This window comes from uncultured Roseovarius sp. (assembly GCF_963972555.1).
In the GTDB taxonomy this organism is placed as follows: Bacteria; Pseudomonadota; Alphaproteobacteria; order Rhodobacterales; family Rhodobacteraceae; genus Roseovarius; species Roseovarius mucosus.
This window is the reverse complement of record NZ_CAXAUM010000008.1, coordinates 1-181,483: the sequence shown is the minus strand read 5'-3', so window position 1 is coordinate 181,483 and position 181,483 is coordinate 1. Positions and strand designations below refer to the sequence as shown.

Here is a 181,483-nt window from a genome sequence, read left to right as displayed (position 1 = left end):
GATCGACCGTGGCAGTGACGGTGAAACTGTCGCCATCCACCTCGGTGATGAGAGATGCCACGTCGATGATGGTCGCCACATCCTCGTCGGTGGTGGCAGTATCATCCGCCGCCACCGGCGCATCGTCCACCGCGGTTACGGTCACTGCAAGCGCGCCGCTATCCGACAGCGCACCGGTGGTGTCGTCGATCACCGTGTAGGTGATCGCCGCCTCACCGTTGAAATTGGCCTCCGGGGTGAAGGTGATCTCGGTGCCCGAGACGCTTACCGTGCCCTGCGCCGGATCGACCGTGGCAGTGACGGTGAAACTGTCGCCATCCACCTCGGTGATGAGAGAGGCCACGTCGATGGTGGTCGCGGTATCCTCGTCGGTAACAGCGGATCCATCGGCCGCGACAGGCGCGTCGTCGACGGCGTTGACCGTCAGATCGAACGTATCGCTGGCGGTCAGACCCGCCGCATCCGTTGCGATCACCTCGACGCTGACGATACCATTGAAATCAAGCGGCGGCGTGCCACTGATCGTGTTTCCACTGATCGACAGCCACTCCGGCACTTCCGCCCCGAGGCTCAGCGTCAGCGTCGCATCATCGACATCCGTGAAGGTGCCCGAGGGAACCGTGATCGAGACCACATTGTCCTCATCCACCGACTGATCAGCGAGCGCGGCGGCCAGAACCGGCGCGTCGTTCACCGCGTCGACCGTGACGTTCACCGTCACTGTGTCGGTCAATTGGCCGCTGTCTGTGACCACCACGGTGAAGCTGTCGGCGCCGTTGAAATCGGCGTTCGGCGTATACTCGTAGGTGCCATTGGGGTTGACGATGACCGACCCGTTCGTGGGCGCGCCGCCGTCGGCAAGGGCGAAGGTGAGAGTGTCACCCGCATCCACATCCTCCGCCGTGACCGAACCGTTGAGGACCGTGTCCTCGTCGGTGGTCACATTGGCATCTTCCTGTGCGACCGGAGCCTCGTTCACATCCGTCACCGTCAGGGTGAAGGCCTGTGTCGCATTCGGGCCGCTGCCAAATTCGGCGTCGTTCACGTTGACGGTCACGTTATACGTGTTGTCGGCCCCGATATCCGCCGGCATCTCGAAATCGGGCGAGGTGCCGGTGTAGTGCAGTTCAAGCCCCGAGGTGCCATTGACCACAGCGAAGGCGCTTGCATCATCACCGCTCAGCGTCACGTCATTGGTGCCGAGCGCATCGTCGGTGATCGTGATATCCGCGACCTTGATCCCGGTCCCGATGGCGGTGTTCTCGGCCACGGTCGTCTGAGCATTGTCGAGGGCCACAGCCGTGGGCGCCTCGTTCACATCCGTAACCGTGACGGTCAGGGTCTGCGTTGTGGGCGTGGTAGAGCCATCATCGGCCTGAACCTCAACGGTATAGACATTGCTGCCCGCGACACTGCCCGGAGCCTCGAAATCTGGCGCGCTAACGAAGCGAAGCTGATTGCCAACGAGTTCAAACGCCCCGGCATCCGCGCCACCCGTAATCGTGAAGCTGATGTTTTCAGGTGCCGTATCCACATCCGTGGCCGCCAGTGTCACCACATCGGTGCTGTTCTCGGCGACGCTCTGCGATGCATCGATAGTGAAGACCGGCGCGTTGTCATCCGCATCTAGGATATTGATGGTGAAATCTTCCGTCGCGGTCGAACCGTCCTCGCTGGTCGCCTGCACGGTAATGGTGTGGCTGATCGCGGTCTCGAAATCGGGGCGTGCCGCCCCCGGAGCGGTCGAGAGACGCACTTCTCCCGTAGTCGCATTGATTTCAAAGATGCCACCGGCATCATTGGTCAGACTGTAGGTGACACCGTTCGTGGTCGCGTCTGCGTCGCTGGCCAGCGCGGTAATGCCCACCGACGTACCCGGCGCCGCATTTTCGGACACTTCGTTGTCACCGGTATTGGCATCGACCGGAACGGTTACGTCGACCTCGTCCACATCGTTGATCGTGATGGTGAAGGTCGAGGTGGTGCTCGCCGCGCCGTTTGCCGGCGTTGCCTGCACCTCGATGGTCAATGTCTCGTTTTCTTCACGGTCGATCGTGGCCCCCGAGGCGACCGACACGACGCCTGTGTTGGCGTCGATTTCGAAGGCGCTCTCGCCCGTGCCACCGACGATCGCGTAGGTGATCGCACCAGAGGTGACATCCGCATCGGTCGAACTGGCGGTGATGCCCACGGTGCCCGATGTGGCATTTTCATCCACATTGCCGCCTACGTCACCGTCCACATCCACCGGCGCGGTCGTCAGGTTGTCATCCACATCCGTGACGTTGATGGTGATCTCCTGCGTATCGGTGCCGCCATTGCCATCGTCCGCCGTCACGGTGAGGGTATGGGTCAGCGCCGTCTCGGCATCGAGCGACTGGCCCGCCACGAGAGAGATCTCTCCTGTGGAGGCGTTGATCTCGAACAGTCCCGCTTCGTTACCGCCGGTGATGCTGTAGGACAGAACATCGCTCAGGTCCGCATCCGTGGCAGAGGCCGTCGCGATGACGGTCACGTCGTCGAGGTCTTCGGCGACCGTCGCCGATGCCGCCGCCGAGGCCACCGGGCTGTCATTGGTGCCGGTGATCGTGATGGTGACGGTCTGCGTGTCAGTCGCGTTGGCCTCGCCCGACTGATCATCGGCGGTCAGCGTGTATGTGACCTGCAGCGTCTCGCCCACCGCGAGGAAGTCGAAGGACGCATCGCCCGCCGCACCCGAGGTGAAGATCCAGCTGAAATCGCTGCCCACGCCATCCGCGCCGAGCGTAACGCTGGACGAGCCCCCCGTGGTGACCCCGGCCCCTGCGGCCAGCGTCATCATGGATTGCAGATCGACGGTTTCGGGCACCGACACGCCGGGGCTGCCCCCGGTGACCACTGCCGCGGTGACCGAGACGGTCACGTCATCGCTGGTATCCACATCCGCAACCGACAGCGTGCCCGCGGTCGTGATCGTGGCGTCAACGGCCCCGTCGGCCGCTTCGGTTACCGCGCCGCTGTCGGCCAAACCGCCGCCAAGCGCCCCGGAAATCACTGGCGCATCATTGGTGCCAAGGATCGCGATCGAGACCTGCTGCGTCACCGATCCGCCATCGCCATCGCTGATCGAGATGTTGTAGAGCTGCGGGCTGGTCGAGAGCGCCTCGCCCTCAGCGAGGGACTCGAGTTCCGCATCGGGGATGACGAAGCTCCAGGTAAAGGTGCCCGCGTCCACCGTCTCGCCCGAGGGTGAGAAAGAGATGGTGCCGGCAAAGCCGGGCGCTGCCGCCACAAACCCGAAGGAGGGCGTGCCGGTGCTGTCCACATCCGCGAAGGAGATCGTACCGGACACGGTGACGGTGCCACCCTCGTCGGCCTCGGCCTTTTCTTTGGCGGTGACGTTGACCACACCTTCGGTCGCCCCAGGCACAGTGCCGGTGACGGTGGGGTCGTCATTCACCCCGTCGATGTTGATGGTGATATTGGTCTCGTCGAACGCGCCCTGCGGATCGGTCGCCCGAAGGGTGGTGGTGATGATCGGGTCCTCAATCGCCCGCAGGCTGTTGATGCCTGCATCGTCGGGCTCAAAGCTATAGGTGCCATTCGTCTGCACCGTCAGCGTACCAAGCGCGACACCATTGGTGGGAACGGTGGTGACAACGGTGCCGCTGTCACGATCCAGGTAGAAGGTCTGCGACGTTGCGCCTTCGCTCACCGTCTCGCCGGCGATGGTGTATTCCATCCCGTCCTCGTGGCCGGTATCGCGGTCTGCGGCGGACAGAGTCCCCCCTTGGGCGGCAAAATCATCGGCCGCGTCGGTATCGGTGATGCTGATTGCATCCACCGGTGCCAATTCGGGCGTATCGTTTGCCGGATCGATCGTCACGCTGATCGTCGCTGTATCGGTTCCTTCTTCGGAATCCGTCACCTCGACGGTGAAGTCCTCGTCGATGTTTTCGCCTTCCGGCAGGGCGTTGATGGCCTCCGCATCGGGGGTGAAGGTGTAAGAGCCGTCCGAGAGAACGCGCAAGGTGCCGTATGTGCCCGTGATTTCGGTGTAATCGCTCGGTCCGTCATTACCGCTCGTCACCCCGGCGCCGGTCACGACATAGGTGAAGCCAGCATTGTCGGCATCGACATCCGTCGCGGTCAAAGTTCCGTCGAGCGTGGCGGTCAGAGCGTCATCTGCGGCGGTCTCCGCCACCGTGCCGATATTGACATCGGCCAGAACCGGCGCGTCATTGATGCCTTCAACCGTGAGCGTGAGTTGACCGTTCGTATCGGACAGCGGCCCGCTGTCGGTTACGGTAAATGCCACCACAACGGAGACGGTGTCCGCCGCATCGAGCGGTTGGTAGAGCGCCGCATCGGTATCCAGCGTGAAGACGCCGTCCACGTAGCTGATGCCAGCCTCCGCCAGCGTCTGCGACACGCCGTTTACGGTCACGGCGGTAAAGCTCAGCGAGGAGGGGCTGATATCGCCATCCACATCGGTGGCGAAATCCGACAGGGACAGCTCGTCCGTGCCCGGCAGGCCTGACACGATCGTAAAGCTGAGAGGCGTGTTTTCCAGCACGTTCGGCGTGATCGTCGGCGTCTGCGCCACCGGCGCATCATTCACCGGGGTAACGGTGATGGTGACCGTATCGGTATCGTTCTGCGCGCCACCCGCGCCGGTGTTGCCACCGTCATCGGTGGTCATGGTCAGCGTGACATCGCCGTTGAGATCCTGCGCCGGGGTAAAGACCGGTGCAGTCATGCCGGCGAGATAGGCGTTGATATCCGCGAGGGTGCCCGAAAGCTGGACGGACTCCGAGTCCGATCCGGTCACGGTGACACCGCCCGCATCGCTTGCCGCGATGGTCCCGTCACCCTCACCCACCGACAGCGTCACGGTGATCGCGCCCGTGGCCGCATCCACATCCGCGACCGACAGGCCGGTCAGTGTGACCGAAGTATCCTCGTCCGTGGTGTAGCCTGTCGGCACCGAGTTCACCGGCGCGTCGTTGACGGCATCGACGGTGAAGGTCTGCGTTGTAGGAGTCTCATCGGTTCCGTCGCTCACGTGATAGCTGAGCGTCATCGTGCCGTTGAAATTTTCATCGGGCGTGATGGTGAATGTCCCGTCGAGATTGTCGGTCACGCTGCCATTGTCGGCACTGAGATTGGTGACGGAGAGCGCATCCTTCTCGACATCCGTGAACCCAGCCAGCAGGTCCGCCGCAGAGACGATATAGTCGGTGTCCTCAGTCCCGCTTACCAGCGTGGCCTGTGCGTCGGTCAGTTCCGGCGCGTCGTTGACGGCATCGACGGTGAAGGTCTGCGTTGCAGCTATCGCATCGGTACCATCGGTCACTTCATAGCTGAGCGTCATCGTGCCGTTGAAGTTGGCCTCGGGCGCGATGGTAAATGTCCCGTTGCCATTGTCGGTCACGGTGCCATTGTTGGCATTGAGATTGGTGACGGAGATTTCATCATTCTCGACATCCGTGAACCCGGCCAGCAGGTCCGCCGCAGAGACGATATAGTCGGTATCCTCCGTCCCGTTCGCCAGCGCGGCCTGTTCGCCGGTCAGCCTTGGCGCGTCGTTCACCGCTTCCAGCGTAAAGTTGCGCGTCAGCCCGGTCAGTTCTCCGCCGTTGCCGTCAACGACAGTGTAGGTCAGCGTGATCAGCCCGTTGAAGTCAGCCGCCGGCGTGACGGTGAAACCGCCCGCGCCATCGGCCGTGACCGTGGCGCCGTTGTCTGCCGTGATCGTGCCGACCGACAGGCTGTCGCCTTCCGCGTCGGAAATGCCGGACAGAAGGTCTGCCTCCGACACGGTGTAGAGCACATCCTCGGTGCCGTCGGCCAGAGCCGCATTGGGCGTGCCGCGCGGTGCGTCATTCACCCCGGTGAAGTTGATCGTGAAAGTGCCGCTGTCGGTCCCGCCGTTGCCGTCGGCCACCGTCACCGCGAAATCGAGCGATGTGTCAGCCGGCAGCGCCTCGATCGCCGCATCGTTTGCGACGAACCGATAAGCGCCGGTGGTCTCGTTCAGGAACAGGGTGCCGAGCGGGTCGGACACGCTGTGGGTGAAGCCGACTTCCATTGTCGCCACCTGCCCGGTGACCGAATAGGTCGCCGTTGCCCCGGTATCGGCGTCGGTCGAGGTGAAGCTGCCGGTCACGTCGGGGAAGATGTCGTCGCCCGCCGTATCCGTCACGCTGCCCGCGGTGATAGCTCCCAGAACAGGATCGTCATTCGCGCCCGCCAGCGTGATCGTCAGCGTCTTGGTGTCGGTGGCGGCGCTGCCATCCGTCACGGTCAGGTCGAAGGTGATGTCCTGCGAGGCGGTCAAGGCGTTGATCGCCGCCGCATCGGCCACGAAACGGTAGGCGCCGGTGGTCTCGTTCAGGAACAGCGTGCCGAACGAACCCGTCAGCTCGTGGGTAAAGCCGTCTTCCGTCGTCGCTGTCTGGCCGGCCACCGAATAGGTGGGCGCATCGCCGGTGTCCGCATCGTCGGAAACCAGAGTACCGGTGACGTCGGCGAAGGTATCATCCGCCGCCGTGTCGGTCAGCGTTGTCGCGTCGGGCTGGGTCAGGACCGGCGCATCATTCGTGCCGGTGATCGTAAAGGTGATATCCTGCGTTGCGGTGCCGCCTGTGTTCCCGTCATCCACCGTCACCGTGTAGGTGATGTCAAGCCTCTCGCCTGCGGCCAGGAAATCGAAATCGCCATCGGTGATCTGGTAGGTCCAGTTTGCGGTGTTGCCAACGGTGGAGGTGTCATTGGCGAGCCCAGCGGAGGCCACGTCAAAACTCAGCGTGCCGGTCGGGCCAGCATATTCGGCAACGGCTTCGCCGCCGCGGACCACGCCCGTCACTTCCGCCGTCACCGTATGGGTATCCGCCGTGCCGCTGCCATTGAGCGCAGCCATATCGGAGATGTCGACATCGTTAAACGTGATCGTCCCGGTCAGGGATTGGCTGTCGACCGAGCCGGTCTCGACCGTGCCCGCATCCTCGGTCAGCGTGGTGGCACCCGTGGTGCCGGTGATCACCGGCGCATCATTGGTGCCGGTGAAGGTCAGCACGATGTTGCGGCTTGTGGTCGCCGTGCCGTCCGAGATCGAGACCTGATATTCCTGGGTGAACGTCTCGCCCGCGGCCAGATTGTCGAGCACGGTGTCGTTGAGGTTGAAGTTGTAGAAAACCGACCCGGCATTGGCGGCATCGGTGCCTGTGGGCGCAAGGAAGCCCGCCGAGAAGGTGCCGACATAGGCCGAGAGCGGTGCTGCCCCCGCGCCCTCGCCCTGCACCGCCTGCGTGATGACCTGCAAGTTGGCGATATCGCCCGGATCGACGTCATTGAAGGTGATCGAGCCTGTGACGGTGTCGCGCGGGGCGTTATGGCCTGCGTCGGCCGCTGTCAGTTCGGTCACGTCCGCCACGAAATCCGCACCCTCGATGATATAGGGCGCGTCATTCGCGCCATTCACGCGGAAAGTGGTGGTCACCGTGTCAGTGGTCGTGGTGATCCCGTCCGGCGAGGTGGTGGTGACGGTATAAGTCAGTGCCACGTCAATGAATTGGCCATCGTCCAGCGCGTCGAATACGGCTGCGTTGCGGTCGAAGGTGACGGATTCCGCCCCGGGCGCGCCCAGAGTAAAGGCTGCCTCGGCATCCGCTGCGGTGAAGCCGGCGGGAATGTTGCCCGAGGCCAACACGCTCGTGGTGCCGGTGATCGTGCGGACATCGTTGGTGTCGAGTTCGGTGACGTTGGTCACCCAGATTTCAGCGGCGCTATCGGTGCCCTCGCCAAGCAGGTTGATGGTGACATTTGCCGTCGGCGTGGTCGCCTCTTGATCGAGAACGCGGGTCACCGGGTCGATCACAAGTGAGTCGCCTTCGACAAAGGCGTTCACTTCGTCCGCCACAACCGTCGGCGCATCATTGGTGCCGGTGATCGTGATCGTCACCTGCTGAACGGTGGAGACAGAGTTCTCGTCCGCGCCGGTGCCGTCAGACCCTTCGCCATCATTCACCGTCACGTCGTAGACAACGGTCAGCGTCTCGCCCGCGCCGAGGAAATCGGCAAGGGTGTCGGCGAGGGTGAACGTCCAGTCGACCTGGCGCGCGTCGGTGCCGTTGATCGTTGCCGAGAAGGCCTCGTCGAGCGCCGCCTCGAGCCCGGCGGGCAGCGGCGTGACGGAAGACGGAGTCCCCCCGTTGTCGGCCCCGTTCTCGTCGGTCCAGGTGATCGAGGCGCGGGTGGCGGAAACGGTATGCACATCCGAGGCGTCGGCATCGGCGATGCTGAGCGTACCGGAGGTTTCAAGATTGCCGCCCATAAGATCGGTTGACTCGGTCAGGCTTCCGGTGGCGCTGTCGGTGCCTTCCACAACGATTTCCGGCCGGTCATTGGTACCATTGACCGTGACGGTCACGGTTTCGGTGGCGGTCGCGTCGTCATCATCAGCGGTGACCGTGTAGGCGAGCACGATGCTCTCGCCCGCGCCGAGATAGTCGAAGGTCTCTGTGCCGCTGTCGAACGTCCACGTCGCCTGACCCGAGGCATTGCCCGTGCCAGTGGTCAGTGGGCTGCCGGCGGTGATGCTCAGCATGGTCTGCAACGCAAGGTCATTCGCATCGAAGTCGCCCAGCGTGCCGGTCGCCGCCACGCCCGTCACTGTCAGGCTCACCGAGTCATCCGCATCCACATCGGACAGAGTCAGCGTGCCGGTCGTGGTGAGGTTCGCCACGTCGGATTCCTGAACGGACTCCGCCTGGGAATCGCCGGTCTCGACCGTGATCACGGGCGCGTCGTTGGTGCCAGCGACATTGACGGTGACGTCGAGTTCCGAGTAGCCGCCCAACCCGTCGGCCACGCGTACGGTGAAGAAGTCGGTGACGCCTGCCCCTGCGGCGAGCGCCTGCGTGTCCGGGTCGGCGTCATTGAGAAGGTAGGACCAAGTGCCGTCATTGTTGAGTGTCAGGCTGCCATAGGTGCCCTCTGCCTCGGCGGCCGCGCCATTGGCGACGGAATGGGTGATGCCAGAGCCGTTTACCCCAGTGATCGACCAGATGACCGCGTCCGTACCGCCGGTATCGACGTCCGACGAGGTGAACGCGCCCGAGGCCGCGTTGTCGCCCACAACGCCCTCACCTGCTTCTTCCACGGCATTGTCTGGGATCACGTTTTCATCCACCGCGATCACCGGCGCGTCATTGGTACCGTTGATGGTGATCGTGACATCCTGTGTCGTGACAGCGTTTCGGCTGTCGGTCACCGTCACGGTGAAGGTTTCCTGAACGGATTCCGAGTCGTGTAGCGCCTGCACGTCCGGATCGGTGTTATCCAGCGTGAAGGTCCAGTTGCCGGAGGCATCGACGGCAAAGGTGCCGTAGGTACCCTCGATCGTCAGGGCATCGGTCTGCGACTGGCCGGCAGCGGTGTCGGCACCGGCACCCCATGTCAGGGCCGTGCCGCTGATGCCATCCTCGGCATCCACATCGTCGGCGCTGAGCGTGCCGGTGGCGGTGGTCGGCGGGGTGTTGATCGCGGCATTGCTGCCATCGACGCCCTCTTCCTCGACGCTGCCCGCATCCTGACCTTCGCCAACGGTGATCACGGGCGTATCATTGGCCCCGGTGATGTTGACGGTGAGGGTGGAGGTGGCGGTGTCGTCCGCATCCGCACCATTCGAGATCGTATAGTTGAAGGTTTCGGAGGCGGCCTCGCCCGCATTCAGCGCCTGCGTTGCCGCGCGTGTGTCATCGAGGACGTAGCGGTAGCTGCCATCGGCGCTGACAAAGAGCGTGCCATAGGTGCCGTCGATCTCGGCTTCGCTGCCGGTGCCACCATCGAATGTCAGTTCCGCCTGCGCATCTTCCCCGTGCGATCCGGCGACGACCGCCAGATTGGCCGCCTCGCCATCATCGGCATCGGTCCAGTTGCTGTCAGCGGAAAGATTGCCGGTCACCTCACCGGTGCCAGCCGTGCCGTTGTCCACGCCACCCGACTCGGCCACGCCGTTTGCCGTGCTGCTGGCCACAATCTCTGGCACGTCATTGCTGCCGGTGATGGTGATGGTCACGACCTGCGTGTCGGTGTTGTCCACCGTGGCGCTGGAGCTGTCCGTCGCCGTCAGCGTGTATTCCAGCACGAGGGTTTGCCCCTCGGGCAGGAAGTCGAAAGGCGAGCTTTCCGTGCTGCCCGCGCTGAACTGCCAGGTGAAATCCGAACCCGCAGTCGCATTCGCCGCCAGCGCTTCGCCAGCCACGACCTGCATCATCGCCAGAAGAGTGGCGTTGTCCGGGGGAGTACCGGTAAATGTGCTGGCACCCGCAACAGCCACCGACGTCACATCCACCGTCACCGTGTCGTTGGTGTCGGTATCCACCACGTTCAGCGTGCCCGAGGCGCTCAGGGATTGGTCGCTGGTGCCGTCGTCGACAACCTCGGTCAGCTCCGCCGCGACCGCCGCGCCGGAAATCACCGGGGCGTCGTTCGTGCCCTCGATGGTGACCGTGACCCTCTGGGTAAAGCTCAGGCCGCCGCCGGTTTCGGTAACCGTGACGTCATATTCCTGCACGATGCTTTCGCCAGCGGCCAACGCATCGACGATCGCCATCTGGGTCGTCTGCGTGCCTGCAGGCAACGGCGCGCCGATGGTGAAGCTCCAGCCCACCGTGCCATCGCCATCGCCTTGAATCGGATCGGAAAAACCGGCCTGGAAGAAGCCGAGGAAACTGCCATTGGTGCTGGAGATGTTATTGACGGTGACGGAATGGCTGTTGGCCACGTCGTCGTCATGCACGGTAAAGCTGCCGCTGGTCCCGAGGGGTGGGGTGTTTTCACCGACGACATTGTCGTCGCGCTCCATCACCTTGCCCGTGACCTCGTTGAGGCCACCGCCCAGTTCCGGCGCGTCGTTGAGATCGCTCAGATTGACGGTGATGGTCGACGGGGTGGTGTTGCCCGCATTGTCAGTGCCGATCACGTCGATGGTGATGGTGGGGTTTTCCTCGAAGTCGAAAAAGCCGCGCGCGGCCTCGGTGTCGATGATCCGGAGGGTGACACCGTCGCTTGCGATCTCGACCGCGTCATAGACTCCGCCGGTGCCGTTCAGCGCATAGGTGGTGCCATCCGCGCCCGACAGGCTGGCGAGCGTGATCAACGTGCCGGTGGTGGCCGCGTCCTGATCGGGGATCTCGGCAAGGGGCACGGACTGCGTCTGCGCGGCCGGTGCCTCGGTGTCGATGGTCACCAAAAGACCCGCCGAAAGCGGGCCGGGATTGCCCGCTACATCGATCGCGCGCGCGCCGATGGAGTGCACGCCGTCGCCAAGGGCGCTTGTCGTGATCTCGGCGATCCCGTCCGTTTCGGTGCCCGTCACGGTGTAGGTCGCAACCACGTTCTGGGGGCTTTCTGTCTCCATCAGCTCGACCGTATCGCCAACCGCTAAACCGGACACATTCACGGCGAAAGTCGGCGTTGTATCATTGGTCAGGTTGTCGGTATCGCTGGTTCCGCTGTCGGACGCGGCCAGAAGATCGGGGGTGCCGAGGCCGCTCGGGGGCATTGTGTCGATGGTCACTTCGAGAGCCGTTGAGAGCGCGCTGATATTGCCCGCCACGTCGACGCTGCGCGCGGCGATGGTGTGGGTGCCGGCACTCAGCCCGGCGGCTTCGATCAGGACGGTGCTGCCCACACCGAGTTCAAGTACGACACTGCCGACCACGGCATTTTCATTGCTTGTGTCGATCAACTGGACCGTATCGGTCAGGTTCATATTTGCAATAGACACCTCGAATGTCGGCGTCGCGTCATTGGTCACGTCGTCGGTCTGGCTGCTGCCGCTGTCGGAGGCCAAGACCAGATCTGGCGTACCGGGGGTGGTCGGGTTGGTCGTGTCCACGACGATGAGCAGGGTATCAGAGAGGGCACTGACATTGCCCGCAACATCCGTCGCCCGCGCCGCGATGGTATGCGCGCCCGGGATCAACGCGCTTGTCGTGATCTCGGCAATGCCGTCCGTCTCGGCGCCTGTCACGGTGTAGGTGGCAACCACGGTCACCGCACCGAATGTATCGACCAGTTCCACCGTATCGCCTGCGGCGAGGCCTGAAACATCCACGTTAAAGCTGGGCGTCGTGTCGTTGGTCTCGTTGTCGGTATCGCTGCTGCCGGTGTCGGAGACAGCCAAAAGATCCGGCGTGCCAAGCGTGTCCGGCGCGGTGGTGTCGAGGGTGATGTCGAGTGTGGTGGTGGCGAATTGAGAAACCAAAACGAATTCGACAGAATCTTCGATGAGACCCGTGAACCCCGTGATCTCGAGGTCGGCAACATTGTCCCCCGGCTGCACCGTGTAGGTGAACTCCAGTGTGTTGGTGAGAATTACTCCGGTGACGGAACTGGTTGTCCGTGCGGGATCCCCGGTTAATGTCAATGCGGCACCCGTTGCGTTCACCAGCTCGTCAAAGGTCACCGTGAAGGTGATGATATCCCCGGCTTTGAAAGGCGAGGCGGGCGAGAAGGTGGCGGATTGGAAGGTTGCGGGCATGGTGGTCTCCTGTGACGGGGCGGTCCGGGCTGGCGGACACTTTCAAGGGGATTAAAACGGGGAGGGTTCAAGGAATTAAAACGGGGAGGGCGCAAGCGGGACCGGGTCGCGCTTGCGCCGTGTGATCAGAATTTCATGAGAGCGCCACAGCGCGGAATGACCGGCCTCGCCGGTCGGGCGACCCTGACGGGCAAGCCAGGGTGAAACGGTTGAGTAATGGTCATGCTGTGGATCCTCGACTGATCAATCGTCATTCTTTGCCATCTGAGGCAGTGAAGTCTTGCTGGCTGTATGGGAAATCAGGCCTGATGCGCCCGAGGGCTGAATACGGTCTGACCATCGGAGCCTTTCGAATATATTGAGCGAAATTTTGTAAACTTAATTGGACACTCGATGCTTTTGAATAACTTTTGCAGCATTGCTTAGGGCCCTTCCTAAAGAGTAACGGTTCTAAAGATAGAAGGAACGATCGTTTTAAAACAAGACATTATCTTTCGATTTTCCCATCATTATCAACGAAATATTGCTTGCATTCTGAAATTGACTGAGGATTCTGCAACCCTGAGTTTTGTTAAAAATTAGTGCGCATCCTTAGGTGTAAATAGTTTACAACCATAGGTATAAGTTTCTGTAAATCAAAGTTGTCAGGCTTGTATCTGAGAGAGAAAGTCGGTGGATCTCCCCTGACTCGCTTGGTGCCGTGGCGCGTTTCTGAGGCTGGGGATATACCGTCAGCGCAGCATTCGCCCCATGGCAATGGCGTGACACCAAGAGCCGACCTGGCCTGCGGCCAACCCCTGGATTGCCAGAGGCTTTGCCAGATAATTCTGGAACCCCGGGTCGACGATATCTCCGCAGGCAATTTCACGGACGAGGCCATGCGCGACCCGGTCGCTCAGGCGGTTGATACGGTAGACCCGAGGCCATGGTCGCGGTGGGATGGTCTCGCTGTGGGCGGAATGAGATTCTGCCGCTTTCCCCTACTCAAGGCTGCTGGCGTTGGACCATGGTCTTTGACGCGATCACCGTCCTGCGGGAACGCATTGATGAAGACGGGCAGTTGTGCGTGCGTCACGGGGTTCAAACAGGAAACGCCGCCCTGTTGAGGCGGCGCTCTCTTGTTGCGCGTTTTTCGCGGCTCAGCCGCCAGTGGAGGACAGTTTCACCAAAATGCCTCTACTATACCTGTCATATCATCAGGCGCATTTGCTGTGACCGCAGCTTGCACAGGTCATGCAGCCCTCGATCATGCGCATGCCGTATTGGCCGCAGGCGGGACAGGCGGGGCTTTTGCGGGGGCTGTCCAGACCCGCGACCTGTGTCTGCGGGTCCTCCTTGAGGCCCATGCCCTCTCCTTCAAGAAAACCGATCTGCACCATATGCTGTTCCAGCACGCCGCCAATGGCCGCCAGAATGCTGGGCACATATTTGCCCTGCATCCACGCCCCGCCGCGCGGGTCGAACACCGCTTTCAGCTCTTCCACCACAAAGGATACATCCCCACCGCGCCGGAACACGGCCGAGATCATCCGGGTCAGCGCCACGGTCCAGGCATAATGCTCCATGTTCTTGGAGTTGATGAACACCTCGAAGGGCCGCCGATGGCCACCCAGCACGATATCATTGACGGTAACGTAGATCGCATGGTTGCTGTCGGGCCATTTCAGCTTGTAGGTGGCCCCCTCCAGTTCCTTGGGCCGGTCGAGCGGCTCGGACATATAGACCACCTCGCCGCCCGTGGCGGGCATATCGCCGCGCGTCTCGCCGGGGGCCTTGTCCGTGGTCTCGGAGACGCTGAGAACCGATCCCGTCACCTCGTTTGGCCGGTAGGTGGTGCACCCCTTGCAGCCCAGATCCCACGCTTGCAGATACACATCCTTGAACGCCTCAAAAGAAATATCCTCGGGGCAGTTGATGGTTTTCGAAATGCTGCTGTCCACCCATTTCTGGGCCGCGGCCTGCATCTTGACGTGATCCTCGGGCGGCAGGGTCTGGGCGTTGACGAAATGCGCGGGCAAAGGCGCATCGCCCATCGTGTCGCGCCACATCTGCACGGCGTAATCGACCACCTCTTCCTCGGTGCGGCTGCCGTCTTTTTGCAGCACCTTGCGGGTGTAGCTATAGGCAAAGACGGGCTCGATCCCGGAACTGACATTGCCGGCATAGAGGCTGATCGTGCCGGTGGGCGCGATGCTGGTCAGGAGTGCGTTGCGAATACCATGTTCGGCCACAGCGGCGCGCACATCCTCGTCCATCGCCTGCATCGTGCCAGAGGCGAGATAGGCATCACGGTCAAAAAGCGGAAAGGCACCCTTTTCCCGCGCCAGATCGACCGAGGCCAGATAGGCCGCCCGCGCAATGGCATGCAACCACGCCTCGGTCTGTTGCACCGCCTCGTCCGAACCATAGCGCAGCCCGACCATCAGAAGCGCATCGGCAAGGCCCGTCACCCCCAACCCGATCCGCCGCTTGGCCTGCGCCTCAGCGGCCTGGGCGGGCAAGGGAAAGCCGCTGACATCGACGACATTGTCCATCATCCGCACGGCCACGCGCACCAGATCGCTCAGCGCCGCCTCATCCACACGCGCATCCATGGCAAAGGGCTCTGCCACCAGCCGCGCAAGGTTGATCGACCCCAAGAGGCACGCACCATAGGGCGGCAAGGGCTGTTCGCCGCAAGGGTTGGTCGCCGCGATCGTTTCGCAATAGTTCAGGTTGTTGGCGGCGTTGATGCGGTCGATAAAGATCACGCCCGGCTCGGCGTAATCATAGGTGGCCTGCATGATCCGGTTCCACAGATCGCGCGCCTGCACGGTATGATAGACCTTGCCACCAAACTGAAGCTCCCACGGGCCATCGGCCTTGACCGCCTCCATGAAGGCATCGGTGATCAGTACCGACAGGTTGAACATGCGCAGCCGTGCCGGATCGGATTTCGCGGCGATGAACGCCTCGATGTCGGGGTGGTCACAGCGCATGGTCGCCATCATCGCGCCGCGCCTGCTGCCCGCCGACATGATGGTGCGGCACATCGCATCCCACACATCCATGAAGCTGAGCGGCCCGCTTGCATCCGCAGACACGCCCTTGACCTCGGCCCCCTTGGGCCGGATCGTGCTGAAATCATAGCCGATGCCGCCGCCCTGCTGCATGGTCAGCGCCGCCTCGCGCAGATTGTCGAATATGCCGCCCATATCGTCGGGGACCGTGCCCATCACGAAACAGTTGAACAGCGTCACCTTGCGCGCCGTGCCGGCACCCGCAGTAATGCGGCCAGCGGGCAGAAATTTGAAATCCTCAAGGGCCTGATAGAACCGCTCTTCCCAGACCTGCGGTTCATTTTCGACCACAGCCAAAGCACGGGCGATGCGCCGCCAGGTGTCTTCGACACTGGCGTCACCGCCATCGCCGTTTTTGAACCGGTATTTCATGTTCCAGATCTGTTCGGAAATAGGGGCGGCAAATCGGGTCACGGCGGTCTCCATTGGCGGGCAGAGAACCACAATAGCTTGAAGCTGCCAGTATTTCCACTACCCTATCTGCCCATACTGGAGATTCTTTGACGTGACCCTGCACCTGATCAAACTGAGCGTCGGCACCACCTCGGTCGAGGACCTGGAGGACTGGCACAAAGACCCCCGCGCCCAAGGGCCGGACGGGCTGCCGCGCCATGTCACCCGCATGTGGCCCAAGCGCGAAGCGGAATTGCTGGATGGCGGCTCGATCTACTGGGTGATCCAAGGGGTTGTGCAATGCCGTCAGCGCATCTTGCGACTGGACGAGGTGACGGGCAGCGACGGTATCCGCCGCTGCGCGATCGTGCTGGAGCCCGGGCTGGTCCGCACGACCACAGCCCAAAAGCGCCCCTTTCAGGGCTGGCGCTATCTGCCCGGAACGGATGCACCGCCAGACCTTGGCGCGGCGCGCGCCAAGGATGACACGCTGCCCCCCGCGCTTTCGGCGGCATTGGCAGACATCGGCGTCTTGTAACCGCACGCCTTTGACGCTCTTTCTCGGGCAATCTGCATGTAAGCCCCACCCTCTGAACATGCCGGTGTCACCCGCTCTTGTACCGGCGGGCTGACCCCAAGATCGGCGCTCGCTAAGGTTACCTGATTTTCAGTCCATTTTCCGTGGGCGCAGAGATGCTCTATCACGAAATCGACACCTTCAACGCGACCGCCACAGGCATCGGAGCCACCACCACTCAGGCCCGCGCCACGTTACGATCTACAAGGCGGAGTGCGACAAATAGGGCGGGTGCGTCCTTCAGTGTGCCCGCCCGCTTGGGAACAAGGGATGCGCCGAACTTTTCCCCAATGGGTTGCGCAAGACCCACATATTTTTGCAGAAATCCGCCGAATGGCTCTTTTATTCAGCATATCCTTGCCACTCAAGCGAGTGTGATGCCCCCGCGCGTGACGCGCCCTTGTAGCCATAGGAGTGTGACCCGATATGAGTTGGGACGGAACCAACCGTGTGCCTTCGGAGTTCTCCTCCCTGACCCGAGTGGCAAGACCAGAGTGAAAGGAAAACACGATGTTGAAAACAACCACAGCGCTGATGACCGCAACTGCCCTGATGACCGCCCCGGCCTTTGCTGGCAACGTGCAAGAGCCGACGCCTGAGCCTGTAATCGCAGCCCCGGCCGCGCCCCCAGCCCCGGTTGGCCCGACCTGGACCGGCTTTTACGCGGGTGGCCAGCTTGGGTATGGCGATGTCGACACGCAGGCCGCAGGGGTTGACGGGGATGGCCTGATCGGTGGTCTGATCGCCGGGTACGATTATGACTACGGCAACAACTGGGTCGTTGGCGTGGGCCTCGATTACGATCTCGCAGACATCGACCTAGGCGCGGCCGCGTCGCTGGAAGACGTGTTCCGGATCAAATCGCGCCTCGGCTACAAGATCGGCAATGGCCTGCTCTACGGCACCGGCGGCTATGCCTGGGCCGACACCGACAACCTTGGCGATGACAACGGCTATTTCGTTGGCGCGGGCTATGAACACATGATCACCCAGAACGTGTCTCTGGGCGGTGAGGTGCTCTATCACAAGTTCGACAATTTCGGCACGGCCGGGGTTGATGTGGATGCCACCACGGTTCAGGCGCGGGCGGCGTTCCGCTTCTGATCCTCAGAACAAAACGGGGCGGTCGTGATGGACCGCCCCGTTTTCATTCCAGATCCAGCCTTTGCTTGAGCACGCGCAGCGTGTCCCGATCCTCAGGCTCCATCGGGGCCACCCGCGACTTGAAGAGCGTCGCCTGTGACTTGAGGATCAGCCCATCATCCAGAACCTTGAGGTGATTGGCCCGCAGCGTATCGCCGGTCGAGGTGATGTCGGCAATGGCCTCGGCGGTCTCGTTCTTGACGGTGCCTTCGGTCGCGCCCTGACTATCCACCAGTTGATAATCCGCCACGCCATTCTCGCGCAGGAAATCCCGCACCAGACGGTGATATTTCGTGGCGATGCGCAAGCGGAACCCATGCTTGAGCCGAAACGCGGCGGCGGCGGCGTCAAGATCGTCAAGATGGCTCACATCCACCCAACAGCGCGGCACCGCCAGCACCAGATCGGCCTGACCAAAGCCCAGCTCCGCCAGCTCCGCCACCTGATTTTGCCACTGCCCCAGCTTTTCGCGGATCAGGTCGGTGCCCGTCACACCCAGATGGATGCGCCCGGCGGCCAGTTCGCGCGGGATTTCCCCGGCAGAGAGCAGGACCAGTTCGACATTCTCAATGCCCTGCACAAACCCCGCATACTCGCGCTCTGACCCCGAGCGCCCCAGCGTGATGCCGTGCCTGGCGAACCAGTCAAAGGTTTTCTCCATCAGCCGCCCCTTGGACGGCACCCCAAGTTTCAGGGTCATGTCGCACCCCCAAGGCCCAGCACCAGACCGGGCCGGATCACGCCCCCAACCGCCGGGATTTCGCGCCCGCGCCCCAACTGTCGGGTGAGCGCATCATAGCGGCCGCCCGTGGCAATGGGCGGCAGGTCCGGGCGGCTCTCGGCATAAAAGCCAAAGACAAAGCCATCGTAATATTCCATCTGCGTGCGCCCATAGCTCGCCTCGAAATCCAGCTTGGTGATGTCCAGTCCGCGCTCTGACATCGCCGTCAACCGCCGCGCCAGACGGTCCACCGCGCCATGAATGGCGGGCATGTCCACCGCAATATCGCGCAGCCGTTCCAGCGCGTTGTCGCTGGTTTCGCGCACCGCGAGGATGGCATCCAGCAACTGCACCTCAGAGGCGGAAATCGGCCCGGCCGCCGCATCCTCGCGCAGCGCCGTGATGCGGCCTGCAATCTCGTCCGGGCCGCGCAACCCGATCATCGGATCGACCCCCGCCATCGGGTCCGTCGCCGCCAGAAGGGTCGCCCGCGCCTCGGGCACCACCGCCCGCCCCGAATAGCGCTCCATCAGCGCCCGGAACCGCCGGGGCCGCCAGATATGCCGCCGGAGTGCCGCCTTGCGCCGCTCGGTCGTGCGCAGCCCCTCGACCGCCGCCATCAGGATGCCGATGTCGCCCGTCGCCGCGCGCAGACCAAGCGGTCGCAGGATATCGAAAAACATCGAGAACACCTCGGCGTCCGCTGCCTCGGGCGCGGCACGCTCGAAGATCTCGAACCCTACCTGCGTGTATTCATTGGCGCGGGCCGCATCCTCTTCCTGACGGCGAAACACCTCGCCGGAATAGGTATAGCGCGCGGGTTCCGCGCCATGCTCCATATGCATCTGCACCACCGGCACGGTGAAATCGGGGCGCAGCATCTGCTCGCCGCGCAGCGCGTCCGAGGTCACATAGGCCCGCGCGCGAATATCCTCGCCGTAAAGGTCCAAGAGCACCTCGGCGGGTTGCAAGACAGAGGTTTCCACCGGCAGCGCGCCCGCCCCCTCGAAGAGCGCGCGCAGGCGTGCGGCCTCGGCGCGGATCGCAGCACGTTCCGGCATCAGCTTTGCTCCGAGAGAATTTCGCGGACCTTTTCCACCAACCCGGCGCGCGGCACCTCATATTGGCTGGGGCGTTCCTTCCATTCCTCCACGGTCGCATTCTCGGCAATCTGCGCCCCAAGGATCAGGTCCTTGATCTGCACCACGCCTTTGGCGAATTCGTCACCGCCGGCGATGATCGCCACCGGAGAGCCGCGCCGGTCGGCATATTTCATCTGGTTGCCGAAATTCTTGGGGTTGCCGAGGTAGACCTCGGCGCGAATACCCGCTTGGCGCAACTCGCCAACCATCGCCTGATAATCCGCCATCCGCTCGCGATCCATCACGGTCACAACCACCGGGCCACGCTCTGCTCTGCTGATCTTGCCCTTGGCATGGAGCGCGGCAAGCAGGCGATCCACGCCGATGCTGACCCCCACCGCCGGCACCTGCTGCCCGGTGAAGCGCGCGACAAGGTCGTCGTAACGCCCCCCGCCCGCCACGCTGCCAAATTGGCGCGGGCAGCCTTTCTCGTCGAGAATTTCAAACGTCAGTTCCGCCTCGAAGACGGGGCCCGTGTAGTAGCCAAGGCCACGGACGACGGAAGGGTCGATGACGATGCGGTCGGGACCGTAACCTTGCGCGGCGAGGAGGCTGGCGATTTCCTCGAGTTCGTCGACGCCTTGCAAGCCCATCTCAGAGGCTCCAACCGCGACGCGCAGGTTGGCAAGAGTTTCAGCAGTATTGCCACCCTTTGAAGTTAGAAACGCCAACACGGGAGCCGCCTGATCTTCGTTCAGCCCTACGCCGTCGATATACGCCCCCGACACATCGAGCCGCCCCTTGCCCAGCAACTCACGCACGCCGCTCTCGCCCACCTTGTCGAATTTGTCGATGGTGCGCAGCACGGCGGCCTGTTGGTCTGGCTCAGTGACGCCCGTCGCCTCCAACACCCCATTCAGCACCTTCCGGTTATTCACCCGCACCACATAGTCGCCGCGTTCGATCCCGACCTCTTCCAGCGCATCGGCCAGCATCGCGCAAATCTCGGCATCCGCCGCCATGCTCGCCGTGCCCACCGTATCCGCATCGCATTGATAGAATTGGCGAAACCGCCCCGGTCCCGGCTTTTCATTGCGCCAGACCGGTCCCATCGCATAGCGGCGGTACGGCGTCGGTAAATCGTTGCGGTGCTGCGCATAGACGCGGGCCAGGGGCGCCGTCAGATCATAGCGCAGCGCCAGCCATTTCTCGTCCTCGTCCTGCCAGGCAAAGACCCCCTCGTTAGGCCGGTCGACATCGGGCAGGAACTTGCCCAAGGCCTCGACCGTCTCGACCGCGCTCGATTCCAGCGCGTCAAAGCCATAGCGATGATAGACCCCGGCAATCGCGTTCAGCATCACGGCGCGCGTCGTCACCTCTGCGCCGAAATAATCGCGGAACCCTTTGGGCGTTTCGGCCTTGGGGCGGGGCTCTTTCTTGGGCTTGGCCATGGAATGCGTCCTTGCGGCATCTGTCGTGGCGCGGTCTAGCCCAAGGGCCGCGTCGGGGCAAGGCGGCTGCGCGATTGACCAAAGGCGCTGTCGCGCGTAATCCGATACCATGACCGAAATAGAAGAAAAACTGGCCCACCTGATCCGCACGGTTGATGACCTGTCGGATGTGATCGCGCGCCAAGACCGCGAGCTTGACCGCCTGCGCGTCCGGGTCGAGATGCTGCTCGCGCGCGAAGCTGCCCGGCAGGGCGAGAGCGATGGCGGCGTGATCCTTGGCGACGAGCGCCCACCGCATTACTGACACGGGGTTACCTTACAACCAGAGGTCCCGGGTCAGGCCCGGGACAACTACGCAGAAGTCGTCAGATTTCTTCGACCATCACCACGCCGGTCAGGCTCTTGATCGCGCCCTTGATCTGCGGCGTCACGGGATATTCCGCGCCGCTGTCAATCTCGACCTCGCCGGGCAGGTCTGCGCCCATCAGGCAGAAATGGATCGGGCCGGGGCGCGCACCGCGCGCGGCTTGGCTGGCGCTTTGCAAGACCGCGGCGACCGATCCAATCGCCCCCGGCTGATCCACGAAAATCCGCAAGCCGACTGCACCCGCCCCGGCCACCATCCCGTCAATCGGCTGCACCGCGCGGCAGAGCAATTTCAACTGATCCGCCTCCAGCGTGGCCTCGGCGGTGATCACCACCTGCGCGCCGGTTTCCAGAAACTCGCGGCATTTCTCGAGCGTGTCCGAGAATATTGTCACCTCATAACCGCCGGTCGTATCGCTGAGCTGCGCAAAGGCAAAGCGGTTGCCGCGCGCCGATTTCCGCTCTTGCCGCCCGGCCACGACCCCGGCCATCTTGACCAGCGCCGGGCCGCGTTCGGCCTGCGCCGTCACCTCGTCCAGCGTTTTCACGTCCTGCCGCCGCAATACGGTCATGTAATCGTCAAGCGGATGACCCGAGAGATAGAACCCCACGGCCTTGAACTCTTCGGTCAACCGCTCGGCGGGCAGCCAATCGTTCACGGGCGCCAGGCGCGGTTCAGGCAGGTCATCGCCCGCCTCGCCAAAGAGCGAGACCTGGCTCGAATTCTTCTGCTCATGGATCGCCGCCGAATAGCTCATCAGCGCCTCGATGCTCTCGAACACGCGGCGGCGGTTGCGGTCGAGCGCATCAAACGCCCCGGCACGGGCCAGCATTTCAAGCGGGCGCTTACCCACCCGTTTCAGATCGACCCGCTGCGCCACATCGTAGAGCGTGGCAAAGGGCCGCTCGCCCCGCCCCGCCGTGATCAGCTTCATCGCCTCGACACCCACGTTCTTGAGCGCGCCCAGCGCGTAGTGCAGCACGCCATCCCGCACGTCGAACGTGGCCTCGGAGCGGTTGACGCAGGGCGCGGCCCAAGGCAAGCCCAGCCCCTTTTTCACCTCTTGGAAATAAACCGCCAGTTTGTCGGTCAGGTGAATATCGCAGTTCATCACCCCGGCCATAAACTCGACCGGGTGATTGGCCTTGAGCCAGGCGGTCTGATAGCTGACCACCGCATAGGCCGCCGCGTGGGATTTGTTGAAGCCGTAATTGGCGAATTTCTCGAGCAGGTCAAAGACCTCGCTGGCCTTTTTCTTGTCGACGCCATTCTCCATCGCGCCCTTTTCGAACTTGGGGCGTTCCTTGGCCATCTCTTCGGCGATCTTCTTGCCCATGGCGCGGCGCAAGAGGTCGGCACCGCCAAGGCTATAGCCCGCCATGACCTGCGCGATCTGCATCACCTGTTCCTGATAGACGATGATGCCTTGGGTCTCCTCGAGGATATGGTCAATCGAGGGATGGATGGACTCGAGCTCACGCAGACCGTTCTTTACCTCGCAATAGGTCGGGATATTCTCCATCGGACCGGGACGGTAGAGCGCCACAAGCGCCACGATGTCCTCGATGCAGGTCGGCTTCATCCGCTTGAGCGCATCCATCATGCCGCTGGATTCCACTTGGAACACGGCGACCGTCTTGGCACTGGCATAGAGCCGATAGGATTTCTCGTCATCGAGCGGGATTGCCCCGATGTCATATTCGAACCCCGCAGGGGGATCATAGAGCGCGGTGCCATCCGCCGCCACATTCAGCGGACGGCCCGTCTTGCGGATCATGTCCACCGCGTTCTGGATCACGGTCAGGGTCTTGAGGCCGAGAAAGTCGAACTTGACCAGCCCCGCCTGTTCCACCCATTTCATGTTGAACTGCGTGGCCGGCATATCCGAACGCGGGTCCTGATAGACCGGCACCAGCTCATCCAGAGGCCGGTCGCCAATCACCACACCGGCGGCATGGGTCGAGGCATTGCGCAACAGCCCCTCGACCTGCTGCGCATAGGTCAAGAGCCGGTCCACGACCTCTTCATTCTTGGCCTCTTCGCGCAGACGCGGCTCGTCGGCCAGCGCCTTTTCGATGCTCACCGGCTTGACGCCCTCGACCGGGATCATCTTGGACAGCCGGTCCACCTGCCCATAGGGCATTTGCAGCACGCGCCCGATGTCGCGCACGGCGGCCTTGGACAAGAGCGCGCCAAAGGTGATGATCTGCCCTACCCGGTCACGGCCATATTTCTCTTGCACATACTGGATCACCTCCTCGCGGCGATCCATGCAGAAGTCGATGTCAAAGTCGGGCATGCTGACCCGCTCCGGGTTCAGGAACCGCTCGAAAAGCAGGCTATACCGCAGCGGATCAAGATCGGTGATGGTCAGCGCATAGGCCACCAGGCTGCCTGCGCCAGACCCCCGTCCCGGCCCCACCGGGATCGCGTGATCCTTGGCCCATTTGATGAAATCGGCCACAATCAGGAAGTAACCTGGAAATCCCATGCCCTCGATTATGCCCAACTCGAATTCGAGCCGCTTTTCATAGTCTTCGACCGGGGCGGCATGGGGGATGACGGCCAAACGGGACTTGAGCCCCTCCCGCGCCTGACGGCGCAATTCCTCGACCTCGTCATCGGCGAATTTCGGCAGGATCGGATTGCGCTTGTAGGCCCCAAAGGCGCAGCGCCGCGCAATCTCGACCGTGTTTTCAAGCGCCTCCGGAAGATCGGCAAAGAGCGCTGCCATCTCGTCCTGGCTTTTGAAATAATGCTGCGGGGTCAGGCGGCGACGCGGCGCGCTCTGATCGACATAGGCGCCCTCGGCCACGCAGAGCATGGCATCATGCGCCTCATACATGTCCGACTTGGGGAAATAGACATCGTTGGTCGCCACCAAGGGCAGATCCATGGCATAGGCCATCTCGATCAGCCCACGCTCGGTCAGCCGTTCGACCTCGGGCGCGCCGCCCTCGCCGGGATGACGCTGCAACTCGACATAGAGCCGGCCGCCAAACGCCCCCGCGAGGCGCTGCATCAGCGCCTCTGCCGCCGGGCGCTGCCCGGCTTGCAAGAGGCGCCCGACCGGTCCATCAGGCCCCCCTGTCAGGCAGATCACCTCCTCGGCATGCTGCTCCAATTCGCTCAGCGTCACATGCGGCAGGCTGCCGTCGCCCCGCAAGTAGAGGCACGAGTTGAGCTTCATAAGGTTCTCATACCCCCGCTCGCTCTGCGCCAGAAGGACTATGGGCGCAGGCGGTTTAGCGCGTTCGCCGGGGGCGAGGCTGAGATAGGCCAGATCGACCTGACAGCCCATGATGGGCTGCACGCCAGCCCCCTGTGCGCTTACGGAAAATTCGAGGGCGGAGAACATGTTGTTGGTATCGGTCACGGCCACGGCGGGCATGTCGGCGGCCACGCAGAGACCCGGCAGCTTCTTGAGCCGCATCGCCCCTTCCAGCAGGGAATATTCGGTATGCACCCGCAGGTGAATGAATCGGGGATCAGTGCTCATGCATGCCACCCTAGCCCCGGCTGCGGGGGAACAAAAGACTTGCCAAACCGCCCGCCCCCGGCTTTCATCATCTCATGACAGGCAAAGCCCGCCGCCTTCTACGCCGCATCGAAGGTCAGGCAATCCGGGGCAGACATAGGTAACGCGGCGGGCATCGGCTCATGACCCTCACGTTTCTTCTGAATGGAGAGAGCGTGGCGCTTCGGGATGTGACCCCGACGACAACCCTGCTCGACTGGCTGCGCGAGACGCGCGGTCTCACCGGCACCAAGGAAGGCTGCAATGAAGGCGATTGCGGCGCCTGCACGGTGATCGTCAGTGACGAGACCGGCGCACGCCCGCTCAACGCCTGCATCCTGCTCTTGCCGCAACTCGCCGGGCGCGCGGTGCGCACGGTCGAAGGGGTCAGCGGCCCCGAGGGCCAGTTGCACCCGGTTCAGGAGGCGATGATCGCGCATCACGGCTCGCAATGCGGCTTCTGCACACCGGGGTTCATCACCGCGATGGCCTGCGCGCATCTCAATGGAGAGCGGGATCACGACCGGGTTCTGGCGGGCAATCTCTGCCGCTGCACGGGCTACGCCCCGATCCTGCGCGCTGCCCGCGCCGCCGAAACCGCCCCCATTCCCGCATGGATGACCCAAGATCGCACCTTCATCTGGCCGGAAATACCTTCGGGGGGGCCCGCAGGGCGGGGGGCAGACAGCCCCCCTTCCTCGCTTCACCCCCGATGCGCCGATGAGGCTGCGCGCCTCTATGCCGCCCACCCCGAGGCCACGCTGATCGCGGGGGCGACCGACGTGGGCCTCTGGATCACCAAGCAATTGCGCGATCTCGACCTTCCGATCTTTCTGGGGAACTGCGCCGATCTGCGCAAGATCGACATCTCGGATACGGAGATCCGCCTTGGCGCCGGGGTTACCATCGCGGCGCTGATGCAGGCGATTGCCCCCTTTCACCCCTCCTATGCCGCGATGCTGCGGCGCTATGGTTCGGAACAGGTGCGCGCGGCGGCCACACTTGGAGGCAATATCGCCAATGGCTCGCCCATCGGCGACAACGCCCCCGCGCTCATCGCCCTTGGGGCCACCCTGCATCTGCGCCACGGCGACACCCGCCGCCAGATGCCGCTCGAGACGTTCTTTCTCGACTACGGCCAGCAGGACCGTGCGCCGGGCGAGATGGTCGAGGCCATCACCCTGCCCCGCCAACCCGATCGCCTGCGCTGCTACAAGATATCGAAACGCTTTGATCAGGATATCTCGGCCCTTCTGGGCTGCTTCAACATCACCGTGAACGAAGGTCGGATCACCGCCGCGCGGATCGCCTTTGGCGGTATGGCGGGCATCCCGAAACGCGCGCAGGCGGTCGAAGCGGCGCTGGTCGGCCAGCCTTGGTCCGAGGCCACGATTGCCGCCAGCCGCGCGGCTTGGGCGCAGGATTTCGCGCCGCTCTCGGATATGCGCGCCTCTGCCGACTATCGCCTCGACGTGGCCCGCAACCTCTTGATGCGCTACTTTCTCGAGGATCAGGGCGTCGCCACTTCGGTTCTCGAGGTGGCACCATGACCGTCGCCCGCCCTCTGCCCCATGATGCCGCGCGTCTGCATGTGACGGGGACAGCGCGTTATGTCGACGATATTCCCAGCCCGCGCGGCACGCTGCATCTGACCTTTGGCCTCAGCACCATCGCGGCGGGGCGCGTGACCGAAATGGATCTTGCGCCGGTACGCCAATGCACGGGGGTCGTCGCCGTTCTGACTGCCGCTGACTTGCCGCATGGGGCCGATTGCTCGCCCTCAGCCCATGACGAGCCGCTCTTGTGCACCGGCGAGGTGCACTACCATGGCCAGCCGCTCTTTCTGGTGATCGCCACCAGTCACCTTGCCGCGCGCCGCGCCGCACGCCGGGGACAGGTCCGTTACGAAGAAACGACCCCCCTCCTGAGCATCGACGCGGCCCTTGCCGCCAATAGCCGCTTCGAGGAGGGGCCGCGCATCTGGCAAAGGGGCGACGCCGCCCGCGCCATCACCGACGCGGCCCACAAGATTGACGGCGTGATCGAGATGGGTGGCCAAGAGCATTTCTATCTGGAAGGTCAGGCGGCCCTTGCCCTGCCGCAAGAGGGGGGCGACATGGTGATCCACGCCTCGACCCAGCATCCGAGCGAAGTCCAGCACAAGGTGGCCGAGGCGCTCGGTCGCCCCATGCATGCGGTGCGGGTGGAAACCCGGCGCATGGGCGGCGGCTTTGGCGGCAAGGAAAGTCAGGCCAACGCCCCCGCCATCGCCTGCGCCGTCGCGGCGCGGCACACGGGCCAACCCTGCAAGCTGCGCTATGACCGCGACGATGACATGGTGATCACCGGCAAGCGCCATGATTTCCGCATCACCTATCGGGCCGGGTTTGACGACACCGGTCGACTGACCGGGGCGGAGTTCGTGCATTACGCGCGCTGTGGCTGGTCGCAAGACCTGTCGCTGCCGGTGGCCGACCGCGCCATGCTGCATGCCGACAATGCCTATCACCTGCCCGCCGTGCGGATCGAGAGCCATCGGTTGCGCACCAACACCGCCTCTGCCACCGCGTTCCGCGGCTTTGGCGGGCCGCAGGGCATGCTGGGCATCGAGCGGGTGATGGATCACGTGGCGCATCATTTGGGCCTTGATCCGGTGGCGGTGCGGCAGCGCAATTACTATGCCGCAGCCGTTGGAGGGGGGCTGTCTGCCCCCCGCGCTGCGCGCCCCCCCGAAGGTATTTCGGGCCAGATGAAACCGCAGATCACGCCCTATGGGCAGAAGGTCGAGGATTTCATCCTGCACGAGATGACCGAGCGGCTGTTGGACACCTCGGACTATGCCGCGCGGCGGGCTGCGGTGGCGGCGTGGAACGCTCAAAACCCCGTGCTCAAGAAGGGGCTCGCGCTGACGCCGGTCAAGTTCGGCATCTCCTTCACGCTCAGCCACCTCAACCAGGCCGGAGCCTTGGTCCATGTCTATCAGGATGGCTCGGTGCATCTCAATCATGGCGGCACCGAGATGGGGCAAGGCCTGTTTCAAAAGGTGGCGCAGGTGGCCGCCGCGCGCTTTGGCCTGCCGCTGGAGGCGATCAAGATCACCGCGACCGATACCGCCAAGGTGCCCAACACCTCGGCCACGGCGGCAAGTTCCGGCAGCGATCTCAATGGCATGGCGGTCAAGGCGGCCTGCGATACGATCCGCGACCGGATGGCCGCCTGTCTGGCAGAGCGTTATGGCGGTGCGCCAGACGCGGTGCAGTTCAGCGCGGACCATGTGCAGATCGGCACTCGGCGCCTGAGTTTTGCCGCAGCCGCCAAACTCTGCTACGAGCAGCGCATCAGCCTGTCCGCGACCGGGTTCTACAAGACGCCCGATCTGGCATGGGATCGGATCAAGGGGCAGGGTCGCCCCTTTTACTATTTCGCCTATGGTGCCGCCGTGACCGAAGTGGTGGTGGACGGGCTGAGCGGCGAGTACCGCATCCTGCGCGCCGATATCCTGCATGATTGCGGTTCCTCTCTCAATCCCGCGCTCGACATCGGGCAGATCGAGGGCGGCTATGTGCAGGGGGCAGGCTGGCTCACGGTCGAGGAACTGGTCTGGGATGCCGCCGGACGGCTCCGCACCCACGCCCCCTCGACCTACAAGATCCCCGCCTGTTCGGACCGGCCCGCGGTGTTCAACGTGGCGCTGTGGGAGGGAGAGAACCCGCGCCCGACGATCTACCGCTCCAAGGCCGTGGGCGAGCCGCCCTTCATGCTGGGGATTTCGGCCCTGATGGCACTCAGCGATGCGGTGGCGGCGTTTGGTCCGGGCTATCCGTCGCTCGATGCCCCTGCGACGCCGGAACGCGTGCTGAGCGCCATCGCGCGCCAGAGGGCGCATGCCGATGCGTGATTTTGACGATCTGCGCAGAGCCGTCGCACGCGAGGACGCGATTGCGCGGGTTGTCATCGCCTCGACCCGAGGCTCTACCCCGCGCGCTGCCGGGGCCGCCATGCTGGTGTGGCCCGATGGGCAATCGGGCAGCATCGGCGGTGGGCGGCTGGAACATGCGGCAGCAGGGGCCGCGCGCGCGCTTTTGGCCGAAGGCGCGCACGCCCGCGTGCTGCGCCAGGCGCTCGGCCCTGCCCTTGGGCAATGCTGTGGCGGGGCGGTGGTGCTGGTGATCGAGCGGTTCGACGAGCACCGGGTAGAAGAGGCAGCAGAGGCGCTCAAACACTCGGGTGCCTGGGCGCGGCGGATCGAACCCGGCGCAGGCGACACGCCCCCCACGACGCGGCACGGCGCGGGTGCAGGCATCACATGGCTGGACGGCTGGCTGATCGAGCGGTTGCCGCCCCGGCATCCGGTGATGATCCATGGCGCGGGCCATGTGGGCCGCGCCTTGGCAGACATGCTCGCCCCCTTGCCCGATCTGGCGGTGACGCTGGCGGATTCACGACCAGAGATGTTGCGCAACCTGCACGCGAGCATCATACCCGCAGATGATCCGCTGCATGCCCTCGGGCACGCGCCGGATACCGCCACGCATATCATCGTGACCCACGACCATGCGCTCGATCTCGAGCTGTGCCACCGGCTCTTGCACCGGTCTTTTGCAGGCGCGGGATTGATCGGCTCTGCCACCAAATGGGCGCGGTTTCGGCAGCGATTGGCGGCTCTCGGGCATTCCGACGCGCAGATTTCACGCATTTCCTGCCCTATTGGCGATCCGAACCTGGGCAAACACCCGCAAGCCATTGCGCTTGGCGTGGCGGCTGCGCTACTGAAAGAACCGGGCATCAGGGCCGCAGACCGAAGGAGAACCGCGTGACAGGCGATTTGCTGACCGTCTCGGGTCTGACCAAGGCCTACCCCGGGGTTGTCGCCAATGACGCCGTGTCCTTTGCCATCCGCGAGGGCGAGGTGCATGCCCTTCTGGGCGAGAATGGCGCCGGGAAATCCACCCTCGTCAAGATGATCTATGGTCTGGTCAAGCCCGACAGCGGCACCATGACACTGCGCGGGACGCCCTATGCCCCACACGACCCCCATGCCGCGCGCCTGGCCGGGGTCGCGATGGTGTTTCAGCATTTCTCGCTCTTCGATGCGATGAGCGTGGCAGAAAACGTGGCCCTCGGGATGGAGAAACCGCCAGCGCTGCGCGATCTCGCGGCCCGCATTCGCGATGTCTCGGAGACCTATGGCCTGCCGCTTGACCCCGATCGCACGGTTGGCGACCTCTCGGCAGGCGAACGCCAGCGGGTCGAGATCATCCGCTGTCTCTTGCAGGAACCGCGCCTCTTGATCATGGACGAGCCGACATCGGTGCTCACGCCGCAAGAGGTGGAAATCCTGTTTCAGACCCTGCGCAAGCTGACCGGCGAAGGCGTGGCGATCCTCTACATCTCGCACAAGCTAGAGGAAATACGGGCGCTCTGCGATCATGCCACCATTTTGCGGCAGGGCCGCAACGTGGGCACCTGCACCCCCCGCGAGACCTCGGCCCGCGCGATGGCCGAATTGATGGTGGGCTCCAGCTTTGCCGCGCCGGAGCGGGCCCGGGGTGGCAAGGGAGAAGTGCTGCTGGAGGTGTCTGGCCTGTCGGTGGCGGCACAGGGACAGTTCGGCACCGCGCTGCACGCGATTTCCTTTGCCGTGCAGGCCGGAGAGGTACTGGGCATCGGCGGGGTGGCGGGAAACGGACAGGATGAACTTTTGGCCGTGCTCTCGGGGGAAATGCCGGTGGCGGCAGAGACCCTGCGCCTGAAGGGTGCGACCATCGGCCAGCACGGCCCCAGCCAGCGCCGCGCCATGGGTCTGCTCACCGCGCCCGAGGAACGGCTGGGACATGCCGCAGCCCCGGACATGAGCCTGACGGAAAATGCGATCCTGACCGGCGCGGCGCGGGAAAACCTGGTCAACCGCGGCTTTCTCAAATGGGACGCAGCCGAGGCCTTTGCCCGCCGGATCATCACCGGCTTTGACGTGCGCACACCGGGCCCCGGCACCGCCGCGCGGGCGCTCTCGGGCGGCAATTTGCAAAAGTTCGTCATTGGCCGCGAAGTCCTGCAACGACCCGAGGTTCTGGTGGTCAATCAGCCCACCTGGGGCGTCGATGCCGCCGCCGCCGCCGCGATCCGGCAAGCCTTGCTCGATCTCGCCGCTGGGGGCGCGGCAGTCATCTGCATCAGTCAGGATCTGGATGAGTTGATCGAGATTTCCGACCGCTTCGGTGCGCTCAGCGAGGGGCGGCTCTCGGAGATACGGCCCACCCAAGGCCTGAGCGTCGAAGAGATCGGTTTGATGATGGGCGGCGCACATGGCATGGAGGTGGCGCATGTCTGACCCGTTGTTTTCGAGTATTTTTACCAAAAAGAAGCCTGGGCGCGTGCCATGCTGAAACTCGAGAAGCGCCCCCAACCCTCGCAACTCTGGACATGGGCCACGCCGGTTCTGGCGGTGCTGATCACCATGGTGGCGGGGGGTGCGCTCTTTGCCGCCCTGGGCCAGGACCCGGTCGCGGCGATCTCGACGATCTTCTGGCAGCCGCTTTTTGGCGAGTTCGCGTTTTATTACCGGCCCCAACTTCTGATCAAGGGCGCGCCTCTGGTGCTGATTGCCACTGGCCTCAGCCTCGGGTTTCGCGCCGGCATCTGGAACATCGGGGCCGAGGGGCAATATATCGTCGGCGCGCTTGCGGGTGCCGGGGTGGCGCTTGCCTTTTATCCGGCTGAAAGCGCGCTGATTTTTCCGCTGATGGTGCTGGCAGGCGCGTTGGGGGGCTGGGCCTGGGGCATGATCCCGGCGGTTCTCAAGCTGCGGTTCGGCACCAATGAAATCCTCGTGTCGCTGATGCTCGTCTATGTCGCCGAGCAATTGCTGGCGGCCATGGCGCTTGGCCTGATGAAAAACCCCGAGGGGCGCGGTTTTCCCGGCTCGCGCAACCTGCGCCAATATGACAGCGCCCATAACGCGGAGCTTATCACCGGCACCGGCATGCATTGGGGGGTGGTGGCGGCGCTGATCGCGGTCATTTTCGCCTATGTGCTGCTCAGCCGACACCTTCTTGGGTATCACATCCGGCTGGCCGGTCAGGCCCCACGCGCGGCGCGGTTCGCCGGGGTGCGCCCGGCGCGGCTCGTGCTCTTTTGTCTTGGCACCTCGGGTGCTCTGGCAGGTCTGGCCGGATTGTTCGAGGTAGCGGGGCCCGCAGGGCAGGTCAGCATTGATTTCAACGTGGGCTATGGGTTTACCGCGATCATCGTGGCCTTTCTGGGCCGGTTGCACCCGTTCGGCATCCTGCTTGCGGGGCTCTTGATGGCGCTCACCTATATCGGGGGCGAATTGGCGCAATCCAACATGGGCCTGCCCGCCGCCGCGATCCAGCTCTTTCAGGGGATGTTGTTGTTCTTTCTGCTGGCCGTTGACCTGCTGACGAATTACCGCATCCGGTTGGCGACAAAGGAGGTGGCGTGATGGTCCTCTCGTCGATTGATCCGGCGCTGCTTCTGGCCTCGCTCATCGTGGCCTCGACCCCCATCCTGCTGGCAGCCCTTGGCGAGCTGGTCGTCGAGCGGGCGGGGGTGCTCAACCTCGGGGTTGAGGGCATGATGATCACCGGCGCAATCTGCGGCTTTGCGATGGCCGTCAATACCGGATCGCCGTTCGTGGGCTTTGTCGCCGCCGCCGCCGGGGGGGGCATTCTGGCGCTGCTCTTCGCGCTCTTGACGCAACTGGCCCTTGCCAATCAGGTGGCCAGCGGTCTGGCGCTCACGCTGTTTGGCCTTGGCCTATCGTCCCTGCTGGGGCAGGGCTATGTCGGGATCAAGCCGCCGCCGACCACCCGGCTCGACCTGCCTGTCCTGAGCGATCTGCCCTTTGTCGGGCGTGTCCTCTTTTCCCATGATCTGATGGTTTATTTCGCCCTGGCACTTGTCGCTCTGGTCTGGGCGCTGTTGAAATATACCCGTGCCGGGTTGATCCTGCGCGCGGTGGGCGAAAACCACGAGGCCGCGCATGCACTTGGCTACAAGGTGGTGCGCATCCGCATTCTGACGATCCTCTTTGGCGGGGCCTGCGCGGGTCTGGGCGGGGCCTATCTCAGCCTCGTGCGCGTGCCGCAATGGACCGAAGGCATGACCTCGGGCGCAGGCTGGATCGCGCTGGCGCTCGTGGTCTTTGCCTCGTGGAAGGTGGGGCGCGTGCTGCTTGGCGCGTGGCTCTTTGGCGGGGTATCGGTGCTGCAACTCAACCTTCAGGCCGCGGGTGTCGCTATCCCAGTCGAATATCTTTCCATGTCGCCCTACTTGATCACCATCCTCGTGCTGGTCATCATGTCGGCGGACAAATCCCGCGCGCCCGGCTCGCTTGGCCGCATCTTTCACGCCTCACAATAAAAGCAAAACAGGGAGACCCCGAATGAAACTCACGCATCTATTGACCTCTGCCGCACTGGCGCTTGGTCTGGCAAGCGCCGCAGTGGCGCAGGACAGAACCAAGGTCGGCTTTATCTACGTGGGCCCCATCGGCGATGGTGGCTGGACCTATGAGCATGACAAGGGACGTCAGGCTGTCGAGGCGCAGTTTGGCGACGCCGTCGAAACCGTCTATCAAGAAAGCGTGCCAGAGGGTGCCGATGCCGAGCGCGCGATCACGCAGATGGCGCTCCAGGGCGCGGACCTGATCTTTACCACCTCCTTCGGCTTCATGGAGGCGACGCTGGCGGTGGCCGAGAAATTCCCGAACGTGAAATTCGAACACGCCACCGGCTACAAGACGCTGCCCAATGTCTCGACCTATTCCGCCCGCTTCTACGAGGGGCGCGCGGTGCAGGGCCATATCGCGGGCAAGATGACCAAATCGAACATCGTGGGCTACATCGCGTCTTATCCCATCCCCGAGGTCATTCGCGGCATCAATTCGGCCTATATCCACGCGAAAAAGGTCAACCCGGATGTCGAGTTCAAGATCATCTGGGCCTATACATGGTTTGATCCCGCGAAAGAGGCCGACGCCGCCACTGCATTGATCGAACAAGGTGCCGACGTGATCCTGCAGCACACTGACTCTACCGCGCCGCAGGCCGCCGCTGAAAAGGCCGGCAATGTCGTGACCTTCGGACAAGCCTCGGACATGGGCGAATACGCCCCCTTCCCGCGCGTGTCGTCGATCATCGACAACTGGGCGCCCTATTACATCGCCCGCACGCAGGCGGTGATTGACGGGACATGGGAGAGCACGCAGACATGGGATGGCATCGGGCCGGGCATGGTCGGCATTGGCGAGATTTCCGATGCGGTGCCTGCAGATGTCAAGGCAGAGGCACTGGCCCTCAAGGCCGCCATGGCCGAGGGCAGCTATCACCCCTTCACCGGCCCGCTGAAAAAGCAGGACGGGTCGGACTGGCTGGCCGAAGGCGAGGTCGCCGATGACGGCACGCTTTTGGGGATGAATTTCTATGTCGAGGGGCTGACAGGCGAGATTCCGAACTAACCGCCGGGACAGGTCTGGATAGGACAGCCGCCGGGATACCGGCGGCTGTTTGCGTTCATCGCGGGGGTCATTGGCGCGACATCGCCACCGGTCGGTTTCAGAACAGACGCGCGCGAGGCAGGCCATACTCTTTGGCGCATGGACCGCCAGGAGACAGACCATGAACAGCCCCGAAGCCCTGATTGATCTAGACCGCTACCCAGTTCACCAAATGGGGCTGGCGCGCGACGCGGTCCTTGCCCGTGTCCGGGCTGATCTTGGGCACGATGGCTGCGCGGTGCTCAAGGGGTTCCTCACCCCGGCCGGGGTGGAGATCCTGCGCGCGCAGGCAGAGGGCGTTGCGGACAAGGCGTTTCGATCCTTCAACCGCACCAACCCCTATTTCACCAAGGACGACCCGAGCCTGCCCGCCACCGATCCACGCCGGCGGTTCTTCGAACGCTCCAACAGCTTTATCCCGGCGGACAACTTTCCACCCGCAAGCCCGCTGCGCGCGCTCTATGAATATCCCGCCTTGACCACGTTCATTCAGGACTGTCTGGAGGAGGAAAAATTCTATCCCTATGCCGATCCGTTGGCCGATGTGATCGTGAATGCCGCCGATGAAGGCAACGGATTCCCGTGGCATTTCGACACCAACAATTTCACCGTCACCATCGCGCTTCAGAATGCCGATGAGGGAGGCGCGTTTGAATACGCGCCCAATATCCGTGCCGGGGGCGAGAATTTCGCCGAGGTGGAAAAGGTGCTGGATGGCACCTCGGACAAGGTCAGAACGCTTGTGCTGGAACCCGGCGATCTTCAGATTTTCCGGGGGCGCTATTCGCTCCACCGGGTCGCCCCCTTGCGCGGCGCGACCCCGCGTTACGTCGCCATCCTGTCGTATGTCGAAGAGCCGGGAATGGTGGGCACGCCCGAACGCTGTCAACAGCTTTACGGCCGCACCCTGCCAATCCATCACGAGCGTGCAGGTCTGCGGGCCGATGCCTATATCGACTAACCCTCGTTGGGATACCAGAAGAGCGCAGCCCAGATCACCATGCCGACATAGGCCAGACACATCACGATCAGCGCCGCCCAGGTAAAGATCACCAGCGCCGCCGCGACACAGGCAAAGGCCAGGAGGAAGAACTTGACGTTCTCGCGCGAGATGCGGGTTTTCTTGAACGACCAGACCGGCACCGGCGAAATCATCAAGAGACCGACACCGGCCATGTAGAGCCCGGTGAGGAACGCAGGCGGCGGGGACATATCGGGTAGCGCGAAGGTCACGAACATCGGCAGCATCGCCAGAAGCGCGCCTGCGGGCGAGGGCAATCCCTGGAAATAGGCCCCCGATCCGCCCTTGCCGCCCTCTTCGCGCGCGCTGACGTTGAACCGCGCCAGACGCATGACGCAGCACACGGCAAAGAAGAGCACCGCGATCCACCCCGCCTGCCGCGCATCCTGAAGGCCCCAGTAATAGATCACCAGCGGGGCCGCGACGCCGAAGTTGACGAAATCCGCCAGCGAATCAAGCTCGGCCCCCATGGCGCTCGAACTGCGCAAAAGCCGCGCCAGACGACCATCGAGACCGTCCAGAACCCCGGCAATGAGCAAGAGCTGCACCGCGCGCACATAGTCCCCCTGCACGCCGAGCCGGATTGCCGTCACCCCGGCACAGATCGCGGCAACCGTCAGCATGTTGGGCAAAAGCTGCGCCAGCGTCACCTCGCGGCGCGCGTGGGGCTCGGGGTCTGGCGTCATTGCTCCAACTCCGCGATCACGGTTTCCCCCGCCACCATGGTCTGACCCACGCGCACACTCGGAGCAACACCTTCGGGCAGATAGACATCGAGGCGAGAGCCAAAGCGAATGAGGCCAAACCGCTCTCCACGCCCAATGACCGCCCCCGGTTTCACGAAACAGACAATCCGCCGCGCCACCAATCCGGCGATCTGCACCACCGGCAAGAGCCGCCCATCGGCCATCTCGATCACCACGCCATTGCGCTCGTTATCCTCGCTGGCCTTGTCGAGAGAGGCGTTGAGGAATTTGCCGGGGCGATAGGCCACCGTCTTGATGGTGCCTGCGACCGGCGCGCGGTTCACATGGCAGTTGAATACGCTCATGAACACGCTGACGCGGGTGAGCGGCGTGTCCGGCAGGCCCAGTTCGGCAGGCGGCACCACCGGTTCGATCAGCGACACGATGCCGTCTGCGGGGCTGATGATCAGGCCGGGGCGCTCGGGGGTCACGCGCGCGGGGTCGCGAAAGAAATAGTAGCACCACACCGTGAGGCCCGCGCCGATCCAGCCCAGCACATCCCAGACCATGAAGAGCGCAAGCGTGACGAGCGCAAAGATCGCCACGAACTTGCGTCCCTCGGGGTGCATCGGCTTGATGAAGGTTTCATGCATTTTCATGCGCGTGCGCTCCTTGCGACGGGTTCGGGTTTGCTTCCGTTTCCCCCCGCCTAAGCTCATGGCTCTCAACTTTCAAGGTGACAGCTTTTCTTTGCAACATCCACATGGCAATCTCTGCGCCATGACCATGCAAATCACCTCCCCCGACGGAACCCCGGCCAGCCGCTTTGCCTTTGGCACCATGCAATTCGGCGATGCCGCAGACGAGACCGCCTCGCGCGCCATGTTCGACGCCTGCCTCGGCGCGGGCATCACCCATTTCGATACCGCGCATCTTTATACCGATGGCGCTTCGGAAACGCTCTTGGGGCGGTTCGCCGCCGCGCACCGCGACCGGCTGACCATTGCCACCAAAGCCGGGTATTCCGGCGGGGCGGGGCGCGAGAACATCCTCGCGCAGTTCGACATCTCTCGCCAGCGTCTGGGGATGGACAAGGTCGAGATTCTCTACCTCCACCGCTTTGATCCCGACACGCCGCTCGAGGAAACTCTGGAAACCTTCGCCGAGTTGCGCGCGCGCGGACAGATCAATCATGTCGGCCTGTCGAATTTCGCCGCGTGGCAGGTGATGAAGGCCGCCTGCATCGCCGCGCGCTTCGATCTGACCATTTCGATCCTGCAACCGATGTATAGCCTCGTGAAACGGCAGGCCGAAGTTGAAATCCTGCCGATGGCCGCCTCCGAAGGCATGGTGGTGGCGGGGTATTCGCCACTGGCCGGCGGGTTGCTCACGGGTAAGTACGCGCGCGGCGAAACCGGGCGGCTCACGGGCAATGAACGCTACGCCATCCGCTATGGTCAGGGCTGGATGCAAGAGGCGGCGCTTGCCCTTGTCGAGATTGCGCAAGAGTTGGGCACCGATCCTGCCACCCTCGCGGTGGCGTGGGCAGCGCAGCATCCGGCCAACCCCGTGCCGATCATTTCCGGCCGCTCTGCCGCGCAGATCGCGCCATCGCTGGCTGCCCTCGATTTCGAGATGGACGCGGCCCTTTATGCGCGGATTGCCGCCCTCAGCCCCGCACCGCCCCCCGCCACCGACCGCACCGAAGAGGCCTGAGCCGATGGCGCAACGCCCCCTGCCGCCAACCGCCTCGATCGCACACGCGGGCGACGGGGCCAAGCTGCACGCGCCCTCTGCCGAGCGCAACGCGGCGATCATCACCGAGGCTCTGGTCGGCATCGCGCCAGCGACAGGCCGCGCGCTCGAAATTGCCAGCGGCACGGGTCAGCATATCGTGGGCTTTGCGCGTGCGATGCCCGGCCTCGTCTGGCAACCGACAGAGGTTGATCCGACGCGGCGCGCCAGCATCGACGCTTGGGCGGCTGAGGCGGGATTGCCCAATCTGCGCGCGGCCATGCCCCTCAACGCGACACAAGCGGGTTGGGGCACAGAGGCGGGCGAGCGCGCCTTGATCGTGCTCATCAACCTCCTGCATCTCATTTCGACGCCAGAGGCACAAACGCTGGTGCAAGAGGTGGCCCGTGCCCTCGCCCCGGCGGGGCGCTTTGCGCTATACGGGCCGTTCCTGCGCGAGGGGCAGGCCACATCCGAGGGCGACGCCCGGTTCCACGCGAGCCTGATCGCGCAGGACCCCGCCATCGGCTACAAGGATCTGGAAGAGGTCCAGCATTGGCTGTGCGACGCGGGGCTCACCTTGATCGACACCCGCGCGATGCCCGCCAACAATGTCCTCTTGATTGCAGAGCGGCCCGCCTGATCTGGATCAAGGCCATGCGCGGCGCGGCATGGTTTCTGCCGGAACAGAGACAGGCAGAGGGAGCGCACGCAAATGAGTTGGCCAACCAGGATCGAGACCACCCGGCAGGAGTTGCGCACGCTCAACGCGCTCATTCCTGACACCGCCCGCGCCTTCGGTGGCTTGGGCAAGGCCGTCAAGGAAGGCGGCACGCTTGACTTCAAGGTCAAGGAATTCGTGGCCCCGGGCATTGCGGTTGCCACCAAATGCGAACCCTGCATCGCCCTGCATATGGAAGCGCTCATTCGCACAGGGGCCACCCGCGAAGAAGTGGGTGACGTGCTCGCCATGTCGATCCAGATGGGCGGCGGCCCGGCGATGATGTATGCCGCCAAGGCGCTGGCCTGTTACGATGAACTTTCGGAAAAAGGCCAGCCAGCATAAAAACGGCTGACCGATTCACGGTAATCAGGTTAGGCTTGGGGCAGGTCTTCTTGTAACGGGTTTGCCGATGCTGCGTGCTCTTTTCCTCTGCCTTGCCTTCCTTTGCGGACCCGCTCTGGCAACCGAGCGGTTCGGCGACTATGCCCCGGTTGATTTCGGCCCGCGCGGCCCGTCACGCTATCCGGTTCATGGCATCGACGTGGCGCGCTTTCAGAACGAAATCGACTGGCGGCGCGTGGCGCTTTCAGGGGTGGCTTTTGCCTTTATCAAGGCAACCGAGGGCGGCGATCTCAAGGACGCGCAATTCGACCGCAACTGGCAATTGGCCGCGCGCAATGGCGTGCCGCGCGGGGCCTATCATTTCTACTATTTCTGCACCCCGCCCGAAGTGCAGGCGCAATGGTTCATCCAGAACGTGCCGCGCCGGGGCAAGGCGTTGCCGCCCGTGCTCGATATGGAGTGGAACCCGTTTTCGCCCACCTGCACGGTGCGCCCACCGGGGGCAGAGGTGCGCAGGCAAGCCCAGATTTTCCTCGATATAGTCGAGCGCTATTACGGCCAGCGCCCGATCATCTACACGACCCCGGAATTCTACGAGCAAAACGGCATCGGACAGATAGAGGGGGTGGAATTCTGGTTGCGCTCGGTCGCCAAGACGCCCGATCAGGTCTACCCCGGCAAACGCTGGACCTTTTGGCAATATACCGGCACCGGCATCGTGCCGGGGGTCGAGGGCGGCGTCGATATCAACGTCTTTGCCGGGTCTGAGGGGGATTGGAAAACCTGGCTCGGGGCGCATTGGAAATAGGGGGCGCCGATTGGCGCCCCCTATGCTGAGTTACCCGTCCTTGCGGATGGTCTCGTTCTTGGGGTCATAGGGGCTGTCGCAGGTCACGACGGCATCCCAGAGCTGATCAAGCATCTTGACCTTGAGCTTGGTGCCCTCGACCGCCTGCTCGGGCTTGACATAGCCCATGCCGATGGACTTGCCGAACGCCACCGAATAGCCGCCAGAAGTCAGGCGACCGACGCGCTCACCCTCGGGCGTATAGAGCACCTCACGCCCCCAGGGATCGGCATCGGCGGGCCCGTCGATCAGAAGCGTGCAGCATTTCACGCGCACGCCGGTCTCGACCATCTTGGTCTTGCCACGGAAGTCCTTGTCCAGATCGACAAAGCGGGGCAGGTCCGCCTCGAGCGGGGTCGCGTCGCGGCCAAGCTCGTTGCCGAAGGCGCGATAGGATTTCTCCTGCCGCAACCAGTTTTGCGCGCGCGCGCCGACCAGCTTCATTCCATACTTTGCGCCAGCCTTTTCCAGCAGATCGAACAGGTAGTTCTGCATCTCTATCGGGTGATGCAATTCCCAGCCCAATTCGCCGGTATAGGCCACGCGGATGGCATTGACCGGGCACATGCCCAGCTCTATCCGCTGCGCCGACAGCCACGGGAATCGCTTGTTGCTGAGCGCGGTCGCCGGATCGGCATCCTTGATGACCTCGTTGAGCACCGCGCGCGATTTCGGCCCCGCGATGGCAAAGACACCCCATTGCGTCGTCACGTCCTGAATCTCGATATAGCCGAATTCGCCCGCCATATCCTCGGCCGATTTGCGCAGGTAATCGGCGTCGTATTCCGTCCAGGCCCCGGCAGAGACGAGGTAATACTCGTGCTCCTTGAGGCGCACGATGGTGTATTCCGTGCGCGTCGTGCCGTGATCGGTCAGCGCATAGGTCAGGTTGATACGACCCACTTTCGGCAGTTTGTTGCAGGTGAACCAATCGAGGAACGCAGTCGCCCCCGGCCCCTTGACCATGTGCTTGGAAAAGGCGGTCGCGTCGATCAGGCCCACGCCCTCGCGGATGGCCTTGGCCTCTTCGACGGCATATTGCCACCAGCCGCCCCGGCGGAAGCTGCGCGCGTCATGGTCGAAGTTTTCCGGCGCGTCGAGGGGCCCGTAATAGTTGGGGCGTTCCCAGCCATTGACAAAGCCGAACTGCGCGCCGCGCGCCTTCTGACGGTCATAGGCGGGCGAGGTGCGCAGCGGACGGCAGGCCGGGCGCTCTTCATCCGGGTGATGCAGGATATAGACGTGGTCGTAGCATTCCTCGTTCTTGCGCGCGGCAAACTCGGTCGTCATCCAATTCGACGAATAGCGCTTGGGATCAAGGCTCGCCATGTCGATCTCGGCCTCGCCATTCACCATCAACTGCGCGAGGTAATAGCCGGTGCCGCCCGCCGCGGTAATGCCAAAGCTGAACCCCTCGGCCAGCCACATGTTGCGCAGCCCCGGCGCGGGACCGACCAGCGGGTTGCCATCGGGCGTATAGCAGATCGGCCCGTTGAAATCATCCTTGAGGCCGCTTTCCTCGCACGAAGGAATACGGTGGATCATCGCCATGTATTGTTCTTCGATCCGCTCCAGATCGAGCGGGAAGAGGTCGGCGCGGAAGCTGTCCGGCACGCCATATTCAAAGCAGGCAGGGGCATTCTTTTCATACACACCCAGAATCCAGCCGCCGCGCTCTTCACGCACATAGCTCTGCGCATCGGCGTCGCGCACGACCGGGTGTTCCTTGCCGCCCTGTCTGCGGAATTCGACCAGCGCCGGGTCCTGATCCATCACGACGAACTGATGCTCGACGGGGATTGCCGGAATCTTGATGCCCAATTTCTTGGCGGTGGTCTGCGCATGGTTGCCCGAGGCTGTCACGACATGCTCTGCGGTGATGACGATCTGCTCGTCCGAAGGAACCAGATTGCCGCCCTTTTCCACCATCTTGGTGCAGGTCACTTCCCAGGCGCTGCCGGTCCAGTGGAACGCATCCGCCTGCCACTTGCGCTCGATCATCACGCCGCGCTGACGCGCGCCCTTGGCCATGGCCTGCGTCACATCGGCGGGGTTAATATAGCCGTCGGTGTTGTGATAGAGCGCGCCCTTGAGATCAGAGGTGTTGATCAGCGGCCACCGCTCCTTGATCTCGTCCGGGGTCAGCCACTGATAGGGCACGCCGCAGGTCTCGGCGGTCGAGGCGTAGAGCATGAACTCGTCCATGCGCTCTTGGGTCTGCGCCATGCGCAGGTTGCCCACGACGGCAAACCCCGCGTTGAGCCCGGTTTCGGCCTCCAGCGTCTTGTAGAATTCCACAGAATACTTGTGGATATGGGTGGTCGCAAAGGACATGTTGAAGAGCGGCAGAAGCCCCGCTGCGTGCCAGGTAGAGCCGGAGGTCAACTCGTCCCGCTCCAGCAGCATCACATCCTCCCACCCGGCCTTGGCGAGATGATAGGCAATCGAGGTGCCAACGGCCCCACCGCCAACGACGAGGGCTTTGACCTGGGTTTTCATGACGTGCGACTCCCTTCGGGTAACATGAGTTGGGCCGATGTTTATCAATCCTGCCATTTCGCGCGCAGCCCATCCGACGCAACGCCGCACGAAAGCGACGTCACGCCAGATCGCATGCGAAAACAGAGGTGTGGATTTCTCTGACGAGGATTGATAGCGTGCGCCGCAATGCAGAAATGACCGGACTTCAGCCCATGAGCGCCACCGCCACCAAGACCGCCCCCCTGCCGGAGGATATCCGCGCCATGAAAGGCGGCACGCCCATCGTCAGCCTCACGGCCTATACGACGCCGATGGCGCGGATGATGGATGCCGCCTGCGATTTCGTGCTGGTGGGCGACAGCGTGGGCATGGTGGTGCACGGCCTGCCCTCGACCCTTGGTGTCACGATGGAGATGATGATCCTGCACGGTCAGGCAGTCGCGCGCGGCCTCAGCCATGCCATGCTGGTGATCGACATGCCCTTCGGTTCCTATGAGGAAAGCCCCGAACAGGCCTTTCGCAACGCGGCGCGGATCATGCGCGAGACAGGTGCCGCGGCGGTCAAGCTCGAGGGCGGGCGGCATATGGCGGACACCATCGCCTTTCTCGTGGCGCGCGGTGTGCCGGTGATGGCGCATATCGGCCTCACGCCACAATCCATCAACACGCTGGGCGGCTACAAGGTGCAGGGGCGCGGCGATGCCGCCGAGACGCTCTTGGCCGATGCCCGCGCGGTCAGTGCGGCAGGGGCCTTTTCGGTCGTGCTGGAAAAGGTCACGGCCTCGCTGGCCGACCGGATCACGGCAGAGATTCCCATTCCCACCATCGGCATCGGTGCCTCGGTGGGCTGCGATGGGCAAATTCTCGTGGTCGATGACATGCTGGGGCTCTTCACTGCCTTCAAACCGAAATTCGTCAAGCGTTACGGCAATCTGGGCGCGGATGGCGAGGCCGCGATTGCCGCCTATGCCGCCGAGGTGCGCGCGCGGACCTTCCCCGCAGCCGAACATACCTTTGCCGACAAGGCGCCGCGCGGATGAGCGCGCCCATCCTGCGCGACCTCAGCGCGCTGCGTGCCGCCACCCGTCCCTGGATTTTGGCTGGCGAGACGATTGGCGTCGTGCCCACCATGGGCGCGCTGCATGACGGGCACCTGTCGCTGGTGGCGGCGGCCAAGGCAGCCTGCGACCGGGTGATCGTGACCATCTTTGTCAATCCAAAGCAGTTCAACAATCCCGAGGACCTCAAGAACTATCCTCGCACGGAAACCGAGGACGCACGCAAGCTGGAGCGCTTCGACGTGGACGCCCTCTGGGTGCCGGATGGCGACCAGATGTATCCCGAGCATTTCGCCACGACCGTCTCTGTCGCGGGCCTCACGGATGTGATGGAGGGCGTCTATCGCCCCGGCCATTTCGACGGGATGTCCACGGTCGTGACCAAGCTTTTTACCCAGACAGCAGCCACCGATGCCTTTTTTGGCGAAAAGGACTATCAGCAGCTGATGGTCGTGCGCCGCATGGCGGCGGATCTGGATATTCCGATCACCGTGCATGGCTGCCCGACGATCCGGGAGATCGACGGCCTGGCCATGTCCTCACGCAACCTGCTTTTGTCGGACCGCGCCCGCACCACGGCCCCCGTGCTGCATGAGGTGATGGAGCAGATCGCCGAAGGGCTGCGCGCAGGCACCGAGTTTGGCACGCTGCACGCCGAGGCGGTGACGCGGCTGGAGCGGGCGGGCTTTACCGGGGTCGATTACCTCGATCTGCGCGCGCAGGACGATCTGTCGGCCCTCGCGACCCCAATACGCCCCGCCCGGCTCTTTGCGGCGACCTGGCTGGCAGGGGTGCGCCTGATCGACAATATCGCCATCGGCACCTGAGCGGTTTCATCGTTCTCTAAATACTCAAAACCCAGCACCTGCCGCAGGGCCTGAATCTTGAGTATTTTCATAACAGGGAACTCACGCCCCGAACAACTCTGCAAGCGCAAGCGCCATGACAAGCGCGGACTGCTCCATATCCTCGATCCCTACATATTCATCCGGCTTATGCGCCAGATCGAGAATACCGGGGCCATAGGCGATGCAATTCTTCAGCCGCCCGATCCGGTCGATATGTTTCTGGTCATAGGTGCCGGGGCTGACCACGTAATCGGCGGCATGGCCGAACACCTGATCCACCGCCCGCGCCACCGCCCCCACCACCGGCGCATCGCGGTCGGTCATCGTTGGCAGGACGCGGTGCAATTCCCGCAATGTATAGTCAAACCCCGCTCTGCCGTTGCGCAGGTTTTCCAGCAGATCACGGATTTCGGATTCGACCGCGCCAATATCCTCCTCGATCAGGAACCGCCGGTCGATCACCATCCGGCAGCGGTCAGGCACGCAAGGGCTGGGCAGGCCGGTGTATTCGGCGGCCTGCTCCGGCTCGCCGCCATGAATCGAGTTGATGTTGAGCGTAGAGTGCCGCGCGCCTTCGGGAACAACCGGCATCTCGGTGCGCCGGGCCGCCAGTGCGGGAAATAGCTGCGCCTCCATCCGTTCGATCACGGCGCCCATGTGCCGCACGGCGCAATCCCCGAGAAAAGGCATGGAGCCATGCGCAATCTCGCCATGGGTCTCGATTTCGGCCCACCAGACGCCACGATGCCCAAGGCAAATGCGATCCTTGCCCAAGGGCTCGGGGATGATGACGTGATCCACCCGGCCGGGGCTGAAATAGCCGCGCTCTGCCAGATAGGCGACGCCGCCAAAGCCACCCGATTCCTCATCCGCCGTGCCGCTGATCTCGATGGCCCCGGCGTAATCGGGACAGGTGGCGACGAAGGCCTCTGCCGCGATGATGCTTGCCGCAAGTCCGCCCTTCATGTCGCAGGCCCCGCGCCCGTAGACCTTGCCGTCGATCACCGCCCCACCAAAGGGATCCACGGTCCAGCCATGGCCGACCTCGACCACGTCGATATGGCTGTTGAAATGCACGCAGGCGCCGGGGCGCGCGCCCGCGCGCCGCGCCACGATATTCCAGCGCGGATGCCGGTCGCTGTCGCCCGGCGCGCCCTGTGCGCGGATCAATTCGGTCTCGAACCCCGCCGCGCGCAGACGACGGTCGAGATAGTCGCAAATCTCGCGGTAATTCTCGCCCGGCGGGTTCAGGGTGGGAATGCGGATCAGATCCTGCGTGAGAGCGATCAGATCGTCGCGCCGCGCCGCGATTTCGGCCTGCAGACGCTCCGATACCCTCATTCGACCCAGCCCGGCGCGCGCCCGAGCAGCGCCTCGGCCTCGTCCACGATCCGCGTGATGATCTCGGCCACCGGCGGGCGATCATGGATCAGCCCCGTTGCCTCACCCACAAAGGTATTGGCGCGGGTCGGATCACCCGCCGCCCAACCCGTCGCCCAGTCGTCTCGCGCGGGCAAATCCCTGCGCAAACCGTCGGGATCGTCATGCCAACGCTCTGTCACCGCATTGCGCAGCACGCGCGCCGTGTAGCGTGCAGGCCAACGCAGATCGCGCGCGGCATCCATCACGGTCGAGCGGATCGTCTGATCCCCGGTCGCGGCAATCGCGGCATCGGTCATCGCCTCTGACACCTGCGCCTCGGCAGAGGCCCAGAGGCGCGATCCCATCAGAACGCCGTCCGCCCCCAGCATGAGCGACGCGGCCAATCCCCGCCCATCGGCAATGCCCCCCGCCGCCAACAGCAGCACCTCGGGGGCCTGCCGCGCCAGCCAGTCGGCCACCTCGGGAACCAGCGTGATCGTGCCACGCCGCTCGCCGTGGCCCCCCGCCTCGGCCCCCTGCGCCACGATGATCCGCGCCCCGCACTCAGCCGCGCGCTGCGCGTCTCGCAGGGTCTGGACCTGACAGATGAGCGGCACGTCCGCCGCCGCGATCCGGGGCGCGAATGGCGCGGGATCGCCGAACGATAGGCACAGCGCCGCCGGTTTGCGCGCCAGAACCTGATCCAGAACCGCAGGGTTTTCGGCCATTTTCCATGTGATGAACCCGCATCCTACCTGCGCATTCCCCGCCTCGGCAAAGGCCCCGTCCAGCCAGTCGGCACTTCCATAACCGCCCCCGATCAGGCCCAGCCCGCCAGCGTGGGTCACAGCCGCCGCCAAACGCCCCCCGGCGGCAAAGGCCATCGGCGCGCAGAGAATGGGATGGGTCAGGCCAAGGGCCTCGGTCAAACGGGTTCGCATGGGCTGAGTATGCCCGCGCAATCGCCCTCAGGACAAGAGCTCTGTGATCAGCCCCGGCAGGTTCGCGAAATCCGAAAACGCCCGGTCATGGGTGATCCGCTCGACCGGGCCCTTGCGATAGCCCTCGGTGTAAAGAACAAAAGGCACCCCCGCCCGCGCCGCGGTTTCGGCATCAACCTCGCTGTCGCCGACAAAGACCACGTCCCGTGCGCCAAGCGCTGCCGCCGTGGCCTGAAGCGGGGCCGGGTCCGGTTTGCGCACGGTCAGGCTGTCCCCTCCGATGATCACCGGGAAATAGCCGTCCAGCCCCAGATGTGACAGGACAGAATGGGCCGGCCCCTCGGGCTTGTTGGTGCAGAGGCCAAGGGCAAGGCTAGCCGCCGCCAACCCATCAAGCGCGGCCATGACACCCGGATAGACCTGTGTCAGGGTCACTGCGGTTTCATAATCGGCAATGAACTCTTCGATCAGGCGGGCGCGCAGCGCGCCATCCCCTGCCCGCCCGCGCGCCGTCAGACAGCAGGTGATGAAATGCGGCACGCCGCTGCCGATGAAACTACGGGTTTCGTCGGGCGTGAAAGCGGCAAACCCATGCTGTGCCATCAGACGGTTGGCGGCGGCGTGAATATCCGGCGCGCTGTCGATAAGCGTGCCATCGAGGTCGAAAATGACCGCGCGGCTCATGCCATGGCACCGGTCGCCGCCTCTGCCGCGCGACGGATCGCGCGGATATTCTCGCCATAGACGCCGGGGTTATCGACGCTGCCGCCCTTGAATACCGCAGAGCCCGCCACCAGCACATCGGCCCCCGCCGCCGCCATCAGCGGGGCGGTTTCCGTGGTGATGCCACCGTCAATCTCGATATGGATAGGCCGGTCGCCGATCATCGCGCGCAGGCGTTTGACCTTGTCGATCTGGCTATGGATGAACTTCTGCCCGCCAAAACCGGGGTTGACCGTCATCACACAGATGAGATCCACCATATCAAGCAGATGATCGACCGCGTCGATCCCCGTGCCGGGATTGAGCGCGAGACCCGCCTTGCATCCTGCCCCGCGAATGGCCTGCAAGGTGCGATGGATGTGCGGCCCCGCTTCGAGATGCGCGGTCAGGATGTCGGCCCCGGCCTGCGCGAAGGCGTCGATATAGGGATCGACCGGCGAGATCATCAGATGCACATCCATCACCGTCTTGATATGTGGGCGGATGGCGGCGCAGAGCGGCGGACCAAAGGTGAGGTTGGGCACGAAATGCCCGTCCATCACATCGACATGAACCCAGTCACATCCCTGCGCCTCGATGGCGCGGATTTCCGCCCCGAAATTGGCGAAATCGGCAGAAAGAATGGAAGGGGCGATCTTGATCGAACGATTGAGGCTCATGGCAGGTCTCCTCTGGGGCGCATGCACGCGACATGCGCTGCCCATGGCCAGAGGTCAAGACCCAAGGGGCAGCGCGCCGCAGCCCCGAGCCAGCAGCAAACCCGCCTAGAACCAGCCCGCGACCAGTTGATCCAACCACACCCGCGCCATGTTGACCGCATTCACATATTGCGTGAGCGGTGCCTCGGCTGCGGGGATGGACGCGGCCAGACGCGGGGCCAGCGCATAGACAAGGGCCGCGAGACCGAAGGTGATGATCGCAAGGCGAAAGCCGCTGCGAAAACCGCCACGCCCGACAGGCAATTCGATATCCTCGGGAATCGGGCTCTGCGCCGGTTCTGCGCGGTCGCCAGTCGAGGTGAGCGACGAATTGATCTCTTCTATATCGGGCAAGAGATTGCGCCGGGATGAGGGGTCGATGCCAGCATGTGCATCGGGCATCTCGGGCGCTGCCGGTGCCGACGGGCCAGAGGTGCCGCGCAGACGCTCCATCCGGGCGCGGGCCTGCCTTGTGCGCTCGTCCTCCGAGAGGTCGGGTTCTGTAAGGCCCAGATCAGGCTGCATCTCGATCCCGCCGGGGGCGGCGCGGACCTGTCGTTCACGCTCGGCCTCTTGCCTCAGGATATCGGCGACACCGGGGTCGATGCCGCGCCGCGCAGGGCGGACAGACGCCGGGTCCGGCTCCGGTTCTGGCTCTGACAGGTTCTCCTCGAGCATATCGTCGTCATAATCGTCGTCTTCGTCGTAGACATCATCGGGCAGAGGATCGTCATCGTTCTCGGAGTTCTCGGATCCTTCTGCCGCAGGCGCGGGGGGCGGCAGGTCTTCGTCGCGCAACTGAGGACCCAGATCATCGTCGCCCGACGCAGCGGGCGCATGCGACGGATGATGCTGAAACCAGGTATCCCCACAGTTGGAGCATTGCACATCGCGCCCGCTCACCGGGATCACTTCGTCGGGCACCTCGTATTGTGCACCGCAATTCGGGCAAATCAGCCTCATTCTGCCACCTGCTTCTTGCCGCCGTTGTCCGGCCCCTCTCGTTAGCCATCAGCATAGGCGGTTCGCAGCTTTCGGAAAAGGCCAAAGCGAATCACGCGCAGGATCATTGCACATGTGTGGCCTCTGGGGCATTTAGGGGCGGTGAGTGACAAGGGGACAGCGGTGATCGAGCTGGAGAATGTGGCCTATAGCTATGGCGGCGGCGAGTTGCTGGCGGATGTGTCGCTGGCGCTCAGCCCCGGTTCGTTTCATTTCCTGACCGGGCCGTCGGGATCAGGCAAAACAACGCTGCTCAAGCTATGTTATGGTGCTCTTGTGCCCACGGCGGGGCAGGTGCGCCTGTTCGGACAGGAACGGCGCACGATGGAGCGTGACGACATCGCCATGGTTCGGCGACGGATCGGCGTTGTGCATCAGGACTGCCAGTTTCTTGATCATCTGAGCGTTTCGGAAAACATCGCCCTGCCATTGGCTGTCTCGGGTCGTGATCTCTTGGCCGAGGATGCCAACCTGCGCGAATTGACCGGCTGGGTCGGCCTCAAGGAGCGCGCCAATGCCTTGCCGCCGGAACTGTCCGGGGGCGAGCGCCAGCGCGCGGCCCTTGCGCGTGCGGTGATCATGTCGCCCGATGTGGTGCTGGCGGATGAACCGACCGGCAACGTCGACTGGGAGATGTCGCAGCGTCTCTTGCGCCTGCTGATCGAATTGAACCGAATGGGCAAGACCATCCTCATCGCAACCCATGACCTCGCCCTGATCCGCGCCGCCAAGAGCCACGTTCAGGCCCGCGTCCTGCGGATTGCATCGCGCAAGCTGCAATTGGCGGGGGCGGATCTATGAAGATCGACCTCGCACAGGTCAAGGCCCTACTGCTGACCGACAGGCAGGCCGACCGCGTGGTACCACCCACTGGCTTTACGGCCTCGCTCACGCTCTTCAGCGCGGGCGTCATGGCCTTTCTCGCGGTTTTCGCCCTTGCCCTGTCGCTGGCGACCGGGCGGCTGGCGGATCGCTGGGGCAACGAACTTGCGCGCACGGCAACGGTGCGGATATCCGCCCCCGAAGGCCAGATGGCGGCCCAAACCGCGGCGGCGCTGCGCGTCCTTGAAACCACCGCCGGGGTGGACCGTGCCCGCGCCCTCACGGATGAGGAACAAGCAGCACTCCTGGCCCCGTGGTTCGGCCCCGGCCTGCCCATTTCGGATCTGCCGATCCCGCGCCTGATCGAGGTGATCGAAACCTCAGACGGGTTTGACGCCGACGGCCTGCGCCTGCGCCTGAGCGCCGAGGTGCCGGGGGCCATGCTCGATGATCACACGCGCTGGCGGCAACCTCTGGTGCGCGCGGCCAGCCGGTTGCGGCTCTTGGGTTGGGTCTCGCTGATCCTGATCGGCGCGGCGGTCGGGGCGATGATCACGCTGGCGGCCAACGCGGCCCTTGCGGCCAACGCCCAGGTGATCAGCGTGCTGCGCCTTGTGGGCGCGCAGGATACCTATATCGCCCACGCTTTTGTGCGCCGCTTCACGCTCCGCGCGCTCAGCGGGGCCTTTGTCGGCATGGTTCTGGGGTGCGGCGCGATCCTGCTCTTGCCGAGCGCACAAATCGAGGGCGGGTTTCTAACCGGCCTCGGATTTCAAGGCTGGCACTGGGTCTGGCCCCTGATCATTCCTCTGCTGGCGGCGGCAGTGGCCTTTGTCGCCACCCGCCTTGCCGCGCAGCGTACGCTTAAGGACATGCCATGAAATACGCGGTTCAGTGGGTTCGGTCGCTGCTCTTTGTGGCGCAGATGTATGTCATGCTGCCTGTGGTCGGGCTGATCTACATGCCCGCCGCCATTGTCAGCCGCAAGGGTGCTCTGGCAGGTTGCAAGGCCTATTGCCGCTGGGTCCGTTGGACCGCAGCATGGATGGTCGGCCTGCGCACCGAAGTACGCGGCACGCCGCCGGATGGCCAAGTACTGATCGCGTCCAAACATCAATCCTTTCTGGATATCCTGCTGATTTTCAGCGAATTGCCGGCAGGACGCTTTATCATGAAGCGCGAAATTCTCTGGACGCCGGTGATCGGGCTTTACGGCATGCGGATCGGCTGCGTGCCGGTTGACCGTGGCAAGCGGGGCGCCGCGATCAAGAAGATGGTCGAGGATGTGGCGCGCGGGGCGCAGACCCCCGGCCAGTTGATCATCTACGCCCAAGGCACACGCGTGGCCCCCGGCGCCAAGATGCCCTACAAGATCGGGACCGCCGTGCTCTATGAACAGATGGGCGTGCCCTGCGTGCCTGCGGCCACCAATGTGGGTGTGTTCTGGCCCAAGCGCGGCATCTACCGCAAGCCGGGGCTGGCGGTGGTCGAGTTCCTGCCCGCGATTGAACAGGGTCTGGACCGCGACAGCTTTATGACACGACTGGAGCACGATGTCGAAAGCGCCTCCAATGCGTTGATGCGCGAGGCGGGATTTGATCCAGAACAGCCCGCGCGCAATTAAGGCGTTCCGGTCGGGCCACCCGACCTCTAGACGGCCAGCCGGGTTTTCATGAACTGGTAAAAGAACTCGGCCTTGCCCGCCTGCGCATAGGCCCGGTTCAGCCGTGACTTGGCCTCGAAGGCATGGCGTGCGGCGCGGCCATGCTGCGGCGCAATCCGGGTGCGACCGGTCTCGATGGCGCGCATGTGCTCGCGGTACGCCTGTTCAACCCGGCAGGCAAAGGCGGCTTGCGCCGTGGCGCTCTGCGCGTTGAGATGCAGGTTGTAGCTGGTCGCACCCAAAGGCGCGCGCCCCCCCACAAGCGACAGGATTTCCATCGCGTGCAACACGTCCTGCGCGGGCCGATTGCGAAATGGCCCGACCAACCCGCGCCGCGCCACCGGATGAAAACTGGCCCCGGTGCGCCCCAGATCGGCAAAGCCAAGGGCCGTCTGGCCCCCGCCCGGCACATGCAGCAGAGGCTCCTTGCCAAGCAGGATACGGGTTCGGCCAAAGGCCGCCCCATGCGACCGGGCCAAGGGCAGAAGTGCCGCCAGATAGCCCGGCTCCCATGTGTCATCGGCATCGAGAAAGGCGATCACCGGCGCGGTTGCCCGCGCGATGGCCCGGTTGCGCGCAGGGCCTGCGCCAGTGGCCATGTGATGCGTGGCACAGCGGATCAGGCGCAGACCGAGATCGGGCAAATCGTCATAGCCCTGCCCGTCATCCGGGGCGATCACTACCTCTATACGCTCTGACGGCAGCCCAGAGGCCGCGATGGAGGCAAGAGCGGCGGGCAAGCTGCCGCCCGCCTGAAAAGCGGGGATGACGACCGAAACGAGGGACGTCATCGCGCCGCCCCGCTCACGCGTGGATTGCCCCATCTCCGCAGGCCAACGCCGCTTCGCGCACCGCTTCGGAATAGGTCGGGTGCGCGTGGCAGGTCATGGCCAAATCCTGCGCAGAGGCCCCGAATTCCATCGCCACGCAAATCTCGTGGATGAGATCGCCCGCCGCTGGCCCGATGATATGCGCGCCCAGAATGCGGTCGGTTTCCTTGTCGGCAATGATCTTCACGAAACCGTCGCCAGCAAAGACCGCCTTGGCGCGGCCATTGCCCATGAAGGAGAACTTGCCGACCTTATAGGCACGCCCTTGTTCTTTCAGGCTTTCTTCGGTTGCGCCGACATTGGCAACCTCGGGATGCGTATAGATCACGCCGGGAATGACGCCGTAATTCACATGCCCATGCTTTCCCGCCAGCACCTCGGCCACGGCCATGCCTTCGTCCTCGGCCTTGTGGGCCAGCATCGGGCCTTCGATGGCGTCGCCGATGGCGTAAATGCCCTTGACCGAGGTTTGCCAATGGTCATCCGTGGCGATCTGGCCGCGCTTGGTCATCTCGACGCCCAACTCGGCCAGCCCCAGCCCGTCGGTATAAGGCTTGCGCCCCGTGGCGAGCAGAACGGTATCGGCATCCAGCTGATGCGTGCTGTCGTCCTTGCGCAGTTTGTAATTCACCTTGGCCTTGGTCTTGAGTGTCTCGACCGATTGCACGGCGGCACCCATGATGAAGTTAAGCCCCTGTTTCTTCAATGTTCTTTGGAAGGTTTTTTGCACCTCGCCATCCATGCCGGGGGTGATCGCGTCGAGATATTCGATCACCGTCACCTCGGCCCCCAGACGGGCATAGACCGACCCCATCTCGAGCCCGATCACACCCGCGCCGATCACCACCAGTGATTTCGGGATCTTGCCCAGTTCCAGCGCGCCTGTGGAGGTGACGACGATCTTTTCATCGACCTCGACACCGGGCAGAGAGGCGGGCACAGAGCCGGACGCAATGACGATCTTCTTGGCCTCGTGGGTGTCGTCACCCACTTTCACCTTGCCCGCCTCAGGGATCGACCCCCAGCCCTTGATCCAGTCTACCTTGTTCTTTTTGAACAAAAATTCGATGCCCTTGGTGTTCTGGCCGATCACGTCATCCTTATAGGCCAGCATCTGCTTCCAATCGACCGAGGGAGATTTGCCCTTGAGGCCCATGGCCGCGAAATTATGCTCGGCCTCGTGCAGCATGTGGCTCGCGTGCAAGAGCGCCTTGGACGGGATGCAGCCCACGTTGAGACAGGTGCCGCCCAGAGTGGCGCGCCCCTCGACCACGGCAGTTTTCAGCCCCAGTTGCGCGCAGCGGATGGCGCAGACATAGCCGCCGGGGCCAGCACCGATGATGATTACGTCGTAAGAGGCCATGGGTCAGATCCTTTCGTTTTTCGCGGCCGCAGCCGCGTCGGTCGTCTATCGGTATTGCGTCGGTGCGGGCGGGGGAGACTGGGGGCGCTGCCCCCGTCGCGCTGCGCGCGCCTCCCCCGAGGTATTTTGAGCCAGATGAAACATCAGAAGAGCGCCGCCAAAAGCATGAGAAGCGTGGCAAGCAGACCCACCGCCCAGATGAAGGAACGCGCGGGGCTGAGCCCGGCGTAATAGGCAGGCACATAGAGGATGCGGGCGGCGACGTAGCTATAGGCGCACCAGGCGGTGAAGTGGCTGGACTGGCCGGAGAGGGTGATCACCAGACACGCGATGGTAAAGAGGATCAGCCCCTCGAAATGGTTGGAGAGCGCGCGGCCAAGCCGGGCGGTTCTGGGCGAGAGTTGTTTCGTAGGCTCCCGGTCGCGCGCGGACATGGTATAGCCCGGCCCAAGCTCCAGATTGGCGGGGATGGCATAGAGGACGAATTGCACGACCTGCCAGAGCGCCGCGAGGGTGAGGGCGGTGAGTTCGTGGGTCATTCGGAGCCTCATGCCATGAGGTGCGCAATGAATGCGCACCCTACGGGGGGTAGGGTGCGCACTTGTTGCGCACCGATTACAGATCCATCAGCAGGCGGCGGGGATCCTCGAGCGCCTCTTTCACCCGCACGAGGAAGGTCACAGCCCCCTTGCCATCCACGATCCGGTGATCGTAGCTGAGCGCCAGATACATCATCGGGCGGATCACCACCTGACCGTTGATCGCCATCGGGCGGTCCTGAATCTTGTGCATACCCAGAATACCCGATTGCGGCGGGTTCAGGATGGGCGAGGACATGAGCGAGCCATAGACCCCGCCATTCGAGATGGTAAAGGTGCCGCCCTGCATTTCTGCCATGCTGAGTTTGCCGTCACGGGCACGCGCACCTTTTTCGGCGATGGCCTTTTCAATCGCGGCAAAGCCCATGGAATCCACATCGCGGATCACCGGCACCACGAGGCCGGTCGGCGTGCCCGCCGCGATGCCCATATGCACGAAGTTCTTGTAGACGATGTCGGTGCCGTCGATCTCGGCATTGACCTCGGGCACCTCTTTCAGGGCATGCACGCAGGCCTTGGTAAAGAAGGACATGAAGCCAAGGCGCACGCCGTGCTTCTTGTAGAACTCGTCCTTGTATTGATTGCGCAGCGCCATCACCTCGGTCATGTCCACCTCGTTATAGGTGGTGAGCATGGCGGCGGTGTTCTGGCTGTCCTTGAGGCGACGCGCGATGGTCTGGCGCAGGCGGGTCATCTTGACGCGCTCTTCGCGGGCCACATCCTCGGCCGGGGCGGGCGCGCGCGGTGCCTGTGCGGGGGCAGCGGAAGCGGCGGGGGCCTGTGTGGCGGCGGCGGCGGCGCGGGCCACATCCTCTTTCATCACGCGGCCGTCGCGGCCCGAACCCTGCACCTGATCACGGCTGAGACCGGCCTCGGCCATGGCTTTCTTGGCCGAGGGCGCATCCTCGACATCCTTGCCACCGGCAGCGGCGGGCGCTGCGGCCTCTTCGGCCTTGGGGGCGGCGGCGGGGGCGGATGCCCCGGCACCGGACGACAGGATCGCAAGCTTGCCCCCGGCCTGAACGGTGGACCCTTCGGCCGCAAGAATCTCGGTCAGCGTGCCTGCGGCGGGGGCCGGCACCTCGACCGAAACCTTGTCTGTTTCCAGCTCGCACAGCATCTCGTCAGCGGCGACCTGATCGCCCACCTTCTTGAACCAGGTGGAAACGGTGGCCTCGGTCACGCTCTCGCCCAGGGTCGGCACCATTACGTCGACGCTCGCCCCAGAGTCGGCGCTCTCGGACTTGGCGGGCTTTTCGGATTTCTCGGCCTTGGCCGGGGCAGCCTTGGCCTCACCTGCGGAGATGGTCGCCAGCAGCGCATCAACCCCAACGGTCGTGCCCTCTTGGGCCACGATCTCGCCCATGGTGCCTGCGGCGGGGCTGGGCACCTCGACCGTCACCTTGTCGGTTTCCAGCTCGCACAGCATTTCATCGGCGGCGACCGGATCGCCGGGTTTCTTGAACCATGTGGCGACAGTCGCCTCGGTCACGGATTCGCCAAGGGTGGGGACGCGGACTTCGGTGGTCATGGGTTAGTTCCCTTCGATGGTCAGCGCGGCATCGACCAGCGCTTCTTGTTGTGCTTTGTGCTGTTTGGCGAGGCCCGTCGCGGGCGAAGCCGAGGCGGGACGACCGGCATAGGTGGGCCGCAGATGCTTGGCCTTGATCCGGGTCAGGACCCACTCGATATTGGGCTCGATAAAGGACCATGCCCCCTGGTTCTTGGGCTCTTCCTGACACCAGACCATTTCCGCGCCTTTGAAGCGTTCCAGCTCCTTGACCATGGACATGGCCGGGAAAGGATAGAACTGCTCCAGCCGCAGAAGATAGACATCGTTGATCCCGCGCGCATCGCGCTCCTCGAGCAGGTCGTAATAGACCTTGCCCGAGCACATCACGACACGGCGAATCTTGTCATCCGCGACCAGCTTGGTTTCGGAATTGCCGTATTGCGCATCGTCCCACAGGACGCGGTGGAACGAAGAGCCGGTGGTGAACTCTTCGGCCTTGCTCACCGCCAGCTTGTGCCGCAAGAGCGATTTCGGCGTCATCAGGATGAGCGGCTTGCGGAAGGTGCGATACATCTGGCGGCGCAGGATGTGGAAATAATTGGCCGGTGTGGTGCAATTGGCCACGATCCAGTTATCCCCGCCACACATGGTCAGGAACCGCTCGAGACGGGCCGAGGAATGTTCCGGCCCCTGCCCTTCATAGCCATGCGGCAAAAGGCAGACGAGACCCGACATGCGCAGCCATTTCGATTCCCCCGACGAAATGAACTGATCGAACATGATCTGCGCGCCATTGGCGAAATCGCCAAACTGCGCCTCCCAGAGGGTAAGCGCGTTGGGTTCGGCCAGCGAATAGCCATATTCAAAGCCAAGAACCGCGTATTCCGAAAGCATCGAATCGATGACCTCGTAATGTGCCTGCCCTTCGCGGATATGGTTCAGCGGGTAATAGCGATCTTCGTTATCCTGATGGATCAGGCCGGAATGCCGCTGAGAGAAGGTGCCGCGCGTGCAATCCTGCCCCGAGAGACGGACGCGATACCCCTCGGTCAGAAGCGAGCCAAAGGCCAGCGCCTCGGCCGTGGCCCAGTCAAAGCCGCTGCCGGTCTCAAGCATTTTCGCCTTGGATTCAAGCAACCGCTCAACCGTCTTGTGGAGCGGGAAACCTTCGGGCGCGGTGCTGAGCGCACGGCCCACTTCGGCCAGGGTCTCGGGCTTGATCGCGGTCTCGCCGCGCTCATACTTGCCGCGATGGGCGTTCAGATCGGCCCATTTGCCATCCAGCCAGTCGGCCTTGTTCGGGCGGTAATCCTTGCCCGCCTCGAACTCATCCGCGAGATAGGCTTGGAACGCGGTTTTCATGTCCTCGATTTCCCCCTCGGGAATGAGGCCATCCTTGACCAGCCGCTCGGTATAGAGGCTGAGCGTGGTTTTCTGCTGCTTGATCTTTTTATACATCACCGGGTTGGTGAACATAGGCTCATCGCCTTCGTTATGCCCGAAGCGGCGATAGCAGATCATGTCGATCACCACGTCCTTGTGGAATTTCTGGCGGAATTCCGTGGCGACGCGGGCGGCATGGACGCAGGCCTCGGGATCGTCCCCGTTAACATGGAAAATCGGCGCCTCGACCATCAGCGCGATATCCGTGGGATAGGGCGACGAGCGGCTGAAATGCGGCGCGGTGGTAAAGCCGATCTGGTTGTTCACCACGATATGAATGGTGCCGCCGGTGCGATGCCCCTTGAGGCCCGACAGACCGAAACACTCGGCCACAACGCCCTGACCGGCAAAGGCCGCATCGCCATGCAAGAGGATCGGCAACACCTTGGTGCGGTCGGTGTCGTTCAACTGGTCCTGCTTGGCGCGGACCTTGCCCAGAACCACTGGGTTGACCGCCTCGAGGTGGCTGGGATTGGCGGTCAGGCTGAGGTGCACCTTGTTGCCGTCGAATTCGCGATCCGACGAGGCGCCAAGATGGTATTTCACATCGCCCGATCCATCGACCTCTTCGGGCTTGAAACTGCCACCCTGAAATTCGTTGAAAATCGCGCGGTAAGGCTTGCCCATCACATTGGCCAGCACCGACAAACGGCCCCGATGCGGCATGCCGATCACGATGTCCTGCACGCCCAATTGACCGCCGCGCTTGATGATCTGCTCCATCGCTGGAATGAGGGATTCCCCACCATCCAGACCAAAGCGCTTGGTGCCCATGTATTTCACATGCAGGTATTTCTCGAAACCTTCGGCCTCGACCAGCTTGTTCAGGATCGCCTTGCGCCCGTTGCGGGTAAAGGTGATTTCCTTGTCATAACCCTCGATCCGCTCTTTCAGCCAGGCGGATTCCTCGGGGTCGGAAATATGCATGTATTGCAGCGCGAAGGTGCCGCAATAGGTGCGTTTGACGATGGCGAGGATCTCGCGCAGGCTGGCAATTTGCAGGCCCAGCACGTTGTCGATAAAGATCGGGCGATCCATGTCGATTTCGGTGAAACCATAGGATTTCGGATCGAGCTCCGGGCGGTTCGGCGTCTCGCGCAGACCCAGCGGATCGAGATCGGCGGCCAAGTGCCCCCGGATGCGGTAGGCGCGAATGAGCATCAGCGCGCGCACGGAATCGAGCACGGCGCGTTTGACGTCCTCGTCGGTCAGGCTCACGCCCTTCTCGGCGGCCTTGGCGGCGATCTTCTTGCCGGCATCCTTCAATTCAGGCTCGGCGGGCCATTCCCCCGTCAGCGCCGCGGTCAGGTCATCCGACGGCATGGGGGGCCAATCGGCGCGCGCCCAAGAGGGACCAGCGGCCTCGGCCTTCACATCGTCATCACCATCGCCCAGCGCGTCGAAAAAGCTCTTCCACGCCGCATCGACCGCGTTCGGGTCATTGGCATAGCGCGCATAAAGCTGTTCGAGATACTCGGCATTATGCCCCTGCATGAAGGAGGAGGCATGAAACTGGTCGTTGGGGGATTGGTCGGTCATGTCAGATGTCCTTTTCGCAACACATCCCGGGCCTGACCCGGGATCACCCGGCCGCGCGTGCCCCGGTCAGGCCCGGGGCGCGCGCGAACGGGTCTTTAGCCAATCGCCTTGAGCACGGCTTCGCCGAGGCCAGCGGGGCTCTCAGCCACGGTGATGCCGGCGGATTTCATGGCCTCGATCTTGCTCTCGGCGTCGCCCTTGCCGCCCGCGACGATGGCGCCGGCGTGGCCCATGCGGCGGCCCGGAGGGGCGGTGCGCCCGGCGATGAAGCCTGCGACGGGTTTCTTGCGCCCGCGTTTGGCCTCGTCTTTCAGGAACTGCGCCGCTTCTTCTTCCGCGCTTCCGCCGATTTCACCGATCATGATGATGGATTGCGTTTCGTCATCCGCGAGGAACCATTCCAGCACATCGATATGTTCGGTGCCCTTGATCGGGTCGCCGCCGATGCCCACGCAGGTCGACTGGCCAAGGCCCACATCCGAGGTCTGCTTGACCGCCTCATAGGTGAGGGTGCCCGAGCGGCTGACCACGCCGACGCTGCCGCGCCGGTGGATATGGCCGGGCATGATGCCGATCTTGCAGGCGTCGGGCGTGATGATGCCGGGGCAGTTCGGGCCGATGAGGCGCGATTTCGAGCCCTCCAGCGCCCGCTTGACGCGCATCATGTCGAGCACCGGGATGCCTTCGGTGATGCAGACAATGAGCTCCATTTCGGCGTCGATCGCCTCAAGGATCGAGTCCGCAGCGAAGGGCGGCGGCACGTAGATGACAGAGGCATTGGCCTCGGTCACATGCTTGGCCTCATGCACCGAGTTGAACACGGGCAGGTCGAGATGCGTCGTGCCACCCTTGCCGGGGGTGACGCCGCCGACCATCTGGGTGCCATAAGCGATGGCCTGTTCGGAGTGAAATGTGCCCTGCGAGCCGGTGAGGCCCTGACAGATCACCTTTGTATGTTTGTCGACGAGGACTGCCATTTTAGACGCCTTTCAGAAGAGTGTTTAGAGAGATCGCTGGGCGACCTAGAAAGCCATGTGCAAACCCAAACAAGTCAATGTGGGGGTATTCTCTTTTGTCCGTTTTGATACCGAAGCCTTGTATAACAAAATCTCCACAGGGCTCCCATGAACCAGTACCTTTAGCGTGGTTCAGCCAAATCTTTTTCGCATGAATTATTCCGTTCAGAATGAACTGAACAGGAAGCGGCTCATCCTGTTTAGGGCCACCTGTGAAAACAAAGCGACTTGGCTTGGTCATTATTAAAGCTCGCTCCTTTTCCTCAGGAACCTCAGCTTCTAACACGCGTCGACCACACACTGCCATATCTGCTAACATCTCAAGTACGTAACTTGAGACATTAGCCAGAGTGCCATCAAAAGCTGGAAATCTAGTAGAGCTATAGGCCATTAGGCCTGTTGCTAAGCGGTGGCTCTTTTCGACATCTAGCTTCAATCGAAATTGCGTTGCAGTTAGCGACACTTCTCATCCCTTCACAGCCTTCACAATCTTCTGCGCGCCGTCCTTGAGGTCGTCGGCGGCGATGACATCGAGGCCGGAGGTGTTGATGATCTCCTTGCCCTTCTCGACATTGGTGCCTTCGAGACGAACGACGAGCGGCACTTTCAGCCCCACCTCTTTGACCGCCGCCACCACGCCCTCGGCGATCACATCGCAGCGCATGATGCCGCCAAAGATATTGACGAGGATGCCCTTGACCTGCGGGTCGGAGGTGATGATCTTGAAGGCCTCGGTGACCTTTTCCTTGGTCGCCCCGCCGCCCACGTCGAGGAAATTGGCAGGCTCGGCGCCATAGAGCTTGATGATGTCCATCGTCGCCATCGCGAGGCCCGCGCCATTGACCATGCAGCCGATCTCGCCATCCAGCGCGATGTAGTTGAGGTCGTATTTCGAGGCCTCAAGCTCTTTGGGGTCTTCTTCGGTCGTATCCCGCAATTCGGCGATGTCCGCGTGCCGGTAAATGGCGTTGGAATCAAACCCCATCTTGGCGTCGAGGCATTTCAAATCGCCCTTGTCCGACACGATCAACGGGTTGATCTCGAGCATCTCCATGTCCTTGTCGAGGAAGAGCTTGTAGAGAATACCCATCAGGTTGACGCATTGCTTGACCTGACCGCCGGTGAGACCAAGGTTGAACGCGATGCGGCGACCATGGAACGGCTGATAGCCGGTCGCAGGATCGACGCTGAACGACAGGATCTTTTCAGGCGTCTTTTCGGCGACCTCTTCGATGTCCATCCCGCCCTCGGTCGAGCAGACAAAGGACACGCGGCTGGTCTGACGATCCACCAGAAGCGCCAGGTACATCTCGGTCTGGATGCCCGACCCATCCTCGATATAGATGCGGTTGACCTGCTTGCCCGCCGGTCCGGTCTGTTTGGTCACAAGAGTGCGGCCCAGCATGCGCTTGGCCTCTTCGGCGGCCTCTTCCACGGAACGGGCCAGACGCACGCCACCGGCTTCACCGGCGCCTGCCTCCTTGAACTTGCCCTTGCCACGGCCACCGGCGTGGATCTGCGCCTTGACCACCCAGACGGGGCCGTCGAGCGCGCCCGCGGCGGTCTTGGCCTCTTCGCCGCGCAGAACCACACGGCCATCCGACACCGGGGCGCCGTAAGAGCGAAGCAGGGCTTTCGCCTGATACTCATGGATATTCATCAAACTGTCCCGTTTTGCTGCGATTGGGACAGGGTGTGGCATATATCCTGCGGCGATATAAATCGTTTTTTGCGGAATGGCAGGTTTTGGTGCGAAAATCGTCATTTTGTGATCACACGGATAAATCGTGTGATCACAAAATGGAAATCGGCCCGTGCCTCGGGCCAAAAAGAATCAGGGCCGAACGTGTGTCGGCCCTGATGCAGAAGCGTTGACCGCAGGTGATCAGACCAGCGAGGGGTCGATTTCCTTGCAGGCCTTGACCAGACCTTTGACCGCATCGACCGACTTGTCGAACATATCCTGCTCGTCCTTGTTGAGCTTGATGTTGACGATCCGCTCGATCCCGCCCGCGCCGATCACGGTCGGCACGCCGACATACATGTCCTTGAGGCCGAATTCGCCGTCGCAATAGGCCGCACAGGGCAGCACGCGCTTTTGATCCTTGAGATAGGCCTCGGCCATTTCGATCGCCGAGGTGGCGGGGGCGTAAAAGGCGGACCCGGTCTTGAGCAGACCGACAATCTCCGCGCCGCCATCCCGGGTGCGCTGCACGATGGCATCCAGCTTCTCTTGCGTGGTCCAGCCCATCTCGATCAGGTCCGGCAGCGGGATACCCGCGACGGTGGAATACCGCACGGAAGGCACCATCGTGTCGCCATGCCCGCCCAGAACGAACGCGGTGACATCCTTCATCGACACGTTGAATTCAACGCTGAGGAAGTGGCGGAAGCGGGCGCTGTCAAGCACGCCAGCCATGCCGCAGACCTTGTTCGCCGGCAGGCCCGAGAACTTCTGGAGCGCCCAGACCATCGCATCGAGCGGGTTGGTGATGCAGATCACAAAGGCGTCGGGCGCGTTGGCGGCAATGCCCTCGCCCACGGATTTCATGACCTTGAGGTTGATCCCCAAGAGGTCATCGCGGCTCATGCCCGGCTTGCGCGGCACACCGGCGGTGACGATGCAGACATCGGCGCCTGCGATATCGGCATAGGACTGCGTGCCCTTGAGCGTCGCGTCAAACCCTTCGGAGGGGCCGGATTCCGCGATGTCGAGCGCTTTGCCCTCGGGGGTGCCTTCGGCGATGTCGAACAGGACGATATCGCCCAGTTCCTTGAGCGCGGCGAGATGGGCGAGCGTGCCGCCGATCTGTCCGGCGCCGATCAGCGCAATCTTGGGTCTGGCCATTGGATCATTCTCCGTCGGTTGAAAAGTTGCGCTTGGGCCTAGTCCGAATTCAACGATCTTGCAAGAGTGCTGCACTGCGGCGGATTTTCGGCGTGACAGCGGGATACGGTCGTATACCGTGAAAGTGCAGGCAGATGCAGAGGTTAGGGGCCGGAACGATGAACGTCGAAGTGATCGCAATCGGGGTGTTCGCGGCGCTCTTGGCCGGGGTGTCCAAGGGCGGCTTTGGCTCTGGCGCGTCTTTTGCCGGGGCAGCGATTCTGGCGCTCTTTGTCTCTCCGGCGATGGCCCTCGGCATCATGCTGCCCATTCTCATGCTGATCGACCTGGCCACCCTGCGCCCCTATTGGCGGCAATGGGGACGGGTCGAGGTGGCGATGCTGATCCTTGGCGGGGTGCCGGGGATCGGCCTTGGGATGCTGTTCTATCGCAGTGCCGATGCCGATCTGTTGCGCCTTTTGATCGGGGGAATCGCGCTGATCTTTGTGCTCTGGCAAACGGTGCTCAAGGCGCGGGTGATGCGCCGGGGACAGGCCCCCTTACCGGGTTGGAGCGGGGTCCTGGCGGGGCTGGTGGCCGGCTTCACCAGCTTTGTCAGCCATGCCGGCGGGCCACCTGCGGCGGTCTACCTGTTGTCGCGTGGGCTGGACAAGACGCGCTATCAGGCGACCACGGTGCTGATGTTCTTTGTCTTCAACATCGTCAAGGCGGTGCCTTATGGGATGCTTGGCCTCTTCACGGCAGAGACGCTGACGATCGACCTCATCCTCGCGCCCTTCGCGCTCTTCGGCGCTTGGGTCGGCGTGCGCGCGCACCGGATCATGCCGGAACGCGCGTTCTTTGCCGTGACCTATGTCTTGCTGACGATCACCGGGATCAAGCTTATCTGGGACGGGCTGTTCTAGGCGTTCTAGGCCCCCTTGCCGGGCTTCGGCTCGGTTTCGGCGGTGGCCTCATAGGCCTGACCGCTGGCGACAAGGCAAGTGACACCATCGCTGCCCGTCACCGTGATGGTCCAACTGCCCGACGTGCCGCTGGCAAAGACCTCGACCACCATGTTGTTGGCGCCCAGCCCCACGGATTGCCGCGTCTCACCATAGGCATCGGCCAAGCGCTGCACCACCATGTCGCGCGGCGCGCAAGCCCCGGTTTGCGCCTGCGCCGGGGCATATGCCAGCACCACCGCGCCTAGACCGGCCATCACTGTCTTGATCATCAGTCACCCTTTCTCTTGGGTTGGCCCCCCGGCCGTCGCGCGCCCATCATGCCGAAAGAGTGATGAACAAGGGGTTAATGAGCCCGGACGCCGCACCGAAGCCACCGCATCGCTGCATTGCGGCGAGAAATCGCTTGAACATTTCCGCCGAAAAATGCCATTCCTGCGCAAGATTATTACCACAGCCAGAATCCATCAAAGGGAAGACCCATGGACAGCAGCATGCATCCCTACCGTTCGGTGCTATATATCCCCGGCTCGAAAGAGCGCGGGCTGGAAAAGGCGCGCGACCTGCCCACCGACGCGATCATCTTTGATCTCGAGGATGCGGTAGCACCCGATGCCAAGGCGGCCGCACGCGCCACGCTGGTCGAGGCGCTGCGCCAAGGCGGCTATGGCTATCGCTACAAGATCGTGCGGATCAACGCGCTGACGACCGAATGGGGGCTGGAAGATGCCCGCGCGCTGCGCGATGCTGGCGCCGATGCGATCCTCTTGCCCAAGGTCAACACGCCCTCGGATGTTGACAACCTTTCGGATGTGATCGGCTCTGACCTGCCCATCTGGACCATGATGGAAACGCCCGTCAGCGTGTTCAACGCCCGCGAAATCGCGGCACATCGCCAGGTGACGGGCCTTGTGGCGGGCACCAACGACCTGATCAAGGATCTCGGCTGCCGGGTGCGCGCCGACCGCATGCCGCTCTGGGCCTCGCTCCAGATGATCGTGATGGCGGCGCGCGCGGCGCGGATCGTGGCGGTGGACGGGGTCTACAACCGCTTTCGCGATGGGGACGGGCTCAAGTTCGAATGTGAACAGGGCCGCGACCTCGGGTTTGACGGCAAAACACTGATCCATCCCGCCCAGCTGGAAATCGCCAATACCGCCTTTGCCCCCACCAATTCCGAAATTGAACTGGCGGGACGCCAGATCGCAGCCTATGAAGAAAGCCGCGCCTCAGGTCAGGGGATTGCCGTGGTGGACGGGCAGATTGTCGAAAACCTGCACGTCGTGTCCGCACAGCGCATTCTGGCCAAAGCTCAGGCGATACGGGAAATGGCAGCGGAGTAGCACCCATGTTTTACCTCATCCTCGGGCTGATCCTCTGGATCGCGGCGCATCTCTTCAAACGGGTGGCCCCCGATCTGCGCGCAAGGATGGGGAACGCGGGCAAAGGCGTTGCCGCCCTTGGCATTCTGGCCGGTCTGGTGCTGATGGTGATCGGCCATCGGCAGGCGGACTTCATCAACGTCTGGTATCCGCCCAGCTGGACGGTGCATATCAACAACCTGATGATGCTGGGGGCGGTGTTTCTCTACGGTATGAGCGCCACCAAGGGGCGGTTGCGCGGGGCCATGCGCCACCCGCAATTGACAGCGGTCAAGGTCTGGGCGGTGGCGCATCTCCTGGTCAATGGCGATCTGGCCTCGCTCATCCTCTTTGGCGGGCTGCTCGTCTGGGCGGTGCTGGAAGTGGTGATGATCAACCGTTCCGAGGCCTGGGTGCGTCCGGCACCGGGGGAGGCGAAAAAGGATATCCTTCTGGTGGTCATTACCATCGTGATGTTCCTCGCCATAACCTTTGTTCACAACTGGCTGGGCGTCTGGCCGTTTCCGGGGTAAACCATGAAACTCTACCGTTTTCTCAGCGCCGACGACACGTCGGAATTTTGTCACAAGGTCACGGCCGCGCTCAACAAGGGCTGGTCGCTTTATGGCGATCCCACCTATGCCTATGACGCGGCCAATGGCGTGATGCGCTGCGGTCAGGCCGTGACCAAGGACAAGGACGGCACCTACACCCCCGATATGAAGCTGGGAGAACAATAAGCATGGCCAAGACCAATCCGGGCCGTTTTTTCGAGGATTACGAACTTGGGCAGGTGATCCCCCACGCGGTGCCGCGCACCGTGTCAGGGGGCGAGCGCGCGCTCTATCACGCCCTCTATCCGGCACGCCATGCGATCTATTCCTCGGACGAATTTGCCCATGTCTGCGGCCTGCCCGCCAGCCCGATCGACGATCTGGCGGCCTTTCATATCGTGTTTGGCAAATCCGTACCCGACATCTCGCTCAATGCCGTGGCCAATCTGGGCTATGCCGAGGCACGGTGGCTGCGTCCCGTCTATGCGGGCGACACGCTGCGGGCTCAGTCCGAGGTGATCGGGCTCAAGCAGAATTCCTCGGGCAAGACGGGCGTGGTCTATGTCCGCACCACCGGCTTCAACCAGCACGACCTGCCGGTGATGGAATTCGTCCGTTGGGTGATGGTGCGCAAGCGCGACGAGGCGGCACCAGCCCCCGCCGATCACGTGCCGCAAACCGCGTCCTGCGTCGCGGCCAGCGATCTCATCATCCCGGCAGGTCTGGATTTTACGCATTACGATTTCACCCTCGCCGGAGAGCCGCATCGCTGGGGCGATTACGAAATTGGCGAACAGATCGACCATGTCGACGGCGTGACCATCGAAGAGGCCGAGCATATGATGGCCACGCGCCTCTGGCAAAACACCTCCAAGACGCATTTCGACGCGACCCCGCGCGCGGATGGCAAGCGGCTGATCTACGGCGGGCATGTCATCTCGATGGCGCGCGCGCTGTCGTTCAACGGTCTTGCCAATGCCCAGATGATCGTGGCGATCAACGCGGGCAGCCATGCCAACCCGTGTTTTGCAGGCGATACCGTGCGGGCCTGGTCCGAGGTTCTGGACCGCGCCGATACATCGGCACCGGGTGTGGGCGCGCTGCGCCTGCGGCTCGTGGCAACCAAGGGCGGCGCGCCCTTCAGCTTGCGCGGCGAAGACGGCAAACACCTGCCGCATGTCTTGCTGGATCTGGATTACTGGGTCTTGATGCCGAAATAAGCGGGCTCAGAATTTACGCAGAATATCCTGCAAGTCCGGCTCGTCCACGAGTTTCGCAGCCCTGCGCGGCGTGACCCAAAGCCGACGGCGTTCGCGCGCTTCGGGGAAACGGTCGCGCAATTCGTCGTCACGCAGGCGAACTTTGTAAAGCTCTGCATTGATCGGCAAAGTGGTTCCATCGCGCATCCCCTTTTCATAGGAAAACCGCCCGATATGACGTGCCTTATCGGCATCGGCCCGCACGCCCGCCTCTTCCCAAGCCTCTTGCAGCGCGGATTCCGCATCGCTCAGCCCCTCGATGGGCCAGCCCTTGGGCACGATCCAACGGCCCGTGTCTCGGCTGGTGATGAGCAGAACCTCTTTACGCCCCTTGTGCTTGCGCCAGCACAGCGCCGCCACCTGCCGGCGAGGCAGGACAGACTCTGCATGGACCGCGCCGGGCACGGTCTGGGGGAAAATCTGGTTCACTCTGGTTTTGCTCTGCTCGGGCACGTTTCTCTAAACATCATATATAGGATATTTCCCCACGGGATACAAATCACGGGATGTTGCGGGGTTTGGCGCGCAGCGTGGGGTCGGCCTCGGTCGGATCGTCAGGCCAGGGGTGACGCGGATAGCGCCCGCGCATGTCCTTGCGCACATCCGAATAGGAACTTGCCCAGAACCCCGGTAGATCGAGCGTGGTTTGCACCGGGCGGTTTCCCGGCGACAAGAGCGTCACGCGCAATGGCGTGCGGCCAACCGTGGGATGGGTGGTCTGACCGAACATTTCCTGCAAACGCAGGGTAATTTCAGGATACTCCCCACTATAGTCGATCGGGATTTTCCGACCCAGTGGCGTGGTGAACTGCGCGGGTGCGGCCCGGTCCAGCATCTGCATCTGATCCCAATCAAGCCGAGCGCGCAGCGCATCGAGCATGTCGAACCGCTTCCACTCCGGCGCGCTGCGCACGCCACGCAGATAGGGCAAGAGCCAGTCCTCCAACCCGTCGAGAAGCGCTGCCTCGGACATATCCGGCAGGTCCGCCCCCCCATCGCGCAGCAATTGCACCCGCGCGACAAAGCGCCGGGCGGGATCGCTCCACGACAGGCCCAGATCGCGCACCCCGTCCAGCATGGCGCGCGCGATACGCTCCTCTGGCGCGTCCCGCCAATGCCGGTCATCCAGTATCAGCGCGCCAAAACGCTCTTGCTTGCGCGCCACCACCCGCCGTTCGCGCCGATCCCAGAGGCAGACATCCTGCCATCCGATCCGCTCTGCAAAGAGCCCGCGAATTTCCGCCTCGGAAATCGCGATGGCCTGCCGGATACGCGCCTCGCGCGGATCGCCATCCAGATCGCTGGCCACGATCAGCCGGGTCTGGCCCATCGGGTCGCCCTCTGGCATCACCGCACCCTTTCCCCCCGAGAGCACGTAACGCGGAGCATCCCCTTTGCGGCGCAGCCCGATCCGGTCTGGATAGGCAAGGGCGGCACATTCGGCATCGCTGCGCACGCCCTGCCCTCTCCCCTTTGTCTGCGCCGCCAGACGCCGCGCCTCGGTCTTGATCCGCTCAACCGGGCCGCGATTGACCGTATGGAAATAGCGCGCCTCAAAGGCGCGCTGGTCGCGCACCGCACTCAGCCGCAGCGCCAGATCAACGGGCGCGCTGCGGCCCAGCGGATCGCGCTCCGCCAAAAGCGCCGCCATCATCGCCGCCTCCGGCCCCGCAGAGGTCAGCATGTGCGCGAGGCGCGGATGCAACGGCAGCGCCGCCAACGCCTTGCCATGCGGCGTGATCCGACCCGTGGCATCCAACGCGCCCAACATCTCCAAGAGCGCGCGCGCCTCGGCATAGGCGCCGGGATTGGGCGGGGTCAGCAGCGGCAAATCCTCAGGGGCCGCGCCCCAGAGCGCCAACTCCAACGCCAGGCCCGCCAGATCCGCCGCTTCGATTTCCGCCGGGGGATAAGCCTGCAACGCGCCCTCTTCCCCGCGTGTCCAGAGCCGGTAGCACCGCCCCTCGGCCACACGGCCCGCGCGCCCCGCCCGCTGCGTGGCCTCGGCGCGCGTTACAGGCTCTGTCACCAGCCGCGACATGCCGGAACCGGGGTCGAACCGCGCCCGCCGCGCCAAGCCGCCGTCGATCACCACGCGAATATCCTCAATGGTCAACGAGGTTTCGGCGATGGATGTCGCCAGCACGATCTTGCGCCCCTCCGTGACGGGCGCAATCGCGGCGCGTTGCGCGGCAAACTCCATCGCGCCAAAGAGCGGGCGCAGGTGGCACCCGACGGGCAGGCGCGCACGCAAGAGTGCCTCAACGCGGCGAATTTCCCCCTCACCGGGCAAGAACACCAGAACGCCGCCCATTGTCTCGGCCACCGCCTCGCTCACCAGATCGGCCAACGCCTCTTCAAACCGCCGCGTCTTGGGCCGGGGGCGGTCGCGCCAACGGATGTCGACCGGATAGCTGCGCCCCTCCGAGGTGATCATCGGCACATCGCCCATCAACCGGGCCACGGGCGCGGCATCAAGGGTGGCCGACATGACCAGCAGGATCAGATCCTCGCGCAGCGCCCCCGCCACCTCAAGACACAGCGCCAATCCCAGATCGGCATTGAGCGAGCGTTCGTGAAATTCGTCGAAGATCACCGCACCGACGCCGCGCAACTCGGGATCGGTTTGGATCATGCGGGTCAAAATCCCCTCCGTTACCACCTCGATCCGGGTCTTGGGACCAACGCGCGCCTCGCCGCGCACCCTGTAACCCACGGTTTCCCCAGGCTTTTCCCCAAGGCTTTGCGCCATCCGCTCAGCGGCGGCACGGGCCGCAAGGCGGCGCGGTTCCAGCATCAGGATACGGCCCTCCGTCAGACCGGCGCGCAACATCTCGAGCGGCACGACCGTGGTCTTGCCCGCACCGGGCGGTGCCTGCAACACGGCACGCCCGCGCGTTTGCAGCGCGTCGATGAGGGCCGGAATGGCCTCTTGAATGGGAAGATCAGGCGTCATGCCCCGCGTTATCGGGCATCGGCGCGCGCTTGGCCAGAGGCTTGCCGGGCCTCTCGCCTCTGGACAAGGCCCACAGGGCCAAGGCATGAAGGCAACCGACAGCAAGAAGGGCAGCGCATGGATATTGCCGACATCGCACAGAAGATCATCGCCGGCGACCGGCGGGCGCTCGCCCGCGCGATCACCCTGATCGAAAGCGCGCGCGCGGATCACCGCGCCCATGCCGCCGCCCTCATGGAGGCGTTGAAAACCGCAGGCAAACAGGCGGTGCGCATTGGCCTGTCGGGCACGCCCGGTGTGGGCAAATCCACCTTTATCGAGAGTTTCGGCATGATGCTGACCGCACAGGGCCTGCGCGTGGCGGTGCTGGCGGTCGATCCCTCCTCGGCACGCTCGGGCGGCTCGATCCTGGGCGACAAGACGCGGATGGAACGGCTCAGCCGCGATCCGTCTGCCTTTATCCGCCCCTCCCCCAGCCAGAGCCATCTGGGCGGCGTGGCGCGCCGCACCCGCGAGGCGGTGACACTCTGCGAGGCGGCCGGATTCGACGTGGTGCTGATCGAAACGGTAGGCGTCGGGCAATCCGAGACAGTGGTTGCAGAAATGTCCGACATCTTCGTGCTCTTGCTCGCCCCGGCGGGTGGCGACGAATTGCAGGGCGTCAAGCGCGGCATCATGGAAATGGCCGATCTCATCTTGGTGAACAAGGCCGATGGCGATCTCAAACCGGCGGCGATGCGGACCTGTTCGGATTACGCAGGCGCGCTGCGCCTCCTGCGCAAACGGCCCCAGGACCCAGAGGGCTATCCCAAGGCAATGACCGTATCCGCCTTGCAGGACGAGGGGTTGCAAAAGGCATGGGACGAAATGACCGCGCTGGTGAATTGGCGGCGCGAGACCGGGCATTTCGACGGGCGGCGGGCAGAGCAGGCGCGCTACTGGTTCGGGCAAGAGGTGCGTCAGGGCCTTCTGGCGCGGCTGGAAACCCCCACGGCACGCACCGCGATGCAGGATTATGCCGCCCGCGTAGCAGCGGGCGACATGACGCCAACCGTCGCCGCCGCCGAAGTCCTGCGCCAGATTGGCGACTAATTTTCTATTTGGCGTCCGGCACTCGGATATAGACCCCCTCGGGCAGGTCGAGCGCCGCGCGCAGATCGCGCAACTGCCCCATCGACAGGGTGATCTTGTGCAACCGATCGGTGCGGGGATCGTATTGTTCGATCGTCACGCATTCCTCGAAGGCATTGATGATCACATCCTCGCCCAAGGGCGCTGCCCCCTCGTCGACAAGGGTGATCACGGTGGCGTCGAATTCGTGCTCTATGGAAAACATGGGTTCAGCCTACCGCGTTGGCGGGTCTTTGCAAGCAGAGACTGGCGTGGTGCAAAAGACCTGTCAGAGGCGTGAAACCCTGCTAAAACAAATGAATAAATGGGTCAGAACCGGGGATGTGGAATGCGGTGGTTATCTCTCGTGGGGCTGGTGGCACTTGTGGGCTGTGTCGATGTGGTGGAGCAAGGGCCGGTAAGCCAACCCGCGCCGCAAGCGAACTCACGCCCCAAGGCGACAACGCCGACGCGCGCGCAGGTCAATCAATTTATTTCGGTGGTTCAACGGGTTGAGCCCATAGCCGAGCGCGAGTGCCGGGCGCGTTCGCCGCGCGCCAACTGCGATTTCCGGATTGTCGTGGACGACCGGCCCGGTCAGCCGCCCAATGCCTATCAGACCCTTGACCGCGACGGTCAGCCCATCCTCGCCTTCACGCTGCCCTTGATCGCGCAGGTGCGCAATCAGGATGAACTGGCCTTTGTCATGGGACATGAGGCAGCCCACCACATCTCAGGCCATATCCCGCGCCAACAACAGAATGCAGCGGCGGGGGCGATTCTCTTGGGCGGCTTGGCGGCGATCACCGGCGCGAGCCAGACCATTGTCGATCAGGCGGTCGACATCGGGGCCGGGGTTGGCGCGCGCAGCTATTCCAAGAATTTCGAGCTAGAGGCGGATGCCCTTGGCACCGTGATTACCCATAACGCAGGCTACAACCCGGTGCGCGGCGCGGAATTCTTTAGCCAGCTTCCCGATCCCGGAAATCGCTTCCTAGGAACGCATCCGCCCAATGCCCAGCGGGTCGAAACCGTGCGGCGGGTGGCTGCCGGACTGTGACATGCGACAGCTAAAAGGCGTCGTGAACGACCGGGGATCGAGCTATGCGGTCTCGGGCGGGGCGGCGCAGAGCCGCGAGGCGGTGGATGAGTTCCTCAAAGCCTTGAAAAAGGACAAGAAGTTCGCCCGCGCCACGCATAACACCTGGGCTGTCCTGCTCGGCGATGGCACCCCGCTCAAGGGCGACGATGGCGAGGCAGGCGCAGGCCAAGTGATCCTGCGGATGCTGGAACGCGCCGATCTGCGCGATCATGTCGTGGTCGTAACCCGTTGGTATGGCGGCAAAAAACTGGGTGGGGACCGGTTTCGCCACGTGCAGGACTGTGCGCGCGCCTATCTCGACGAGATGGCGATTTGATCGAGGTCAAGGTGCGCAGCCGCGACCTGAGGCACAGTGGCGGCGCAGCAAGGGGGCAACAGCATGCAAAGCACTTCAACCTTGAAACGTCACGCACAGTTGGTGGACCGGATGGCCAACACCTTGGGCGTTGATCTTGAACAGAAAATCATGGAAGGGCAAATGACCTTCGATACCTTGGGCGACGTGGTTCTGGCCTGCACGGGCTGTGCCAATCCCGAAGCCTGCGATCATTGGCTGGCGCGGAACAAGACCGCGAGCGCAACACCGGACTATTGCCGAAACACCGATGTCTTCAGCCTCTTGAAGGCGGGCAAGCACGCCTGACGTATGTTACAGATCGTAAGGTTTGCCCGGTGATTTTATAAGGTCTCGCGCCCCGTCAGAGGCGGGTCGCGAGGGCCGAAGCGATTCCGATGAAAAAGCACCCGCTGGCAAAGGCCACGAAGAGGTGCCAGATGGCATTGGCAAAGCGCAAACTCTCCCACGCATAGAACACCACGCCCAGCGTATAGAGCAGGCCACCTGTCAGCAGCAGCACGAGGCTATGCCCCGGCAGAATCGGCGTGAGCGGGATAAAGAGTGCCACCCCGACCCAGCCCAGCGCCACATAGGGCAACCAGCCGGTCGGCATCTGGCCGGGTTTGGCCCGGATCTTGGTCACGGCGCCAAAGATGGCCAGAACCCAGACGACCGCCAGCACGACATAGCCAAAGGCGGTGCCCAAAAGCACGCTGAGCGGCGTGAAGGTGCCCGCGATCTTTACATAGATGGCCGCATGATCCAGACGGCGCAGAAGGGGCCGCGCGGCGGTGTGCGCATAGAGGTGATAGGCCGCCGACGCCCCCAGCATCAACAAGAGCGCGCCGGAATAGACGATGGTCGAGGCCAGCGTCACCCCGTCCATGCGCAACGCCCACATGGCAAAGAGCACCCCCACACCGGTGAGCGCCGCCAAGAGGCCAGCAATATGCACCGCCCCGTCAGCAAGACGTTCGGCGCGGGAATAGGCGGGATAGGACATATCGATCATCCGCTCTCTATGGCGCAAGAGTATTAATTTTTCTATGCGCTGTCTCACAATATGAGCCAGTCTTTCAGGATTTCGCGGCATTTTGAGGGTGACGTTGCGGCAATGCCGGTGCAGCGCCCAAAAGAATCGAGTCGCGCCTCGGCGCAGGATTTGCGATAGTGTGTTCCGCAACAAAGGAGTGTGATCATGCATCGCCGTCTTGTTCTGGGTTTCCTGAGCGCCGGGCTTCTCGCCTTTGGCTGGCCCGTCACAGCGCAACCCGCGCAAATGACCGCCGCCGAGATCAGCGCGCTGTTGTCTGGCAACACCATCGTCGGAAGCTGGTCCGGCACCGACTATCGGCAGTATTTTGCTGCCGATGGCAGCACGGTCTACATGCTGGGGGATGGTCGCCGCGACGATGGCCAATGGCGCGTGAACGCGGAGACCAACGAGTATGAAAGCTGGTGGCGCAGCACCGGCTGGACTCCTTACGCGATGGTGCGCACCGAGACGGGCGGATATGCCTGGATCAATGGCGACCGGCTCGAACCCTTCGAAGTGTTGAGCGGGCGACAGATCGAGTAGGCACCCGCGCCCGTTGCTTAAAGCATGTGGCCTCCGATTGGCCTCCGATCAGGTTCACATCGCCCCGGGCGTGACCCGGGGCCTCGCCGGAGAAGGTTGGAGGTCCCGGGTCAAGCCCGGGACGGGAAATACAAGAACTCTCGCCGCATACTTCCCCGCCCCGGTCCTGAGCCGGGGCCTCATATCGACAAGGCAAGAGGTCCCGGGTCAGGCCCGGGACGGTTGTGGTTTAGATAGCGCGGCATGGTCTCAGTCGTCAGTTGACCAGATTGGGCGGGGTTTCCCCGGCAAAGAAGGCGCGCAGGTTCTCGACCGCCATCAGGCCCATCGCCTCGCGCACCTCGAGCGCTGCGGTGCCCAGATGCGGCAAGAGCGCCACGTTTTCCATCGCCTTGAGCGCATCGGGCACGATCGGCTCGCGCTCATAGACGTCAAGGCCCGCCCCGGCGATGCGCCCCTCTTGCAGCGCGGCGATCAGCGCCGCCTCGTCCACCACATCGCCGCGCGCAATGTTGATGAAATGCGCGGTCGGGCGCATGGCGGCAAAGACGGCCGCATTGATCAGATGCCGGGTTTCCGCGCCGCCGGGCACCGCCACGACGAGAATATCGGCATTGGCCGCAACCTCTTCGATCGAGCCAAGCTGGCGCGCGTCGAAATCGAGCGTCTTGGCCGAACGGTTGTGATAGACGACCGACATGCCGAAACCAAAGTGGCAGCGCCGCGCAATCGCCTGTCCGATGCGGCCCATGCCGATGATGCCCACTGTCTTGCCCGTGACATGCAGGCCCAGCATCTGCGTCGGGTTCCAGCCCGGCCACTTGCCAGAGCGCACCAGCCGCTCGCCCTCGCCCGCGCGACGCGCGGTCATCAGCATCAGCGTCATGGCGATATCGGCGGTGGCGTCCGTCACGGCACCCGGCGTGTTGCTGACGGCAATGCCCACGGCACGGGCGGCGGCCACGTCGATATGGTTATAACCCACGCCGAAATTGGCGAGGATGCGACAGCGCGAATTCTCGGCCTCGGTAAAGACATCGGCCTGAAACATATCGCCCAGCGTCGGAAGGATGCCATCATAGAGCGCCAGCGCGCCGCGCATCTGCCCCGGCTTGAGGGGCGTATTGTCGTCGCGTGTTTCCACGTCGAAATGACGGCGGGCCTCGTCCAACACGCGGTCGGGCATGGGGCGGGTGACAAGTATCCGTTTCAATGCAGTCTCTCTCCGATGGGAACGTCTTGGTCCGGGCGTATCAGAACGATATCGCCATTGCTATCGCTCAGCCCCAGCACGAGGATTTCCGACCGGAACTTGCCGATCTGGCGGGGCGGGAAATTGACCACCGCCAGCACCTGACGTCCGATCAGGCTCTCGGGCGTGTAATGCGCGGTGATCTGGGCGCTGGATTTCTTCTCGCCCAATTCGGGGCCGAAATCGACCCAGAGCTTGATCGCGGGCTTGCGCGCCTCGGGATAGGGTTCGGCGCGGGTCACGCGGCCCACGCGAATATCCACAGCGAGAAAGTCGTCGAATGTGATCTCAGCCATTGCGCAGCGCCTTGGACCGGTCCGTGGCGGCGGCCACGGTTTTCAGCATCAGGGGCGGCAGGCCGGTGTCGGGGTGCATCAGCACCTCCAGCCCCGCCTGCGTCGTGCCATTGGGGCTGGTGACGTTCTGGCGCAATTGCGCGGGCGTTTCCTCGGCGGCCTCGGCCAGGGCACCGGCCCCCGCGACGGTCGCCTGCGCCAATTGCATCGCAAGCGCCGGCGAGAGCCCCTGCGCCGCGCCCGCCTGCGCCATGCATTCGATCATGTGAAACACATAGGCCGGACCAGAGCCCGAGAGGCCGGTCACGGCATCCATCTGATCCTCATGGTCGAGCCGCACCACCTGCCCCACCGCACGCAAGAGGGTTTCCGCCAGATCGAGATGCGCCGCAGTCGCATGGGCATTGCCGATGATGGCGGAAATTCCGCGCGCCACGGCGGCGGGGGTGTTGGGCATGGCGCGGACGATCGGGGTCTTGTCGCCCAGCGTCGCCTCAAACGCCGCGATGGGCGTGCCGGCGGCGACCGAGATGAAGAGCGTCGCGCCATTGCCCATGGCGGCCAGCGTGGGCAGGGCCGCGCCCATCATCTGCGGCTTGACCGCGACCAGCACGATAGCGGGCGCATCGGGCAGATCGGTGTTGAGATGCACGCCGGTACCGCGCAGCCACTCGGACGGCTTCGGGTCCAGCACCCAGACCGACGCGGGCGGCAACCCTCCCTTGAGCCAGCCTTGCAACATGGCGCTACCCATCTTGCCACAGCCAAGTAAAACAAGGCCTTTTTCGGCCAGATCCTGCATCGTCATGGTGTGTCCCCCGCTCTTGTCATCCATTCGCGGGGGATAGTGTTACGCGCGGCCGTAAGCCTCTGCAATGGCCACCTGCATCGCATCTCGCGGCGATTGATCACCCCAGATCGCGAGTTGCAGTGCGGGGTAGTAGCGCTCGGCGCTCGATACGGCGGCATGCAGCATGGTGTCGATCTGCTCGGGGCTGGCCACCTGCCCACCGGCCAGCACGAGGCCATAGCGATAGACCATGAGTTTCTGCTCGGCCCACCAGGTAAAGGAACCGGCCCAACATTCATCATTGATTTCGTTGAGAATCTCAAAGAGCACGGGCAGTTTCTCGGCGGGTGGCTCCATGTCGAAGGTGCAGACAAGGCGCAGCGTTTCGTCATAGCCGGACCAGGCGAGCGTCAGCGAATAGGTGCGCCACTGGCCCTCGACGGCCATGGCGATCTGATCGTCGCCGATGCGGTCGAACTCCCACTCGTGGTGTTCGGCGATATGCTCAACAATATCAATGGGGTGGATGTCGTCCTGCGAGAACTGCTCGGAAAGTGCCATGGCGCCGCCTCATTTGCTATAGCGCGGGGGTGGCGTTGCACCCCAAGCGCTAGGTGCCTGCTCTACGGACGGGGGCCATCCCCCTCGCCCATACCAGATATGGTGCGGGGTTTGACGCGCCCTGTAAAGCTATTTGTTGAGGGGGATAGCAATATATTGTGGATGGAATGGGAGAGTGCCGCAAGAGGGGGCGGGAACAGCCCTCACCCCCCCACGAAATCCGCGACCAGCGCGTGAAAGAGCGCGGGCTTTTCCAGATGCACGGCATGGGCGGTGCCAGGCACCACGGCCAGAGCCGCGTCGGGCAGGCCTTGCCAGAGGGTTTCGACCTGTGGCCAGCGGTAAGAGCGGTCGCCGTCGCCCCAGAGCACCAGCGTCGGCATGGTGAGGCGGCCAAGCGCGCCGCGCCCGTCCCAATGGCTCATGGCATCGAGCCCCGCCAAGGCTGCGGCCTCGGTCGCCTGTGCGCCCAGCGCGGCCACGATCTCGAACCCTTCCGCCGCCGCCCCTTGGCGAAACCAGGTGGCCCCGATGCGCCGAATGGTCTGCGCCACGCCATCGCTGCGCACCCGTTCGCGCGAGGTCTCGAGCGGCTCGAACCGGTTGGGCATGGCACCAAGCGGCCCGGTGCCATAGAGGATCAGCCGGGCGATACGGTCTGGGTGGGTCGCGGCCAGTTCCTGCACGATCATGCCGCCCATGGAATGCCCCATGAGGGTAAAGCGGCCAATGCCCAGCTCGTCGAGCAGGGCCACCACCGCCGCCGCGAAGGCGGCGATCCGCTCGGGCGGCGGCAGCGCCGCCGATCCGGCATAGCCCGGCAAATCGGGGGCGATCACGTCGAACCGGTCGGAAAAGCGCGCAAGCTCGGCCTGCCATTGCGCCGACCCGCCCAGATAGCCATGCACGAGAACCAGCGGCGCGCCCGCCCCTGCCCGGCGATAGCTGAGGCCGCTCCGCGCGATCAGCGCATCTGTTCGGGCAACCACAATGCAAGCTCCGGCATGAGAATAAGAAGAACGATCAGGAGAACGAGCGCCCCGATAAAGGGCAGGCAGCCCATGATCACATCGCCGATGGTGACCTGACCGCGCCCGATGCCCTGGATCACGTAGAGATTGAGGCCCACAGGAGGTGTCAGCACCGCAATCTCCATGGTGATCGTATAGACCACCCCGAACCAGATCAGATCGAAGCCGGCGGCGGACATCAGCGGAAAGATCGTGGGCAGGGTGATGAAGGTCATCGACACGGGTTCAAGAAACATCCCCAGCACGATGTAGAAGATCAGCACGATGGTCAGCACCACATAGGGCGAGAGATCGAAGCTGAGAAACAGCTCGGTGAATTGTTGCGGCACGCGGTAATAGGTGAGCACGAAACCAAAGAGCACCCCCGCCGACAGGAGTAGGCCAAGATAGCCCATGGTGCGCATCGTGGCAAAGAGCGAGTCCTTGAACCCCTGCCATGTCAACCCGCCCACGCCAAAGGCCAGGATCACGGTCAGAAGGGCCGCCACCGCTGCCGCCTCGGTCGGAGTGGCGATACCGGCGTAAATCGCCACCGTGATCACCAGACCGATCAGGCCGATGGGCGCAATGGTGGCGGCAATCTGGACGAGTCCCATCTTCACCGCATCTTCGCTGCCCGGAATATCCTCGGGCTTGAGGATACCCCAGACCAGCACAACGATGGCAAAGCAGGTGACAAGGATCAGCCCCGGAATGACCCCCGCGATAAAGAGATCCCCGATGCTCTGGTCGGTGACAATGCCGTAGAACAGCAGGATGAGTGAGGGCGGGATCAGAACGCTGAGCGTGCCCCCCGCCGCCAGCACGCCCGACGACAGCCGCTTGCCATAGCCCAGCCGCAGCATCTCGGGCAGGGCCACGCCGCCAATCGTCAGCGCCCCCACCATGGACGAGCCGCAGACCGCGCCGAAACCTGCGCAAGCCCCGATCGAGCCATAGGCCGCCGAGCCGCGCACGCGCACGCCCTGATGCAGGAACTGATAGAGATTGGGACCGATATTGGATTTGCCGATGAGTTCGCCCAGGAACACAAAGAGCGGCACCGCCAATAGGATATAGTCGATCCACACACCCCAGAGCTTCAACTCCGCCGAGGCGATCGAGGTCTCGAAGGTCTGGATTTGCCACAGAAAAGGCAGCGAGGCCGCCGCCAGCGCAAAGGGGATCGGCACGCCCACCGCAATCAGGAACATCAAGAGGCCAAGCAGACCAAGTCCGACTTCATACCATTCCATCGCTCAGACCTCCGCCGCCGGGGTGCGCAACAGCCGCACCAGCCGCAGCACCGCGTAAAGGGAAAAAAGCAACAGCGCCAAGGCTCCGGGTGCCCAGAACGCATAGCGCGGCCAGAGCAGGATTTCCGAGGACGCGCCGGAATTGAACGACCGGATCGTGGCACTGACCCCGGCCAGCGAGAAAAAGAACCCGACCCCCAGCATCACGCAGAGATTGAACACCGCCACCGCCTTGCGCAGACCGGCGGGCAGGGTATCGGTCAGCATCGTGACCTTGGGATAGGCATCCTCGCGCATCGCATAGGCAAGGCCCGCAAAGGCCACCGGAAAGAGCAAGAGCGCGGTTGCCTCTGTCACCATCCGGTCGGGCGCGTTGAGCGCGTAGCGCGTGAAAACGCCGTAGCTGATCCACACCATCTGCACGAGTACCACCACGGCCCCCGCCCCCGCGAGCCAGACAACCGCGCGTTCCACATGGGCAATCCATCGGTCAAGACCGCTTTGCATGGCGTGTCTCCCTGTTGATGCAACGGGCGGCCCCCTGCGCGCTTGGCGCAAGGGGCCTGTCAGATCACGGCGCGTGCTGCGCAAAGAGATCGCGAATCTTGCCAGCCAGTTCCGGCCCGCAGGCCGCATCGACGGTCTCGTTCCACTTACCCTGCACGCTGGCAATCAGCTCCATCCGCTTGTCCTTGGGGATCGACACGGCGGCGCCGCCGCCCTTCATCACCGCATTGCCGACGCGCTGATCCACCCAATCCTCGTAACGCGGCTTGAGCCACTCTTCGGTTTCGCGGGCGGCGGCCATCACGGCGGCCTGTTCATCCGCGGTCATGCCGTCGAACTTTTCCTTGTTCATCATGTATTGGATGTTGCCGTAAAAGAGGCTCGCGTTGACCATATAGGGCATCACATCCCAGAGCTTCCAACTCGAATAGGTGGCAACCCCCATGTTGATCCCGTCGACCACGCCGCGTTCGGCGGATTGGAACACCTCCTTGGGTGCCACAAAGACCGGCGCGCCGCCCCATGTCTCGATCATCAGGCTGACCAGCGGCCCGATGGAACGCACCTGCTTGCCCGCCAGGTTGCCCAGATCGTCAATCGCCTCTTCGAACCACCATTCCTGATCGTAGGAATAGTTCGAGTTGAACACCGGCACGAGGTTGATCGCCGCCGCCTCATCGCGCACCAGATCGGCATAGGCGGCGTCCAGGTCGATCTGCCCGTCGAGATCCACCGCCACCGGGTAGAGCGAGGTGACACGGTAGCAAGGCAGGCGCTCGTCGGCGGGCATCCAGCTCATGTCCGACACGCCGCCCTGCACCGCGTCCACACCTTCGGACCAGCCATGCAACGTGGAGGACGGGAAGATCTCGACCTTGACGCTGCCGCCGGTTTTCTCCGCCACCAACTCTGCGAAATGCACGAATCCGTCATAGCGGATATCAGCCTCGTTCACATAGGTGGACAGGCGGATCGTGGTTTCGGCCATGGCGGGCAGCGCAACAGTCATCCCGAGCGCTGTGGTGGCAATCAGTCCTTTCAACGACATTTTCATCTCTCTCTCCTTGTTGGGGGCGTGGCGAGACCGTTCATGCGGCCGTCGTCCATTGATATTGGAGGAAATGCTAGGACAGACCCGGACGAGTCGGCCAATTCAAACATCTCATAAAACTATTCCGATCTTGCATGACCCTGCGGGCTGGCGCAATCTGGCGGCAAGGGAGAGGCCGATGGACATCAACTGGCTGCGCGATTTCGTCTGCCTTGGACGGACGCTGAATTTCACCCGCGCGGCGGAAGAGCGCAACATCACGCAATCCGCCTTCAGCCGCCGCATCAAATCGCTCGAGGCGTGGATCGGCGTGCCGCTGATCGACCGTGCCAGCTATCCTGTGCAACTCTCTGAGGCGGGGCGGCAATTCCTGCCGGTGGCGCAACAGACGGTGGCGGACCTCACCGACACCCGTCAGGCGATCCGCGAACGCGCGCGCGGCCATGCCAGCTTTCAACGCTTTGCCGCCCTGCACGCCATTTCGGTGAATTTCCTGCAACCGCGCATGGCGGCGTTGGAGCGCGACTATCCCGACCTGCGCACGCGCGTCATCTCGGACAGCCTGACCGCCTGTTGCCAGTTGCTCAGCGAGGGTGGCTGCGAATTCCTGCTCTATTACCGGCATCAGGACGTGGCTCCGATCCTCGACGAGACCCGGTTCAAGCGCAAGGACATCTGCGAAGAGCGCCTGATCCCCGTGGCCCAGCACGAGGCCGCCGCGCGCCATGGCTGGACACTGCCGGGGCGCGCCGGGCGCGAGGTGCCCTATCTCAGCTATGACCCCAACACCTTTCTCGGCACGGTCGTGGATCAGACCATCGGCAACCGCCGCCCGGCACTCGACCTGCGCTACATGGATGCGCTGGCAGAGGCGCTCAAGCGGCGCACGCTCGCGGGGGCGGGGCTTGCGTGGCTGCCGGAATTTTCCATCCGTCAGGAGCTGGCCGACGGCACGCTGGTCCGCCTTGGCGGGCGCGACTGGACGGCGACGATGACAATCTCGCTGTTTTGCTCACCCGAACGGCTGGATGATCTGGGGCGCACGATCTGGGATCAGTTTTAGGGCCTGTCGCGCCTTATCGAAACCGCACCCGTCCCGGGGGCCGGGGCAAGGGGTGTCCAATGAGACGTAACGCGCTTTAAACGGGCGCGATCAGGATGGCGCGGAAATCGTTGACATTGGTCAGCGTCGGCCCGGTCACCACCTGCCCGCCAATCGACCCAAAGAACCCATGCGCGTCGTTGATCGCCAGGGCCTGCGCAGGGTCAACCCCGGCGGCCTTGGCCTCAGCCAATGTCTCAGGCCCGATCACCGCCCCCGCCACCTCTGCCGCGCCATCGACGCCGTCGGTGTCACAGGCGAGCGCGTGAATCCCCGCCGCCCCTTCCAAGGCCAGCGCCAGCGCCAGCGCATATTCCGCATTGGGCCCGCCCACGCCGTCGCCGCGCCGCGTCACCGTCAATTCACCGCCCGAAAGCAGCAGCACGGGGGCATCCCCCGGTGCCAGCCCTGCCTGCACCTCACGCGCAAGCGCGGCGTGATCGCGCGCCACATCCCGCGCCTCGCCCTCCAGCGCATCGCCCAGAATACGCACGCTGATCCCTTCGGCGCGCGCCACCTCTGCCGCCGCCTCCAGCGATTGCACCGGGGCGGCATAGATCACGTTCTCGACCCGGCTCAACCGCGCATCCTCTGGCGCCACAACACCGCTCTGCCCTGCCAGCACCGCCTGCGCCGAGGCCGGCAGATCAATCCCGTAGCGCGCCACGATGTCCAGCGCCTCGGCGCTTGTGCTGGCCTCGCCCACCGTCGGCCCCGATCCGATCATGCCCGGATCATCCCCCGGCACATCGGAAATCAGCAGCGCATGCAGCCGCGCCGGATAGGCCGCCGCCGCCAATTGCCCGCCCTTGACCCGGCTCAGATGTTTGCGCAGCACGTTCATCTGGCCAATCGGCGCGCCCGACGCCAAAAGCGCGGCATTGACCGCCTGCTTGTCCGCCAGCGTCATCTCGCCCGCAGGCTGGACAAGCAGCGACGACGCCCCGCCCGACATCAGCGCCAGCACCATATCGCCCTCACCCAATCCCTCGACCAGTTGCAGCATCCGCGCGGTGGCCGCCAGACCGGCGGCATCCGGCACCGGATGCGCCGCCTCGACAATCTCGATGCCCTGACAGGGGCGTGCATAGCCATAGCGCGTGATCACCAGCCCCTCGCAGGGGCCCCATTCCGCCTCGACCGCCTCGGCCATGCGCGCGCTGGCCTTGCCCGCGCCGATCACCACGACACGGCCCTCTGGCCGCGCGGGCAGATAGGGGGCAAGGCTCTGCATCGGGTCGGCCACGGCCACCGCCCGGTCAAAGAGGCGGCGCAACAGGGTCTGGGGATCGGTCATGTTTCTGGGGTCTCCGCGTCAGTCGCGCGCACCCTATCGCGGGGCGCGACCCTGCGAAAGCCCTCAGGATGCGGCGCGCTTGGCTTCTCTCGCCAGATGCCTCGCGTAAAGACGCGGCGCCAGCACCCGCTCGTACATCAGCGATGCCACCTGCCGCAGCCCCGGCAAGGCCACGATCCGCGCCGCCCAACGATAGCGCGGCAACGCGGCCCAGAGTGCCGCAAAGGCATCGACACCCGAGAGCACGCGCCCATCCTGCCGCACATGCAGCCGCCGCGTGGCCTGATCGGCGCTGATCCCCCAGTGTTCAAGACCACCGGCGTTGAGATCCTGAAAGATGACCGGCAGGCCGTTCGCATCCACATAGCCCGCATAATGCGCGACCTCCGCCCGGCAGACCGGACAGCGGGCATTGTAGAGCACTTGGATTTCGTGGGTCATCTCGGGCCTCCTGCGCAATGGAGGTAGTGTGAGAGGGACAGAGGGGAAGAGGCGCAGAATGTCGCGGGAGGGAGGGATAGGGGCGCGCGCTCGACGGGCCGCGGTCTGGCGAAGCAACGCCCATGGCTTCCCCTTTATGCCAGCAAAAAATCCGTGCAAGCCCTCGACCGCGCGGATGAACGCCTTGCAAAACGGGATCAAATGGGTGCAGAGCGACGAGACTTAATGTTTTGCATGACTTCATCAGGCCCGAAATCGTTAGGTTTTATTCTGAAATGATGGCCAATTGACGCCCTGTAATATTGCAGAGCCGCCTCAGAGTCATCAGTTGTCAAAACATCCCTTTTCATCGCATTTTCGAGAAGCTCCTGAACGCGCTTTCCCAAAAATTCACCCCTTATGTTCGCAAGCCGTTCAATCATAACAAAGGCTTCCCAAACCTTCACTTCAGTTGGACCATCATTAAAGAAATGTCGGTAGGCCGCTTGGATTCCGTAAACCTGATTTTCGAAGCGGACACTTGATAAGTAAGATTCGATTATTTCCTCTTTTGTCCACACCGACTCGATCCATCGGGCTAGCAACATCTCTACAATTTTACGCCCTACTGTCGGTTGCAGGCGCGGAATGAAGTTAGAGCGACATAATTGCTGAGTGATCGAGCTACCGCCACTCCGGCGATTTTTTGTCACTAGCTGCCACGCTGCTCGTGAGACGCCTCTCCAATTTATACCATTGTGTTGATAGAAAGCTTGATCTTCTATAAAAACCGCAAGCGTTTTGCTGTGCTTTAAATCTGTATTCAGGCGTTTCAATTCTGCTCTAGAAAGTCTGATTTGATAGATAGTTTGCTCAAAATTTGAAACCAAAGGAACCCTCAGCAGCCTCGCGGCGCCAAAAACAATCCAGAGCTTCCTGTTCTCATTGGCCTCTCTGAGGTGGAACCTGAACAGATATAGGCAAATAAACACCCATGACAAAGTCACCAGTAGTAGTTGGTTTTTTGTTAAAACTAGTTCTTGGTTGTTGATGGTGACGATTGTCATTGCTGCTGGACCAAGCAAGACAATACTTACTGCTGAGGCCAGACAAATGAACCACACCGGAAACGCCCTGTAAGATATGAATCCGGGCCACAGATGGATGGAAAAGGGATTGTCGGCACCTTCTATTCGCCAATTTGGAAGGACAAGCGTGTTTCCCCGTAACTCACACCAAGCATGCGGCGAAGAACAATTATCTTTCTCTCTGAAAAAACATTTGATTTCAACAAATTAGAGATGTGGACGATTGAAAATAATGAAAAGATCAATATCAATACAAGAACAAAAGACTTTGTTTGAGAGATCGTAAAACCAGCATTGGTTACACTAGTTTCCCACTCGCTTAGCCTGAAAGCTGCAAATCCCAGAAGGGTTGCGATTATGGTAATGACGTTAGTAGTCCAGGTTACGGATTGATCTACCGATGAAAGTTTTTGGACAGCAAAATTATACTCCGCAAGCCCGATGTCAGGCTTAAGTTTATGCTGAGGGAAGTATCGTTCATTGGCGTCATCCATCCCCCAACCTCCCCCACAAATCATACTCCCCCGCCTCGTCGACCACGACCGAAACGATATCGCCCACGGCGATCCCCTCGGTGCCCTCATCAATAAACAGGTTCCCGTCGATCTCGGGCGCGTCGGCCTTGGTGCGGCAGGTGGCGATACCGTCGGCGTCGATCTCGTCCACGATCACCTCCATCCGCTGCCCCACCTTGGCCGCCAGCTTGGCCTCGGAAATCGCCTGCGCCTTTTCCATGAACCGATCCCAGCGCTCTTGCTTGACCTCTGGGGCCACATGATCGGCCAAGGCATTTGACCGGGCACCTGCGACATTCTCGTATTGAAAACACCCCACCCGGTCCAACTGCGCCTCATCCAGCCAGTCCAGAAGCGTCTGAAACTCTGCCTCGGCCTCGCCCGGATAGCCCACGATAAAGGTCGAGCGCAGGGCAATTTCGGGGCAATCCCGCCGCCATGCCGCGATCTCGTCCAATGTCTTGGCCGCCGCCGCAGGCCGCGCCATGCGCCGCAGCACCTCGGGATGCGCATGCTGGAACGGAATATCCAAGTATGGCAGCACCAGCCCCTCCGCCATCAGCGGAATGAGGTCGCGCACATGCGGGTAGGGATAGACATAATGCAACCGGACCCAAGCCCCCAGAGACCCAAGATCGCGCGCCAGATCGGTGATATGCGCCCGGTGCCCCCGCTCTTCGGCATGGCGGATATCGACGCCATAGGCCGAGGTATCCTGAGAGATCACCAACAATTCCTTGACGCCGCTCTCCACCAGCTTTTCCGCCTCGCGGATCACCGCATGGGCCGGGCGGCTCTGCAGTTTGCCGCGCATATCGGGGATGATGCAGAATTTGCACTTGTGATTGCAGCCCTCGGAAATCTTGAGATAGCTGTAATGGCGCGGCGTCAGGCGCACACCCGAAGCAGGCAAGAGATCAATGAAGGGATCGGGGCTGGGCGGCACCGCCAGATGCACGGCATCCAGCACCTGCTCGTATTGATGCGGCCCGGTCACGGCCAGAACGCGGGGATGCACCCCGGTGATATACTCGGGCTCTGCCCCCAGACAGCCCGTTACAATCACCCTGCCATTCTCGGCCAAGGCCTCGCCAATCGCCTCGAGGCTCTCGGCCTTGGCGCTGTCGAGAAACCCGCAGGTGTTGACGATCACCGCATCCGCGCCGGTGTAGTCGGGCGAAATGCCATAGCCCTCGGCCCGGAGCCGCGTCAGAATCCGCTCGCTGTCCACCAGCGCCTTGGGACAGCCAAGGCTGACCATGCCGATGGTCGGCTGGCCCGCACGGGGCGTATCAGTCAGACGCGCACGCGGCGCGAGATCGGGGCGGAGGTTGGGCGGGTTCTGGGACATGGGCGCGATATACTCTGCCACCGTCCGCCCGCCTAGCCCAAAAGCGGTTGCCCCGCCCCATGCCACACGCCTAGACTGTGGCCAGATCAGGCAGGCAAAGGGGGCGATGCCATGCGGTGGATATTCCGGGCCTTGGGGCTGGTCGTGGTCATGGCGGCCATCGTGCTTGGCGCGCTCTTTTTCCTGCCGGGCGAGCGGATCGCGCGCATCGCCGCCGATCAGATCACCAAGGCAACCGGGCGTCAGGTCATCATGTCCGGCGACACCAAGATCAGCCTCTATCCCATCCTCGGCGTGTCCACCGGCGCGGTCGAGATTGCCAATGCCGATTGGTCCGACGCAGGCCCGATGCTGCGCGCCGACAGTCTCAAGATCGGGGTGGAACCGCAGGCGCTCTTTGGTGGCGACATCCGCATCACGGGGCTGGAGGCGGTCAATCCCGCGATCCGGCTGGAACGCGCCCGCGACGGCCGGGTCAATTGGGAACTGGGGGTCGAGGGCGTGGCCCCTTCGGGGCAATCGGACGGCACCCTTGCAACTTCGAACCGCCTCGCGCTCACCCTTGACCGCGCGCTCATCACCGGGGCGAGCCTCAGCTATACCGATCACGCCACCGGCGATGTGCAGGCGTTCTCAGACATGGATTTCGACCTGCGCTGGCCCGATTACGACGGCACCGCCACCTTTGAAGCCGTGCTGCGCCAAGGAAGCGCGCCCATGACCCTCGCAGGCCAACTCGATCAGGTGGGTCAGTTCATCGACGGAGCCGTCACCGGCCTCTCGGCGCGGCTATCTGGTCCGGGGGGCAGCGTCGCCTTCGCCGGACGCGGCGGGGTGCAGCCGCAACTCCAGGGGCGGCTCGACATCGACCTTGGCGATACCGATGCCTTTTTGGCGGCACTTGGCCTTGACCGGCTGGAATTGCCCCGTGGTTTTGGGGCCAGCGTCACAGGCGGCACCGACCTCACGCTCACCGAGGCACTTGACCTCTCGCTGCGCAATCTGACGCTCAATCTGGGCGGCAATGCCCTTGCCGGGGCCGCCGATATTGCGCTTGGTGGTGACGTGCCGCGCATCAACGCCCAGCTCAACGCCGGCGCGCTCGATCTTTCGCATTTCGCCGGGGCCGACAGTACCGGCTCAGGCAGCGCCGACAGCGGCTGGTCCAAGAGCGCGATCGACGCCAGCGCCCTTGCCCTTGCCAATGGCGAAGTCGCGCTCATCGCCGACAGCATCAATCTGGGCGATCTGAAACTGGGCAAGACCCGCAGCCTGATGACGCTCGACCGCGCCCGCGCCGTGTTCGAGCTGCGCGAATTGCGCGCCTATGACGGGCTGATCACCGGGCAATTCGTCGCCAACAACCGCTCTGGTCTCTCGGTCGGGGGCACCCTCAAGGTAAGCGACATCAACCTCGAACGGTTCCTGACCGATGCTGCGGGCATCACCCGCTTTGCCGCGCTCGGAAGCGGCGAGGTGGAGTTTCTGGGCGTGGGCAATTCGGTGGATGCGATCATGCGCTCGCTCTCGGGTAAGGGGGCCTTGCGCACCGGGCGCGGGGTGATTTCTGGCTTTGATCTCGACCGGCTGATGCGCGCGGGCGATGTGACGGGCGGCACCACAATCTTTGACGCGATGACCGCCAGCTTTACGATGAATGGCGGCAATCTCATCAACCAGGACCTCGCCATGACCCTTCCGCTCGCCCGCGCCTCGGGCCAAGGGCGTATCGGGCTTGGCGCGCGCGACATCGACTATCTCTTTACCCCCGTGCTGCTCGAGGGCGAGAACACCCGCGGCCTCGCCATCCCGGTGCGCATCGAGGGACCATGGGCCAACCCAAGGATCAAACCCGATCTGGAAAAGGCCGTCCGCATGAACCTCAAGGCCGAGCGCGACAAGCTGGAGCAAGAGGCCAAGGACAGGCTGGAACGCGAACTGCAACAGCGCCTCAACGTCGCCCCGCAAGAGGGCCAGAAGCTTGAGGATGCCCTGCGTGAAAAGATCGAGGACAAGGCCGCGCGCCAGTTGCGCAAGCTCTTCGAGTGAGGCAGGCGCGCAATTGAGTATTTTTGCCAAGAAGAACGAGGGCCGCGCCCATGAGTGAGGTCAAGGCGCAATACGAGGCCTTTCCTTATCCCGCGCGCGATCCGGCGGATGAGGCCAAGCGCCTGATCACCGGCTCGCCGTCGCATGTGCTGGAAATTGACCATTTCCTCTTTCAGGGGCGGCGCGACTGGACCAAACCGCTGCGCGCGCTCATCGCGGGCGGCGGCACCGGCGACGGGCTGATCCAACTGGCGCAACAGATGAAGGATACGAGCCGCGCCGCCGAGATCACCTATATCGACCTCTCATCCGCATCCCGCGCCATCGCCGAAGAACGCGCCCGCCTGCGCGGCCTGCGCAATATCCGCTTTGTCACCGGCAGCCTGCTAGACGCGGCCAGCCATGGGCAATTCGACTATATCGACTGCTGCGGCGTGCTGCATCACCTGCCCGACCCGGCGACGGGGTTTGCGGCACTTCTGGCGGCGCTGGCACCCGGTGGCGGCATGGGCTTCATGGTCTATGCCCCCTATGGGCGCGCGGGCGTCTATCCGCTGCAAGAGGCGTTTGGCGCGCTCTACGCGGGCCTGCCCCCCGAGGCGCGTCTCAAGGCCGCCAAAGAGGTGGTGGCCAACCTGCCCGAGGGGCATCCGTTCAAGTGCAACCCCAATCTCGGCGATCACAAGGACAGCGATGCAGGCTTTTACGATCTGCTCCTGCATTCCCAAGACCGCGCCTTTGACGTAACAGCCCTTGTCGGGATGCTGGACGATACCGGCTGGGCGCTCTCGGGCTTTGCCCTGCCGGTGCTCTATGACCTGAGCCGCATCACCACCGTGCCGGACCACCTGAGCGCCACCGCGCGCATGGCCCTGGCCGAGAAACTGCGCGGCACGATCAAGACGCATGTGGGCTATGCCACCCGCGCCACCGAGGCCCGCCCGCCCGCCACCGGGCGCGACCGCGCGCTGATCCCCCATCTCAAGGGCCTGCGCGCGCCCGACCTTGCCCGCGCCATCGCCCAGGGCCAGACGCCCAAACTGCGTTTCAACGGGATCGAGGCGCGGCTCTCCCTCCCCAAAGAGGCGGCGCCCCTCTTGGCGGCCATCGACGGGCGGCGCAGCCTGAGCCAGATCGCGCAGACCACCGGCACCGATCCCATCGCCTTTGGCAGTCTCTGGGCGCGGATCGAGCGCGACCTGGGCGATCACGGCCTCCTGCTCTTTTCCAGCATCCTGCGGCCATGAAAAAACCGCCGCCCGGACCCAACCGGACGGCGGTTTCAATCGCGATGCGACCCGGCTCAGGCGGCCAGCGCACCCTTGGCCTGGTCCACGATGGCAGCAAAGGCTGCGGGCTCGTGCACGGCCAGATCGGCCAGAACCTTGCGGTCCACTTCGACCCCGGCCAGCGCCAGACCGTTGATGAAGCGCGAGTAGGTCAGCGATTCATCATGGGCGCGCACAGCCGCGTTGATCCGCTGGATCCACAGAGCGCGGAAATTGCGCTTGCGGTTCTTGCGGTCGCGGGTCGCGTATTGGTTGGCCTTGTCGACGGCCTGCGCGGCCACCTTGAAGGTGTTCTTGCGGCGGCCATAGTAACCTTTGGCGGCCTTGATGACTTTCTTGTGACGGGCGTGGGTGACAACCCCACCTTTGACGCGTGACATATCCTAAATCCTCCTTAGCGCGCGTAGGGCATCATCGGCTTGATGATCCCTTCATCAGGCTTCGACAGCGTGGTCGTGCCACGGGCGTTGCGGATGAATTTGTTGGTACGCTTGATCATGCCATGGCGCTTGCCGGCCTGTGCGGCCACCACGCGGCCAGAGGCCGTCACTTTGAACCGCTTCTTGCAGCTCGACTTGGTCTTCATCTTGGGCATTTCCGGCTCCTCTATTCGGTCGGTAGAACCGCACGACTCGGCATGCCACATCTGGCCGGTCCTGCGGGGTGAGCGCGCCGTATACGCGGCGCGCGGCCATTGTTCAAGAGGGTTTGAGCACGGATTATGCGCGCCTCAGCTCACATAGCGCGCGATGACCCGCACCAGCACCTCGGGCAAATCACCGAAACTGTAGCCACCCGGCTTGTTGCTGATCGCCCAGACGACCAAACCGCCCGAGGCCATCAAGACAAAGGTCGCCACGCGCGGCGGGTGCCCCTCGGACAGGGCCGATATGATCGAAGGTATGGAGAAAACCCCCAGCACCATGCCGATGGCCATCGCCAGATCAGGGTCCATCACATACCTCCGGGAAATACCTTGAATTAAACTGAGACAGTTTAACCCGGATCGGTGGCGTAAATCAAACTTTCCTGACAGGGGGCCACGCGCAGGATATTGGTCGTTCCCGGCACGTTGAAGGGCACGCCCGCCGTGACCACGATCTGATCGGCTTCGGTCGCGTATCCATGCGCCCGCGCCGCCCGCGCGGCATTGATCACCGCCATCTTGAAGCGCGTCAATTCCCCGGTCATGACACAGGTGACACCCCAGGTCAGCGCCAGTCGCCGCGCGGTGCCAAGCAGACTGGTCAGCGCCAGAATCGGCACACGCGGCCGCTCGCGCGCGGTCAAGAGCGCGGTCGTGCCCGATTCCGTGTAGCAGCAGATCACCTTGATATCAGCGGTTTCTGCAATCTCGCGCGCGGCGGCGACGATGCCATCGGCCACGGTCTGCCGGTTGACACGGCGACTGGCCTCGATCACCTCGCGATAGGTCGGATCGCTCTCGACCTCGATCGCCACATTGTCCATCGTGCGCACCGCCTCAACGGGGTATTGCCCCGCCGCCGATTCCGCCGAGAGCATGATCGCATCCGATCCCTCATAGATCGCGGTGGCCACGTCCGACACCTCGGCGCGGGTGGGCATCGGGCTTTCGATCATGGATTCGAGCATCTGCGTCGCCACGATCACCGGCTTGGCCGCCGCGCGACACCGCCGGATCAGGCGTTTCTGAATGGGCGGCACATTCTGCACCGGCAATTCCACCCCCAGATCGCCGCGCGCCACCATGATCCCGTCGCTGACCGCCAGAATCTCGTCAAACCGCTTCACGCCCGCCGGTTTTTCGATCTTGGACATGATCGCAGCCCGGCCCTTTACCAAGGCCCGCGCCTCGGTCACATCTTCTGGCCGCTGTACGAAACTCAGCGCCAGCCAATCCACCCCAAGCTCGCAGATGAATTCGAGATCCGACAGGTCCTTTTCCGACAGCGCCGCCAGCGGCAGCACCACATCGGGCACGTTCACCCCCTTGCGATTCGAAATGGTGCCGCCCGCGATCACCTCGCAATCGGCATACTCCGGCCCACAGGCGGTCACACGCAGACGGATCTTGCCATCATTGACCAGCAGGTTGGCGCCCGGCTCCAACGCCGCGAAAATCTCGGGATGCGGCAGGCAAACGCGGCTGGCGTCCCCCTCGGCCTCGTCGAGGTCAAGCCGGAACGCCGCCCCGGCGACCAACTCCTCCTCGCCATTGGCAAAGACACCCACGCGCAGTTTCGGCCCCTGCAGATCGCCCAGGATGGCAATCGGGCTATCCAGGTCCTCTTCGACCTGCCGGATGATCCGATGCCGCTCGGCAATATCGGCCTGCGTGCCATGGCTCATGTTGAGACGAAACACATCCGCCCCCGCCTCGTGCAGTGCGCGGATCGTATCATAATCAGACGAGGCCGGACCCAGTGTGGCCACGATCTTGACATTGCGGTTGCGTCTCATCTCATGCGTCCTTCATCCTTGACATCACAGGTTATGTTAACGCTAACATCACCCTTTCGCGCCTTATCGCGCAATTCACATTGTCCCGCAACTGTTCTAAAGGACGATGACAGGAAAAACCAAGCCAATGATGTATCACCCATTTCAGATCGACGGGCAGAATCGCCCCGAACGCTGGCTCGTGACCTGCGATCACGCCAGCAACCGCGTGCCGGATTTCGTCAACGGCGGCTGTCTTGGCGTGGCGCCAGAGGATATGGCCCGCCACATCGCCTATGACGTGGGCGCCGCCGGTGTCACCCGCGCGCTGGCCGAAGCCTTGAACGGCCCGGCCATCCTCAGCAACTTCTCGCGCCTCGTGATCGACCCGAACCGGGGAGAGGATGATCCGACCCTGGTGATGCGCCTCTATGACGGCACCATCATTCCCGGCAATCGCCACGCCACCCCTGACGACATCGAGCGCCGCCTCAACCGGCTTTACCGCCCATATCACACCGCCTTGGCGGACTTGGCCGCGCGCCGCGCCGATACGGTCATTGTCTCGGTCCACAGCTTCACCCCGCAATTGCGTTGCCGCCCGCCCCGGCCCTGGCATATCGGGCTTCTCTATGCCGCCGATGAACGGCTGGCCAAGCCGCTTCTGGCCCGCCTCGCCCAAGAGCCCGACCTGTGCGTCGGCGATAACGAGCCTTACAGCGGCCACCTACCCGGCGATGCCATCGCGCGCCATGCCATCGCCTATGAGCGGCCCAATGTGCTGATCGAATTGCGCAACGACCTGATCGAGACGCCCGCGCAACAGACGGCCTGGGCGCTCCGCCTCGCCCCCATCCTGCAAGAGGTCGCGGCCCAAACCGGCCTCTGACCCATCCCCAAAAGGAGTGTGACCATGGACGACCAGACCAGAACCGAACTCGAGGCCGCCGCCTTTCGCGCCCTGCGCGCGCATCTGATGGAAAAACGCGCCGATGTGCAGAACATCGACATGATGAACCTCGCGGGCTTCTGCCGCAACTGTCTCAGCCGCTGGTATCAAGAGGCCGCCAACGCCCGTGACATCGAAATGTCCAAGGACGACGCGCGCGAGATTTTCTATGGCATGCCCTATGACGACTGGAAATCGCAGAACCAGACCGAGGCCAGCGCCGAGCAACAGGCGGCGTTCACCAAATCCTTCGCCGAGAATGTCGGCCCCAAGGACTGACCCCGCCTGTCATCCTTTTTCAAATGCTCGAAATCCCTGCACCCGAGGCTGCCCGATGACCACGCCCTACCGCCTGCATTACGCCCCTGACAACGCCTCGGTGATCGTCCGCCTCACGCTCGAGGAATTGGGCCTGCCCTATGAAACGGCGCTGCTGGAGCGCGCGAAACAGGCGCATGCCGCGCCCGCCTATCTTGCGCTCAACCCCGGCGGGCTGATCCCCACGCTGGAAACCCCCGAGGGGGCCATTTTCGAAACCGGCGCGATCCTCCTTTGGCTTGCCGACCGGCACGGGCGGCTGGCGCCTGCCCCGGGTGCGGCCGCGCGCGGCGATTTCCTCAAATGGCTGTTCTATCTCGCGAATACCGCCCATACCGCCCTGCGCATGAGCTTTTATGCCGAAAAATACGTGGGGCCCGACCGCGACGCTCGAAACCTCTTGCGCAGCACGATGCAGGCGCGGTTTGGCGATTGTCTGGACATTCTCGAAACCCGCGCCGCGCCGTGGTTCTCGGCCGAAACCCCCTCGGTGCTGGATTACTACCTCGCCTGCCTCATGCGGTGGCGCGCGCTCTATCCCGAGGGCACGCGCGGCAGCTATGACGCAAGTGCCTGGCCGCGCCTGCACGCGCTCTTGACGCATCTCGAATCCCGCCCCGCCACAGGCCGCGTGGCCGCCGCCGAAGGCTTGGGCGCACACCCCTTCACCGCACCCGACTATTGCGATCCGCCCGAGGGCAGCGCCACCTGATCCGACCACATGGCAAGGAGCCACCCTTGAAGCGTCGCTTTCGGACAAGTAGATCAAGGGGCGAGCGGCGATAAGACCCGCGATCAGGGAGCGCGCCTTATGTTTCTATCCGTCTTCGACATGTTCAAGGTGGGCATCGGCCCCTCTTCTTCGCATACCATGGGGCCAATGGTCGCCGCCGCGCGCTTCCTCGACAAGATGCGCGCCGCCCCCTTTCACTATGCCGGATTGCGCGGCTCGCTGCATGGCAGCCTTGCCTTTACCGGCGTGGGCCATGCCACTGATCGCGCCACCATCCTTGGCCTCGCCGGGTTCCTCCCCGACACCTATGACCACGACCGCGCCGAGGCGGTGCTGGAAGAGATTCGCGACACTCACACCGTCACGCCCCCCGGCCTGCCCGCGCTCAAATTCCACCCCAAGGAAGACCTGATCTTCGATTTCGGCCCCAACCTGCCCGGCCATGCCAATGGCATGATCCTGATGGCCACCGACGCCCAGGGCGATGTGATCTTGCAAGAGACCTATTATTCCATCGGCGGCGGCTTTGTTCTGACCGACGGGGAACTGGCCGCAGGCAAGGCCACGGATGAGGGCGCACCGATCCCCTACCCGTTCAAATCCGCCGCCGAGATGCTGGAAATGGCCGAACGCTCGGGCAAGAGCATCGCCCAGATGAAACGCGCCAATGAAATCGCGCGCGGTGGCCCGGAGAATCTGCGCTCCGGCGTGGCGCGCATCTGGCAGGTGATGAACGACTGCATCGAACGCGGCCTCTCGACCGAAGGCATCCTGCCCGGCGGTCTGCAGGTCAAGCGCCGCGCCAAGGGCATCCGCGACGCGCTCGTGGCCGAGCGTGGCACCAACCTCACCGCCCCGCACAAGATCAACGACTGGATGAGCGCCTATGCCATGGCGGTGAACGAGGAGAACGCCGCCGGCGGGCAGGTCGTGACCGCCCCCACCAATGGCGCGGCGGGCGTGGTGCCGGCGGTGATCAAATACTGGCTCGAGCATGTGCCGGGCGCCCATGAGAACCAGATCGAGGAATTCCTGCTCACCGCCGCCGCCATCGGCGGTCTGGTGAAGTACAACGCCTCCATCTCAGGCGCCGAGGCAGGCTGTCAGGCCGAGGTGGGCAGCGCCGCCGCCATGGGCGCCGCGGGCCTCGCCGCCGTCTTGGGCGGCACCCCCGCCCAGATCGAAAACGCCGCCGAAATCGCGCTGGAACACCACCTTGGCATGACCTGCGACCCGGTGCGCGGTCTGGTGCAGGTGCCCTGCATCGAACGCAATGGTCTGGGCGCGATCAAGGCGGTCTCTGCCGCCTCTCTGGCGCTGCGCGGCGATGGCACCCACCTCGTGCCGCTCGACGCCTGTATCGAAACCATGCGCCAGACCGGCCATGACATGATGGAGAAGTACAAGGAAACCTCGCTCGGCGGTCTCGCGGTCAATATTCCGAACTGTTGAGAGAGCGGCGCGCTCGCCTCAATCCCCCGCGCGAATAGCACCGAAGGTGCCGCGCGGATCGCTGGGCCGTCCCGCGGCCTAGCGATTTTGAGAGGGCGCGCATCACTGAGGGATCACACGCAGCTTGCTGGCATAAAGTGGCAGCCATTTCCGTTGCATCGCTAGTCCCCGGCCCATCGGCCGCGCGGCTCGCCGCTAGCGTCCAAGGGTCACAAAACCCCCAGCACCGCCTCGGGCGGTCGCCCGATCACCGCCCGCGCGGCCCCAATCGCAATCGGCCGCTCAATCAGGACCGGATGCGCCGCCATCGCCGCCAGCAGATCCTCTGCCGCGCTCTCGCGCCCCAATCCCAGCGCCTTGAACTGCGGCTCGCCGGGGCGCATCATCTCGATCGGCGCACAGCCCAACAGCGCCAGAACACGCCGCACCTCGGCCAGATCCGGCGCATCCTCCAGATAGCGCCGCACCGTCACCGCGACGCCGCGCTCCTCCAACAGCGCCAGACCCGCGCGCGACTTGGAACAACGTGGATTATGCCAATAGGTGATCACAGCCATGCCTCCCGCCCGGTGCCCACCGCCTCGGCCACATTGGCGAAACCGTCCCGCTCCAAGAGCCGCTCCAGCCCGCGCGCGATCTCGCCGACCAAGGACATCCCCTGATACACCAGCGCCGAATAGAGCTGCACGGCGCTCGCCCCGGCGCGGATCTTGGCATAGGCCTGCTCTGCGCTGGCAATGCCGCCCACGCCGATCAGCGGCATTTCTCCGCCCGTCAATTGCGACAGCCGCGCCAGAACCCGCGTCGATTTCTCGAACAAGGGCTGCCCAGACAGCCCGCCCGCCTCACCCTTGGCGGCACTCACCAGCCCCTCACGGCCCAGCGTGGTATTGGTGGCGATGATCCCGTTGAGCCCCGAGGCCCGCGCCACATCGGCGATCTCGCTCAACTCGCCATCACTCAGATCCGGCGCGATCTTGAGAAAGACGGGGATCGGCTGTGGCAACCAATCGCGCGCCTCCATGACCCCTTTCAAGAGCCCCATCAGCGCCTCCGCCCCCTGCAACTCGCGCAGCTTCTCGGTATTGGGGCTGCTGACATTGACCGTGGCGAAATCCAGATGCGCGCCGCAATGCGCCAGAACGCGGGCGAAATCCTCGGCCCGGTCGGCGCTGTCCTTGTTGGCCCCGAGGTTGAGGCCGATCACGGCATCCTTTGGCCGCGCCGCCAACCGCGCCGCCGCCGCCTCCATGCCGAGGTTGTTGAACCCAAAGCGGTTGATCACCGCCCGATCCTCGCTCAGCCGGAACAGACGCGGGCGCGGATTGCCGGGCTGCGGGCGCGGCGTGACCGCCCCCACCTCGACAAACCCAAACCCGGCGCGGGCAAGCGGCGCCAGCGCTTCGGCATTCTTGTCAAACCCCGCCGCCAACCCCACCGGGTTGGGCAGGCGCAGCCCCGCCAGATTGGTCCTCAGCCGCGCGCTTGTATGCGGCCCCGGCGTGGGCACCAGACCCAGTTGCAAGGCCCGCAGCGCCAGACCATGCGCCCGCTCCGGATCGACCCGATGCAACAGGTTGAGCCCCAGACGCTCCATCCCGCTCATTCCAGACCTGCCGGAAACTGATGCACGCCGTCCACCAGCGGCAGGGGCTGCGCCCATGCCACATCCGACAGGCGCATCTCGCGGTAGAGATGCGGAAAGAGCGCGCCACCGCGCGACACCTCCCATTTCAGCGCGTCCCCCAGCCGGTCCACCGCAACCGCCACCAGCATCAGACCCTCGGCACCGGCGAAATGCTTGGCCGCTGTCTCGGCGGCCTGCTCGGCCGTCGAGAAATGCACATAGCCATCGGCCACATCCACCGGCGCGCCGACGCTCTCGCCCGCGGCCCGCAATTGGGCCCATTCCGGCCCGCGCAAGATCTTGTATATCATCATGCAAGCGTGATGCCTTGGCCCCGCGCGCAGGTCAAGCGATGCTTGAGCCTCGCGCCCTGATCGGCTAGGCAGAGGGTCCGGTCACGAAAGGGCAGCCCATGGCATTCACCATTGCAATCGACGGCCCCGCAGCAGCGGGCAAAGGCACCATCGGCCGGGCCCTGGCTGCGCATTTCGGCTTTGCCCATCTCGATACCGGCCTGCTCTACCGCGCCACCGGGCGGCGCATGCTGGGCGGGCTTGACCCGATCGAGGCCGCGCATTCCCTGCGCGCCGAAGACCTTGAGGCCGACGACCTGCGCACCCCCGATGTGAGCCAGGCCGCCAGCCGCGTCGCCGCCATCCCCGAGGTGCGCCAGGCGCTTCTCGATTTCCAACGTGCCTTTGCCCGGCGCGCGGGCGGGGCCGTGCTTGACGGGCGCGACATCGGCACCGTCATCTGCCCCGAGGCCGAGGTCAAACTCTTCGTCACCGCCTCCGATGCCGAGCGCGCCCGCCGCCGCCATCTGGAACTGACCGGCAAGGGCCATGAGGTGACGCTCGACGAGGTGGCCCAGGACCTGCGCGACCGCGACGCCCGCGACAGCGCCCGCGCCACCGCCCCCCTCAAACCCGCCGAGGATGCGGTGCTGCTCGACACCTCCGAGATGACCATCGAAGAGGCGACCGCCAAGGCCATTGCCATCGTGGATATGTCGCGGCGTTGATGTCGGGCAGATCGGAACAGGGGCAACCGCAGGGCCAATCAGCCAATCATCACGACCGTTCCCGACCGGGCTTCATTTGAATTCGACCTCAAGGATCCGGTTTCTGTTCAACTCGCCCCAGATCGCACCCTTGTTGAACTTGTCGTCCTTGATGGCGATTTCCAGAACATTCCTGTCCTGTAGCTGACCAAGCTCCTGCGGGATGACCTGCATCCACCTGGAATTGGTGACAGGTTCGGATTTGACCTCCTTGCCATTCAATAGCACGGCGACCTGAGCTGCATGATCGGCGCCGTTGTCATGTCGCTTGATCCTTATCGACGTCATGCCGCGCAGCGCATCGGCGGAATAGAACAACCTGCCCCTGTTATAGGCCCGCCAGATGTTCGGTTCCGTCTCAGCGGGCATCCATCCGTTCAAGAGGTCGAATTTCGAGATATCGGCTTTTGGTGCGCGGTCGAGATTGGCATTGTCCATGTATCTGACCAGGAAGCCCGCACTCTCGATCGGGCTGCCGATGGTCTCGAAGAAGGCCCGAGCGTCGATCAGGTCATCGGCGGGCCGTCTGACGCAGGACTTGTCATGCGGAACAGTGCCGATCGCGCTGATATTGCCACGGCTGCGATACAGCTTGTCCCGTGTCGCGTCGCTCACACTCCAGAATGTCGGTGTGTTGCCAATCGCGGGGTCATTGATCCGCGAGGTAAGAATGCGCGCGTCTTCGAGAAGGCTCACGCATTCGTAATATTCGTTGATTGGCAAGACCCCCTCGTTCACGCCGTTGAGAACCATGGGATGTTCCGCGAAAATCCTGAGTTCTTCCTTTTCGCGCTGGTCCGGCGCATCCTTTCTGTCCATGAACGGATCGGAAACCAAGAGTATCGTTCCGCCCGGTCTTGTGACCCGCAGCATCTCTCTGAAGGACCTGCGGAAATCGTGCATGTGGTGCAAGGCGGCATTCGCCACCGAGACGTCGAACGCATCATCTTCGAACGGCAGGGTGTTGGATGTCGCGATCAGCCATCGCGCCTCGGGCACCAATTGTCGCCCGACATCCACGGCCACCGGATTGAAATCGAGACAGGTGACATGCGCCCCCCGGTTCGTCAGCCTGATCGTGTCGCCGCCCAACCCCGCGCCGTTATCGAGCACTTTCTTTCCGGCCAGATCGACGTTTTCGGTCAATAGATGAAATGCCACCCACTCGTTGAACCGAACCGATTGCGCCATGTCGCTGCTCCCGGCGGCAGCCTGATGTTTTGGTGCAGCGGCCGATTCACGCTGCTCGCGATACTTTTTTTCGAGATTCGTTTCTGCTTTCTGTCGGTTTCGCCTGGTTTCCTCGATATCCATCTCGAAGGTCACTTTCGACGCAACCTCCATGAGACCCAACGCATCGTCCGGAGCATACGCCCCGATAAAGAAGGCGTTTCGAAACTTCGGGAAAAACGTGTTGCAGCCCTTGCAGGACAATCCGTCTTGCGCTCTGGCGACCGGGCCGAAACAGAATACACACCTCAAATCATCCGTCTGCAAACCGCTATGAGTCATTATGCGGGGATGTCCTTTCCGCCAAGTTCCATAAAGGATCACGCCTTGCGATGGGCGTGCACCGATTGTCCGCAGGCTCGCCCTTCTGCTTTAGACTAGTTGAAGGCTCGGCACGAAAGCAAGCCTTACGCGCCGCGTGGATGCCAATTCGCAGGTCAATCCGCCTGGCTGCACGTATATAGCCCTTTAGGCGCTTGATTTACGCGCCCACCCCCGCTATACGCGAGCCGTCAACAAGGCGGGAACCGCCACGAAGCAGTCAGATCGAGCAGGGTCGGAACCACCGGCCCTCTTTGTTTTGTGACCCGCCCGACCAACGAAACCCTGAAAGACCGGCGGAGACAACCGCTCGGCCAGAAAACCGTTAAAAGGAAACCAGAGACCACATGGCTCAACATACATCTATGGAGGAATTCGAAGCCCTCTTGAACGAAAGCTTCGAAATGGACACACCCGAGGAAGGGTCTGTTGTCAAAGGCAAGGTCATCGCAATCGAAGCGGGACAGGCCATCATCGACGTCGGCTACAAGATGGAAGGCCGCGTTGATCTGAAAGAATTCGCAAATCCCGGTGAGACCCCCAACATCTCTGTTGGCGATGAGGTCGAAGTGTTCCTGCGTTCCGCCGAGAACGCCAAGGGCGAAGCCGTGATCAGCCGCGAGATGGCCCGCCGCGAAGAGGCATGGGACCGTCTTGAAAAGGCCTATGCCGACGAAGAGCGCGTCGATGGCGCCATCTTTGGCCGCGTCAAAGGTGGCTTTACCGTCGATCTGGGCGGTGCCGTGGCCTTCCTGCCCGGCTCTCAGGTCGATGTCCGCCCCGTGCGTGACGCAGGCCCGCTGATGGGTCTCAAGCAGCCGTTCCAGATCCTGAAAATGGACCGCCGCCGTGGCAACATCGTCGTGTCGCGCCGCGCCATCCTCGAAGAATCGCGCGCCGAACAGCGCGCCGAGGTGATCGGCAACCTGACCGAAGGCCAGACCGTTGACGGTGTGGTCAAGAACATCACCGAATACGGCGCCTTCGTCGATCTGGGCGGTGTGGACGGCCTCTTGCATGTCACCGACATGGCATGGCGCCGCGTCAACCACCCCTCCGAGATCCTGACGATCGGCGAAACCGTCAAGGTGCAGGTCATCAAGATCAACAAGGACACCCACCGCATTTCGCTGGGCATGAAGCAGCTTCAAGAAGATCCGTGGGATCTCGTGGCCGCCAAATACCCGCTCGAATCGGTACACACCGGTCGCGTGACCAACATCACCGATTACGGCGCATTTGTTGAGCTGGAGCCGGGCGTCGAAGGCCTTGTTCACGTCTCGGAAATGTCCTGGACCAAGAAAAACGTCCACCCCGGCAAGATCGTTTCGACCTCTCAGGAAGTCGAAGTCATGGTGCTGGAAATCGACGGTGCCAAGCGCCGCGTGTCGCTTGGTCTCAAGCAGACCATGCGCAACCCGTGGGAAGTCTTTGCAGAGACCCATCCCGAGGGCACCGAGGTCGAAGGCGAAGTCAAGAACATCACCGAATTCGGTCTCTTCATCGGTCTCGAAGGCGAGATCGACGGCATGGTCCACCTCTCGGACCTCAGCTGGGACGAGCGCGGCGAAGACGCCATCCAGAACTACAAGAAGGGCGACATGGTTCATGCCGTCGTTTCCGAAGTCGACATCGAGAAAGAGCGCATCTCGCTCTCGATCAAGGCTCTGGGCGGCGACAAGTTCTCCGAAGCCGTTGGCGGCGTGAAGCGTGGCTCGGTGATCACCGTGACCGTGACCGCCATCGAAGACGGCGGCATCGAAGTGGAATACGAGGGCATGAAGTCCTTTATCCGCCGCTCCGATCTGTCGCGTGACCGCGCCGATCAGCGCCCCGAGCGCTTCTCGGTCGGCGACAAGCTCGACGTGCGCGTGACCAATGTCGACGCCAAGACCCGCCGTCTGGGCCTGTCGATCAAGGCCCGCGAGATCGCCGAAGAGAAAGAAGCCGTCGAACAGTATGGCTCGTCCGACTCGGGCGCATCGCTCGGCGACATCCTCGGCGCAGCCCTCAAGGGCGACCGCTAAACAGACCGCAACCGGCATCTTGCCGGTTGCAATTCGCCAGACACGAAACGGCCCCACCGATCCGGCGGGGCCGTTTTGCATTTGGGGGGAGAGAGATTTTGAATTCTATCCACCGCTTGGAATGCCTCCCGCGCGGAACAAGGCGCGGTACGCGCCGCCGCGCGGATCGCTGGGCCGTCCCGCGGCCTAGCGATTTTGAGAGGGCACGCAATTCTGATGGTTCATACGGACTTGGCCGGCATAAAGTGGCAGCTACGAGTGTTGCTTCGCTAGTCCCCGGCCCAGCAATCCGCGCGCTTCATCGCTTCCCCCCCCTCAACTCTCCTGCCGCACCGCGCCCACAACCGTGTCCATCACCTGATCCAGAACCGCCGGGTTGAGCGCCTCGGCCATGACCCGGATCATCGGCTCCGTCCCCGAGGGGCGCACCAGCAACCGCCCGTCACCGCCCAAGAGCTTCTCCGCCGCCGCCATCGCGGATTGCACCGCATCCGATCCCATCGGATCCTTGCCCTTGGCAAAGCGCACATTGATCAGCTTCTGCGGCACCGGCTCGAACACCTGCGCCAGACGGCTGGCGCGCTCGCCGGTCTCGACCATCGCCGCCAGAAACTGCAACGCCCCGATCAACCCGTCGCCGGTGGTGGCATAATCGGTCATCACGATATGGCCCGATTGCTCGCCGCCCAGATTGTGACCGCCCGCACGCATCGCCTCGACCACATAACGATCCCCGACCGCCGTCCGCGTGAGGGCGATCCCCTGCGCCTCCAGATGCCGCTCCAGCCCCAGGTTGGACATGACCGTCGCCACCAGCGTATTGCCCGCCAGACGCCCCTCGCGCGCCCAGCGCGTTGCAATCAGCCCCATGAACTGATCCCCGTCGGCGATCCGACCCTGTTCGTCGATCAACACCACCCGGTCGGCATCCCCATCCAGACAAATGCCCAGATCGGCCCGCGTCTCCAGCACCCGGCGCGCGGCCGCCTGCGGCTTGGTCGATCCGCAATCGAGGTTGATGTTGAACCCGTCCGGCTCCACCCCCATCGGGATCACCTCGGCCCCAAGTTCCCACAGAACCTCTGGTGCGGTGCGGTAAGCAGCGCCATTGGCGCAATCTAGCACGATCCGCAGCCCCTCCAACCGCCGCCGATGCGGAAAGGTGGTTTTTGCATATTCCACATAGCGCCCGCGCGCGTCCTCAATCCGCTTGGCCCGGCCGATATTCTCGGGCGCCGCCAGCCGCGTGCCCTCGTCCAGCAGCCGCGCAATCCCCGCCTCCGCCTCATCGCTCAGCTTGTAGCCATCCGGCCCAAAGAGCTTGATCCCGTTGTCCGAGGCGGGATTATGACTGGCCGAGATCATCACACCGACATCGGCGCGCAGGCTATGGGTGAGATAGCCAATCGCGGGCGTCGGCACCGGCCCCAGCAAAAACACGTTCATGCCCGTGGATGTGAACCCGGCAGTCAGCGCATATTCGATCATATAGCCCGAGAGCCGCGTATCCTTGCCAATCACCACGCGATGCTCCTGCTTGTCGCGGCGGAAATACCGCCCCGCCGCAGCCCCGAGGCGCAGCGCCACATCCGCCGTCATCGGCCAGCTGTTGGCCTGCCCCCGGACCCCGTCCGTCCCAAACAGCTTTGCACCCATCGTCTCTCTCCTTATCCACCCAACGCCACAGGCTTACCTGTTTTCCCCTACAGGACACCACAGCGCGTTGACACACCCGATTCGACCGCCAATACAGTCAAACCCAGAGGTTTTGCGTCAAAGGGCATGTAACATGAAAATTGCGATGATCGGAACGGGCTACGTGGGCCTCGTCTCGGGGGTATGTTTTTCCGATTTCGGCCATGACGTGACCTGCGTCGACAAGAACCCCGACAAGATCGCCATGCTCCTGCGCGGCGAGGTCCCGATTTTCGAACCGGGTCTCGACGCCCTCATGGCCAAGAATGTCGAGGCCGGTCGCCTCCGCTTCACCACCGATCTGGCCCAGGCCATCGACGGGGCCGAGGCGGTGTTCATTGCCGTGGGCACCCCAACTCGGCGCGGCGATGGCCACGCCGACCTCACCTATGTCATGGCCGCCGCCGAAGAGATCGCCCGCGCAGCCTCGGACTACGTGGTGATCGTGACCAAATCCACCGTCCCAGTCGGCACCAACCGCGCCGTCAAGAAGGTGATCAAAAAGGCCAATCCGGCCCTCGATTTCGATGTCGCCTCCAACCCCGAATTCCTGCGCGAAGGCGCCGCCATAGACGACTTCATGAAACCCGACCGCGTCGTCGTCGGCGTCCAGACCGACCGCGCCGCCGATGTCATGGCCGAAATCTACCGCCCCCTCTACCTGCGCGACTTTCCCATCGTCACCACCGATCTCGAATCCGCCGAGATGATCAAATACGCCGCCAACGCCTTTCTCGCGACCAAGATCACCTTCATCAACGAAATCGCGGCCCTCTGCGAACGCACCGGCGCGGATGTGAAACAGGTCAGCCATGGCATCGGCCTTGATGGCCGCATCGGCAACAAATTCCTGCATGCGGGCCCCGGCTATGGCGGCTCCTGCTTTCCCAAGGACACCCGCGCGCTGGCCCGCATCGGTCAGGATCACGGTCTGCCCATGCAGATCACCGAAAAGGTCATCACCGTGAACGAAGAGATGAAACGCCGCATGATCGACAAGCTGCTCGATCTTTGTGACGGCTCTTTCAACGGCAAGACCATCGCGATCCTTGGCGTCACCTTCAAACCCAATACCGACGACATGCGCGATGCCCCCGCGCTCACCATCATCCCGGCCCTCGTCGGCGGCGGGGCGCGCGTGCGCGTGACCGACCCCCAGGGCCAGCGCGAGGGCGAGGGGCTCTTGCCCGGTGTCACCTGGCACGATGACCCCTACAAATGCGCCAACAAGGCCGATCTTCTGGTTCTGCTCACCGAATGGAACGAATTCCGCGCCCTCGATCTCAAGCGGCTGGCGCGCAAGATGGCCACCCCCCGCATGGCCGACCTGCGCAACATCTACTCGGTCAAGGATGCCAAACGCGCGGGCTTTACCGCTTATGACAGCATCGGTCGCCCCGCCTATCGCCACGACGCCACCCCGCAACAGGACTGAGCCAAGATGACAGACACCCCGAAAACCGCTGTTGTCACCGGTGCCGCGCGCGGCATCGGCCTTGCCACCACCCGGCAATTTCTGGCCATGGGCTGGCGCGTGGTGATGATCGACCGCGATGCCGCGGCGCTGGAAGAGGCGGCAAACCCGCTCTCGGGCGTTGATCCGGTGCTCTGCGATGTCTCGCAGCCCGATCAGGTGGCGAAAAAGGCCGCCCATGTGACCGCCACCGCGCCCTCTGTCGATGCGCTCGTCAACAACGCCGGCGTGGCCGATTTCGGCCCCCTTGCCGAAACCGATTTCGCCCGCTGGCGCACCGTGATGGACACCAATCTCGACGGCGTGTTCCTGATGAGCCAAGCCTTGCGCGACGCGCTCTGTGCCGCGCGCGGGGCCATCGTCAACATCGCCTCCATTTCGGGCCTGCGCGCCTCGACCCTGCGCGTGGCCTATGGCACCTCCAAGGCCGCCGTCAAACACCTGACCCTGCAACAGGCGGCGGAATTGGGCGAATTCGGCGTGCGCGCCAATTGCGTCTGTCCCGGCCCTGTGGCGACCAAACTCGCCATGGCCGTGCATACCCCCGACATCGTCGCCGCCTACCACGATGCGATCCCCCTCAACCGCTATGGCAGCGAGGACGAGATTGCGGCGGTCATTACCTTCCTCTGCTCTCCCGCCGCGAGCTACGTCACCGGCCAGATCATCGCCGTCGATGGCGGGTTCGAGGCCACGGGCATCGGCCTGCCCGCCCTGCGCGGCTAGCACGCGCAACAAAAACCCGCCCCGGATCGCTCCAAGGCAGGTTTCAATTGCACGCCCCGGGCCTGACCCGGGGCCTCTTGCCCAGTCAACACGAGGTCCCGGGACGCGCATCGCAGGACGCAAAGATCGGGCAAATCCTTACTTCTGCGCCGCCGTCACGATGAACTCGACCAGATAATCCGGCGTCGCGAGCTTCGCCTCACCCGCCGCGCGCGCCGGTGTGTGGCCCTGCGGCACCCAGGCACCCCAGACCGCGTTCATCTCGGCAAAATCCTTCATATCCGCCAGCCAGACGATGGTCTGCAGGATGCGCGTCTTGTCGCTCCCGGTCTCGGCCAACAGCGCATCGACCTGCGCCAGACAGGTCTTGGTCTGCTCGGTCACACTGTCACCGGGCTTGCCGACCTGGCCTGCCAGATAGACGATGCCGTTATGCACGACCGCTTGGCTCATGCGGGGGCCGGTATGAAGACGGGTAATCTCACTCATGGGATGTCCTTTCAGATGTGGTCCCGCCCCTTTTAGGCAGCCCATCCCGCCCGCGCCAGTGCCAATCGCTACATCCACCACCGCGCCCGGTCATGCCGCGCAAGCCAGCCACCGACGCTGAAATGATCCCGACGAATGAGCAGCACCAGCGCGATGAAGGCCGCCAACACCGCCAGGTCAATCACCTGATTGCGGTTCACCGGAAAGCCCCGATCGTTCACGGCAAAGGGATCAAAGAACCCCTCCCAACGCCGCGTCACGGTAAAGAAATGCATGACCAGCAAGGCACCGTAGGAAAAATACCGCACCACCCCCAGCACCACCAGAATACAGAGGAAAATCTGCGCGCCACCTGCCAGATAGACCTGGCCGAGGCTCACCTCGACCCCGTCGAAATTGCGCGCCAGGCTCTGATATTGCCCCGGCGTGATGATCTTGTGCGCCGCCCAGAGGAAGATGAACCACGCCAGCCCCAGCCGCAGCACCAGAACCGCCAGCGCATCCAGCTTGTCCTGCGGTGACAGAATGATTTTCTCGTGCAATGCCATATGACCCTATCCCCGTTCCAAACACCTTCTGGCTAACGGCATGGACTCGCACATTCAAATCACAGCTTGGCGAAGAGTGTGTCAGGCGCGTGTCGCCACCGCCAGTCCCGCGCCCCGTACGCCCGCCGCCCTCTGTCGCCGATGGTCCTCCTTTGTCCTTGATCCGCCGCGCAAGCGGCCTCACGCCCCATGCGCCGCGCGGCTGTCCTCGGGCGCCTGGTCGCGCTCATTCATGCCATAGTCGCGGATCACGCTGACCACGCGCAGCCGGTAGTCGTCAAACATCACCTCGCGCCCGGCCTTCTGCGCGCCGCGATGTGCCGCCAATTGCCGCCACCGGATCACCGCCGCCTCATCCTCCCAGAACGACAAAGACAAGAGCTTGCCGGGGTGGGTCAGGCTCTCAAACCGCTCGACGCTGATAAATCCGGGGATCGCCTCGGCCAAGGGCCGCATCTTGGCCGCCATCTCCAGATATGGCTCCTTTTGTCCCTCACCGGGGATCACCTCGAATATGACCGCAATCATCTCACGCCCTCCCGCTTGGCTGCGCCATTTCCCTTGGCCGCTTGCCTTGGTTAGATGCCTTGGCCGCCTTCCTTGGCGCCCTTGGCTCAATGCATTGGCAGCTTGCCTTGGCTGTCAGCCTTAGCCTATTCCTACGGCGCTCCGCCACGGCTTCCACGGCTTCTTCCTCCGGCAGTCCGCTTTGGCGGCATGTCTCTGACACGGCGTCCTGCCTCGGGCTTCCGCTTGGGCGGCCCCTCGTCGCCGCGACAAATCCCACCGGCATCATCCGCTCACCAGCTTCAGGAAAACGCGGTCCTCGCGCAACAAGAACCGCTCGCGCTGCGCGAAGGCATAATTCTCGCGCCCCAGCGGATCATCGGCCAGCCGCGCGCGATAGGCCTCGTAGGCCGCGAGGGAGGGGATATTGTAAATGCCATAGGCCAGCGTGCTGCTGCCTTCATGCGGGGCATAATAGCCGATCAGATCCGCCCCACAGCGCGGGATCGCCTTGCCCCAGTTGCGGGCATATTGTGCAAACTCCTCTCTCTTGGTCGGGTCGATATGATAGCGAATCACACAAGTCAGCATGGCACGGCAGTCCTTTCAAAATGGTTGCAGCCTCCGATCTACCCGATTGCGCGGCATTCATGCTTCGTCTACCATCGAACCATGAAAACAGGTCCCGACATCGCCCGCATCGCCGCCCTGATCGGCGACCCGGCCCGCGCCAACATCCTCACCGCCCTGATGAGCGGCAAGGCCCTGACCGCCACCGAACTGGCGGCAGAGGCGGGCGTGACCGCGCAAACCGCCTCCGCCCATCTCGCCCGGCTGGAAGCCGGCGGTCTGGTCACCCAGGCGCGGCAAGGGCGGCACAAATACACCCGCCTTGCCTCGGAGGACGTGGCGCATCTTCTCGAAACCCTGATGGGCTTTGCCGCGGGAGCAGGCCATCTGCGCACCCGCCCCGGCCCCCGCGACCCCGAGTTGCGCCGCGCCCGTGTCTGCTACAACCACCTCGCGGGCGACATGGGCACCCGGATGTATGACAGCCTCTTGTCGCGCGGCTTTCTCTACCGCGATGAGGCATCCCTCACGCTCACCGATTCAGGCCACCGCTTCGTGATCACCCTCGGGCTTGACGTGACACGCCTGCCCTCCCCCCGAACGCCCCTCTGCCGCGACTGTCTCGACTGGTCCGAACGGCGCCCACATCTGGCCGGGCGTCTGGGGCGCGGTCTGCTCGCGCATATCGAATCTCGGGGCTGGGCAAAGCGTGTCCCCAGCACCCGGATCATCCGCTTTTCACCGGCGGGCACGGACGCCTTCACCGCCGCCTTTCCCGCGCCCTAGGCGACCTTACAAAATCCCCTGACAGACCTTACAGAGCTTACAATTCTGCGCCACGCCGCAAACCAGACCAGATTGCAAGCGCGATAAGTCCAGTCTAATCTGCCCCCATGGCGATTCCGGTCGAAACCTTTTTTCTTGCCCCCGAGGCCGAGGGCACGCTGCAGGCGCAGATCCAGCAGATGATCGCGCAGGGCATCCTGTCGGGTCGCTTTCGCAAGGGCGAGAAACTGCCCTCCTCGCGCAAACTCGCCGCGCATCTGGGCGTCAGCCGCATCACCGTGACCCTCGCCCTGACCGAATTACAGGCCAATGACTATCTCGCCTCGCGCGACCGCTCTGGCTACTATGTCTCTGAAAATGCACCAGAACCTCCGGCGTTTACCGCGCCCGCACCGCGCGGCGACACCATTGACTGGTCCCGCGCGCTTGGCCGCCGCTTCACCGGTGGCGACACGCCCGAAAAGCCGCAGGATTGGGCGCGCTACCCCTATCCCTTTATCTACGGTCAGACCGATCCGGCGCTCTTTGACCATGCCAACTGGCGTCACTGCGCGCTTCAGGCCCTAGGGGCCAAGGATTTTCAGGCCCTCACCGCCGATTACTACGATCAGGACGATCCCAAACTGATCGAGTTTATCGCCCGCCACACTTTGCCGCGCCGCGGCATCATCGCGCAACCCGATGAAATCCTTGTCACAATGGGCGCTCAGAACGCCTTGTGGCTCACCGCGCAGGTGCTCTTGACCCAACGCCGCACTGCCGCCATCGAAAACCCCTGCTACCACGCGCTCCGCGACATTCTCATGCAATCACGCTGCCATCTGATGCCGGTGGACGTCGACCGGGATGGCCTGCCGCCCGAAAACCTGCCCGATGAGGCCGACGTGATCTTTACCACGCCCAGCCATCAGGCCCCGACCAACGCCACCATGCCGCTTGCGCGACGCAAGGCGCTGCTCGCACGCGCCGCCGAGATGGAGGCACTGATCGTCGAGGATGACTACGAGTTCGAGGTCTCCTTCCTCCGCGCGCCCCTCCCGGCGCTGAAATCTCTCGATACCGAGGGGCGGGTGATCTACGTAGGCTCCTTCTCCAAATCGATCTTCCCTGGGTTACGCCTTGGCTATCTTGTTGGTTCTAAATCGTTTATCAGAGAATGTCGCGCCCTGCGCGCCTCCGTCCTTCGCCATCCGCCGGGCCATATCCAGCGCACCGCTGCCTATTTCCTCTCACTAGGGCATTACGACAGCTTGGTTCGCAGAATGGGTCAGGTCTTTTCCCGCCGGCGCAGCGTGATGGAAAGTGCGTTGGCCGAACACGGCCTCGACATTGCCGGGCGTGGCGTTTTTGGTGGCTCTTCCATCTGGATGCAGGCCCCGGACCATATTGACATGGGCCTGATTGACGGGCCGCTCAGACAGGCAGGCGTGTTGATCGAGCCTGGCCACCCGTTCTTTCACGGTGCCGACCGGCCGCGTAATTTCTATCGCCTCGCTTATTCCTCGATACCCTCGGATCGCATCCCGCAGGGAATTGCCCATATCGCCCGGGAATTGGCCTTGATCTCTGGGCAAGCTTCCTAAACGGTAATTTGGAACATTAGTTTTTAAATTCCGCATCTTAATAAGTTAACCCAACAAACAATCCAAAGAGACACAAAGTCATCAATCATCCTTATTGATACCATTATTCTCATTTTTATAATACTCTGGCCTTATCCTACATTGCCTTCTGGCCCTAGAAGTAACCCCCGCACACCGCTAGTTTCGCATAAGATTTTCCCCTTAACCGCCACCGCGCGCCCGACCCAGAGGACCCAGCCGATGAAGATGACCACCGAAGAGGCCTTTGTCAAAACCCTGCAACTGCATGGAATCCAACACGCTTTTGGGATCATCGGCTCTGCCATGATGCCCATCTCCGATATTTTCCCCAAGGCCGGGATCACCTTCTGGGACTGCGCGCACGAGGGGTCTGCCGGCATGATGGCCGATGGCTACACCCGCGCCACCGGCAAGATGTCGATGATGATCGCTCAGAACGGCCCCGGCATCACCAATTTCGTGACCGCCGTCAAAACCGCCTATTGGAACCATACCCCCCTCCTGCTCGTGACTCCGCAGGCCGCCAACAAGACCATCGGTCAGGGCGGTTTCCAAGAGGTCGAACAGATGAAACTGTTCGAGGATATGGTCGCCTATCAGGAAGAAGTGCGCGATCCCACACGCATCGCAGAAACTCTCAACCGTGTGATTCTCAAGGCAAAACGTGCCTCTGCCCCCGCCCAGATCAACGTGCCCCGCGATTTCTGGACCCAAGTCATCGACATCGAATTGCCCGCAATCGTCGAGTTTGAGCGCCCCTCGGGTGGCGAGACCGCGATTGCCGAGGCGGCCAAACTGCTGACCGAGGCCAAGTTTCCCGTCATCCTCAACGGGGCCGGTGTGGTGCTGGCCGATGGGATCGACGCCTCACGCCAACTGGCCGAGCGTCTCGATGCCCCGGTCTGCGTCGGCTATCAGCACAATGACGCCTTCCCCGGCTCGCACCCGCTCTTCGCGGGGCCCCTGGGCTACAACGGCTCCAAGGCGGGGATGGAACTCATCTCGCGCGCGGATGTCGTGCTCTGCCTTGGCACGCGCCTCAACCCCTTCTCGACCCTGCCGGGCTATGGCATCGACTATTGGCCCAAAGAGGCCAAGATCATTCAGGTCGACATCAACCCCGACCGCATCGGCCTGACCAAGAAAGTGACCGTGGGCATCGTCGGCGACGCCAAAAAGGTCGCCACCTCGATCCTCGCCCACCTGGGCGAGAGCGCAGGCGACACCGACCGCGCAGACCGCAAGGCCCTGATCGCAAAAACAAAATCGACATGGGCACAGCAGCTCAGCTCGATGGACCACGAGGACGACGATCCCGGCACCACCTGGAACCAGCGTGCCCGCGCCGATAAGCCCGACTGGATGAGCCCCCGCATGGCATGGCGCGCGATCCAATCCGCCCTGCCGCGTGAGGCGATCATTTCCTCGGACATCGGCAACAATTGCGCCATCGGCAATGCCTACCCGTCGTTCGAAGAGGGGCGCAAATACCTCGCCCCCGGCCTCTTTGGCCCCTGCGGCTATGGCCTGCCCTCTATCGTCGGCGCCAAAATCGGCTGCCCGGATGTGCCGGTGGTCGGCTTTGCCGGGGACGGTGCCTTTGGCATCGCGGTCAACGAACTGACCGCCATTGGCCGCTCGGAATGGCCCGCCGTGACGCAGATCGTGTTCCGCAATTACCAGTGGGGTGCCGAAAAGCGCAACTCAACCCTTTGGTTTGACGACAATTTCGTCGGCACGGAGCTGGATCAGCAGGTCAGCTATGCCGGGATTGCACAGGCTTGCGGCCTCAAGGGTGTCATCGCCCGCACGATGGAGGAACTGACCGACGCACTCAACACAGCGATCAAGGATCAGATGGAACATGGCAAGACCACCCTCATCGAGGCCATGATCAATCAGGAACTGGGCGAGCCCTTCCGCCGCGACGCAATGAAAAAGCCCGTGGCCGTCGCCGGGATCAACCCCGCCGACATGCGCGAGCAGCAGGTCTGACCCATGTCGAGCCCCGGCAACAGCGATCTCGTTCTGGTCCTGAATGCCGGGTCATCCTCGATCAAGCTGGCCGTTTTTGACGGCACGCTCACCCAAATCCTGACCGGGATCGCCGATGGCATCGGCGGTTCTGGCACGCTGAAACTGGGGGATGTCAAGGCGGCCCGCGACCTACCCGATCACGCAACCGCTTTGCATGCCATCCTGCAAGAACTTGAAAATCAAGGATTTTACATCACTCGCTTCGCCGCCGCAGCGCATCGCGTGGTACATGGTGGCACCACACTCACCCAGCCCACGCGCATCACGCCTGCGGTGCTGACCGCGATCAAGGCCTGCACGCCGCTTGCCCCGCTGCACAACCCACACAACGTCGCCGCGATCGAAACCCTGTCTGCGCTTGCCCCCGACTTGCCGCAGGTGGCCGCGTTCGACACCGCCTTTCACGCGAGCAACCCAGAGGTCGCCACCCGCTACGCCCTGCCGCCGCAGATCGAGGCGCGCGGCATCCGGCGCTATGGCTTTCACGGCATCTCTTATGCCTCTTTGGTCGACAGCCTGCCCGCCCTGACCGGCACGCCCCTGCCCACGCGTCTCTTGGCCTTTCACCTTGGCAACGGCGCGTCAATCTGCGCGATCCACGACGGCAAATCCATCGCCACATCAATGGGTTACTCACCCCTGGAGGGGCTGACCATGGGCACCCGCACCGGCATGATCGACGGCAACGCCGTGCTGCGCTTGGCCAAAGAGGACGGCATCGCCGCGACGCATACCCTTTTGAACAAGGAAAGCGGGCTGCGCGGCCTCTCGGGCGGCCTCTCGGACATGCGCGCGCTGCTTGCCGACCCCTCCCCGACAAGCGCCTTCGCGGTCGAGCATTTCTGCTATTGGGCCGTCCGCCACGCAGGATCGCTCATCGCAGCGATGCAGGGGCTCGATGCCGTGGCCTTTACCGGCGGCATCGGCGAAAACGCCGCCCCCGTGCGGGCCAAAATCACTGAAGGTCTAGCCTGGCTCGGGGCAGAGATCGACGCCCGCGCCAATGCAATGGGCGCAACCCGCCTGCACGCCCCCGCCTCGAAGATCGCCTGCTGGATTATTCCGGCCCAAGAGGAACGCATGATCGCCGCCGACGCACGACGCCTCTTGTCCAGAGATTGAGGCCAAGAACAGGAACAACAGACCGGTAATTTCGGAATTTCCGAGACATGTTTTCAGGAAATGAAAAGAATCAAGAAGATGGTCGCGATCAGGTTTCTTCTGCCATAACGTGACGCCGACGGAGGAAAAGGCCAGCCATGACACATCAGCCCCGCATCGACACCTCGCCGCATGTCTCGGATGAGGTGCGCAAAACCACCTGTTACATGTGCGCCTGCCGCTGCGGCATCAACGTGCACCTCAAGGGCGGCAAGGTTGCCTATATCGAGGGCAATCGCGATCACCCAGTGAACAAGGGCGTGCTCTGCGCCAAGGGCTCGGCCGGCATCATGCAGGTCAACGCCCCCTCGCGCCTGCGCGCGCCGCTCAAGCGGGTCGGCCCCCGTGGCTCGGGCGAGTTCGAGGAAATCTCTTGGGATGAGGCGCTGCAAATCGCCTGCGACTGGCTGGACCCTATCCGCCATGACGATCCGTCCAAGCTGGCCTTCTTCACCGGGCGCGATCAATCACAGTCTTTCACCAGCTTTTGGGCGCAGAATTTCGGCACGCCGAACTATGCCGCACATGGCGGCTTTTGCTCGGTCAACATGGCGGCGGCGGGCATCTACACAATGGGCGGCGCCTTTTGGGAATTTGGTCAGCCGGATTGGGACCATACCAAGCTGTTCATCCTCTTCGGCGTGGCCGAGGATCACGATTCCAATCCGATCAAGATGGGCATTGGGCGGATCAAGGCGCGCGGCGCGCGGGTCATCGGGGTCAACCCGATCCGCTCCGGTTACAATGCCGTGGCCGATGATTGGGTGGGCATAACCCCCGGAACAGATGGGCTTTTTATCCTGTCTCTCATCCACGAACTGATGCAGGCGGGCAAGATCGACCTCGATTACCTCGCGCGCTACACCAATGCGCCGGTGCTGGTGAACAGCGATCCCGCCTCGCCCGAACACGGGCTTCTCCTGCGCGATGATGACGGCAAGCCTCTGGTGATCGACCGCACCACCGGCCAGCTCACCGCCTTTGACACACCCGGCGTGCGCCCCGATCTCAGTGCGACATACGAGGCAGACGGCATCACACATCGCCCCGTCATGCACCTCATGGCCGAACGCTATCTCGATCCTCAATATGCCCCCGAAACGGTGGCCGCGCGCTGCGGCGTGACCCCCGACAAGATCCGGCGCGTCGCCGCCGAAATCGCGCGCGTGGCTTTTGACGAGGCGATTACGCTCGATCACACATGGACCGATTTCCGCGGCGAGACGCATCAGACCATGACCGGCCGCCCCGTCAGCTTTCACGCCATGCGCGGGATTTCGGCACATTCCAACGGTTTCCAGACGGCCCGCGCCCTGCACGTCCTACAAATTCTGCTCGGCACGGTCGAGGTGCCGGGCGGTTTCCGCTTCAAACCGCCCTATCCCAAACCCGTAGGCGCCCATCCCAAACCGCATTGCGGGGTCCAGCCCGATTGCCCGCTCGACGGCCCGCATCTGGGCTTTGTACGCGGCCCCGAGGATCTGGCGCTCAAGCCTGACGGCACGCCCGCCCGTATCGACAAGGCGTTTACCTGGGAAAACCCGATGTCGGCGCATGGGCTGATGCATATGGTCATCTCCAACGCCCATGCCGGTGATCCCTACAAGATCGACACGCTGTTCATGTATATGGCCAATATGTCGTGGAATTCCTCGATGAACACGCGCGGCGTGATCGAGATGCTGACGGACAAGGATGAGAGCGGCAATTATGTCATTCCCCGCATCATCTACTCGGATGCCTATAGCTCTGAAATGGTGGCCTATGCCGATCTGATTCTGCCCGACACGACCTATCTGGAACGTCACGACTGCATCTCACTGTTGGATCGCCCGATCTGCGAGGCGGACGCGGCCGCCGATGCAATCCGCTGGCCGGTGATCGAACCTGACCGCGATGTGCGCGGCTTTCAAACTGTGCTGGTGCAACTGGCCAACAAGCTGAAATTGCCCGGTTTCACCACCGAGGATGGCACGGCGAAATACGCCGATTACGCCGATTACATCGTCAATCACGAGCGTAAGCCGGGCATCGGTCCGCTCTCGGGCTTTCGCGGCGATGGTTCTGATACCGGGCGCGGCACGCCCAACCCCGAACAGCTGAACCGCTACATCGAGAACGGCGGCTTTTTCGTAAGCCACATCCCAGACGGCGCGAATTACTACAAACCATGGAATATGGCCTATCAGAATTGGGCTGTCGGTATGGGCCTCTTTGACACACCACAGCCCTATGTGTTTGATCTCTACGTCGAAACCATGCGCAGGTTTCAACTGGCCGCAGAGGGGCATGGCACTCGCCAGCCCCCCGACCACCTACGCGACCGGATCAAGGCCACGATGGACCCGTTGCCGATCTGGTATCCCCCCTTCGAAGAGTCGCATGTCGATCCCGATGAATTCCCCGTCCACGCGCTGACACAGCGCCCGATGGCGATGTATCACTCTTGGGGCACGCAAAACGCATGGCTGCGCCAGATCCACGGTCAAAATCCGCTCTACCTGCCGACCAAGCTCTGGGAGAAACATGGGTTTAGCGACGGAGATTGGGCGCGCGTCACCTCTGCCCATGGCGAGATTACCGTGCCCGTGGCGCATATGGCCGCGCTCAACGAAAACACCGTCTGGACATGGAACGCCATTGGCAAGCGCAAGGGCGCTTGGGCACTCTCGGACGAGGCGCCGGAGGCCACGCGTGGCTTTCTGCTCAACCATCTCATCCACGAGCTTTTGCCGCCCAAGGGTGACGGCCTCAGATGGTCCAATTCCGATCCCATCACCGGACAGGCAGCGTGGTTCGACCTGCGCGTCAAGATCGCCAAGGCCGCCGCGCCAGCAGAGTCGCAACCCGCCTTTGCCCCGATCAAATCACCGGTCGGACAAGGCCCTGACCATCTGGAATGGAAGGTCGGGAAATGAGCGGCAAAGCCCTGACATTGCTGGTCATTCTGGCCTTTGTCGCCTTCAGCGTCGGCTCGTTCATCTGGTTCATCGCCACATGGGACAAGAGCCGCGAAGAACCGGTGAGCATCCGATCCCTTATCCTAGAGGAGCGCCGCACATGACAACGCTTCCCGCATCCACCACCCGAAAACTGGGCCTGGTGATCGACCTCGACACCTGCGTCGGCTGTCACGCCTGCGTGGTGTCCTGCAAGGGCTGGAATACCGAGAATTACGGTGCCCCCTTGAGTGATCAGCAACCCTATGGCGCAGACCCGTCGGGCACATTCCTCAACCGCGTTCACAGCTATGAGGTGCAGCCGCTGGCCTCCTCCGCCATGCCGCACCCCGCCGCGCAATTGGTGCATTTCCCCAAATCCTGTCTGCATTGCGAGGATGCGCCCTGCGTCACCGTCTGCCCCACTGGGGCCAGCTACAAGCGGGTCGAGGATGGGATCGTTCTGGTCAACGAGAGCAATTGCATCGGCTGCGGTCTCTGTGCCTGGGCCTGCCCCTATGGCGCGCGCGAAATGGACGCCGCAGAGGGGGTGATGAAGAAATGCACCCTCTGCGTGGACCGCATCTACAACGAGAACCTGCCCGAGGTCGACCGCGTGCCCGCCTGCGTGCGCACCTGCCCCGCAGGGGCCCGCCATTTCGGGGATTTCGCAGACCCCGAAAGCAATGTCTCGAAGCTGACTGCCGAACGCGGAGGCCTCGATCTCATGCCGGAACAGTCCACCAAACCCGTCAACAAATATCTGCCGCCGCGCCCCAAGGATCGGCTCGACCAGCCCAAGCCTGTGGGCGAGATCGACATTCTGGCGCCGTTCCTCGCTCCCGTGATCGAGGAACCCAAGGGCTTCCTTGGCTGGCTCGACAAGACCTTGGAGAAGCTCTGATGCATCCAGCCCCTTCCGTCATCGTCTTTACCACGCTTTCGGGCCTTGGCTTTGGCCTGCTGTTCTGGTTGGGTCTGGGCCTGCCTGCGGTCACTGGCTGGGTTGCCTTCGCCTTCTTCGCCATCGCCTATGCACTGGCCGTGGGCGGGCTCATGGCTTCGACCTTTCACCTCGGGCATCCCGAACGCGCGTGGAAAGCGTTTAGCCAGTGGCGATCAAGCTGGCTCAGCCGCGAAGGCGTCTGCGCGGTCGCGGCGCTTGTCGTCATGGGGATTTACGGCGCAGGGCTTGTGTTCTTTGGTGAACGTCTGGCGATTTTGGGCTGGTTTGGCGCGGCGCTCGCTCTTGGCACCGTGTTCACCACCTCGATGATCTATGCCCAACTGAAAACCGTGCCGCGCTGGAAAACTCCCCTGACACCCGCGCTCTTGATCGCGATTTCGCTGGCGGGGGGCGCGCTCTTGGCGGGACAGATCAGCGCGGCGCTAATCCTGATCCCGATCGCTGGCGTGCTGCAAATCCTGTGGTGGGTGCGCGGCGACGGGGCCTTTGCCGCCTCGGGTACGGATATGGCGACGGCAACAGGCCTCGGGCATATCGGCGCTGTGCGCGCCTTTGAGCCACCCCATACTGGGCCAAACTATCTCTTGCGCGAACTTGTCTTTCAAGTCGGACGCAAACACGCGCTGAAACTGCGCGGCATTGCCTTTGGCCTGGGATATGCCCTGCCGATCCTGCTATTGCTGGTGCCGTTTAACCATGCCGTGGCCGTGGTCGCGGTGATCGTCCATGTCGCCGGAATCGCGGCATCACGCTGGCTGTTCTTTGCAGAGGCAGAGCATGTCGTGGGTCTCTACTACGGCAAGCGCTGAGGCCGAACAGGCGCGGTTTTATCCGCGTCCGACGCCCCATTCCGTGTCGCCCTTTTCTTGACGCCCGTCCCAGAACCGTCGCCAGCGAACCCGGATGGCCCAGGCTGATGCGGCGAGAAGGAGGAGGATCACGATCTTGACCCAAGGGATGATTTGTACATCTGGCCCTTCGACCGGCCAAATGCTGACGGCATTGGGAAAGATCGAAAAGAACTCAATTCGCCAGCCATAATGGCGCACGACGACCCATTGGGCATTCTCAGCCGATTTCTTGGACATCATGTCCGAGGCTTCGGCCTGCAAGTTCGAGGTGTCGAACTTGAAATAGGGCGGCCAGCCCCAGCCCGTATCCTCGTTGCGATAGATCATCGGCTTGTCATTGGCGCGGAAGGTCTGGATGAAGAACACATCGCGTTCGGTCGCCGTCGGGTCCTCTCCGGTATCCGCATTCGACCAGAAGAGCGAATTATCCCCCGGATTGACCCGCTTTTCATAGGTATCCGTGATCCGCACTACATCATGCTGCGGCAGCGTGTAATGCAGAAACGCAATCACGCCGGTCCAGAACAGACCCCAGAACACCCATTTGACATAGACCATCGTCGGCCCCCTTACATGAAGTTCGTCAGATATATGATGACCACCACCATCGTCACCGGAACGATATAGACCAGCCAGATCAGCCGCTTGCGCAGCGAGTGCTCATATTGCTTCATCCCGGCCTCTATATAGGCATTCCTGTCGCCGGGACGACCCGCCTCTTCCCAATCGCGCTCCATTTTCTGCCGCCGCACGGAACGCGAGTACCAGGAAATCGCCAGATAGAGCACCGTCAGAGCGATCAACCCAAAGATCAGCAAGCGCATCAGCGCCACCATGGCATGCTCCTTGTTTTCAAGTTCCGACCAAAGCCGCCCCCTTGCATAACGCAGAATCATGCTAGGCTGCACCCCATATGCACCGAAACCCGAAAGGACATGCCATGTGTGACGCCTGTATCATCAACGCGGTCAAGGACAGGATGCTGTCGCGCCGCAGCTTTTTCACCGCTGCAGCGGGGGTCGGGGCAGCGGCCGCATTGTCCTCTCTTGGCGGCACGCCCGCCATGGCGAATGGACATAGCAAGGTCGAGGACCTGACACATACCTATGACGCGGATTTTCCCACCTATTTCGGCGCGCCCGGCATCTCGACCGAGCAGAATTTCAACTTTGCCGAAAACGGCTTTAACCTGATGACGCTGACGGTGAACGAGCACACTGGCACCCATGTGGATGCGCCGCTGCATTTCTCAGCGGATGGCGCATCAGTCGATGAAATCCCCGTTGGCGATCTGGTCGCACCGCTCTGTGTGGTGGATATCGCCGCACGCGCGGCACAGGACGCTGACACGATGCTCACCCCTGACGATCTCAAGGCGTGGATCGCCACCCACGGCCCGATCCCCGACGGGGCCTGTGTGGCGCTGCATTCCGGCTGGGGGGCCAAGACCGGCACCGAGGCCTTTCGCGGGTTTGATGGCGAAAAACAGCACTATCCCGGTTTTCACATCGAGGCAGCGCAGATGCTGATCGAGGAAACCGGTGCCCGCTCGATTGCCAGCGATACACTGTCACTCGACCACGGCGCCTCGGCCGATTTCGCGACGCATTACGCCTGGCTGCCAACGGGCCGGTTCGGCATCGAATGTCTTGCCAATCTCGACAAGGTGCCCGCCGCCGGGGCGACCATCGTGATCGGCGCGCCCAAGCACCGCGGCGGTTCTGGTGGGCCGGCACGCATCTTTGCGTTGATCTGACCTGTTCGGCCCCGACATGTTCGTCGGGGCCGAACCTGACACTCTTGTGACATGACATTTCAGGCGCGGTGCGTAGTCTGGTTTCAGCCACGTGTCGGAGATGTCATGCGTTCCCTGTTCTTCCTGCTGTGTTGTCTCTGGCCGGGGCTGCTGCACGCAATCGAGACAACCGAGGGTCGCTGTCACGGCGAAGTGCCCTGTCCCTTGGGGGACCGTTCCTATCACGTGCTAGAGCCTGATGGCTGGGACGGGTCGTCGCCCTTACCGGTTCTATTGCATTTTCATGGGTGGATGCGGCAAGGCACGGTCGTGGTCAAACATCCCCGCGTCGCGGGTGCCACACGGCGACGCGGCGTGCTGTTACTGGCCCCCAATGGCGAGGGCAGAACATGGAACTTCTGGACCTCCCAAACCGATGACGTGGCGTTTGCTGCCGCCGTGATCGAGGATGCCGCAAAACGCTATCCGATAGACCGCGCCCGCATCTTTGTCTCGGGCTATTCCTACGGATCCGCGATGGCTTGGCGATATGTATGTGAGAACGGCGACGGCGTTTCCGCTCTACTGGCGGTATCGGGCACCCTGCGCCAATCAGAACACTGCCAACAGGCCCCTCAAGAGATTCGTCACGTGCACGGCACCTCAGATACCGTCATGAACTTTCCGTTCGGTCCGGAGGGCGAGACGACATGGCCTGTCAAGCTCTGGCGGGACAGGCTGGGATGTGCAGAGCCCGGTGAGGGGCGTGGGGAATGGAGGGTGACAGAACCACTCAGCTTTCAGCGCATCACATGGGAGGACTGCGCCGAAGGCCGCGTAGTGCTTGATGTGCACAGCCGTGGCCATTTCATCCCGCGCGGTTGGATCGGCAGGCAACTGGACGAGCTACTGGCCTTGCCCCCGTCCTATCCTTGAAACAGCAAAAAACGGGCAATCTTGCCCGTTTTCTGTATCTCATATGTCGATTGTCGCCGAAACCGGCGCTACAAATATCAGTTGGTGGTCGTCGTGGAGGACGAACCGTCGCCACCCGAAGCGGCAACTGCGCCAACAATGATCGCACCTGCGACAACAGCCACAACGGTGCCGGTGCTCACGCCGAGACCAAGACCAACGCCCGCACCTTGGGTGGACACGAACGGATCAGCATTGGTCTTTGCTTCTTCAGCAAGAACCGGAGCAGCCGCGGAAACGGCCAGAGCGGCAGCGGCGACAAAAGTCGAAATCTTGTTCATTTTATTCTCCTATCCATTATGGACCATGACATCCCAAAAGGACTTAGGCTTGCTTATGCCATAGCTCAAGACTCAATGGAACCCGAATTTTCGCCATGCACCCATTCTCGCTGCTGAGAGATATAGTTGCAACGACCTGATTAATTTTTGTGCAAATTCAGATGTAAGCTGCGCTCATTGCGGCGATTTCCGCCTCTGTTCCTTCGCCAGCAGCGCGATCACCGCGCGAATCGAGCCAGAGACAATAAGCCGCCATGCGCCAATGGTAGAATGCAGCAAGCGATTGGTAGCGCCGAGTAATCTCTGGGTCGGGGTAAGTTGCCAGAAATCTCTGGCGCTCTCCCTCCGACAAGGGCGCACCGCGATAGGCCATTTGCATCGCGGGGGACAGAAACAGGGCGATATCCTCACACGGGTCACCAATCGCCGGACATTGCCAGTCTATCAGCCGCCAGTCCCCCGGATTTCCTACGATATTTCCGGCAACGGGATCGCCGTGCAGCAAGCACATTCTGCCGACAGGGGGAATCACCCCAGAGGGGCGAAAGCTCCAAACAGGCTTGGCTTTGACAGCAGGACAGTGGGACAGAATTTGTTCTGTCTGGCGCAGAAGGCCCTCGCTCCCATCCGGCACCGTGCGCAGATTCTCCGGTCCGGCCATGGCGTGGACCCGGTACAAAAGCGCGGCAATCTCTGACACCCCGGTTTGCCAGCTTTGGCCAGGGACATGCTGATAAATCACGCAATGCCCCTCTGCGGTGGCGAAATCATCCAACCATTTAGGGGCAAGGTTCAAATTGTCTAAATGCCGGAGACTGGCAACCTCTGCGCTTGCATCATTGGGAAAGAGGGGATTGTCCGAAACCTTCGCAAAGAGTTTGACAACAATGGACAGATCCTCGTCCTCGACTTTCCAACTTTGGTTCGTGCGCCCGCCCAAGAGGCGAGTCCAAAGGGCATCGGACAGGGCGAACCCGCGCCGCAACAGCGCGTCCTGCAACTCGGATTGCGTCATCTCAGCCGAGTCTTGTCTCAAAGGCTTTCACCATAACACCAAGGAAGGTTGAACAAGGCTAGAAGGAAGCGGGTGATCCTACAAGAGACGGTGTTCTGAGCGCCTCGAAAGATCGATACACCTGTGACCTGCTTTTGACGGGCGTGCAACAGAGTCACGATTTCTCAGGAAAGAGCCAGCCGGAAACCGGAACAATTGCTCGGGTGACAACCGGGATCAGCACGAGACCCGCAACCAGACCGACAACTCCGTCGAGCCCCGCCGTAACGCCCCAAGAGACAAGGTCGGGCAACGCGCCGGCTGCCTCTACCGCCCATTTTGCGGCATGCTTGATCTGCTCATAAGGCAGATGCCAGCCAAGTTCATGCAGGCCATGCACGAGGATGCTGCCCCCAACCCACAACATCGCAACTGTTCCAATGGCCCCAATCCCCGTCAACACACCCGGCATGGACCGGACAATGCCCCGCCCAAATGCCCGCGTGGCACCAAAGCGCCCGGTCGTACTCAGGTGCAGGCCGACGTCATCAGCCTTAACCAAGAGTGCCACGGCACCATAAACCAATATGGTTATGCCGATGGCCACCAAGCCCAAGGCCGCGGCCTGAATCCAAAAGGTGCCAATGTCGATTTGTGACAAGGCGATTGTCATGATCTCTGCGGACAATATGAAATCGGTCTTGATTGCCCCTTTCACACGCTGCTCTTCCAGATGCGCTGCCTCAAGGGTTTCGGCCTCCTGCGGGCCATGGTCCTTGTGTGGGATGATCAGATGCCAGACCTTCTCGGCGCCTTCAAAACACAGATAGGCCCCGCCAAGCATCAAGAGAGGTGTCAGTATCCAAGGCAAAAACGCATTCAACAAAAGCGCAGCAGGCAACAAGATCACCAGCTTGTTGAAAAACGAGGCGCGCGCGATTTTCCACACGATAGGTAACTCGCGCGCCGCAGGCAGTCCGGTGGCGTATTTCGGTGTGACCGCAGCATCGTCGATAATCACTCCGGCGGCCTTGGTTCCGGCCTTGCTCGCTTGCGCTGCAACATCGTCAAGTTGCGACGCGGCCAGCTTGGCGATAGCAGCCACATCGTCGAATAGCGCCAGTAATCCGCTCATGACTTTCTCCGCATGTGGTTGGGCCGCCCGTTCCTGACCTCTACCAAGGAACCGGCCCGACATTCAACGATCACGCGCCAGACCGGGACTAAGGCAAGGCAATCCTCGTCGTTTTTGGCGAGAAAGATGTTGCAATAAGACGAGGACGTGCGGATATGCGCGATACATTCGAGTGGTGCGTGCAACGCGCTGCGCGATGACCCATCGCCATCTTGTGACAAAGGGTTTCCAGGGGATGAAACGGCTCGGGCTTGATGCAACGGATATCCGCATTCTCAATGCGGTCCAACAGCATGGCCCCCTGAGCAAGACTCGGCTGGCTGAGATTGCCAATATCTCGCCGACCCCCTGTTGGGCACGTCTTGACCGTTTGAAGGCGGCGGGCTTTATCCGCGGGTATCACGCGAATATCGTGCTCGAAAAGATCTGCGATTCTACCGAGGTGGTCGTTACCGTCTCGCTCACACATCACCGCAAGGCGGATTTTGACCGGTTCGAGGGGTTCGTCCGCGGGCGCGACGAGATCACCGAATGTGTCGCCACCGGCGGCGGCATGGACTATGTGATGCGCGTCATCTGCCCCAGCCTTGCGCGGTTCCAGACCGTAATGGACGCCATGCTTGCCGGTGACTTGGGCATCGACCGCTACATGACCTACATCGCCACGCGGCGTGTCAAATCCGGGAAACCGAATCTCGCGCTTCTCACGGCAAAAGACAGCAAGTGATCCAACCGACCGCGCAGTCTGTCCGCGATTGAAAATCAGCCTGTTCAGTCTGCGCGGATCGCTTTTTCAGACCAAATCCCAGTGCCGTTTGGCCCTAGAAGATCGCCAGTTTCACACAGTCGGCCACGGTGGCGCGACGGAACAGCAAGGGCGAAAACCATGATGCAAGCAGACGACTTCGGCTTTGGCACCCAGATCCGTAAATCCCCCTATTTCGACGCCACCGTGCGGTGGGGGGCCAAGGGATTTTCGGTTTACAATCATATGTATATCCCGCGTGACTTTGGTGATCCGGAGCAGAACTTCTGGACCCTCGTGAACGACGCCATCCTCTGCGACGTGGCCGTAGAGCGCCAGGTCGAGATCACCGGCCCCGACGCTGCACGCTTTGTCCAGATGCTGACGCCACGCGACCTGTCGAAAATGGCCGTTGGCCAGTGCAAGTACATCCTGATCACCAATGCAGCGGGCGGCATTCTTAATGACCCGATCCTCCTGCGTCTGGCAGAAAACCACTTCTGGATTTCGCTGGCCGATAGCGACATCCTTCTTTGGGCGCAGGGTGTGGCCGTGCATTCCGGTATGGATGTGACCATCGGCGAACCGGACGTATCCCCCCTCCAATTGCAAGGGCCGAAATCGGGCCTGATCATGCAAGAGCTTTTTGGCGAGAGCATCCTCGATCTGAAATACTACTGGATGCGCGAAGTCGAACTGGACGGGATGCCCTTGATCGTATCGCGCACCGGCTGGTCGAGCGAATTGGGCTATGAGATTTACCTGCGCGACAGCGCCCATGGCGATGCATTGTGGGAGCGGATCATGGCGGCGGGGATGCCCCATGGTCTGAAACCCGGTCACACTTCATCCATTCGCCGGATCGAGGGGGGGATGTTGTCCTATCATGCCGATGCGGACATCAACACCAACCCCTATGAGCTGGGTTTGGACCGGTTGGTCAATCTCGATATCGAGGCCGAGTTCATTGGCAAGGCCGCGCTGCGCCGTATTCGTGGCGAGGGTCCGCGCCGCAAGCAGATTGGCCTGATCATCGACGCTGCGCCGCTTAAAGGACCGAACACCACGTTCTGGGCGATCAATGTTGCGGGGGCACAGGTGGGCAAGGTCACATCGGCCGTCTACTCGCCACGCTTGGAACGCAATATCGCTCTGGCGATGGTCGCAGCCGAGCATGCCAATATCGGCGCCGAGGTTGAGGTCGTGACCGGCCAGGGACCAGTGCGCGCTGTGATGGTGGAGCGCCCCTTCTACGACCCCAACAAGAAAATCGCCGCCGCCTGAGCGCGCCTAGTCAAGACGAGTCCTGATCCATGTCCGACCTCGCAATCGAGCTGCATTGGCAGCGCGCCGAACCTGTGCTGCACACTGGCAAATACTCCAACGCCCATACCGTGCAGTTCAACAACCACCATGATGTGCAAGTGGATGCCGCCCCGGATTGGGGCGGTGATCCCGCCCACACCAATCCTGAGCAGGCGCTCGCCTCGGCGCTGTCCAGTTGCCACATGATGACCTTTCTGGCCCTTGCGGCCAAGGCCGGTTGGCCGGTCGCCAGCTATCACGACTATGCCGTGGCCCATCTCGGTAAAAACCCCAAGGGGCAAATGTCCGTCACACGGATTGATCTGCATCCGGTGGTGCGGTTCGACACCGGCTTTGCGGTGGAGGACGCGCAGCTGGCAGAAATGCAGGACCGCGCGCATCGCTATTGCTTTATCGCCAACACGCTCGCCGAGAGCGTGGAGATCAACATTCTCTGACCCCTGAAAGGACGAGACCCCGTGCTAAAAAGCGATATCCTTCTTTCTAAGCTCGACGGCGACGGCATCCTGCGCCTGACGCTGAATGACGCAGGACGCCGCAACGCGCTGTCCGAGGCAATGCTGGCAGACCTGGGTCGCGCCTTTGCGGAGGCCGGGAATGATCCCGCGGTGCGGGTCATCGTTCTTGCAGCAAACGGGCCCGCGTTCTGCGCGGGCCATGACCTCAAGGAAATGACCGCGGGGCGGGCCGGGGCGGACCGGGGTCGCGCCTACTTCAGCAAGATCATGGCGCTCTGTTCAGGCGTAATGCAGGCCATCGTGAACTGCCCCAAGCCGGTGATCGCCGAGGTTACGGGCATCGCCACCGCAGCAGGCTGTCAGTTGGTGGCAAGCTGCGATCTGGCGATTGCGGCGGATACGGCGCAGTTCAGCACGCCAGGGGTGCATATCGGCCTCTTCTGCTCGACCCCGATGGTGGCCCTGTCGCGCAACGTGGCGGGCAAACATGCGATGGAGATGCTGCTGACGGGCGATATGATCCCAGCCGCGCGTGCGGCGGACATGGGGCTTATCAATCACGCCGTAGCACCGGATGATTTGCAGGCCGCCGCGATGACCATGGCGCGCAAGATTGCATCGAAATCGAGCATGACCCTCGCCACCGGCAAGCGCGCCTTTTACGCGCAACGCGAGATGACCCTGTCCGATGCCTATTCCTACGCCTCCGCCGTGATGGTGGACAATATGCTGGCGCGAGATGCCCAAGAGGGCATCGGTGCCTTTATCGAGAAACGCGCCCCCCAGTGGCAGGATGCCTGAGACATGAGCACGAACCCCTACAACACGGATCTTGATCGCAACCCCGCGAACCATCAGCCGCTGACGCCGCTGACGTTCTTGGAACGCGCTGCGACGGTGTTCCCGGATCACATCGCAATTGTGCATGGCCCCCTGCGCCGCAGCTATGCAGAGTTCTACCGGCGCTCGCGCCAGCTCGGCTCGGCGCTGAGCGCGCGGGGGATCGGGCGCGGAGATACCGTGTCAGTCATGCTGGCAAACACGCCCGCAATGCTGGAATGTCATTACGGCGTGCCGATGTGCGGCGCGGTGCTGCATTCGATCAACACGCGGCTAGACGCGGGCATCATCGCGTTTCAACTCGATCACGCCATGTCACAGGTCGTGATCGTGCACCGCGAATTCATGCCCCTGATGCAAGAGGCGCTGTCGCTTGCAACAGCCACCCCGCTCCTCATCCAATATGATGATCCGGAGTTCGCGGGGCCGGGCATCGCGACCGAGGCAGAAGATTACGACGCCTTCTTGTCGGCTGGCGATCCGGCCTATGACTGGCTGATGCCAGAGGATGAATGGGACGCGATTTCGATCAATTACACATCCGGCACCACAGGCGACCCCAAGGGTGTGGTCTCGCATCACCGGGGTGCGTATCTCTTGGCACAGGGCAATGCGCTGACCACCTCCATGGCCAAACATGCGGTCTACCTGTGGACCCTGCCGATGTTTCATTGCAACGGCTGGTGTTTCCCTTGGACGCTCTCGGCCATCATCGGCACGCATGTCTGCCTGCGTCAGGTGCGCGCCGAACCGATCTGGGAGGCGCTCGCACAAGAGCGCGTGACGCATCTTTGCGGCGCGCCGATTGTGATGTCGCTGATGATTTCCGCCCCCCAGAGCGTCAAACGGGCGCTTGATCACAGGGTCCAATTCTTCACCGCCGCGGCACCGCCCCCGGAAAAGCTCTTGGCCGACATGAAGGAGGCAGGGTTCGACGTGACCCATCTCTACGGGTTGACCGAGACCTATGGCCCGGCGGTCGTCAATGACTGGCACGACGGTTGGTCTACTCTGTCCTCTGCGGAACAAGCAAAGCTCAAGGCGCGCCAGGGTGTGCGATATCTGGCGCTCGAGGGTCTCGACGTGCTGGATCCAGAAACCATGGCCCCGGTGCCCCGCGACGGCGTGACCATGGGCGAGGTGATGTTTCGCGGCAATGTCGTGATGAAGGGCTATTTCCGCAACCCGAAAGCCACGCAAGAGGCCTTTGCCGAGGGCTGGTTCCATTCCGGAGATTTGGGCGTGCGGCATCCGGACGGATACATTCAACTCAAGGACCGCTCCAAGGATGTGATCATCTCGGGCGGCGAGAATATATCCTCTATCGAGGTGGAAGAGGCGCTCTATCGTCACCCGGCTGTGGCTGTGACGGCCGTGGTCGCCATGCCGCATGAAAAATGGGGCGAAACCCCTTGCGCCTTTGTCGAACTGGCCGAGGGTCAGGCGGCGGATGCGGAAACCCTGCGGGCCTGGTGCCGCGACCATCTGGCGCCCTACAAGGTGCCGGGACGCTTCGTGTTCACCACCATTCCCCGCACCTCGACGGGCAAGATCCAGAAGTTCCTGCTACGCACTCGCGCAAGGGAATTAGCGGAGCCCGAAGTGGTCTAACCTGCCCGTGCCGCCTTGCGGCGTTCAACCCGCGCGCGGATAGCCGCGACATCGGTCACCGGTGTCGCGGCAAAGAGCGCACGGGTATAGGGGTGTTGCGGATCAGCAAAAAGCGCCTCACGGCTGCCCTGCTCAACCGCCTCACCCTTGGAGATCACCATCACCTCATCGGCAATATAGCGCACCACCGAAAGATCGTGGCTGACAAACACATAGGTCAGGTCGAACTCATCCTGCAAATCGGCCAAGAGGTTGAGCACCTGCGCCTGTACTGAAAGATCGAGCGCCGAAACCGGTTCATCCAGCACAAGCAGCGAGGGGTTGAGCATCAGCGCGCGGGCAATCGCGATGCGCTGTCGCTGACCACCCGAGAACATATGCGGGTAGCGGTTGAAATGCTCGGGCTGCAGGCCGACCTTCTTGATCATCGCCTCGGCCCGGTCTCGCCGTTCCGAGGCGGGCATGTCGGTGTTGATCACAAGAGGTTCCATCAGCACATTGCCGATCTTCTGGCGGGGATTGAGGCTTCCGTAGGGGTTCTGAAACACCATCTGCACCTTGGAGCGCAGGGCCGGACCGGGGCGTTTTCGGGCGATATCGACGGGGTGGTCATCAATCCGCAACTCTCCGCCCAAGGGCGCATCAATCAGAGCGATGATGCGCGCGAGGGTAGATTTACCGGAACCGCTTTCACCAACGATGGCAAGGGTCTTGCCCTTGTCGACAGCAAAGTCGATGCCGTTGAGCGCGCGCACCTTGCCTGCGCGGGCAAAGAGACTGCCAGGCACTGCATAGTCCTGCACAATACCGCGACCTTCAACAACGGGGGCGAGGGACGTTGCGGTCATCGGGCGACCTCCTGCGAGAAGAAGTCTGAAACGGTGGGCAGGCGATCACCTGTTGCGTGCTCTGGCAAGGCCGAGAGCAACGCGCGAGTATAAGGGCTCTGGGGGGCTTCAAAGAGCGAGAGCACGTCGGCCTCCTCCATCTTTGTCCCCTGATATTGCACCACAACCCGGTCGGCTGTTTCGGCCACCACGCCCATATCATGGGTGATCAGGATCAGCGCCATGCCGAAGTCCTCTTGCAGTTTCATCAACAGATCGAGGATCTGTTTCTGGATGGTCACGTCGAGGGCCGTTGTCGGTTCGTCCGCGATCAAAAGACGCGGGTTCGAGGCGATGGCAATGGCGATCATCACCCGCTGGCACTGTCCGCCTGACATCTGATGCGGATAGGCGTCGATCTTGGTTTCAGGATCGGGAATGCCCACGGCACGAAACAGGTCGAGCGCGCGGGTACGGGCCTCGTGCCGTGAGAGCCCAAGGTTGAGGCGCAGCACCTCTTCAATCTGGAACCCCACGGTAAAGGACGGGTTGAGCGACGCCACAGGTTCCTGAAAGATCATGGTGATCTCGCGGCCAATGAGATGGCGCCGTTCCGTGGCGGACAGGTCAGAGATGTCGCGCCCGTCATAGGTCATCTCGTCAGCGGTAATTGTAGCTGTATCAGGCAAAAGGCCCATGACCGCCAGCATCGACACCGATTTGCCAGAGCCGCTCTCGCCCACGATGGCCAGAACCTCGCCCCGGTCGACATGCACGTCGATCCCGTCTACGGCGGTAAAGCTGCCGGTGGCGGTGGCGAATTTGACCGTCAGGTTCTTGATGTTCAGAAGCGCCATATCATCAACTCCGCTTCAGCTTGGGATCGAGCGCGTCGCGTAGCCCGTCGCCCATCAAGTTGATCGCCAACACCGAAATCAGGATGGCGAGACCGGGAAAGGTGACCACCCACCAAGCGCGCAGAATGAATTCCCGCGCCTCGGCCAACATGGTGCCCCATTCCGGCGAGGGTGGCTGCGCTCCCATCCCCAGAAATCCCAAAGCGGCGGAATCGAGCACTGCCGAGGAAAACGACAATGTGGCCTGAACGATCAGCGGCCCAAGACAATTGGGCAGGATGGTCTTGAACATCAGGCGCAGATTCCCCGCCCCCGCCACACGGGCAGCAGTGACATATTCGCGCTTCATCTCGGACATGACGGCCGCACGGGTCAGACGGGCAAAATGGGGCTGATAGACAATCGCGATGGCAATCATCGCATTGGTCAGCCCAGGTCCCAGCACCGCCACCAACACAAGTGCCAAAAGGAGCGAGGGAAAGGCCAAGATCACATCCATCATCCGCATGATGACATTGTCGATCCAGCCGCCAAAGAACCCCGCCAACAGCCCGATGATGATCCCCCCCACAAGCGCGATGGAAACCACGACAATGCCGATAAAGAGCGAGTATTGCGCCCCAAAGATCAGGCGCGAGAGCATGTCGCGCCCGACCGCATCGGTCCCCAGCAGAAATTGCGCATTGCCACCTTCGGCCCAGACGGGAGGCACAAGCAACGCTTCGCGGTACTGCGTGGTCGGGTCATGGGGGGCGATAATTCCGGCAAAGATCGCTGTTAGTACCAGCAGCACAAAGACCACCAGTCCGATCACAGCGCCCCGGTTCTGGCTGAAGTAGAACCAGAATTCAGCCAGCATGCGACGGCGGATCGCAGCATCGGACAGCTTCACCGGGGCGGCAAAGTTGGATGTCTCGCTCATTTCACACGAATCCTCGGGTTGATGAGGCCATAAGTCAGATCGACCAGCAGGTTGACGATCATAACGAGCGCCGCGATGAGCAGGAGGCCGGATTGCACCACCGGATAATCCCGGCGCGAGATGGAATCGATCATCCATTTGCCTATGCCGGGCCAGGAAAAGATCGTCTCGGTCAGAATGGCACCGGCCATCAGCACCCCGATTTGCAGACCGATGGTGGTGACCACCGGCACCATCGCATTGCGCAGCGCGTGGATGCCGATGACGCGGTATTGTGGCATGCCCTTGGCGCGAGCGGTGCGGACATAATCCTCGCCCATGACCTCAAGCATGGCAGAGCGGGTCTGACGGGCGATGACCGCAAGCGGAATCGTGGCCAGCACCAGCGACGGCAAGATGAGATGGCTCAGCGCCGAGGTGAACGCCCCCTTCTGCCCCGAGAGCAGGCTGTCAATCAGCATGAAGCCGGTGACATTTGGGAAATAGTACAGCAGGCTGATACGCCCCGACACCGGCGTCCAACCGAGAATGCCTGAGAAAAAGATGATGAGCAGCAGCCCCCACCAGAAAATCGGCATGGAAAAGCCGACAAGGGCAAGCGTCATGGAAATCTGGTCGAACCAGCTCCCGCGCTTGATGGCGGCAAATACGCCCACGGTAACGCCAATCACAGTGGCGATGATGATGGCGCACAGGCCCAGTTCGACAGTCGCGGGAAACAGGGTCAGGAACTCGTCCAGCACGGGTTTCTTGGTCACGAGCGAATTGCCCATGTCCCCCTGCAAGAGCCGCCCGAGAAAATCGAAATACTGGAGCACGATGGGTTGATCATAACCCAGTTGCGCGCTGAGTTCCGCATGCCGTTCGGGGGTCACACCCCTCTCGCCCGCCATCAAGAGCACCGGATCGCCGGGCAGGATGCGCACAAAGCTGAAGGCGATGATGGTGATCCCGATAAAGGTCGGGATCAGGTAAAGAAACTTGGACAGGATGAATCGGATCATGCGCCGCTTTCCTTTGAAAACGCGCGAGGGCTGTGCCCCCGCGCGTCCGGTTTCAGATCAGACTGATCCGTTCATTCGGCAATGTCGACAGTCTCGAAGGTGAAGTCGCCCAAGGGGCTCATCACAAAGCCCGACACCTTGTTCGACATCGGCACATACTGGGTCGAATGCGCGATGGTGAACCACGGGGCCTGGTCCTTGAAGATCACCTGCGCCTGTTCATAGAGCGCGGTCCGTTCTGCCGGATCGGCAGTGATCTTGGCATCCTTCAGCAGCTTGGAGAAATCTTCGTTGCACCAAAACGCGCGGTTGGCACCGCCAGGCCCGGCGGAATCGCAGGACAAGAGTACCGACAGGAAGTTGTCGGGATCGCCATTGTCCCCGGTCCAGCCCAGCATCACCGCACCGTCGCGGCCGGGTTCCATCGACTTTTGCAGATATTCGCCCCACTCATAGGACACGATCTCGACCTTGACGCCGACCTTGGACAGGTCCTCTTGCATCAACTCGGCAGAACGGCGGGCATTGGGCATGTAGGGACGCTGTACCGGCATCGCCCAGATTTTCATCGAGAGGTCGGTCACGCCCTCTTCCTCAAGCATCTTCTTGGAGGCTTCGGGATCATAGGGATCGTCGACGATCGACTCGTTATAGGACCACATGGTCGGCGGGATCGGGTTCTTGGCCGGGGCAGCCGCCCCCTGAAAAACGGCATCCACGATGGCATTCTTGTTGATCGCCATGTTCAGCGCCTTGCGGACGCGCGCGTTGTCAAACGGGGCGACTGTGGTGTTATAGGCCAGATAACCCACGTTCAGACCGGCCTGCTCATCCAGTTTGAGGTTAGGATCGGCTTTGATGGTCTCGATATCCGCTGGGGCCGGATAGGGCATCAGGTGGCATTCACCAGCCTTGAGCTTTTGCAGACGCACGGCGGCGTCAGGGGTGATGGCAAAGACCAGATCGTCAATGATCGCGCCTTCTCCCCAATAGTCGGCGTTCTTCGTGTAGCGGATCACCGCGTCCTTTTGATAGGCCACGAACTTGAACGGGCCGGTGCCAATGGGCAGGTTGTTCAGATCTTCCTTGGTCCCTGCGGCATCGAGCGCATCGGCATATTCCTTGGACACGATCGAGGCGAAGGGCATCGCGATATTGGCGAGGAAAGGCGCCTCGGGCTGGTTCAAGGTGAACTTGACCGTATAGTCGTCGATCTTCTCAATGGATTTGATCAGGTCAGGCATCGCCATGGAGGTGTAATACTCGTAGGTCACACCCGCGATATACTGATGCCACGGATGGTCGGCAGATCCTTGACGCTCGTAAGAGAAAATCACGTCATCAGCGTTGAAGTCGCGGGTGGGCGTGAACTTGTCATTCGAGTGCCACTTGACGCCCTCGCGCAGATGGAAGGTGTATTCGGTTCCGTCCTCGGACACGTCCCAGCCAGTCGCAAGGCCGGGCACGACCTCGGTCGTGCCTTTCTTGAACTCGGTCAGGCGGTTGTAGATCGGATGCGCCGAGGCATCGAACGTGCCGCCTGCGGTAAAGGGCGCAGGATCAAACCCCTCTGGCGAGGCTTCGGAGCAATAGACAAAGGTTTTAGCCTCGGACATCGTGGCGGTCAGCGCCAGTGCAGAAGCGCAGAGCAGTAGGTGTTTCACGTAAGATCTCCTTGTTGGATTTGGTGAGGAATACGCCGGTTGTCCCGGCTGGTGCCCGAGCCGCATACCGCGATGCCGATCAGGGGATGTCTGGTTTTGATGTGTCCGTGCCGGTGCGCGGCACATAGGACGAAGGGGTCGCGCCATGCAGCATCTTGCCGGTCCAGAGCAGACGCGCCCGAGTATCGCTGGCGTTGGACCAAGAGTGCGGATGCTGGCCCAGATAATGCATGCTATCCCCGGCACAGAGCAGAAATTGCTGCCCGTTGACCACTTGCAAAATCTCGCCCTCGAGCACAAAGATCAGCTCTTCACCGGAATGTTGCACGGTCTCGGACTCATACCCAGGCGGCACATTGAGAATGAACGACGTCAGTTCATGCCCGGGAAATTCCGCGCCGATCTGTTCATAGATGATCGAGGTGCCGGAAATAGAGAACTGCGGGCGCGTGGCTGCGCGGGTCACGCTATCCGCCTGCCTCGGCGTGGCGATGAAATGGTCGATGCCGACATCCAGCGCCGCCGCAATTTCTGCCAGCGTGCCCAGAGTGGGCACGGCATTGTCGCGTTCGATCTGGCTAAGATAGCTCACAGATACTCCACATCCGTTGCTGAGATCCTGCAAGGTCATCGACAAGAGTTGCCTGCGTTTTCTTATGCGACGCCCCAGGGCGAGTGGCGCGCCGGCAGGTGTATTGGTCATCGGCGTCCTTGGGTCAGAAGGCGTTTCTTGATGCTCACCTCAGACGAAATGTAAAAGCATTGCAACAAAAATTTTTCCATCTAGAAAAGTTTTTGCCACCGAATCGGACCTATGCCGCTCCGCACCCAGAGGAGGATGCTGAAGCGTCATCCAATCACTGGACGCACAATCAGATCACGCGGCATATCCGAAAAAACCTCAGCCCCATCGGACCGCAGGATCACGATTTCCTCAAGCCGGAGCCCAAAACGGCCCTCGAGATAAATGCCCGGTTCGATGGAAAAGACATTGCCAACTGACAGCGGCGTTTCAGAGGTTGCAGTGATGTACGGCGGTTCGTGAATGTCGATACCAAGCCCGTGGCCCGTGCGGTGCAAAAAGCGGTCGCCATAGCCTGCAGCGGTGATCACATCACGCGCCGCCTTGTCGACATCTCGCGCCAATGCTCCGGGATGCGCCGCGTCGAGCGCGGCCCGTACAGCCTGATCCACCACCGTGAAAACCTCGGTGTAGGTGGTGTCCGGCGCACCAAAAAATCCGCATCGCGTCATGTCAGACGGATACCCATTCAGGCGGCAGCCGGTATCGAGCAGTACAGGCATGTCGCGCTCCAGCCGCGTCGCTCCGGGCGTATGGTGCGGAAACGCCCCAGAGGGGCCAAAACAGACAGAACAAAACTCCAGCGTCGCGCCGTGTGCCCCGTAAAATTCCTGAATGACTTGCACCAAGTCGCGCTCGGTCATGCCAATGCGGAGCGCGTCAAATGCGGCCTCAACCGCCCGATCATTGAGCAGATGTGCCGCTTTGATTGCGTCGAATTCCGCGGCGTCTTTGCAGGCACGTAGCGCACCAACAGTATCGTCGGTAAACCGTCGGTTCGGGGCCTGAAGATGGTCCAGCAGCAACAGTGAGAAATCCGTACGCATGGTTTCATCGAGCACAACCGAGAGGCCAGGACGGGTTGCATTACAGGCGCTCAGAATGTCTTGCAGAGCCGCATGCGGACCTTCGTCATCCCTCCACATATGAAATGGCAAATCGGTGGACTGCCGCGCCGAGGCGGAATTGAGCGAAGGCATGAGAAACCCGGCATAATCGCGTGTGATCAACAGCATTACGGGCCGCTCGTCGCCATGCGGATGCACGTCCGAGAGCCACGCCATATGGCTCGACGGCCCAAGGACCACAAGATCGGAGCCGGTCACCTCCATACGGGCGCGTAGGTTTGCGAGGCGGGACTGGGCGAGGGGAAAGGCGGTCATGACGGCTCCTGCCAACTAGAGGCACCGATCGACAGGCGGACTCGCAGACACCATGCCCGGAGAATCGTCGCGGCTTGCCTTGACCATAGAAGACAATTTCAGGCCTCACACCCGTCTTCTGGCGGCGAACACTGAAGGCGGGCGCGCAGCCTGTCTATACAAACTTCCATCAGCAGAACAATCATAAAGCTCGCGAGGATGATCATCGAAGCATTGCGATATTGAAAGAGGCGAAACGCGACCTCGAGGTCCTGCCCGACCCCCCCGCATCGACCTGCCCCAACGGCATCGCCAACTGCGCCGGGGCCAGCCGCACCGCGCCTACTCCGCGCATGGGCGAGAGAAAGCGGCCCTTTTCCAGCACTCTGTAATAAAGGCAGAAGCCCTGCCCATCCCAATGCGGGAGCTTCAGCTTGTCACCCCGCTCCGGACTTGAGCCGTCCTCCTGTTTTGGATTTGCGTCTTGATAGTGGTATGGTAGTCAACAGCATGGTGAAGACGATGTTCGTAGTGCTTTTCAAGGCCGCGATGGTCTGGATGGTGGCGATCAGCCTCTTGGCGATAGGTTTTGCCCACCGCCCGATCCCAAATGCCGCGCAGATTGGTCAGGCGGTGTATTTGGCCGAATTCGGCCCGACTGCGGTTGATCTCTGCGCGGAGTCGGGCGACGAGGATAGTGGACTGGTCATGGGCGACTGCCCTGCCTGTCACTTGGCGGGGTCAATACTGCTTCTGGAACCCTTCCTGAGCTTCATCGACATTGAACTGCGCGCTACCGCAGCCATCCTTGTCCCGGCACATATGCATGGTCTTGGTCGAACCACCAACCCTGCAACACCGGTCCGTGCACCCCCTCTGGCTTGATCGCCAAAACTTTTCGCCGATCAAGTCAACTTGCTGCGCCTTTGATGCGCCAGCATTACCCGAGGGTAATAGTATGAGATTCCTATTCAAACTCCTTGGTCTTGGCGCGCTTGCCTTGACCACCGCCTTGCCCGCTTGGGCCGAAATCACCCTGACCGACCTCAAGGGCCGAACGGTCACTTTGGCCGATACACCTGATCGGATTCTGCTCGGCTTTTATTATGAAGACTTCATTGCGATCACAGGTCCGGGCGGCATCGACAAGGTCGTTGCGATCTCCCGCACGCCTTGGGCGGAATGGCGCCCCATGCAGTGGGAGGCTTATAAGGCAGTCTATCCGCAGATCGATGCACTTCCCGATGTCGGTGATACTGAAAGCAGCACTTTTAGCGTGGAAGCCGCCATCGCAGTCAAACCGGATGTCGCGATTTTGGCGGGTTGGCAGTTTGATGCCCTTGGTGAGGGCATTGCACAGCTGGAGGCCGCAGGAATTCCTGTTGTCGTGGTGGATTATAACGCCCAGACACTGGAGGCGCATCTGGCCTCGACCAGAGTAATTGGCTCGCTGATGGGCACTGAAGATCGGGCCGAGGCCTTGGCCAGACACTACGAAAGCATGATCACCGATACGATCGCAAGGGTCATCGCCGCAGGCGGCGCGCCGAAGAAGGTCTATGTCGAACTGGCCAGAAAAGGCCCTGCCGAGGTTGGTAACTCCTATGGCAAAGGTATGTGGGCGGGCGTGATTGATCTGGTCGGCGGGGCGAACATCGCGAAAGGTCGGATTGAAAACTGGGGTCCGCTGGCACCTGAATTCGTTCTGGCCGAGCAGCCCGAAGTCATCCTTCTTGCCGGGTCGGAATGGATGAACGCACCAGAGGCTGTGCGGATAGGCTTCGGGGCTGATGCAGCCGCGGCGCAGCAAAGTATGGCAGCGTATTTGACACGTCCAGGCTGGGCAGAACTTCCGGCTGCGAAATCGGGCGAGGTTCATGCTATCTACCACGGCGGCGCAAGGTCCTTGTCGGACTTCGTCTTTGCCCGTTATCTGGGCAAGGTCTTGCACCCGGAGGCTTTCGTCGATGTGAACCCGCAGGCCGAGCTTGCCGCCTATTATGCAAAATGGCTGCCCATCCCACTTGATGGGATCTTCGTGCAAAAACTGCAATGACGGTTGCCGTAACGACCTCTGGCGGGCTTTATGCCCGCCAGATCAGGGCGCGCATGACGGCACTTCTCGGGGCTGCCATATTGCTTTGCGCCCTGCTTGCAGCCGACCTGGTCACGGGACCATCGGGCATGTCGCTGGCCGATCTGAACAAGGCCCTTTGGGCAGGCCCCGCAGGTGAAGATCGCGGCGCCGCTGCCATCCTGTGGCAAATACGCTTACCACAAAGCATCATGGCAGCGCTGGTCGGCGCTTCGCTTGGTCTGGCCGGATTGATGATGCAAACCATCCTGAACAATCCCCTTGCCAGCCCATTCACCCTTGGGTTTTCCGCTGCCGCCGGTTTCGGTGCAGCCCTTTCGATCCTGGTCGGCGGGCTGATGGGGTTGCCGCAATGGCTGCAAACCCCGATTGCCGCATTTGTCATGACCCTTGCCGCCGCCATGCTGATTTACCTTGTTGCACGTGTCAAAGGAGCCGCACCGGAGGTGTTGGTGTTGGCAGGCATTGCAGTCTTGTTCTTCTTTCAATCGCTGCAGTCGCTTGCGCAGTTCATGGCTTCGCCAGAGGTCTTGCAACAGATTGTCTTCTGGCTGTTCGGCAGCCTGTTGAAGGCCAGTTGGACCTCGGTTCAAGTGTGCGGCACAATCTTGCTGGTGTGCCTGCCGCTGGTTCTGCGCGATGCTTGGAACCTGACCTCGCTCCGTATGGGCGATGACAACGCTGCCAGCCTTGGGCTGGACGTCAACCGCTTTCGGAGACGGAGCTTTCTGTTGGTCGCTGCGCTGACCGCAGGGGCTGTCTGTTTCACCGGCACGATTGGTTTTGTCGGACTGATCGCCCCCCACATCGCGCGTGCGTTCGTCGGCGAAGATCACCGCTTTGCCTTGCCGACCGCCGCGCTAATGGGAGCGATCATCCTAGTTGCGGCGTCTGTTGTCGGCAAGCTGATCTCGCCCGGTGCGATCATTCCTGTAGGCATCATCACCGCCATTGCAGGTGTTCCGATGTTGATGGCTGTGATCCTGACGCTCAAACCAGCGGGGACGAGATGACCCTAAGTGCCAACCTGCCTGCCGCATTCAAGGGGCGCACCCAAATCCTGCATCCATTGCAAATTGAAGTCCCCGCGGGCCAAGTGCTCGGAGTGATCGGCCCGAACGGTGCTGGAAAATCCACTCTTCTGCGCAGTCTTGCCGGTATCGAGAAACTGCACGCGCATTGGAACGGTGTGACGCTACCCCGAGACCAGATCGGTTACATGCCGCAAGCCTTTCAGACGAACGTGCGTCTGTCGGTGTTGGAGGCCGTTCTTCTCGGCAAGCGCGAAGCCCTTGGCTGGCGCGTTGCCCCGGCCGATCTGGACGCGGCGGCAAGGGTATTGTCAGAGCTTGGGTTGTCCCATCTGGAAGACCGTAACGTGGACCGGCTTTCCGGCGGCCAGCAACAAATGATCTGCGTGGCGCAACGTCTTCTCCGCGCACCCCGTCTCTTGATTTTAGACGAGCCGACATCGGCGCTCGACCTGCACCACCAACTGGTGATCTTGCGGCATCTCAAGACCGATACACAGAACAGGCAAGCAGCCACCATCATGGCATTACATGACCTGACACTAGCGGGCCGGTTTTGTGATCAACTTCTGGTGCTGAAGAATGGCAAGGTTGTCGCTTTCGGCCCGAAACATGATGTCCTCTCGGAACAGCGCGTCGCCGAATGCTGGAACGTGTCGGTCGAGGTGATGCAAGCGCGGGACGGGTGTCCTGTGATCGTACCTCACGAACATGGTTTGGCGGTCGGAAAGCGAACATGACGAACGTCAACTCTGGGCAACCCCAGAGTAGTACAGGACGACGTCGCAATCGCTTGGTTTGATGAGTTCCTCTCCGTCCGTTGGACAGTATCTGGGGGTGACTCAAGCTACTCTTTGCACCTTCTGGCGAGGTTGCGGCGCATTTTTCTCAGCCAATAGACCACATCAAGTGGCCTACCACCAAGGTCTGAGTGTGGCCGTTGGAGGGTATAGAAAGCCATCCGTTTTGTGATGCGTACCTTTGTTTTCAACCCGGCCTCCTAGGCGTGCAGGTAGACGCATTTGCATTTCAGGGTCCGTCAGAGCCGCTCGATGAAGATGTTTTCGAAGAACCCGCCGGCCCCATCCATCGAGATGCGAACACTGGATAGGTACAGCCTGTCAGTACAGGCGAAGGACGTGAACTGGCTGCCCCATCCGTATTCATGTTCTCAGCCGGACCACTGGCCTTTTGTATTGCCTCGTTCTGCACTCCGACACAGATTTCGACCTCCAGCGTGTTCGATTTCCGCGACATTGCCCCGCACTTTGCGGCACTCTCTTATGCGACATCAACTCGCCTGTAGATGCGCCGGAAATATCCGACCCAGAAGCTGCTCTGGCTTTATGTCCCAAAAACGCTTTTTCGCAGGCCACAAAGTTGCATGGAGACTGAGTCGGTTGGTCGAGCAAAGAGCGATATGCGCAGGGGCAAGGTTTCAGTATCCCCATTACACACGAGTAAGGCACCGCTTTGGACTTCGCTATAGACAAGGCTCATCGGTAACCAAGCCAGAGCAAAACCCATCAAGACTATTTCCTTGATGCCGACGGTAAAGGCGCTCTCGGCAAAGATTGCACCCGTATGGCTGGAATAGGAGGTGCTTGCCCCGGCGAGCATTTCGGCGAAAAAGGTCCCGGGGGGATAGCGGATCATCGGTGTATCTGGCGGAGCGACCCCCTTGGGGCTTAAGGCAAAGCGCAGTGGTCCGCCAACCACAGGGACAAGCCTGTCCCGGCCCCAAGTCGCACGGACAATACTGTCATCGAAGGGCATCGGAGCACCGCCATCGCGCTCATAGCACATCAGCAGCGAGGCCTCACCGCTCAGGAACAACGAGATGCAATCATTATGGTTCGCGGCTCTGAGGCGAAAATCGACACCTTGGTGCTCTGCGCGCGCACCGGCTGCGAAATCGGGAAAGATCGAAACGATCAATGAATGCTGTGCCGCGACCGTCACGGTCGATCTGCCGGGTTCATATCCGGCGATGCGCTGGCGAAATGCCTGAATGTGGCCCGCCAAAGCCTGAAGCTCGGTTGTGTTTTCGGACAGGGCCGGTTCGATGTCCACGCGATTGGCGGCACGCTTGACGATCGGACGACCCAGCCAGTGTTCGAAGCTTTGAATACGTCGTGAAAAGGCCGGTTGCGTGATGTTCCGGCGCTGTGCGGCACGGCTCATATTGCCTTCTTCCAGAAGCACAAGAACGTCGTCGAAGATGCTTAGGTCCATTAACTCTCCTTTACCCATACCCTTAGTATGAGCACTCTAAGAGAATAGCATTTTCCAATGGCATTAAAGGGAGTTTAGCCTTGGCTTTACATTGGGTGAGGGATTTATGGACAATGCAGGCGTTTCCGCGACGGTTCAGCGAAGCCAGCAGCGCGTTTGGCCTTCTGTCGCGCGCAGAAAGGACCTGGCAAGCGCGCTTGCGGCCTTTCCCAGAGTGCGTCTTGGGCATTTCCCGACACCACTAGAACCCATGGACCGTCTGACCGAGCATTTGGGCGGACCCCGCTTCTGGGTAAAGCGCGATGATTGCACAGGCTTGTCCTCAGGCGGCAACAAGACCCGCAAGCTCGAGTTCCTGATGGCAGACGCATTGGGAGAGGGTGCGGATACGATCATTACCCAAGGCACCACCCAATCCAATCACGCGCGCCAGACAGCAGCTGCGGCGGCACGACTGGGCATGGCCTGCCATATCCTACTCGAAGATCCGACCGGCTATGCCGACCCAGAATACACGCTGAACGGAAATGTGTTTCTTGACCGGCTTCATGGCGCAACAGTGGCCATGCGGAGGAGCGGCGCCGACATGGCGGCAGAGATGGAGCTTCTGGCGGTAGAACTTCGCGCCGCCGGCCGGAAGCCTTATGTCATTCCGGGAGGAGGCTCGAACAGCACCGGTGCTCTTGGTTACGTGAATTGCGCCTTGGAACTTTGCGAACAGTCCGCGACCATGGGGTTGAAGATCGATGCATTGATCCATGCCACGGGCAGCGCTGGCACCCAAGCGGGCTTGGTGGCTGGCCTTGCGGCGCTGGAAAGTGACATCCAGCTTCTCGGAATTGGCGTTCGGGCACCTCAGGACAAGCAGGAAAGCATGGTCTTTGAGCTTGCGAAACGCACCGGTGCACGCATCGGCTATGGAGAGGCCATCCGTCGTGAAGATGTAAGGGTCAACTGCGATTACGTGGGTGCGGGATATGGTATTCCCACGCAAGGCATGGTCGAAAGCGTCAGGCTTTTAGCAGAGCTTGAAGGTCTGCTGTTCGATCCGGTCTATTCCGGCAAAGGGCTTGACGGTCTGATTGATCTGACCCGAAGGGGCGCCTTTGGCGACATGCAGAATGTCGTATTTCTGCATACCGGCGGATCTGCCGCGCTCTTGGGATACCCCGAGGCGTTTGATCTACCGGGCTACCAGATAAACTAACCATCAACGAAAAGAGGGAGAACTTGACCATGGACTTTAAACTTGCCCGCCGCCTGCTTGCTGTCGCGGCTTTGACAACAGGGCTGGCACCTGCCGCTATCTGGGCCCAGGACCTGACGGGAACGCTCGCCAAGATCAATGACAGCGGAGAAATCGTGATCGGTCACCGCGAAAGCTCGGTGCCATTTTCCTATCTGAATGATCAACAGCAGCCCGAGGGCTATTCCATCGACCTCTGCATGAAGGTGGTCGAAGAGGTCGAAAAAACGCTCGGCAAGGACATCGAAGTCCGCTATGTGCCCGTCAACCCCAAGACCCGTATCGCGCTGATGGCAAACGGCACAATTGATCTGGAATGTGGATCCACAACCAACAATTTGACGCGCCAGCAGCAGGTTGAATATTTGCCCGTGACCTTCGTAACCGGGACCAAGATCCTGACCCGAAAGGGTTCAGGCATCACGTCGGTTGCCGATCTCGACGGTAAATCAATCGCGCTGGCACAGGGCACAACCAATGAGCGCGCTGTCAAAGCAGCGGTAGAGGCCCTAGGGCTAGAGGTGAAAATCCTGCCGGTACGCGACCATGCCGAAGGCATGCTCTCGCTTGAGACTGACCGCGTTGATGCCTACTCCACAGACCACATTCTGCTGTTCGGTTTGATTGCCAAGTCCAAGACACCGGATGAATTTACCGTTGTCGGTGATTTTTTGTCCTTCGATCCTTACGCGCTGATGGTCCGTCGTGACGACAGTGCCTTTGAACTTGTGGGCAAGACCGCGCTTGCCAACGTGTTCCGCTCGGGCGAGATCAACGAGATCTATTCAAAGTGGTTCGACCCGATGGGCGTGCCTGCCGACCCGCTCCTGCAGGCCGCATTCCAGCTTGGAGCCCTGCCTGAGTAAAGGATCTGCGGCCCGTTCGTGACCGGGCGGGCCGCGCAATTTCGGGGGACCGGCCAAGATGAATTATAACTGGAACTGGAGCGTTCTTTGGGAACCGGAATATTTCGGCTGGCTCCTGAGTGGCCTTGGCTGGACCGTGTCCGTAGCACTCTGCGCTTGGGTGATCGCTTTGGGCGTGGGATCGCTGGTGGGCGTGGGCCGAACCCTGCCCAACAAAGTGGTGAGCACACTCTGCACCGCCTATGTCGAACTGTTCCGAAACGTGCCGCTGCTGGTGCAAATGTTCATCTGGTATTTCGCCGTCCCCGAGATGTTGCCCGAGGATGCCGGGCGCTGGATGAAGCGCGAGATGCCGCAACCCGAGTTTGTCACGGCAGTTGTGGCCTTGGGCCTCTATACCGCAAGCCGCGTGGCAGAACAGGTGCGTGCCGGGATTGAGGCGGTGCCATCTGGTCTCAAATCTGCGGCAACCGCACAGGGTATGGGCGTAGCACAGGTCTACCGATACGTTCTTTTGCCGATTTCTTTCCGCCTGATCGTGCCGCCAATGACATCGGAATTTCTGACTGTCTTCAAGAACTCGTCGCTCGCGCTTACCATCGGGCTGCTTGAATTGACGGCGCAGAGCCAGCAGATCGCGGAATACACATTTCAGAGTTTCGAAGCTTATACGGCCGCCACCGTCATCTACGTGTTCATCGCCCTCTGCGCCACAATCGTCATGACCGTCCTCGAACGCTACACGCGCATTCCGGGCTACGTTGGCAAGGGGAACTGAGATGGGCGATTTTGATTTTGGCGTCATCCTGAACAACCTGCCGTTCCTCTGGCAGGGTTTGCAACTCAGCTTATGGCTCACCTTTCTTGCGGTGTTGGGCGGTATCGCTTTAGGCACGTTGCTCGCGCTGGCACGGCTCTCGGGGATCAGACCGCTGGCGATATTCGCTGCGGCCTATGTGAACCTGATCCGGTCCGTGCCCTTGATCCTCGTGATTTTCTGGTTCTACTTCCTTGTACCTCTGGCAGTCGGTCGGCCGATCGGCGGCTTCTATTCAGCGCTCATCGCCTTTGTCATGTTCGAGGCCGCCTATTATTCAGAGATCATGCGGGCCGGCATTCAGAGCGTTAGGACGGGTCAGGTGCACGCAGGTCAGGCCACAGGCCTAGGCTACTGGCAGATTCAGCGCTATATCGTGCTGCCGCAGGCATTCCGAAACATGATCCCAATCCTTGTAACACAAGGAATCATCCTGTTTCAGGATACCTCATTGGTCTTTGTCGTATCGCTGCGCGACCTGATGACTGCCTCTTCCATCGTGGCCCGGACCGAGGGCCGCCTCGTTGAAATGTATCTCTTTGCCGCGCTCGTTTACTTCGTGATCTGTTTTTCAGGTTCGCTGTTCGTGCGTCGGCTTCAAGCGCGGATGACGACATGATCGAAATGAAGAATGTGAGCAAGTGGTACGGGGACTTTAAGGTTCTCACCGATTGCACGACAAAAGTTGCAAAGGGCGAGGTCGTGGTGGTCTGCGGACCCTCTGGCTCGGGAAAATCCACCCTTATCAAATGTGTAAACGGGCTTGAACCAGTTCAGGAGGGGCGGATCGTCGTGGATGGTGCCGAAGTGACAGGCAGCGGCACAAAACTGACCAAGCTGCGCGCCAAGATCGGCATGGTGTTTCAGCATTTCGAACTTTATCCCCACATGAGCGTGCGCGATAATCTATGCCTTGCGCAGGAAAAGGTGTTGGGGCGGACGCGCAAGGAGGCGGAGGAGAGATCCGAGACGCTCTTGACACGCGTGGGAATGATTGACCACGTCGCCAAATATCCCGGTCAGTTGTCGGGCGGTCAGCAGCAGCGCGTCGCCATTGCACGGGCTCTTGCCATGGATCCGATTGCGATGCTCTTTGATGAACCGACTTCAGCGCTTGATCCCGAGATGATCAAGGAAGTTCTGGACGTTATGGTGGGACTGGCCCGTGACGACGGCATGACCATGATGGTGGTCACTCATGAGATGGGCTTTGCGCGCAAGGTCGCAGACCGTGTCGTATTCATGGATGCGGGGGCCATCGTCGAGGATCGTCCAACGCAAGAGTTCTTCGATGAGCCGGAAAGTGAGCGTGCCAAGGATTTTCTCTCAAAGATTCTGCAACATTGAGAACGCGGCGATACCGCCTTTCCGTATCCGACCTTGGAAGAGAGCAAAGGGGCGGGGGAATGTGTCGACGACTGTCAGGATGCCTATGTTGTCCGTAACCGAATGACTTGGAGAAGGCGGTGTGATTTTGGTCTGGAGGACGCCGGCTGTGTTGGTTGATGGTATGCTGCTTGGCGCTGATGAATCAAGCGGCAGTTCTGAATGGTCTGTGCCTTGAATTTCTCCCTTTCTGCCAGGATTGCGGGACCGCGCCCGAAGTAAGCATCGGCAGGTGTCAGATTGCCGAGGCTTTCGTGATATCGGCCGTGGTTGTATTGCTCGATGAAGGCGGTTATCGCCGCTTCGAGTTTGCCCTCCAGGGAGTGATTTTCGAGGGGCATGCGTTTCTTTTGGGTCTGGTGCCAGTGCTCGAACTCGCCTTACGTCTGGGGATGGTTGGGGGCTCCGCGCATGTAAGCCATGCCGTTCTTCTCGAGATATCTGGCGAGATCGCCCGCGATGTAACAGAGGCCGTTCTCACTGAGCCGCTGCGGCTTGTGCAGCACCGTGACGCTGTCATATCCTCATGCGGCCTGCCTCTACCCGCTTCGTCAAACAAAAACAACTTGGCGATACCCGCCGCCATTGACCGCGCACCGGGTGGTGCAGCGATCGAGTTCAATCGAGGTTGCTGGCCGATGACCTGCGTGGATTTTGCATTTCAGTCGCCGACCGCGTGAACCGCGCGCGATGTGCCGCGCAGGATACATTCCAACGGACAGCGGACGCGAAAATGATCATCGCTTGCACCTGTGATCAGGTCGGTGAAGCGCTCGCCAGCAATCTCTCCAATAGTACGGGCGGGTATACGGATAGTGGTCAGGCCCGGCTCCATCTCGCTTGACCCTTTGAAATCCCCGATGCCAATCACCGAAATATCCTCAGGGACGCGCAGGCCGCAGCTTTGCGCACCATAGATTACACCTTGGGCAATCACATCATTACCGCACAAGAGCGCAGACGGACGATGCGCCCGGCGCAAGAGATCCTGCGCCACCTGTTTGGCCTGCGCAATGCTATAGGGGGCCTCCCATTGCCAATCCGCGATCAAGGGAATGCCCGCTGCCAACAATCGCTCCCGGGCCCCCCAGAGGCGGGCACTTGCCCGGTCATTGCCTTCCGGACGTGGAAAGACCAGCCCGATATCGCGATGCCCAAGCTCAAGCAGATGATCGGCGGCGATGCGCCCCGCCTCGCGATTGTCCGCCCCGACACAGGGCAGCAACGAGTCGGGAGCATAGTTCCAGAGCGCCATCGCGGGCGTCCCCTGCTGCTCCAATAGCCGAAGGCTGGCGTCCGCGTGTTCCAACCCAACCAACGCAATGCCATCCACACGATGTTCCATCAGCTTGCGCATCATCGCATATTCGCGGTCGAGGTCATAGGAATGCGACGCGATGAGCAGGGTAAAACCGGCCCGGTCGATGGAATCGGAAAAGGACTGGATCACTTCGGCAAAGATCGCATGGTCAATGGTTGGCACGATCAGACCGATGGTAGCGTTACGCCGTCCATGCATCGACTGAGCGGCGCGATTGCGGATGTACCCCAGCTTTTCCACCGCGCGGGTAATGCGTTTACGAGTGGCCGGGCTGACCAGACCGGGGTGGTTGAAACTGCGCGACACCGTCGACGGCGACACTCGCGCAGCCTTTGCCACAGCAATGATATCGACCTTTTCATTCATTTTCTCAGACACTTAAACCACCATTTCATGGATTTTATGAAAACATTTGCATTACTATTTTCATCACTTACCGTTAGACTTCAACCGGCGGTATTGCCCGGAACCGCAACGGGAGGTGCGCGTTGGAGTTCATCTACTACTTCGGAGAAGTCTTTACGCCGATGGCTTTCATGCTGCTTGTGGGCGGCACCATTGGCGGGCTGATTCTTGGGGCAACCCCCGGTCTCTCGCCGACCATGGCGGTGGCGCTGCTCATTCCGTTCACCTTTCGGCTTGAGCCTGCGCATGGCCTGATCCTGCTGGGGGCGGCCTATACCTCGACCGTTGCAGGCGGCGCAGTCAGTGCGATTCTGCTCAAGATACCCGGGGCTCCTGCCAATATCGCAACCACGTTGGACGGGCATACGATGGCCACGCAGGGACGTGGCGCGGAAGCGTTGCAACTTTCCTTTCTGTCCTCGGCAGCCGGGGGCGTCTTTGGCGTTCTGCTGTTGATATTTCTCACGCCGATGCTGGCAAAATGGGCGCTGGCCTTTGGTCCCTCGCATCTCTTTTGGCTGGCCATTCTGGGTGTGACGGTGATTGGCACGCTGGACACCAATTCGGTGGTCAAGGGGCTGCTCTCGGGCTGCATGGGGATGTGGCTGGCCACCATTGGGTTTGACGACATCATGGGCGCGCAACGCTTTATCGTGCATCCGTCGCTGGCGGGGGGGATCAGCATCGTGCCTGCCTTGATTGGCCTTTTTGCAATCCCGCAAGTGCTCGCGATGTTCGCGCGCGGACGTCAGCCGGTGGGCAGTGATGTGATCGCAGTGCAAAAACACCCCATCGGCAAGGCGATGCGCGAGATGACCCGTCGCTGGCGTGCGCTCGGCATCGGCACCGCCATTGGTTCCATCATCGGCCTCATTCCGGGCATCGGGGGACAGATTGCCGGGCTCGTCGCCTATGATCAGGCCAAGAAATTCAGCTCCGAGCGCCAGAAATTCGGCAAAGGCCATTCCGAGGGCGTGATTGCAGCCGAAAGCGCCAACAACGCCATGGTAGGCCCGTCACTGGTGCCGCTCCTTACGCTTTCAGTGCCCGGCAGCCCGACAGCGGCGGTGCTCCTAGGCGGCCTGCTGATCCACGGAATCTTTCCAGGGAGCGACCTTTTTGACAACCACCCGGATGTCGCCTGGACCTTCATCAACTCGATGCTGATCGGGCAGGTGTTGATGTGCATCTTTGGCCTTTACGTGGCGGGCCTTGCCGCGCGCGTGGCACAGGTGCCGCAATATGTGATGGCTGCGGTGGTTCTGGGGCTGGCTGTATTTGGCTCGTACTCTGTCCAGAACTCGATGGGCGATGTCTATGTGATGGCCGCATTGGGCATCGGCATGTTCTTTCTGGAACGGTTCGGCTTTACCGCCGCACCGCTCGTGCTGGGTCTTATCCTTGGGCCGATCGCCGAGGCCAATTTTACCCAAGGATCGATGATCGCCGACGCCACCGATGGGCGGTTCAGCTATTTCTTCGGCGGCACGCTGAATATCGTGCTGATCCTTATCGTGATCGCCTCTGTCGCCTATTCCGCCTGGATGGAAGTTCTGCAACGTCGTCAGGATCGGGCCGATCAGGCCAATGAGGCCAAGGCATGAGACAGTGGCAGCATATCATCCCATCCGGCGCCATTGCCGCACTTGGCCTTTGGGTCTGCTATGTCAGCTTTACCCAGAAACCGACGCAGGCTTTTCTATTTCCCCGGCTGATTTCCAGTGTCTTTGTCGTACTGGCGCTCTGGACCTTTGGCCGGGCGCTCTTGGGCCTTTCTCGTGCCGGCACCGGGATTGGCAGAACGATGTTTCTCAATATTCTGCCGGGCCTGCTGGTGGCGGCGGTCTACATCTTTTGGGCGGCAGAGGCGCTCGGGTTCTATAGCGGCAGCGCCCTCGCCTTTTTCACGCTACTCAGCCTCTACGATCCCGCGTCCCACGGCGAGGTCAAAAGTTGGATCCGCCGGATCGTTATCACGGCCGGATTCATCCTCGTGATGTATCTGCTCTTTGCCAAGCTGCTCAGCGTTTTCACACCGCGAGGCCTGTTTTTCTAAAACTGCCGGAACAATTCAGACATTCAAAAACCAAGGGAGGAGAAGACCATGACCAAGATACTCAAAGGGTTGGCAACGGCCCTATTGCTCGCGGCGTCCCCCGCTGTGGCGCAGGACTATCCAGACCGCCCCGTGATGATGATGGTCAGCTACGGCGCGGGTGGGGCCACCGATTTCCAGGCACGGATCGTGACCATGACCGCCGGAAACGAGGATGCGCTTGGCCAGCCCATCGCCATCATCAACAAGCCCGGCGCAGGCGGGCGCGTTGGCTGGAACTGGCTGGCGACACAGGCCGAGGCGGATGGCTATACGTTGGGGGCCTACAACATTCCCCATTTCATCGCGCAATCGATCGAAGGTGGTGTCGAATACAGCGTGGATAGCTTTGAGCCGATCGCCAATTGGGGCGCGGACCCGGCAGTCTTTATCGTGGGCGCGGACAGCCCGTTCAACTCGATGCAGGATGTGGTGAACTGGGCCAAGGAAAATCCCGGAAAACTGACCTTTTCCGGCGCCGGTCTGTTCGTGGGGCACCATATCGCGGCCCTGCAGCTCGAAGCTGCCGCAGACGTCAAACTTGCCTATATCCCCAACAACTCAGGCGGGGCGGGCGCCATGAAGGCCGTGATCGCCGGGGAGGTCATGGGCGGTGTCAACAACCTGTCGGACGCTTATCGCGCCGCGAATGCGGGCAGCGTCAAGATTCTGGGTGTGTTCGATACCGAGCGCAGCAGCTTCCTGCCCGATGTGCCCACCTTGCAGGAGGCCGGGTATGACATTGACAACGCCAGCGTGAATTATCGTGGCATCATGGTTCCCAAAGGCACGCCCCAAGAGATCATCGACAAGCTGGCAGCCGTGATGCCCGCCATGTTCGGCAATCCCAGTGTCATCAAACAGATGGAGGCAGGCGGATCGCCGATCAAGATCATGACGCGGGACGAAGTGATCGAGATGTGGGCTGCCCGCCAGCAAACCCTGGAGAAGCTTTTGGCAGGGCTTTGATCCTGCAGCAAAGCCCGCATCAGCAGGGCAGCCCCGGGCATGCCCTGCGACCAACCCGACAAGGAACACCACATGAGCGTTGAAGGTGATATCGCCGCCGTCGAAGACGTGATGGCCAAGGCGCGAGCTGCACAACGGGCCTACGAGACTGGTGGGTCGCAAGAACTCTATGATCGCACCGCAGAGGCTGTGGCCTGGGCCATCATGGAGCCTGCCCGCAACCGCGCCCTGGCGGAGCTCTCGGTGGCCACCACCGGCATCGGCAATGTGCCCGACAAGATCACCAAGAACCACCGCAAGACGCTCGGGCTGATGCGCGACATCGCCGGGGCCAAGACCTTTGGTGTCATCCGCGACGATCCCGCAACCGGCATCACCGAAATCGCCCGCCCGATCGGGGTCATCGGTGCCGTGGTGCCCTCTACCAATCCGGGGGCAACCCCGGCCAACAACATCATCAACGCCCTCAAATGCGGCAATGCCATCGTGCTTTCGCCCTCACCCAAGGGGGTGCCCACCTGTGAGCGATTGCTAGAGCATATCCACGCCGAATTTGCCAAGATCGGAGCAAACCCCGATCTGGTGCAAATGGTGCCCGCGCCGGGATCCAAGGGCAAGACGCAGCGGATGCTGGAATTGTCCGACCTGGTGGTCGTGACCGGCAGTCAGGACAACGTGCGTCGCGCCTACACTTGCGGCACGCCCGCAATTGGCGTGGGCGCAGGCAATGTGACCGTGATCGTCGATGAAACCGCCAATCTGGCCGCCGCAGCCGCCAAGATCGCAGCCTCCAAGACCTTTGACAACGCGACGTCCTGCTCATCGGAAAATGCGGTTGTAGTAGTGGATGCGGTGTATGACGCCTTTGTCACGGCATTGGCCCGCGAAGGCGGCGCACTGGTTCCCGAGGCGGACTCTACGGATCTCGTGGCTCGACTTTGGCCCGACGGCCATCTCAACCGCGCGGTCATCGCACAGGACGCGCCGCGCATGATCGAGGCGCTTGGCCTCTCGGGGAAAGTGCCACAAGCAACACGCTTTGTCGCGGTCGAAACGCGCGGTATCGGGCCAGGGCATCCGCTTTCAGGTGAAAAGCTGAGCCTCGTTCTGGCACTCTACCGCGCCTCGGACTTTACGGATGCAACCAGTATCGTCGCGCGTATCCTCAACCATCAGGGCGCAGGTCATTCCGTTGGCTTGCACAGCACTGACGACGCCCGCGCACGCCACCTGGCGGCAACGCTTCCGACCTGCCGGGTGATCGTCAATCAGGCGCATTGCTTTGCAACAGGCGGTGCCTTTAACAACGGCATGCCCTTTTCCCTCTCGATGGGGTGCGGCAGCTGGGGCGGAAATTCCATCGACAACAATCTCAATTGGCGGCATTTTCTGCAAACCACCAAGATCGTGCGGGAAATTCCACCGCGAGAGCCCACGCTCGACGAGATCTTCCGCGCGTATTGGCAGGTGGCCGGACGATGAAGCTCCGCCGCGACACGCCCCCCAAAGGCACGCTGCGGGACTGGGTCGATGCCCGCGCCGAGGCCGGTGGCATGGCGCTGTCCTTTCCAGATGAAGGCACGGCGCTGGATTGGCCCAGTTTGCGCAACCGCGCACGGGCGATCGCTGCCCTCTTGACAGCACGGGGTATCGCCAAAGGGGAAAGTGTCGCCATCCTGCACCCCAACGGGCAGGCGGCGATCGAGGCGATTTATGGAACGCTCTACGGTGGCTTTCGCGCCACGATGATCAACCTCGTCGCCGGGACAGAGGCGATTGGCTATGCGCTCGACCATTCAGGGGCGCGGGTGGCGCTCGTTCATCCAACTCAGGAGAGCGTATTCCAGAGCGTAAACCCCGGCGGGCGCATTGCCATGTTGAACATGGCCGAGTCCGCGCCTGAAACCGTCCTGCATCCTGTCACCCCCGACGATCATGCTTTGCTGATGTATACCTCGGGCACCACGGGGCGCCCCAAGGGGGTTGTGCACACCCAAGCAAGCCTTCTGGCCGGGGGATGGACCACGACCATCGCCCATGATCTCACACCCGAGGATACGGGGCTTTGTGTCTTGCCCGTCTATCATATCAACGGACTTTGTGTGTCGGTCATGGGCTCGCTCGTGTCAGGGGGGCAGTTGGCCATGTGCGCGCGGTTCTCTGCAAGCCGTTTTTGGCAACAGGCCGCCGAGACGCGGGCCACTTGGTTTTCGGTCGTGCCGACCATCGTATCGCATCTGTTGCATGGGGAAACTGGACCAGACCCAGAGACCCGCAGACGGCTCCGGTTCGGGCGCTCCGCCTCCTCCCCTCTGCCGGTCGAGGTACATACGGCGTTTGAGGCCCGGTTCGATTTGCCTATTGTCGAGACGATGGGCCTTACAGAAACTGCGGCGCAGATCCTCTCAAACCCTCTTCCGCCCGGCACGCGCAAGATTGGCTCTCCGGGTATCGCCTATGGCAATCTGGCCGAGGTGGCAGGGCCGGATATGCGCCCGCTACCTCCGGGGCAAGAGGGCGAGATCATCGTCAAAGGCCCAAACGTCATGCTGGAATATCTGCGAAATCCCGAGGCCACGCGCGACAGCTTCACACCCGATGGCTGGCTGCGCACCGGCGACCTGGGGCGCAAGGACGCAGAGGGCTATTTCTTTGTCACGGGGCGCCTCAAGGAACTGATCATAAAGGGTGGCGAGAATATCGCACCGCGCGAAATCGACGAGGTGCTCTATGCCCATCCCGATGTGGTCGAGGCGGCGGCCTTCTCTTGTCCTTGCCCGCGCTACGGCGAGCGGGTCGAGGCGGCAGTTGCCCTAAGACCCGGCTCGACACTGACACCTGAGACCCTTTTGACGCTCTGCAAGGACCGTCTCGGGGCGTTCAAAAGCCCGGATCACATCCATTTCCTAGACGAGTTGCCCAAAGGGCCGTCGGGCAAAATTCAGCGTGTCAGGCTCAAGAGCCTGCTGGCTGGGGACCTGGAGCGCAATTCCTGACGACATTCTGAGATTTGGATGAGAAACGATCACACACGCAGCGCGTCACTGGGGGAGATACGCAAAGCGCGCAGAGCATTCAGGATGACGGCAACGTCAATCACCTCTTGCAAGAGGGCACCCTCAACCGGGCTGAGGTAGCCATAGGCAGCAGCGATCATGCCCACCACCGAAAGACCGATCCCGACGACAACGCTTTCAACCGCGATCCGGCGTGCCGCATGGGCAATCTCGATCCCCGACCCCAGCCGGTCGATATGGTCCACCAAAAGCACCACATCCGCCGCCTCGGCAGATGCGGCGGCCCCTCGCGCGCCCATGGCAACACCGACATCGGCAGCACTGAGAGCCGGCGCATCATTCACGCCGTCTCCCACCATCATCACCGGACCGCGCTTGCGTTCGGAAAGAACAAGCAGCACCTTTTGATCCGGCGTAAGACCGGCCCGTACCCCATCAAGGCCCAACCCCTCTGTCACGCGTTCTGCAACATCGGCGCGGTCGCCGGTCGCAAGCAGGATACGGCGCACCCCTTCGCGCCTCAGCCCGTTCAGCATCGCGCCGGCGCCGTCGCGCAGCGGGTCGGACATCACCAGATGCCCGGCCATATGGCCGTCAATTGCGACGGCAACCAAAACCGATCCAGCAGCCATGCTGGACGCATCGCCAGACACACGCCCGACAAGAGCCGCGACAAAGCCATCCCCCCCGACGATAACGGGGCGGCCTTCGACTCTGCCCACCACCCCCTCACCGGGCAGTTCCACCACCTCTGAGGGCACGGGCAAGCGCAGACCTTCTGCCTTTGCCGCCGCAACGACGGCTTGCGCCACGGGATGCTTCGAGGCCTGATCAAGGGCTGCGGCCATGCGCAGGATTTCTTGCTCGCTCGTGTCACCGTAACAGGCGATGGACACGATTTTTGGCCGACCATCCGTCAAGGTGCCCGTCTTGTCGAGGATCAAGGTATGAATGCGGGCCATCGTCTCCAGCGGTCCCGCTCCCTTGATGAGCACGCCGAAATGGGCGGCGCGCGAGAGGCCAGCCACCAATGCCACCGGAACAGCCAGGATCAAGGGACAGGGCGTGGCCACAACCAGCACCGCGACCGCGCGGATCGGATCGCCCGTGGACCACCACGCAGCAAAGGCGATGCTGACCGTCACCGCGAGAAAACCGAGAGACCACTTGTCAGCCAGCCGGGACATGGGCGCCTTGGACGCCTGCGCCTCGGCGACCAGCCTGACAATTCCGGCATAAGTGCTGTCCTTGGCCGGGCGCAGCGCCGTGAGGTCAAACGCCTCGCCCGCATTGGTGGCCCCGCTCATCGCCTCGGCCCCGCGCATCAGGCGCACCGGAAGGGATTCACCCGTCAGCGCCGACGTGTCGACAAAACCGGTCTCCGAGGCCAGAGCTCCATCAACCGGCACCACGTCACCTTGCCGGATCAGCAACCGATCGCCCGGTGCGATTTCGTCAATGGGAATATCCTCGAGCCCGTTGTCGCGATGCCGCGTCGCGGTTCGCGGCACGCGAGACAGTAGCGCATGCATCTCTCGCCGCGCGCGGCCCTCGGCGAAGCTCTCAAGAAAGGTGCCCCCCGAATACATCACCGCGACCACCGCCGCTGCAAGGGTTTCGCCAAACGCAAGCGCCGCCGTCATGGAGAGCGCCGCAACGATATCGAGGCCCACCTCGCCCCGGCTAAGGCTGCGCAGGATCTCGATCACAAGCGATGCAAGCACGGGCACGACCCCGGCAATCCAGACAAGGTTTGCGATGCGGGCCTGATCCGCAAGATAGAAGGCAAGTCCAATGACCAGACCGGCTACCGCCAGCAACAGCAGCGCGGTCTTGAGGCGGTCCGATCCGGTTTGTTCCATGCGACCTCGTTCTCCCCGGCGACGCACACACCTTGCGTAGCTCGCATGATCGCTCAGGTTATAGAGGCCGTCGAGCCCGCGTTTTAACGCAGGTTAGCCACGGCACCAGAAAGGACAATCCCGCTCAGAACGCGAAAGGCCCATCGCCATAGAGCAATGGCAGTTCGGTCCAGACCCCACCCATCCCCGTGTCGATCACGGCGCATCCCGTTGGGCCCGTCAGAAACCCGACCGGTGCCTCTTTGCGCACGTCCAGTGCAAAGGCACTGCAACAGGACGGGGCGGTCACGACCGGATGTCGCCCCAAAAGACCATGATAGACACCATGCACATGCCCGGCCAATACCCGAACCGGCGCATCATGTTGATCCAACACCGAGCGCAAGGCGTCAGGGTTCTCCAGCCCGATGGCATCCATGAAACGTATGCCGGTTCGCAGCGGCGGGTGATGCAGAGCAACAAGCGTCTGCCTGCGTCCCGCCGTGGACAAGGCCTCGGACAAAAGCACGAGACTTTCATCGCGCAGAGTACCGCCGCCCTTACCCTCGATCAACGTATCGAGGCCGATAACGCGCGTGTCTCCGATATCCGCGACCCAGTCGATCTGGCCAGTTGGCCTTATCTCGGGCAGGTCGGAAAACGCAGCCCTGAACGCTTCTCGATCATCGTGATTGCCCGGCACCACCAGCAATCTCTGCCCCAATCGCTCGAGTTGCTCGCGTGCAACTCTGTAACTCTCGGCACTGCCATCATCACTGATGTCGCCGGTCACAAGCACCGCATCCACGGGCCCGATGGCTTCAAGCCGGTGAATGAGCGTGTCTACAGCCCCCCGAAAAAGACGGGCAGTGTCGAGTTGACCCGAGACCAGCAGACCCTCTGGCACAATGTGAAGGTCGGTCAGGTGAAGAAACCGCGCCATGTTTACTTGATCCCCGCGCGCAAGAAGGCCTGTACGAACTGTCTTTGAAAGACAAGGAAGGCGACCAGCAATGGTGCAACTGACATGATCGTTGCCGCCGAAATCACGCTGATGTTCACGCCGTTCTCGGGCGCGCCAAAGATCGAAAGCCCCACTGTGAGCGGTCGGGTATCCGGCGAATTGGTGACAATCAACGGCCATAGGAAGTTGTTCCAATGGGTCGAAACCGATACCAGCGCATAGGCCAGATATGTGGGCCGCGCGAGCGGCACATAGACCCGCCACAGGATACCGAACCAGCCGCAACCCTCGACGCGCGCCGCCTCGTGCAGTTCGATCGGCACGCCCTTGAACGCCTGACGCATGAGGAAAATGCCAAAGGCCGATGCCATATAGGGCATGCCCACCCCAAGGATCGTATCGAACAGCCCGAGACGCGAAATCATCACGTAATTCTCGACAATCAAAACTTCGGGCAGAATGAAAAGCTGCATCAACACCAGAAGAAACACGATGTCACGCCCCGGAAAGCGCACCTGCGCAAAGGCAAAACCCGCCAGCGTTGTCACGAAGAATTGCCCGATCAGGATGACGGTCACCAGAAGGAAGGTGTTGAGAAAATACCGCAGCCAAGGCGCACCGGCCCAAGCGGTGCGGAAATTGTCCAAGGTCCACGGCGCGGCAATGTTGAAATTCACCGCATCCGACGTGGTGTGAAACGCCGCCCAGACGGCAAAGACCAGCGGCGAGATCCAGATCACCGCCAGCAGCAGCGCGCCAAAGGTCTCGATATGTCGCATAAGGCCGCTCATTGGTAATGGGTCCGCTTGTCGAGAATGGTGAACTTGACGCCCGCCACCACGCCCAGCACCAGCAGGATCAGGATAGTCATCGCCGCCGCCTGAGGCGCGTCGAAAAAGGCGAATGCCATTTCCCAAATATAATAGAGGATCAGTTTCGAGGCGTCATTCGGGCCGCCCTTGGTGAGAATGAAGAGATGGTCGATCAGCTTGACCGAGTTGATCAGTGCGTTGACCATGATGAAGAGTGTCGTGGGCATTAAGAGCGGCAACACGATCCGGCGGGTGTAGGTAAAGCGGCTGGCCCCCTCGATATCGGCAGCCTCCTTGAGGTCCTCGGGAATGGTCTGAAGCGCGGCGAGATAGAAGATCATGAAGAACCCCGCCTCTTTCCAGATCGTCACGATGATCACGGCCCAAAGTGCCGTCTCCGGCTGGCCAAGCCAATTGACAGAGGGCAGCCCAAAGAGCGCCCCGATCTGATCCAGAACCCCCAATCCCGGCGTGTAAAAGAACAGCCAGAGATTAGCAGCGGCGATCATCGGCAGCACGGTCGGCGTGAAATAGGCGGTCCGAACAAAACCGCGCGCCGGGATCTTGGAATTGGCCCATAGCGCCATGCCAAGGGCAATCGCGATGGAAACGGGGATCGTGGCGCCCGCATAGATCAGGTTGTTCGTGACGACCTTCCAAAAGGTCGGATCGGCGAAGAGATCCGCGTAATTTTCCGTCCCAACGAATTCACTGGGTTTGCGCCGTGTTTCCCGGCTGAAAAGGCTGGTCCAGAGCGTCGCCAACGACGGATAAAAAGCGAAGGCCGTCAGCAAAATCGCGGCAGGGGATAGCAGAAGCCATCCGTAAATCGCCTGTCTGCGGCGTTCGATATTCACATGCTGCGCCATGTTCGGCCTTTTTAGAGTTCAATGTCGACGCCGGACCAAGCCCGACGCCGACAAACGGGACGTCCGGTCAGAAATTACCGGTAGTCTTTCAACAGCCGCTCGGCGGCCTCTTGTGCCTCGGCCAAGGCATCGGCAGGCGCCTTGCCGCCCGTCAATGCCGCCTGAATGGCGTTGTTGAGCCCATCGCGCACGCGCGCCGTCTCGAAGGTCGAGAATTCGGCAACGGCGTTTTCAAGCTGGTTGCGCGCGACAAGAGCCGGCGGGAACTCTGCTGTATAGGCCTTGAGCGCTTCGGTGTCATAGGATGCGGGCGACACACCCATATAGCCGGTGGCAATCGACCATTCTGCGGCCTGTTCGGGCGCGGTCATGAACTCGATCAGCTTGAGCGCTGCGGCCCGCTCTTCTTCAGTCGTGTCCTGAAAGACATAGAAATTGCCCCCACCGGTGGGTGAGCCGGGCCGCACATTCGCCGGAAGCACCGACACCCCGAAATCAAAGCTGGCTTCTTTCTTGACCGCCGTCAGGTTGCCGGTCGAATGCCACATCATTGCCGTCTGACCTTCGAGAAAGGCCTGACGCAGCGTGCCCCATTCCACCGTCCCTTCGGGCATGATGCCATGCTCGGTCGAGAGCGATTTCCAGAATTCCAAGGTCTCGACAACCGCGGGGTCGTCAAAATAGGTCTCCAGCCCGTCACTGGACATCAGTTCCTTGCCATTCTGAATGGCGAGCGCTTGGAACATCCAATAGGGATAGCCGGTCGAGGGGATCATCAGACCATAGGTGCCATCTTTGGTCAGGGCCTTGCCCATGCTCACCATCTCGTCCCAGGTGGCCGGGGGCGCCTCGGGATCAAGACCTGCGGCACGGAACATATCCTTGTTGTAATAGGCCACGATGGTCGAACGCTGGAACGGGATACCCCATGTCTTGCCCTCGATCCGGCCGTTGGCCATCAATGCGGGATAAAAGCTGTCGAGCCAGCCTTGGTCCACACCTTCGATATCCTCAAAGGCGACAATCTTTTCCTGCTCGATCAGGTCATAGGCGTCGATCGAAAAGAGCACCGCCAATTGCGCGGGCTCACCCGAGGCCATGGCCGAAAGCGCGCGCACGCGCGTGTCATCGTAATTGCCCGAATAGATCGCGTTGACCTTGATATCCGGGTTGGCCTCTTCGAACTTGGCGACGATGCCATCCACGACCTCGGTCAGCGCACCGCCAACCGCAATCGGGTAATACATCGTCAACTCGGTCTGCGCCGCGACCGGAGCGGCGGTCAGAGCGGCCAGGGCACTTGCTAACGTCATGTTTCTGATAGTGTTCATGATTTTCTCCCAGGAATTATACATGGTCGTTCAAACGTGACATCAAACCGTCACGCCATTCGGATGCCGAAGCCTGTTTCCCTCTGCGTCGAAGAAATGCAGGTCCTCATCGGCAAATTCTATTTCGAGGTCCTCGCCCGCCGGAATGTGCCGCAGGCCCGGCATCGAAATCGTAAGCCCGCGCGTGCCCGGATGCGTCAGACCCACAAAGGTCTCCGATCCCAGGAACTCACACTCTGAAACCCGGCATTTCAGCCGCCCCTTGCCCGGCGCGGCCAATCGCAGGCTTTCCGCACGCAGGCCGATCATTGTCGCGCGCTCGAAACCCGGCAGCATCGCACTGTCGATCAGCGCCATCGGCGGTGCGCCGACGAATTCCGCGACAAAGGTATTGGCTGGGCGGTAATAGAGATCCTCTGGCGCGCCGGATTGCTGGATGCGCCCATCCCGCATCAGCACGACGTGATCGGCCATGCTCATGGCTTCGGTCTGATCATGGGTCACATAGACAACGGTGATGCCCAGATCGAGTTGCAGCTTCTTGATGTCCTTGCGCACAGACGCGCGCAGCTTGGCATCGAGGTTCGACAGCGGCTCATCCATCAGGCAAAGCGGCTGGTTCGCCACGATAGCACGGGCAAGGGCCACGCGCTGTCGCTGGCCACCTGACAACGCACCGGGCTTGCGCGCCTCATAGCCCAAAAGCCCGGTGATCTCGAGCGCGCGCTTGAGCTTCTCGCGCCGTTCGGCGGCCGGTACGCGGCGCACTTTGAGGCCAAACACCACATTCTCTGCAACGCTCAGATGCGGAAAGAGCGCGTAGGATTGAAACACCATCGACAGATTGCGCTCTGACGGCGCGGCTGTGGTCACGTCCTTGCCGTCGATGATGATCCGCCCCTCGTCCGGCAACTCCAACCCCGACAGCAGCCGCAGCGTGGTCGATTTCCCGCACCCGGACGGACCAAGCAGCGCAACAAACGACCCACGCGGGATGGACAGGGAAACGCCCTCGACACCAAGCTGCCCATTCCAGCGCTTGGCGACATTCTGCACCTCGACGAACGTATCCGGCATCACTCGGCATCCTCTGCAAAGGTGATGCGGTCGCCCAATTGCTCGACCAGCCCGCCAAACGGCGCGGCTGGCGGACGGTCGCATACGATGTGGTCGATCCGTGCGATATTGCCGCCAACGGCAGGGGCAAGGCGCCCGAACTTGCTGTGGTCGATCACAAGGATGGATTTCCGCGCGTTCTGCCACATGCGGTGGGTGGCGCGCACTTCGGCCTGATGAAATTCGAGCAACTCGCCCTCTGCTCCGATTCCCGCCGTTCCAAAGAGGGCGAATTCTGCGCGATAGCGATCAAAGAACTCGACCACCTCCTCGCCCACGAAATCGCGATCCGGCAGGCGGAGCTCGCCACCCGGAAGGATGATGCGGTTGGAAATCTCTTCACTCAGCGCCATCGCCGCGCTGAGATTGTTGGTGACGATGGTCAGTTCCTTCTTGCGATGCAGCGCCCGCGCCACGCTGAGAACAGTCGATCCGATGGAGATGAAAACGGTGGAACCATTCGGGATCAGCGCCGCTGCGGCATTGGCAATCGCGCGCTTGCCCACGAGATTCGTACCGGCCCGCTGATCGAACGGTGTGTTGCGCCTCCCCTCGGCCAGCTCGATACGTCCGTGCGAGCGTTGCAGCGTGTCGCCATCGCAGAGGATATCGAGATCACGCCGGATCGTCTGCATCGACACGCCAAACATCTCGGCAAGCGCGCCCACGCTCACCCCTCCCTGTTCCTGAACGACCTGTTGAATGAGGTCGTGTCGCCTGCTTTTCTTGGACGCCATTTCAGCCCCGTTGGTTTTGGTCGATTGTTGGACACGAAATGCAACAAAGCAACATTTTTCTACTCGAATCGCTTGCCGATTTTCGCCAACGCTTGCGCCATCTGATAAGAATCGCCTGTCTCGGTGGGGTTTTCCGATGTGCCCCCTGCTATCGCGGATATGTGACAGAGGTATGAAATGTCGCTTTGTTGTTTTGACTTTAATTTTTTTACTTACGTTGTAAGTTTTCCCCAAGCTGGAGGTCGCTCCAGCGCTGCGGCACACGCAGTTTGACCAAGCCAAGGGACCAGCCAAGCCGATGGATACTGCCGCAACCGTTTTCGACCGCTACGAGGCCGTGCGCCATCGCCTGCCTTCGGCCAGCCCTCCGGCCAGCACATCGCAAATCGCATCGCTGCACGATATTGCGGCCCATGCCGATGCCTTTGTCTTTGACGCCTACGGTGTGCTGAATATCGGCGAGGCGGCAATTCCCGGTGCCGCGCAACGCCTGCGGGAATTGCGCGAGATCGGGTGTCAGATTCGCATTCTCTCCAACGCGGCCAGCTACACGCATACAGGGGCCGTGACCAAGTTTCAGAAACTGGGCATGGGGGTAAAGGACCACGAGATCATCACCAGCCGCGACGCGACATTGGCGCATCTGGACGAGCGTTTGTGGGGATGCATCGCCGCACCACAAGACAACCTGTCCGACATTACGGCCCCCACACGGCGCCTCGTGGATGATCCCACAAGCTATGATCAGGTCGAGGGGTTCTTGTTCCTCTCGACCGAAGTCTGGTCCTTGGACAGACAGGCTTTGCTCGAATCCGCGTTGTTAAAGCGGCCAAGGCCCGTGATCATCGCCAATGCCGATCTGGTTGCCCCACGCGAACATGGCTTCTCTCTGGAACCCGGTTACTTCGGGCATCAACTCGCGGATCGCGGCATTCAGGATGTGCGGTTCTTTGGCAAACCATTTCCCGCGGTCTATGAGATGGTCGAGGCCTCGCTGCCCAACCTCTCACCCGAGCGCATCGTCATGTGCGGTGACACCTTGCACACGGATATTCTCGGAGCCGCATCACGGGGCTGGCAGACAGTTCTCGTGGAAAAGGACGGTCTCTTTTCGGGCCAAGACACCGGCGCCTATCTTTGCCAAGCCAACCTCTTTCCGACGTGGCGCCTGTCGCGCATCTGAGACAGGCGCAAACGCGCAAACCACGCCGTCCAAAGGAGGTTATTGCGCGTAATCCGAACCCTCAGCGTCCAGAATAGCCTTGAGTTCCGACAGGTGGCGCTCTGCCTGACCGGGGTAATCATCGAGTTCCTGCGCTGTCTTTTCTGCAACCGCGTCGGACAGCACCCGCAAGGGACGCCCGGTTTGCAGGGCGCGAATATAGGTCTCAGCGGCACGCTCGAAGTAATATAGCCTGTTAAACGTGTCCGCGACACTGTCGCCAATGACCATCACACCATGATTGCCCATGATCAGAACCTTGTGTTTCGGGTTGGTCAAAAGCCGCGCGCAACGCGCACCTTCATCTTCGAATGCCAGCCCGCCATAGCTCTCATCCACCACATGCCGATTGTAGAAGGTGGCGCAATTCTGGTCGATGGGCGGCAAACGGCTATCGGCGAGGCTGGCCAGAACCGTAGCGTGAATGGAATGCACGTGCATGGCGCAACGGGCATGGGCGCAATGCCGGTGCAGACCGCCATGCAGGCCCCAGGCGGTCGGATCAGGCGCATTCGGACCCTCCAGCGTTTCGGGATCATTGGCATCCACGACGATGAGGTCACTGGCCCGGATACGGGCAAAATGCATCTGGTTGGGGTTCATCAGGAACCGCGTGCCGTCCTCATTGATCGACAGGCTGAAATGATTGGCCACCGCCTCGTGCATGTTGAGGCGCGCCGTCCAGCGAAAGGCGGCCGCAAGATCGACGCGCTCTTGCCAGTGGTCCATGTTGGGGCGCAGATTGGTCACGTTCATGTCGTAGTCCTTTCAGTCTCGGTAAGGGGCCGCGAGGCGACCCAGGCATAACCATCAGGGCACAGGATGCAGCATTCGCGCAGCCCATGGGGTTTGTTGGTGGGGGGTTGAAGGATCATGCCGCCCGCACCCTTCGCGTGGGCGGCGGCAATGTCTGGATCTGTGTCGAAGAGGTGAATCGATGCCCCGGCCCCACGCGGCGGGCTCTCGGGCACAAGGCCAAGGATCGGATTGGCGGCATAGGTGTGATCTGCGTGGAGTTGCATCACCTGATCGCCATAGACCATGATCGCAAAATCCGCGCTGACCCGGTGGGCCATCATCTGAAAGACGCGGACGAGAAACGCCGCCTCGACGCGCACATCACGCACCAAGAGGTTCAGGCCAAGCCCGCGCAGCCCCGCGCCAAAATCCTGTGGTGAAACGCTCTCGTAATCCATTGATGCCCCTTTGACCGCAGCTTGATCATGCCCCCGGCGCGTGTCAACCTGAGACCATGGCGCAGGAGACAGGCATGAACATCCACACCCCCGACCGGATTGCCCCCGAGGCGTTCACAGAGGCGCGCGCGGCGGTGGACCGGCTCTGCCAGCTTTACGCGGCCAGCACGGACTTTCTCTGTAAGGCCTTCGCGCGGGCTCTGGCCGGGGATCTGCCGCAGGGCCGCGTGCGCGCCTTTTACCCCGAAATTCGCCTGACCACCGCAACCTATGCCAAGGTCGATAGTCGCCTCAGTTTCGGCCATGTCTCCAACCCAGGAACCTATGCCGCAACCATCACGCGCCCGGACCTCTTTCGCGCCTATCTGGAGCAGCAGATCGGCTTGCTCTTGGTCAACCATGGCGTCGGGGTGACAATCGGCCTCTCCGACACGGCGATGCCAGTGCATTTCGCTGTCGCAGGCGATGCGGGGTTGAGCGTGCCGCAAGAGGGCGCAGCCGAGTTCACCTTGCGCGATTACTTTGACGTGCCGGATCTTGCGACCACCAATGATGACATCGTCAATGGTACATGGACGTCGGGGCTGGATGGCGCGGCCCCACTGGCGCCCTTTACAGCGCAACGTGTTGATTATTCGCTGGCGCGGCTCAGGCATTATACCGCGACCGATCCCTGCCATTTCCAGAACTACGTTCTGTTCACCAATTACCAATTCTATGTCTCGGAGTTCGAGACCTATGCCCGGCGCATGTTGGCCGATAGGACAAGCGGCTATACCGCCTTTGTCAGCAGCGGCAATTCAGAGATTACCGGGCCGGACGATCCCCTTCCCACCCCTGAGCGTTTGCCGCAGATGCCCGCCTATCACCTCAAACGGGCGGATGGGTCCGGGATCACGCTGGTCAACATCGGGGTGGGCCCCTCCAACGCCAAGACCGCGACCGACCACATCGCCGTTCTGCGCCCGCATGCCTGGGTTATGGTGGGCCATTGCGCGGGTCTGCGCAATTCGCAGTCCTTGGGCGATTTCGTGCTGGCCCATGCCTATCTGCGCGAGGATCGCGTGCTCGATGCCGATCTGCCCGCCTGGGTGCCGATCCCCGCGCTTGCCGAAATCCAGATCGCCCTGCAAGAGGCGGTGGCGGCAGAGACGCAGTTGGAGGGGTTTGACCTCAAGCGCGTCATGCGCACCGGGACCGTGGCCAGCGTGGACAACCGCAACTGGGAACTGCGCGAGCAATCCGGCCCGGTGCAGCGCCTCAGCCAATCGCGCGCCATAGCGCTCGACATGGAGAGCGCCACGATTGCCGCCAACGGATTCAGGTTCCGGGTGCCCTATGGCACGCTGCTCTGTGTCTCGGACAAGCCTTTGCAGGGCGAATTGAAACTGCCCGGCATGGCTTCGGAATTCTACAAATCCCAGGTCTCACGCCACCTCATGATCGGGATTCGCGCGATGGAATCACTCCGCCGGATGCCGCTCGAACGCATCCACAGCCGCAAATTGCGCAGTTTTGAAGAGACGGCCTTCCTTTGACCCAACGGAAATCCGCACAAAATCCGGCAAAAGGGCTTGCTTTTGCCCACTAGTCGTTGTGTTTAGCCACATCATAGCGTTTAATCGCGCGCATGAGGCCCAAGGGACGGGCAGTTGCAAGGAGACCATAAAATGGCAAAACCCATGACCAAGACCCAACTTGTCGCCGCTCTGGCCGATGATATGGGCAGTGACAAGAAGACAGCAGGCGCAGCTCTGGACGCCGTGATCGCGATCATTACCCGTGAAGTATCCGCAGGCGGTGCCGTGACCCTGCCCGGAATTGGCAAGATCTATTGCCGCGAGCGCCCCGAGCGTATGGTGCGCAACCCCGCCACTGGCGAGCAAATGAAGAAAGAGGCCGACAAGGTGGTCAAGATGACCATTGCCAAGGCGCTCAAGGACAGCGTTAACGGCTGATCCCCGTCCCGCTGGCAGGATTTCTGCAAAGCCAGCCTATACCAGAGACCAGAAGGGCCGCCCAATGGGGCGGCTTTTTATTTGTCTGACCGCAAGATCGGGTCACGCCACCTTGAGGACGATCTTGCCGATGTGCCCGCTCGATTCAAGGCGGGCATGGGCGGCAGCGGCCTCGGCCAAGGGAAACTCGGAATCCATAACCGGGGCGATTTTTCCAGCCTCGAGCAAGGGCCAGACATGGGTGCGCAACGCCTCTGCAATCCGGGCCTTGGCCAGATCGCTTTGCGGACGCAGGGTGCTGCCGGTGATCGTCAGGCGGCGCATCATCACCTGAGAGAAGTTCAACTCGACCTTGGGCCCCTGGAGGAAAGCAATCTGCACCAGACGCCCATCGTCGGCCAAGGCATTGACATTGCGCGGCAGATAATCGCCACCGACCATGTCGAGGATGAGATTGGCCCCACCTTGGGCGCGCAGCACCTCGACGAAATCCTCCTCGCGGTAGTTGATGGCGTGTTCGGCGCCCAGATCTGCGCAGGCCTTGCATTTCTCGGCGCTGCCGGCAGTGGCAAACACCCGCGCGCCAAAGCTATGGGCGAGTTGAATGGCGGTCGTACCAATCCCGGATGAACCGCCATGCACAAGGAAACGCTCGCCGGACTTGAGCCCGCCGCGCTGAAAGACATTGGACCAGACCGTATAGAAGGTTTCCGGCAGGCAGGCGGCCTCTTTGAGGCCGAGGCCACGCGGCACGGGCAAGCAATGCGCGGCAGGCGTGGCCACATATTGGGCGTAACCCCCGCCCGGTAAGAGAGCGCAAACCTGATCGCCAAGCGCCCACTCACTGACGCCCGCGCCAAGCGCCACGATTTCACCAGCCCCTTCTAGGCCTGGCAGGTCAGAAGCCGAGGGCGGCGGCGCATAGAGCCCGGCGCGCTGCAGGGCATCTGGACGGTTGACGCCCGCATAGGCCAGCCGGATCACCACCTCGCCTGCGCGCGGTGTTGGAACGGGGCGTGTCGTCAGTTTCAAGACATCTGGGCCGCCCGCCTGCGTGATTTCGACGGCCTGCATCGTTTCAGTCATGGGTGTGTCCCTGTTCTCAGTTCGGCCCGTTCCAACGACCCGGCATCCCGGTCTGCGCACTTGCTTGGGGCGCACGGATGCGGCTCAAAAAGTTGAGCGGTCCCGCCATGAGGCCCGACATCCACCGGTTGTCACGGGCCTGTGCCTTGAGTTTCTCGATCTGCATCACATCCTCGACGCGACGATCCAGAAACTCCCATGTGCGGGTTTGACCTTCGCTGTCGTCGCCCAACCAATAAAGAACGGTCGCGCCATAGACGCCGGACAGCGTGGCGCGTTTGGTGTACCAATTCACATCCTCGGATGTATCGCCAAGCGCCATCCAGATGTGATCCGCAGTTTGCCAGAGCGCGCGCGCGCCATCGGCGGCATAGGGTGGCAGGGAAAAGAGGGTCATACCCCGGCGGACAAGTTCGCGATCCTCGACCGCTTCCAGACGTGCCCGCACGGCAAAGGCCACGCGGTCACGAAAACGTAAGCTGCTCAGATCCGTCTCGGCCAGTCGTTTCAGCATCGCGGCATCCCCGGCCGCATGATAGGCGAGCGCAAGATCGACCGCGCCCCGCGGGCAGATAGCAGCCACGAGGCCGGGGGCAATCCCAGCATCCTCGGCAGCGAGGCGCAGAGTGGTCTCGCTCCAGCCATCGAACGGCACATGCATCGCTGCAGCCGCGAGCAGACGGGTCATCAGATCGGGTTCGGACATCGGCGTTTCTCCTTGCGGCGCACCCTAGACAAATCCGGGACGCTTTGCTATACGGCGCCTTCCTGCAATCTATTGCAACTTTAACTTAGGAAGGTGGTGACACCACATGCAGGTTAGTGTTCGCGACAACAATGTCGATCAGGCGCTCCGCGCTCTGAAGAAAAAACTGCAGCGCGAAGGCGTTTTTCGTGAAATGAAGCTCAAGCAACATTTCGAAAAGCCGTCCGAGAAGAAAGCGCGCGAGAAGGCCGAAGCGATTCGCCGTGCCCGGAAACTGGCGCGCAAGAAAGCGCAGCGCGAAGGCATGCTCTAAGAGCGCTCTCCGCAGGTTTTTGCGGCACGTTTGACGACCCCCGGGCAGATGCTTCGGGGGTTTGTCGTTTTTGTGGCTTAGCCCTATCAGCCCAAGTGTCAGTCGCCTGTAGATTTCAGCCTGAAACAGGGCGCGATCAGCTCAGCTGGCAGAGCGGCGCATCCTGACGGATCGAGGTGACAAAGCGCCCCTCTGCTGTGTCGCGGATGGCATAGCCATACCCGCGCAGGCGGTGCTTCCATTCCCGCTCGGAAACGGCGAGATGACGCTCGCGCATCACGAGGTTGCGGATTTCTGTGCTGCTGTCAGTATGGTTCAGGTTCATTGTTTCTATCCCTGTTAAAATTTGCCTCTGATCTTAGGGATAGGTGACGGATGTGGCGGCAATCGCACCGGATTATGGCAGGGCCGGGGAATTGTCAGGGCAAGATCAACGTGCCGCAGCATCCACGCCGGGCAATTGCGCAGCATCGTCGCGGCGCGCAGATGCGGCGGCCATGAGCGCACGAAAGATGCCCATTTGCCGATGCGCATAAAAGAGATGCTCGGGGTGCCATTGCACGCCCAAGGCAAAGGGCTCTGTCATCCGTTCGATTGCCTGAATCATGCCCCCGCTGTCCCGCGCCGCGATGCGCAACCCATCCCCCAAACGGTCCACGGCCTGCGTGTGCAGGGCGTTCACCTTCATCGGCCTTGCCCCAGCGAGCTTTGCCAGGCGCGTGCCACGAACGATCTGCACGGTCTTGCGCGGAAGCACGGTGCGGATATGGTCGCTGGCTTGATAGGTGGCATAGGCATCCTGATGCAGCGTGCCGCCAAGTGCTATGTTGAGCATCTGACTGCCCCGACAGATGCCCAAGACAGGCTTGAAATGCTCGAACGCTGCGAGAACCAACTTGCGCTCCAACGCATCTCGGTCAGGATCAAGGCGCGCGGATTTCACAAGCCGTCCGCCATAGAGGTCCGGCGAAATGTCATCCCCGCCACCGATGATAAGCCCGTCTACGGTGGTAATGTCGGCGACACGCCCCGCCTGCCACCGCAGGGCACGCCCGCCAGCCAGCCACACATTGAGCGCGATGAGCGGAAAGATACGCCACCCCGAGCGGCGCGAGACAGTGACCCCGATCACCGGGCGGCGAGAGGTCATGCGCGGTCCAGCCCCGCCGATTGCAGGATGCGTCCCGCGCGGGTGGCCCAACTCTGACGCGAGAGCGTCAGCAGGCCGTGATCGTCGAGCCATGCCTGTGACAGGCGGGTAAGCAGCGCCGTATCCGCAGCCGCCCGTTCCACCGTGAGCCAGCGCTGCCATTCATCGGCTATGCACCAGTCGGGTTCGTCGATCCGACAATCGGGCAAGCGGAAATGAAAGGTCGGGCGCGCAGATGTCTTGTCGGTGATGGCCGCCCTGATCCGCGCCTCATCGAAATGCGCAAAGAGCGGCAGCATGTCGAGACCACGATTTCTGCTTGGGGTGAGTTCGAGATAGAGACCTGTCACATGGTCGCGGCTGGCACCCGGTCCGGCCTTGATCAACGCACGGGTGAAATCTATCGGGTATGGGTCCGTAAAGGGCAAGAGGCGCCGGGACTCGTCAATCGGGTTGGCGGCGCGCAACCAATCCTCGATCAGGGCATAGGCCAGCAAGGGACGCACCGTATCCGCATCCGCCTCGCTGGCCATCTCGATGTTGAGATGCAGTCCAAAGCCAAAGAACCAGCCTGCGCCGCTACCCAAGGCCCCCGCATCCCGCAAGGCATTGCGCAGATCGTCAAGACGGCCAAGGCCATCCATGTCGAGCGGTTCGGTGACGATTTCCACCGGCACCACATCGCGCCCCAGATCAAGAGCCAGATCACGCAGTTTGCTCTGCTGGGAGTTGCGCAGAAAGATGTCGAGATAGATGTCGATCTCGCCGATCTGACTGTTCTCGACACGCCAGATATGGCTGTCGACTTGGCACGCGGTGCCATCCAGCGTGGTTGCACAGAGGCGCGCCACTTGCTCTACGGGCAAGCCGCCAAGCTCGATCTCGATCCCCACAAGGCGGGGATCACCCTTGGCGTTCATCGGTTGCGGCAGAGAGGGAAAGGCGGTCATGGGCCTAATGCCCAACCTCGGCCTCGATCTGAGCACGGGATTTGCGTGCGCGCTCGGTGGCGGATTTGAGCTGGCCGCAGGCGGCCATGATATCCTCGCCCCGTGGCGTGCGGATCGGGCTGGCATACCCGGCCTTGTAGATGATGTCGGCAAAACGCTCGATCCGCTCCCAATCGCTGCGCTGATATGGGCTGCCGGGCCATTCGTTGAAGGGGATGAGATTGATCTTGGCCGGAATACCCTTGATCAGTTGCACGAGGCGGCGCGCGTCGGCATCACTGTCATTGACCCCTTTGAGCATGACATATTCAAAGGTGATCCGCTCGGAATTCGACAGGCGCGGATAGTCGCGCAGCGTCTCGAGCAGCGTGGCGATGTTCCATTTCTTGTTGATCGGCACCAGCGTGTCGCGCACCTCGTCGGTGGTGGCGTGAAAGCTCACGGCCAGCAAACAGCCGATTTCCTCTGCCGTCTTGGCAATCTCAGGCACCACACCAGAGGTCGAGAGCGTGATGCGGCGGCGCGAGAGGGAAATCCCCTCGCCATCCATGGCGATTTTCATCGCATCGCGCACGTTGTCGAAATTATAAAGCGGCTCGCCCATGCCCATGAGGACGATGTTGCTGATGAGCCGCGGACGTTCGCCCGCAGGCTCGCCCGGTTTTGGCCATTCGTTCAGATCGTCGCGCGCGAGCATCACCTGCCCGATGATCTCGCCGGCCGTCAGGTTGCGCACCAGTTTCTGCGTGCCGGTGTGGCAAAACGAACAGGTGAGCGTGCATCCGACCTGAGAGGAAATGCAGAGCGTGCCGCGATCGGTTTCGGGGATATAGACAACCTCGACCTCATGACCGCCTGCGATGCGCACCAGATACTTGCGCGTTCCATCCGCGCTGACCTGTTTGCTGACCACTTCGGGGATTGCCACGACGAACTTCTCGGCAAGTTCCGCGCGATAGGCCTTGGCCAGATTGGTCATGGCGTGGAAATCGCGCACGCCCCATTGATAGATCCATTGCCAGATCTGGTTGACCCGCATCTTGGCCTGCTTTTCGGGCGTGCCATGCGCGATCAGAACCTCGCGCAGGGTATCGCGGGTGAGACCGACAAGGTTCACCGGCCCCTCGGGCAACTTGCGGGGGATTGTCAGAACATCCTGTGTGATCGGGGCAGTTTGGGTCATGGGCCTGTCGCGGTTCGGGCTGGGATATGATCCCATATAGGATTCGCACACGGATTCCAAAGGGTTTGGCGGAGGGCACCGCCAAACCATGCGTCATGTGTGATCTGTTGGGGCCTTACCCCTCGGCGTGTTGCCCCGCCATGACGCAGAGCAGTTCAAACATGATCGACGCCCCCAAAAAGGCCGTGCCGCCAGAGGCGTCAAACGGCGGGGACACCTCGACCAGATCGGCACCGATGATGTTGACCCCTTCCAGCCCGCGCACCACCTGCAACGCCTGATAGCTGTTGGGGCCGCCCACCTCAGGTGTGCCGGTGCCGGGCGCGAAGGTAGGATCAACAAAATCGATGTCGTAACTGACATAGGTATCACCGCTGCCCGCTATCTCGCGCGCCTCGGCCATCACATCCTCGGGACCGCGCGCATGGAATTCCTCGATCAGGATCAGGCGGATGCCAACGGCCGCCGCGAAATCGCGATCCTCGGTGTCATACATGGTGCCGCGCAGCCCGATCATCACCACGCGCTTGGGGTCGAGCAGACCCTCTTCCACAGCGCGGCGGAAGGGGGTGCCGTGGGTATACATCGTACCGCCGAAATAGGAGTGATAGAGGTCTGTGTGGCTGTCGAAATGGATCATGCCCACCGGCGCGCGGCGGGCCAGCGACCGAAGCACCGGCAGGGTCGTGAGGTGATCACCGCCTGCGGTCAACGGGAGGATCCCCGCGCCGGTCACACTATCGTAAAATTCAGTAATCCGACGCATGCTGTCGATGATATCCGCAGGGTTTGGCCCCACATCCCCCAGATCGGCGCAATTCACTGCCTCGAACGGGCGCATGCCGGATGTCGGGTGCTGCGCGCGGATCATCGTCGAGGCATCCCGCAATTGGCGGGGGCCGTGACGCGGACCGGGCCGGTTGGTGGTGCCGCTATCCCAGGGCACGCCAATTAGACCGATCTGCACGTCTTTGTACCGCTCATGCCCGTTGGGCACATAAGGCAGACGCATGAAGGTTGGCACGCCGGCAAAGCGCGGCAACTCAAAACCGGAAATCGGGTGAAAGAAGGGATCGGAGGTCATGACAGTCCTTTCAAGCGTTTGCGAGAGGTGACGGGGCCGTCGCCCTGTGCCGCGATACGGGCGATGGCATCCGTGATGGGTTCATAGGCCACGGCCATGTGATGCGCGTTGGCATGGAGGAGCGTGTCAGGGTCCGAAACCCACGCCACATGCCCGCGCCAAAAAAGAAGATCGCCGCGTCGAAGCGGCGCAGTATCTGACAGGTGTTCCCCCAGACCTTGCTCTTGCGGGCCACTGTCACCGGGGCAGGCGATGCCGCAGGCCAGGCATCCTGCCTGCACCAGACCAGAGCAGTCGATGCCGAAACTCGAATTGCCGCCCCAAAGATAGGGGGTGCCAAGATAAATCTCGGCCACGGCGACAGGGTCGGCCGCATGCACCGCCAGAGCCGTCAGATGCGCCCGCGGCACATAGCCTTGCGGTGTTTCGGCAAAGCGTCCCTCGTCAGAAAGCACCTCAAGACACGCACCGTGACCAAGACTGAACAGCTCACGGGCCTTGAAATCCGGCTTGGGGTAGACATGCGTCGCGCGGGCGCTGACGCGGTGTGTGACGATCCCCTCTGTCAGCGCCGCCATGGGCACAAATCCCGGATAGCCGTCGCGGGCGGCGCGGACCTCTGCCCAGCCATCCGTGACGCCGGTCACGGTCACGGACTCTCCCATCAAAAGTTGCCTGTCGCGCGGACCATCCGGGCAACGCAAGAGGTCAACGAGAGGCATGGCAATGAGGCGGCTTGCGGTCACAGCCCCAGCACCTCGGGTATAGCCTCCAGCAATGCGCGGGCGCCCATGCCGACACCGCCCTTGGGGCGGGCGGGGGCAGCCGTCGGCGTCCAGCCGTAGATGTCGAAATGGCTATAGTTCAGCCCACCCGCAAAGCGCCGCAGGAAAAGCGCAGCGGTGATCGAGCCTGCAAAGCCCCCCGAAGGCGCGTTGTCGAGATCGGCAATCCCCGGCTCGATCATCGCCTCGTAGGGGGTATGGAAGGGCAGACGCCAGACCGGATCGGCCACGCGCGCCGCTGCGGCCTCAAGTGCCTCGGCAAAACGGGCATCGTCGGTGTAATAGGGCGAAAGGTCCGGCCCAAGCGCCACGCGCGCGGCCCCGGTGAGGGTTGCCATGGAGATCATCAGATCGGGTGCATCCTCGGCCCCATAGGATAGCGCATCCGCCAGCACCAATCGCCCCTCGGCATCGGTGTTGTTGACCTCGACCGTGAGGCCATTGCGCGCGGTCAGGATGTCGCCGGGACGAAAGGCATTGCCTGCAACCGCGTTTTCCACCGCCGGAATGAGCACGCGCAACTGCACGGGCAGGCCAATCGCCATGATCATATGCGCAAGCCCCAGAACCGTGGCGGCCCCGCCCATGTCTTTCTTCATCAACCCCATGGAGGAGCCGGGTTTGAGATTGAGCCCACCGGTGTCGAAACAGACCCCCTTGCCGACCAAGGTCAACTTTGGGCCATTCTCACCCCACCGCATATCTATGAGGCGCGGCGGCACAGCAGAGGCGCGCCCGACAGTGTGGATCAACGGAAAATTCTGCGCGAGCAGGTCCTCGCCCCGCACGCAAGTCATGCGCGCACCCTGCTGATCTGCGATGGCAACACACGCGGCCTCAAGGGCATCGGGGCCAAGATCATTGGCCGGGGTGTTGATGAGATCGCGGGTCAGCGCCTCACCCGCCGCAATGATCTCCAGCCGCGCGGCGTCAATACCCTCGGGCGCGACCAGCCGCGCCTTGGCCGGGGACTGGGCACGATAGCGCTCGTAGGCGTAATGCGACAAGAGCCAACCCAAGCACTCGGTCTCGGCCTGATCCTCGGGCAGACCCTCGACACGGTAAGTGAAGGCGGGCAAGGCCGCAGCGATCCCCGCCAGATGAAACCGACCCCGTGCGCGCGTCGCAGCCGTTCCATAACCGCCCAAGGCCATGGCAATGCCGCCCGCCGTATCGGGCACGATCAGAACGCGCCCAAGGGCACCCGTGAACCCCATGGCGCGCACCCATGCCGCAACTTCGGGCGTTTGCCCTGCAAGCCACCCCTCAAGAGCCTCCTCAGCTACAAGATGCAGCGGCAGGGCGGGCGTGTCGGGAGCAGCGAATCTGAGGCTCATTCTGGCGGACCTTCTGGCAAGAACAATGCGCGCCAGCCTAGCCACGATTGCGCCGCCTGCAACCCGTCATTTGACCCGGTCACAGGGGCAGGTCGGACATATCCCAGATTTCGCAAAGCGAGCGCTCACCGATCCGCAGCAGCCGCGCAAAGGTCGCGGCAAGGGCATTGGCATCACCTGCGTCGATAGAGGCGGTTACATCCCCCGCCACCCGCGCCAGATGCAGCATACCGATCTGATCCGCGATGGCGATCAGGCTGCGCGTGCATTTGCGCAGATCAGCCATTTGCCCCTCACGGTAAAGCCGCTCGGCATGGGTAAGCCGCGCCGCCAGTTCCTCGAGCGCGCGACACACCACATCCTCGGCATTTGCCTCTCCCAATTGCAAGTAGAGCGCCGCAAGCCGATGCGCGTCGAGCCGCACCTGCTCCTGTTGTTTCAGCAATGTCACTTGGTCCACATTCTCACCCACGATGTCAGTTTGCCCCCACGGCGCGGGCAGAATGACGCCATTGCAGTTCCCAAATGGTTTCCGGCGGCGCAAATTGTCACTCGAATTCGAGGCGAATCCCGACTATTGACCAGTCGATTGCCCAAACCCCGGGAGAGACCATGGAACATGCCCGCCCCCTGCCCGCCTATCTGGTGCACCGCTTTCATGGCTGGAAGGCCACGAGCTATACCGAGAACCAGTCGTGGTATCGGCATCTGGCGCAGCAGGGTCAGCACCCGCGCGCGATGGTGATTTCATGTTGTGACAGCCGCGTGCATGTGACCTCGATCTTTGGGGCGGATCAGGGAGAGTTCTTTATCCACCGCAATATCGCCAACCTTGTCCCGCCATATGTGAGTGATGGCGCCCAGCACGGCACCTCGGCGGCGGTGGAATATGCGGTGACGGCGCTCAAGGTGGCGCATGTGATCGTGATCGGTCATTCCGCCTGCGGCGGGGTCAAAGGCTGCATGGACATGTGCTCGGGCCATGCGCCAGAGCTGGAAAAGCAGACCAGCTTTGTCGGACGGTGGCTCGATATCCTGCGGCCCGGATATGAGCGGGTCAGGGATATGGCCGATGCCGACGCCCAGATGAATGCGCTGGAAAAACAGGCGGTGGTGATCTCGCTCGAGAACCTGATGACGTTTCCGTTCGTGGCCAAGGCCGTGTCAGAGGGCGCGCTTACGCTTCACGGGCTCTGGCACGAAATAGGCTCTGGTGCTCTGGAACAATATAGCGGCAATCAGGACGCATTCGTGCCGCTTTGAATGTGCCCCCCGGCGCGCCGCAGCAGCGCGCCGGGGATCGTATCATCAGGCCGCAGCCGCCTGCCCGCCAAAGCGTCCATAGAAGCTCTGGGTTTTGTCCGCCATCTCGCGCAGCAGTTTGGGCGTTGTGAAACGCGGGCCGAATTTTTCGGCCAACTGGTCGCACCGCTCTGCGGCATAGGGCGTGCCGATGATGTCGAGCCAGGCAAACGGCCCGCCCGACCAGGGCGCAAAGCCCCAGGCTAGAATTGCGCCCACGTCGCCTTCGCGGATGTCCTCGAGCACACCCTCCTCCAGCGCACGCACCGCTTCGAGCACTTGTGCAAACATCAGGCGATGCTGAACCTCATGCAGATCGGGCTGTTCTGCGGCGCGGGGATATTTGGTGGCCAAACCCGGCCAATAACCCAGACGCTTGCCCTTTTCGTCATAGTCAAAGAACCCGGCCTTGGATTTGCGGCCCAGACGCCCCTCGCCTTCCATGTAGAAGATCACCTCGTCGACAGCGGCATCCGGGTAGGCATCGCCCATGGCCGCCTTGGTGGCGCGGGCGATTTTCGCACCCAGATCAATCGAGGTTTCATCGACCAGTTGCAGCGGCCCAACCGGGAACCCAAGCTGCCGCGCGGCATTGTCGATGAGCGCGGGCGCCACGCCCTCGGCCACCATGCGCAGACCCTCGTTGATATAGGGAATGATGCATCGGTTGCAGTAGAAGAAGCGTGCATCATTGACCACGATCGGCGTCTTGCGGATTTGCCGGACGTAATCCAGCGCCTTGGCGACGGCGCGGGGGCCGGTTTTCGCACCTTTGATGATCTCGACCAGCATCATCTTTTCCACCGGCGAGAAGAAGTGGATACCGATGAAGTTTTCGGGGTTATCCGAGGCTTTCGCAAGTTCGGTGATCGGCAGAGTGGACGTATTGGTGGCAAAAATGCACTCTTTGTCCACAACGTTGAGCACCTCTTTGGTAACTTCGGCCTTGACCTTCGGGTCCTCGAACACCGCTTCGATGATCAGATCGCAGCCCTTGAGCGCCGCGTAATCCGTCGTCGCAGTGATGAGGTCCAGCGTCGCCGACTTCTTTTCTGCCGTGGCCTTGCCACGCTTGATGCCCTGATCCATGAAATCGGCAGTATAGGATTTGCCCTTGTCCGCCGCCTCTTGCTTCTGGTCGATCAGGACCACCTGCATGCCCGCCATGGCGGAGACAAGAGCGATGCCCGCCCCCATCATGCCCGCGCCCATCACGCCGACCTTCTTGACCTTCTGATCGGACACGTCGGGGCGGTTGGCGCCCTTTTCCAGCGCCTCCTTGTTGATGAAAAGCGAGCGGATCATCGCACTGGAACTCGGGTTCATCAGCACATTGACGAACCAGCGCGCCTCGATCTTGAGAGCGGTGTCGAACGGCACGAGCGCGCCTTCATAGACCGCAGACAAGAGCGCCTTGGCTGCCGGGAACGCACCTTGGGTCTTGCCGTTGACCATGGCCGACGCGCCGACGAATGTCATGAAGCCTGCCGGGTGATAGGGCGCTCCGCCGGGCATCTTGTAGCCCTTGTCATCCCAGGGCTTGACGATCACGGGGTTGCTCAGAACCCATTCACGCGCTTTCTCGATCAGTTGATCGGCGGGCACCACCTCATCGACGACGCCGGCGGCCTTGGCCTTTTTCGGGTCGTTCAGCTTGCCTTCAAGCAGGAGAGGCGAGGCCGCCATCGCGCCCAACTTGCGCACAAGACGTGTTGTGCCGCCCGCACCGGGAAAAATCCCGACCATGATCTCGGGCAGGCCGATTTTGGCCGAGGGGTTGTCGGCGGCAAAGATGCGGTGACAGGCCAGCGGAATTTCAAGGCCAATGCCAAGCGCCGTGCCAGGCAGAGCGGCGGCAATCGGCTTGCCACCCTTGTTGGTCTTGGGGTCCATGCCCGCGCGCTCGATCTTGCGCAGGATGGCATGCATCCCCATCACCCCGTCAAAGAGCCCCTTGGCGGGATTGTCGCCCGCGTCATCGCGCATCTTGGCGATGATGTTGAGGTCCATACCGCCCGCGAAGGACCCCTCTTTGCCAGAGGTGATGATCACGCCCTTGACGGCCTCATCCGCCAAGGCCTTGTCAATCAGCGCCTCAAGGTCAAGAAACCCCTGGCCGTTCATAACATTCATCGACTTGCCAACGGTGTCCCATGTGATGATGGCCACGCCGTCGCTGTCGGTTTTCATCGTGAAATCAGTCATGTCTTACTCTCCGATCTGGTCAGCCGTCAGCGGGCTGCCATCTTTGCGGGTAAAGGTGTAACCGGCCGCATCCACCGACACCTTCATGTCGAGATCGCTGTAATATCCGGTCTCTGTTTCGGTTCGTGTGCCCACCACCAGAAAAACGGCGGGCACTTCGGTCTTGTTCACAAGGTGATGGCCATTGGCCTCGCCTGCCGGGAAAGTGGCACAATCGCCGGCCTGCATCGTGTGCTCGCCCTGATCGTCAATCAGGGTGCAGGTTCCTTCCGTCACCATCACGAACTCGTCCTGCGCCATATGGTAATGGCGCAAGGACGACATCGCGCCGGGGTCAAGCCGCACGAGATTAACGCCATACTGGCTGAGCCCGCCTGCATCGCCCAAGGCCTGGCTGCTGCGCCCGGCCATGGCCTGGGCCAGCTTGCCGGGATAGCTTGAGCCGCCCTTGAACGGGATCTTGGAAAGGTCCAGCTTTGGCATCAGACGCGCTCGATGATCGTGGCGGCCCCCATGCCGGATGCGATGCAGAGCGTGGCAAGACCCGTGCCCTTGCCCGTGCGCTCCAACTCGTCCAGCAGCGTGCCGATGATGATGGCGCCCGTGGCCCCCAGCGGATGGCCCATGGCGATTGCGCCGCCGTTCACATTGACCAGACCGGGATCGACATTGAAGGCCTGCTGAAACCGTAGGACAACGCTGGCGAAGGCCTCGTTCACCTCGAAGAGGTCGATGTCCGAAATCGACATGCCGCTGTCGGCAAGAATTTTCTGTGTGGCGGGAACGGGGCCGGTTAGCATGATCGTGGGATCGGTGCCGATCTTGCAGGTCTGCACGATCCGCGCGCGGGGCTTGAGGCCCCACTTCTCACCAAATTCCTTGGAACCAATGAGCACACCCGCCGCACCATCGACGATGCCAGACGAATTACCGGCATGGTGGATATGGTTGATCCGCTCCAGATGGGGATACTTCATCTTGGCGATCGTATCGAAACCCGGCATTACCTCGCCCATCGCCTGAAACGCCGGCGTGAGTGCGCCCAGTGTCTGCATGTCGGTGCCGGGGCGCATGTATTCGTCATGGTCAAGAATGGTCAGGCCGTTCTGATCCTGCACCTCGATGATCGACTTCGCAAACCGCTTGTCATCCCACGCCGCCTTGGCCCGGCGCTGCGACTCCATCGCGAGCGCGTCCGCCTCATCCCGGCTGAACCCGTATTCGGTGGCGATGATGTCCGCGGAAATACCCTGCGGCACGAAATAGGTTTCCATCGCAATCGACGGGTCCACGGCAATTGCCGCACCGTCGCTGCCCATGGCAACGCGGCCCATCATCTCGACCCCGCCTGCAATATAGGCGTCACCGGCCCCGCCCTTGATCTGGTTGGCGGCAAGGTTCACCGCCTCCATGCCAGAGGCGCAAAAGCGGTTGATGGCAAGGCCGGGAATGCTCTCATCCAGATCAGAGGCGAGCACGGCAGTTCGCGCAAGGCAGCCGCCCTGCTCCATCACCTGCGTGACATTGCCCCAGATCACGTCCTCGACGGCATGACCATCGAAACCGTTGCGGGACTTGAGCGCATTGAGCACCTGCGCCGAGAGGCGCGCGGCCGTGACCTCGTGCAGCGCGCCATCCTTGCGGCCCTTGCCGCGCGGCGTGCGCACGGTGTCGTAGATATAAGCGTCAGACATATCGGTCTCCTTCGTTCAGGCGCGGTCAGCGGGGCTGCCGGGCATCAGGTCATAGGGGTGTTTCCAGCCGGGCGTGGCGCTGATGTTGCTCAGCCACCGGTCGATATTGGGCCACTCGGCGCGGTCAAAGCCGAAGGGTTCGGGATAAAAGAGATACCCACAGCAGCTCAGATCCGCATTGGTGATCGCGTCTCCCACGATCCAGTCGCGCCCCTCAAGATGGGTGTCGAGGGTGGTATAGGCGGCCTTGAGACGACCTTGGGAAAAGGGGATCACCGCCTCCGGGCGCTTGTCCTCGGGCAGGAAGTTCATCAAGAACCGCGTCATGCCGGCCTGAGAGCTGAGCTTGTGATTGTCCCAGAACACCCAGCGCATCACCTCACGTGCCTCCTCGGGCGTGGTTCCGCCGAACTTGCCGGTCTTCTCGGTGATATACATCTGCATGACACCCGATTGAGTCAGCGTCACGTCGTCATCGACCAACACCGGCACCTCGCCCATGACGTTGATCTTGCGGAACTCTGGCGTGCGGGTCTCACCTCCGAAGAAATCGACATAGACCGGTTCCCATGCCAGTCCGCTCATTTCCAGCGCAAGCGCCGCCTTGTAGGCGTTGCCGCTTTCGCCCATGCAATAGAGTTTGATCGTCATGCTCCCGCTCCTGATGCTCGCGTGGGTTTCAAGTATTTTTGCCAAGAAGACGCAGGGAATTCACCCACCCTCAACGTGAACACGGTTTCATTGCCGGTGCGCAAAGGGCCGAAGCGCCGATGACCGCCCATGTAAAGATTCTGCTCTCTCGCCGGTTTGCGCAGCACCGGGCCTTCTTCTTGGCGAAAATACTCTCGCCGAAGGCATCCTGAAAGCAAGGTCGGGCACAGGATCATGCGGTTTTCTCCGACGCAAAGCCACGCGCGATCAGCTCTTTCATGATTTCGTTGGTGCCGCCATAGATGCGCTGCACGCGGGCATCGGCCCACATTTCTGCGATGTCGTATTCCTGCATATAGCCATAGCCGCCATGCAGTTGCAGACAATCATCCAGCACTTCGCCTTGGCTGTCAGTCAGCCAGTATTTGGCCATCGCGGCCTTTTCCACGCTGAGGTCGCCGCTTAGATGCTCAATGATGCACGCATCCAGAAACGCGCGGCAGACGGCGGTCTTGGTCTGGCATTCAGCCAGCTTGAAGCGCGTATTCTGGAACTGAAGAACCGGGCCACCAAAGGCCTGACGCTCCTTGCAATAGGTGATCGTGCGCTCTACCGCGCCCTCCATCGCCCCTTGTGCACCACAGGCGATGATCAGGCGTTCCTGCGGCAATTGCTGCATCATCTGATAGAAGCCGCGCCCCTCCTCGCCGCCAAGGATGTTCTCCGGCGGGATCTCGACGTTGTCGAAGAACAGCTCGGACGTGTCGCCCGCATGCATCCCGACCTTTTCAAGATTGCGCCCGCGCGTGAAACCCTGCGCGCCTTCGGTTTCCAGAACCACCAGCGAGATGCCCTTGGCCCCTTCCTTGGGGTCGGTCTTGGCCGCGACGATGATCAGCTCGGCATGCTGGCCGTTGGTAATAAAGGTCTTTTGCCCCGAAAGCCGATAAGCGTTGCCGTCCCGGATGGCGCGGGTCTTGATGCCCTGCACATCCGATCCGGCGGCGGGCTCGGTCATGGCCAGCGCGCCAACCATTTCGCCCGAAACCATCTTGGGCAGCCATTTCTGCTTTTGCGCCTCGGACCCATAGGCGAGGATATAATGTGCGACGATGCCGGAATGGATGGGATTGCCCCAGCTTGCCAGATTGGCGCGGCCCTGTTCGATGCAGATGACTGCTTCATGCCCGAAATCGCCGCCAGCGCCGCCATATTCCTCGGGGATGGACGGGCAGAGCAGGCCAAGGGCCCCCGCCTCAAGCCAGCAGTCGCGGTCCATGATCCCCGCCTTGCGCCAACGGGCAAAATGCGGCCGCCATTCCTCGGTGATGAACTTGGCGGTCATGTCCGAGAGCATCCGGTGCTCGTCTGTCATCCAGGTCATGGCCGGGCCTCCCTTCCCTTTGCCGCCTTAACGTTTGCGTGCCTCAAGTTCGGAATTGAAGAGCCTGAGACGGTGCGCAAAGGTTTCCTCATTGATCACGCTGTCGAAATTCTCGAAGAGAAAGGACAGCGCCTCGCCCTCATCCAGCCCCGAGTCCTGCGCAAACCGGCGCAGGCGGCGGTAGCCATCCTCGGTCATCGCCGCATTGAAGCGGCGCGTGAGGCGAAAGCGTTTCGGCATCTGTCCCTCCTCCCTAGCAGTCTCTCCTCAGAACGCTTCGGCCTCGAGTGCCATGACCGTATCGGCACCGCTCTGGATACGGGCCAGATGCAGTGCCGTCGCGGGCAAGCGGCGCTTCATGTAGAAGCGGCCCGTCGCCAGCTTGGTCTTGTAAAACGCCTCATCCGAGGTGCCAGCATCGAGCGCCGCGTGGGCCGCCTTCGCCATCCGCGCCCACATCAGGCCAAGGCAGACATGACCAAAGAGGTGCATGAAGTCATAGGAGCCAGCGAGCGCCGCGTTGGGGTTCTTCATCCCGTTCTGCATGAAGAACATGGCAGAGGCTTGCAAATCCTTGGACGCAGCCTTGAGCGGATCAAGGAAATCGGCCTTGAGCGCCTCATTGCCCTCGTTCTCCTTGAGGAAGGTCTTGACCAGTTCGAAGAAGGCCATGACGTGTTTGCCGCCATCCTGTGCCAGCTTGCGGCCCACCAGATCGAGCGCCTGAACGCCGTTGGCCCCTTCGTAGATCATGGCAATGCGGGCGTCGCGGGTGAACTGCGACATGCCCCATTCCTCGATATAGCCGTGGCCGCCGTA

169 protein-coding genes and 1 pseudogene are annotated in these 181,483 nt (G+C 62.2%); 75 read left to right on the top strand and 95 right to left on the bottom strand.

What is annotated here, in order from left to right; all coding sequences use genetic code 11:
* Both AACZ65_RS10355 and AACZ65_RS10350 read right to left on the bottom strand, forming a co-directional pair.
* Window positions 1-12,529: tandem-95 repeat protein (locus AACZ65_RS10355; protein ID WP_339670549.1), on the bottom strand; the 12,529-nt coding region annotated here is incomplete at its 3' end.
* 1,196 nt (window positions 12,530-13,725) lie between these two features.
* Window positions 13,726-16,002, bottom strand: a complete 2,277-nt coding sequence (locus tag AACZ65_RS10350) for an adenosylcobalamin-dependent ribonucleoside-diphosphate reductase (protein ID WP_339670547.1) — start codon at window positions 16,000-16,002, stop codon at window positions 13,726-13,728.
* Window positions 16,003-16,093: 91 nt separating this feature from the next.
* On the opposite strand from AACZ65_RS10350, the gene AACZ65_RS10345 reads away from it, so the two are divergent.
* Window positions 16,094-16,519 (top strand): DUF1489 domain-containing protein, encoded by a 426-nt coding sequence (locus AACZ65_RS10345; protein WP_339670545.1) that lies wholly within the window; start codon window positions 16,094-16,096, stop codon window positions 16,517-16,519.
* Between the two features lie 573 nt (window positions 16,520-17,092).
* A complete protein-coding gene (locus AACZ65_RS10340) occupies window positions 17,093-17,662 on the top strand; it encodes an outer membrane beta-barrel protein (RefSeq protein ID WP_339670543.1) in 570 nt (189 codons plus the stop codon).
* A gap of 43 nt (window positions 17,663-17,705) precedes the next feature.
* Here AACZ65_RS10340 and hisG read toward each other — a convergent pair whose 3' ends face one another.
* The 3 genes from hisG to hisS are packed head-to-tail and all read right to left on the bottom strand — an operon-like array spanning window position 17,706 to window position 20,955.
* On the bottom strand, window positions 17,706-18,401 hold the full coding sequence (hisG, locus tag AACZ65_RS10335) for an ATP phosphoribosyltransferase (RefSeq protein ID WP_339670541.1): 696 nt from the start codon (window positions 18,399-18,401) through the stop codon (window positions 17,706-17,708).
* Window positions 18,398-19,483 (bottom strand): ATP phosphoribosyltransferase regulatory subunit, encoded by a 1,086-nt coding sequence (locus AACZ65_RS10330; protein WP_339670539.1) that lies wholly within the window; start codon window positions 19,481-19,483, stop codon window positions 18,398-18,400. The genes hisG and AACZ65_RS10330 overlap by 4 nt, the downstream gene beginning before the upstream one ends.
* Complete coding sequence (gene hisS, locus AACZ65_RS10325) at window positions 19,483-20,955, bottom strand: histidine--tRNA ligase (protein WP_339670537.1); 1,473 nt, start codon at window positions 20,953-20,955, stop codon at window positions 19,483-19,485. Before hisS ends, AACZ65_RS10330 begins: the two co-directional genes overlap by 1 nt.
* A 109-nt stretch (window positions 20,956-21,064) precedes the next feature.
* Here hisS and AACZ65_RS10320 point away from each other — a divergent pair, with 109 nt between their 5' ends.
* Complete coding sequence (locus AACZ65_RS10320; RefSeq protein WP_037270019.1) at window positions 21,065-21,259, top strand: SlyX family protein; 195 nt, start codon at window positions 21,065-21,067, stop codon at window positions 21,257-21,259.
* 61 nt (window positions 21,260-21,320) lie between these two features.
* Here the strand turns inward: AACZ65_RS10320 and dnaE are convergent, their stop codons facing one another.
* A complete protein-coding gene (dnaE, locus tag AACZ65_RS10315; RefSeq protein WP_339670533.1) occupies window positions 21,321-24,821 on the bottom strand; it encodes a DNA polymerase III subunit alpha in 3,501 nt (1,166 codons plus the stop codon).
* 161 nt (window positions 24,822-24,982) lie between these two features.
* On the opposite strand from dnaE, the gene xdhA reads away from it, so the two are divergent.
* From xdhA to AACZ65_RS10275, 8 genes are all read left to right on the top strand, one after another.
* The gene (gene xdhA, locus AACZ65_RS10310) at window positions 24,983-26,389 is read left to right on the top strand and encodes a xanthine dehydrogenase small subunit (protein ID WP_339670531.1); all 1,407 of its coding nucleotides are present in this window, start codon (window positions 24,983-24,985) and stop codon (window positions 26,387-26,389) included.
* A complete protein-coding gene (gene xdhB / locus AACZ65_RS10305) occupies window positions 26,386-28,737 on the top strand; it encodes a xanthine dehydrogenase molybdopterin binding subunit (RefSeq protein WP_339670529.1) in 2,352 nt (783 codons plus the stop codon). The genes xdhA and xdhB overlap by 4 nt, the downstream gene beginning before the upstream one ends.
* The gene (gene xdhC, locus AACZ65_RS10300; RefSeq protein ID WP_339670527.1) at window positions 28,730-29,656 is read left to right on the top strand and encodes a xanthine dehydrogenase accessory protein XdhC; all 927 of its coding nucleotides are present in this window, start codon (window positions 28,730-28,732) and stop codon (window positions 29,654-29,656) included. Before xdhB ends, xdhC begins: the two co-directional genes overlap by 8 nt.
* Window positions 29,653-31,170 carry an ABC transporter ATP-binding protein gene (locus AACZ65_RS10295; RefSeq protein WP_339670525.1) on the top strand — a complete coding sequence of 506 codons (1,518 nt, stop codon included), beginning with the start codon at window positions 29,653-29,655 and terminating at the stop codon, window positions 31,168-31,170. Before xdhC ends, AACZ65_RS10295 begins: the two co-directional genes overlap by 4 nt.
* A 48-nt stretch (window positions 31,171-31,218) precedes the next feature.
* On the top strand, window positions 31,219-32,301 hold the full coding sequence (locus AACZ65_RS10290; protein WP_339670523.1) for an ABC transporter permease: 1,083 nt from the start codon (window positions 31,219-31,221) through the stop codon (window positions 32,299-32,301).
* Window positions 32,301-33,221: an ABC transporter permease gene (locus tag AACZ65_RS10285; protein WP_339670521.1), complete on the top strand. Its 921-nt coding sequence runs from the start codon at window positions 32,301-32,303 to the stop codon at window positions 33,219-33,221. Before AACZ65_RS10290 ends, AACZ65_RS10285 begins: the two co-directional genes overlap by 1 nt.
* Window positions 33,222-33,243: 22 nt before the next feature.
* Window positions 33,244-34,317, top strand: coding sequence for a BMP family ABC transporter substrate-binding protein (locus AACZ65_RS10280; RefSeq protein WP_339670519.1), 1,074 nt, complete (start codon window positions 33,244-33,246; stop codon window positions 34,315-34,317).
* Between the two features lie 160 nt (window positions 34,318-34,477).
* Window positions 34,478-35,317 carry a hypothetical protein gene (locus AACZ65_RS10275; protein ID WP_339670517.1) on the top strand — a complete coding sequence of 280 codons (840 nt, stop codon included), beginning with the start codon at window positions 34,478-34,480 and terminating at the stop codon, window positions 35,315-35,317.
* On the opposite strand, the gene AACZ65_RS10270 is transcribed toward AACZ65_RS10275, so the two are convergent.
* Window positions 35,314-36,063 carry a phosphatidylcholine/phosphatidylserine synthase gene (locus AACZ65_RS10270; protein ID WP_297539403.1) on the bottom strand — a complete coding sequence of 250 codons (750 nt, stop codon included), beginning with the start codon at window positions 36,061-36,063 and terminating at the stop codon, window positions 35,314-35,316. The genes AACZ65_RS10275 and AACZ65_RS10270 overlap by 4 nt on opposite strands.
* Entirely contained in the window at window positions 36,060-36,722 is a 663-nt protein-coding gene (locus AACZ65_RS10265) for a phosphatidylserine decarboxylase (protein WP_339670514.1), read from the bottom strand. The genes AACZ65_RS10270 and AACZ65_RS10265 overlap by 4 nt, the downstream gene beginning before the upstream one ends.
* Before the next feature lie 121 nt (window positions 36,723-36,843).
* Between AACZ65_RS10265 and AACZ65_RS10260 the strand changes: the two genes are divergently transcribed.
* The 4 genes from AACZ65_RS10260 (at window position 36,844) to AACZ65_RS10245 (ending at window position 39,671) form a co-directional block, all read left to right on the top strand.
* Entirely contained in the window at window positions 36,844-37,779 is a 936-nt protein-coding gene (locus AACZ65_RS10260) for an aldo/keto reductase (protein ID WP_339670512.1), read from the top strand.
* A gap of 4 nt (window positions 37,780-37,783) precedes the next feature.
* A complete protein-coding gene (locus tag AACZ65_RS10255; RefSeq protein WP_339670510.1) occupies window positions 37,784-38,440 on the top strand; it encodes a DUF938 domain-containing protein in 657 nt (218 codons plus the stop codon).
* 72 nt (window positions 38,441-38,512) lie between these two features.
* On the top strand, window positions 38,513-38,863 hold the full coding sequence (locus tag AACZ65_RS10250) for a carboxymuconolactone decarboxylase family protein (RefSeq protein WP_339670509.1): 351 nt from the start codon (window positions 38,513-38,515) through the stop codon (window positions 38,861-38,863).
* 67 nt (window positions 38,864-38,930) lie between these two features.
* The gene (locus AACZ65_RS10245; RefSeq protein ID WP_339670508.1) at window positions 38,931-39,671 is read left to right on the top strand and encodes a GH25 family lysozyme; all 741 of its coding nucleotides are present in this window, start codon (window positions 38,931-38,933) and stop codon (window positions 39,669-39,671) included.
* A 30-nt stretch (window positions 39,672-39,701) separates the two neighbouring features.
* Here the strand turns inward: AACZ65_RS10245 and AACZ65_RS10240 are convergent, their stop codons facing one another.
* The gene (locus AACZ65_RS10240) at window positions 39,702-42,209 is read right to left on the bottom strand and encodes an FAD-dependent oxidoreductase (protein WP_339670506.1); all 2,508 of its coding nucleotides are present in this window, start codon (window positions 42,207-42,209) and stop codon (window positions 39,702-39,704) included.
* Between the two features lie 194 nt (window positions 42,210-42,403).
* On the opposite strand from AACZ65_RS10240, the gene panB reads away from it, so the two are divergent.
* Both panB and panC read left to right on the top strand, forming a co-directional pair.
* Window positions 42,404-43,231 carry a 3-methyl-2-oxobutanoate hydroxymethyltransferase gene (gene panB, locus AACZ65_RS10235; RefSeq protein WP_339670504.1) on the top strand — a complete coding sequence of 276 codons (828 nt, stop codon included), beginning with the start codon at window positions 42,404-42,406 and terminating at the stop codon, window positions 43,229-43,231.
* Complete coding sequence (panC, locus tag AACZ65_RS10230; protein WP_339670502.1) at window positions 43,228-44,076, top strand: pantoate--beta-alanine ligase; 849 nt, start codon at window positions 43,228-43,230, stop codon at window positions 44,074-44,076. Before panB ends, panC begins: the two co-directional genes overlap by 4 nt.
* A gap of 81 nt (window positions 44,077-44,157) precedes the next feature.
* Here panC and AACZ65_RS10225 read toward each other — a convergent pair whose 3' ends face one another.
* The 5 genes from AACZ65_RS10225 to AACZ65_RS10205 all read right to left on the bottom strand — a co-directional run bounded on the left by AACZ65_RS10225 (window position 44,158) and on the right by AACZ65_RS10205 (window position 48,784).
* Entirely contained in the window at window positions 44,158-45,438 is a 1,281-nt protein-coding gene (locus AACZ65_RS10225) for an acetylornithine deacetylase/succinyl-diaminopimelate desuccinylase family protein (RefSeq protein WP_339670500.1), read from the bottom strand.
* A complete protein-coding gene (locus AACZ65_RS10220) occupies window positions 45,435-46,400 on the bottom strand; it encodes a nitronate monooxygenase (protein WP_339670498.1) in 966 nt (321 codons plus the stop codon). Before AACZ65_RS10220 ends, AACZ65_RS10225 begins: the two co-directional genes overlap by 4 nt.
* Window positions 46,401-46,427: 27 nt before the next feature.
* Window positions 46,428-47,084: a phosphoglycolate phosphatase gene (gene gph, locus AACZ65_RS10215; protein WP_339670496.1), complete on the bottom strand. Its 657-nt coding sequence runs from the start codon at window positions 47,082-47,084 to the stop codon at window positions 46,428-46,430.
* Complete coding sequence (rpe, locus tag AACZ65_RS10210; RefSeq protein ID WP_037270049.1) at window positions 47,081-47,782, bottom strand: ribulose-phosphate 3-epimerase; 702 nt, start codon at window positions 47,780-47,782, stop codon at window positions 47,081-47,083. The genes gph and rpe overlap by 4 nt, the downstream gene beginning before the upstream one ends.
* Before the next feature lie 105 nt (window positions 47,783-47,887).
* The gene (locus tag AACZ65_RS10205; RefSeq protein WP_339670493.1) at window positions 47,888-48,784 is read right to left on the bottom strand and encodes a zinc-ribbon domain-containing protein; all 897 of its coding nucleotides are present in this window, start codon (window positions 48,782-48,784) and stop codon (window positions 47,888-47,890) included.
* Between the two features lie 162 nt (window positions 48,785-48,946).
* Here AACZ65_RS10205 and AACZ65_RS10200 point away from each other — a divergent pair, with 162 nt between their 5' ends.
* Genes AACZ65_RS10200 through AACZ65_RS10190 form a run of 3 tightly spaced genes read left to right on the top strand, consistent with a single transcriptional unit; the run spans window position 48,947 to window position 51,269 of the window.
* Window positions 48,947-49,624, top strand: coding sequence for an ATP-binding cassette domain-containing protein (locus AACZ65_RS10200; protein WP_037270053.1), 678 nt, complete (start codon window positions 48,947-48,949; stop codon window positions 49,622-49,624).
* A complete protein-coding gene (locus AACZ65_RS10195; RefSeq protein ID WP_339670491.1) occupies window positions 49,621-50,526 on the top strand; it encodes an FtsX-like permease family protein in 906 nt (301 codons plus the stop codon). Before AACZ65_RS10200 ends, AACZ65_RS10195 begins: the two co-directional genes overlap by 4 nt.
* A complete protein-coding gene (locus tag AACZ65_RS10190) occupies window positions 50,523-51,269 on the top strand; it encodes a lysophospholipid acyltransferase family protein (protein WP_339670489.1) in 747 nt (248 codons plus the stop codon). The genes AACZ65_RS10195 and AACZ65_RS10190 overlap by 4 nt, the downstream gene beginning before the upstream one ends.
* A gap of 26 nt (window positions 51,270-51,295) precedes the next feature.
* On the opposite strand, the gene AACZ65_RS10185 is transcribed toward AACZ65_RS10190, so the two are convergent.
* The 9 genes from AACZ65_RS10185 to mdh all read right to left on the bottom strand — a co-directional run bounded on the left by AACZ65_RS10185 (window position 51,296) and on the right by mdh (window position 62,459).
* On the bottom strand, window positions 51,296-52,099 hold the full coding sequence (locus AACZ65_RS10185) for a glycosyltransferase family 2 protein (protein ID WP_339670487.1): 804 nt from the start codon (window positions 52,097-52,099) through the stop codon (window positions 51,296-51,298).
* A 13-nt stretch (window positions 52,100-52,112) separates the two neighbouring features.
* A complete protein-coding gene (gene lpdA / locus AACZ65_RS10180) occupies window positions 52,113-53,501 on the bottom strand; it encodes a dihydrolipoyl dehydrogenase (RefSeq protein WP_339670485.1) in 1,389 nt (462 codons plus the stop codon).
* Between the two features lie 143 nt (window positions 53,502-53,644).
* Window positions 53,645-54,040, bottom strand: coding sequence for an MAPEG family protein (locus AACZ65_RS10175; RefSeq protein ID WP_339670483.1), 396 nt, complete (start codon window positions 54,038-54,040; stop codon window positions 53,645-53,647).
* A 76-nt stretch (window positions 54,041-54,116) separates the two neighbouring features.
* Entirely contained in the window at window positions 54,117-55,631 is a 1,515-nt protein-coding gene (odhB, locus tag AACZ65_RS10170) for a 2-oxoglutarate dehydrogenase complex dihydrolipoyllysine-residue succinyltransferase (protein WP_037270065.1), read from the bottom strand.
* 3 nt (window positions 55,632-55,634) lie between these two features.
* Window positions 55,635-58,595 (bottom strand): 2-oxoglutarate dehydrogenase E1 component, encoded by a 2,961-nt coding sequence (locus AACZ65_RS10165; RefSeq protein ID WP_037270067.1) that lies wholly within the window; start codon window positions 58,593-58,595, stop codon window positions 55,635-55,637.
* A gap of 95 nt (window positions 58,596-58,690) precedes the next feature.
* Window positions 58,691-59,572, bottom strand: coding sequence for a succinate--CoA ligase subunit alpha (gene sucD, locus AACZ65_RS10160; protein WP_339670479.1), 882 nt, complete (start codon window positions 59,570-59,572; stop codon window positions 58,691-58,693).
* 1 nt (window position 59,573) lies between these two features.
* A complete protein-coding gene (locus AACZ65_RS10155) occupies window positions 59,574-60,074 on the bottom strand; it encodes a hypothetical protein (protein WP_339670477.1) in 501 nt (166 codons plus the stop codon).
* A 3-nt stretch (window positions 60,075-60,077) separates the two neighbouring features.
* Window positions 60,078-61,271 carry an ADP-forming succinate--CoA ligase subunit beta gene (gene sucC / locus AACZ65_RS10150; RefSeq protein WP_339670475.1) on the bottom strand — a complete coding sequence of 398 codons (1,194 nt, stop codon included), beginning with the start codon at window positions 61,269-61,271 and terminating at the stop codon, window positions 60,078-60,080.
* A 225-nt stretch (window positions 61,272-61,496) separates the two neighbouring features.
* Window positions 61,497-62,459 (bottom strand): malate dehydrogenase, encoded by a 963-nt coding sequence (gene mdh, locus AACZ65_RS10145; RefSeq protein ID WP_037270071.1) that lies wholly within the window; start codon window positions 62,457-62,459, stop codon window positions 61,497-61,499.
* A gap of 158 nt (window positions 62,460-62,617) precedes the next feature.
* Between mdh and AACZ65_RS10140 the strand changes: the two genes are divergently transcribed.
* On the top strand, window positions 62,618-63,364 hold the full coding sequence (locus AACZ65_RS10140) for a sulfite exporter TauE/SafE family protein (protein WP_339670553.1): 747 nt from the start codon (window positions 62,618-62,620) through the stop codon (window positions 63,362-63,364).
* Between the two features lie 5 nt (window positions 63,365-63,369).
* On the opposite strand, the gene AACZ65_RS10135 is transcribed toward AACZ65_RS10140, so the two are convergent.
* A complete protein-coding gene (locus AACZ65_RS10135) occupies window positions 63,370-63,675 on the bottom strand; it encodes a hypothetical protein (RefSeq protein WP_339670472.1) in 306 nt (101 codons plus the stop codon).
* A 210-nt stretch (window positions 63,676-63,885) separates the two neighbouring features.
* On the opposite strand from AACZ65_RS10135, the gene AACZ65_RS10130 reads away from it, so the two are divergent.
* Genes AACZ65_RS10130 through AACZ65_RS10115 form a run of 4 tightly spaced genes read left to right on the top strand, consistent with a single transcriptional unit; the run spans window position 63,886 to window position 66,538 of the window.
* Entirely contained in the window at window positions 63,886-64,746 is an 861-nt protein-coding gene (locus tag AACZ65_RS10130) for a CoA ester lyase (RefSeq protein WP_037270076.1), read from the top strand.
* Window positions 64,747-64,751: 5 nt separating this feature from the next.
* The gene (locus AACZ65_RS10125) at window positions 64,752-65,297 is read left to right on the top strand and encodes an NnrU family protein (RefSeq protein WP_339670469.1); all 546 of its coding nucleotides are present in this window, start codon (window positions 64,752-64,754) and stop codon (window positions 65,295-65,297) included.
* A gap of 3 nt (window positions 65,298-65,300) precedes the next feature.
* A complete protein-coding gene (locus AACZ65_RS10120) occupies window positions 65,301-65,504 on the top strand; it encodes a DUF1737 domain-containing protein (RefSeq protein WP_037270079.1) in 204 nt (67 codons plus the stop codon).
* Window positions 65,505-65,506: 2 nt separating this feature from the next.
* Window positions 65,507-66,538, top strand: a complete 1,032-nt coding sequence (locus AACZ65_RS10115) for a MaoC family dehydratase (RefSeq protein ID WP_339670467.1) — start codon at window positions 65,507-65,509, stop codon at window positions 66,536-66,538.
* 6 nt (window positions 66,539-66,544) lie between these two features.
* Here the strand turns inward: AACZ65_RS10115 and AACZ65_RS10110 are convergent, their stop codons facing one another.
* Window positions 66,545-67,006 carry an NUDIX hydrolase gene (locus tag AACZ65_RS10110; protein ID WP_339670551.1) on the bottom strand — a complete coding sequence of 154 codons (462 nt, stop codon included), beginning with the start codon at window positions 67,004-67,006 and terminating at the stop codon, window positions 66,545-66,547.
* Window positions 67,007-67,076: 70 nt separating this feature from the next.
* Window positions 67,077-69,533, bottom strand: a complete 2,457-nt coding sequence (gene hrpB, locus AACZ65_RS10105) for an ATP-dependent helicase HrpB (protein WP_339670466.1) — start codon at window positions 69,531-69,533, stop codon at window positions 67,077-67,079.
* A gap of 117 nt (window positions 69,534-69,650) precedes the next feature.
* Between hrpB and meaB the strand changes: the two genes are divergently transcribed.
* Complete coding sequence (gene meaB / locus AACZ65_RS10100; RefSeq protein WP_339670464.1) at window positions 69,651-70,625, top strand: methylmalonyl Co-A mutase-associated GTPase MeaB; 975 nt, start codon at window positions 69,651-69,653, stop codon at window positions 70,623-70,625.
* A 4-nt stretch (window positions 70,626-70,629) separates the two neighbouring features.
* On the opposite strand, the gene AACZ65_RS10095 is transcribed toward meaB, so the two are convergent.
* Window positions 70,630-70,869: a hypothetical protein gene (locus tag AACZ65_RS10095; protein WP_339670463.1), complete on the bottom strand. Its 240-nt coding sequence runs from the start codon at window positions 70,867-70,869 to the stop codon at window positions 70,630-70,632.
* Between the two features lie 123 nt (window positions 70,870-70,992).
* Here AACZ65_RS10095 and AACZ65_RS10090 point away from each other — a divergent pair, with 123 nt between their 5' ends.
* From AACZ65_RS10090 to AACZ65_RS10080, 3 genes are all read left to right on the top strand, one after another.
* Window positions 70,993-71,703 (top strand): M48 family metallopeptidase, encoded by a 711-nt coding sequence (locus AACZ65_RS10090; protein WP_339670462.1) that lies wholly within the window; start codon window positions 70,993-70,995, stop codon window positions 71,701-71,703.
* 1 nt (window position 71,704) lies between these two features.
* Complete coding sequence (locus AACZ65_RS10085; RefSeq protein WP_339670461.1) at window positions 71,705-72,061, top strand: YigZ family protein; 357 nt, start codon at window positions 71,705-71,707, stop codon at window positions 72,059-72,061.
* 63 nt (window positions 72,062-72,124) lie between these two features.
* The gene (locus tag AACZ65_RS10080; protein ID WP_339670459.1) at window positions 72,125-72,388 is read left to right on the top strand and encodes a DUF6455 family protein; all 264 of its coding nucleotides are present in this window, start codon (window positions 72,125-72,127) and stop codon (window positions 72,386-72,388) included.
* 55 nt (window positions 72,389-72,443) lie between these two features.
* Here the strand turns inward: AACZ65_RS10080 and AACZ65_RS10075 are convergent, their stop codons facing one another.
* On the bottom strand, window positions 72,444-73,094 hold the full coding sequence (locus AACZ65_RS10075; protein ID WP_339670457.1) for a hemolysin III family protein: 651 nt from the start codon (window positions 73,092-73,094) through the stop codon (window positions 72,444-72,446).
* A 186-nt stretch (window positions 73,095-73,280) separates the two neighbouring features.
* Here AACZ65_RS10075 and AACZ65_RS10070 point away from each other — a divergent pair, with 186 nt between their 5' ends.
* Window positions 73,281-73,661: a hypothetical protein gene (locus tag AACZ65_RS10070; protein ID WP_339670455.1), complete on the top strand. Its 381-nt coding sequence runs from the start codon at window positions 73,281-73,283 to the stop codon at window positions 73,659-73,661.
* A gap of 256 nt (window positions 73,662-73,917) precedes the next feature.
* Here the strand turns inward: AACZ65_RS10070 and AACZ65_RS10065 are convergent, their stop codons facing one another.
* The 8 genes from AACZ65_RS10065 to dctP form a co-directional block, all read right to left on the bottom strand.
* Window positions 73,918-74,874, bottom strand: a complete 957-nt coding sequence (locus tag AACZ65_RS10065; RefSeq protein ID WP_339670453.1) for a D-glycerate dehydrogenase — start codon at window positions 74,872-74,874, stop codon at window positions 73,918-73,920.
* On the bottom strand, window positions 74,871-75,209 hold the full coding sequence (locus AACZ65_RS10060; RefSeq protein WP_037270097.1) for a tRNA-binding protein: 339 nt from the start codon (window positions 75,207-75,209) through the stop codon (window positions 74,871-74,873). The genes AACZ65_RS10065 and AACZ65_RS10060 overlap by 4 nt, the downstream gene beginning before the upstream one ends.
* Window positions 75,202-76,017 carry a pyrroline-5-carboxylate reductase gene (proC, locus tag AACZ65_RS10055; protein ID WP_339670451.1) on the bottom strand — a complete coding sequence of 272 codons (816 nt, stop codon included), beginning with the start codon at window positions 76,015-76,017 and terminating at the stop codon, window positions 75,202-75,204. Before proC ends, AACZ65_RS10060 begins: the two co-directional genes overlap by 8 nt.
* Before the next feature lie 42 nt (window positions 76,018-76,059).
* Window positions 76,060-76,560 carry a YbjN domain-containing protein gene (locus AACZ65_RS10050; RefSeq protein ID WP_339670450.1) on the bottom strand — a complete coding sequence of 167 codons (501 nt, stop codon included), beginning with the start codon at window positions 76,558-76,560 and terminating at the stop codon, window positions 76,060-76,062.
* A gap of 203 nt (window positions 76,561-76,763) precedes the next feature.
* Window positions 76,764-77,549, bottom strand: a complete 786-nt coding sequence (locus AACZ65_RS10045; protein WP_339670448.1) for an alpha/beta hydrolase — start codon at window positions 77,547-77,549, stop codon at window positions 76,764-76,766.
* Window positions 77,525-78,826: a TRAP transporter large permease gene (locus tag AACZ65_RS10040; protein ID WP_339670447.1), complete on the bottom strand. Its 1,302-nt coding sequence runs from the start codon at window positions 78,824-78,826 to the stop codon at window positions 77,525-77,527. The genes AACZ65_RS10045 and AACZ65_RS10040 overlap by 25 nt, the downstream gene beginning before the upstream one ends.
* Window positions 78,827-78,829: 3 nt before the next feature.
* Entirely contained in the window at window positions 78,830-79,333 is a 504-nt protein-coding gene (locus tag AACZ65_RS10035) for a TRAP transporter small permease subunit (RefSeq protein WP_339670446.1), read from the bottom strand.
* 64 nt (window positions 79,334-79,397) lie between these two features.
* On the bottom strand, window positions 79,398-80,387 hold the full coding sequence (dctP, locus tag AACZ65_RS10030) for a TRAP transporter substrate-binding protein DctP (protein ID WP_339670445.1): 990 nt from the start codon (window positions 80,385-80,387) through the stop codon (window positions 79,398-79,400).
* A gap of 175 nt (window positions 80,388-80,562) precedes the next feature.
* Here dctP and AACZ65_RS10025 point away from each other — a divergent pair, with 175 nt between their 5' ends.
* Window positions 80,563-81,447: a LysR substrate-binding domain-containing protein gene (locus tag AACZ65_RS10025; RefSeq protein WP_339670444.1), complete on the top strand. Its 885-nt coding sequence runs from the start codon at window positions 80,563-80,565 to the stop codon at window positions 81,445-81,447.
* 76 nt (window positions 81,448-81,523) lie between these two features.
* Here the strand turns inward: AACZ65_RS10025 and AACZ65_RS10020 are convergent, their stop codons facing one another.
* The 5 genes from AACZ65_RS10020 to rimO form a co-directional block, all read right to left on the bottom strand.
* Window positions 81,524-82,783, bottom strand: coding sequence for a glycerate kinase (locus AACZ65_RS10020; RefSeq protein ID WP_339670443.1), 1,260 nt, complete (start codon window positions 82,781-82,783; stop codon window positions 81,524-81,526).
* 63 nt (window positions 82,784-82,846) lie between these two features.
* Window positions 82,847-83,224 (bottom strand): DUF393 domain-containing protein, encoded by a 378-nt coding sequence (locus tag AACZ65_RS10015; RefSeq protein WP_339670442.1) that lies wholly within the window; start codon window positions 83,222-83,224, stop codon window positions 82,847-82,849.
* 197 nt (window positions 83,225-83,421) lie between these two features.
* Window positions 83,422-84,270, bottom strand: a complete 849-nt coding sequence (locus AACZ65_RS10010; protein WP_339670441.1) for a biosynthetic peptidoglycan transglycosylase — start codon at window positions 84,268-84,270, stop codon at window positions 83,422-83,424.
* A 122-nt stretch (window positions 84,271-84,392) separates the two neighbouring features.
* The gene (locus tag AACZ65_RS10005) at window positions 84,393-84,785 is read right to left on the bottom strand and encodes a hypothetical protein (RefSeq protein WP_339670439.1); all 393 of its coding nucleotides are present in this window, start codon (window positions 84,783-84,785) and stop codon (window positions 84,393-84,395) included.
* Window positions 84,778-86,157, bottom strand: coding sequence for a 30S ribosomal protein S12 methylthiotransferase RimO (rimO, locus tag AACZ65_RS10000; protein WP_339670437.1), 1,380 nt, complete (start codon window positions 86,155-86,157; stop codon window positions 84,778-84,780). Before rimO ends, AACZ65_RS10005 begins: the two co-directional genes overlap by 8 nt.
* A gap of 111 nt (window positions 86,158-86,268) precedes the next feature.
* Between rimO and AACZ65_RS09995 the strand changes: the two genes are divergently transcribed.
* Together AACZ65_RS09995 and AACZ65_RS09990 are read left to right on the top strand one after the other, a co-directional pair.
* Window positions 86,269-88,206 carry an AsmA family protein gene (locus AACZ65_RS09995; protein ID WP_339670435.1) on the top strand — a complete coding sequence of 646 codons (1,938 nt, stop codon included), beginning with the start codon at window positions 86,269-86,271 and terminating at the stop codon, window positions 88,204-88,206.
* 50 nt (window positions 88,207-88,256) lie between these two features.
* Window positions 88,257-89,453, top strand: coding sequence for a class I SAM-dependent methyltransferase (locus AACZ65_RS09990; protein ID WP_339670433.1), 1,197 nt, complete (start codon window positions 88,257-88,259; stop codon window positions 89,451-89,453).
* Window positions 89,454-89,509: 56 nt separating this feature from the next.
* Here the strand turns inward: AACZ65_RS09990 and rplT are convergent, their stop codons facing one another.
* The 4 genes from rplT to pyk form a co-directional block, all read right to left on the bottom strand.
* Window positions 89,510-89,875, bottom strand: a complete 366-nt coding sequence (rplT, locus tag AACZ65_RS09985; RefSeq protein WP_296631939.1) for a 50S ribosomal protein L20 — start codon at window positions 89,873-89,875, stop codon at window positions 89,510-89,512.
* 14 nt (window positions 89,876-89,889) lie between these two features.
* Window positions 89,890-90,090 carry a 50S ribosomal protein L35 gene (rpmI, locus tag AACZ65_RS09980; RefSeq protein WP_037270116.1) on the bottom strand — a complete coding sequence of 67 codons (201 nt, stop codon included), beginning with the start codon at window positions 90,088-90,090 and terminating at the stop codon, window positions 89,890-89,892.
* A gap of 135 nt (window positions 90,091-90,225) precedes the next feature.
* Window positions 90,226-90,450 carry a hypothetical protein gene (locus AACZ65_RS09975; RefSeq protein WP_339670427.1) on the bottom strand — a complete coding sequence of 75 codons (225 nt, stop codon included), beginning with the start codon at window positions 90,448-90,450 and terminating at the stop codon, window positions 90,226-90,228.
* Between the two features lie 41 nt (window positions 90,451-90,491).
* Window positions 90,492-91,937: a pyruvate kinase gene (gene pyk, locus AACZ65_RS09970; RefSeq protein ID WP_339670425.1), complete on the bottom strand. Its 1,446-nt coding sequence runs from the start codon at window positions 91,935-91,937 to the stop codon at window positions 90,492-90,494.
* A 127-nt stretch (window positions 91,938-92,064) separates the two neighbouring features.
* On the opposite strand from pyk, the gene AACZ65_RS09965 reads away from it, so the two are divergent.
* The 4 genes from AACZ65_RS09965 to AACZ65_RS09950 all read left to right on the top strand — a co-directional run bounded on the left by AACZ65_RS09965 (window position 92,065) and on the right by AACZ65_RS09950 (window position 95,368).
* Window positions 92,065-92,805, top strand: a complete 741-nt coding sequence (locus AACZ65_RS09965; protein WP_339670550.1) for an N-formylglutamate amidohydrolase — start codon at window positions 92,065-92,067, stop codon at window positions 92,803-92,805.
* 24 nt (window positions 92,806-92,829) lie between these two features.
* Complete coding sequence (locus tag AACZ65_RS09960) at window positions 92,830-93,144, top strand: DUF1244 domain-containing protein (RefSeq protein WP_339670423.1); 315 nt, start codon at window positions 92,830-92,832, stop codon at window positions 93,142-93,144.
* Window positions 93,145-93,199: 55 nt separating this feature from the next.
* The gene (locus AACZ65_RS09955) at window positions 93,200-93,895 is read left to right on the top strand and encodes a glutathione S-transferase family protein (RefSeq protein WP_339670421.1); all 696 of its coding nucleotides are present in this window, start codon (window positions 93,200-93,202) and stop codon (window positions 93,893-93,895) included.
* 99 nt (window positions 93,896-93,994) lie between these two features.
* Entirely contained in the window at window positions 93,995-95,368 is a 1,374-nt protein-coding gene (locus AACZ65_RS09950) for an L-serine ammonia-lyase (protein WP_339670419.1), read from the top strand.
* A gap of 209 nt (window positions 95,369-95,577) precedes the next feature.
* On the opposite strand, the gene arsC is transcribed toward AACZ65_RS09950, so the two are convergent.
* Genes arsC through AACZ65_RS09935 form a run of 3 tightly spaced genes read right to left on the bottom strand, consistent with a single transcriptional unit; the run spans window position 95,578 to window position 97,309 of the window.
* Window positions 95,578-95,925 carry an arsenate reductase (glutaredoxin) gene (gene arsC / locus AACZ65_RS09945; protein ID WP_339670417.1) on the bottom strand — a complete coding sequence of 116 codons (348 nt, stop codon included), beginning with the start codon at window positions 95,923-95,925 and terminating at the stop codon, window positions 95,578-95,580.
* Entirely contained in the window at window positions 95,916-96,974 is a 1,059-nt protein-coding gene (locus tag AACZ65_RS09940) for a quinone-dependent dihydroorotate dehydrogenase (RefSeq protein WP_339670416.1), read from the bottom strand. Before AACZ65_RS09940 ends, arsC begins: the two co-directional genes overlap by 10 nt.
* The gene (locus tag AACZ65_RS09935) at window positions 96,971-97,309 is read right to left on the bottom strand and encodes a DUF952 domain-containing protein (protein ID WP_339670414.1); all 339 of its coding nucleotides are present in this window, start codon (window positions 97,307-97,309) and stop codon (window positions 96,971-96,973) included. The genes AACZ65_RS09940 and AACZ65_RS09935 overlap by 4 nt, the downstream gene beginning before the upstream one ends.
* A gap of 98 nt (window positions 97,310-97,407) precedes the next feature.
* Between AACZ65_RS09935 and AACZ65_RS09930 the strand changes: the two genes are divergently transcribed.
* Window positions 97,408-98,016 (top strand): d(CMP) kinase, encoded by a 609-nt coding sequence (locus AACZ65_RS09930; RefSeq protein ID WP_339670412.1) that lies wholly within the window; start codon window positions 97,408-97,410, stop codon window positions 98,014-98,016.
* A 72-nt stretch (window positions 98,017-98,088) separates the two neighbouring features.
* On the opposite strand, the gene AACZ65_RS09925 is transcribed toward AACZ65_RS09930, so the two are convergent.
* Entirely contained in the window at window positions 98,089-99,552 is a 1,464-nt protein-coding gene (locus AACZ65_RS09925; RefSeq protein ID WP_339670410.1) for a class I SAM-dependent methyltransferase, read from the bottom strand.
* Window positions 99,553-99,953: 401 nt separating this feature from the next.
* Here AACZ65_RS09925 and rpsA point away from each other — a divergent pair, with 401 nt between their 5' ends.
* On the top strand, window positions 99,954-101,633 hold the full coding sequence (gene rpsA, locus AACZ65_RS09920; protein WP_075571710.1) for a 30S ribosomal protein S1: 1,680 nt from the start codon (window positions 99,954-99,956) through the stop codon (window positions 101,631-101,633).
* Between the two features lie 315 nt (window positions 101,634-101,948).
* Here the strand turns inward: rpsA and glmM are convergent, their stop codons facing one another.
* Window positions 101,949-103,289 carry a phosphoglucosamine mutase gene (gene glmM, locus AACZ65_RS09915; RefSeq protein ID WP_339670408.1) on the bottom strand — a complete coding sequence of 447 codons (1,341 nt, stop codon included), beginning with the start codon at window positions 103,287-103,289 and terminating at the stop codon, window positions 101,949-101,951.
* A gap of 133 nt (window positions 103,290-103,422) precedes the next feature.
* Here glmM and AACZ65_RS09910 point away from each other — a divergent pair, with 133 nt between their 5' ends.
* Entirely contained in the window at window positions 103,423-104,763 is a 1,341-nt protein-coding gene (locus tag AACZ65_RS09910) for a UDP-glucose/GDP-mannose dehydrogenase family protein (RefSeq protein ID WP_339670406.1), read from the top strand.
* A 6-nt stretch (window positions 104,764-104,769) separates the two neighbouring features.
* Window positions 104,770-105,528, top strand: a complete 759-nt coding sequence (locus AACZ65_RS09905) for an SDR family oxidoreductase (RefSeq protein ID WP_339670404.1) — start codon at window positions 104,770-104,772, stop codon at window positions 105,526-105,528.
* 138 nt (window positions 105,529-105,666) lie between these two features.
* On the opposite strand, the gene AACZ65_RS09900 is transcribed toward AACZ65_RS09905, so the two are convergent.
* From AACZ65_RS09900 to AACZ65_RS09885, 4 genes are all read right to left on the bottom strand, one after another.
* Window positions 105,667-106,017: a RidA family protein gene (locus AACZ65_RS09900; protein WP_339670402.1), complete on the bottom strand. Its 351-nt coding sequence runs from the start codon at window positions 106,015-106,017 to the stop codon at window positions 105,667-105,669.
* A gap of 68 nt (window positions 106,018-106,085) precedes the next feature.
* Window positions 106,086-106,565, bottom strand: a complete 480-nt coding sequence (locus tag AACZ65_RS09895) for a hypothetical protein (protein WP_297541549.1) — start codon at window positions 106,563-106,565, stop codon at window positions 106,086-106,088.
* 180 nt (window positions 106,566-106,745) lie between these two features.
* On the bottom strand, window positions 106,746-107,093 hold the full coding sequence (locus AACZ65_RS09890) for an antibiotic biosynthesis monooxygenase (protein WP_339670400.1): 348 nt from the start codon (window positions 107,091-107,093) through the stop codon (window positions 106,746-106,748).
* 264 nt (window positions 107,094-107,357) lie between these two features.
* Window positions 107,358-107,663 (bottom strand): NIPSNAP family protein, encoded by a 306-nt coding sequence (locus AACZ65_RS09885; protein ID WP_297541553.1) that lies wholly within the window; start codon window positions 107,661-107,663, stop codon window positions 107,358-107,360.
* Between the two features lie 81 nt (window positions 107,664-107,744).
* Here AACZ65_RS09885 and AACZ65_RS09880 point away from each other — a divergent pair, with 81 nt between their 5' ends.
* From AACZ65_RS09880 to AACZ65_RS09845, 8 genes are all read left to right on the top strand, one after another.
* Window positions 107,745-108,428: a helix-turn-helix transcriptional regulator gene (locus AACZ65_RS09880; protein WP_339670396.1), complete on the top strand. Its 684-nt coding sequence runs from the start codon at window positions 107,745-107,747 to the stop codon at window positions 108,426-108,428.
* Window positions 108,429-108,535: 107 nt separating this feature from the next.
* On the top strand, window positions 108,536-110,011 hold the full coding sequence (locus AACZ65_RS09875; RefSeq protein ID WP_339670394.1) for a PLP-dependent aminotransferase family protein: 1,476 nt from the start codon (window positions 108,536-108,538) through the stop codon (window positions 110,009-110,011).
* A gap of 240 nt (window positions 110,012-110,251) precedes the next feature.
* Complete coding sequence (xsc, locus tag AACZ65_RS09870; RefSeq protein WP_339670392.1) at window positions 110,252-112,027, top strand: sulfoacetaldehyde acetyltransferase; 1,776 nt, start codon at window positions 110,252-110,254, stop codon at window positions 112,025-112,027.
* A gap of 3 nt (window positions 112,028-112,030) precedes the next feature.
* Window positions 112,031-113,191 carry an acetate/propionate family kinase gene (locus tag AACZ65_RS09865; protein ID WP_339670391.1) on the top strand — a complete coding sequence of 387 codons (1,161 nt, stop codon included), beginning with the start codon at window positions 112,031-112,033 and terminating at the stop codon, window positions 113,189-113,191.
* A gap of 137 nt (window positions 113,192-113,328) precedes the next feature.
* Window positions 113,329-116,148 (top strand): molybdopterin oxidoreductase family protein, encoded by a 2,820-nt coding sequence (locus AACZ65_RS09860; RefSeq protein WP_339670390.1) that lies wholly within the window; start codon window positions 113,329-113,331, stop codon window positions 116,146-116,148.
* A complete protein-coding gene (locus AACZ65_RS09855) occupies window positions 116,145-116,294 on the top strand; it encodes a hypothetical protein (protein WP_339670388.1) in 150 nt (49 codons plus the stop codon). Before AACZ65_RS09860 ends, AACZ65_RS09855 begins: the two co-directional genes overlap by 4 nt.
* On the top strand, window positions 116,291-117,073 hold the full coding sequence (locus tag AACZ65_RS09850; RefSeq protein WP_339670386.1) for a 4Fe-4S dicluster domain-containing protein: 783 nt from the start codon (window positions 116,291-116,293) through the stop codon (window positions 117,071-117,073). The genes AACZ65_RS09855 and AACZ65_RS09850 overlap by 4 nt, the downstream gene beginning before the upstream one ends.
* Window positions 117,073-117,945 (top strand): DmsC/YnfH family molybdoenzyme membrane anchor subunit, encoded by an 873-nt coding sequence (locus AACZ65_RS09845; RefSeq protein ID WP_339670384.1) that lies wholly within the window; start codon window positions 117,073-117,075, stop codon window positions 117,943-117,945. Before AACZ65_RS09850 ends, AACZ65_RS09845 begins: the two co-directional genes overlap by 1 nt.
* Before the next feature lie 18 nt (window positions 117,946-117,963).
* Here AACZ65_RS09845 and AACZ65_RS09840 read toward each other — a convergent pair whose 3' ends face one another.
* Window positions 117,964-118,545 carry a DUF1523 family protein gene (locus AACZ65_RS09840; RefSeq protein ID WP_339670382.1) on the bottom strand — a complete coding sequence of 194 codons (582 nt, stop codon included), beginning with the start codon at window positions 118,543-118,545 and terminating at the stop codon, window positions 117,964-117,966.
* Between the two features lie 11 nt (window positions 118,546-118,556).
* Window positions 118,557-118,883, bottom strand: a complete 327-nt coding sequence (locus AACZ65_RS09835; RefSeq protein WP_339670380.1) for a hypothetical protein — start codon at window positions 118,881-118,883, stop codon at window positions 118,557-118,559.
* 44 nt (window positions 118,884-118,927) lie between these two features.
* On the opposite strand from AACZ65_RS09835, the gene AACZ65_RS09830 reads away from it, so the two are divergent.
* Window positions 118,928-119,743: a cyclase family protein gene (locus AACZ65_RS09830; RefSeq protein ID WP_339670378.1), complete on the top strand. Its 816-nt coding sequence runs from the start codon at window positions 118,928-118,930 to the stop codon at window positions 119,741-119,743.
* A 105-nt stretch (window positions 119,744-119,848) separates the two neighbouring features.
* The gene (locus AACZ65_RS09825) at window positions 119,849-120,658 is read left to right on the top strand and encodes a polyhydroxybutyrate depolymerase (RefSeq protein ID WP_339670376.1); all 810 of its coding nucleotides are present in this window, start codon (window positions 119,849-119,851) and stop codon (window positions 120,656-120,658) included.
* A gap of 77 nt (window positions 120,659-120,735) precedes the next feature.
* Here the strand turns inward: AACZ65_RS09825 and AACZ65_RS09820 are convergent, their stop codons facing one another.
* From AACZ65_RS09820 to AACZ65_RS09810, 3 genes are all read right to left on the bottom strand, one after another.
* Window positions 120,736-120,978 (bottom strand): hypothetical protein, encoded by a 243-nt coding sequence (locus tag AACZ65_RS09820; protein ID WP_339670374.1) that lies wholly within the window; start codon window positions 120,976-120,978, stop codon window positions 120,736-120,738.
* A 157-nt stretch (window positions 120,979-121,135) separates the two neighbouring features.
* The gene (locus AACZ65_RS09815; RefSeq protein WP_339670372.1) at window positions 121,136-121,978 is read right to left on the bottom strand and encodes a phosphotransferase; all 843 of its coding nucleotides are present in this window, start codon (window positions 121,976-121,978) and stop codon (window positions 121,136-121,138) included.
* A 169-nt stretch (window positions 121,979-122,147) separates the two neighbouring features.
* A complete protein-coding gene (locus tag AACZ65_RS09810) occupies window positions 122,148-123,107 on the bottom strand; it encodes a DUF808 domain-containing protein (RefSeq protein WP_339670370.1) in 960 nt (319 codons plus the stop codon).
* A 235-nt stretch (window positions 123,108-123,342) separates the two neighbouring features.
* Here AACZ65_RS09810 and AACZ65_RS09805 point away from each other — a divergent pair, with 235 nt between their 5' ends.
* The 5 genes from AACZ65_RS09805 to AACZ65_RS09785 all read left to right on the top strand — a co-directional run bounded on the left by AACZ65_RS09805 (window position 123,343) and on the right by AACZ65_RS09785 (window position 128,087).
* The gene (locus tag AACZ65_RS09805) at window positions 123,343-123,834 is read left to right on the top strand and encodes an Lrp/AsnC family transcriptional regulator (RefSeq protein ID WP_339670368.1); all 492 of its coding nucleotides are present in this window, start codon (window positions 123,343-123,345) and stop codon (window positions 123,832-123,834) included.
* Between the two features lie 159 nt (window positions 123,835-123,993).
* Window positions 123,994-125,136: a glycine cleavage T C-terminal barrel domain-containing protein gene (locus AACZ65_RS09800; RefSeq protein WP_339670366.1), complete on the top strand. Its 1,143-nt coding sequence runs from the start codon at window positions 123,994-123,996 to the stop codon at window positions 125,134-125,136.
* A 29-nt stretch (window positions 125,137-125,165) separates the two neighbouring features.
* Window positions 125,166-125,615 carry an OsmC family protein gene (locus AACZ65_RS09795; RefSeq protein ID WP_037270146.1) on the top strand — a complete coding sequence of 150 codons (450 nt, stop codon included), beginning with the start codon at window positions 125,166-125,168 and terminating at the stop codon, window positions 125,613-125,615.
* Between the two features lie 21 nt (window positions 125,616-125,636).
* A complete protein-coding gene (locus tag AACZ65_RS09790; protein ID WP_339670364.1) occupies window positions 125,637-126,437 on the top strand; it encodes an enoyl-CoA hydratase in 801 nt (266 codons plus the stop codon).
* Between the two features lie 3 nt (window positions 126,438-126,440).
* The gene (locus AACZ65_RS09785) at window positions 126,441-128,087 is read left to right on the top strand and encodes an acyl-CoA synthetase (protein ID WP_339670362.1); all 1,647 of its coding nucleotides are present in this window, start codon (window positions 126,441-126,443) and stop codon (window positions 128,085-128,087) included.
* Here the strand turns inward: AACZ65_RS09785 and AACZ65_RS09780 are convergent.
* The 7 genes from AACZ65_RS09780 to AACZ65_RS09750 form a co-directional block, all read right to left on the bottom strand.
* The gene (locus tag AACZ65_RS09780) at window positions 128,084-128,935 is read right to left on the bottom strand and encodes an ATP-binding cassette domain-containing protein (RefSeq protein WP_339670360.1); all 852 of its coding nucleotides are present in this window, start codon (window positions 128,933-128,935) and stop codon (window positions 128,084-128,086) included. The genes AACZ65_RS09785 and AACZ65_RS09780 overlap by 4 nt on opposite strands.
* Entirely contained in the window at window positions 128,932-129,771 is an 840-nt protein-coding gene (locus tag AACZ65_RS09775) for an ABC transporter ATP-binding protein (RefSeq protein WP_339670358.1), read from the bottom strand. Before AACZ65_RS09775 ends, AACZ65_RS09780 begins: the two co-directional genes overlap by 4 nt.
* A 4-nt stretch (window positions 129,772-129,775) precedes the next feature.
* A complete protein-coding gene (locus AACZ65_RS09770; protein ID WP_339670356.1) occupies window positions 129,776-130,693 on the bottom strand; it encodes an ABC transporter permease subunit in 918 nt (305 codons plus the stop codon).
* A complete protein-coding gene (locus tag AACZ65_RS09765; protein ID WP_037270151.1) occupies window positions 130,690-131,697 on the bottom strand; it encodes an ABC transporter permease subunit in 1,008 nt (335 codons plus the stop codon). Before AACZ65_RS09765 ends, AACZ65_RS09770 begins: the two co-directional genes overlap by 4 nt.
* 71 nt (window positions 131,698-131,768) lie before the next feature.
* Window positions 131,769-133,313: an ABC transporter substrate-binding protein gene (locus tag AACZ65_RS09760; protein WP_102105877.1), complete on the bottom strand. Its 1,545-nt coding sequence runs from the start codon at window positions 133,311-133,313 to the stop codon at window positions 131,769-131,771.
* A 127-nt stretch (window positions 133,314-133,440) separates the two neighbouring features.
* Window positions 133,441-134,064, bottom strand: coding sequence for a cupin domain-containing protein (locus AACZ65_RS09755; RefSeq protein ID WP_037270153.1), 624 nt, complete (start codon window positions 134,062-134,064; stop codon window positions 133,441-133,443).
* Between the two features lie 146 nt (window positions 134,065-134,210).
* Window positions 134,211-135,326, bottom strand: coding sequence for a Xaa-Pro peptidase family protein (locus AACZ65_RS09750; protein ID WP_339670353.1), 1,116 nt, complete (start codon window positions 135,324-135,326; stop codon window positions 134,211-134,213).
* 501 nt (window positions 135,327-135,827) lie between these two features.
* Between AACZ65_RS09750 and AACZ65_RS09745 the strand changes: the two genes are divergently transcribed.
* From AACZ65_RS09745 to AACZ65_RS09730, 4 genes are all read left to right on the top strand, one after another.
* Window positions 135,828-136,190, top strand: a complete 363-nt coding sequence (locus AACZ65_RS09745) for a hypothetical protein (RefSeq protein WP_146005668.1) — start codon at window positions 135,828-135,830, stop codon at window positions 136,188-136,190.
* A 73-nt stretch (window positions 136,191-136,263) separates the two neighbouring features.
* Window positions 136,264-137,361 (top strand): ABC transporter substrate-binding protein, encoded by a 1,098-nt coding sequence (locus AACZ65_RS09740; protein WP_339670350.1) that lies wholly within the window; start codon window positions 136,264-136,266, stop codon window positions 137,359-137,361.
* Window positions 137,358-138,413: an iron ABC transporter permease gene (locus tag AACZ65_RS09735; protein WP_339670348.1), complete on the top strand. Its 1,056-nt coding sequence runs from the start codon at window positions 137,358-137,360 to the stop codon at window positions 138,411-138,413. The genes AACZ65_RS09740 and AACZ65_RS09735 overlap by 4 nt, the downstream gene beginning before the upstream one ends.
* Complete coding sequence (locus tag AACZ65_RS09730) at window positions 138,410-139,171, top strand: ABC transporter ATP-binding protein (protein ID WP_037270158.1); 762 nt, start codon at window positions 138,410-138,412, stop codon at window positions 139,169-139,171. The genes AACZ65_RS09735 and AACZ65_RS09730 overlap by 4 nt, the downstream gene beginning before the upstream one ends.
* Before the next feature lie 604 nt (window positions 139,172-139,775).
* On the opposite strand, the gene AACZ65_RS09725 is transcribed toward AACZ65_RS09730, so the two are convergent.
* Window positions 139,776-140,666, bottom strand: a complete 891-nt coding sequence (locus AACZ65_RS09725) for a LysR substrate-binding domain-containing protein (protein WP_037270159.1) — start codon at window positions 140,664-140,666, stop codon at window positions 139,776-139,778.
* Between the two features lie 106 nt (window positions 140,667-140,772).
* On the opposite strand from AACZ65_RS09725, the gene AACZ65_RS09720 reads away from it, so the two are divergent.
* From AACZ65_RS09720 to AACZ65_RS09700, 5 genes are read left to right on the top strand one after another with little or no spacing between them, the layout of a single operon-like run.
* Window positions 140,773-141,873 (top strand): D-cysteine desulfhydrase, encoded by a 1,101-nt coding sequence (locus AACZ65_RS09720; protein WP_339670344.1) that lies wholly within the window; start codon window positions 140,773-140,775, stop codon window positions 141,871-141,873.
* A gap of 29 nt (window positions 141,874-141,902) precedes the next feature.
* A complete protein-coding gene (locus AACZ65_RS09715; RefSeq protein WP_339670342.1) occupies window positions 141,903-142,778 on the top strand; it encodes an amino acid ABC transporter substrate-binding protein in 876 nt (291 codons plus the stop codon).
* A gap of 58 nt (window positions 142,779-142,836) precedes the next feature.
* Complete coding sequence (locus tag AACZ65_RS09710; RefSeq protein ID WP_339670340.1) at window positions 142,837-143,556, top strand: amino acid ABC transporter permease; 720 nt, start codon at window positions 142,837-142,839, stop codon at window positions 143,554-143,556.
* Window position 143,557: 1 nt separating this feature from the next.
* On the top strand, window positions 143,558-144,214 hold the full coding sequence (locus AACZ65_RS09705) for an amino acid ABC transporter permease (protein WP_037270163.1): 657 nt from the start codon (window positions 143,558-143,560) through the stop codon (window positions 144,212-144,214).
* Window positions 144,211-144,942 (top strand): amino acid ABC transporter ATP-binding protein, encoded by a 732-nt coding sequence (locus AACZ65_RS09700; protein ID WP_339670337.1) that lies wholly within the window; start codon window positions 144,211-144,213, stop codon window positions 144,940-144,942. The genes AACZ65_RS09705 and AACZ65_RS09700 overlap by 4 nt, the downstream gene beginning before the upstream one ends.
* 164 nt (window positions 144,943-145,106) lie before the next feature.
* On the opposite strand, the pseudogene AACZ65_RS09695 reads toward AACZ65_RS09700, so the two are convergent.
* Window positions 145,107-145,514 (bottom strand): annotated as a pseudogene (locus AACZ65_RS09695) (integrase core domain-containing protein); the annotation flags it as partial.
* 128 nt (window positions 145,515-145,642) lie between these two features.
* Window positions 145,643-146,680 (bottom strand): LacI family DNA-binding transcriptional regulator, encoded by a 1,038-nt coding sequence (locus AACZ65_RS09690; protein WP_339670335.1) that lies wholly within the window; start codon window positions 146,678-146,680, stop codon window positions 145,643-145,645.
* A gap of 149 nt (window positions 146,681-146,829) precedes the next feature.
* Between AACZ65_RS09690 and AACZ65_RS09685 the strand changes: the two genes are divergently transcribed.
* From AACZ65_RS09685 to AACZ65_RS09665, 5 genes are all read left to right on the top strand, one after another.
* Window positions 146,830-148,311 carry a tripartite tricarboxylate transporter permease gene (locus tag AACZ65_RS09685; RefSeq protein ID WP_339670334.1) on the top strand — a complete coding sequence of 494 codons (1,482 nt, stop codon included), beginning with the start codon at window positions 146,830-146,832 and terminating at the stop codon, window positions 148,309-148,311.
* Window positions 148,308-148,763 carry a tripartite tricarboxylate transporter TctB family protein gene (locus AACZ65_RS09680; RefSeq protein ID WP_339670332.1) on the top strand — a complete coding sequence of 152 codons (456 nt, stop codon included), beginning with the start codon at window positions 148,308-148,310 and terminating at the stop codon, window positions 148,761-148,763. Before AACZ65_RS09685 ends, AACZ65_RS09680 begins: the two co-directional genes overlap by 4 nt.
* A 48-nt stretch (window positions 148,764-148,811) precedes the next feature.
* On the top strand, window positions 148,812-149,771 hold the full coding sequence (locus AACZ65_RS09675) for a tripartite tricarboxylate transporter substrate binding protein (protein ID WP_339670330.1): 960 nt from the start codon (window positions 148,812-148,814) through the stop codon (window positions 149,769-149,771).
* Between the two features lie 72 nt (window positions 149,772-149,843).
* A complete protein-coding gene (locus AACZ65_RS09670) occupies window positions 149,844-151,253 on the top strand; it encodes an aldehyde dehydrogenase family protein (protein WP_339670328.1) in 1,410 nt (469 codons plus the stop codon).
* Window positions 151,250-152,767 (top strand): AMP-binding protein, encoded by a 1,518-nt coding sequence (locus AACZ65_RS09665; protein ID WP_339670326.1) that lies wholly within the window; start codon window positions 151,250-151,252, stop codon window positions 152,765-152,767. Before AACZ65_RS09670 ends, AACZ65_RS09665 begins: the two co-directional genes overlap by 4 nt.
* A gap of 29 nt (window positions 152,768-152,796) precedes the next feature.
* Here AACZ65_RS09665 and AACZ65_RS09660 read toward each other — a convergent pair whose 3' ends face one another.
* The 7 genes from AACZ65_RS09660 to AACZ65_RS09630 all read right to left on the bottom strand — a co-directional run bounded on the left by AACZ65_RS09660 (window position 152,797) and on the right by AACZ65_RS09630 (window position 160,458).
* Entirely contained in the window at window positions 152,797-154,650 is a 1,854-nt protein-coding gene (locus AACZ65_RS09660; RefSeq protein WP_339670324.1) for a heavy metal translocating P-type ATPase, read from the bottom strand.
* Window positions 154,651-154,774: 124 nt separating this feature from the next.
* Entirely contained in the window at window positions 154,775-155,572 is a 798-nt protein-coding gene (locus tag AACZ65_RS09655) for a phosphodiesterase (protein WP_339670322.1), read from the bottom strand.
* A gap of 2 nt (window positions 155,573-155,574) precedes the next feature.
* Window positions 155,575-156,384 (bottom strand): carbohydrate ABC transporter permease, encoded by an 810-nt coding sequence (locus tag AACZ65_RS09650; protein ID WP_339670320.1) that lies wholly within the window; start codon window positions 156,382-156,384, stop codon window positions 155,575-155,577.
* Window positions 156,381-157,274, bottom strand: coding sequence for a sugar ABC transporter permease (locus AACZ65_RS09645; protein ID WP_339670318.1), 894 nt, complete (start codon window positions 157,272-157,274; stop codon window positions 156,381-156,383). Before AACZ65_RS09645 ends, AACZ65_RS09650 begins: the two co-directional genes overlap by 4 nt.
* 74 nt (window positions 157,275-157,348) lie before the next feature.
* Entirely contained in the window at window positions 157,349-158,605 is a 1,257-nt protein-coding gene (locus tag AACZ65_RS09640) for an ABC transporter substrate-binding protein (protein WP_339670316.1), read from the bottom strand.
* A gap of 42 nt (window positions 158,606-158,647) precedes the next feature.
* The gene (locus tag AACZ65_RS09635; RefSeq protein WP_339670314.1) at window positions 158,648-159,682 is read right to left on the bottom strand and encodes an ABC transporter ATP-binding protein; all 1,035 of its coding nucleotides are present in this window, start codon (window positions 159,680-159,682) and stop codon (window positions 158,648-158,650) included.
* Window positions 159,682-160,458: a DeoR/GlpR family DNA-binding transcription regulator gene (locus AACZ65_RS09630; RefSeq protein ID WP_339670312.1), complete on the bottom strand. Its 777-nt coding sequence runs from the start codon at window positions 160,456-160,458 to the stop codon at window positions 159,682-159,684. Before AACZ65_RS09630 ends, AACZ65_RS09635 begins: the two co-directional genes overlap by 1 nt.
* Window positions 160,459-160,756: 298 nt before the next feature.
* Between AACZ65_RS09630 and AACZ65_RS09625 the strand changes: the two genes are divergently transcribed.
* Window positions 160,757-161,641, top strand: a complete 885-nt coding sequence (locus AACZ65_RS09625; protein ID WP_339670311.1) for an HAD-IIA family hydrolase — start codon at window positions 160,757-160,759, stop codon at window positions 161,639-161,641.
* 39 nt (window positions 161,642-161,680) lie between these two features.
* Here the strand turns inward: AACZ65_RS09625 and AACZ65_RS09620 are convergent, their stop codons facing one another.
* Both AACZ65_RS09620 and AACZ65_RS09615 read right to left on the bottom strand, forming a co-directional pair.
* Complete coding sequence (locus tag AACZ65_RS09620; RefSeq protein WP_339670309.1) at window positions 161,681-162,436, bottom strand: class II aldolase and adducin N-terminal domain-containing protein; 756 nt, start codon at window positions 162,434-162,436, stop codon at window positions 161,681-161,683.
* Complete coding sequence (locus AACZ65_RS09615; protein WP_339670307.1) at window positions 162,433-162,876, bottom strand: glyoxalase; 444 nt, start codon at window positions 162,874-162,876, stop codon at window positions 162,433-162,435. Before AACZ65_RS09615 ends, AACZ65_RS09620 begins: the two co-directional genes overlap by 4 nt.
* 74 nt (window positions 162,877-162,950) lie before the next feature.
* Between AACZ65_RS09615 and AACZ65_RS09610 the strand changes: the two genes are divergently transcribed.
* Together AACZ65_RS09610 and AACZ65_RS09605 are read left to right on the top strand one after the other, a co-directional pair.
* Window positions 162,951-164,414, top strand: a complete 1,464-nt coding sequence (locus tag AACZ65_RS09610; protein WP_339670305.1) for an AMP nucleosidase — start codon at window positions 162,951-162,953, stop codon at window positions 164,412-164,414.
* A gap of 132 nt (window positions 164,415-164,546) precedes the next feature.
* On the top strand, window positions 164,547-164,834 hold the full coding sequence (locus AACZ65_RS09605) for an HU family DNA-binding protein (RefSeq protein WP_037270194.1): 288 nt from the start codon (window positions 164,547-164,549) through the stop codon (window positions 164,832-164,834).
* 102 nt (window positions 164,835-164,936) lie between these two features.
* Here the strand turns inward: AACZ65_RS09605 and AACZ65_RS09600 are convergent, their stop codons facing one another.
* Together AACZ65_RS09600 and AACZ65_RS09595 are read right to left on the bottom strand one after the other, a co-directional pair.
* Window positions 164,937-165,920, bottom strand: coding sequence for an NAD(P)H-quinone oxidoreductase (locus AACZ65_RS09600; protein WP_339670302.1), 984 nt, complete (start codon window positions 165,918-165,920; stop codon window positions 164,937-164,939).
* A 16-nt stretch (window positions 165,921-165,936) separates the two neighbouring features.
* Entirely contained in the window at window positions 165,937-166,626 is a 690-nt protein-coding gene (locus AACZ65_RS09595) for a COQ9 family protein (protein WP_339670300.1), read from the bottom strand.
* Between the two features lie 106 nt (window positions 166,627-166,732).
* Between AACZ65_RS09595 and rpsU the strand changes: the two genes are divergently transcribed.
* Window positions 166,733-166,939 carry a 30S ribosomal protein S21 gene (gene rpsU / locus AACZ65_RS09590; protein WP_008207378.1) on the top strand — a complete coding sequence of 69 codons (207 nt, stop codon included), beginning with the start codon at window positions 166,733-166,735 and terminating at the stop codon, window positions 166,937-166,939.
* 136 nt (window positions 166,940-167,075) lie between these two features.
* Here rpsU and AACZ65_RS09585 read toward each other — a convergent pair whose 3' ends face one another.
* The 8 genes from AACZ65_RS09585 to AACZ65_RS09550 all read right to left on the bottom strand — a co-directional run bounded on the left by AACZ65_RS09585 (window position 167,076) and on the right by AACZ65_RS09550 (window position 173,888).
* Entirely contained in the window at window positions 167,076-167,264 is a 189-nt protein-coding gene (locus AACZ65_RS09585) for a hypothetical protein (RefSeq protein ID WP_037270200.1), read from the bottom strand.
* Between the two features lie 105 nt (window positions 167,265-167,369).
* Window positions 167,370-168,089, bottom strand: coding sequence for a gamma-glutamyl-gamma-aminobutyrate hydrolase family protein (locus AACZ65_RS09580; protein WP_339670252.1), 720 nt, complete (start codon window positions 168,087-168,089; stop codon window positions 167,370-167,372).
* On the bottom strand, window positions 168,086-169,039 hold the full coding sequence (locus tag AACZ65_RS09575; RefSeq protein WP_339670250.1) for an amidoligase family protein: 954 nt from the start codon (window positions 169,037-169,039) through the stop codon (window positions 168,086-168,088). The genes AACZ65_RS09580 and AACZ65_RS09575 overlap by 4 nt, the downstream gene beginning before the upstream one ends.
* A gap of 4 nt (window positions 169,040-169,043) precedes the next feature.
* On the bottom strand, window positions 169,044-170,222 hold the full coding sequence (gene rlmN / locus AACZ65_RS09570) for a 23S rRNA (adenine(2503)-C(2))-methyltransferase RlmN (RefSeq protein WP_037270205.1): 1,179 nt from the start codon (window positions 170,220-170,222) through the stop codon (window positions 169,044-169,046).
* Between the two features lie 115 nt (window positions 170,223-170,337).
* A complete protein-coding gene (locus AACZ65_RS09565; RefSeq protein WP_339670247.1) occupies window positions 170,338-171,306 on the bottom strand; it encodes an agmatinase in 969 nt (322 codons plus the stop codon).
* Window positions 171,303-172,052, bottom strand: a complete 750-nt coding sequence (locus AACZ65_RS09560) for an NlpC/P60 family protein (protein ID WP_339670245.1) — start codon at window positions 172,050-172,052, stop codon at window positions 171,303-171,305. Before AACZ65_RS09560 ends, AACZ65_RS09565 begins: the two co-directional genes overlap by 4 nt.
* Complete coding sequence (locus AACZ65_RS09555) at window positions 172,049-173,428, bottom strand: leucyl aminopeptidase family protein (RefSeq protein WP_339670244.1); 1,380 nt, start codon at window positions 173,426-173,428, stop codon at window positions 172,049-172,051. Before AACZ65_RS09555 ends, AACZ65_RS09560 begins: the two co-directional genes overlap by 4 nt.
* Before the next feature lie 79 nt (window positions 173,429-173,507).
* Complete coding sequence (locus tag AACZ65_RS09550; RefSeq protein ID WP_339670242.1) at window positions 173,508-173,888, bottom strand: hypothetical protein; 381 nt, start codon at window positions 173,886-173,888, stop codon at window positions 173,508-173,510.
* 152 nt (window positions 173,889-174,040) lie between these two features.
* Here AACZ65_RS09550 and AACZ65_RS09545 point away from each other — a divergent pair, with 152 nt between their 5' ends.
* Window positions 174,041-174,691, top strand: a complete 651-nt coding sequence (locus tag AACZ65_RS09545) for a carbonic anhydrase (protein WP_339670240.1) — start codon at window positions 174,041-174,043, stop codon at window positions 174,689-174,691.
* Window positions 174,692-174,736: 45 nt separating this feature from the next.
* Here the strand turns inward: AACZ65_RS09545 and AACZ65_RS09540 are convergent, their stop codons facing one another.
* The 7 genes from AACZ65_RS09540 to AACZ65_RS09510 form a co-directional block, all read right to left on the bottom strand.
* On the bottom strand, window positions 174,737-176,935 hold the full coding sequence (locus AACZ65_RS09540) for a 3-hydroxyacyl-CoA dehydrogenase NAD-binding domain-containing protein (protein ID WP_339670238.1): 2,199 nt from the start codon (window positions 176,933-176,935) through the stop codon (window positions 174,737-174,739).
* Window positions 176,936-176,938: 3 nt separating this feature from the next.
* On the bottom strand, window positions 176,939-177,418 hold the full coding sequence (locus AACZ65_RS09535; protein ID WP_339670237.1) for a cupin domain-containing protein: 480 nt from the start codon (window positions 177,416-177,418) through the stop codon (window positions 176,939-176,941).
* Window positions 177,418-178,629 (bottom strand): acetyl-CoA C-acetyltransferase, encoded by a 1,212-nt coding sequence (locus tag AACZ65_RS09530; RefSeq protein ID WP_339670235.1) that lies wholly within the window; start codon window positions 178,627-178,629, stop codon window positions 177,418-177,420. The genes AACZ65_RS09535 and AACZ65_RS09530 overlap by 1 nt, the downstream gene beginning before the upstream one ends.
* A gap of 15 nt (window positions 178,630-178,644) precedes the next feature.
* Complete coding sequence (locus AACZ65_RS09525; RefSeq protein ID WP_339670232.1) at window positions 178,645-179,280, bottom strand: glutathione S-transferase; 636 nt, start codon at window positions 179,278-179,280, stop codon at window positions 178,645-178,647.
* A 232-nt stretch (window positions 179,281-179,512) separates the two neighbouring features.
* Window positions 179,513-180,664, bottom strand: a complete 1,152-nt coding sequence (locus AACZ65_RS09520) for an acyl-CoA dehydrogenase family protein (protein WP_339670230.1) — start codon at window positions 180,662-180,664, stop codon at window positions 179,513-179,515.
* Window positions 180,665-180,691: 27 nt separating this feature from the next.
* On the bottom strand, window positions 180,692-180,904 hold the full coding sequence (locus AACZ65_RS09515; RefSeq protein WP_037270221.1) for a hypothetical protein: 213 nt from the start codon (window positions 180,902-180,904) through the stop codon (window positions 180,692-180,694).
* Between the two features lie 27 nt (window positions 180,905-180,931).
* Window positions 180,932-181,483: acyl-CoA dehydrogenase (locus AACZ65_RS09510; RefSeq protein ID WP_339670227.1), on the bottom strand; the 552-nt coding region annotated here is incomplete at its 5' end.

Bases quoted from the DNA above. Each gene is read 5' to 3' on its own strand.
- lpdA (WP_339670485.1), bottom strand. From the start codon at position 53,501: ATGGCCTCTTACGACGTAATCATCATCGGTGCTGGCCCCGGCGGCTAT.
- AACZ65_RS09745 (WP_146005668.1), top strand. From the start codon at position 135,828: ATGTTCGTAGTGCTTTTCAAGGCCGCGATGGTCTGGATGGTGGCGATC.
- hisG (WP_339670541.1), bottom strand. From the start codon at position 18,401: ATGACCCTGAAACTTGGGGTGCCGTCCAAGGGGCGGCTGATGGAGAAA.
- AACZ65_RS10135 (WP_339670472.1), bottom strand. From the start codon at position 63,675: ATGATCAAGACAGTGATGGCCGGTCTAGGCGCGGTGGTGCTGGCATAT.
- AACZ65_RS09545 (WP_339670240.1), top strand. From the start codon at position 174,041: ATGGAACATGCCCGCCCCCTGCCCGCCTATCTGGTGCACCGCTTTCAT.
- AACZ65_RS09580 (WP_339670252.1), bottom strand. From the start codon at position 168,089: ATGACCTCTCGCCGCCCGGTGATCGGGGTCACTGTCTCGCGCCGCTCG.
- AACZ65_RS10085 (WP_339670461.1), top strand. From the start codon at position 71,705: ATGCGACAGCTAAAAGGCGTCGTGAACGACCGGGGATCGAGCTATGCG.
- AACZ65_RS10245 (WP_339670508.1), top strand. From the start codon at position 38,931: ATGCTGCGTGCTCTTTTCCTCTGCCTTGCCTTCCTTTGCGGACCCGCT.
- arsC (WP_339670417.1), bottom strand. From the start codon at position 95,925: ATGGCTGTGATCACCTATTGGCATAATCCACGTTGTTCCAAGTCGCGC.
- AACZ65_RS10185 (WP_339670487.1), bottom strand. From the start codon at position 52,099: ATGACGTCCCTCGTTTCGGTCGTCATCCCCGCTTTTCAGGCGGGCGGC.
- AACZ65_RS09655 (WP_339670322.1), bottom strand. From the start codon at position 155,572: ATGGCGCGGTTTCTTCACCTGACCGACCTTCACATTGTGCCAGAGGGT.
- AACZ65_RS09675 (WP_339670330.1), top strand. From the start codon at position 148,812: ATGACCAAGATACTCAAAGGGTTGGCAACGGCCCTATTGCTCGCGGCG.
- AACZ65_RS09740 (WP_339670350.1), top strand. From the start codon at position 136,264: ATGAGATTCCTATTCAAACTCCTTGGTCTTGGCGCGCTTGCCTTGACC.
- AACZ65_RS09720 (WP_339670344.1), top strand. From the start codon at position 140,773: ATGGACAATGCAGGCGTTTCCGCGACGGTTCAGCGAAGCCAGCAGCGC.
- AACZ65_RS09855 (WP_339670388.1), top strand. From the start codon at position 116,145: ATGAGCGGCAAAGCCCTGACATTGCTGGTCATTCTGGCCTTTGTCGCC.
- AACZ65_RS09765 (WP_037270151.1), bottom strand. From the start codon at position 131,697: ATGATCCGATTCATCCTGTCCAAGTTTCTTTACCTGATCCCGACCTTT.
- meaB (WP_339670464.1), top strand. From the start codon at position 69,651: ATGGATATTGCCGACATCGCACAGAAGATCATCGCCGGCGACCGGCGG.
- rimO (WP_339670437.1), bottom strand. From the start codon at position 86,157: ATGTCCCAGAACCCGCCCAACCTCCGCCCCGATCTCGCGCCGCGTGCG.
- AACZ65_RS09625 (WP_339670311.1), top strand. From the start codon at position 160,757: ATGGATACTGCCGCAACCGTTTTCGACCGCTACGAGGCCGTGCGCCAT.
- AACZ65_RS09975 (WP_339670427.1), bottom strand. From the start codon at position 90,450: ATGGACCCTGATCTGGCGATGGCCATCGGCATGGTGCTGGGGGTTTTC.
- AACZ65_RS10270 (WP_297539403.1), bottom strand. From the start codon at position 36,063: ATGACGCCAGACCCCGAGCCCCACGCGCGCCGCGAGGTGACGCTGGCG.
- AACZ65_RS09535 (WP_339670237.1), bottom strand. From the start codon at position 177,418: ATGCCAAAGCTGGACCTTTCCAAGATCCCGTTCAAGGGCGGCTCAAGC.
- AACZ65_RS09780 (WP_339670360.1), bottom strand. From the start codon at position 128,935: ATGACCGCAACGTCCCTCGCCCCCGTTGTTGAAGGTCGCGGTATTGTG.
- AACZ65_RS10205 (WP_339670493.1), bottom strand. From the start codon at position 48,784: ATGAGGCTGATTTGCCCGAATTGCGGTGCACAATACGAGGTGCCCGAC.
- AACZ65_RS09595 (WP_339670300.1), bottom strand. From the start codon at position 166,626: ATGTCCGAACCCGATCTGATGACCCGTCTGCTCGCGGCTGCAGCGATG.
- AACZ65_RS09990 (WP_339670433.1), top strand. From the start codon at position 88,257: ATGAGTGAGGTCAAGGCGCAATACGAGGCCTTTCCTTATCCCGCGCGC.
- AACZ65_RS10255 (WP_339670510.1), top strand. From the start codon at position 37,784: ATGGCGCAACGCCCCCTGCCGCCAACCGCCTCGATCGCACACGCGGGC.
- AACZ65_RS09995 (WP_339670435.1), top strand. From the start codon at position 86,269: ATGCGGTGGATATTCCGGGCCTTGGGGCTGGTCGTGGTCATGGCGGCC.
- hisS (WP_339670537.1), bottom strand. From the start codon at position 20,955: ATGGCCAAGCCCAAGAAAGAGCCCCGCCCCAAGGCCGAAACGCCCAAA.
- AACZ65_RS09940 (WP_339670416.1), bottom strand. From the start codon at position 96,974: ATGAGCGGGATGGAGCGTCTGGGGCTCAACCTGTTGCATCGGGTCGAT.
- AACZ65_RS09885 (WP_297541553.1), bottom strand. From the start codon at position 107,663: ATGCTGACTTGTGTGATTCGCTATCATATCGACCCGACCAAGAGAGAG.
- AACZ65_RS10070 (WP_339670455.1), top strand. From the start codon at position 73,281: ATGCATCGCCGTCTTGTTCTGGGTTTCCTGAGCGCCGGGCTTCTCGCC.
- AACZ65_RS10040 (WP_339670447.1), bottom strand. From the start codon at position 78,826: ATGGAATGGTATGAAGTCGGACTTGGTCTGCTTGGCCTCTTGATGTTC.
- AACZ65_RS09515 (WP_037270221.1), bottom strand. From the start codon at position 180,904: ATGCCGAAACGCTTTCGCCTCACGCGCCGCTTCAATGCGGCGATGACC.
- AACZ65_RS09725 (WP_037270159.1), bottom strand. From the start codon at position 140,666: ATGGACCTAAGCATCTTCGACGACGTTCTTGTGCTTCTGGAAGAAGGC.
- AACZ65_RS09565 (WP_339670247.1), bottom strand. From the start codon at position 171,306: ATGACCTCCGATCCCTTCTTTCACCCGATTTCCGGTTTTGAGTTGCCG.
- AACZ65_RS09875 (WP_339670394.1), top strand. From the start codon at position 108,536: ATGGCGATTCCGGTCGAAACCTTTTTTCTTGCCCCCGAGGCCGAGGGC.
- AACZ65_RS09605 (WP_037270194.1), top strand. From the start codon at position 164,547: ATGGCAAAACCCATGACCAAGACCCAACTTGTCGCCGCTCTGGCCGAT.
- AACZ65_RS09615 (WP_339670307.1), bottom strand. From the start codon at position 162,876: ATGGATTACGAGAGCGTTTCACCACAGGATTTTGGCGCGGGGCTGCGC.
- AACZ65_RS09530 (WP_339670235.1), bottom strand. From the start codon at position 178,629: ATGTCTGACGCTTATATCTACGACACCGTGCGCACGCCGCGCGGCAAG.
- AACZ65_RS09770 (WP_339670356.1), bottom strand. From the start codon at position 130,693: ATGAGCGAGACATCCAACTTTGCCGCCCCGGTGAAGCTGTCCGATGCT.
- AACZ65_RS10225 (WP_339670500.1), bottom strand. From the start codon at position 45,438: ATGAGGGTATCGGAGCGTCTGCAGGCCGAAATCGCGGCGCGGCGCGAC.
- AACZ65_RS09775 (WP_339670358.1), bottom strand. From the start codon at position 129,771: ATGGCGCTTCTGAACATCAAGAACCTGACGGTCAAATTCGCCACCGCC.
- AACZ65_RS10115 (WP_339670467.1), top strand. From the start codon at position 65,507: ATGGCCAAGACCAATCCGGGCCGTTTTTTCGAGGATTACGAACTTGGG.
- rpmI (WP_037270116.1), bottom strand. From the start codon at position 90,090: ATGCCCAAGATGAAGACCAAGTCGAGCTGCAAGAAGCGGTTCAAAGTG.
- AACZ65_RS10190 (WP_339670489.1), top strand. From the start codon at position 50,523: ATGAAATACGCGGTTCAGTGGGTTCGGTCGCTGCTCTTTGTGGCGCAG.
- AACZ65_RS09710 (WP_339670340.1), top strand. From the start codon at position 142,837: ATGAATTATAACTGGAACTGGAGCGTTCTTTGGGAACCGGAATATTTC.
- AACZ65_RS10090 (WP_339670462.1), top strand. From the start codon at position 70,993: ATGCGGTGGTTATCTCTCGTGGGGCTGGTGGCACTTGTGGGCTGTGTC.
- AACZ65_RS09860 (WP_339670390.1), top strand. From the start codon at position 113,329: ATGACACATCAGCCCCGCATCGACACCTCGCCGCATGTCTCGGATGAG.
- xdhC (WP_339670527.1), top strand. From the start codon at position 28,730: ATGCGTGATTTTGACGATCTGCGCAGAGCCGTCGCACGCGAGGACGCG.
- AACZ65_RS09665 (WP_339670326.1), top strand. From the start codon at position 151,250: ATGAAGCTCCGCCGCGACACGCCCCCCAAAGGCACGCTGCGGGACTGG.
- glmM (WP_339670408.1), bottom strand. From the start codon at position 103,289: ATGGGTGCAAAGCTGTTTGGGACGGACGGGGTCCGGGGGCAGGCCAAC.
- AACZ65_RS09715 (WP_339670342.1), top strand. From the start codon at position 141,903: ATGGACTTTAAACTTGCCCGCCGCCTGCTTGCTGTCGCGGCTTTGACA.
- AACZ65_RS09835 (WP_339670380.1), bottom strand. From the start codon at position 118,883: ATGATTCTGCGTTATGCAAGGGGGCGGCTTTGGTCGGAACTTGAAAAC.
- AACZ65_RS09670 (WP_339670328.1), top strand. From the start codon at position 149,844: ATGAGCGTTGAAGGTGATATCGCCGCCGTCGAAGACGTGATGGCCAAG.
- AACZ65_RS09555 (WP_339670244.1), bottom strand. From the start codon at position 173,428: ATGAGCCTCAGATTCGCTGCTCCCGACACGCCCGCCCTGCCGCTGCAT.
- xdhB (WP_339670529.1), top strand. From the start codon at position 26,386: ATGACCGTCGCCCGCCCTCTGCCCCATGATGCCGCGCGTCTGCATGTG.
- AACZ65_RS10195 (WP_339670491.1), top strand. From the start codon at position 49,621: ATGAAGATCGACCTCGCACAGGTCAAGGCCCTACTGCTGACCGACAGG.
- AACZ65_RS09800 (WP_339670366.1), top strand. From the start codon at position 123,994: ATGATGCAAGCAGACGACTTCGGCTTTGGCACCCAGATCCGTAAATCC.
- AACZ65_RS09895 (WP_297541549.1), bottom strand. From the start codon at position 106,565: ATGGCATTGCACGAGAAAATCATTCTGTCACCGCAGGACAAGCTGGAT.
- rpsA (WP_075571710.1), top strand. From the start codon at position 99,954: ATGGCTCAACATACATCTATGGAGGAATTCGAAGCCCTCTTGAACGAA.
- AACZ65_RS09735 (WP_339670348.1), top strand. From the start codon at position 137,358: ATGACGGTTGCCGTAACGACCTCTGGCGGGCTTTATGCCCGCCAGATC.
- xsc (WP_339670392.1), top strand. From the start codon at position 110,252: ATGAAGATGACCACCGAAGAGGCCTTTGTCAAAACCCTGCAACTGCAT.
- AACZ65_RS09685 (WP_339670334.1), top strand. From the start codon at position 146,830: ATGGCTTTCATGCTGCTTGTGGGCGGCACCATTGGCGGGCTGATTCTT.
- AACZ65_RS09750 (WP_339670353.1), bottom strand. From the start codon at position 135,326: ATGACCGCCTTTCCCCTCGCCCAGTCCCGCCTCGCAAACCTACGCGCC.
- rpe (WP_037270049.1), bottom strand. From the start codon at position 47,782: ATGAGCCTCAATCGTTCGATCAAGATCGCCCCTTCCATTCTTTCTGCC.
- gph (WP_339670496.1), bottom strand. From the start codon at position 47,084: ATGAGCCGCGCGGTCATTTTCGACCTCGATGGCACGCTTATCGACAGC.
- AACZ65_RS10285 (WP_339670521.1), top strand. From the start codon at position 32,301: ATGGTCCTCTCGTCGATTGATCCGGCGCTGCTTCTGGCCTCGCTCATC.
- AACZ65_RS09585 (WP_037270200.1), bottom strand. From the start codon at position 167,264: ATGAACCTGAACCATACTGACAGCAGCACAGAAATCCGCAACCTCGTG.
- AACZ65_RS09525 (WP_339670232.1), bottom strand. From the start codon at position 179,280: ATGACGATCAAACTCTATTGCATGGGCGAAAGCGGCAACGCCTACAAG.
- AACZ65_RS09575 (WP_339670250.1), bottom strand. From the start codon at position 169,039: ATGACCGCCTTTCCCTCTCTGCCGCAACCGATGAACGCCAAGGGTGAT.
- AACZ65_RS09905 (WP_339670404.1), top strand. From the start codon at position 104,770: ATGACAGACACCCCGAAAACCGCTGTTGTCACCGGTGCCGCGCGCGGC.
- rlmN (WP_037270205.1), bottom strand. From the start codon at position 170,222: ATGACCCAAACTGCCCCGATCACACAGGATGTTCTGACAATCCCCCGC.
- AACZ65_RS09930 (WP_339670412.1), top strand. From the start codon at position 97,408: ATGGCATTCACCATTGCAATCGACGGCCCCGCAGCAGCGGGCAAAGGC.
- odhB (WP_037270065.1), bottom strand. From the start codon at position 55,631: ATGACCACCGAAGTCCGCGTCCCCACCCTTGGCGAATCCGTGACCGAG.
- AACZ65_RS09865 (WP_339670391.1), top strand. From the start codon at position 112,031: ATGTCGAGCCCCGGCAACAGCGATCTCGTTCTGGTCCTGAATGCCGGG.
- AACZ65_RS10165 (WP_037270067.1), bottom strand. From the start codon at position 58,595: ATGACCGACCAATCCCCCAACGACCAGTTTCATGCCTCCTCCTTCATG.
- AACZ65_RS09840 (WP_339670382.1), bottom strand. From the start codon at position 118,545: ATGGTCTATGTCAAATGGGTGTTCTGGGGTCTGTTCTGGACCGGCGTG.
- panB (WP_339670504.1), top strand. From the start codon at position 42,404: ATGAGCGCCACCGCCACCAAGACCGCCCCCCTGCCGGAGGATATCCGC.
- AACZ65_RS09730 (WP_037270158.1), top strand. From the start codon at position 138,410: ATGACCCTAAGTGCCAACCTGCCTGCCGCATTCAAGGGGCGCACCCAA.
- AACZ65_RS09910 (WP_339670406.1), top strand. From the start codon at position 103,423: ATGAAAATTGCGATGATCGGAACGGGCTACGTGGGCCTCGTCTCGGGG.
- AACZ65_RS09785 (WP_339670362.1), top strand. From the start codon at position 126,441: ATGAGCACGAACCCCTACAACACGGATCTTGATCGCAACCCCGCGAAC.
- AACZ65_RS09950 (WP_339670419.1), top strand. From the start codon at position 93,995: ATGTTTCTATCCGTCTTCGACATGTTCAAGGTGGGCATCGGCCCCTCT.
- hrpB (WP_339670466.1), bottom strand. From the start codon at position 69,533: ATGACGCCTGATCTTCCCATTCAAGAGGCCATTCCGGCCCTCATCGAC.
- sucC (WP_339670475.1), bottom strand. From the start codon at position 61,271: ATGAATATCCATGAGTATCAGGCGAAAGCCCTGCTTCGCTCTTACGGC.
- AACZ65_RS09520 (WP_339670230.1), bottom strand. From the start codon at position 180,664: ATGACCTGGATGACAGACGAGCACCGGATGCTCTCGGACATGACCGCC.
- AACZ65_RS09845 (WP_339670384.1), top strand. From the start codon at position 117,073: ATGCATCCAGCCCCTTCCGTCATCGTCTTTACCACGCTTTCGGGCCTT.
- AACZ65_RS10220 (WP_339670498.1), bottom strand. From the start codon at position 46,400: ATGCGAACCCGTTTGACCGAGGCCCTTGGCCTGACCCATCCCATTCTC.
- panC (WP_339670502.1), top strand. From the start codon at position 43,228: ATGAGCGCGCCCATCCTGCGCGACCTCAGCGCGCTGCGTGCCGCCACC.
- AACZ65_RS10075 (WP_339670457.1), bottom strand. From the start codon at position 73,094: ATGATCGATATGTCCTATCCCGCCTATTCCCGCGCCGAACGTCTTGCT.
- AACZ65_RS09755 (WP_037270153.1), bottom strand. From the start codon at position 134,064: ATGACCAATACACCTGCCGGCGCGCCACTCGCCCTGGGGCGTCGCATA.
- AACZ65_RS10260 (WP_339670512.1), top strand. From the start codon at position 36,844: ATGACCATGCAAATCACCTCCCCCGACGGAACCCCGGCCAGCCGCTTT.
- AACZ65_RS10050 (WP_339670450.1), bottom strand. From the start codon at position 76,560: ATGGCACTTTCCGAGCAGTTCTCGCAGGACGACATCCACCCCATTGAT.
- AACZ65_RS10175 (WP_339670483.1), bottom strand. From the start codon at position 54,040: ATGACCCACGAACTCACCGCCCTCACCCTCGCGGCGCTCTGGCAGGTC.
- AACZ65_RS09600 (WP_339670302.1), bottom strand. From the start codon at position 165,920: ATGACTGAAACGATGCAGGCCGTCGAAATCACGCAGGCGGGCGGCCCA.
- AACZ65_RS09880 (WP_339670396.1), top strand. From the start codon at position 107,745: ATGAAAACAGGTCCCGACATCGCCCGCATCGCCGCCCTGATCGGCGAC.
- AACZ65_RS09660 (WP_339670324.1), bottom strand. From the start codon at position 154,650: ATGGAACAAACCGGATCGGACCGCCTCAAGACCGCGCTGCTGTTGCTG.
- AACZ65_RS09965 (WP_339670550.1), top strand. From the start codon at position 92,065: ATGATGTATCACCCATTTCAGATCGACGGGCAGAATCGCCCCGAACGC.
- AACZ65_RS09795 (WP_037270146.1), top strand. From the start codon at position 125,166: ATGTCCGACCTCGCAATCGAGCTGCATTGGCAGCGCGCCGAACCTGTG.
- AACZ65_RS09830 (WP_339670378.1), top strand. From the start codon at position 118,928: ATGTGTGACGCCTGTATCATCAACGCGGTCAAGGACAGGATGCTGTCG.
- AACZ65_RS09960 (WP_339670423.1), top strand. From the start codon at position 92,830: ATGGACGACCAGACCAGAACCGAACTCGAGGCCGCCGCCTTTCGCGCC.
- AACZ65_RS10080 (WP_339670459.1), top strand. From the start codon at position 72,125: ATGCAAAGCACTTCAACCTTGAAACGTCACGCACAGTTGGTGGACCGG.
- AACZ65_RS10025 (WP_339670444.1), top strand. From the start codon at position 80,563: ATGGACATCAACTGGCTGCGCGATTTCGTCTGCCTTGGACGGACGCTG.
- AACZ65_RS10010 (WP_339670441.1), bottom strand. From the start codon at position 84,270: ATGACAATCGTCACCATCAACAACCAAGAACTAGTTTTAACAAAAAAC.
- sucD (WP_339670479.1), bottom strand. From the start codon at position 59,572: ATGGCAGTCCTCGTCGACAAACATACAAAGGTGATCTGTCAGGGCCTC.
- AACZ65_RS10275 (WP_339670517.1), top strand. From the start codon at position 34,478: ATGAACAGCCCCGAAGCCCTGATTGATCTAGACCGCTACCCAGTTCAC.
- AACZ65_RS09635 (WP_339670314.1), bottom strand. From the start codon at position 159,682: ATGCCGGATACGTTCGTCGAGGTGCAGAATGTCGCCAAGCGCTGGAAT.
- pyk (WP_339670425.1), bottom strand. From the start codon at position 91,937: ATGAGACGCAACCGCAATGTCAAGATCGTGGCCACACTGGGTCCGGCC.
- AACZ65_RS10250 (WP_339670509.1), top strand. From the start codon at position 38,513: ATGAGTTGGCCAACCAGGATCGAGACCACCCGGCAGGAGTTGCGCACG.
- rplT (WP_296631939.1), bottom strand. From the start codon at position 89,875: ATGTCACGCGTCAAAGGTGGGGTTGTCACCCACGCCCGTCACAAGAAA.
- AACZ65_RS10035 (WP_339670446.1), bottom strand. From the start codon at position 79,333: ATGCAAAGCGGTCTTGACCGATGGATTGCCCATGTGGAACGCGCGGTT.
- AACZ65_RS09900 (WP_339670402.1), bottom strand. From the start codon at position 106,017: ATGAGTGAGATTACCCGTCTTCATACCGGCCCCCGCATGAGCCAAGCG.
- AACZ65_RS09850 (WP_339670386.1), top strand. From the start codon at position 116,291: ATGACAACGCTTCCCGCATCCACCACCCGAAAACTGGGCCTGGTGATC.
- AACZ65_RS09640 (WP_339670316.1), bottom strand. From the start codon at position 158,605: ATGAACACTATCAGAAACATGACGTTAGCAAGTGCCCTGGCCGCTCTG.
- AACZ65_RS10015 (WP_339670442.1), bottom strand. From the start codon at position 83,224: ATGACCCACGAAATCCAAGTGCTCTACAATGCCCGCTGTCCGGTCTGC.
- proC (WP_339670451.1), bottom strand. From the start codon at position 76,017: ATGACGATGCAGGATCTGGCCGAAAAAGGCCTTGTTTTACTTGGCTGT.
- rpsU (WP_008207378.1), top strand. From the start codon at position 166,733: ATGCAGGTTAGTGTTCGCGACAACAATGTCGATCAGGCGCTCCGCGCT.
- AACZ65_RS10120 (WP_037270079.1), top strand. From the start codon at position 65,301: ATGAAACTCTACCGTTTTCTCAGCGCCGACGACACGTCGGAATTTTGT.
- xdhA (WP_339670531.1), top strand. From the start codon at position 24,983: ATGACCCTCACGTTTCTTCTGAATGGAGAGAGCGTGGCGCTTCGGGAT.
- AACZ65_RS09540 (WP_339670238.1), bottom strand. From the start codon at position 176,935: ATGACTGATTTCACGATGAAAACCGACAGCGACGGCGTGGCCATCATC.
- AACZ65_RS10130 (WP_037270076.1), top strand. From the start codon at position 63,886: ATGGACAGCAGCATGCATCCCTACCGTTCGGTGCTATATATCCCCGGC.
- AACZ65_RS09630 (WP_339670312.1), bottom strand. From the start codon at position 160,458: ATGGCGTCCAAGAAAAGCAGGCGACACGACCTCATTCAACAGGTCGTT.
- dctP (WP_339670445.1), bottom strand. From the start codon at position 80,387: ATGAAAATGTCGTTGAAAGGACTGATTGCCACCACAGCGCTCGGGATG.
- AACZ65_RS09645 (WP_339670318.1), bottom strand. From the start codon at position 157,274: ATGGCGCAGCATGTGAATATCGAACGCCGCAGACAGGCGATTTACGGA.
- AACZ65_RS10005 (WP_339670439.1), bottom strand. From the start codon at position 84,785: ATGGATGACGCCAATGAACGATACTTCCCTCAGCATAAACTTAAGCCT.
- AACZ65_RS09825 (WP_339670376.1), top strand. From the start codon at position 119,849: ATGCGTTCCCTGTTCTTCCTGCTGTGTTGTCTCTGGCCGGGGCTGCTG.
- AACZ65_RS09935 (WP_339670414.1), bottom strand. From the start codon at position 97,309: ATGATGATATACAAGATCTTGCGCGGGCCGGAATGGGCCCAATTGCGG.
- AACZ65_RS10125 (WP_339670469.1), top strand. From the start codon at position 64,752: ATGTTTTACCTCATCCTCGGGCTGATCCTCTGGATCGCGGCGCATCTC.
- AACZ65_RS09805 (WP_339670368.1), top strand. From the start codon at position 123,343: ATGAAACGGCTCGGGCTTGATGCAACGGATATCCGCATTCTCAATGCG.
- AACZ65_RS10340 (WP_339670543.1), top strand. From the start codon at position 17,093: ATGACCGCAACTGCCCTGATGACCGCCCCGGCCTTTGCTGGCAACGTG.
- AACZ65_RS10265 (WP_339670514.1), bottom strand. From the start codon at position 36,722: ATGAAAATGCATGAAACCTTCATCAAGCCGATGCACCCCGAGGGACGC.
- AACZ65_RS09610 (WP_339670305.1), top strand. From the start codon at position 162,951: ATGAACATCCACACCCCCGACCGGATTGCCCCCGAGGCGTTCACAGAG.
- AACZ65_RS10240 (WP_339670506.1), bottom strand. From the start codon at position 42,209: ATGAAAACCCAGGTCAAAGCCCTCGTCGTTGGCGGTGGGGCCGTTGGC.
- dnaE (WP_339670533.1), bottom strand. From the start codon at position 24,821: ATGAGCACTGATCCCCGATTCATTCACCTGCGGGTGCATACCGAATAT.
- AACZ65_RS09705 (WP_037270163.1), top strand. From the start codon at position 143,558: ATGGGCGATTTTGATTTTGGCGTCATCCTGAACAACCTGCCGTTCCTC.
- AACZ65_RS09810 (WP_339670370.1), bottom strand. From the start codon at position 123,107: ATGAGCGGATTACTGGCGCTATTCGACGATGTGGCTGCTATCGCCAAG.
- AACZ65_RS10280 (WP_339670519.1), top strand. From the start codon at position 33,244: ATGAAACTCACGCATCTATTGACCTCTGCCGCACTGGCGCTTGGTCTG.
- AACZ65_RS09820 (WP_339670374.1), bottom strand. From the start codon at position 120,978: ATGAACAAGATTTCGACTTTTGTCGCCGCTGCCGCTCTGGCCGTTTCC.
- AACZ65_RS10320 (WP_037270019.1), top strand. From the start codon at position 21,065: ATGACCGAAATAGAAGAAAAACTGGCCCACCTGATCCGCACGGTTGAT.
- AACZ65_RS10290 (WP_339670523.1), top strand. From the start codon at position 31,219: ATGCTGAAACTCGAGAAGCGCCCCCAACCCTCGCAACTCTGGACATGG.
- AACZ65_RS10095 (WP_339670463.1), bottom strand. From the start codon at position 70,869: ATGTTTTCCATAGAGCACGAATTCGACGCCACCGTGATCACCCTTGTC.
- AACZ65_RS09620 (WP_339670309.1), bottom strand. From the start codon at position 162,436: ATGAACGTGACCAATCTGCGCCCCAACATGGACCACTGGCAAGAGCGC.
- AACZ65_RS10060 (WP_037270097.1), bottom strand. From the start codon at position 75,209: ATGGCTGAGATCACATTCGACGACTTTCTCGCTGTGGATATTCGCGTG.
- AACZ65_RS09955 (WP_339670421.1), top strand. From the start codon at position 93,200: ATGACCACGCCCTACCGCCTGCATTACGCCCCTGACAACGCCTCGGTG.
- AACZ65_RS09760 (WP_102105877.1), bottom strand. From the start codon at position 133,313: ATGTCCGAGGCTAAAACCTTTGTCTATTGCTCCGAAGCCTCGCCAGAG.
- AACZ65_RS09650 (WP_339670320.1), bottom strand. From the start codon at position 156,384: ATGAGCGGCCTTATGCGACATATCGAGACCTTTGGCGCGCTGCTGCTG.
- AACZ65_RS09700 (WP_339670337.1), top strand. From the start codon at position 144,211: ATGATCGAAATGAAGAATGTGAGCAAGTGGTACGGGGACTTTAAGGTT.
- AACZ65_RS09680 (WP_339670332.1), top strand. From the start codon at position 148,308: ATGAGACAGTGGCAGCATATCATCCCATCCGGCGCCATTGCCGCACTT.
- AACZ65_RS09890 (WP_339670400.1), bottom strand. From the start codon at position 107,093: ATGATTGCGGTCATATTCGAGGTGATCCCCGGTGAGGGACAAAAGGAG.
- AACZ65_RS10140 (WP_339670553.1), top strand. From the start codon at position 62,618: ATGAACGTCGAAGTGATCGCAATCGGGGTGTTCGCGGCGCTCTTGGCC.
- AACZ65_RS10330 (WP_339670539.1), bottom strand. From the start codon at position 19,483: ATGCCGGAACGTGCTGCGATCCGCGCCGAGGCCGCACGCCTGCGCGCG.
- AACZ65_RS10020 (WP_339670443.1), bottom strand. From the start codon at position 82,783: ATGACCGATCCCCAGACCCTGTTGCGCCGCCTCTTTGACCGGGCGGTG.
- mdh (WP_037270071.1), bottom strand. From the start codon at position 62,459: ATGGCCAGACCCAAGATTGCGCTGATCGGCGCCGGACAGATCGGCGGC.